The organism is Sphingomonas sorbitolis, from assembly GCF_036663875.1.
GTDB lineage: Bacteria > Pseudomonadota > Alphaproteobacteria > Sphingomonadales > Sphingomonadaceae > Sphingomonas.
This window is the reverse complement of record NZ_JAXOJS010000001.1, coordinates 864,902-1,095,587: the sequence shown is the minus strand read 5'-3', so window position 1 is coordinate 1,095,587 and position 230,686 is coordinate 864,902. Positions and strand designations below refer to the sequence as shown.

Sequence of the window (230,686 nt, the reverse complement as noted above, 5' to 3'; positions counted from 1 at the left end):
GTCGGGTCAGGCGAACCTCACCTGGAACGTGCCGTTCGACCGCCCGTTCGCGCTGTCGGTTGGCTATGCGTATAGCGACACCGATCGCACATCGAGCCGCTATACCTTCCGTTATCAGACCGCGGGCAACGTCGCGCTGAACGATGCGGTCGCGCAGGAACGCCCCGACTATCTGTTGTCGGACTTCAACCTCCAGACCTATGGCATCGGCCTCGCCAACACGTGCGTCGCGCCAAACTGCGCGCCCACCTACGACGCGTCGCTGCGCGTCCATGGTGCCTATGCGCAGGTCGAGGGCGAGATCCTCGACGGTCTGCGCGCCAATGTCGGCATTCGTTATGAGGACGCGCTGGAGACGGTGCTGCCGGGTGGCGGTGCCGGCGTCTCGTTCGCGCAGACCAATCTGTCGCGCGCATACTGGCTGCCTGCGGTGACGGTGACGTGGAACTTCGCGTCGGACATGCAGCTGCGCGGGCATATGTCGAAGACGCTGGCCCGGCCGCAGTTCCGCGAGCTCGCGCCGCAGCTGTATCAGGATTTCGAGAGCGATCGCCTGTTCTTCGGCAACCCGTTCCTGACCGACTCGCAGCTATATAACGGCGAGCTGCGCTACGAATGGTATTTCGCGCGCGACCAGAAGTTCAACCTGGCGGGCTTCTATAAGCGCATCGACAACCCGATCGAGGCGGTCGCGTTCTTCCCGGCGGGCAGCGACACGCTCCAGACCGGCTTCGCCAACGCACCGCGGGCAAACCTGTACGGCGGAGAGGTCGAGCTGCAGAAATACGTCCCGCTCGACGGCCTCGGCGGCGATTTCTTCGCGACCCGTCGTCTCGTCGCGATCGCCAACTACACCTACACGCACTCCGAGCTGCAGGTCGGCGACGAACTGATCGCCAGCCCGATTCAGAGCAACGGCACCACCGCCAGCCTGCGTCCCGCCAACGTGCTGTTCCAGGACGGCGCGGCGCTGACCGGGCAATCGGATCACCTCGTCAACCTGCAGCTCGGGATCGAAGACAAGGCGAGCCTGTCGCAGCTGACGTTGCTGTTCAATTACGCCAGCGACCGCGTGACGAACCGCGGTCCGGTCGGCGGCGGTGGCGGCGTTCGTCTGCCCGATCTGATCGAGAAACCCGGCATCCGCTTCGACGTCGTCGCGCGGCAGGGCATCGCCGTATCGGGCAAGCAGATCGAGGTGAAGTTCGAAGCGCGCAACCTGACGGGGACGGGGTACCGCGAGTACCAGACCTTCTCGAACGGCGCCGAAGTCGACATCAACCGCTACAAGCTCGGCCGGGTGTTCACACTGGGGGCGAGCGTGCAGTTTTAAGGGCCAAAATACCTCTGCATGACACCACCCCGGCGAAGGCCGGGGCCCAATTGGCAAGGTGGACGTAATGGAGCGATGCGCTTCGTTATCGTCGTCCCCCAATTGGGCCCCGGCCTTCGCCGGGGTGGTATGAGTTCATCAGGCTCGCCGACTTCAGCGTTCACCCCCAAGCTTTCTCCCGAAACCATTTGGTGATCACGTACTTGACCCCCGCGCGCACCTTCATCCCATGATGCAGCGTCGCCGCATTCAAGCTCCCGTCCGCACTTCGGTTGTTCCACGCGAGCAGCTTGCCAGTCTCCGGCTGGATGATCTTGTCGACCACCTTGAACCGCGTCGCGCCACCCGCCTCGGGCTGGTTGAGATAGATCATGACGGTCCACGTCCGGTTGCCGGCCACCCCGCAATAGCGATGATAGTCGACGCCGTTCGGCTCAAAATAGTCGGTGTGCCCTTTGAACTCCTGCCCGACCGCATAGCGTTGCCCCTGCAACGGCTCGCCGTGCACCGGTTCGAGTCCGGTCAGCGCCGCGATCCGAGCCTCGACCTCGATCACGACCGGATCGTCCGCCGACAGATCGCCCGTCTCGCTCGTCCGATAACTTGCATCACCGTTCGAATCGGAGATCGTCGACGGACGCCGCACCGCATCGATCCGCTCGATCAACGCCGTGCACAATTCGGGCGGCAGGAAGTCGCGCCGTACGAACAAATCGAGCTTTGCGCTCGGCACGCGCTGCACGCCGGGCGCGGACAGTCGTGCGATGACCGGTTCGGGGGGCAGGCCGCAGCCACTGGGCGGAAGAGGATCGGACATCTGCGTGTTCTGCCCATCAGCGACGTAATGCGCTACCCCAGCTGTCACGCGCATGGCCGGCATCAGATTTCGTATGTTTGACGCACAAGCCATTGACGCGGAATTGTAACATGGCATGCCTACGCGGCGAGATGCGGGAAATTGGGGTGGGTCGCGCATGCGATTGAAGCTGGACGCGAGGGCGCGCCGTATCTTGCGGCGTATGCCGGTGGTGAATGTCTATAGTGTCGTCGAGCTTGCGCTGCTGGCGGGGCTTGCGGTCCAATGCGCGCGGCTGGCCTGGACCATCGTGACGCCGATCACGCCGCTCGGCGACTGGCGCCCGGCCGCGCCGATGGTAGTCGGCTCTCCCGCCGACATCTTGCGCGGCTTCGATCCGTTCTTCCGGCTCGGCGGTGTGCCCGGAGCCCCTGCGACGGTAACGTCGCTCCAGCTCACCCTGTTCGGCACGCGCATGGACGAGGCGATGGGGCGCAGTTCAGCGATCATCGCCGGTCCTGATGGCGTTCAGCAGAGCGTTGCGATCGGCGATGAAATCCAGCCGGGCGTTCGCCTGAAGGCGGTCGCGTTCGATCACGTCACAATCGATCGGGGTGGTGTCGACGAGGATCTCTTTCTCGACCAGTCGGGTGCGGTAGCGCCGGTCGTGCCGGGTGCTACATCGGCCGGCGCGTCGTCCGGTGCTGCCGGGATCCCGATCGCACGATTGCGGACCGAGATTGGCTTCATCCCGAGGATCGATGGTGGTCGGATCAGCGGGCTGACGCTCCGGTCGCAAGGGTCCGGTGCAGCGTTTCGCGCCGCCGGGTTGAAAGACGGCGACGTGCTCACGTCGATCGGCGGACGACCTGTCACTGGGCCTGGCGATCTCGACCGGATCACCAAGGATTTCGCGGGCGGCGGTAACGTCCCCATCACTGTAGAGCGCGGACAGGATACTCTGTCTCTCGCCATCACGATTGCGCCTCCTCAATGAAAAAGCTTCTTCTCGGACCCGTCGTGGCCTTGGTCCTCGCGGCTAGTGCGCATGCGCAGACTACGCTGAACGTTCGCGATGCCGATATCCGCGCGTTCATCGCCGATGCCGCCAAGGTTACCGGGCGAACGTTTATCATCGACAACCGCGTCGCCGGCAAGGTGACGGTGGTGACCGATCGCCCGCTGTCGCGCTCCGAGTATTTCGAGGTCTTCCTCTCGACGCTTCGCGCCAACGGACTCGTCGCGGTGCCGACCTCGAATGGCGCCTTCCGCGTCCAACCGCTCGACAACGCCGCGTCGCAACCCAGCCGGATCGGGGTCGCCGGGGCCGCGCGCAACAGCTATGTCACCGAAATCGTTCGCCTCCGCGCGATCGACGCGCAGTCTGCGGTCGAAACCGTCCGCCCCCTGGTCAGCGCACAAGGCTCGGTCAGCGCGAACCGCGGCGGCAACAGCCTCGTCGTCGTCGATTTCGCCGACAACATCCGCCGCATCCGCGAAGTCCTTCGCCGGATCGACACCGACACCTCGTCCACCCGCGTCGTCGCGCTCAAGAACGCCAGCGCGAAGGAGATCGCGACCGCACTGCAGGGCCTGATCGGGACTGGCACCGGCGGCGGGCAGGGCGGTGCTGCCGCCACTGGGCCGAGCGCCTCGGTCGTCGCCGTCGAGGGCTCGAATGCAGTCGCGCTCCGCGGCGATCCGACCACCGTCGCCCGTCTTGCGCAGGTCGCGGTCGACCTCGATCAGAAGGCGCGCAACGGTACCGAGATCAAAGTCGTGTTCCTCGAAAACGCGGATGCCGAGCAGTTGCTGCCGGTGTTGCAGGAACTCGTTGGCCAGACCCCGACCCAGCCCGTCCAAACCGCGCTTTCCCGCTCCAACTTCGGATCGAGCAGCACCAACGGCGCGTCCGGCGGCCAGTCGAACATCTCGCAGCCGCAGGTCAACCAGTCGGTACCGACGTCCGGTGGCTCAGCAGGCTCCGGCCAGCCCGCGATCACCGCCGCTGGCGGGAAGACCGCCGCGGTCGTGACGCGCTTCGCCGGCGCCAATGCGATCGTCATCGCCGCGCCCGCCGAAATCCAGCGCCAGCTCAACGACGTCGTCCGCCAACTCGATACGCGCCGCGAACAGGTGCTCGTCGAGGCGATCGTCGCCGAAGTCTCCGACACGACCGCGCGCACGCTCGGTGCGCAGTTCATCGTTGGTGATCCCAGCGGCGGCGCGTTCGGCGCGTCGACCTTTTCCAATTCCGCGCCGAACATCCTGCAGATCGCCGGCGCGATCGGCGCGACGCAGCTCAACACGTCGAGCACCACGACGGTCAATACCGACGGCAGCACGACGACCACCAACACCACCAGCGACGCCGCGAACACGCTGCAACAGTCGGCGATCAGCTCGATCCTGGCCGCGACCGGCGGGTTCGGCGGGTTCGGCGGCAAGATCGGCAGCACCTTCTTCGGCGCGATCATCAACGCGGTGAAGAGCGATACCACCTCGAACCTGCTCCAGGTCCCGCACCTCGTCACGCTCGACAATCAGGAGGCGCACAGCCTCGTCGGCCAGGAGATCCCGATCACCACGGGGCAGGCGCTGAGTACCAATTTCGACAACGCCTTCCGCACCACGCAGCGCCAGAATGTCGGTATCGAACTGACTGTACGCCCGCAGGTAAACTCGTCGGGGACGGTGAAATTGAACCTGCGCCTGGAGGTCAGCTCGATCGCCGGCCCGGTATCGAGCGACAACAGCGACCTGATCCTCAACAAGCGCGAGGTCGAAACCGTCCGCACCGTCGACGACGGCCAGATCGCGGTGATCAGCGGCCTGCTCGACGACAACGAGCGCCGCACGATCGAGAAGATCCCGCTGTTGGGTGATATCCCCGTACTGGGGCACCTGTTCACCTCGAAGGCGAAACAGCGGTCGAAGACCAATTTGATGATCTTCATCCGCCCGACGATCCTGCGCACCGCGGAGGACAGTCGCAAGCTGACCGAACAGCGCTACGGCTATGTCCGCCTGCAACAGGGCCTGCAGGATCCGAAGGAGGAGCCGTCGATCGACCAACTGATCCGCGACTATATGGGCGCCGCGCCGCCGATCCCGTCCGGCCCGATCCCCGGCAGCATCGAGGACCCGCGCATCGCGGTACCGGTACGCACCTCGACGATGGTCGTCCGGCCCAAGAAATGATTATCCGCGAAGGCCATGAGATCGACGCTCTTCCTTCCCCCCTCCCGCTCGCGGGAGGGGTCGGGGGAGGGGCTGCCTTACTCACGGACGAAGCGATCGAGGGCTATGTCATTCCCTCCCCCGACCCCTCCCGCGAGCGGGAGGGGAGCAGTGAAGCGTCATCATCGACCGACCTGCCCCAGATCACCATCCCCTACGCCTTCGCCCGAAAGTTCGGCGTCGTCGTCGATCACACCGACACCGACTCGCACCTCACGATCGCGATGCGTGCCGGAGCAGACCCGAAAGTTCTGCTCGAACTGCGCCGCTACCTCGCGCGGCCGTTCGACGTGACCTTTGTCGAACAGGTCGCGTTCGACCGTCTGCTGTCGAACGTCTACGCAATGGACGGCCAGGCCAACGCACTCGCCGCGGTCGGGATGGGCGACGAACTCGACCTGCTCGCGGGTGACATGCCGACCGCGGAGGATCTGCTCGACACCGCCGACGACGCCCCCGCGATCCGCCTCATCAACGGCATCATCGCCGACGCCGCACGCAACGGCGTGTCGGATATCCACATCGAACCGTACGAGACCGGCCTCGTCGTCCGGATGCGGATCGACGGCGTGCTGCGCGAGACGCTGCGGATGCCACCCAACGTCGCGCCGGTGGTGGTCAGCCGCATCAAGGTGATGGCGCGGCTCGACATCGCCGAGCGCCGCGTCCCGCAGGACGGCCGCATGGGGCTGACGCTTGGCGGCAAGCTGCTAGACGTCCGCGTCTCGACGCTGCCGTCTCGGGCAGGTGAACGCGTGGTGCTGCGTATCCTCGATAAGGAAAACGCCGGGATCGACCTCGAAGCGCTCGGCCTGCCGCCCGCCTTGTTCGCGCTGCTCAACGAAGCGCTGAGCGAACCCAACGGCATCATCCTCGTCACCGGCCCGACCGGTTCGGGCAAGACCACCTCGCTCTACGCCGCGCTGCGCTTGCTCAACGACGGCAGCCGCAACATCCTGACCGTCGAGGATCCGGTCGAGTATGCGGTCGATGGCGTCGGCCAGACCCAGGTGAACCCGAAGGTCGGCCTGACCTTCGCCGCGGGCCTGCGTGCGATCCTCCGCCAGGATCCCGATGTCGTCATGGTCGGCGAAATCCGCGACCGCGAGACCGCCGAGATTGCGGTGCAGGCGTCGCTCACCGGCCATCTCGTGCTGTCGACGGTCCACACCAACGACGCGATCGGCGCGATCACCCGCATGCGCGACATGAAGGTCGAGAGCTTCCTGCTCGCCTCGACGTTGCGGGCGGTGATCGCCCAGCGCCTGGTCCGCCGCCTCTGCCCGACCTGCCGCAAGGCCGTGCCAGCCTCGGACACGGTTGCCCCGTTGCTCGGCATCGCCCCCGAGGCGATCGTCTACGTCGCGCAAGGCTGCGAAGACTGCAACCAGACCGGCTACAAGGGGCGCATCGGCGTGTTCGAAGCCGTTCGCATCGACGACACCATCCGCCGCCTGATCAACACCGACGGCCACGAATCCGAGATAACCGCACACGCGTTTGCGAAGTCTCCGAACCTCGCCCAGTCCGCTCGCGACCTCGTCTTGTCCGGCCAGACCACGGCCGAAGAAGCCGTCCGCGTATCCCGCCGCGACACAACCGAAGTCGTGGAAAATGCGTAACGCCCAGAAAATCCTCCCCGGAACGGGGAGGGGGACCAGCGAAGCTGGTGGAGGGGGGGCACCGCGCGCGCACCGCCCGACATCATCCGCCACGGCACCGCGCGCACGATCCCCACAGCTGGAACGTTCGCGGCACGCCCCCTCCACCACCGCTACGCGGCGGTCCCCCTCCCCTTGCAGGGGAGGATGATGGCGGACTTCGACTATATCGCGATCGACACCAAGGGTGCGGAACGCCGCGGCCACGTCGCCGCCGCCGACATCGACGTCGCGCGCGCCACCCTCGACGCGCGTAAATTCTATGTCGTGAAGATCACCCCCGGCGCCCCCCCGCAGGCAACCAAAGGCCGCCCGTTGTTTGGCCTCCAGCTCGGCACGCCGAAGATGTCTGGCAAGAACCTCACCCTCTTCACCCGCCAGCTCGCCACGCTCAACCGCGTCTCCCCGCTGGAGGAATCGCTCCGCACGATCACGCGGCAAACCGAGCAGGACAGCGTCCGAACAATAGTCCAGCACGTCCACGCCGGCGTCGTCGAGGGCCGCCGCCTCGCCGACGCGATGGCGCGCGAGCCAAAAAGCTTTCCGCCCTTGTACCGCGCAATGGTGTCGGCCGGCGAAAGCTCGGGCTCGCTCCCGACGATCCTCGACCGCCTTGCCGCGTTGCTCGAGCGCCAGGCCGAAATCCGCGGCAAGCTCATCACCGCGCTCGCCTATCCGTCGATCCTCGCGCTCGTCGCGTTCGGCGTCGTTACCGCGCTGATGATGTTCGTCGTGCCGCAAGTCGTCGAGCAATTCGACACGGTCGGCCAGCAATTGCCGCTGTTGACGCGGATGGTTATGGCGTTCTCCGCGTTCCTCGTCGGCTATTGGTGGGTGATGCTGCTGATCGTCGTGGGCGGTGGTCTGGCGGGGTGGCAGGCACTGAAGGATCCGACGATCCGGCTCGCGTTCGACGGCTGGCTGCTCCGCATCCCGCTACTCGGCCGCCTGATCCGAGATCTCCACGCGGCAAGGATGGCGCGGACGCTCGGCACGATGGTCGCCAGCCGTCTGCCGCTGCTCGATGGTCTCAACCTCACTGCGAGCACGATCCACAATCGCCGCCTCCGCCAGGCCTCCGACCAGATCGTCGACGCGATCCGCGGCGGTGGCTCGCTCTCCGCCGCCATGCGCCGCGCAGGCGTCTTTCCCCCGCTGCTGACCTATCTCGCGGCATCTGGTGAGGCAGCAGGTCGGCTCGACGAGATGCTCGAGCGCGCGGCGGACTATCTCGAACGCGAGTTCGACCGCTTCACCGCCACCGCGCTGTCGTTGCTCGAACCGCTGATCATCGTCGTGATGGGCGGCATCGTCGCGACGATCGTGCTATCCATCCTGCTCCCGATCCTCCAGCTTAACACGCTGGCCGGACAATGAGGTTTCGCCCCGTGAGGTTTCGTATGCGTCCCGAAGTCAAAAAGAAGCGCCGCGAGGCAGGCTTTACCCTGGTCGAGCTGATGGTGGTGATCGTCATCATCGGCCTGCTCGCGACGATCGTTGCGCTCAACGTGCTGCCCTCGGGCGACACCGCGCGCATCCAGAAGGCGAAGGCCGACATCGCCCAGATCGAGGGCGGGCTGGAACTCTACAAGCTCCAGAACATGACCTTCCCCAACACCTCGCAGGGCCTCAACGCGCTCGTCACGGCGCCCGCCGGCCTGACCGATCCGTCGCGCTATCAGCGGGGTGGGTATCTGAAGAAGTTGCCGAACGATCCCTGGGGTCGCCCGTATCTCTATGCCTCGCCCGGCGCACATGGGGAGGCCGACGTCTGGACCTTCGGGGCGGACGGCAAGGAAGGCGGCGAGGGGATCGATGCCGATATCGGCAGCTGGCAGTAAGCGGGAGGCTGGCTTCACGCTGGTCGAGTTGATGGTCGTCGTCACGATCATCGGACTCGCATCCGCTGTCGCCGTGCTTGTCATGCCGGACCCGCGCGGCCGCGTGCTCGACGAAGCGACGCGCTTCGCGTTGCGCGCCCGCGCCGCGCATGATTCTGCGATCGTCGAGACACGCCCGGTCAGCGTCTGGGTTACCGGCGGCGGCTATGGCTTCGACCGTCGCATGGCGGGTGGCTGGACGCCGATCGCCGAGAAGCCAATGCGCGTCGAACGCTGGAACGACGGGACCAAGGCCAGCATCGGCGATACCAGCGGTCGCATGCGGGTGACGTTCGATCCTACCGGCCTCGTCGATCGCCCCGCCGAGATCCGCCTCGACCGCGGCGGTGTGGCGGCAACCGTGCACATCGACGCCGACGGCAGCGTGCGAGCCGATGCGGGCTGAGCGCGGCTTTACCCTCATTGAAATCATGGTCGCGCTGGCAGTCTTCAGCCTCGCGGCGATGGCGCTCGTGCGTCTGGAAAGCGCGACGATCCGCGGCGCCTCGATCCTCGACGAAACGCTCGTCGCGCAGATGGTCGCGCGCAACGTCGCGATCGACGCCGTCACCAGCGCGCAGCCCCCGACCGCAGGCCGCGTCACTGGCGTTGAGACGAACGGCGGCCAAGCCTGGACCTGGACGCGGCAGGTCAGCGCGCTCGGCGGCTCCAGCGTCCTGCGCATCGACGTCGCGGTCGCGGATCGCGCGGGCACGCAACTTGGCCGCCTGACGATGGTCCGCCCTGCGCCACGGTCGGCGACGCCGTCGTGAGCAGCCCTCGCCAAACTTCCTCCGTCATCCCGGGCTTGTTCCGGGATCCACCGTTCCGCGAGTGTCATGCAGAGTTGATGATGCGGAACCGTGGATCCCGGAACAAGTCCGGGATGACGAAGCGGGACAGCGAGGCCGGCTTCACGCTTGTGGAAGTCATGGTATCGCTCATGATCTTCGGCATGATCGCCGCCGCCGGTGTCGCCATCCTGTCATTCAGCGTGAAGGCGCAAAGCAGCACCGGCGCCAAGCTCGACGATATCAGCGCGCTAACCCGAACGATGTCGATCCTGTCCGCCGATCTTGCCCAGGCGTCGAACCGCTCCAGCCGCGACGAGGCCGGCACCAGCGTTCCCGCGTTCGTCGGCGAGAGCGGGTCGGGTGTCACGCCGATGCTGCGGCTCGTCCGCGACGGCTGGAGCAACATCGACGGTGCAGCACGGCCGAGCACGCAGAAGGTCGCCTACCGCGTCGATGCCGGCACGCTCCAGCGGATCGCCTACCCGATGATCGATGGCGCGCAGGGTCTGCCCCCCGCCGCACTGCTCACCCACGTCCGCCAGGCCGCGTTGCGCTACCGGATCGCCGGCGCGTGGAGCGATCGCTGGGATGGCGCCAGTGGCAGGCCGTTACCCGATGCGATGGAACTCACCGTCCAGCGTGACGACGGCACGCAGTTCCGCCAGATGTTCCTCGTAGGGACGGGATATGTCCCCACACCGGCTGAAGGAACGGGCCCGTCGACCACGCCGCCGCCCGGCACGCCGTCGAAGGAGACGCCCGGTGCGCGGACCTGATCGCGGTTCGGACCGCGGGTCGGAACGGGGGCCAGAACGGGGGGCAGCGCTGCTTACCGTGCTGATGCTCGTCGCGATCATCGCCGTCATGGCAGGCGCGGCGCTGGAGAAACTGCGCCTGTCGACCCGGCTCGCGGGCAACGCCGCGACCGGCGAACAGGCGCGCGCCTACGCGTTCGCCGCCGAGACGATGGCGCTGACCCGCGTCTCCAACCTGCTCGGCCAGAGCCCCAAGCGGGTCACGCTCGCCGGCAACTGGAGCAACACGCCGTTCGGCCTGCCGGTCCCCGGTGGCTTCGCGACCGCCCGCGTGCGCGACGGCGGCAATTGCTTCAATCTCAACGCGCTCGTCACGCAAGCGACCACGCCCGGCGTGTATGTCACCAACCCCGAGATCCGCCCGCAATTCGTCCGGCTGATGCGGTTGTTGAGCGTCCCGACGCAGGTCGCCGAACAGGTCGCATCGGGCACCGCGGACTGGATCGACAGCGATCAGGACCAGCAGGCGATGGGCGCGGAGGACGGCGCGTATCTCGGCCGCGAGACGCCGTACCGCACCGCCGGCACGCTCATGTCCGACCCGAGCGAACTCCGCGCAGTCGTGGGAATGACGCCGCAAATCTACGCCACCCTCAGGCCCTGGATCTGCACGCTGCCGATCGCCAAGCCGTCGCCGGTCAACGTCAACACGCTGGCGCCCGAACAGGCGCCGCTGTTCGCGATGCTGTATCCCGATACGCTGTCGGTCGGCAGCGCGCAGCAGATGCTGCTGCGTCGTCCGCCGCAGGGCTACGCCGACGTTGGCGAGATCACCAAGGCGGCGGCGTTGCAGGGTGCGGCCAATCTTGCGCCCGGTGCCGAGGCGACGGTGCTGTCGAAATGGTTCACGCTCGATATCGACGTGACGCTCGGCCGCACGCAAATGCAGGAACGCGCGCTGATCGACGCGAACCGACTTCCCGCGCAGCTCGTATCGCGGCAATGGGGCGAGCCATCATGACGACTTTGCTATTCCTTCCCGCCGGCGAGACCGGGTTTCGCTGGATGCGCGTCGCCGATGCGCGCGTGGTCGGGGAGGGGGAGGGGATCCCCGACGCGATCGACGATGAGACGATTGCGGTGGCCCCGGCCGATGCGGTGACGCTGCACTGGGCGGAGTTGCCGTCGCGTTCGGCAGCGCAGGCGACGGCGGCCGCGCGTATTCTCGCCAGCGAGGCGAGCGCGTCGCCGCTTGTCGAACTGCATGTCGCAGTGGGTGATGAAGGCGCGAGTGACCGCCCGATCGGCGTGGTCGGCGTCGCGACGATGCGCGACTGGCTGCGGATGCTTGCCGAGGCGGGTGTCGATCCGGTCGCGCTGATCCCCGCACCGATGCTCCTTCCGCGCCCTGACGAGGGCTATGCGAGGGCGGAGCTGGCTGGCAGCGGCGTGGTGCGTGGCACGTCGAGCGGGTTCGCCGACGAGGCGCGGCTGACCGAACTCATAACCGGCGGCACTGCGCCTGCGACGATCGATCGCGATACGCTGGAGGCGGCGATCGTTGCCGCCGCCGCGTCGCCGCCGCTCGACCTGCGCCAAGGGCCGTTCGCACGGCGGCGCAGGTTCGCGATCGACTGGGGGCTGATCCGACGGCTTGCGCTGTTGTCGCTGACGATCCTGGCAGTGACGCTCGCGATCTCGCTCGTCCGCATCGCCAAGTACAGCTTTGGCGCGGATGCGTTGGAGGCCGAGGCGGACACGGTCGCCGTGACCGGCCTGCCACGCGGCGAGACCGTGGTCGATGCCAGCCGCCAGCTCGACGAGCGCCTGTCGCGCGTGCGCGGGCCGGGGCTCGGCTTCACCAACACGACCGCTGCCGCGTTCGCCGCGATCCGTGCGACGCCGGGGACCGAAGTCACGGGGCTAGACTTCCAGGCCAACGGCGACCTGCGACTGTCGGTCGCGGTCGAACGTGAGGCGCTCGCGACCGACCTCAAGCGTGCGCTCGAAGCGGCAGGCTTCAACGTCCGCGCGGGCGTATTCCAGGCCGCCGCCGGTCGCGTAACGGGCGAGCTCACGATCAGCCCGGGGAGCGGACGATGACCGGCTTGAAGACGTGGTTCGAAGGACGCTCGCTCCGGGAACGTCGCCTATTGCTCGTCATGGCTGCGCTCGCGGTGCTGACCTTGCTGTGGGCGCTGATCATCCGTCCGGTCGGCGACGGGTTGTCGAGCGCACGCGAGCGTCACGCCAGCGCCGTGACGCGGCTGGGCGAAACGCGCGCGCAGGTGGCGACGTTGCGCGATATCCAGCGTGACCGGGCAAGGCCGCTGACGGGCACGCTCGCCGATACGGTCCGTGCCGAAGCCGACCAGGCTGGGTTCGCGCTTGCCTCGCTCGATCAGGACGGCGCGGACCGGGTGCGCGTCGGCATCCAGTCGGCGCGACCTGCTGCGCTGACCGCTTGGCTCGCGCGCCTCGAACGGCTCGGCATCCTCGTCGATTCGGTGGCGATGACCGAAAAGGGCGACAAGACCGTCGGCGTCGCGCTCACGTTGAAGGCGCGCGCGGCATGAGGCGGATCCGTTTGCGTACCGGCCCTGCCGCGCTGTTCGGCGGGATGCTGCTGATCGCGCTGATCGTCTTCCTGCCGATGCGCGCGGTGCTCGGCTGGGTCGGCGTCGGCGACGAAGGGCTGGTCGCGCGGCGCGTGTCGGGGACGATCTGGGGCGCGACGCTGACCGAGGCGCGGTTCGGCGATCTCGCGCTCGGCGACCTGCACGCGCGGCTGTCGCCGCTGCCGCTGCTGGTCGGCCGCGCCACGATCGTCTTCGCCGGCCCCGAATCGGTGTCCGCCAAACCGTTGCGCGGATCGGCGAGCGTCAGCCGTCACGGGTTCGGCGTCGATCACATGACCGCAACCGTCGCGACGGGGCGGCTGTTCGCGCCAGTACCCGTTGCGGCGCTAGATCTCGATGACGTCTCGGTCCGCTTCCGCGACGGCCAGTGCGAGGCTGCGGAAGGTCGCGTCCGCGCAACCTTGGCGGGTGACGTCGGCGGCATCACGCTGCCGCAGTCGGTAAGTGGCACCGCACGCTGCGACGGAACCGCCTTGCTGCTACCGCTGGCGAGCCAGGCCGGGACCGAGAGCATCGCGCTCAGGATCGAAGGAGTGGGCACCTACCGCGCCGAATTGTCGCTGCGACCGTCCGACCCGCTGGCGGTGCAAAAGCTCGAACAGGCAGGCTTCGTGCGCGGTCCGAACGGGTACCGGCTCGCCATCGAAGGACGTTTTTGACGTCTTTTTGGCAAGTCGACGGTTGACGCCGCCCGGCGACCCCCGCTAGGGGGCGATGCCTACGCGGCGGTCGTAGTTCAATTGGTTAGAGCGTCGGCTTGTGATGCCGGATGTTGCGGGTTCAAGTCCCGTCGGTCGCCCCATTTTCCCTTATTTTCGTAAGCCCCCGCAATGCGGGCGCTTTGGGCTGGTAAAACCGGTCGGAAAATAATATTTCGCGTCCCGGTAATTTTATTCCTCTTCAGGAGCCGGCGATGACAGCGGTTTGGGACCTCCCCGATTTCGACGACCACGAGGGCGTACATGCCTTCACCGATCCCGAGTCGGGCCTGCGCGCGGTAATTGCGCTGCACTCGACCAAGCTCGGGCCGGCGGCTGGTGGCACGCGCTTCTGGCATTATGCCGACAACGGCCGCGCCGTGACCGATGCGCTGCGCCTGTCGCGCGGCATGAGCTTCAAGAACGCGATGGCGGGGCTGGAGCTTGGCGGCGGCAAGGGCGTGGTCCTCGCGGCCAAGCCCGGCGACGTCATCACGACGGCACAGCTTGAGGCGTTCGGCCGCGCGGTCGATTCGCTCGGTGGGCGCTATGTGACGGCGGAAGACGTCGGCATGTCCGAAGAGCGGATGAAGGTGATCGCTACGCAGACGCGCTACGTCTCCGGCCTGCCGGTCGCGAGCGGCGCTGCCGGTGGCGATCCGGGGCCGTACACCGCGCTCGGCATCTATCTCGGCGTGAAGGCGGCGGCACAGCGTGGCCTCGGCGCGACCGACATGAAGGGCGTGCGCGTCGCGATCCAGGGTGTCGGTTCGGTCGGCGGCGGTCTTGCGCGGTTGCTCGCGAAGGACGGCGCGGTGCTGACGCTGGCGGATGTCGACGAGGGCCGGGCGCAGAAGCTGGCTGGCGAACTCGGCGCGACCGCAGTGGCGGCCGAGGCGATCCTGACGACCGAGGCGGATATCTTCAGCCCGAACGCGCTCGGCGCGATCCTGACCGAGATGTCGATCGCCGCGCTCAAGGCGAAGGTCGTTGCGGGCGGCGCGAACAACCAGCTGAGCGTTCGCGAGGACGGCGCGCGGCTCCATGCACGCGGTATCCTGTATGCGCCGGACTACGTCATCAACGCCGGCGGGATCATCAACGTCGGGCTCGAATATCTCGGGCAGGGCGATGAGGCCGAAGTGAAGGCACGGATTGCGCGTATCCCGGAGCGCCTGATCCAGGTCTGGGACGAAAGCGACCGCTCGGGCGAGCCATCGTCGGATGTCGCAGACTCGATCGCGAAGCGCCTGATTGGCCGCTGAATACAAGCAGCCTTCGCTCGTTTTGAGGGCGGGCGCTCCGATTACTCCCGTCATCCTGACGAAAGTCAGGATCCAGACTAACTAAGCGTCGCCCTCTGCGGCCCTGGATCCTGACTTTCGTCAGGATGACGGCGTACGGGGGAGGCGCCTCCCTCTTCCCGATGGGGAGAGGGTTCGAAGTCCGAGGTGACAGCCTCGCGATGTTGCCATAATGGCTATGCCCAGTGGCCACTCTACACGCCTTCGCAAATCCCGCGCGCTTCCTGAAGATCGCCAAGACGTTGACGCCGTTGCTCTTCTGGGCCGGCGTCGCGCTGATCGTGCTGGGCTGCTGGGCGGGCTTGACGCAGACCCCGCCGGACTACCTCCAGGGCGAGACGGTCCGCATCCTCTACATCCACGTCCCCGCCGCCTGGCTCGGCATGGGCGGGTGGAGCGGGATCGCGATCTCCAGCATCATGTTCCTCGTCTGGCGCCACCCGCTGGCCAGCGTCGCGGCGCGTGCGATCGCGCTGCCGGGTGCGGTGTTCGCGGCGCTATGTCTCATGACCGGCTCGATCTGGGGGCGGCCGACCTGGGGAACGTGGTGGCAATGGGACGGCCGGCTGACTTCGATGCTGCTGCTGTTCTTCGTCTATCTCGGCTACATGGCGCTCGCGAAAGCCGATGCCGACCGTGGCGGCGACGGGCGCGTCCCGGCGCTCTACGGGATCGCCGGATCGGTGCTGTTGCCGATCATCCGCTATTCGGTGGTGTGGTGGAACACGCTGCACCAGGGGCCGAGCATCGGTCTCACGCAATCGACGATCGACGGTTCGATCCTCTGGCCGCTGCCGATCATGCTGGCCGGGTTCACGTTCGCGTTCGCCGGAATCGTGTTGATGCGGATGCGGACGATGCTGGCGATCACGAAGACCGAAGCGCGTATACGCAGAATGGCGAGATCATGAATCCCTGGCCGTTCGTGACTGCTGCTTATGCCGTGACGCTGGGCGGCGGCGCAGCCATCGCTCTGCTGAGCTACCTCGCGATGCGGAAGGCCGAAAAGTGAAGGCCAAACATCAACGCCTGACGCTGGCCCTGCTGGCGCTCGGCGCGGTCGTCGTCGCCGGGCTCCTCGCGCTGTCGGCGCTGAAGGACCAGGCCTCGTTCTTCTATGCGCCGTCCGACGTCCGACGCGACGGTCTCCCGCTTGGGCGCGCAGTGCGGCTCGGTGGAATGGTCGAGGGCGGTTCGGTCAAGCGCGCGGCAGACGGCATCACCGTGCACTTCGTCGTCACCGATGGGCAGGCGACCACCCCGGTCGTCTTCGCAGGGATCGTCCCCGACCTGTTCCGCGAGAAATCGGGCGTCGTCGCCGAAGGCCAGTTCCAGCCCAATGGCAGCTTCGTCGCGTCGAACCTGCTCGCCAAGCACGACGAAAAGTACATGCCGCCGGAGATGGCCGGCAAGATGCACGAGACCAAGACGCTCGAACCGGACGCAAAGCCGTGATCGCCGAAGCGGGCCTTGCCGCGCTCTGGTTCGCTGGCGCGCTGGCGGCGTTACAGCTGGTGATGGCGACGATTGGTATCGCGCGCGATCGTGAGGACGTTGCGGCAGCGGTGCGCCCGGTGGCGATTGTTCAAGGGCTGTTGGCCCTCCTCGCGATGGCGCTGCTGATCGAACTCTTTCTCGACTCCGACATGTCGGTGAAGCTGGTCGTCGAGAACAGTCATTCCGCCAAGCCGTGGCTCTACAAGTTCGCTGGCGCCTGGGGAAACCACGAGGGCTCGATGCTGCTCTGGGTGACGATCCTCGGACTCGCCGGCGGTGCTGTGGCGATCTTCGAACGCTCGTTGCCCGAACGCACGCTGACCGCGACGCTCGGTGCGCAGGCGACGATCGCACTCGGATTCTACGCGTTCCTGCTGTTCTCCTCGAACCCGTTCGCGCGGCTCAATCCCGCAGCGGCCGATGGCCTCGGGCTCAACCCGCTGTTGCAGGACCCTGGGTTGGCGTTCCACCCGCCGACGCTCTACACCGGCTATGTCGGCCTCTCGGTCGCGTTCTCGTTCGCGGTCGGCGCGCTGGTCACCCGCGACGTCGGGCCGGCGTTTGCGAAAGCGATGCGCCCCTGGGTTCTGGTCGCGTGGATATTCCTGACGCTCGGCATCACCGCGGGCTCGTACTGGGCGTATTACGAGCTCGGCTGGGGCGGCTGGTGGTTCTGGGACCCGGTCGAGAACGCCTCGCTGATGCCGTGGCTCGCCGCCACCGCACTGCTCCATTCGGTGACCGTGCTCGCGACGCGCGACGGCCTGCGAGCCTGGACGATCATGCTGGCGGTCGTCGCATTCTCGATGTCGATGATCGGCACCTTTCTGGTGCGCTCGGGCATCCTGACCAGCGTCCACGCGTTCGCGGTCGATCCGGAGCGCGGCGCGTTCATCCTCGCGTTGCTCGCGATCTACATCGGCGGAGCGCTGGCGCTGTTCGCAGCGCGGATCGGCACCGTTCGCGCGGGCACGACCTTCGATCCGGTCAGCCGCGAAGGCGGGCTGGTCGCGAACAACCTGCTGTTGTCGGTGATCCTCGGGATCGTCCTGATCGGCACGCTCTACCCGATCGTCGCGGCGAGCTTCGGCGTGCAGCTGTCGGTGGGGCCGCCGTTCTTCAACAAGGCGGCGGGGCCGATCGCGTTGCTGCTGGTCGCGGTGATGGCAGTCGGGCCGCTACTGCGCTGGCGCCGTGACGATGCGAAGGCGGTGCTCCGCCGCGTGATGCTGCCGATCGGCGCGACGCTGGTGGCGGCGCTCGCGCTGCTGTTCGTCTGGCCGGGCGTGCTGCCTTGGGCCGGGCTGTCGCTCGCCGCAGGGCTCGCCGTCGCCAGCGTCGCGCCGTTGTGGAAGCGCAATCTCAAGCGCACGCCGCTGTTCACCTACGGCATGGTCCTCGCGCATCTCGGCATCGCTGTCAGCTTGGCCGGGATGGCGTCGGATAGCGCGTTTACCAAGGAAACGCTGGCCGCGGTCCGTGCGGGCGAGCCGGCACGGGTCGGACCTTATACCGTGACACTCGACGGCATCTCGCCGGTGATCGGGGAGAATTGGTCGGCACTGGAAGCGCGGCTGACCGCGACGCGCGGCGGCAGCGAGAGCATCCTGCGCCCACAACTCCGCTTCTTCGCCAACCCGCCGACGAGCACGAATGAATCCGCCATCCTGACGGTGCTCGACGGCCAGCTCTATACCGTGCTCGGCCAGCCGGACGGGCAGGGGCGCTGGCAGCTTCGCCTCTGGTGGAAGCCGTTCGTGACGTTGATCTGGTTCGGCGGCGTGCTGATCGCGCTCGGCGGGATCCTGTCGCTGTTTGGTCGGGTGCTCCGCGAGCGACGGACCGCGAGGCGGGAGCAATGGGCATGAAGCGGTTCGCACTCTGGGCGCCGCTGGCGATCTTCGCGCTGCTGTTCGCGGTGGTGGCGAGCGGGCTGTTCCGGCCGGCCGAGAAGGTGGTGCGATCGGCGATGGTCGGCAAGCGGCTCCCCGATTTCGCATTGCCGGCGATGGTCCCCGGCAAGCCGGGCTTGAGCAGCGCGTCGTTCCGCGAGGGCAAGCCGCGGTTGCTCAACGTGTTCGCGAGCTGGTGCATTCCGTGCATTGCCGAGGCCCCGCAACTGATGCGGTTGAAGGCGATGGGCATGCCGATCGACGCGATCGCGATCCGGGATACCGCGCCCGCGATCGCCGGGTTCCTCCGCCGAAACGGCGATCCGTACGAGCGTATCGGCAGCGATCGGACGAGCCAGGTTCAGTTGGCGCTGGGCTCGTCGGGCGTGCCGGAGACGTTCGTGATCGACGGCCGCGGGATCGTCGTGAAGCAGATCATCGGCGACATCCGGCCTGAGAATGTGGCGGAGATCGTGCAAGCCGTGAAGGATGCGCGGTGAGCGGGCGCAACGCAGTTCCCCTCACGCTTGCGGGAGGGGTTAGGGGAGGGGATTCTCCCTGCCAACCGAGCGCGCGTTCGCGTCATGCCCTCCCCCGACCCCTCCCGCGAGCGGGAGGGGAGATACTTGCCGCGCTGTTGCTCTGCATCTCGCCGGCCTTCGCCCAGCCGGTCACTCCACCAGCGCAATACGCCAACGTGCAACTCACCGACCCGGCCAAGGAAGCCTCCGCCCGCGCGCTCATGGAAACTCTGCGCTGCCTCGTATGCCAAGGTCAGTCAATCGCAGACAGCGATGCCGATATGGCCGCAGACATGCGCGCGCTCGTCCGCGAGCGGATCGAGCGGGGGGAGAAGCCGGCGTCGATCCGCGACTGGCTGATCGCGCGCTACGGCGACTACGTGACGTATGATCCTCCCTTGTCGGGGCTAACATGGCCGTTGTGGTTCGCGCCTGTTCTGCTGCTGGTAATTGGTGCGTGGATTGCGCGGTCGAGCTTTCGGGGGAGGGTGCGCTGATGGGATATGTGTGGCTGGCGGCGATCGGGGTGGTGGCGTTTGGGCTGCTCGCGGCGTTGAAGGTTAACCGGGTTCTTTGGACAATGGTCGCGGCGGCGCTGATGCTCGGTGCGGCGGGGTATGCGTGGCAGGGGCAGCCAGGGCTTGCCGGCCATGAAGTGTCGACCGGGCTTGCAGCAACGCCGGACGACAGCGCGATGCTCGAACTGCGCGACCAGATGCTCGAGCGGTATACCGGCGCGGCAGCGTACCTGGTTGCCGCGGACGCGATGACCCGGATCGGTGACCGTCGCGCGGCGGTGCAGGTGTTGCTCGGAGGGCTCAGGATCGCCCCGAAGAGCGTGGTAATGTGGACGGGGCTCGCCAACGCGCTGGCGGCGTATGATGCCAATCAGGTCTCGCCCCCCGCGTTGTTCGCCTTTCAGCAGGCTATGCGGTTAGCGCCGAGGCATCCCGCTCCGCCGTTCTTTCTGGGGCTAGCGTATGTGCGGGCGGGAGAGTTTGCGACGGTTCGGCCATATTGGGCAAGGGCGTTGGCGTTGACGCCGGCCAACATCTCATACCGAGGCGAGATCGCTACTCGACTGGCATTGCTGGATCGGTTTCTGGCTATGCAGGATACGCCGAACGCAGGGCAAAAATAATCCCGTCACCTTGGGTTTGACCCAAGATGACGGGATAATGGGCTTATTGCCCGCGGCCGGTCTTGGACTGCAATTCGTCGATCTTCTTCGACGCATCCGCCTTGGTCAGCGTCTCGTCGAATTCCTCATGCGCTTCCTCGGACAGCGTCTTGAGGTAGCTTGCCTGCGCACCGGTCATCTTCTCGTCGCCGGTTGTCCAGTCGTCCGGGTCCTTCTCGGCGTTCGAGAATGGTTCGGACTTGGGGTTCGGGGTGTCGGACATTGGAAATTCCTTTCCCCTGTCCAACACCCGTGTTCCGTATCCGTTCCCGAGTCAGCCCGCCCAAGCTTCGTAAGGTAAACTTAGATCATCGGCGACCGCCTTGTACGCGATCTTGCCCTTGTAGACGTTTAGCCCGTTGGCGAGATGCGGGTCGGCCTTCATCGCGGCCTCGGCGCCAAGATTCGCGAGCTTAAGTGCGAACGGCAGCGTCGCATTGTTCAGTGCGAACGCCGAAGTGCGCGCTACGGCGCCTGGCATGTTGGCGACGCAATAATGGATCACGCCGTCGACTTCGAACACGGGGTCCTCATGAGTCGTCGCGTGCGACGTCTCGAAGCACCCGCCCTGGTCGATCGCGATGTCGACCAGCACCGAGCCGCGCTTCATCGTCTTCAGCATTTCGCGCGTGACGAGCTTGGGCGCCGCCGCTCCCGGTACCAGCACCGCACCGATTACCAGATGCGCGTTCTTCACCGCCGCCGCGATCGCCGCCTTCGAGGCGTAGGCGGTCTTGATCTGGCTGGAGAAGAACATGTCGAGTTCGGCAAGGCGATCGTTCGAGATGTCGTAGATCGTCACGTCGGCGCGCATGCCGACCGCCATCTGCGCGGCGTTGACGCCCGAGACGCCGCCACCGAGAATCGCGACCTTCGCCGGCGCCACACCGGGAACGCCGCCGAGCAAAACGCCACGTCCGCCCTGCTCCTTCTCGAGGTAATGCGCGCCGACCTGCACTGACATGCGGCCCGCGACTTCCGACATCGGCTTGAGCAACGGCAGCCCGCGGCGGTTGTCGGTGACGGTCTCGTACGCGATGCAGGTCGCGCCGGACTTCATCAGCCCCTCGGCCTGCGGCTTGTCGGCAGCAAGGTGGAGATAGGTGAACAGCAGGTGGCGCGGCTCGAGCATCGCGATCTCGCTCGGCTGCGGCTCCTTGACCTTCACGATCATGTCGGCACCGGCGAACACGGCGGCGGCCGTCGGCAGGATCGTCGCGCCCGCGTCGACATAGTCCTGGTCCTCGAAATCGATGCCCGATCCGGCCTGCGTCTCGACGACGACCTCGTGACCGGCGGCGACCAGTTCGGCGACTGACGGCGGGGTCAGGCCGACGCGATATTCGTGGTTCTTGATTTCCTTGGGGACACCGACGCGCATTGATTCCACTCCATTATCGTTTGCGCCATAGTAGCGCGCCTTGGACGGGAAGGGTTCGCAAACTGGTCTCGGTGCGATACCGTATCTGCAAGTTTATTGCATCCTTCGCTGTCAAAACGAGAGAATCTTGAGCGCCACGATCGAACGCAGGATTCTGGACCTGCTCGCCGCCAATTCCGACCTGACCAGCGCCGAGCTTGGCGACGCGGTTGGTTTGTCAGCGAGCGCCGCCCACCGCCGCGTGGCGCAGTTGCGAGAAAGCGGGGCGATCGTCGGCTATCGTGCCGTCCTGTCCCGCGCAGCACGAGGCGACCCAAGCATCGTCCTCGTCAACGTCACGCTCCGGGATCAGCGCAAGGAGACGATGGCGGCGTTCGAGGCGGAGATCGTCGACTGCCCGCAAGTCGTGCAATGCTTCCTGATGAGCGGCGAGGCGGATTACATGCTTCACGTGGAAATCCGTCACGGCGAGACGTTCGAACGCATCCACCGCGAGACGCTGTCGCAACTGCCGGGGGTGACGCGGGTGGCGTCGCATTTCGTCATCCGCGAGGTGATCAGGCGCTAGCGTTTTCCTGCGAACGCAGGAATCCAGGGCCAAGAACGACGGCGTCCGTAACCCTATTCTCCTCCGTTCGCCGGAGAACGGCGCCGGTCCGATCAGCCCCAGTTAATCCACGTTGCCAGCCTCGCCGTTGCCGCCTTCCGGCCCGCATGCTAAATGCGCGCGCTTGGGGCACAGGGTGAAATCGGAAATTCGATGAGTATTGCTGCACTTCCGGGCCGATTCACCGTCCAGTGAGCGTCGACCAGACCGCCGCGGCTTCGACCGTGCCACCCGCCAATCTCGATCTCGAGACGGGGCATCACAACTCCGACGGCATGCTGAAGCTCGCCTTCGGTGCGATCGGCATCGTCTTCGGCGATATCGGCACCAGCCCGCTCTACGCCTTCCGCGAGACCTTCGCCGGCCACCACAAGCTCGCGCTCGACGCGGCACACATCATGGGCGTCATCAGCCTGATGTTCTGGTCGATGATGATCGTCGTGACGGTCAAGTACGTCATCATCATCATGCGCGCGGACAACAAGGGCGAAGGTGGCAGTCTCGCACTGCTCGCTTTGGTCTCGGGCAAGACCAAGACGAAGCGCTGGAGCAAGGGCATCATCCTGCTCGGCGTGTTCGCGACGGCGCTGTTCTATGGCGACAGCATGATCACGCCCGCCGTCTCGGTGCTGTCCGCGGTCGAGGGCCTCGCCGTCGCCGCGCCCGCTTTTGGCGGCCTCGTGCTGCCGATCGTGATCGTCATCCTGATCGGGCTGTTCTGGGTGCAGAAGAGCGGCACCGCGCGGATCGGCCTCGTGTTCGGGCCGATCATGCTAGTGTATTTCAGCGTCATTGCGGTGCTCGGTATCCTCAGCATCGTTCAGACTCCCGGCGTGCTCTGGGCGCTGTCGCCGCACTACGCGGTCGAGTTCTTTCTGATCGACCCCGAGCGCGCGTTCCTCGCACTCGGCTCGGTCGTGCTCGCGGTCACCGGCGCCGAGGCGTTGTACGCGGACATGGGGCATTTCGGCCGCAAGCCGATTGGCCTGTCCTGGCTGTTCTTCGTGCTCCCGGCCCTGATCCTCAATTACATGGGGCAGGGCGCGCTGCTGTTCCGCGATGGTCGCGAGGCGCTGGTCAGCCCGTTCTACAACCTCGCGCCCGAAAGCCTCCAGCTCCCGCTCGTCATCCTCGCGACGATGGCCGCGGTGATCGCCTCGCAGGCGGTCATCTCCGGCGCGTTCTCGGTGACGCAGCAGGCAATCCAGCTAGGCTTCATCCCGCGCCTGCGCATCGAGCACACCAGCGCCTCCACTGCCGGCCAGATCTACATCCCGCTCGTCAACGGCGCGCTGATGGTGATGGTGATCTTGCTCGTGCTGTTCTTCCGCACCTCGTCGAACCTGACGAGCGCTTACGGCATCGCGGTGACGGGCGCGATGTTCATCGACACGTGTCTGCTAGGGGTGGTGCTGTTCCGCCTGTGGAACTGGCCGAAGATCGCGGCGATCCCGCTGCTGGCGATCTTCTTCACGGTCGATGGCGCCTATTTCGCGGCCAACCTGACCAAGGTGCCCGCCGGCGGGTGGTTCCCGCTGCTGGTCGGGTTCATCATCTTCACCTTCCTGACGACCTGGTCGAAGGGGCGGCAGTTGATGATCGACCGGATGCATGAGGCCGCGATGCCGATCAAGGTGTTCATCGGCTCGGCCGCCAGCTCGGCGTCGCGCGTGCCAGGGACCGCGGTGTTCATGACCTCCACCGCGGACGGCGTGCCGCACGCGCTGCTCCACAACCTCAAGCACAATAAGGTGCTGCACGAGCGCGTGATCCTGCTTACCGTCAAGATCGTTAGCCAGCCTTACTGGCCGGCCAACGACCGTGCGGTGCGCGAGGAGCTTGGCAGCGGCTTCCACCGGCTCGTGCTGCGCTATGGCTTCATGGAGGATGCCGACGTGCCTGCGGCGCTGCGGCAGGTCCATAATTGCGGTGCGGACTTCAAGATGATGGACACCAGCTTCTTCCTGTCGCGCCAGACGCTGCTCGCGTCGGACAAGCCCGGCATGATGATCTGGCGCGAAAAACTGTTCGCGTGGATGCTCCGCAATGCGGAAAGCGCGATGGAGTTCTTCCGCCTGCCGACCAATCGCGTGGTCGAGCTCGGCAGCCAGATCGAGATCTGATCGTGACGGATACGCTTCCAGCCCCGATCATCGTCACCGCCTTGTTCGGTCGCCAGGACACCGCGTTTTTCGACGCGATGCGCCGCGAACATTTCCCGCCCGAGCGCAACCAGCTCGATGCGCATCTGACGCTGTTCCACCATCTGCCGCCCTCGGGGCTCGACGAGCTCAAGCACCGCCTGAACCAAGAAACGCGCGGCATTCGCTCCCCGCAGGCGCGCGTCGGCGGCCTGATGTCGCTTGGTCGCGGTGTCGCCTACCGGATCGAGTCCCCCGAGCTCGTCGGCATCCGGGAGCGCCTCGCTGACGCGTTCACCGGGATGCTGACGCCGCAGGACGCTGGCGGCTGGCGTCCGCACGTCACGATCCAGAATAAGGTCAGCCCGCAGGTAGCCAAGCTCCTGCTCGGCAACCTGCAACGCGATTTCGTTCCGAAGGACGTCGAAATCGCAGGTCTGGGCGCGTGGTGGTATCGTGGCGGACCATGGGAAGCGATTTCCCGGCACATGTTCGCTTGACCGCCTCGAATCCGCTTCCTATAGGCCGCGCCTCGCAGGGAAGAATGCTTCCCTGACGGACGGTACGGCGAAGTAGCTCAGTTGGTTAGAGCACGGGAATCATAATCCTGGGGTCGGGGGTTCAAGTCCCTCCTTCGCTACCATTTTCAAAGACATTCCACGGGTCGTTGACCACCAGGATCGCGTCGCTGCGGGCGAGCGCTAGCAATGTCAGCCCATGTTCGCGGGCGTGGTCGATCGCCAGGCTGGTCGGGGCGGAGATACCCACCAGCATCGGCGCGCCGGCGATCAGCGCCTTGTCGACCATCTCGAAGCTGATCCGCGACGTGACCAGGATGAAGCCGTCGACCGGCTGCGCGGCGATCGCCAGCCGACCGACGAGCTTGTCGAGCGCGTTGTGCCGACCGACGTCCTCATAGGCCGCGATAACCGCTCCTAAGCGGTCACAGGCTGCGGCCGCGTGAATTGCCCCTGTAGCGGCGTTGAGCGGCTGATGGGCGCGCAACCCGGCCAAGGCGGCAAACAGCGCGGAGACGGGCGTGGCGGGCCTTGGCGGCGTTCTGGGCACCGGTTTGCGCAGTTGCTCGAGCCCGGAGATTCCGCAGAGCCCACAGCTCGTATCGCTGGTGCGATGGCGGACGCGGTCGTAAATGCGGCCCTTGCAGCGCTCGGACAGCCCGACGCGGACGATCCACCCCGCCTCCGCCTCGAAGACATCGATGTCGCGTACGTCTTCGGCGCTGTCGGCAAGCCGCTCGGTCATCAGGAAGCCGGTGGTGAACTCGGCCAAGTTGGCCGGGGTCATCATCATCACCGCATAGCCGAGCCCGTCGATCTCGATCGCGACCGGTACCTCGATCGCGATCGCACGCTCGCCCGCAGTGATCGAATCGGGGCGCAGGATCTTGATCGGCAATGTCCGTGAAATCATAGGAGGGCGAGGTCTTCCGGGGTGTTGATGTTGACGATCGGTCCGCCAGCCGGGATCGGCAGCGCGCCGATCGCCTCGGCCCAGCCACACACCGACCGTCTCTGCGATGCCGCAATATGCGCGATCAGCGCGGTGGTCGACGCGGTTTCCCAATGGCCTAGCACGGGCGCTTCGGGGCAATAGGCGGGCGCCCGTCGCAACAGTGCGTCGAGCAGCCCGCGCGGCAGCCGCGGCATGTCGCAGGCGATCGTCAGGATCGACGTGAACCCGAGCCCCTTGGCGTATTGGAGCGCGCCGGCGATACCGCCGAGCGGACCAAGCCCGGGGCAGGGCAGGTCGGGTATCGCGCCGTCCGGCCCGACGATCACCGCCTGCTCGACATGATGCAACAGCAGTTCCCGCGCATGTTCGGCGAGCGCGCGACCGTCGAACATCGCGCGCGCCTTGTCCGACCCGAACCGCGACGATCGCCCGCCCGCCAGGACGACACCAAGAACATGCGCTTCGGTCAGCGCGTCTTCTCGATTCGCACCGGCACCGATTTCGCGGCGGGCACATGGCTTTCGCGGGCATGGTGAGCAACCGGCATGAGCAGGTTGCACTCTGGGTAATATGCACCCAGGCAACCCTCGGGGATCGAATATTCGACCACGCGGAGCTTGTTCAGGCGACGGTCCGAATTGCCGCCGGCATCGCCCACCAGATCGACGTCGTCGCCATCGGTGATCCCCATCCGGATCATGTCGCTGCGGTTCATGAACACGATGTCGCGCGTGCCCTTCACGCCGCGGAAACGGTCATGATAGCCATAGACCGTGGTGTTAAACTGGTCGTTCGACCGCAGCGTCATGAGGCGGAAGCGGCCCTCCGCCTCCTCGAACCCGGTGACGTTCAGCGCCTGCGGAACGTTGATCTCCGCCTTGCCGCTCTTCGTCTTCCACTCGCGATGCGCTGCGGGCACGCCCTTCCAGAAGCCGCCGGGCGTGAACATCTGATCGTTGAAGTTCTTGAACAGGTCCGGATACGTCACCTCGATCGCATCGCGTACCCGCGCATAATCGCGTACCCATGCATCCCAATCTAGCTTCGGATTGGGCGCAAGCGTCGCCTTGGCGATCCCCGCGACGATTGCCGGCTCGGACAGCAACGTCTCGGACGCCGGCGTTGCCTTGCCTTTCGAGCCGTAGATCTGGCTGAACGAATCCTCGATCGACACGCTCTGCGGGCCGGTGCCCTGCATGTCGGTCTCGATCCGGCCTAGGCAGGGAAGCAAATACGACGTTTCACCGGGCAGCAGGTGCGATCGGTTGAGCTTGGTCGCGATATGCACCGTCAGGTCGAGCGCGCGCCACTTCGGCTCCATCCGCGCATGATCGGGAATCGCGCGCACGAAATTACCACCAAGCCCAACGAACGCCTGCGCGCTGCCGTCGAGCACCGCCTCGCACGCCTCGACCGTATCCCAGCCCTTGGCGCGCGGCGGCTCGAACCCGTATTGCTCCGCGAGTTTGTCGAGCGGCGCGAGTTCAGGCTTCTCGGTGATGCCAACGGTGCGCTGGCCCTGCACGTTCGAGTGGCCACGAACCGGGCCCATGCCCGCGCCGGGCTTGCCGATGTTGCCGCGGAGCAGCATCAGATTGACGACCATGTGGACGTTGTCGATCCCGCCGACATGCTGGGTCAGGCCCATGCCGTACACCGCGATGACTGCCTTCGACTTGGCATAGACCTTTGCCGCTGCCTCGATTTCGGTACGGGGCAGGCCGCTTTCATGCTCGATCGTCGACCATTCGGTCGCGCGTGCGACATCGGCGAACGCCTCGAATCCGGTCGTGTGTTCGGCGAGAAACGCATGGTCGAGGACGGGCAGGCCGTTGATCCGCTTGGCGTTATCGTCGGCCTCGATCAGGTATTTGCACATCCCCATGATCGCGCCGACGTCGCCGCCGGTCTTGAGCTGGTGATATTGCGAGGCGATCGGGGTCGACTTGCCGGTCACCATCTCGATCGTGTTCTGCGGGTCCTGGAATTTCTCCAGCCCGCGCTCCTTGAGCGGGTTGAACACGACGATCTCGACACCGCGCTTCGCGCAATCGCGCAGCGGATGCAGGAACCGCGGGCTGTTCACCCCGGGGTTCTGCCCGAAGTAGAAGATCGCGTCGCACTTCTCATAGTCCGACAGGTGAATCGTGCCGACCGCCGAACCGATCGCCGACTTGAGGCCGACCGAGGTCGTCTCGTGGCACATGTTCGAGCTGTCGGGCAGGTTCTGGCTGCCATACATCCGCGCGAGCAGGCTATACATGTACGACGTCTCGAGGCTGGCGCGGCCCGAGGCGTAGAAGATGACCTTGGTCGGATCATAGGTCTTCAGCTTGGCGCCGATGCCTGCAAACGCCTCGTCCCAGCTGCACGCCGCGTATTTGTCGGTCGTCGCATCGTACTTGAGTGGGTGCGTTAAGCGTCCGGCCTGTTCGAGATCATAATCCTTCCAGCCGATCAGTTCGCTGACCGTATGCTGCTCGAAAAACGCCGGCGTGACGCGGAACGAGGTCAGCTCCCATGCCGTTGCCTTCGCGCCGTTCTCGCAGAACTCGGCGACATGCGGATGCGCGGGTTTGCCCCAAGCACAGCTCACGCACGCAAAGCCATCCGGCTTGTTCTGGCGCGCGAGTTCGCGAATCACCTCCGGCCCGACCTTCTCGCGCGCGGAAATCTCGACCAGCGACTTCATCGAGCCCCAGCCGCCTGCTGGTGCCGTGTAGTCTTCGATCTCTACGGTCCGGTCGTCGCTCATGCTCATCTCCGCTTTTGACCTCCAACGAAGCGGCAAAGCTTTCGATGCAGGCGCGACAGATTTACCGGCGGTTCAAATCCTTGCGCGCATCCCCTAGATGCAGTCTCGAATCTCCAAGGAACAATGATGACGACCCATACCACCCGCATGCTCATCCTCGGCTCGGGGCCTGCCGGGCTCTCTGCCGCGATCTATGGCGCGCGTGCCGGCATGGCGCCGATCGTCGTGCAGGGTATCCAGCCCGGCGGCCAGCTGACTACGACCACCGACGTCGAGAACTACCCCGGCTTCAAGGACGTCATCCAGGGCCCGTGGCTGATGGAGCAGATGCAGGCGCAGGCCGAGCATGTCGGCACGCGGATGATGTGGGACACGATCGTCCAGGTCGACCTCACCAGCCGCCCATTCCGCCTGATCGGCGACAGCGGCGACGTTTATGAGGGCGACACGCTGGTCATCGCGACCGGCGCGCAGGCGAAGTGGCTCGGCATCGACAGCGAGGAGCCGATGAAGGGCAAGGGCGTCAGCGCGTGTGCGACCTGCGACGGGTTCTTCTACCGCGGCAAGAAGGTCGCCGTGATTGGCGGCGGCAACACCGCGGTCGAGGAGGCGCTGTACCTAACCAACCATTCGCCCGACGTGACACTGATCCACCGCCGCGATTCGCTGCGATCGGAGAAGATCCTCCAGGAGCGCCTGTTCGCGCACAAGGGCGTGACGGTGCTCTGGAACAAGGAGGTCCGCGAGTTCGTCGACGGCGGCGGAAACGCGGGCCTGGTCGCGCTGGAGCTTGAGGACACCGTGACGGGCGAGCGCTCGCGGCTCGCGGTCGATGGCGGGTTCGTGGCGATCGGCCATCACCCGGCAACCGAGCTGTTCCGCGGGCATCTCGACCTCGATTCGGACGGGTACATCTCGGTCGAGACCGGATCGACGCGGACCAGCGTCGAGGGTGTGTTCGCGTGCGGCGACGTGGCGGACAAGGTGTATCGGCAGGCGGTGACCGCGGCGGGCACGGGCTGCATGGCGGCGCTGGACGCCGAGCGCTTCCTGGCGGCGGCCGAGTTTGCGGAGCTTGCCGAAGCCGCTGAATAAAGTTCGCGCGCCCCTGTTGTCCTCCCCCGTCATCCTGACGAAAGTCAGGACCCAGAGCCAAGGGCGCAATCGCCTGTAACCCTGGATCCTGACGTTTGTCAGGATGACGAAATTGCTATTGTCCGGCGATCTCCGTGACGATCTTGCCGTACAGCGCGGCGGCATTTTCGACCCCGGCAAAGCTGTGCGACGCCGTGTCGAACCGCGTCACCCGCGCCCCGCCACGATACCGCGCAGCAAACGCCAGCGCCGTGGCATCGCGCGCCGCGAGAAAAACGACGGCCCGGTCGCCCCAATCGTCGATCGCACCGCAAACCCGCGCCGCCAGCGCGTCCCCGTCTGCCAGCTTCGGGCGCGAGAGTTTCCTGACGCCGTTCACCAGTTTGCGCAGATCGATCTCCCCCCGGATCATCCGATACCAGGATCGGGGATCGCGCAATCGCTCGGCATAGCGGGCGCGGATCGCGGCGTTGGGGGGCAGGTCGTCGAACGGTTCGATCACCCAGGGGTTGGCGAGCACGACCCGGTCGATCCCCGCAGATCGTCCGAACAGCGCGAGCGTACTGGCGGCGTCGCAATTGCCGAAGCCTATCAGGCGGGCGATGCGCGGGGCTTGCGCTCGGAACGCGGTAACGGCTTCAATCAGGTCGGGCTCGGCGCTCAGGAAGCCGCCGTTGTCCCCGGTCGAATCACCGACACCGCGGCGGTCGTAGCGGAACACGGGCGTGCCGGTTGCGGCCAGGCTTTGGGCTAGCATCGCCATCCCGCGGTGTGCGCCGCTGCGGATTTCGTTGCCGCCGGATACTATGAGAAGTCCGGTGGTGCCGGGGGCTTCGTCCAGCGTAGCAGCGAGCGATTCGCCCTCGCAAGCGAACCCGATCAACCTTCGCATGATGCGATCCAGTGCGAGATATCGACTACAAGTTGCTGTGCGAGCGCGATATCGTTGCCTGGTTCGGAGCGACGCCAGAGCGGTGCGCCGGCGTAGGTCGCATCGGCCGCGCGGGGATCGGTGTCCAGGCGTACGATCCGGTGTCGTCCGCCCTCAAACGGCAAGGCATCTTGCAGTTCGGCAAGCATCTCGGGGGATAGGCGGTTGCCGGCGTACTCGCCCTCCCGATAGGATTTACTCGCTGCGGCGCGCGCGCGTTCGAGGTCGCGGACGAGGTCGGAGCCGGTGTGGGGGGCGAGGTGCCAGCGGCCGGCAAGATCGGCGTCGGTATCGATTAGCGCGCCGCTTCTTATCGAAAGAGCATAGCTATGGACGCCAAGCTGTTGTGTTAGCGCGCGATAGGCTCGGCGCTGCTCGGACAGCTTCGCATCAAGGGTCGCAACGACACTTTCGCCGGAGCCGGGGAAGTCGGGCAGCAGGCAGCCGATGCCGTGATCCGCGAGCGTGCGCAGGATGGTGCAGGTGAACTGTCGCGTCCGGTTCGCCTCCTCGAACAGGGGGAGCGCGGCGATGACGATCGGGCCGGTATCGGGCCCGAACCGCAGCATCGCTTCGCGGCCGCCGGGCCAGTCGTAGGTGTCGAAGCGGAGGCTGGTCATCCTGCTGGAGGCTAGACCCCCTATTAGATTCAGACCAGCGCCTTGCCCGCGGCGAACTGCACGAGTGCGCCGAACGTTTCGAGCATCTCGCCGTCGATCTCATCGTCCTCGATTAGGATGCCGAGCCGGTCCTCGAGCTCGGTCAGCACGCTGGCCACCGCCATCGAATCGAGTTCGGGCAGCGCACCGAACAGCGGGGTGTCGGCGGTGAATGTGGCGACACGGTCGGCGCTGAGGCCGAGGATGTCGGCGAGGACGGCGCGTACCGTCGTTTCGACTTGGGAAGTACCTTCGAAGATCACGAGCATCGCCTGAACCGTTACGAACCGGGGTGCGCTAGCGTGTGGGGGGGAATTCGGCAACGGGTTCGCGCTTCGGGGGCTTGGCGCTATTAGGGGTGGATGATCGCGCTCGACCCCATTCCGTACCCTATCGACCATGTCGCCTTGCGCGGTGCCGCGCAGGACGTGGCGCTGATCGACAAGGCCGGGACGATGACCTTTGCCGAGCTCGAGACACGCGTGGCCGAGTTGGCTGGGTGGCTTGCGGGCAGGGGTCTTGCGGCGGGCGATCGGGTAGCGACGTGGTTGCCGAAGACGCGCACTGCCTGCCTGATGCCGCTGGCGGCGGCGCGCGCTGCGCTGGTGCATGTGCCGGTCAATCCGTTGCTGCGGCGGGCGCAGGTCGCGCATATTCTGGGCGATAGTGGCGCTCGGTTGCTGGTGACTCAGGGGTCGCGCGCCGGGACGCTGGAGAGTGACGATGTTCCGGACGGGTGTGTTGTCGTAGAAGAGATCGACCTTCTTCCGTTCCCCCGCGAAGGCGGGAGGCCAGGGTTACAAAGCGCAACGCCCGTGATTCCTGTGGCCCCACTCTCGCGGGGGAACGGTGAAAGGATGGGGCCGTCCGATGCCGATCCCGACAGCCTCGCCGCGATTCTCTACACGTCGGGGTCCACCGGCCGGCCGAAGGGTGTGATGCTCAGCCATGCCAACCTGTGGCTTGGCGCGGTCTCGGTCGCGCATTTTCTGAAGCTGGAACCGCACGACCGCGTGCTTGGCGTGCTCCCGCTGTCGTTCGACTATGGCCAGAACCAGCTCTTCTCGACCTGGATCGCAGGCGCGTCGGTGGCACCGCTCGACTATCTGGTCGCGCGCGACGTCGTGAAGGCGGTCGAGCGGGTCGAGGCGACAACGCTCGCCGGGGTGCCGCCGCTGTGGGTGCAATTGCTCGAAGCGGAGTGGCCGGCGGAGACCGCAGCGGGGTTGAAGCGGCTGACCAACTCGGGCGGCGCATTGACGCCCCGGCTGGTCCGCGGTCTACGCGAACGCTTTCCGGCTGCCGACGTGTACGCGATGTACGGGCTGACCGAGGCATTTCGGTCGACCTATCTCGATCCTGCGCTGATCGATTCGAAGCCGGATGCGATGGGCCGGGCGATTCCGTTTGCTGAAGTCTTGGTGGTGAAGCCCGACGGCACGCGTGCGGCGCCGGGGGAGGCGGGGGAGCTGGTGCATTCGGGGCCGTTGGTCGCACACGGCTATTGGCAGGATCCTGAGCGCACGGCGCAGCGGTTTCGCCCTGCTCCGGACAGCGAGGGCATGGCGGTGTGGTCGGGGGATACCGTGGTCGAGGGCGAGGACGGCTTGCTTCGGTTCGTCGGGCGCGATGACGAGATGATCAAGAGCGCGGGGAACCGGATCAGTCCGCTCGAGGTCGAGGAGGCGGTTCTGGCCGGCGGCGAGGCGCGCGAGGCGGTTGCGGTCGGCGTGGCGGACGAGCGGTTGGGGCAGGCGATCGCGGTAATGCTGGCGGGCGATGCGGCTGGGGAGGCGGGTTTGCGCACGCGACTGCGGACCGCGTTGCCGAGTTTCATGCAGCCGGGTCTGTATCTCTGGCGGGATGAACTACCGCGCAATGCCAATGGGAAGCTGGACAGGTCTGCCATCGCGTCGGAGGTCCGGAATTGTTCACCCGCGAAGGCGGGTGCCCAGACTGGGTCCCCGCCTTCGCGGGGAAACACGGAGGAGCGTACGTCGTGAAACCTATGGGTGCCCTTCCTCGGGAGTTCGCGCAGCAAGATGGTCTTCTGAAGATCGGCGGGCGGACGGCGAACGAGTGGGCGGCGCAGGCGGGCGACACGCCGCTGTTCGTCTACGACATGGGCATAGTCGCCGCCCGAATCGCCCGGTTCCGCGCGGCGATGCCGGCGATCGACCTGCATTATGCGATCAAGGCGAACCCACACGCCGACCTGCTGATCGCGATCGCCCCGCTGGTCGATGGGCTCGACGTCGCCTCGTCTGGCGAACTCGCCAAGGCGCTGGCCGTCAAACCCGCCGCGTCGATCAGCTTTGCCGGCCCCGGCAAGCGCGATGACGAGCTCTCGGCTGCGATTACCACCGGCGCGACGCTCAACGTCGAATCGGAGGGCGAGGCAGCACGGGCATTCGCGATCGGCGATCGGCTCGGGCGGACGCCGCGGATGGCGGTGCGCGTGAACCCCGATATCGAACTGCGCGGGTCGGGGATGCGGATGGGAGGACGAGCGTCGCCTTTCGGGGTCGATGCGGTGCGGGCCGCGGCTTTGGTGAAGGCGATCGTCGATGCCGGCGCGGACTGGCGTGGCTTCCACATCTACGCCGGCAGCCAGGCGCTCGATCCGGCTGCGATCGTCGAGACGCAGGCCGCGACGATCGCGCTCGCCGCGCGCTTGGCGGATGAGGTCGGCGTCGCACCACCGCTCGTCAATCTGGGCGGTGGCTTCGGCGTGCCGTATTTCGCGGGCGACGTGGCACTCGATGTCGAGCGCATCGGCGAGGCGCTGGCCGAAACGCTCGCATCGCGCCCGGCGATCCTCGACGGAACCCGGTTCGCGATCGAACTCGGCCGCTGGCTCGTCGCCGAAGCGGGCGTCTATCTCACCCGCGTCGTCGACGTGAAGCAGAGCCAGGGTGAGACCTTTGTCATCGTCGATGGCGGGCTCAACCACCAACTTGCCGCCAGCGGCAATTTCGGGACCGTCGTCCGCCGCAATTACCCGATCGCGGCCACCGCGCGGATGGGCGAGGCCCCGACCGAAACCGTCTCCGTCGTCGGCCCGCTCTGCACCCCGCTCGACCGCCTCGGCGACAAGATCGCTCTTCCCCGCGCCGAGGTCGGCGATCTGGTCGCGATCTTCATGGCCGGTGCCTATGGCGCCAGCGCCAGTCCTGTCGCGTTCCTCGGGCATCCACCGGCCATCGAGATCGTTACTGGTCCATAACCCCGACTGCCGACGGCGCGGGCGTGCATGGTTACGGGGCGCTCCTAACGCTATCTTCACCTGTTCCTTGCATAGCCGAGGCTGAGTTTAGCCGTTCGCCGGATGTCCGGTGGCCGGTGTGGCGCCAGGAGAAAGTGCCCATGCGTTCCGGATCCGTTTCGAAGACAGTGATGACCATCGGCCTCGCCGCAACCACGCTGAGTGCGTGCGCTACGACGTCGACGCGTCCCGCATTGCCGCCCGCGCCGTTCGTTGCGAACCAGGAGTTGCCGGGCGAGGAATATGTCATCGGGCCGCTCGATCAGCTCAACATCTTCGTCTGGCGCAATCCCGAATTGTCGTCGAAGGTCCAGGTCCGTCCCGACGGTCGGATCACGACCCCGTTGATCAACGATATGCCCGCCGTCGGCAAGACGCCGGCGATGCTCAGCGACGACATCAAGAAGGCACTCGGGTCCTATATCAAGGACCCGATCGTATCGGTGATCGTCGAGAATTTCAGCGGGACCTATAGCCAACAGGTCCGCATCGTCGGCGCGACCGAAAAGCCTGCCTCGATCCCCTATCGCGCCAACATGACGTTGCTCGACGCGATGATCGCGGTGGGTGGCCTGAGCCAATATGCCGCAGGGAACAAGGCGCGGCTGGTGCGGTACGATCGCACCACCGGCAAGCAGACCGAGTTCGCGTTGCAGATCGGCAATCTGCTCAAGAAGGGCGATTCGTCGGCGAACGTTCAGCTCGAGCCAGGCGACGTGATCATCATTCCCGAATCGATGTTCTGAGGCACGCCCAGATGAACGGGATCTATGACGAGGTGCGCATCGCACTCCACACGATCTGGACGCGGCGTTGGCTGGCGCTCGCGGTAGCCTGGGGCGTGTGCGTGCTCGGCTGGCTGATCGTGTCGCAGATCCCGAGCCGTTACGAATCGACCGCGCGCGTGTTCGTCCAGATGCAGACGATCCTGCCCGCGGGAATGGATGGCGTACCGCAGACCGTGCCGATGACCGTCGACACGATCCGCACCACGCTGATCTCCGCGGTCAATCTCGAAAAGGTCGTCCGAGGCACCGATCTGGCGAACACCGTGTCGAGCGACCGCGACGTCGCGGACCGGGTTGCGAGCCTGGCGCCGAACATCAAGATCCTGTCGCAGCAGGACAATGTCTTTCAGATTACGACCAGCGCCTCCAGTCCCAAGCTCGCACGCCAGATCACGCAGAAGCTGATCGACTTGTTCGTCGAACAGAATCTCGCCGGCGATCGCTCCAAGACGTCGCAGAGCCTGACGTTTCTGGACCAGCAACTCGCGGCGCGTCAGAAGCAGCTCGCGGATGCCGAGGCCAAGCGCGCGGATTTTCAGAATCGCTATCTTGGTAGCCTGCCGGGGACCGGGTCTGTCAGCGACCGGATCAGTGCCGCGCGCTCGCAGATGTCTCAGGTCGATGGCGATCTGGCCGCGGCGCAATCGAGCCTGTCGGCAGTGCAGGGGCAGATGGCGGGAACGCCGGCGACCGTGCCGGGTGCAGGCGGTATCGCAGGTGCAGCGGGTCCTGCACGTGCCCGTCTTCAGGCGATCCAGGGCCAGCTCGCTGACGCCCGTGCGCGCGGCTATACCGAAAATCATCCCGACGTCATTGCGCTCAAGAGCCAGCTTGCGGCGGCAACGGCGGCGGCGCGCAGCGAACCTCTTTCGGGCGGCAGCGGCGCAGGTAGTGCGCAGAACCCGCTTTACGCCTCGCTCCAGTCGATGGTCGCGGATCGTACGGCGACGGTGGCGTCGTTGCGGATGCGCCGCAGCCAGTTGCAGGGCGATCTCGACCTGTTGAACTCGAAGCTGACCGGTGATCCCGAAGTCGCCGCCGAGCAAGGCGCGATCGATCGCGATTATCAGGTACTCAAGGATCAGTATGATGCGCTGCTGAAACAGCGCGAGCAGACCGCGATCATCGGCCAGGCGCAGTCGCAGAGCGATCATGTGAAGTTCAGCGTGATCGACCCGCCGACGATGCCGAGCACGCCGAGCGCACCCAACCGTATGCTGCTGCTGACGGGCGTTCTGGTGGCGGGGCTGGCCGCCGGGATCGGTTCGGCGTTTGCGATGGGCCAGTTGCGCGCGACGTTCGCGACCAGCAACCGACTTGAGAATGTGGCGGGGATGCCGGTCATCGGCTCGATCAGCGAAGTCGTTACGCGCGTGCAATCGAATCATCGCCGCCGTAGGTACAAGATGTTCCTGGGCGGCACCGCTGCATTGGGTGCCGCCTATGTGCTGCTGCTGGGGGTCGAGATCCTCCAGCGCGGTTTGGCGGCCTGAAGGGTATGACCGTGACGAAACCTGATCGCGAACCCTCGCTGCTCGAGCGCGCAGCCAAAGTGTATGACTTCAACGCACACGCGCGTGCTCGCAACATTGGGGCGGACGCGCCGATTACGCCCGAGCCCGCTGAAGTGCCGGCGGCTGTAGCGCCCGTCGTTGAACCTGCAGCGCCTGTCGTTGAACCCGACGTTGCGGCGCGTCCGCTCGATGTCACCGAGTCCACATTCCTGGCGATCCCCGAGGCGCTCCGCGCGCCGGTCGGCGATGAATTTGCCGACGACGTCTATTACCCGGAGGAGCCGGACGACACTGCGCGGATCGACCGCGGGATGTTGGCGGCGAATGGCATGATCGTGCCCGGCGCTCCGGTTGGCCCGTTGGCCGAGGAGTTCCGCCTGATCAAGCGCCAGTTGCTGATTGCCAGCGCGCGCATCGCCGAGAGCGACAGCCCCGACAAGGCGCGGATGATTCTGGTCTGTTCGGCCCGGCCCGAGGACGGCAAGACGTTCTGCGCGATCAACCTCGCGCTTTCGATTGCGGCCGAGCGCGATACCGAAGTGCTGCTCGTCGATGCCGATGTCGCCAAGCCGGACATCGTCAATCAACTCGGGTTGGCGGATAGTCCCGGCTTGCTCGATGCGCTCGGCGATGCGCGGATCGATGTCGAGGATCTCGTGATCCATACCGACGTGCCGCATCTGGCGATCCTGCCGGCCGGCACGAAAACGGCGATGGATACCGAGCTGCTTGCCAGCGCGCGTACCCGGGCGGTGATTACGCGGCTACTCGCCGCCAATCCACGCCGGATCATCATCATCGATTCGCCGCCCGCACTCGCCGCCTCGGCAGCCTCGGTGCTGGCGATGCGCGTCGGGCAGGTAATGCTGGTCGTCCGCGCCGATCGCACGCCCGAGAGCGAGCTCCGTGCTGCGGTCAATATCCTCGACGGATGCGAGCATATTCAGCTCGTTCTCAATGCTGTATCGTTCGTTCAAGGCGGCGCGCGGTTCGGCAGTTATTACGGTCAGGACAATGTCCAATGATGCGTCACGCAACTCGCAGCCTCGCATGGGCTGGCGGTGCGGTGACGCTCGCTGCAGCTGCCATGCCAGCCGCCGCACAGGACACGCGCCGGGTCACCATCACGCCGTATATCGAGGCAAGCCAGATCCTCGACGCCGATCTGAGCGGTGGCGACACGCTGACCTATACCAGTCTCGCCGCGGGCATCGACGCGGCGATCGCCACGCCGCGTGTGGCTGGGCAGGTCAGCTATCGCTATGAGCGCCGGTTCGCATGGAACGGCGATGTCGGCGATAACGACATCCATTCGGGTCTCGCGCGCGTCGACGCGAAGCTGAACCGCAACCTGACGATCGAAGCGGGTGGCATCGCCACGCGCACGCGGTCGGATATTCGCGGCGCGGCGCCTGGCTTGCTCGTCGGCAATGTCGACAACGTCGCGCAGCTGTACGCGGTCTATGCGGGCCCCAGTTTTACGGGCACCGCCGGCCCCGTCACGTTCAACGCCAATTACCGGCTAGGCTATACCAAGGTCGAGACGCCGACCTTCGCCGATACGAGCATCGGGGGCCAGCGGCTCGACTATTACGACGATTCGATCGGTCATACGGCGACCGCCAATGCCTCCGTGGCGCCCGGCATGATCGCGCCGTTCGGCGTCACGCTGAGCGGCGCCTATGACCGTGAAACCGCCAGTCAGTTGAAGCAGCGCTATGAGGGCTATTACGGTCGTGGCGACGTGCTCCAGCCGATCTCTCCCTACGTCGCGTTGACCGCGGGTGTCGGTTACGAGAAGATCGAGACGAGCCAGAAGGATGCGTTGGTCGACGCGACCGGCGCGCCTGTGCTCGACAAGAATGGTCGATTCGTGACCAATGCCGCGTCCCCGCGGCGGATCGCATACCGGACCGACGGCATCTATTACGATGCGGGCGTGGTCTGGCGACCTAACCGCCGTACGTCGGTCGAGGGGCATGTCGGCAAGCGCTATGGCTCGCTCAGCTATACCGGTACCGCCACCTATCAGGCATCGCAGTCGGTCGGTCTTGCGGTCAACGTCTATGACGGCGTCCAGACCTTTGGTCGCCAGCTCCGCACGGGCTTGAGCAATCTCCCGACTAGCTTCGTCTCGGGCCAGCAACAGGGCTTTGGCCAGCAGTTCAACGGGTGTGTGTTCGGCTCCAGCGGCGCGCAGCCGGGGGCGTGCCTCGACGACGTTTTCCAGTCGATCTCGACGTCGAGCTACCGCGCCCGCGGGATCGACGGTGTGCTGGTCGCGACGCGTGGCCGGTCGACCTGGGGCGCGGGCTTGGGCTATGCCAGCCGCAAGCTCTATGCGCCAAGGCTCTCGCCGGGCATTGTCGTCAGCGGTCTCGACGACCAGAGCTATTACGGGCAGCTCTTCTACGCGCGGTCGTTGACCCCGGTATCGGGCATCAACGCCGATCTGTTCGCGAATTACTATGACAGTGGCGTCGAGGATAGCACCGGCGACAGCAACGTTTGGTCCTATGGCGGCACCGGCACCTATTATCACAATTTCGGACGACTCGGCACCACCGCGTCGCTCGGACTTTACAGCTTCAAGGTCGGTGACCTCGACAGCGACTGGTCGGCGCAGGCGCTGATCGGTGCGCGATATCAGTTCTGAAGGCGAGAGCAGATGTACGACGAACATTACGGACTGACGGGTCGGCCCTTCCAGCTTACCCCTGATCCCAAATTCTGGTTCGAGACCGCCACGCACCGGAAAGCGATGGCGTATCTCGGCTATGGCTTGGCGCAGGGCGAGGGCTTCATCGTCATCACCGGCGATATCGGCGCGGGCAAGACGACGCTGGTCGGTCACCTGATGGACACGATCGACCACCAGCGGCTGAACGCGATCAAGCTGGTATCGACCGCGATCGAGGCGGACGACTTGCTGCGGATCGTCGCGACCGAATTGCACGTCGATCCGGCAGGGCTGACCAAGGCCGAACTGCTGACCGCAATCGAGCGTGGGCTGCACGCGGTCGCACGCACCGGCAAGCGTACGCTGCTGATCGTCGACGAGGCGCAGGCGTTGCCCGTGTCAGCGCTCGAAGAACTGCGGATGCTGTCGAACTTCCAGGCAGGCGGGCATGCGCTGTTGCAGATCGTCCTGCTCGGCCAGCCCGAGTTCCGCGATCGGCTGCACGGGTCGGAGCGGCTCGAACAGCTCCGCCAGCGCGTGATCGCGATCCATCATCTTGATCCGATGGAGGACAGCGAAGTCTCGGACTATCTGGCGCACCGTCTGTCTGTCGTTGGCTGGACCGGCAATCCAGACTTTACCGACGATGCATTTGCGGCGTTTTACGCAGGGTCGGCGGGTGTGCCCCGTCGCCTCAACCTGCTGGCGGGCCGCGTGATGCTGTATGCTGCACTGGAGGATCTTACGGTCATCGATGCCGCGGTGGTGCGGTCGGTACAACGCGATCTCGAGGGCGATCTCCCGACACTGGCCACCGATACGGGAAAGGGCGCTGTTGCCGCGGTCGCCCCCGCCGAGTCCACCGCACAGCCTGCGCCGACCGTCGAAGCACCGCGTACCGATCCGGCAACCGAAGACCGCATCGCTGCGCTGGAGGCACGGGTGGAGTTGCAGGATAAGGCGCTGCGGCGCGTCCTTACCTTGCTGGTCGATTGGGTCGAGAGCGATACGGATAAGCCCGAGTACGCGCCGATCCGTGGTGTCGCCGCCTGGCATGACGCTGCATAAGATGCCTGTTCTCAATGGCATGTCGGTCGATGTTGAGGACTGGTTCCAGGTCGGCGCCTTTGAGAAGGTGATCGACAAGGCCGACTGGGACTCGCTCCAGCCCCGCGTCGAGGCGAACACCGATGCTGTCCTTGCGCTGTTCGCCGAGCGCGAGACGAAGGCGACGTTCTTTACGCTCGGCTGGGTCGCGCATCGCTACCCCGCGCTGATCCGCCGGATCGTCGATGCCGGGCACGAGATCGCCAGCCATGGGTGGGATCACCAGCGCGTTTTCACGATGACGCCCGACGTGTTCCGCGCCGACCTGGTTCGTGCCCGAACCGCTATCGAAGACGCGGCGGGGACGAATGTTACCGGTTACCGCGCGCCGAGCTTCTCGATCGACCAGCGCACGCCGTGGGCGCACGTCGAACTGGCGGAGGCGGGCTACACCTATTCTTCTAGCGTCGCGCCGGTGAAGCACGATCATTATGGCTGGCTCGACGCCCCGCGCTATGGGTTCAAGCCGCTCGCGGACAATGCGCTGATCGAGGTGCCGGTGACGGTCGCCAGGTTCGGAGAGCGCAAGCTCGCCACCGGCGGCGGGTTCTTCCGCCTGCTCCCCGCAGCGATCACCGACTTCGCAGTGCGTCAGGTCAACCGCGAAGATCGCCCGGCGATGTTCTACTTCCACCCCTGGGAGATCGATCCGGCGCAACCGCGGGTCGAAGCGGCACCGATGCGCTCGAAGATCCGCCATTATTCGCGGCTTGGCGCGATGGCGGGGAAGTTGCGCGGGTTGCTCGGCCGTCACGACTGGGGCCGCGTCGACGCGGTCGTCGCGCGCGAAGCGGCCCGACTGGCGTGACCGCGCCGATGCCCGTGGGCGTGCGCGAGGCGGACCTTCGCGATCCGGTCGAGTGTGCCAGGATCGCCGCTTTCGTAGCGATGACTAAGGGCGCCACGCCATTTCACCTGCCCGCGTGGAGCCAAGCGGTCCAGGACGGATGTGGGCAACGCGCGCGCTACCTGCTCGCCGAGCATCCCAGCGGGGCGATCGCCGGCGTCCTCCCGCTGTCCGAAATGCGCTCACCGCTGTTCGGCCGCGCACTGGTGTCGACCGGGTTCGGCGTCGATGGCGGCATTTTGGGGACGTCGATCGAACCACTCGCAGCGGGGGCTTGGAACCTTGCGCTGAGGACTGGCTGCCCCTCGGTCGAACTGCGCGGCGGTCCCGCACCGGAGGGTTGGACGACCGACGACACCAGCTATCTCGGTTTCGCGCGGGATCTGGCAGCGGACGACGACGCCGAACTGCTGGCGATCCCGCGGAAGCAGCGCGCAGAAGTCCGTCGTTCGCTTGGGTTCGACCTCGAGATCATCACCGGCACAGACCGGAAATTGCTCGCCGAGCACTACCGGGTTTATGCCGAGTCGGTCCGAAACCTTGGCACGCCTGTGTTTCCCGCCAAGCTTTTTCGCAGCGTTGCCAGCATGATGGACGCGGATGTTCTGACCGTCCGGCATGAGGGCAGGGCGGTCGCCAGCGTTCTCAGTCTGTATTTCGACGGCACCGTCTATCCGTATTGGGGTGGCGGGACCGACGCCGCGCGCGGGCTTCGTGCCAACGACCGGATGTATTTCGCGCTGATGGCGCACGCCCGCGCGCGGGGCTGTACGCGGTTCGATTTCGGGCGTTCGAAGACCGGCACGGGCGCGGCTGCGTTCAAGAAGAACTGGGGCTTCACGCCCGAGCCAAGGCTTTATGCCAAGCGCAGCAGCGGCCCGGCCCGCGAGGTGAACCCGCTCAACCCAAAATATGCGCTGATGGTGCGGACGTGGAAGCGCCTCCCGCTATGGGCCGCGACTGCTGCAGGACCGTGGATTTCCCGAGGCCTGGGGTGAGCCTGCTCTTCCTCGCGCACCGCGTACCGTTCCCGCCCGACCGCGGCGACAAGATCCGCAGTTTCCACATCCTCCAGTATCTGGCGCGACGCACGCCGGTGCATCTGGTGGCGTTCGCCGACGATGAAGCCGACTTCGATCCGCCGACCGCGTTCACTGACCTTCTCGCGAGTTGCAAGATCCTGCCACGGAAGAAGTCGCAGAAGCGCGCCGCGATCGAAGCGCTGGCCACGGGTAAGCCGGTATCGCTGACCGCGTTCGCCAGCGCGGCGATGCAGGCTGCAGTCGATCGCGTCCTGCCTGAGGTCACGAGCACCTACTGCTTCTCGGGCCAGATGGCGCAGTATCTGCCGGTCGGCGGGCCGCCGGTCGTCATGGATTTCGTCGACGTCGATTCCGCGAAGTTCGCCGGATTCGCCGAAGACACGCGCGGCCCGATGCGCTGGATGATGCGCCGCGAATCCCGTCTACTCGATGCATTCGAGCGCGATGTCGCGGCTCGGGCAACCGCAAGCCTGTTCGTCAGCGAGGCCGAGTCTGCGCTGTTCCGCGCGGGCGGTGCGGCGGGGCGGATACTAGCTGTCGAGAACGGCATCGACTCGGTGAAGTTCGATCCGGCTGCGGAGTTTGCAAACGTCGAGAGGAAGTACCCCCCCGGCGAAGGCCGGGGCCCAATTGGAGAGGTTGCAGTAACGGGGGATGGTCCCCTGCCATCGATATCCCCCAATTGGACCCCGGCCTTCGCCGGGGGGGATGGTGCGGGTGATTCGAATGGTTCCCCCCTCATCGTCTTCACCGGTCAGATGGACTACCGCCCCAACATCGACGCGGTGACGTGGTTCGCGCGCGACATCCTCCCGCTGATCCGCAAACGCCACCCCGCGCATTTCGCGATCGTCGGCCGCGCACCGACCGCCGCAGTCCAAGCGCTGGCGGGTGACCACGTCACCGTCACCGGCGCGGTCGACGACGTCCGCGGCTGGCTTGCGGCGGCAACGGTGTGCGTCGCGCCGTTGAAACTCGCGCGCGGCATCCAGAACAAGGTCCTCGAAGCCATGGCGATGGCGCGCCCGGTCGTCACCTCCGCCGCCGCCGCGGAAGGTATCGATCACGCCGACACGATCCGCGTCGCGGACACCGCGCAGGACTTCGCCGACCGCATAGCCACGCTGATCGAAACGCCTGACGCCGCCGCCGCGCTAGGCCAAGCCGCCCGCGCGCAGGTTATCCGCCGTTACGGCTGGGACGCCCGGCTCGCCCCGCTCGACGCTCTGCTGGGCCTCACCCCTTGACCGCATGGCGCCGCCACGGCCTCGCGCTCGCGCTGGTGGCGGCGCTGATCTTGCTGACGTTCCGTAGCGATGTCGTCGATCTCGCGCATATCTGGTGGACGAGCACCACCTTTGGGCACTGCCTCTTCATCGGCCCGGTGATCGCTTGGCTAGTCTGGCAGCGCCGCATCGAACTCGGCGAGCTCACGCCGACGGGGTGGTGGCCCGGCCTAGCCCTGGTCGCGGTTGGAGGACTTGGCTGGCTGATGGGCGATGCCGCGTCGGTCGGCTTCGCACGCCAATTGGGCCTCGTGATGATGCTGCAAGGCGCGGTCGTGACGATCCTCGGCCCCAATGTCGCGCGCGGCCTGCTGTTCCCGCTCGCCTACGCCGTCTTCCTGGTGCCGTTCGGCGAAGGACTGGAACCGCCGTTGCAGGCGGCGACGGTCGCGATCGTGATGCCGCTGCTCCATCTCGTCGGCGTGCCCGCGGTCGTCGACGGCGTGCTGATCCACGCCGGACGCTATTATTTCGAGGTCGCCGAGGCGTGCTCGGGCGCCAAGTTCGTCATCGCGATGGTCGCGTTCGGCGTGCTGGTCGCCAATGTGTGCTTCGTGTCGTGGCGCCGCCGCGCGGTCTTTCTCGTCGTGTCGGTGGTCGTGCCGGTCATCGCCAACGGTTTTCGCGCGTTCGGCACGATCTGGGCGGCGGACCTGACCTCGGTCGAGGCGGCGACCGGGCTGGACCACATCATCTACGGCTGGGTCTTTTTCGGCTTGGTAATGGCCGGCGTACTCGCGATCGGCTGGCGCTGGTTCGATCGTGCGCCCGACGATCCCGCGTACGATCCGGCAACCCTCCAGACGCCACCCCGCCACCGCATCGATCTCGCCATCGCCGCTGCGTTGACCCTGGCGACGGTCGCGCTGTTCCCCGCCTGGAGTGCGGTCGTCGCCAGACGGGCGCAACAGCTGCCCGCGCATATCCACCTGCCCGAAATCCCCGGCTGGCACCGCGTCCCCGTCAGCACTCGCGCGCCGTGGACGCCCTATTATCCCGGCGCGGACCACTATCTGTTCGGCCGCTATGCCGATGCCTCGGGCGCGACCGTCGACATGAGCATCGCAGTCTTTGGCAGCCAGCATGAAGGCAAGGAGCTGATCGCGTTCGGCACCGGGGTGCTACGGCAGGAGGACCGCTGGGTACGCGTCGCGGACCTTCCTTCGATCGCCGGCGGCAGCGTCATGCGCATCACCGCGCCGGGCCCCGTGGAGCGGATCGTCGCGACGTGGTACCGGGTTGGCGACGCAACGACGAACGACGAGACGCTGGTGAAGATCGAGACGATGAAGGCGCGGCTGCTCGGCGGTCCGCAACGCGCAGTGGCGATCCACCTCTCGGTCGAGGGTGCGGATCCGCGTCCGATCGTCCGGTTTCTCGGCGCGCTCGGACCGCTCGGTCGGGTCGCCGATCACGCCGCAGGGATGCGTTGAATGTGCGGCATCGCCGGGATCTTCCATCCGGGCACGCCCAAGCCGGTCGAGCCCAACCGCATCCTCGCGATGATCGCTGCACAGGCGCATCGCGGCCCCGATGGCGACGGCATCTGGACTGCGCCCGGCGTCGGTCTCGGCCATCGCCGCCTGTCGATCATCGACCTCGAAGGCTCGCCGCAGCCGATGTCCGACGGCACGCTGACGATTACCTATAATGGCGAAGTCTATAATTTCGCGGAGCTGCGGGCCGAGCTGACCGCGAAGGGCGCGCGCTTCCGGACCGAGGGCGATACCGAAGTTCTGCTTCACGCCTGGCGCGCGTGGGGACCGTCGATGCTCGACCGGCTGAACGGCATGTTTGCGTTCGCGATCCACGATTCGGCCGCGCACACGCTGTTCCTCGCGCGCGACCGGATGGGCGTGAAGCCGCTCCACTACGTCGAACTCGCGGACGGTTCGCTCGCCTTCGCGTCGGAGCTGAAGGGCCTGCTCGCCCACCCGCAGCTCCGCCGCGTACCCGATCTAAGCGCGGTCGAGGACTACCTCGCTTTCGGGTATGTCCCCGATGACGCCTGTCTGGTCGCAGGCGTGAAGAAACTCGCCGCCGGCCATTTCCTACTCGTCGAACGCGGCCGGCCCGTTCCAAGCCCTCGCAAATGGTGGGACCTGGATTTCTCCAACCGCGCGACCGGCTCGGCCAAGGCGTTGGGTGAGGAACTGGTCGACCGGATGCGCGCAGCGGTGCGCTCGCGGATGGTCGCGGACGTGCCGCTCGGGGCGTTCCTGTCGGGCGGCGTCGATAGTTCGGCAGTGGTCGCGCTGATGGCGGAAGCGAGCCCCAAGGCGGTTCGTACCTGCACGATCGGCTTCGACGAAGCGGGCCATGACGAGCGGGAATACGCCGACACCGTCGCGCGGCGCTTCGCCACCGATCACCGCGAACGCGTGGTCCAGTCGGGCGATTTCGGGCTGATCGATACTCTGGTCGCGAGCTTCGACGAACCCTTTGCCGATGCGTCTGCGCTCGCAACCTATCAGGTCTGCGCGCTGGCCCGCGAGAGCGTCACCGTCGCATTATCGGGGGACGGCGCCGATGAAGCGCTCGCCGGCTATCGTCGCTACAAGTTCCAGGCAGCGGAAGAGCGCATTCGCGGAATGCTCCCCGAGCATCTCCGGCAGGACGTGTTCGGCACGCTCGGCCGTTGGTACCCTAAGGCCGACTGGGCACCGCGACCGATGCGCGCGAAATCGACGTTGGTCGCACTCGCGATGGGCGGCAGCGAGGCGTATGCGCGGTCGGTCGGCGTGACCACGCCCGAACTGCGCGCGGACCTCTTCAACGCCAGCGCGCGTGCCGCCCTCCAGGGTCATCGTGCCGAAGACCGCTACGTCGCGACGATGACGAACGCGCCCGCCCGCGACGCGATCGACCGCGCGCAATACGCGGATATCAAGCACTGGCTGCCCGGCGACATCCTTACCAAGGTCGATCGTACCAGCATGGCGGTCGGACTCGAAGCGCGCGAGCCGCTGCTCGACCACCGCCTGATCGAGTTCTGCGCGACCTTGCCCGCCAATATGCGGCTGCGGCACGGCGAGGGCAAATGGCTGATGAAAAAGGCGATGGAGCCCTATCTCCCGCGCGAAATCCTGTATCGGCAGAAGATGGGTTTCGTGACACCGATCAGCGCGTGGTTCCGTGAAGGCCTGGCGGGCGAGGCGTCGGCACTGGCAAAGTCGCGGACGCTGGGCGAGACGGGATGGTTCGACATGGCGACGATCGCGCGGATCGCGGATGAACACAGAATGGGGCGTGCCGAGCATGGCCGAACGCTCTGGCAGTTCGTAATGCTCGAACGCTCGATGAAACGGATGTTCGGCTAGGCGTTCAGTGGAGCTTGCCGCCGTCGCCGACTTGAGCCCGAGCGATCAGTTCGTCGAGTGCGGCTTCGTCGAGCCGACCGGCGGTGCGCAGGGCAGCTTCGGGGGTCATCGAGATTACCGTTCCGTCCGGCCCATCGATGATAACCTCGCCATGCTCATGGAAAACGTCACGGGGCTGGGCGTGCGGACGGGTCATCGCGCTTCTCCTGTTATTCGGGATCAACGCCGCACCAACGGGATGGGTCCGAACCGCTGACTTAACGCTCAGGACGCGACCAGTTCGCCCATCCAGCGGTCGAACAATTGCGGCCAAAGCGATCCGGGTGAGCGCGGCGAAAGGCGCGTACCGAAGCCGTGGCCGCCATGCTGGAGGAAATGCGCCTCTGCCGGGATGCCGGCGCGACGCGCTGCGGCTAGCGTGTCGACGCTGTTGGCGACGGGGACGGTGGTGTCGTCCTCGGCATGGACGAGGAACAGCGGCGGGTCGCCCGCCTTCAACTGCCGGTCGACCGCATAGCGCGCCTGGACTGCGGGCAACGGGTCGGGGCCGAGCAGGTTGGCGCGCGATCCGCCATGGCTTCGGCCGGGGTCCATGTTCGAGACGGCGTACATGAGGCCGGCCCATGCGGGGCGCGCCGAGTGACGATCGGCGGCGTCGACCGGGCGATAGGCCTTGAACTCGTGCAGGACCGTCAGCGAGCCGGCGAGATGTCCGCCTGCCGAGAAGCCGAGCACGCCGAGCTTCTCTGCCCTGATCCCGTAGGTGCGCGCATTGGCACGGATCAGCCGCATCGCCCGCTGTGCGTCGGCGAGCGGCACGTCGGCGCGGTCGGCCCAGCCTTCGCCGGGCAAACGGTAGCTCAGCACGAACGCGGTGATCCCGAACGCATTCAGCACGCGCGCGACGTCGATGCCCTCGTTGCGCAGCGACGTGATCGAGTAACCGCCGCCGGGGACGATCAGCACCGCGCGGCCGTCGGGCCGTGAGGGACGGAACACGCCGACCTCAGGCCGCACCACGCCGCGCATCTGGAAGTCGCGATAACCGTCTGGGTAGCGCGGCATGCGCGGCTGCGGGATCGGCAAAGGGTTCGGCGCGCCTGAAGGGATGCCGAGCCACAGCGCGAACCGCTCGGCGGGGGGCCAGATCGGCAGGTCCGTCGCCCGCGGCTGGCCGGCGGTGAGCTGCCCACCGGTCCGCGCGAATGCGGCGGGCGCCAGGCCGGCGGCAATAGGAAGGCTGAGGAGCGAACGGCGATCGAAAGTCATCTGGCAATTCTAGACGATCCCTGCACGCTCGGGGAGGGGAGCATGACGCGATCGGTAATTATTCCGGGCGAAAAGCCATCAGAAGACCGCGAGCGCCGCGTGCAACGTGAGTGCCACGAGCATTACGCTCGACAGCATGAAGAAGACGAACCGGTCGCGGACTCGGTTGCTGGTCGCCTGGACCACGCTGTGCACGATCCGCAGGCCGACATAGGCCCAGGCTATCCAGCTGTTGATCCCGTTGCCCGTGCCGCTGAGCGCCAGCACGGTGCATACCGCATAGAACAGCGTCGGCTGCTCCATCAGATGATTGTGATTATGCGCCTTCCACTGCACCTGCGGAGGCAGCGATCGATCCGCGTCGGACCCCTTGGTGCCGACGAGCTTGCCCATGTCGACGCCAGCCGCCTTCATCGCCGGCAACCGCGTCGCAAGCGTCCAGCCCAGCATCACGAGCGTCCACGCGATGAGCACGACCATCGGTCGCAGGATCTCGCTGTGCATGAAAAAGCCTCCCCCGGTTATCCGGCGGAGGCTGCATCAATTGCCCGGAAGGGGCAACGTAGATTGGAACCGACAATCCTCCCCCGCTAGGGGGAGGTGTCGCGAAGCGGCGGAGGGGGAGGCGGCGATAACATCGGCTCCGTGTCCTCCCCCTCCGTCAGGCAAGCGCCTGCCACCTCCCCCTGGCGGGGGAGGATCGTAGAGTTCAGGCCTTGTCGAAGCTCGCGCCCCACTTGCGGACCGGACGATCCTTCCAGAGCCCACGATGATACGCATCCGACGCCAGCAACGGCATGACCGAACCCGCCTCGGCGAACACCATCTGCTCGATGCCCGTGTTCACCTTGCCCCACGACGCCGCTTCCTGCAGCGTCGACGACGAGCACGCACCGTCGCGCACGTCGGCAACCGTGATCTGCACCGCGTACTTGTGAACCTGGACGTCGTCGTGACCGAGGATTTCGGCGCAAACCACGGTGTCCTGGATGAAGTTCTTCGGCACGCCGCCACCGATCATGAGAAGCCCCGTGGTGCCCGCCTTGATCTTGATCTCGGTGAGCTCGCGGAAGTCGGCGATCGCGTCGAGGACCATGTACGGCTTGCCCGCCTTCACCGCGTCGACCTGGTGCTTGACCAGACCGAAGCCCGCCGACGAATCGACGAACGCCGGGCAGAAGATCGGCACGTCATGCTCGTAGGCGAGCTTGACGAGGCTGTTCTCCTTCTTGCCGTGCTCGACGAGATACTTGCCCATCTCGCGGATGAATTCGCGGCTCGAATAGGCGCGCGGCTCGAGCGTCTCGGCGATCTCGAAGATCGTATGGTCGACGTGCTGGAGCTCTTCCTCGTCGATGTAGGTGTCGTAGATCCGGTCGATCATCAGCGAGCGCAGCACGTCGTCGTGCGGTACTTCGAGCGCCTGATAATGCTTGTGGCCGAGGCCCTCGAAGAAATCCATGTCGACGATCGTCGCGCCGGTCGCGACGATGCCGTCGATCATGTTGTTGCGCAGCAGCTCGGCATACAGGTCCATGCAACCGCCGGCGCTCGTCGAGCCCGCGATGACGAGGAAGATCGTGCAGTCCTTGTCGGCCAGCATCTGGTTGTAGATGTCGGTCGCACGGCCGAGATCGCGGCTGGTGAACGACATCTTCTTCATCGCGTCGACGATCGGCCGCGCGTCGAAGCTCGTGATGTCGATATGCTCGACGGTGGTGGAAAGGAGTTCCGCCTTGCGCTGCGCGTCGATGCGGGTGTCTTCGGTCATAACATGCTCCATAAATCCCCCTTCCGCTTGCGGGAGGGGTTAGGGGAGGGACTGAAATATCCGCGAACGCCACGCTCGCGGACAAGCCCTCCCCCGACCCCTCCCGCAAACGGGAGGGGGGGAAGAAGGGCGCGGTACTAAAGCTTGGTTACAGCTTGACGACGTTCGACGCGAGATCCTGGAACCGCTCGTCATATAGCGAGACCATCGGTTCGTCCGTGACGATCACCGTCTCGTCAGATCCGAACCCGTTGAACGCGGTCCGCATTGCCGAGCCGTAGGCGCCGAGCATGCCGATCTCGATATAATCGCCAGCCTGCGTATCCGCGGGCAGCATGAACGGGCCGACCATGTAATCCATGTCGTCGCACGTCGGACCATAGAAGCTGAACTCCATGTCCTTCGCACGGCTGTCCGGCTCACGAAGCAGCTCGGTCGGGAAACGCCAGCCGATATGCGCCGCATCGAACAACGCGCCATACGCACCGTCGTTGATGTACAGCTCGGTCCCGCGGCGCTTTTCGACGCGCACGATGATCGACGAATATTCCGCGCACAATGCCCGGCCCGGCTCGCACCACAGCTCGGACGAATAGCTGACGGGCAGCGATTCGAACGCACGGTGGATCGTCTCGAAGAAATGCTCGAGCGGCGGGGGCTCCATGCCGGGATACGACGACGGGAAGCCGCCGCCGACGTCGATGACGTCGACCGTGACCGCCGCCTCGACGATTGCCGCACGGACGCGCTCCATCGCATTCGAATAGGCCTCCGGGGTCATCGCCTGCGAGCCGACATGGAAGCAGATGCCGAGTGCGTCCGCAGCCTGGCGCGCCGCGAACAGCAGCTCCTTGGCTTCATGCGGTGCCGCACCGAACTTCGATGCCAGCGACAGCTTCGAATGCTCGGAAGACACGCGCAAACGCACACAAAGCGTCAGATCGGAAGCTTCGCGAGTGGCGCGAACGACCTTGTCGAGCTCTTCCAGGCTGTCGAGGCTGAAGGTGCGGACGCCGTGCGTGAAATACGCCTCGGCGATCGCTTCCTCGGCCTTGACCGGGTGCATGAAGCACAGCGTAGCCTCGGGAAGCGTCCGCGCGACCAGGCGCACTTCGGCGATCGACGCCACGTCGTAATGCGTGATGCCATTGTCCCACAGGATCTGCAGGAGTTCGGGTGACGGGTTCGCCTTCACCGCATACATCGAGCGGCCCGGAAACTTCTCGACGAAGAAACGAGCGGCGCGCGCAGCAGCGTGCGGACGAACGAGCGTTACCGGATTGACCGGACGCCCTTTAGCGATGTCGATGCCGCTCCCGATATGGGAGGTGTCGGCGGTCGAATGGGCTTTCGCTAACCCCAGCGCGATATGATGCTTGACCAATTCAAGGGACCTCCAATGTCCTGAGACAAATTACGAAAACACTGCCTTGCGGTTGGAAGTCCCATGGGGCAGCGGAAGGGCGATCTACGGTCGCTTGCCCCCCATGTAAATAGGGTTGGGCGCATAGGAGCCAGTGTGTGACGATTTTGCGACAGCCGACGCGGGCGGGGGTACGGGACGCCGCGGAAAAGATCGCGCGGATACTCCCGCCGACGCCGCTGTTTTTGAGCGAAATCAAAGGCGTACCGGTCGCGTTCAAGGCTGAATCGTTGCAACCAACCGGCGCGTTCAAGATTCGCGGCGCGTGGCATCGGCTCACCGCATTGGACGACGCCGCGCGGAAAAAAGGTGTGGTCGCGTTTTCGTCGGGCAATCACGCGCAGGGCGTGGCCTGGGCGGCGAAGCGGCTTGGGATGGCGGCGACGATCGTGATGCCGTCGGATGCGCCACGTCTGAAGCGCGAATCGACGCTGGCGCTAGGCGCGGAGGTCGTCACCTACGACCGCGCCACCGAAAGCCGTGAGGCCATCGCCGCGCAGCTGGCCGAAGCGCGGGGTGCGACGCTGGTGCCGAGCTTCGACGATCCGTGGATTATCGAGGGGCAGGGGAGCGCCGGGATCGAAGCCGCGGCGCAGATGGCGGCGCTCGGGTTGGGCGTACCAAGCCGGGTCGTGATCCCGTGCGGCGGTGGCGGCCTCTCGGCAGGCATCGCGCTGGCTCTTAAGGACAGCGCGATCACCGTCGTCGAACCCGAAGGCTGGGACGACATGCGCCGCTCCCTTGAGGCTTCATGGATCGAACCCGTCGGCCCCAACCCGCCGCCGACCGCCTGCGATTCGCTCCAGACCTTGCGCGTATCGCCACTGACCTTCGACGTGTTGTCGCGCCGGGACGCGACTGGCGTTGCAGTCAACGAATCCGAGATCGCTGCGGCGCAGCGCTGGGCTGCGGAGAAATTGCGACTGGTGATCGAGCCGGGCGGTGCGGTCGGGTTGGCGGCGGTGCTGGCCGGCAAGGTAAAGCTCGAATCCGGACTTCTCGTCATCCTGTCCGGCGGCAATGTCGACCTGGCCGCTTATGCGAAGGCGATTGCCGGCTGATTAAGCGGGGGGCAAAGTCTTCACCGCCGGTTTCGCGCAGCCATAGGCCTGCTTGTAACTCCGGTTCCAGCACGCGACGAAGCCGTCGAGAATGTTGAGGTTCATCGGCCAAGCATAGGCGCGCGGCTTCCCGTCGGGACCGACCGGAGAATAGCCGGCCGGGCGGGGCAGCGCGGCGAGCTTGGCGCGGGCGGTGTCCAGTCCGGCGAGGTCGCGGCGCAGAAACGCGATGCTGCCGTCGACATAGAGGTTCCAGCCGAACCCGGCATCCTGCTCCACCGGTTTGCGCGCGGCTTCGAACAGCGCCACCGCGCGCGCGGTCTGCCCGGCGTTCGCGCGCAACTGGCCTTCGTGCCACTGCAACAGCCCGGCGGTGCGCGGGTTGGCGGGATGACCCGCGCGCCGTTCCGCGATCAGGTCGGCGGCCTGCGCATCGCATCCGGCGTTGGCGAGCATGCGCCAGCCGCTCGTCATGGTTTGATCGAACGCGCGTTCGTCGAGCGCCATCATCGCGGGCTTGTCATATTCGCAGCTCGGCGGGGTCTGCGCGGCGATCATCGCGAGAAAGGCCAGCATCACACCTCCGAGTATCCGATCGAGGTCGCCAAGCTATTGCCGCGCGCCGCGCGAAGTCAACGCGCTTCAATCCAGGCTTTGCGTGGCGTATCGGACGGCATGAACGCCGCCCTGACCAGCATCGCCGCCGCCGCCCCCGCCATCGCTATGCTGGCTATGTTCGCCTGCCTGATCGGCGGGGTAGCGCTGATCGTGAAGAGGCAGGACACGAAAAAGGGCGTGTTGATGCTGGTAATGGCCGCGGTTTTGCTAGCCAACGTGGCGATCTGGACACTCTGACTCCCTAGCCCCTCCGGGGAGAGGGAAGGGGCCCGCCGCACTTGCGGTGGGAAGGGAGAGGGGAGTTGGGGAGAGCGTATCGATCCCCAACTCCCCTTCATCCGACGCTGCCGCGCCACCTTCTCCCCGCGGGGAGAAGGACAGAATCACCGGATAGGCGAGTTCGGGTCCAACCGCATATCGAGGTACTTGTCCACCGACCCCATCAACTCCGACATCTCATGCTCGAAGAAGTGGTTAGCCTTCGGGATCGTGTCGTGATGGATCGTGATGTGCTTCTGCGTCCGCAGCTTGTCGACCAGCTTCTGCGTAGCCCCCGGCGTCGCCACCTCGTCGGCTTCGCCCTGGATGATGATCCCGCTCGACGGGCACGGCGCCAGGAACGTGAAGTCGTACAAATTCGCCGGCGGTGCCACCGAGATGAACCCCCGAATCTCCGGACGGCGCATCAGCAGTTGCATGCCGATCCATGCACCGAAGCTGACCCCCGCGATCCAGGTCGTCTGCGCCTCGGGATGAAAGCTCTGCACCCAGTCGAGCGCGCTCGCCGCATCGCTCAGTTCGCCGACGCCGTTGTCGAACACGCCTTGGCTCTTGCCGACGCCGCGGAAGTTGAACCGCAGCGTCGCAAACCCGCGCCGCTGGAAGGTCTTGTAGAGCTGCTGCACGATCGCGTTGTTCATCGTGCCACCGGCCGACGGATGCGGGTGCAGGATCATCGCGACAGGTGCGCGCGGACGCGGCCCCGGCGCAAAACGACCTTCGAGACGGCCTTCGGGACCGGGAAAAATGACTTCTGGCATAGGCACTCGCGAGCTGGGATACGCACTCGGGTGGAGTGCGGGGTGATCTGCATTATATAGGCGACACGCCCCTTTCCGCAATTGGAACCGACCCTGTCCCGCATCTACCTCGATCACGCCGCCACCACGCCGATGCGCCCAGAGGCAGTGGTAGCGGTGACGGAAGGCATGGCGCGCTGGGCGAACCCGTCCTCGCCGCATGCCGAGGGACGCGCGGCGCGGGCGGCGCTGGAGAATGCGCGGAAGCGGATCGCCAAGGCGCTCGACTGGCCGTATCACGTAATCCTGACGAGCGGCGCCAGCGAGTCCGCGGCGCTCGCGATGCGGGGTCGACCGGGTATCGGCGTGGCAGCGGTCGAACACGATGCGGTTCTCCGAGCGGCGGAACAGCCGGTGATGCTGGAAGTCGATGCCGGCGGTATCGTCCTGAACGGAGAGGGCGCCGAGACGATCGCGCTGCAGTCCGCGAACAGTGAAACCGGCGTGCTGCAGGAGCGACCTACCGGCTTCTGGATCGCTGATTGCTCGCAGACCGCCGGCAAGCTCCCACTCCCCGAAGCCGAACTCATCATCGTCTCGGCTCACAAGCTCGGCGGCCCCCCAGGCATCGGTGCTCTGCTGGTTCGCGATCTCGGCATGCTCGACCCGACTGGCGGGCAGGAGCGAGGCTATCGCGGAGGCACCGAGAACCTCCCCGGCGCGCTCGGTTTCGCCGCCGCGCTCGAAGCCCCCCGCGACTGGTTCGCCGACATGCCCGCCCTCCGCACCACGCTCGACGAAGCGATCCTCTCTGGGGGCGGTGAGACCCTCGCGCACAAATCCCCCCGCATCCCGACGATAGCCTCCTACCGCATGCCGAGCGTCAGCTCTGCAGCTCAGTTGATCCGCCTCGACATGGCCGGCTTTGCCGTGTCAGCGGGTAGCGCCTGTTCGTCGGGCAGCATGCGTCCGAGCCACGTTCTAGCCGCAATGGGCTATTCCCCCGAAGCCGCCGGCGAAGTCGTCCGCGTCAGCTTCGGCTGGACCACGACCGCCGACGACGTCGCGAAGTTCGCCGAAGCCTGGACGCGCATCGCCACCGATATAAGGCGGGCCGCATGACCTACCTCGACTACCAGGCGACCACCCCGCTCGCGCCGGAAGCGCTCGCCGCCATGCTTCCCTGGCTCGAATCACAGCACGCCAACCCGCATTCCCCCCACCGCGAAGGTCGCCGCGCCAAAGCCGCCGTCGAAGTCGCCCGCGATCAGGTCGCCGCGCTGCTCCCCGCCGGTGGCCGCGTTGCCTTCACCAGCGGCGCGACCGAGGCGCTCAACTGGGCGATCAAGGGCACGATCGGCCCGATCCTCACGCTCGCCACCGAACACGCCGCCGTCCTCGACACGGTCGCAGCGGAAGCGGCGAGGGGGCGCCAGGTCACGATCCTCCCGGTCAACCCAGACGGCGTGGTCGACCTCGACCAAGCCCGCGCCGTAGTTCAACCCGGCACCGGTCTCGTCGCCGCGATGTTCGTCAACAACGAGATCGGCGTTATCCAGCCGGTCGCCGCGCTTGCAGAGATCGCCCACGCAGCCGGCGCGCTGATGCTCTGCGACGCGGTGCAAGGCTATGGCCGCGTGCCCGTTCCCGACACCGTCGACCTCGTCGCCATCTCCGCGCACAAGATCCACGGCCCCAAAGGCATCGGCGCACTCTGGATCCGCGACGGCGTCGACCTCGCGCCGCTGATGCACGGCGGCGGCCAGGAAGCGCCTGGCCGCTCCGGCACGCTGTCGCCCGCGCTCTGCGCAGGCTTCGGCGTCGCCGCGCAACTCATGGCCGACCGCAAGGACCAGGACGCCGCGCACATCGACCGCCTCTGGTCGCTCGCGCTCGACCGCCTCGGCCCCGGCTGGACGATCAACGGCTCGACCGACCACCGCTACCACGGCAACTTCAACATTCGCCGTGAGGGCCTGGACGTAAACCGCCTGATGTCCGATCTACGCGACATCGCCTTCTCCGCCGGCTCCGCCTGCGCCAGCGGTTCGGGCCGCTCCAGCCACGTCCTTCGCGCGATCGGCCTCACCGAAGCCCAAGCACGCGCCAGCATCCGGCTCGGCTTCGGCCGCTACACCAATGAGACCGAACTCCGCGACGCGATCGATGCGATCGTCGCCGCAGCCGAGGCGCAATGGCCATGATCGTCCGCTTCATCGCCCGCGACGGCACCGTTACGCTGGCCGCGGCAAGCCCCGGCGACCGCCTGCTCGACGCAGCGCAGGCGCATGACCAGCCGCTCGAAGGCACCTGCGAAGGCCAGCTATCCTGCGCGACCTGCCACGTCATCGTCGATCCCGCCGATTTTGCCTGCCTGCCACCGGCAAGCGAGGACGAGGAGGACATGCTCGATCTCGCGCACAACGCGACGCGCACCAGCCGTCTCGCCTGTCAGATTCGGCTGACGAACGCGCTCGATGGTTTGACCGTGCGCATTCCCGGTTAGGTCAGCCCAACTAGGTCAGCAAAGCTTACAGGAAGACAACGGCCGGTTCAGGAAACGTCCACCGCCGGAAGCGGATTATCTCCTCATCGCCTCAATGTACGAGGTCTTGAGAGGAGTACCGGACATGAAGATCATCGCAATGTTCGCCGCTGGCGCGTTGGCCGCGGGAACGCTGTTCGCTTCGGCCCCCGCCGATGCCCAGCGCCACGGCTGGGACGGCCCGCGTGGCGGCCACGGCTGGCATGGCCCCCGCGGCGATCGCGGCTGGCATGGACGGCGCGGCTGGGACGGCCCCCGCCACGGGTATCGCGGATACCGGGGCGGCTATCGTGGTGGCGGCTACGGCTATCGAGGCCCGCGCGGCTACGGTCGATCGCGCGTCGTCTGCCGGATAGAGCGCGGTTATTATGGCCCGGTTCGTCGCTGTTTCCACCGCTGATACGGAACCGTAACGACCGCGCTTAGTTTGATAACATAGGTTGCCGGGTTTCGCAGAGCCCGCACCAGCAGGAGAATATCATGAAGTTGTTCACGCTCGCCGCCGCCGGTCTCGTCGCGCTCACCGGCCTTGCCCCCGTCGGCATCGCCGCCGAGGCTTCGGCACAGCGCACTGTCGTCCATGAGCGTACCGTCGTGCGTCACAACGACCGTCGCCCCGGTTACCGTCGTCACGTCGTTCGCACGCGCCAGGTCTGCCGCAACGTGTACCGCAACCATCACCGCCAGCGCGTCTGCCGCACGGTCCGCTACAACCGCTAAGTCAGGGCGCTCGTATTAAAGCGCCTTGATCATCCCGCCCGACCCCGCCATATGCGCCGCGGGAGTCGGGCGGACGTGGTCGTCGCCAACTTGGTCAGATCCGGAAGGAAGCAGCCACAACGACTAAGCCACGGGTCGTCCCGGCTCCCACCGTGAACTTTTGCAAGCAAACGTGAGCGCGGCCAGCGGTGCAAGGCACCGTCTGACGATGCGGCTTAGCCGCAGCGCACTTCTGATCTTCTGATATAAAAAAAGCAGATAGCATCCCAAACCGCGGACCCTCGCGTCCGCGAGGGAACAGAAAGGGTTCGCTAGCCCTTCGACACCGCCTGTCAAACCGCCTATATCGACCGCAATGTCAGATTCATTCGACCTGGGCGAACCCCCGCAGCCGGTGAAAACGCCGGACGCCCCCGCCTACCGCGTGCTCGCGCGCAAATACCGGCCGCAGACCTTTTCCGAGCTGATCGGGCAGGACGCGATGGTCCAGACGCTCGGCAACGCGATCAAGCGCGACCGGCTCGCCCACGCCTTCCTGATGACCGGCGTCCGCGGCGTGGGGAAAACCTCGACCGCGCGCCTGATCGCCAAGGCCCTCAACTGCATCGGCCCCGACGGCGAGGGCGGCCCGACGATCGATCCCTGCGGCGTCTGCGAACCCTGCCGCGCGATCGCCGAGGGCCGCCATATCGACGTGATCGAGATGGACGCCGCCAGCCATACCGGTGTCGACGACGTCCGCGAGATTATCGACGCGTCGCGCTATTCGGCGGTCACCGCGCGCTTCAAGATCTACATCATCGACGAAGTCCACATGCTGTCGAAGAACGCGTTCAACGCGCTGCTGAAGACGCTGGAGGAGCCGCCGCCCCATGTGAAATTCCTGTTCGCGACCACGGAAGTGAACAAGGTTCCGGTGACGGTCCTGTCGCGCTGCCAGCGCTTCGACCTCCGCCGCATCTCCGCCGAACAGCTTGCCAAGCATTTCGCTTGGGTCTCGACAGAAGAGGGCGTCGTCGCCGACCCCGAGGCGCTGATGCTGATCGCGCGCGCCGCGGAAGGCTCCGCGCGCGACGGTTTGTCGATCCTCGACCAGGCGATTGCGCATGCCGGGCTTGAAGGCGGCGGCGTGACCGCCGACGCGGTTCGCCAGATGCTCGGCCTGTCGGATCGCGGCGCGGTGCGCGACCTGCTGACGCTGATCCTGGCCGGCGACGGGGCAGGGGCGCTCGCCTCGATGCGCCGCCAATATGATTACGGCGTCGACCCGCTGTCGGTGCTGCGCTCGCTGCTCGAAACCGTCCACGGCATCACGCTGACGAAGGTCGGCACGCCCGCGGACGCTGCGCAGCCGATGGAAGAGCGTGCGGCACGCGAGGAATGGGCGGCATCGCTCGGCTTTCCCGCGCTGCACCGCCTATGGCAGCTGTTCCTCAAGGGTCATGACGAGGTCGCGAAGGCCGCGCTGCCGATCGAGGCCGCGGAGATGTCGCTGTTACGCGCGATCTATGCCTCGACGCTGCCCGACCCCGGTGAGTTAGCGCGGCAGATCGCCAGCGGTGCGACCCCCGCGGCTGCACCAACGGCGCCGCCACCATCTACACCCCCGTCCGCCGAAGCGCCGCCCTGGAACGCTGGATCCGCTGCGAAGGCGCCCGAACCCGTCGCGACCGGCCCGATCCTGCCGCCGACGTTCGAGGCGCTGGTCGATCTCCTCGACGAATCGGGCGGCCTCGCGATCGCCGCGCGCCTTCGTCACGGTGCCCGCGTCGTAAGCTATGCGCCGCCCGAATTCGCGCTCAGCGGCAGTCGCCCGGTCTCGGCCGACACGCTCGCCGAACTCAACACACTGTTGAAGACGGTGACGCGGACCGCCTGGAAAGTGTCGATCGTCGACGCCCCCGGCGAGCCGACGCTACGTGAGGCGCAGGACGCCGCCGACGCCGCGGTGCGCCAGGCTATTCTCGAATCCCCCATCATGAAGGCCGCGGTGGCAGCGTTTCCCGACGCCCAGCTCGAATCGTGGCCCGGCCAAAGGAGCAACGCATGAAGAATATCGATGAAATCCTCGCCATGGCGCAGAACGTCCAGAACGAGATGGAAAAGGCGCAGGCCAATCTCGACACGATCGAGGTCGAGGGCGCGTCCGGTGGCGGCCTCGTCAAGGTGAAGGCGTCCGCCAAGGGCCGTATCATCAACATCGCGATCGACGATTCGCTGATGCAGGTGAGCGAGAAGCAGATGCTCGAGGACCTGCTGACGGCGGCGTTCAACGACGCGCGTGCCAAGGCGGATGCGGTGTCAGGGAGCGAGATGTCGAAAATGACGAGTGGCCTGCAACTGCCGCCAGGCTTTAAGCTGCCGTTCTGAACCAAATCGGGTTCGTTTCGGGGCGGGAACAATCGCTCTTCGGCCGGCGTTGCGCTCTCCAGTAATCAGGGAGAGTCAAAATGGCCGAAGAGCGTATCGTCGAAACCCCGACCACCCACACCACGATCATCGAACGCCGTGGCGGCGGCAGCGGCATGCTGATCGGCATCGTCCTGCTGATCGCGGTCCTGATCGGTGGCTATTACCTGTTCAGCCGCCAAGGCGCGCAGAACAGCAAGGACGCCGCGATCACCTCGGCGGCAAAGAGCGTAGGCAGTGCAGCCGACAAGGCCGGTGACGCGGTCGAGAAGTCGACGCAGTAAAGGCTCCTAGATGTTTTCCCTGCAAGGGCGGGGACCCGGACTGTTCTACCGCCTGCGCGGGAGAACAGGGGGGCACTTAGATCCGTCCGCCCTCCGTCATCCCAGCGAAAGCTGGGATATCCCTCCACGGCGCGCACGATGCGCCACGTGGATACCCCCAGCTTCCGCTGGGGTGCGGGTTTCGGTTTGGGTATTCCTAATTCAGGATTGCAGACAGCTATCCAACCCGTCGTTCCGAACCACCGAAACCCGCCGCGACAGCGTGTTCCCATGCTTGCGCACGAAACCATGAGGATCGATCGCCGCCCGCTTCTTGGGCAACGGCAAGACGGCGGCAATCCGCCCCGCCTCCGTCGGCGACAGTCGCGACGCATCGTGATTGAAATACCGGATCGCCCCGGCGTTCGCGCCGTACGTTCCGATCCCGGTCTCGGCGATGTTGAGATACACCTCCATGATCCGCCGCTTCGGCCACAGCGCCTCGATCAGCACGGTGAAATACGCCTCGAACGCCTTCCGCACATAACCGCCGCCCTGGAACAGGAACGCGTTCTTCGCGGTCTGCTGGCTGATCGTCGAGCCGCCGCGGATCCGGCCGCCCTGCGCATTGCGCGCCGCCGCCCCCGCCATCGCCTTGAAATCAAAGCCGTGATGCGAACAGAACCGTGAATCCTCGCCCGCGATCGCCGCGCGCGCCATGTCGGGGTCCATCTCGGATAGCGGCATCCAGTCCTTCGTCACGCCGTGGCCATTGAGCACGTCGCCCATCATCGTCCAGGTGAACGGCACCGGCACGAACCGATAGATGCCGACCCAGGCGACGGTAATCAGGACGAACCCGAAGACGATCTTGGCGAAAATGCGGAAGAAGCCCATCGGCGCTCCTTATGCGATCGTAGCAGGCTCGCCAATCACCGCGCGCGCGGCCGCAACGCCGGTTTCATACGCCCCATGTGCGGTGGAGAAGTCGAACGAGTGGCATGCTTCGCCGGCGAAGTGGATCCGGCCGTCGACGGAGGCAGCGAGGACGGCGCGCTGCCCGGCCCTGCCAATTCGCGCATGACTGTAGCTGCCGCCGATATTGGGTTCGTGCCGCCAGCGGGTTGCAGCGAGCGGGGTGAAGCGCTTGCGCCAATCGCTGCCGAGCAGGCCGACAAGTTCGTCGATCGCGAACCGCGCGGCGTCGCGGTCCTCCAGCATCTCCGCGCAGTCGCCGCCGAAGAAGCTCTCGACGATCGGCCAGCCGAACGGCGACAGGCGGTGGCTGGCGGTGCAGGCGCTGTATGGATTGCCCACCAGATGCGCGTTTGTCGACCATTCGGGGCGGTCGACAAGGAGAAATACCTTGTCCGCGAGCCCAAGCGGGAGGTCGGCGGCGGCGGCATGCTTGTCGGGGAGGGGTGGATCGAAGACGATCTGCGACTTGGCGAGGACGGTGGTGGGGACGCAGACGATGACGTGGTCCGCCTCGATCGTGCCGGCGGGGGTGTCGAGTTTGATGCGATGGCCGCTGTGATCAATGCGCGTTACAAGCGTCGAGAGGCGAACGTTCAGGCTCGTGGCGTGACTGGCGACAAGCGTGCCGTAGCCTTCCTTCACCGTCCAATTATCGTCGGTCGAGGCTTCCTCGTACGCTGCCCAGTCGTGGAGCGAGACCTCGCTGAGGTTCGCACCATTTGCGTAGCCGGAGATCGCGTCGATCTTTGGGCGCCATTTGTCGTTGGGGCCAATGAAGTCGGAGAGAGGGCGGTCGGCACCTTCTAGGGCAGCGAGAGCGCGCTTGTTCCAGGTTGCGTACGCATCGGCGGATGAGGCTTGGTCTGCGGGCGAGAAGCCGAGATCGCGCCACTGGGTGCGCCAGTTTGCGTCGGAACGATCTACGGTGAAGCCAGAAGTCTCAGCGATGTTGGTCCATGGGTTGCGTTGGGCGGAGTGTAGCCAGCCGCAACCGGCGTCGACATGGTCCCCCGCGAAGGCGGGGGGCCAGTCTGGGCCCCCACCTTCGCGGGGGATCAAGCAGGCTAAGGGTAGACTTTTGGCTCTGCCGCCCAGACGATCGCTGGCCTCGACCAACAACACATCATGGCCCGCATCGTGCAAAGTCCGCGTCGCAGCGATACCGGCCGCACCGCCGCCGATGACGACGGTGCGTACCACGTTAAGCCGCCAGCAGGCGCTTTTCGCCGGCAATGCGCATCATCGCCTTTTGCAGCTTCTCGAACGCCCGCACCTCGATCTGCCGCACACGCTCGCGCGACACGCCGTAGACCTGCGACAATTCCTCAAGCGTCTTGGGATCGTCGGTCAGGCGGCGCTCGGTCAGGATATGCTGCTCGCGCTCGTTAAGGTCGTCCATCGCCGACACCAGCATCGAGTGGCGAACATCCGCCTCCTGCGCATCGGCGACGATCTTGTCCTGCAACGGCGCGTCATCCTGCAACCAGTCCTGCCACTGGCCTTCGCCATCCTCACGCATAGGCACGTTGAGCGACGTGTCGCCCCCCATCGCCATGCGCCGGTTCATGCTGACGACGTCGGTCTCTGCGACACCCAGATCGGTGGCGATCTTGGTGACGTGCTCGGGGCGCAGATCGCCGTCCTCGAACGCATCGAGGCGGCTCTTCATCCGGCGCAGGTTGAAGAACAGCTTCTTCTGCGCGGCGGTGGTGCCCATCTTCACGAGGCTCCACGAGCGCAGGATATACTCCTGGATCGACGCGCGGATCCACCACATCGCATATGTCGCGAGACGGAAGCCACGCTCGGGCTCGAACTTCTTCACGCCCTGCATCAGGCCGATATTGCCCTCGGAGATCAGCTCCGAGGTCGGCAGGCCATAGCCGCGATACCCCATCGCGATCTTCGCCACGAGGCGAAGATGCGACGTGACCAACTGCGCCGCGGCCTCGGTGTCACCGTGCTCCTGGAAACGCTTGGCGAGCATATATTCCTGCTCGGGTTTAAGGAGCGGGAATTTCTTGATCTCGGCAAGATAGCGATTGAGCCCTGCTTCGCTGCCGAGCGCAGGAATCGTCGCTGGAACGTTGGAGCGGGCTGCCATGGTCGTAATCCCTTTCTGCTGACCCCGATTGCCGCACTGCGGCATGGTGTCGATTATCTATACGTCAAGCTGGGTGAACAGTTCCTGCATGTCTGCGGGCATTTCGCTTTCGAACGCCAAAGCGATGCTATTCACCGGATGGATGAACCCCAGATGCGCCGCGTGCAAGGCTTGCCGGCGGAAACCGATCGTTTCGAGCAGCGACTTCTGAGCTTGATTTGTTCTACCATAGACCGGGTCCCCGAGCAACGCGTGACCGATCGACGCCATGTGCACACGGACCTGATGCGTCCGCCCGGTTTCGAGCCGACACTCGATCAGTGCCGCCTTGCGCAATGCCTTTATGGTCGAGAAATGCGTCACCGCGCGCTTGCCGCCCTCGACGATCGCGATCTTCTTGCGGTTCTGGGGACTTCGCGCGAGCGGTGCGTCGACCGTCCCGCTTGGCGGGCGCGGGATGCCACCGACGATCGCTTTGTAGCGGCGGTCGATGCTGTGGTCGTGGAATTGCTTCGCCAGACCTTCGTGCGCGCGGTCGGTCTTCGCGGCGATCATCAGCCCCGACGTGTCCTTGTCGATGCGGTGGACAATGCCCGGTCGCGCGACGCCACCGATGCCCGACAAATTGCCGGCGCAGTGGTGGAGCAGCGCATTGACCAGCGTCCCGTCGAAATTGCCCGCAGCGGGATGGACGACGAGGCCGGCTGGCTTGTCAATCACGATCAGGTCGTCGTCCTCATAGGCGACGACGAGCGGGATATCCTGCGCTTCGTTGTGAAGCGGCGTCGGCGGCGGGATCGCAACCGCGAAAACCTGGCCCGCGGCGGCTTTCTTAGCCGAGTCACGCCATTCGCGGCCGTCGAGCGTGACCTGGCCCGCCGCGATAAGTGCCTTAAGCCGCTCGCGCGACATGTCCGGCAGCACTTCGGCGAGCGCACGGTCGAGCCTCCAGCCATCGGTGGCCGGCGTGATCGATGCTTCGACGATGGAAACCCCCCGGTCCATGTCGTAGCGATGTGGCGATGAGCGTGACGATTTCAAGCGAAGTGCTGACACAAGTTGTTGCCGCGGCGACCGCGTCGCCCGACGCGGAAATTTGTGGGCTGCTGTTCGGGACGGCGAGGCGGATCGAGGCGGCGGAGGCGTGCGCGAATGTCGCGACCGATCCGGCGCGGACGTTCGAGATCGATCCGAAGGCGTTGTTCGCGGCGCATCGACGAGCGCGGGGGGGAGGGCCCAGCGTGGTCGGGCATTATCATTCGCATCCGTCGGGTGTGCCTATCCCGTCTCCGCGGGATGCGGCGCAGGCGATGGGAGACGGGGCGGTGTGGGTGATACTGGGCGGGGGTAAGGCGCGTGCGTGGCGATCGGTGGATGTCGGTGCGTTCGTCGAGGAGGCTATTGAGCGTATCAGAGACATCTCCACCCCGGCGAAGGCCGGGGCCCAATTGGGAAGGTCGGAGTAACGGAGCGCAGCGTTTAGTTAGCGATGTTCCCCAATTGGGCCCCGGCCTGCGCCGGGGTGGGGCATGCTGAGGTGGGGCATGCTGGGGTGGGAGCATGTTGCAACGCTCTGCAATGCGCTGCCTCTCGCCGATCCAACCACCCTTGCGCGCCGTCCGCACCCCCGCCACAAGACGCTCCAGAATTAGGGGATTTTCATGACGGTCAGCCCGGTCGATTTCGCGAGTCTGCTGTGTTCGCGCCTGTGCCACGACCTGCTGTCGCCGGTAGGGGCGCTCAACAACGGGCTGGAACTGCTCGCCGACGAGACCGATCCGGCGATGCGCGAGCGCGTCATGCAATTGCTGGCCGACAGCGCGCGCGCGTCCGCCAGCAAGCTGAAGTTCTTCCGACTGGCTTTCGGGGCGGCCGGCGGGTTCGGTGAACTGGTCGACACGCACGAGGCGCGCAATGCGATCGAGGGGCTGGTTGCCGAGAACAAGCGGATCACGTTCGTCTGGGCGGTCGAGGCGTCCGCGATGCCCAAGTCGGCGGTCAAGGTGCTGCTCAACCTCGTCCTGATCGCGACCGAGTCGCTCGTTCGGGGCGGCACGATGGAGGTCGGTGGCGAGGATAACGAGGGCCAGCTCGAGATCGTGGTGAAGGTCGAGGGGGGACGGATCGTACTCGATCCCGAGATCCGCCGGACACTGGTCGAAGGCGCGGGCGCGCATGCGGTCACGCCGCGCGCAGCAGCGGCGTACATGATCAACACGCTGGTGACCGATGCAGGCGGCACAGTGATCGTGTCCGAACCCGCCGAGGGGATCATGATCTTCGGCGCCGTGTTCAACGCGCGGTAAAGCGCGCGGTCTTCCGCGATCCCTTTGGCGGGGGAGGATTGAGAAGTCGAGCTAACGGCCTCTTAACCTCCGCCATGCATGACAGGCCTCGAACGCGGGGCTCGCATGGACGATTTGCTACAGGAATTCATTGCCGAGACGCGCGAAACGCTGGAGGCGATCTCCGGCGAAATCGTCGCATGGGAAGCCGCGCCCGCCGACCAGGGGCGTCTCGACGCGATCTTCCGCTTCGTCCACACCGTCAAGGGCAGCTGCGGGTTCCTCGACCTGCCACGCCTCGCGCGCCTCAGCCACGCTGCAGAGGATGTTCTCGCCGCGGTCCGCGATGGCAAGCGCACGCCCGATACTGCGCTCGTCAACGCGGTCCTGGGGATCGTCGACCGGATCGGGGCTATCGTCGAGGCGATCGCCGCCGGCGCATCGCTCGACAATTCCGACGAGGACCTGTTGATCGCGGCCCTCGCGCCCGATGCACAGCCTTGCGCGCAGGCCCCCGCCGCCCCGCAAAATCGTGCTGTCAGCCGCAGCGTCCGCCTGAATGTCGACCTGCTCGATCACATGATGAGCGGCATGTCCGAGATGGTGCTGGCGCGCAACGAGCTCGCCCGCCGACTGCGCGACAGCGATGTCGATCCGCAGGTCGAAGCGGCGCTCGAACGGTTGTCGCTGACGGTTGCCGACATGCGCGACACCGTCACGCGGACGCGGATGCAAAAGGTCGATGCGCTGTTCTCGGCACTGCCTCGGCTGGTTCGAGACACCAGTGCGGAGCTCGCCAAAAGCGTCGACCTCGTGATCGAGGGCGCCGATGTCGAGCTCGACCGCGAGATGATCGAGCTGATGCGCGACCCGCTCGGCCACATTATCCGCAACGCGATCGATCATGGGATCGAGACACCGGCCGAGCGGCGTGCCGCGGGTAAGCCGATGACCGGACGACTGGTCGTGTCCGCGCGGCAGTCGGGCAACCAGATCCTCATCGAGATTGCCGATGACGGCAAAGGCATCGACGTCGCGCGGATCGTCGCCAAGGCGGCGGAAAAGCGCTTGTACGGCGTTGCCGAGCTTGCGCTGATGAGCGAGGCGGCAAAGCTCGATCTGATCTTCGCGCCCGGTCTGTCGAGCCGCGACACGGTGACCGCGATCTCGGGTCGTGGCGTCGGCATGGACGTCGTGCGCGCCAATATCGAACAGATCGGTGGACGCGTCGTGCTGACCAACGATCCGGGTCGGGGTTTGCGGATCGTCATCCATGTGCCGCTGACGCTGTCGATCCTGTCGACGATCATCGTCGGCGTCGGCTCGCAGCGGTTCGCGCTGCCGCGCCAGGCGATCGAGGAGATCGTCATGGTTCGCGGTGATCAGGTGCGGATCGACACGATCGGTGATGCTGCCACCGTCACGGTACGCGGCAAGCGGATGCCGCTGGTTTCGCTCGGCCACCTTCTCGATCTGAATAGCGACGCGCCGCCGACGTTGGTGATCGTCTCGACGCGTGAAGGTGATTACGCACTCGGTGTCGATACCGTGCTCGACACCGAAGAGCTCGTCGTAAAGCCTGCCTCTCCCGCCGTGATGGCGACCGGCGTCTATGCGGGCAAGACCTTGCCCGACAACGGCCTGCCGATGCTGTTGCTCGACGCTGCCGGGATCGCGGCGGTCGCGGGCTTGCGTTTCACGCCGGTCGCGTCGGTTTCTGCACAGGTCGAGGAGGTCGTGCCGGGTGTGCCCGCCTTGCTGTTCGACGATCTCGATGGCCAGCGTCGGGCGATCGCGCTGGCGGTTATCGATCGCGTCGAGCCGGTCCCGACCGACGCGATCCGCTGGTCGGGCGGGGCGATGCGCTTGTCGGTCGGCGATACGATCATTCCCCTCCATGCGGTCGCCGAACTTGGCGCGCGCACCGAGGTGGCCGTGTTGCGGCTGACCGACGGCGAGAGCGAAATGGCGTATGCGATTGCCGAGGCGATCGAGATCGTCGCGCTGCCTGCCGAGATGGCACCCGCACGGGGCACCGGGCCGATCGCCGGGGTCGTATCGATCGCCGGTGAGCAGATCGAGCTGGTCGATCCGCATGCGCTGTTCGCGGGCCAGCCAGTGACGCTGGCGTCGCTGCCGGTATGTCTGTTGCAGGTCGATGGATCGGGCTGGATGGAGACGTTCCTGAAGCCTGCGCTCGAGGCGTCGGGCTATCGCTGCGTCACGGCGCTGGCGACGGGCGAGACCGCCGCGGTGGCGCTGGCGATGGAGGACGCTCCGGTTCGCGATACGATGGCGCCGGTGGTGACACTGCGGCGGACACCGACCGCCGATCATGACGACGATTCGAGCATCTATCGGTACGATCGGCCGGCATTGATCGCCGCACTCGCGGCACGGAGGGCGATGTGAGCGAATTGTTCCTGGTGGCGCATATCGCGGGTCGCGGCGTCGCGATTGCCGCCGCACAGGTCGACTCGGTGGTGGATATCGGCGAGATCGTCGCGGTACCGCGGGCGGAGGCCTTTGTCCGCGGACTGGCGGCATTGCGCAGCCGGGTGGTGACGGTGATCGATACCGGTACCGCGCTGGGGCTGGAGCCGACCCCGGCTAGCGCGAGGCGCGCGGTCATCACCGCCGTCGAGGGCCACCATTACGCGATCCTGGTCGATTCGGTCGAGGATGTCGCGCCGTTCGCCCGACTGCCGCTATCGTCTGGATTGGCGCTGCATCGTGGTTGGGCCTCGGCGGGCATCGGCATCGTCGAGCGCGATGGCGAACCGCTGCTGATTCTCGATCTGGCGGCGGTCATCTCCGACACTGCACTAGCCGCCTGAATTTTCTCTCACTTAACCGGGTGCTTACGCTTTTCTGCGTAGACCGTCCCAACGATTTTCCCCGGAAGGCTTTCCATGAAGACCTGTCTCGTCGTCGATGACTCCAAGGTGATCCGCAAGGTCGCGCGTCACATCCTGGAGACGCTCGACTTCACCGTGACCGAAGCCTGTGACGGCCGCGAGGCCCTGGCATCGTGCTTGGCGTCGATCCCCGACGTGATCCTGCTCGACTGGAACATGCCGGTGATGAGCGGCATGGACTTTCTGCGCGCGCTGCGGGAAGCCGATATCCCGAGCCGTCCGAAAGTCGTGTTCTGTACGACCGAGAACGGCATGGCGTATATTCGCGCGGCGATCGAAGCGGGGGCGGACGAATATGTCATGAAGCCGTTCGATCGCGACACGCTCGAATCTAAGCTCCAGATCGTCGGCATGGCCTGATCCGGCCCGGACGATGGCCAGTCGCTCCCCTCCAGTTCCGCGGCTCGATCGAGACCATGACGGTCAGTCTATCAACGGGTTCGCACGAGTCCTGATCGTCGATGACTCGGTGGTCGCCCGGGCGGTGATCGCGCGACTGATCGACGCCAGCGATCGCTTTTCGGTCGTCGGCGCGGTCGGTACGGCCAAGGCGGCGCTCGAGTTTCTGGCACGCGCGACGGTGGAATTCATCTTGCTGGATATCGAGATGCCGGGCGTCGACGGCCTGACCGCGCTGCCGGATCTTATTGCCGCGGGGCAGGGGGCCAAGGTGCTGATCGTGTCGTCCTCCGCCGACGATGGCGCCGCGGCGTCGGTCCAGGCGCTGGCGCTCGGGGCTGCCGAAACGTTGATCAAGCCATCGGCGGGTGCCCTGTCCGGCCGGTTCGGCCTGGCGCTCGTCGGCAAGCTCGAACGCCTGTGCGAACGTCCGGCGCTGATGCCGCCCGCGATACTGGTCCGCCCGCCGGCTTCGGGCCCGAGGCCAGCGCATCCCGAGCGACGGCCGGCGCAGTCGGTATCGGCCTCGCCCCGGGTCCGGGCAGTGACGAGCGACGAGTACGACATCGTCGCGATCGGCGCGTCGACCGGCGGCATTCATGCGCTCAGCCAGCTTTTTCGCGAACTCCCGACCGAGTTTCGCCTCCCGATCGTCATCACGCAGCATTTGCCAGCATCGTTCATGCCGTATTTCGCCGCGCAGATCGCCTTGATCGCCGGCCGCCCGTGCGAGGTGGCGACCGATCGATTGCGGGTGCGTCCGGGCCGCATCATCGTCGCGCCGGGCGATGCGCATCTCAAATGCGTCGCGCTCGGCGCGGATGGCGCGGCGTTTCGCCTCACCCAGGATTTCGCCGCGAGCGGTTGCATGCCGTCGGTCGATCCTATGCTGGCGTCGATCGCCGAGGTCTATGGCCCGCGCATGATCGCAATCGTCCTCAGCGGAATGGGACGCGACGGGGCAGAGGGCGCGCGTCGCGTTCACGATCTCGGCGGGTGCGTCGTTGCCCAGGATCAGCAGAGCTCGGTCGTCTGGGGTATGCCGGGCGCGGTCGCGGCAACGGGTGTCGCCGATGCGGTTTTGCCACCCGATGCGATCGGTCGCCTCATCGCGACGCGGCGCCGGCCATGACGCTCGCCAAGTCCATGCCGATCGTTGCGTCGCAGACCGCGATCAACGTGCTGACCGCGCTGCTCGAGGCACGTACCGGCCAGCAGATCGCGGCCTATCGTTCGTGGCGTCTCGATACCGCGCTGAAACCGCTGCTGCGCGATCGGAAGCTCGACACGCTCGACCAGTTGGTGACGCAGTTGCTCGAAGGCAGCGACCGGTTGATCGGCGACCGGATCGTCGACGCGCTGGTCAATCAGGAAACCTCGTTTTTCCGCGATGCGCTGGTTTTCGACCAGCTGGTCGAGGCGGTCGCTGCGGCGCAATCGGACCGTCGCCGCGTCCGGATCTGGTGCGCGGGGTGCTCGACCGGGCAGGAGCCGTTGTCGCTGGCGATGGTGTTTGCCGAACGACATGCCGCTAGCGGCGCGCCGATGCCTGAGATCATTGCCACCGACGTGTCCGAAGCCGCGCTGGCGCGTGCGCGGGCGGGGCGCTTCTCGCAATTCGAGATCCAGCGCGGGCTGCCCGTACGGCGGATGATTCGCTGGTTCGATACGACCGGCAGCGACTGGGTGGCGAAACCCGAGCTGGTCAAGCTGATCACCTTCCGACGCATGAACCTGGTGTCCGATCAGCCCCCGCCGGGACGGTTCGACATCATCCTGTGCCGCAACGTGCTGCTGTACCTGTCGACCGAAACCAAGACCGGCGTGTTTCCCAAGTTCGCCGACGCGCTCAACCCGGGCGGCAAGCTCGTGCTCGGCGCCGGTGAGACGGTTATCGGCCAGACCAGCGCGTTCGAACCAAGCCGCGAATTTCGCGGTTTTTATCAGGTGAACACCAAAGACCCCCGCACCCGATCCACGAAATGATGAACGTGAGTCACGGCACGGCGTAACGGCAAGAGAGCGGTGCAAGGACGCCGTGATGCCCCGGATGAAACCGCGAGGGTGAGCGCTCGGCGGCACTGATGATAGTCGCCGCGCCGATCATCCGGCCGTTCGTCGGAGCCTATTACGTTGGCAGTCCGTTAACGCTATTGATGTCGGCAGGCGGTGGCCTGACACTGCGCGGTGTCGCACGCGTCGTGATCCGTGGGGCGCAGAGTGGCGTCGGCTTGGCCGAACGGCGTGAAGGGAAGCTGGCTTGAAGTTTATCGAGACACCGTCACCCAATTTCGACGATCGTTCGCGACCCATTACGATGATCGTCCTCCACTATACCGGCATGCAAGACGGCGCGTCGGCGATTGCCCGGCTGCGCGATCCGGCGGCGAAGGTGTCGTCGCATTACCTGGTCGAGGAGGATGGCACCGTCCTGCGGATGGTCGCGGAAGATAAGCGCGCCTGGCATGCCGGCCGCTCGCATTGGCGCGGGATCGAGGACATCAACTCGGCAAGCATCGGCATCGAGATCGTCAATCCTGGTCACGAGTTCGGCTATCGCCCGTTCCCGCCCGAACAGATCGCATCGGTCGTGGCGCTGGTCGCGGAGATCAAGGACCGCCACGAAATTACCCGCGGCAACATCGTCGGCCATTCGGACATCGCGCCGACCCGCAAACGCGATCCGGGCGAACTGTTTCCGTGGCATGAACTCGCGCGACGGCGGCTGGCGCTGCCCAGGCCTACCAAGAACCTTATGGATCCTGGCTGGACCGAGGGCGGCTTTTGCTTGGCGCTTGAACGCTTCGGCTACGACGTCGAGAACCGGATGGCGGCGACGATGGCGTTCCAGCGCCGCTTCCGTCCGGAATTGGTCGATGGTGAAGTCGACGCGGAATGTCGCTGCATCCTGCTCGCATTGCTGCTTCCCAAACCGATGGGCGACGACTAGGGGTCTGCGCGCCAGAGGGTCGGGCGGCCGCGGGTGTTTTCGAACACGCGAGGAAAGTCCGGGCTCCGCGAAACGACGGTGCCGGGTAACGCCCGGCGAGGGTGACCTCAGGGAAAGTGCCACAGAGAGCAGACGGCCAACCCTCGGCTTCGGTCGGGACGGTCAGAGTGAAAGGGTGCGGTAAGAGCGCACCGCGCGCCTGGTAACAGGGGCGGCACGGCAAACCCCACCGGGAGCAAGATCGAATAGGGGTGGCACATGGGCTTCGTTTCAGCTCGTCACCCGGGTTGATTGCTTGAGGCGGCGGGTAACCGTCGTCCTAGAGGAATGGTCGCCTAACTTCCGTATCGAAGGATCGGAAATGGACAGAACCCGGCTTACAGACCCTCTGGCATCCTTCCCCGAACCGTAGCAGACTGCGGCGGAACTACGTCGGGGGAAGTGATGCGTTTCGGAAATTTCGGCGTGCTGAGTGTTGGCGTGATGGCGATGACCGCAGCGTCGGCGCAGACGGGGGCTCCGCCAGCGACCACCACCGTACAACAGGATTTCGACACCGCCGCGGCGCTTGATGCGAAGGGCGACAAGCCCGCCGCGCTCGCCGCGTGGCAGAAGCTCGAGGCGCGCACCAAGCCCGGCTCGCGCAGCCGCGGCGTCGCGCTGATCCGTAAAAGTGCCGCGCTTTTCAAGCTCGATCGGTCCGACGATGCGGTGACCGCGGCGCGCGCCGGGCTTGCCTTGTTGCCGGCGAGCGATGCGACGCTTGCCGAGGATCGCTGGCGGGCGAATTACAATCTCGGCACCATTGCGGAAAACGCGCTCGACTACGCGGGGGCGAGCGATTCCTACGCGAGCGCCGAGACCGCCGCCGATACGCCCGACCTGAAAGTCGCATCGATGCTGGCGCTGGCGAACACCAAGACGTTTACCGACCCCGCCGCCGCGGATGCCGCGCTCGCCCGCGCGGATGCGTTGCTGAAGCCGCTAAAGACTGATGGCAAGCTGAAGGCGCTGGTCGCGCGTCGTCACGCGATCCTGCTGCTCAACCGTGGCGCCTACGAACCGGCGCGTGCCTATGCGGTCGAGGCCGTCAAGCAACTCGGTGGCCTGACCTCGCAGACCGACTTGACCGACGTTTCCGCGCGCTCCGATGCGGCGATCGCTTCGCTGCTGGCAGGCAAGGCGGACGACGCGCGCCGCTACATGGCGATGACCGGGGCGGGCCGGCTGACCAAGGGCGAGTTCGATCCGGCGGTACAGATGGACGTCCCGCCGTGCGGTGGCGAGGCCGATCTGCGCCCGGCGGACATGGCGGTCGTCGAGTTCACGATCGGCGACGACGGCGTGGTGAGCAGGGTCTCGCCGATCTATGCGGCGGGGGGCGGTGCGGTTGCGCTGGAGTTCGCGCGCGCGGTTCGCGACTGGTCGTGGACGCCCGAACAGGTCAAGGCGCTACCGGCGTTCTTCCGCTACAACGTCCGGATCGAGATGCGCTGTTCGACCGCGTTCGAGCGTCCGTCGATCACCAAGTTCCTCGACGCCGACATGGCGACGTGGCTCGAATCGAAGGGGCTTGCGCTGCCGACCGAGGAGCGCGGCGCGGATGCGGTCGCCGTCGTCCGCCAACGCGCGGCGCTCGCCGCAGCGGAGGCGAAGTCCGGCGCCACTTCGCTCGCCGCGCTGCCACCGCTTTATCAACTCGTGAACAATGCGGTGGTCGGGCGCGAGGAGAGCAACGTCCTCGCACGGCGGGCGCTCGCGATCGCCGAGGCGCAGGGCGCGCCGCCGACCGCACGGCTGCCGCTGGATATCAGCGTCCGCCAGACCGACAGCGCGGACAACTGGAAGAACGAAGTCTACGCGCGCGGGCTAACGCCGCTGCTGTCGGTCCCGGCGTACGCGAACGATCCCAAGGCGCGGTCCGCGATCCTGTTGCTGATCGCCGAGCGGACCTATTCGCGCAGTCGCCGCGCGGTGCTGCTGCAGCAGGTGGCCGACGACAAGGGGCTCGCCGCGAACGATCCGTTGCGGGTCGGTGCACTGATCCGTCTCGCGTCGCTTCAGCAACAGGCAGGCGAAACCGCAACCGCGCGCGCGACGTTCGAGCGGTCGGGGCTGGCCGCGAACCAGTGCGCGATCCTCGATGCGCCGCCGCACTTCCTGTCGGCGGGCGGCGTCTTCCCGAACGAGGCGATGGCCTGGGGCTTCGAAGGCTGGACCAAGACGCAGTTCGACGTCGATGCCAACGGCCGGGTACTCAACCAACGCGCGGTACTCAGCTATCCGCCGTTCGTATTCACCAAGGCGGGCGTGCAGACGGTGGCGGGCGCACGCTGGAGCAAGACCTTCCGCCCCGATGGCGGTGTCGGCTGCGGCGGGCTGTCGCAGCAGGTGCGGTTCAAGATGCCGGGGTGAAGTATTGCTTCATGATCCTCCCCCTTGTGGGGGAGGATTCGCCATCGCCTACACCAGCACCCGGTCCGGCCGCCCGACCTCCTCCAGCACGGTCGTCGAATCGATCTCCATCATCGGTTTGATCAGCCCGTCGCGGATGTCGTAGACCCAGCCGTGGAGCAGCACTTCTTGCCCACGCGCGAACGCCCCCTGGATCGTCTTGGTACGCGCAAGCCGCACGAGCTGGTCGCGGACGTTGACCTCGACCAGCCGGTTGACCTTCTGCTCGCGGTCGGGCTGCGCGTCGATCTCGTCGGCATGGTCGTGCAGCACGCAGCGCGCGGTACTGAGCCAGTCGTCAACCGGACCGGTCGTACCGCCGTCGAGCGTCGCGCGGATTCCGCCGCACGCATAATGGCCGCAGATGATGATGTGCCGCACACCCAGCACGTCGACCGCATATTGCAGCACCGACATCAGGTTCGTGTCGTCATCCTTCACCAGGTTGGCGATGTTGCGGTGGATGAACATGTTGCCCGGCGGCGTCATCGTCATCTGCTCGGGCCCGACGCGGCTGTCCGAACAGCCGATCCACAGGAACTCGGGGTTCTGACCGACCAGCTGGCGCTGGAAGAAGTCGGCGCTCTCCTCGATGATCTCGGCCGCCCACGCCTTGTTGGCGAGCAGGAGCTGCTTGTACTGCCTCATGCGAAACGGACCTCGGTCTGGGGGGCGTTGATCAGCTTCACCGTGCGCATCGCGAGGTCGCCGCGGATGAGCACCGTGATGCCGCGATACTGCGCGCCCTTGATGAACGCGTTGATGATGTCGACGTTATCGAGATCGACATAGCTGGTCGACGACAAGTCGATCAGCAGATTGGCGTTGTCAGGCACCTTGGCGAGTGCCTTCTGCAGTTCGTATTTGTGGATGAAATACAGGTTGCGGCGTGCGCGGACGAGGCAATCCTCGTCGTCGCAGGCAAAGGTGATCGCGGTACGGAAGTTGCGGGCGACGACGAACACGAAGCCGACCGCCAGGCCGATGACGATGCCTTCGAGCAAGTCGGTGAACAGGATCGCGCCGACCGTGACGACGAACGGGATGAACTGCGTCCAGCCCTGCTGAAAGCGTTCCTTGAACAGCTTGGGCTTGGTCAGCTTGTAGCCGGTCGCGATCAGCACCGCGGCGAGCGCCGACAGCGGGATCAGGTTCAACACCGCGGGGATCAGCGCGACGCTGACCAGCAACCAGAAGCCGTGGAGGATCGTCGACAGCTTGCTCTCCGCCTTCGAATCGACGTTCGCCGACGACCGCACGATCACCGAGGTGACGGGTAGGCCGCCGATCAAACCGGACAGGATATTGCCGCCGCCCTGCGCCATCAGCTCCCAGTTCTTATCGGTCGAGCGGCGGCGCGGATCGATCTCGTCGACTGCCTTGACGCTCAGCAATGACTCAAGGCTGGCGACGATCGCGAGCGTGACTGCGCTGCTCCAGACGATGCCCATCGTGATCCCGGAGAAGTCGGGAAAGGTGAACAGCGACGGGAATTGCGACAGCGTCTGCGTGATAGGGACCTGAACGAGGTGCGTCGCCTGGAGCTGCCAGTCGGGCTTCACGACGCCCAACAGCATGTTGCCGAAGATGCCGATCAGCACGACGACCAGCGGGCCGGGGACGAAGCGCAACGGGCCGTCCTTCGGCTTGGCGCCGTCCCACCAGAACAGGAACGCGAGGCTGATTGATGCGATCAGGATCGCCCCCGGCGTCACGGCCGCGCTCAGGCTGTCGAAGATCCGTGTGAAGGTATTGATGCCGTTCGCGGTCGTGAATTCGAAGATACCCTCGGCTTCGCGATCGAACCCGACGGCATGCGGGATCTGCTTGAGGATCAGGATCAGGCCGATCGCCGCGAGCATGCCGGTGATGACGGAGGACGGCACGAATTCGCTGAGGATGCCGGCGCGGGTCAGCGAGAAGCAAATCTGGAGCACCCCGGCGAGCACGACCGCCATCAGGAACATCTGGTAGCTTGGCATGCTCTCGATCGCGGTGAGCACGATCACCGTGAGGCCAGCGGCGGGGCCGCTGACCGACAGCGGTGATTTGGAGAACAGGCCCACGGCGATGCCGCCGACGATGCCGGAGATGATGCCGGCGAACAGCGGCGCACCGGACGCGAGCGCGACGCCGAGACACAGCGGCAACGCGACGAGCGCGACGACGATGGACGCGGGAAGATCCGCGCGCCACGTGGTAAGCTTTGGAATGAGAGTCGGCACCGATGCTCCTGTCGCTTGGTGTCGGCTGGGAATACGTCCGCACCGGACGCGTCTATCCATGCCACATGACAAATAGTTCATGTTCAGTAAGCGATGAACGGTGGCTGACTCAAGTTGGAATGTTGCGACGCGGAAGATTGTTCGGTCGCACGCGTTTGGGGCGGCTTTGTCGCGCATGGTTGCGTTGTCCGCGCGGACGCCTATCTCGGGCCGCTATGGCGAGAAGCACGACACGATCTTCCGACTGGGGTTTTCCACGCTGGCGCGAGTATGGCGCGAGCAGCGAGGCGGTGACCGTGCGGCTGTGCGACCGGCACGGCTGCAACGAGCCGGGCAATTGTCCTGCGCCGAAATCGCCGAACAGCCCCGATCGCTGGTATTTCTGCATGAACCACGCAGGCGAATATAATCGCGGGTGGAATTACTTCGAAGGCTTGAGCGCGGAAGAGGCTGCCGAGCGCGAGGCGGCGGAAACGCGGACCGCCGATGGCTATACCGATCCCAAGCATTACGCTTGGGCGGGCTCGGGTGATGGCAGCCGCTCGCGTGATGAGATGCGCGCGCTGGAAGTGCTGGATCTGGAGCCGGACGCGACGTTCGAGGACGTGCGCGCGGCATGGCGCAGGATGGCGAAGGCCAACCACCCGGATGTGCGGCCTGATGACAAGGATGCAGCGAAGCGGTTCCAGGGCGTGCAGGCGGCGTATGAGGTGCTGAAGGCGGCCGAAGACCAGCGGACGTGGAAACCGGCGTGATCCGCGTTCTTGCCAGCCGGTGGCAGGGGAGCGTGCTGGTCTGCGGGAAATGTTCGAAGAAGTTGGACGGCGGGTTCGGCGACAAGGGGCGGACGCCTCTGGTCAAGCTGCTGCGTCAGGCGCTCGGCGTGAAGAAGGGCCGCAAGGCGGACCGCGGCGTGGTCGAGGTCAAGTGCCTCGGGGTTTGCCCGAAGAACGCGGTGGTGATGGTGGACGGCGCTCGCCCCGATCGGTGGATGCTGGTGCCGGCTGGGGCTGACGTGAGCGAGGTCGTCGCGTCACTGACCGCCAGCGTGCCGTCACCCTCGCCGCCTTCGGCGTCTCTCCCCCTCCCCTGAGGGGAGAGGGAAGGGGCCCGCGCGGCGCTTGCCGGGTGGGAAGGGTGAGGGCACGTTATTCGGCGTACCGCTCCGCCGTCTCGCGGATCAGCGCGATCATGTTCGGGATCCCTTGAGTCCGGTTCGAACTCAGCTGTTTGCTCAGATCGAACGGCGCCAGTTCCGCCTTGATGTCGGTCGCGACGATCTCGGTCGGCGCCTGATCCTGCACGGTCAGCAACACCAGCGCGATAATCCCCTTAGTGATCGCCGCATTCGAATCCGCCAGGAAATGCAGCCGGCCATCGTCTGTCGTGGTCGGATAGACCCATACCGACGCCGAACACCCCCGCACCAGCGTCGCGTCGGTCTTGAGCGCATCCGGCATCGGTTCGAGCTCTTTGCCGAGATCGATCAGCAGGCGGTAGCGATCGTCGGGTTCGAGGAAGTCATATTCCTCGCGGATGTCGGTGAGGGTGGCCATGGAAGCGGCGGTTACTCCCGAGACGGCTTGCTCGCAACAGTCCGGCTAGCCATATGCTCGAACCCGAGCCGATTGCATTGTGCCGAACTGAAATATCTACCCCAAGCCTCTTTCCGTCACCCCAGCGAAAACTGGGGTCTCCCCGTTATGATGAGACCCCAGCTTTCGCTGGGGTGACGGGGGCGGTGGATGTCGAGGCGGTTGGCTTCAGAGATCCACCCCGGCGGCGATCGCCTCGAGCTTCTTGATGCGTTCCTTCAGATCGGCGATCTCGATCCGCGATCCGGTCGACACCGCCGGCATGCGGCCATCCTGCGCGTTATCGAGTTCGAGCCGCCGCAGCGAGAGCCATCCGCGCCATCCGGCCAATCCGCCGGCGACGACCATCGCCAGCCCCGCAAGGCTCGCCAGCGCCAAGGTGATGTAAAGGTTCGGGTCGATCATGTCCGCCTCCTAGCGGTCGCGGAGCCGCTCGATCTCTCGGTCGAGATCGACGCTCTTGTGGTTATCGGTGATCACGCGCTCCAGCACCTGGATGCGTTCCTTCATCTGCTGCACTTCGTCGCGCAGGCGCGCCGCCTCGGGGTCGTTCATCAGCGAGACGCCTTCGCCGCGGCGCGCGCTCTTGTGGCGCGATTTGAAGATGCCGGTAATCATCACGATCAGGACGATCATCACGACCATCACCTGTCCACCATTCATGATCTTATCTCCTGTGTATTGGCTTCATTGAGCGGGGTTCGGCCAAGCGGGTGGTCGTCGCGCAATTGCTCGATAGCGTCCGACAACTCGATTTTCCGATCGGTGACGATCCGTTCGAGCACCCGGACCCGCTGTTCCAGGCGTTCGGTATGGGCGGCATATTGTGCGGACTTCTCGGCGGTCTGCGCATTGAGCGCGGTTGCCATGCGCTCCTTGTGCTTGATCCAGTCCTTGAAGACGCTGCTGCCGATCCCGAGGATGACCGGAAGTCCGATCACGATGAAGACGAGCAGGAAGATCGTGAAGTTGTTCATGATCCCTGTCCTCAGCGATCGCGGAGAGCGTCGATCTCGCGAGCGGTGCGCTCGGCGGGATCGGTGGCAATGCGTTCAAGAACCGCGATCCGCTCTTCGAGGCGCGAGACCTGGCCAGTCAGGCGTTCATTCTCGCTGCTGAGCAGTTCGACCTTGCGATCACCCGCCGGGTCCTGCTTGTGCCCGCCGCCCCAGCTCATCGTGTTGCCCCAGTCGTCGCTCGGCGGATAGCCGTGCTTGGTACGGATCCAGTTGTTCGCGATCCAGCCGATGGTCGTGATCGCGATGATCGCAAGCACAAATCCAGGTCCACCCCAATGCATTGTCTGTCTCCCTGTTGACGCCGCGTCTCAGCGCAGGCTGTCGATCTCTGCCGCGAGGCTGTTGCTGTTGCGGCTGGTATAGTGTGTCTCGATGTCGGCAAGGCGGCGGTCGATGTCGCGGAACTTGCTGCGGACCTCGGCGGTCGAGCGCTTCGGGTTCGAGCGGACGCCCTGCCAGAACTTCGCGTCGTCGGGCGTCTCGTACAGACCGATCGGCTTCTTGGGCGCCAACCATGCGGTGGCGAAGTAGCCGAGGATGACCCAGCCGCTGGTGGCGACAGCCAGCACAACCATGGCGACCCGGATGAGTGTGATGTCGACGCCCGTGTAATCGGCGATCCCCGAGCAGACGCCCTTGAACTTGGCATTCTGCTTGTCGAGGTAAAACTGTGTGCGGCTACCGGACATGTCAGTTTCTCCGTTCGAAGGGGCGGTCGGTTTGGCGGTCGCTGTCGCGATCGAGGCGGTAAGGTGAGTCAGACTGGGTGGTGCCGAGGCCCGGCTTCCAGTCGGGATTGTCGGCAGCGATGATCCGTTCGACGGTCATCACCCTGTCTTCGAGGCGACGCGCGAGCATCTGCATCTCATCGAGCAGCCGCTCGTCCTCGTCGGTGATCTTTGGCGCGGTCTTCCACTTGGTGACATAGTGGAGGATCACCCAGGGCAGCCCGACGAAGAGGGTGGCGCATACGAGTACGGTGTCCATCTCAATCGTCCTTCTTCAAGCGCGCTTTGAGCGCGGCGAGCTGGGCGTTGACCTTGTCGTCGCTGCGTAGCTCGGCGATTTCCTCTTCGAGCGACTTCACGACCCCGAGCCCCATCGCATCCGCGCGGCCCTCGGCCTCGTCGACGCGGCGATCGAGGATGTCGAAGCGGCTGAACGCCTCGTGCGTCTTCGGGCCGTTGTACATCTCGCGCAGACGGGTGCGGTTGTTCGCGCTTTCCAGCCGGGTCTGCACCGCGTTCTGCTTGGTGCGCGCCTCGCGGAGCTTGGTCTGGAGCTTGGCGATGTCCTCTTCCGATGCACGGAGCGCATCGTCGAGAACGCCGACCTCGGCCTTGAGCTGCTCGGCCATGTCGAACGCCTTCTGGCGTTCCACGAGAGCGGCCTTGGCGAGGTCCTCGCGGTCCTTGCTCAGCGCCAGCTCGGCCTTCTCGGTCCAGTTGTCCTGGAGCTGCTCGAGCTTCGAGATATGGCGGCGCATCTCCTTCTGGTCGGCGATGGTGCGCGCGGCGGAGGCGCGAACCTCGACCAGCGTTTCCTCCATCTCGAGGATGATCATGCGGATCATCTTCGACGGATCTTCGGCCTTCTCGATGAGATCGGCGAAGTTGGCGGCGACGATGTCGCGGGTGCGGGAAAAGATGCCCATGTAAATCCTACTCCAGGGGTCGGCCCGAGGCTCTAAGCCGTCGGGGTCTTATGCCACGATCGAGGTGTGGACCGCGATAGGCGTTGTGTTGGTTGCGATCGCTGGGCCAACTGCGCCGAGGACGCAGGTTGCGCTGACGACGATGGTGCAGAGCGTGGCGGCGACGGTGCGGGCGATGTTGGTGTTGAACATGGTGGGTCCCCTTTAAGACTGGTTGGTTCCGCTATTCGGCGGGTTGCCTGAAGCATTGCATCTGTCGTGCCAGTTTCGAAAATGGCGGAATTGCAGGGGTTTGCGCGATTTTGGGTGATCGGACGGTGGCGTAAGCTTGCCAAGAGTTGGGAATTCGCGCCACATCTTCGCCATGGAGCGAACAACCCAGGTCATCGGCGAGTCCGGTACGTTCATGGCAGCGCTGGAACGCGCGTCGCGTGCGGCGGCTTTGGACCGCCCGGTGCTGGTGATCGGTGAGCGCGGCACGGGCAAGGAACTGGTCGCCGAACGCCTCCACCGCCTATCGCCGCGGTGGGATCAGCCGCTGGTCATCATGAACTGCGCGGCGCTGCCCGAGACGCTGATCGAGGCGGAACTGTTCGGGCACGAGGCGGGCGCGTTCACTGGCGCGACCAAGGCGCGGGTCGGGCGGTTCGAGGAGGCTGATGGGGGCACGCTGTTCCTCGACGAACTTGGCACGCTGTCGATGGCGGCGCAGGACCGGCTGCTGCGCGCGGTCGAGTATGGTGAGATTACCCGGATCGGTTCGTCGCGTCCGATGCGCGTCGACGTGCGGATCGTGGCGGCGACCAACGAGCATCTGCCCGACAAGGTCGACCGGCACGAGTTCCGCGCGGATCTGCTCGATCGGCTGTCGTTCGAGGTGGTGACGTTACCGCCGTTGCGCGCGCGCACCGGCGACGTGGTCGTCCTCGCGGAGCATTTCGGGCGGCGGATGGCGTCCGAGTTGGGCCGCGAGCGGTGGGAGGGGTTCGGCCCGGCGGCGATGGACGCGCTGATCGCGTATCGCTGGCCGGGCAACGTCCGCGAACTCCGCAACGTCGTCGAGCGCGCGGTGTATCGTTGGGAGCAGGCGGGGCCGATCGATGCGATCGAGATCGACCCGTTTCAGTCGCCACACCGGCCCGGTGCTTCGACTGCGCCGAAGCCTATCGTGGTGACCCCACGCGCGGCCGAGGCAGACGACGGCGAAGATCCTGTCGTTGCGTGCGAGGAAGGTCCGTCTGACTTCAAGTCCCGCGTGTCCCGCTTCGAACGCGACCTGCTCTCGCGCGCGCTGTCCGAACACCGCTTCAACCAGCGCGCCACCGCGGAGGCGCTAGGCCTGAGCTACGACCAACTCCGCCACGCCCTGAAACGCCACGACCTGCTCAACGCAGGCGCTTGAGCCACAACCACCCGTCATCCTGACGAAAGTCAGGATCCAGAGCCAAGCAGGGCGGCGTTCGTAACCTTAGGTCCTGACTTTCGTCAGGATTACGATCTGGCGTCGTTACGCACTCTTCCCCACCAGCCCCGCCAGCTTCTTCAACTTCGGCGCGACCATCGGCACGGTCAGCATCGTGCTCGCCAGCGCCATCAGCAGCAGCGCGGTGAAGGTCTCGTTGGTGATGATCTTCTTATCCAGCAGGATGTTGACGAAGATGATCATGATCAGCGCCTTGGTCTGGAGCAGCCAGCCGATCGCCGAAGCCTCGCCCGGCCGCCATTTCAGGATACGCCCGGCGGCGTGAACACCGATCAGCTTGCCGCCGACCGACGCGACCAGCAGCAACGCCGCTGCGGCGAAGACCGCATAGCCGCCGACCGCCCACTGCGTCTTCAACCCCGTCGACAGGAAGAACACCGGCATCACCGCGAGCAGCACGAAGTGGCGGAACTGGTCCATCTTCGCGGTCGTGAACCATTTCGAATCGAGCACCGCGCCCGACAGGAACGCGCCGACCATGAAATGCAGCCCCGCCCAGTCCGCCGCGAACCCGCAGCCGGCCAGCCAGATCAGGCTGACATACCAGCGATCGCGTTCCTCGATCCGCGCCATCAGTTTCCGCACGATCAACGTGGCCACCGCGAAGCCGAGCAGGAAGCCACCCTGCCGGCCGACCCGCTCCCAGTCGAGCAGGATCAGCGCGAGCACGCCCCAGATCGCGATGTCGTCAAGGCTGGCATAGCGCAGGATACGCTGGCCGATCGGTTCGCGCAGGATCTCGAGCTTTTCGAGGAAGAGGACGAGGATCGGCAGCGCAGTTACCGCACAGGCCATGCCGATGCCGAGCACCACTTGCCACGTCGCGCCGTCCGGCCCGCGCCAGCCGGGATACCGCAGCATCAGCACGGCGGCGATGCTACCGGTGATCAGCGGTACCGCAAGCGCCAGCCCTGCGGTGACGCCGGTCTCCCCGCGCCGCTTCCACGCCTCGCCGAGATCGAGCTCGATCCCCGCGACCCATACGAACATCATCACCGCCCACCATGCGATGCCGTTGAGCGAGCCCAACGTCGCGGGCGTGAAGATCGTTGCATAATAGTCGGGGTACGCCGCGCCGAGCACGCCCGGCCCGAGCAGAATGCCGCCGAAGATCTGCACCACCACCAGCGGCGCCCAGTAATCGGTACGCCCAAGCCGCCACACCAGATAAGGCACGGTGAAGATGATGAGTATCGCGAGGAGGAAGACCTCCGTCGGCGTCATGGCGTGCATGTGGATCCCCCGGCGCCGATCGGTTCCCCCCGCCGGCTTCGTTTCGGTAGCGATAGTATTCGGTGAAACCGGGCGCGGCAATATGCGGACGTGACGATACGCCCAGCGCGAACCGATCTCCGCGCTGCGTCATTTCGGGACAGGGCAAGATAGCGCGCTTCGATCGGCTCGCCGAACGCCGGCGTTCCGTGCGATTGAAAGCCATGCGCCGCAGATGCCGGCGGAGGAGGATTTTCGATGAAACGATCGTTGCTGGCGCTCGCGCTGTTCGCTGTTCCCGCGTTCGCGCAAGGCGCTGCGCCGTTCACGGTCAACGGTCAGGGATTCGCAACGCTGCAGGAGGCGGTGTCGTCGGTCCGCATGGGCACCGCGACGATCCAAATCGCGCCCGGCACGTATCGGCAATGCGCGGTCCAGGCGGGCGGCCACATCACCTTCAAGGCGGTTCAGCCCGGCACCGCGATCTTCGAGAGAGTGGCCTGCGAGGACAAGGCGGCCTTGGTGCTGCGCGGGCAGGGCTCGGTGGTCGATGGCCTCGTCTTCCGGGGCTATCGCGTATCGGACGGCAACGGTGCCGGCATCCGGACCGAGATGGGCGACCTGACCGTCACCAACGCCATGTTCCTCGACAGCCAGGAAGGTATTCTCGGCGGCCAGCCGACCGGTCAGACGATCACGATCGATCACTCGACCTTTGCCGGGCTCGGACAGTGCGACGAGGCGCCGAACTGTGCTCACGGGATCTATCTCGCCAACCAGGGCCGCGTGAGCGTCACCAACTCGCGGTTCGAGCGCGGCACCGGCGGGCATTACGTCAAGGTGCGCGCGCCCAATGTGACGATCACCGACAACAGCTTTGACGACACCGGCGGGCGCAAGACCAACTACATGATCGACCTGCCCGACGGCGCCACCGGCCTGATCGCGCGCAATACCTTCGTGCAGGGCAAGCAGAAGGAGAACGGCTCGGCGCTGATCGTCGTCGCTGCGGAGGCGAAGACTTACCCTTCGACCGGGTTGCGGGTGGAGGACAACGACGCGCGACTGACGGCGGGGGATACGCATACGCCGGCGTTTGTCGTGGATTTCAGCCATGACCGGCTGGCGATCGGTGCGAACCGGCTCGGTGCCGGGTTGAAGCCGTTCGAGACGCGGTGACAGCGAAGAACGCCGCTAGCTGTAGCTCCTACCGGAACCGTCACCGCAGCGAAAGCTGGGGTATCGCCGTTGGGATAGGACGCGCGCGCCGCGGGGAGATCCCAGCTTTCGCTGGGATGATGGGTTGAGGGGGGATGTCAGAGGGGGGCGGTGCGCAACCAACGAAGCGGGAGCACCGCGCCAACCCAGAAGTATGTTCTCCCGCGAAGGCGGGAGCCCAGGCTGGACTCCCGCCTTCGCGGGAGAACAGACTAGGCGAGCGTAATGTGCCTCAGCTTGGGCAGGTGCTCGAAGCGCTTGGATCGAGGTCCAGGCATCGCCCGTCCAGCCCGCTCACCGGCAGCCCGATCGTCGCCGCCAGGGTCGGTACGATATCCACCGTCTCGACCGACAGCGGCTGCTCGAACCCGCTCATCCCCTTGCGCCAGAACAGGATTGGCACGCGGCGGTCATAATCCCACGGCGACCCGTGCGTCTCGACATAGCCTCCCGCCGGCGAGACGATCGTCGTCACCCTCGGCTTGAGCAAGACCACCATCTGGCCGGAGCGCTCCGGATAGAAGGACGCGCGCGCCCGCTCGATCAGCGTCCACGTCTCGGGCGGTGACTTCGCCATCGGCGTCGCCATGATCTCAGCAGCCGAATACGCCCCCGCGATCTGCGGCAGTGCGCGATACCGGCGCAGCGCCTCCGCCAGCACTTTCGCGCGTGTCTTTTCCGGGAGCGAGTCGTCGATATAGACGTCGCCCTCGGTCCCGAGCAGCACGCTTCCCGGCAGCCCCATGTCCTTGGCAATCGCAGTGCCGACCTGCTTGGCGAGGACATTCTCGTCCATGTGCGCCTCCATCGGCATCGCGCGCTGCTGCTGGCGCTCGGTCGCGTCGTGCGCGCCGTGATCCGCGGTCAGCACTACTTCGTAATCGACCCCGGTTTCGTCCATCACGTTGAAGAAATCGCCCAGCGTCTTATCGAGCTGCGCCATCTGGATGCACATCTCCGAGCCCTGCGTGCCGTAGGTATGCCCGATATAATCGGTCGCCGACGCGCCGATATCGATGATGTCGGTCTGCGGCCCCTTGCCGAGCTTCATGTCCTGCACCAGCGCTGCCGCCATCGCGAACACCGCGGCGTCGGACGCGGGCAACACGCGGAAGCCCTTGGTATCCCCCGCCTCGCGCTCGAAGCGACCCTGGCCGTACGTCTTGCCCGCGATCACGATCGGATGGTTCACGCCCGCGCAATAGCCCGGCAACGGCAGCGCCGCCTGCGGCTTGGCGATCAGCGCGGCGACCGCGTCGCGCGTACGCTGCACCGCCGGCGGCACCGCGCGACCGGCATACGAAACGTACGTCTTGCCGTCCCACCACCAAAGTTCGTCGACCTTGTGGCCGCCCATCATCACCGCCGCGCGATCCTTGCCCGCGACCGAGACCGAGCGGGTGCGCGGATCGCGCGCCTTCATCATCTCGCCGAGCGTCGGCACCTTCAGGTGCATGTCGGACACGGTGTAGCTGTCGTGCGTGCTGCCGGTGACGCGCTCGTCCTCCGAGCAATAAACGATTTTGTCGGGCCGTCCCGCGCGCTGGTCGACCCAGTTGTTGGCGATGATCCCGGTATGCGCGGGCCGCATGCCGGTCAGGATCGTCGAGTGGCCGGGGCACGTCTCGGTCGCGGCGTGGCTCTGATACCCGCTTGGAAAGACTGCGCCGTTCAGCAGCCGGGTGAAGCCGCCGGTATAGTGATTCCGATACTGCTGGAACAGGTCGGCGGCGAACTGGTCGACCGAGATCGCGACGATCAGCTTCGGCGGGGTGGTCGGAGCCGCCGTAGGCGGCGGTGCCGTCTGGGCGGAGACCGAAGCGGCCGAAGTCAGCAGGAGCGCGGCGATAAGTGCTTTCACGAACAGTCCTTTAGCCAGCGACGACCATCGAGCGCGGTCGTCGCTTTGAAGTGCAATACGACACGGTCACCGCTATGGCTTTGCGCGATGAACGAAACAAGGATGGCCATGCGCGGATTACGTTGCGTCCTGATGACGGTCTTGCTGGCCGTTTGCGGGCTGGCGAGTGGACCTGCGCTTGCGGAATCGCTGAACGGTTCAAGCCAGCATCTGATGATGAATCTGGTCGCCGAGAGCGACCACCCCAAGTCAGGAGCACCGCTGACAATCGCGCTGGCAACGACGCCCGAAGCCGGCTGGCACGGCTATTGGCGCAATCCCGGCGACGCGGGCTTTCCGGCGACGTTCGACTGGACCTTGCCGACGGGAGCGAAGGCGGGCGAGCCCGAATGGCCGGTGCCGACGACGCTGCTGATCGCGGGCCTGATGAACTATGTCTACGAGGCGCCGTATGCGCCGCTCGTGACGATCCAGGTTCCGGCCGGGCTGACGGCGGGGACGAAATTCCCGATCCGGCTCAAGACGAGCTATCTCGTCTGCTCCGCTACGATCTGCGTACCCGAGGAAAAGGCGCTCTCGCTCGACCTCACGATCGGTGACGGCGCGCCGTCGCAGGCGGTCGCGTTCGCTGGCTGGCGGCAGGCGATTCCGAAGTCGCTCGATGCCGGTGCGAGCTATGCGGCGAACAACGGGACGATGCGGATCGCCATCCCGTTCCCCGCAGGGGCGAAAGTCGACAAGGCGTATTTCTTCCCGGTCACCACTGGCGCGATCGAGAACGGCGCGGCGCAGACGGTGACGCGCGACGGCGACCGGCTGACGATCAGCACCAAGGTCGCGGCGAACGCCAAGGCTGGCGGACCGATCGAAGGCGTATTGCGGATCGGCGAAGGGCAGGGGCTCGGCGTTAAGGCTACGCCCGGTGCGGTCGGCGATGCGGCCGGCAGTGGATCGACCAGCGCGAGCGGCAAGAGCCTCTGGCTGACCGCGCTGATCGCGTTTGCGAGCGCAGTGCTCGGCGGCTTGATCCTCAACATCATGCCGTGCGTGTTCCCGATCCTGAGTCTCAAGGCGCTCAGCCTCGCGCGCGGCGGTGCCAGCGAGAAGGAGGCGCGCGGCGAGGCGTTGGCCTACACCGCGGGCGTCGTGCTGGTCTGCCTCGGTCTTGGCGGCGCGATCCTGGCATTGCGCGCAGGCGGTTCGGCGGTCGGCTGGGCGTTTCAGTTGCAACATCCCGGTGCGATCGTCGCATTGCTGCTTCTGAGCACTGCGATTGCGTTCAATCTCGCCGGGCTGTTCGAGGTGCCGACGCCGCGCTTTGCGGGCGAGAGCGGCGCGAGCGGGGCGTTCGCGACCGGCGCGCTGGCGGCGTTCATCGCGACGCCGTGCACCGGGCCGTTCATGGGTGCGGCGCTCGGCGCAGCGCTGGTGCTGCCGTGGCCGGCGGCGCTCGCCGTGTTCGGCGGGCTTGGGATCGGCTTGTCGCTCCCGTTCCTCGCGATCGGGTTCATTCCGTCGTGGCGGCGGTGGCTGCCGAAGCCCGGCGTCTGGATGGAGACGTTCCGCCACATCCTGTCGGTGCCGATGTTCCTGACCGCAATCGCGCTCGGCTGGGTGCTCGGACGTCAGACTGGGGTGGATACGCTGACGCTTGCGCTGGTTGCGGTGCTGGCTGTCGGCGCAGTGCTCTGGATCGGTGGCACCCGCCAGCGCAAAGGCAAGGCGTTCGGCGTCGTGGCGCAGATCGCTTTGGCTATCGTTGTCGTCGGCAGCGCGGTTCTGATCGCGCGCGCGCCACCGGCGGCGGCCAAGGTCGCCACCGCCGGCGACGAACCGTTCACCGAGGCCCGGCTCGCGTCGCTCCGCGCGGAAAAGCGTCCAGTGTTCGTGTATTTCACCGCCGACTGGTGCCTGACGTGCAAGGTCAACGAGAAGGCCGCGATCGACACGGCGGGCGTTCGCGACGCGTTCGCCAAGCATAAGGTGGCCGCGCTGATCGGCGATTGGACCGACGGCGACCCGGTGATGGGCCGTTTCATCCAGGCCCACAACCGCGCCGGGGTGCCTTTGTACCTTTACTACGCGCCAGGTGCAGCCGAGCCGACCGTCCTCCCGCAGGTCCTGACGCCAGGCTTGCTCGAGGGCCTTGGCGCTTAGGCTGATTGCCAATCCTCCCCCGCGAGGGGGAGATGGCGCCGAAGGCGACGGAGGGGGAGGGGGCGATAAACGCCGTTGCGTGTCCTCCCCCTCCGACTGGCAAGCGCCAGCCACCTCCCCCTGGCGGGGCAGGATCAGAGACCGCAGGTCAGTCAGTCATATTCTTGACTTGTGCAGCGCAGCGAAGCGTTGCAGCATGGAACCGTAACGCTTGATGGGGAATTGACCGTTCCGATGGGGAAACAGGCGTTCGACGAAATCATGGGGACGCCGGGCGATACGACCGCTCGTCCCGAACTCGCGGCTCTCGGGCATTGGATCGAGGAGACGCCCGACGCCGAGCTTCGTCGTCGGCAGGAAGCCGCCGAGACGACTTTCCGACAGCTCGGCATCACGTTTGCGGTCTACGGCGAGAACGAGGCGGCAGAACGGATCATCCCGTTCGATATCGTCCCGCGCGTGTTCCTCCACGACGAGTGGACGCGCCTCTCGGAGGGGCTAGTCCAGCGCGTCGATGCGATCAACGCGTTTCTCAACGACATCTATGGCGAACGTCGCATCCTGAAAGAGGGCATCCTCCCCGAGGATCTGGTGCTGGGGAATGCGCAGTTCCGGCCTGAGATCGCCGGCATCAGGCCGCCGCACGGCGTCTGGGCGCATATCTGTGGCATCGATCTGGTCCGCACCGGCCCCGACGATTTCTTCGTGCTCGAGGACAATGCGCGCACGCCGTCCGGCGTCAGCTACATGCTGGAAAACCGCGAGGCGATGCTGCGGCTCTGCCCCGAGCTGTTCCGCGAGTTCCGCGTCGCGGCGGTCGATAGCTATCCCGACCTGCTGCTCGAGACGATGAAGTCGGTCGCGCCACACGGCACGGGCTCCAACCCGACCTGTGTGCTGCTGACGCCGGGCCATTACAACTCTGCCTATTACGAGCACAGCTTCCTCGCGGATTCGATGGGGATCGAACTCGTTGAGGCCGCCGATCTCGTGGTGGACGACGATATCGTCTGGATGCGGACGATCGCCGGGCGGGTGAAGGTCGACGTGATCTATCGCCGGATCGACGACGACTATCTCGACCCGTTAGTGTTCCGCCCGGACTCCGCGCTCGGCGTGCCTGGGTTGATCGCAGCCTACGCGGCCGGCAACGTCGCGATCATGAACGCGCCGGGCAACGGCATCGCCGACGACAAGGCGATCTACAGCTACATGCCCGACATCGTGAAGTTTTACTCGGGCGGCGAGTGCAAGTTGCGCAACGTCGAAACCTGGCGGTGCCGCGAACCGCAGTCGTTGCAATACGTGCTGGACAACCTGGAGGACGTCGTCGTCAAGCTGGTAGACGGCTCCGGCGGCTACGGCATGCTGGTCGGGCCGACCGCGTCGAAACAGGAGATCGAGGATTTCCGCGCGGCGCTCATTGCCGAACCGCACCGCTACATCGCGCAGCCGACGCTGGCGCTGTCGACCGTCCCGACGATGGCCGATGGCGGCCTATCCCCACGCCACGTCGATTTCCGCCCGTTCGTGTTGAGCGGATCGAAGGGCGTGCAGGTCGTTCCCGGCGGCCTCACCCGCGTCGCGCTGAAGGAAGGCTCGCTGGTGGTAAATTCCAGCCAGGGTGGCGGGACGAAAGACAGCTTCGTGCTGATGGCGGAACAGTCGCAGCGGATCACGCGCGGTGCGATGACGCAGACGATGGGCAGCATGACGCAGACCTTGGGCGGAGACGCCTGATGCTCTCGCGTACGGCATCGTCGCTCTACTGGCTTGGCCGCTATTTCGAGCGTGCCGACTTCATCGCCCGATTGGTCGAGGCCACCGTGCGCCTCGACGTCCTCTCGTCGCAGCCTGCGGGCGAGGCGGCCTGGGCCTCCGCGCTCGCCGTGACCGAGACCGAGGAACCGTTCGCGACGCTCGGCGGCAATCTTAGCCAGACCGAAGTCGTCCGCTTCCTGACGCTCGATTCGAGCCATCCCGGCTCGATCGTGCGCTGCGTCGACATGGCGCGCAACAACGCCAAGGCGGTGCGCACCGCGCTGACCCGTGAGGCGTGGACCGCAATCAATCGTGCGTGGCTGTTGTTCGAGAACCGGACGATCCCACGCAGCACGACCGACCAGATGAACCTGGTCGAGGCGGTAAAGACCGAGACACGCGGGTTCGAAGGCGCGATCCACCGGATGCTGCGCAACCAGACGACGTGGTTTATCCGGCTCGGGCAAGCGGTCGAGCGCGCCGACAACACGGCGCGGTTGCTGGACGTCAAATACCATATTTTGCTGCCCGAGGGGCAGAAGATCGGTGGCGCGATCGATCGCGACCAGTGGACCACGATCCTTCAGACCGTCTCCGCGGTAACCGCGTATCGCTGGTTGTATAGCGACGGTCTGAGGCCGGCCGACGTCATCGACTTGCTGATTGCCCGCGCAGAACTGCCGCGGAGCCTGGCGGCATCGGTCGAGGAGACGGTCGACGTGCTCAACCTGCTGGCAAAACGCACGGGCAATCACGGGGAGGCGGACAGGATGGCACGAATGCGGGCATCGCGAATGGCCAAGACGCGGTCGGGGGAAGTGATCGCCTCCGGGCTGCACCAGTATCTGCAGGCCTTCATCGCCGAGAACGCGCTGCTCCACGGCGCGATCGGCCGCCAGTTCAAGTTCCATTGATGCGGCTGTCGATCGATCATCATACGATCTACCGCTTCACCCAGCCACAGGGCCGGCTGGTCCAGATGCTCCGGCTTACGCCTGAGAATACGCACGACCAGACCGTGGCATCGTGGCGGATCGACGTCGATTGTGACGCGCGGTTGCGGCCGGGGCGTGACGGCTTCGGCAACGCGGTGACGATGCTGTACGCCGAGGGGCCGGTCGACGGGATCGAGATCACCGTTAAGGGTGAGGTGCTGACGAGTCACTCCGACGGCGTGCTGCACGGTGTCCACGAGACGTTGCCGCCCGCGCTGTTCCTGCGCGCGACCGAGGCGACGGCTTTCGACCCTGCGATCGCCGAGTTCGCGGCGGATGCGGTGGTCGGTGCACGCGATCGCGTCGGGGCGCTGCACCGGCTTAACCGGGCGCTGCATGGGCAGTTCGTCTTCGATGCCGGACGCCCCGAGCCCGGGCTCACCGCGGGTGCTGCATTCCGAAAGGATAGCGCTACGCCGCGCGACATGGCGCAGATCTTCGCGGTCGCGGCGCGGTCCTTGGGTGCACCTGCGCGGTACGTGTCGGGCTATCATCACAACGACCATGAGGTGGTCCACTTCCCGACACCGCATGGCTGGGCGGAGGCGTATGTCGATGGGCTCGGCTGGGTCGGGTTCGATCCCTGCACGGGGATGTCGCCGGAGGAGCATTACGTGCGGGTCGCGATGGCGCTCGATGCGGCCGGCGCGGCGCCGGTTGCAGGATCGCGGCTGGGCGAGGGGGGTGAGGAACTCGACGTCGACGTTGTGGTGCAGCGCGAGGACTAAAAAGCTTGTTTCCCCGCAAAGGCGGGGACCCAGACTGTGCTCCCGCCTTCGCGGGAGAACAAGACGTGGCCGGTTTTGCGGTATGACCACCCCGGCGAAGGCCGGGGCCCAATTGGCAAGGTGGTCGTAACTAAGGGCGATCTTCCGTTAGCAGCGTTTCCCAATTGGGCCCCGGCCTTCGCCGGGGTGGTGGCTCTTGAAGAGCCGCCGGGCCACCCAACTACGCTAGCTACAAATCAGGCCGTCGCCGCGACCCGCGCAGGCGACGCCACGAGATCCGCATCCTCAAGCCGCCGCCACCCCGCCGGCCCCAGCACCTCGAGCGGCCGATACCGCGTCTTGTATTCCATCCGCGGCGAGCCCTTCACCCAATAGCCCAGATACACGTACGGCAAACCGGCCTCGCGCGCGCGGATCAGATGGTCCATGATGATGAAGTTGCCGAACCCCGGCCGGCTCTCCTCGTCCGCCGCAAAGAAGCTGTAGACCATCGACAGCCCGTCCGCCTGGCGATCGGTCAGGCAGGCCCCGATCAGCCGCCCGCGCGCGCCGTCTACCGAGGGCTCGCGGTACTCGACGATCACCGAATTGACCGGCGAATGCTCGATCATGTCGGCGTAATCGTCCTCGTCCATTCCGGCCATGCCGCCGCCCGGATGGCGCGTCCCGAGATAGCGACGGAGCAACTGGAACTGCTCGTCGGTCGCCCACGCCTTGCACGCGGTCACTTCGACATCGCCGTTGCGCCTGAGCAACTTACGCTGCGTCGCGTTGGGCATGAATTCGTTGGTCACGACGCGGACCGACACGCACGCGGTACATCCGGCACACGACGGCCGATAGGCGACGCCCTGACTGCGACGAAACCCGATCCGCCCGAGCGCATCGTTCAGCTCGCTCGCATGCGGGCCGGTCAGCTCGGTAAACACTTTCCGTTCCTGCCGACCCGGTAGATACGGGCACGGCGACGGGCTGGTAACGAAGAAGCGCGGGAAACGAAAAGGCGCAGTCACCGAACCGGATGTCCTTCAGGGAAGCGCGAAAGATCGCGTTCCACAGCATATGGTCGCGTCATGCAATACTGAAAAGCGCGTTTACCACGATAATGGGTTAATGCGCTAAATCCCCGCAGCACCGTGCTATTTATGCGAGCTCCACGGTCGAGGTCTCGTACCCGCCAGCGCGCAATGCGCCGACCAGCCGATCGAGATGCGCGCGGTCTCGGAGCTCGCATTCGATGTCGGTGATGAGACCCTTCGCCGGCAACGTCGTGAAGACGCGCTGGTGATAGATCTCGATGATGTTGACGCGTTCCTGATCGAAGATCCGCGCGACATGGAACAGCGCGCCCGGCTTGTCCTGCAACCGGATCCGCAGCCGTGCGAGCCGACCTGACCGCGCCAGATCGCGCAGCAGCACGTTGGCGAGTAGCCGCGTATCGATATTGCCGCCGCATAAGACGATGCCGACGGTCTTTCCCGCGAACCGCTCGGGGTGCGACAGCAGCGCGGCGAGCCCGGCGGCCCCCGCGCCCTCGACCACCGTCTTCTCGATCTGGAGCAGCAGGCTGACCGATTCCTCGAGGCTCCGCTCACTGACCAATACGATATCATCGACCAGTTCGGCGACGATCTTCGACGTGATCGCACCGGGCTCCTTGACCGCGATGCCCTCGGCCAGCGTGTCGCCCGCGCACGGCATGTCGGTGCCGTTGATGCGGTTGTACATCGATGGGAACAGCTCGGCCTGCACGCCGACGATCTCGATCGGATGACCGCCGGCCTGCTGGCTCGCAGCACGCGCGACCGTCGACATGCCGGAGATCAGCCCGCCGCCGCCGATCGGGATGACCAGCGTATCGATCTGCGGCACGTCCTCGAGCATCTCGACCGCGACGGTCCCCTGGCCGGCGATGACGCGGGGGTCGTCGAACGGGTGGACGAAGGTGAAGCCGCACTTGCCCTCCAGGATACGCGCGTGCGCATAGGCTGCGTCGAACGTCTCGCCGTGCAGCACGACGTTGGCGCCGTGGCCTTCGGTCTGCATGACCTTCACGGTTGGCGTGTTGGTCGGCATCACGATCGTCGTCGGGATGCCGAGCCGGTTCGCGTGATAGGCGAGGCCCTGCGCATGGTTGCCCGCCGACGCCGCGATGACGCCCTTCGCGCAGGCTTCGGGCGACAGCTGCAACAGCGTGTTGAGCGCGCCGCGCTCCTTGTACGCCGCGGTAAACTGGAGGTTCTCGAACTTCAGATACACCGTCGCCCCGGTCATCTGGCTCAGCGTCTTGCTGATCAGCGTCGGCGTGCGGACGATCGAGGTGCGGATCCGGTCGTGTGCGAGCCGGACGTCGTCGATCGAGACGGGGAGGGTGGGTGCCGCTACGGCAGCGTGGGTAGCCATGTCCGACCCGCTAGACCATCTGGCGCGCGCGGGAAACACCGCTTATGCGCGAAGGCTATGGCAATACCGGCATTTATCGGCACCGGAACGAGGGGCACGGCGATCGCGCCGTATCCCGTGGTGAGCAACCTGTTCATAACGGCCGATAAATCATGTGGCGCGCGTCAACATGCCGGCGTGCAATTGTGGAGAGTATCGAAGTGATGCGTTTTCTGATCTCCGCGGCTGCGATCGCACTGCTGTCCACGCCCGCGCTTGCCGACGGGATCGTCGACAACGTCAACGGCATCACGGTCGCCGACGGCGGTCGCGTGATCCACTTCAAGGCGATCCTGATCGACAAGGATGGCAAGGTCACGCGGCTCGTGCCGCCGGGAGAGGAAGCGCCCAAGCTCAGCCGCAAGGAATTGAAGAAGAACGCCGGCAAGCCGCTCTACGACTGGCGGATCGACATGGGCGGCAAGACCGTGCTGCCAGGCTTTATCGATGCGCATGGCCATGTGATCGAGATGGGCTTCGGCGCGCTGTCGCTCGACCTTTCTATGACCAAGTCGCTCGACGAGGCGAAGTCGCGGATCGCCGCTTACATCGCGGGCAATCCGGACCGGAAGTGGGTGATCGGCCGCGGCTGGAATCAGGAAGCGTGGGGGCTGGGGCGCTTCCCGACCGCGGCCGATCTCGAGTCCGTTTCCGGTGGCCACCCGATCTGGCTGTCGCGTGCCGATGGCCATGCGAGCTGGGCGAACCGCGAGGCGATGCGCGAGGCCGGCGTCACCGGCTCGACCGTCTCGCCTGCGGACGGGCGGATCGAGAAGGTGGGCGGCGCGCCCGCGGGCGTGTTCGTCGATGGCGCGCAGGCGTTGATCGAGAAGGTCGTCCCGCAGCCGTTGCCCAAGGAGCGTGATGCCGCGTTCCTCACTGCGCAGAGCATCCTGCTGCGCTACGGCGTCACCGCGGTCGCCGACATGGGGACGACGCTCGACGACTGGCTGACCTATCGGCGGATGGCGGACATCGGCGGGCTTCGCGTCCGGATCATGAGCTATGCGATGGGCGTCGAGACCGCGAGCCGGATCGGCGGCAAGGGGCCGACGCCGTGGCTGTACAATGATCGCCTGCGGATGGGCGGCGTGAAGCTCTATGCCGATGGTGCGCTCGGCTCTCGCGGGGCGTGGTTGCTGAAGCCGTATTCGGACGCGCCGGGCCAGTCTGGGCTTGGTTTCCTCACCGACGACCAGCTCCAGAACCAGATGAGCCGGGCGGCGATGGACGGCTATCAGGTCGCGGTGCATGCGATCGGCGACAAGGCCAACCAGATGGTGCTCGATGCGATCCAGGTCGAGAGCGAGACCTATACCGGTGATCGCCGCTGGCGGATCGAGCATGCGCAGGTTGTCGATCCGATCGACCTGCCGCGGTTCGGCAAATTCGGCACGATCGCCTCGATGCAGCCGACGCACGCAACCAGCGACCGGACGATGGCGGAGGCACGGCTGGGGCCGAACCGGCTGGCCGGGGCCTATGCGTGGAAGTCGATGCTGACCAACGGCGCCAAGCTTGCCTTCGGCACCGACTTCCCGGTCGAGAAGCCCGATCCGTTCGCGACCTGGGCGGCGGCGTTTACGCGTCAGGATGCCGATGGTCAGCCGCAGGGCGGTTGGCAGCCGCAAGAATTGGTGACGCGCGAACAGGCGTGGTGGGCGATGACCGGCGCGGCGGCCTATGCCGGCTTTGCCGAGACGAAGTTCGGGGCGCTCGCGCCGGGCCAGCGCGCGGACTTCATCATCGTCGACCGCGATCCGACGATGGCCTCGCCGACCGACTTGCGCGCTACTATCGTGCAGGAGACTTGGATCGGCGGCGAGAAGGTATGGGTGCGCAAGTAACGTCCGTTACTGGCGCATCCGGATCAGCCCTTCCTGCGCGACGCTCGCCACGAGGCGGCCGTCCCGTGCGAAGATCTTGCCGCGATTGAAGCCGCGCGCGTGCCCCGACCATGGGCTGTCGCAGGCGTAGAGCAGCCAGTCATCCGCGCGGAAATCCTCATGCAGCCAGAGCGAATGATCGAGGCTGGCGGTCTGCAGCCCCGGCGTGATCCAGTTCTTGCCATGCGGCAGAAGGGCCGTGCCGAGCAACGCCATGTCGGACGCATAGGCGAGGATCGCACGGTGCATCGCGGGATCGTCGCCGATCGGCGCGACCAGGCGGAACCAGTTGGCGTAGTTGGGCTCCTGCGGGACAGGGTCGATCCAACTGCGCGGGTTGACCGGACGCACCTCGATCGGCCGCCAGCGCAGCATGTGCGCGCGAAATTTCTCGGGGATGCCGTCGATGTTCTCGAGCCGCAGATCGCGGTCCGAGCGTAGCGTTTCCGGCGCAGGCACGTCGGGCATCGCGTCCTGATGGTGCAGGCCTTCCTCCGGCATCTGGAACGACGCCGCCATGTTGAGGATCGGCTGGCCCTTCTGCATCGCGATTACGCGACGGGTGGCGAAGCTGCGACCCTCGAAATCGCGGACCACTCGGTAGACGATCGGATAGTCCTCGTTGCCCGGGCGCATGAAATACGCGTGCATCGAGTGCGCCGCCTTGGGGCTGTCGGTCGAACGTTGCGCGGCCTGGAGCGCCTGCGCGATCACCTGCCCGCCGAACACGCGCCCAACCCCGCCGGGCTGGCGCTTGCCGACGTAGAGATCGGTGTCGACCTCCTCGATTTCGAGCAGGTCGACAAGACCTTGGGCGAGCGCTTCGGGCGTTACGTCGGCAGTTTCATCAGGCATCTAACTTCCTTGATCTCCCGCGAAGGCGGGAGCCCCGACTGGGCCCCCGCCTTCGCGGGGGGACAGGTTTGGGTCAATACCCCGCCGCTATCGCCAGTCGGTCCGCATGGAAGTTGGCATCGCCGAACATCTCCGCCAGCACCCGCGCGCGCTTCATGTAGAAGCCGATGTCGTATTCGTCGGTCATGCCGATCCCGCCATGCATCTGCACGCCCTCCTGCACGCTGAGCGTCGTCGCCAGCGCGGTCATCGCCTTGGCCACCGAGACCGCCTCGTCCGCGCGGTCGCTGCCCTTGTCGAGCAATTGCTGCGCCTTCAGAACGGCGGCCCGCGCCACCTCCATCTCCGAATACAGGTGTGCAGCGCGGTGCTGGAGCGCCTGGAAGCTGCCGATCAGCGTCCCGAACTGCTTGCGCTCCTTCATGTAGCCGATCGTCATGTCCATCGCCCCGCCGCCAACGCCGAGCATCTCTGCCGACGCCCCGGTCCGTCCCGCGCGCAACAGCCGATCGAGCGGCGTACGCCCCGCATCGACCTCACCGATCACCGCATCCGCATCGACCTCGACGCCATCGAACTCGAGCCGCGCGGCCAAGCTCGAATCAGCCAGACGCTCAGCGTTCGCGGTCAGCCCGGCAGCGTCCTTCGGCACCGCAAACAGCGTGATGCCATCCGTGTCGTCGGCATTACCGCCGGTGCGCGCAGCGACGATGATCAGGTCGGCGGTGTGACCGTGGGTCACGAACCGCTTGGCGCCGGTCAGCTTGAACCCGTTGCCCGAGCGTTCGGCGATCATCCCGACCGTATCGCGATGCTTGGCACCCTCATCGATCGCCAGCGCCGCGACGGTTTCGCCGGCGATGATCCCCGGGAACCAGCGCTCGGCCTGCCCGGTACCCTTAAGCGCTTCGACTGCGGCAACCGCGGTGGAGAGGAACGGCGAGGGGGACAGATTGCGCCCGATCTCCTCCAGCACCACACCCGCCTCGACATGGCCGAGCCCGAGCCCGCCCTGGTCCTCGCCGATAAGGATGCCGGTAAAGCCCATCTCCGCGAACTGCTTCCACAGGTCGCGCGAGAAGCCGGTCGCGTCATCGGCGTCGCGCAACGCCCTCATGTGGCTCACGGGCGCGTGCTCCGCGACGAAATCGCGGATGGTGTCCTGAAGGACGGTCTGGTCGTCGTCTAGATACAGTGGCATATTTTCGTCCTTCTGCTCCCTCGCCCCGTTGGGGAGAGGGTCGGGGAGAGGGGCTGTTGGGTCGGATCGCCCGAGCCCCACTGCCCCTCTCCCGCCTACGCTTCGCTGCGGCACCCTCTCCCCGAAGGGGCGAGGGACTTACGCCGGCAATTCCAAAATCCGCTTGGCGATGATGTTGAGCTGGATCTCGCTGGTCCCGCCCTCGATCGAGTTCGCCTTGGTCCGCAGCCACGACCGCGGGATCGCTCCACCGCGCGACCGATCGCTGTCCCATTCGAGCGCATCCGATCCGCCCGCCGCCATCATCAATTCGTACCGACCCTTGTTCAGCTCGGTTCCGTAATATTTCATCATGCTCGGCTGAGCGGGATGCGCCTTGCCCGCCTTCAGCTCGTCGATGAACCGCTCGGACATCGCGCCGAACGCCTTCGCCCGAACCTCGAACAGCGCGATCGACGCGCGCAGCAGCGGATCCGCCAGCCGCCCGTCATGCCCGAGGCCCACGGTTGCGATCGCGCCATCGATCAAGGGATTGCCGCCGCTCGATGCCAGCCCCATCCCCGAGATCATCTCGCGCTCATGCCCGAGCAGGTATTTCGCGACGTCCCAGCCCTTGTTCTCCTCGTAGACGCGGTTGACCTTCGGCACCTCGACATTGTCGAAGAACGTCTCGCAGAACGGCGAATTGCCGCTGATCAGCAGGATCGGCTTGGTCGACACGCCCGGCGAGGCCATGTCGAACAGCACGAAGCTGATCCCGCCCTGCTTCGACGTCTTGTCGGTGCGGACGAGGCAGAAGATCCAGTCGGCCTTGTCGGCATAGGACGTCCACACCTTCTGTCCGTTGACGAGATAATGGTCGCCCTTGTCCTCCGCCGAGGTCGCAAGCCCGGCAAGGTCGGACCCCGCATTCGGCTCCGAATACCCCTGACACCAGCGGATTTCACCGCGCGCGATCTTGGTCAGGTGGTCGAGCTTCTGCTCCTCGGTGCCGTACTTCAAGAGGGCTGGCCCGAGCATCGAGATCCCGAACGAATTGAGCGGGTTGCGTGCCTTTATTGCCGCCATCTCTTCGCGCAGGATCTTGGTTTCGGCGGGCGACAGACCGCCGCCGCCATAGGCCTTGGGCCAGTCGGGCACCGTCCAACCCTTGGCGGCCATCTTGTCGAGCCACTCCTTCTGCGCGGGGCTGGAAGGCTTGAACTGGCGCCCGCCCCAGCAGACGTCGTCCTCCGAGCGCACCGGCTTGCGCATCTCGGGCGGGCAGTTTTCCGCGAGCCACGCACGCGTTTCGGACCGGAAAGTGTCGAGGTCGGACATCGGATCAGCTCCTGCTTAGTCGATTGCACAGCGCGGCGACGGCGATCGCGTCGTGGTCGCGGTAACGGTTGGTGATGACCTGCACGCCGATCGGCAGGCCGCGCGGGTCGATCCCGACAGGCACGCTGGTCGCGGGCAGATTGGGGAAGGTGGCGAGGCCGGCCCAGGCGAACTGGACGCCGAACGGGGTATCCTCGCCGTCGATCGACAGCGTGCGCCGCGCGACGTTGCGCTCGGCGATGTGCGGGAAGGCGTTCACGCCGCTGGCGGGCGCGATCACCGCGTCGAACCGCTCGAACAGCGCACCCCAGGCGCGTTGCAACCGCGCCTGGGAATCGAGCAGGTCGAACCAGTGCGACAGCGTCGCGACCTTGCCGTCGCGTGCAGGCCCGCCGCGGGTCATCGCGATGCCGAGCATCCGCATATAGTCGGCGTGCTGCGCTGCGAGGTCGATCGGCGGGGGTGCGCTTGAAATGGTGGCGCCGGCCGCGGCGAGGGCTTCACCGACGCGCCCGATCGCGCCGACGATCGACGAGTCGACGCGTGCCGAGGGATGCGCGTTGAGCAGCAGGATGCGTGGTCGGGCTAAGTCGACGGTCGCGCGCGGCAAGGGGATGTCGGCGAGGATGTCCAGCGCAACGGCCAGATCCTCCGGATTGCGCGCCAACGGACCGATGACGCCGAGAACCGCGCTCGCCCCATCGGTGCCGGGCACGCGGTGGCCGAGATCGGACAAGGCGCCATAGGTCGGCTTGTGCCCCCAGACGCCACAAAACGCGGCCGGCACACGGATCGAGCCGCCGATATCGGAGCCGAGTTCGAGCGGTACCATGCCCGATGCGAGCGCCGCCGCGGCACCACCCGATGATCCGCCGGGCGTCAGCGTCGGATCGAGCGGATGGTTCGTCCGGCCATGGATCGGGTTGTCCGCCTGCCAGTCGCTCAGCCGCACCGGCACGTTGGTCTTGCCAAGGATCACCGCGCCCGCCGCCTTCAGCCGCGTGACGGCCACGGCATCGCGGTCGACGATATTGTCGCGGTGGACCCCGACGCCCCAGCTGGTCGGCAGGCCGGCGACGTCGAACGACTCCTTGACCGTCATCGGCACGCCGAACAGCGGACGATCGTCCGAACCCTCCGCATCGAGCGCCCGCGCCGCCTCGCGCGCCCGCACGAAATCGCGGACGACGACGGCGTTAATCGCACCGTCGCGCGCCTCGATCCGCGCGATCGCCGCGTCGCACTCGGCGAGCGCGGTCGTCTCGCCCGCACGGATCGCCGCCGCCGTCTGGAGCGCGGACCGCTCCATCAGCGATCGACTACCGGCAAGAAACGACGGCGACCGATCACTTCAGCCGACCACCCGATACCGCCGCGTCCTTCAGCGACTTAGCCACCGGGAACCCGTATTTCTCCAAGCCCGCGACAACCTTCGCCAACCCCTCGGACTGCGCCCAGAACATCGGGCCACCGCGGTACACCGGCCAGCCATACCCATAGATCCACACCACATCGACGTCCGACGCGCGCTGTGCCTTGCCCTCTTCAAGGATCAGCGCGCCTTCGTTGACCATCGTGTAGAGTGTGCGCACGACGATCTCTTCGTCGCTGATCTCGCGCGGCGTCACGCCCGACTTCTTGCGGAAATCGTCGATGATCTCGGTGACGCGTGCCGAGTTCGACGGCGTCCGCTTCTCGTCGTAATCGTAGAACCCCGCCTTGGTCTTCTGGCCCCAGCGGTTCTCCGCCGCCAGCGCATCGCGGATGTTCTCGATCCGGCTCGGATCGCGGTGCCAGCCGATGTCGACGCCGGCGAGATCGCTCATCTGAAACGGTCCCATCGGCATCCCGAACGCGACATGGACCTTGTCGATCTGCTCCGGGCTCGCACCTTCCAGCAGCAGCTTGGTCGCCTCGACCTGCCGCGGCATCAGCATGCGATTGCCGATGAATCCGTAGGTGACGCCCGCAACGACGGCGACCTTCTTGATCTTCTTCGCGAGTGCCATGACGGTCGCCAGCACGTCGTCCGCGGTCTTGTCGCCGCGTACCACCTCGAGCAATTTCATCACGTTGGCGGGCGAGAAGAAGTGCATCCCGACCACGTCCTCGGGCCGCTTCGTGCACGCCGCGATCGCATCGATATCCAGATACGACGTGTTCGACGCCAGGATCGCGCCCGGCTTGGCGATCGCGTCGAGCTTGGTGAAGATCTCTTTCTTCACCTCCATCGTCTCGTACACCGCCTCGATGATCAGGTCGCATTCGGCGAGATCGGCAAAGTCCAGCGTCGGTTTCAGCGCGCCCATCGCCTGTTCGACCTGCTCGGGCTTCATCCGGCCCTTCGCCGCGGTCGCCTCGTAGTTCTTCCGCACGACGCCGGTGCCGCGGTCGAGCGCGTCCTGCTGCATCTCCACGATCGTCACGGGGATGCCCGCCGACAGGAAGTTCATCGAGATGCCGCCGCCCATCGTACCCGCGCCGATCACGCCGACGCGCTTGATTTCGCGAAGCTTGGTGTCGGCAGGGACGTCGTCGATCTTGGCCGCCTGGCGCTCGGCGAAAAAGATGTGGCGTTGCGCGGCCGATTGCACGCCCATCATGAGCTTCATGAACTCCTGGCGTTCGAACGCGATGCCTTCCTCGAAACTGGAGCCGTCCGCGGCCTTCTCGACGCAGGCGATGTTGGCGGCTGGCGCGTCGAAGTTCCGAAAACGACGCGCATTCTCCTTCTGGAATGCGGCGACTGCATCCGGATCGGCCTGCGCCGTCTTTTCGGACGCGCGGGGAAGGGGGCGCTTGGTCGCGATCTCGCGTGCAAAGGCGACGGCATCGGCCTCGAGCGAGTCCTCGTCGACGATCTTGTCGATCAGGCCGGCGTCGAGCGCCTTCTTCGCCGAGATCGGATCGCCCTTCGCAGTCATCTCCAGCGCGAGCTTCACGCCGGCGATCCGCGGAATGCGTTGCGTGCCACCCGCGCCGGGCAGCAGGCCGAGCTTCACTTCGGGCGTACCGATCTTCGCCGAGGGGACGGCGACCCGGTAGTGGCAGCCGAGCGTGACTTCGCAACCGCCGCCGAGCGCGGTGCCGTGGATCGCCGAGACGACGGGCTTCGACGACGCCTCGATCATGTCGACGACGGTGGGCAAGCCGGGCTCGACCATCTCCTTGCCGAACTCGGTGATGTCGGCACCCGCGAAGAACGTGCGGCCGTCGCAGCGAATCACCATCGCGGTGATGCTGTCGTCTTTCACGCCTTCCTTGATCGCGGCTTCGAGGCCCTGGCGGACTGCTGCGCCGAGCGCGTTGACGGGGGGATTGTTCGAGATGATGACGAGCACGTCGTCATGGCGTTCGGTGCGGATCGGGCTGGACGAGGGGGTCATTCTAGTCTCCTGGTGCCGGCCCCGTCATCCCGGCGAACGCCGGGACCCAGAGCCAAATTCGGTGTGCGTGCGGCCGTGGGTCCCGGCGTCCGCCGGGATGACGGCCATTGGGGATCAGGTCATCGCCGCGTAGATCATCGTCTTCAGCTCTCGGCGGATGGGATAGAAACTGCTCGGCGAAAGCTGCGTCATGAAGACCATCGACAGCCTCTCGACGGGATCGACGAAGAATGCGGTCGAGAACATCCCGCCCCAGTAGAACTCGCCCTTCGATCCCGGCACCATCGTCTTCGCGACGTCATCGGTAATCGCGAACCCGAGCCCGAACCCGGTGCCGGCGTTCGAGGCCTCGCTGAACAGCGACTTCGACATCGCCGCGAGATCCGATTTTCCCGGCAGGTGGTTCTGCGTCATCAGGTCGAGCGTCTTTCGCCCGAGGATGCGGGCGCCGTCGAGTTCGCCACCGTTCAGCAGCATCGTATTGAACCGGTGATAATCGAGCGCGGTCGAGACGAGCCCGCCGCCGCCGGACAGAAGCTTCGGCGCGCGGCTCCACGCGCTCTCGGCACCGCGATCGTACATCACGCGGCCCTTGCCCGGCAGCAGCGTGTAGCAGTCGGTCAGACGATCGAGCTTGCCCTTGGGAACCTGGAAGAAGGTGTCTTTCATCTTCAGCGGCGTGAAAATGCGCTCCTTGAAGAACTGGTCGAGCGGCAGGCCCGACACGCGCTGCACGACCGCGCCCAGGACGTCGGTCGCGACCGAATAATTCCACGCGGTGCCGGGCGAGAATTCGAGCGGGATCTTCGCCAGCGCGCCGATGAACCCGTCGAGGTCATACCCGCCATGCCAACCCTCGATCTTGCCCTCGCGGTAGGCGGCATCGACGTTCGAGCGGTTCTGGAAACTATAGGTCAGCCCCGAGGTATGCCGGAGCAGGTCGATCATCCGCATCGGCTCGGCGGTCGGCCTGGTCACGAACGGCACGCCGCCACCGCCGCCATCATAGACGCCGATATCCTTGAACTCGGGCAGCACGTGGTGGACCGGCGTATCGACCGCGACGAGGCCCTGCTCGACCAGCATCATGAACGCGACCGAGGTGATCGGCTTGGTCATCGACGCGATCCGGAACAGCGATCCTTCGTCGACGCTCTTTCCGCCCTCACGCGCCGCGCCCGCATTCGAGAAATGGACGATCTCGCCGTCGCGCGCGATCAGCAATTGCGCGTTCGGCAGCTTGCCCGAATCGATATAGCGCGTCTGGAGCAGCGTATCGATCGCCGCCAACCGGCTCGCATCGAAGCCATGCGCGGCAGGTTCAGCGATTTTCACGATTCGACCGTCCGTGTCATGACCTGCTCCATACCCCTAGTTCGAACTTGGTGCCTCTATTGCCTTGAGTGCGGCAGGAATCAACTATAACCTGTCTTCGAACAGGCGATAAGCCAAACCCGAAATTCAACTCTGGAGTCAACCGGTCTTGGCAAGCGAACCGATCATCGCACTCGATCCCTCCTGGCCGGCGATGTCGCTCGCCGATGCCGAGCGAATGCTGACCGCACCCGGCGCGAAGTTCGAGATGGAGATGCTGACGATCGACGGCATCGAAACGCGCATCTGGAAGAACGCGCCGCCGTCGTTGCGCTGGCTGGCCGAGGCGGCGCGCGCGCATGGCGAACGGGTCTTCACGGCCTATGAAGACGAGCGCGTCACCTACGAGGCGAACTTTCGGGCGATTGCCGTGCTGGCGCACCGGTTGCGCGAGATGGGGATCGGTCCCGGCGACCGCGTCGCGCTGGCGATGCGCAACCTGCCCGAATGGCCGGTCGCGTTCTTTGCAGGCGCCAGCATCGGTGCGATCATGGTGCCGCTCAACGCCTGGTGGACCGGCGCGGAGATGGAATACGGCCTAGCCGATTCGGGCGCGCGCGTGCTGATCACCGACGACGAGCGACATCACCGGCTGGAGACGGCGTATGCGACGCTGCCGGCGCTGGAGCACGTGTTCGTCGCGCGCGCCGCGGAGCCGCTGGCGGGGATCGTGACCCGGCTGGAGGACGTGATCGGCACCCCGCACGACTGGGCTGCGTTGCCCGATGTCGGCCTGCCCGAGGCGACCATCGCGCCCGACGACGATGCGACGATCTTCTACACCAGCGGAACCACCGGCGCGCCCAAGGGGGCACTCGGCACGCACCGCAACATGATGTCGAACATCATGTCCGGCGGCTATTCCTCCGCCCGCTCGTTCCTGCGGCGCGGCGAGGCACCGCCCGAACCGACGCCGCGCGTGACCTTGACCGTGATCCCGCTGTTCCACGTCACCGCCTGCTCGGCGGGGATGATGGGGGTGATCGCGACCGGCAGCACGATGATCTTCATGCGGAAATGGGACACCGTGCGGGCGATGGAGATCATCGAGCGCGAGAAGGTCAACATCACCGGCGGCGTGCCGACAATTGCCTGGCAACTGCTGGAGCACCCCGACCGCGGCCGCTACGACCTCTCCTCGCTCGAATCGATCGCCTACGGCGGCGCGCCGGCGGCACCCGAATTGGTGAAGAGGATCCATGCCGAGTTCGGCGCGATGCCCGGCAATGGCTGGGGCATGACCGAGACGATGGCAACCGTCACGCATCATGGGGCCGAGGATTATCTCAACCGCCCGACCAGCGCGGGGCCTCCGGTCGCGGCGGCCGACCTGAAGATCATGGCGGACGACGGCGTGACGGAGATGCCTCTGGGCGAAGTCGGCGAACTCTGGGCGCGCGGGCCGATGATCGTGAAGGGGTATTGGAACAAGCCTGACGCGACCGCCTCGACCTTCGTCGACGGCTGGGTCCGAACCGGCGACCTAGCCAGGCTGGACGACGAGGGATTCTGCTACATAGTCGACCGCGCCAAGGACATGATCATCCGCGGCGGCGAGAACATCTACTCCAGCGAGGTCGAGAACGTCCTCTATGCGCATCCCGCCGTGACCGACGCGGCGCTGATCGGCATCCCGCATCGGATCCTCGGCGAGGAGCCGGCGGCGGTGGTGCATCTCGCACCGGGAGCGGTGACGACCGAGGCGGAGTTGCAGGGTTGGGTGCGGCAACATCTGGCGGCGTTCAAGACGCCGGTTGCAGTACGCTTCGTGCATGAGACTTTGCCGCGGAATGCGAACGGGAAGATCCTGAAGAAGGATCTGCAGGTGCTGTTCGAGGACCGGTTGGGGGTGTCGGCGTAGGAGACCGTACCTGATACTGCTCCGTCATCCTGACGACCGTCAGGACCCAGGGTAACGGAGGGTAGCGCTTTTTGGCTCTGGCTCCTGACTTTCGTCAGGAAGACGAAGAGCGGGAGTCTCGGGATCAAGGCATGATCAGACATAACGCGGTCTTTTCGAGGAATTCCATCGCGCTGGCACCGCGCGCCGCTTGAATGCCGGCCAGGATTACGGGATGGGAGTGGCAAAGGAATTGCCATGACGGACGAGGGTCTTCGCCAGGAAACGCACCAGCCGGGGGGCGGGGACGACATCGTCGCAGAAGGTCCGCCGGCGGAGAGCGCGTTCGGGCTGCCGATCGCGGTCGGGGTCGAGGATGCGATGCGGATCGCGCAGCGGCGCGATCGTTTGCTCGCGGCGTTGACGCTGACCGCGGGTGTCGGGCTGATCCTCGCCACGCCGTTCGCGCTGAAATCGGGGGCGGAGTTCTTCCTGCCGCTGACGATCGCGCTCGTGATTTCGGTCGCGCTCGTGCCGGTGCTGGAATGGCTCGAGAGGCGGCATGTGCCTTCGCCGCTCGCCGCGATCCTGTGCATCCTCGTGTTCCTGATCGCCGCGAACATCGCGATCGCCGCGATCCTCGTACCTGCGACCGATTTCTTCCGCCTGCTGCCGACCCGGTTGGATCGGATCCAGAGTAACCTTGCACCGCTGCTCGATTTGTATTCGAGCCTCGAGAAGTACGTGAACAAGACGCTGCGGCAAGTCGCGTCTACGCCGATCAAGCAGCCGGCGACCGCAGGGGTTGCTGCGCCAGGATCCATCCTCGAACTCGCTGCAACATCGGCGCCTGCCGTGATCGTTCAAATTTTGTTCGGCGTGCTGATCGTGTTCTTCTTCCTGTCGGGCTGGACGCGGATGCGGCGGCAGACGATCACCGGGCGGACCAGCTTCGACGGGGCGATGGCGACCGCTCGGGTGATCCAGGATATCGTCGACGATGTGTCGGCGTATCTCGGCACGATCACGCTGATCAACATCGTGCTCGGAATCGTCACCGGGACTGCGTTGTGGTTCATCGGCATGCCGTATCCGGCGATGTGGGGCGGGATCGTCGCGCTGCTGAATTACATCCCGTATTTCGGGCCCGTGATCGGTGCGTTCCTGCTCGCGCTGGGGGGGCTGATGACGTTCTCGGACATCTGGATGGCGATGCTGCCGCCGGCGCTGATGTACGGGCTGCACCTGGTCGAGGCGAACGCGATCACGCCGTTCGTGGTCGGGCATCGGCTGACGATCAGCCCGTTGCTGATCCTGATCTCTCTGAGCTTCTGGGGATGGGTGTGGGGCACGTCGGGCGCACTGCTAGCGGTTCCGCTGCTGATCATCATCCAGACGATCGTGAAGGCCGCTGGCAAGCCCGATATCGCCGGGTTCCTGTTCGAGCACGGGACGCTGGTGCAGCCCAAGACCGGGCGAAACCGTCGGCGCGGGGACCCGCCCGAGGCACAACGTGAAACAGGCGGATAATTTGGGTTGACGGTATCCGAACCCTCGCCTAGTTGCCGCCTCCACGCTGTTTCAGCGGGTGTAGCTCAGTTGGTTAGAGCGCCGGCCTGTCACGCCGGAGGTCGCGGGTTCGAGTCCCGTCACTCGCGCCATCGTTTGCCCCGACCGGGTAGATGGTTCGAGATAGTGTTAAGGTTTTGACGAGCCTTCCCGCGTGTCCCTTGGGACGCTAGGGTTCGTCATTGGGAATGCGGGTGTAGCTCAGTTGGTTAGAGCGCCGGCCTGTCACGCCGGAGGTCGCGGGTTCGAGTCCCGTCACTCGCGCCACCCTAATGGGTGGCCGAGACCCTTCAAAGTTTTGGATGCTGCGGGCATTCCGTCCTGCCGCTTGGTCAGGACCATCTCCCCATACACCGTTCGTGCTGAGTAGAGACCGAGTAGCTTCGAAGAAGCGTACCGAGGGCTCGTATCGAAGCATGGGTTCCGCGCCCCACCTGTCCTTCGATACGCCGCTGCGCGGCTACTCGATGGCTACTCAGGACGAACGGTGGGGGCCAGGGGGGCAGCGGAGCGCATCGGCGCAGGGAGCCGGGGCTGGGTTACCGCCCCAGCTCCATCCAGCGCAGGACTGGCTTCAACGGTGCGATCCAGATCAAGCCGGTGAACAGGTAGAACACCAATTGCGCCAGCCAGTGCCAGCTGCCGACGATGTTCGAGAGGCTGACGATGGCTACGCACCACACCAAGATCAGTAGCAAGATGCCGAGCATGCCGACGGGTTTGCGCCAGGTTGGCGTCATGGCGTGATCCAGTCTGATTCGGTGGCGATAGCGTGGAGCGGGACGTCCCACGGGTCTGGGGTCAGGCTATCGACCTGCTGCACCGATAGCGCAATGCCGACACGCCACGCGTTCGGGTGCGCGAGGAAGGCGCGGTCGTAATAGCCGGCGCCCTGGCCGATCCGGTTGCCGCGGCGATCGAAGCCGACGAGCGGGGTCAGGATGATGTCGGGTTCGAGTTCGGCGGCGTCTGCGGCGGGCTGGTGCAGCCCGAACGGCCCAGCGATCAGCGCCGCCTCGGTTGCCCATGACAGGAAGCGCATCGGCAACGAGCGGCGGACGACATGGGGCAGGGCGATGACGCATCCGGCATCGACCGCGGCGCGCGCGAAGGGCGAGGGGTCCGCTTCGCCCCCGAACGGGACGTAGGAAGCGACCGTCAATCCGGGTTTCAGCCGTGCCAGAAACGCCGACGGCACAGGAAGCTCGACCGGCGGGCGCGCTTCCCGCGCGGCGCGGAGCGAAGCTCTCAGCGCGCTCTTGTCGGTCATGCGCTTGCGACCCTGAAATAGGGAGAAAATGGTGGTGTGGCGGGCCCACCATGGCCGTGTGCCGGGTTATCCACTGACGCACGGTACGTCAGGTGGGGACCATATGCTTCGGACCAGGATCCTAACAGGGACAGCCCCCTATGGATGATGAATAGCCTCAGGGATAATAAAGGCTCGTACCGGGCAGAACCCGCCACAGCCAATCTAGGCGTTGGGCGGGCTAAGCTCAAGGGCTTGTGCGAGGCCTTCAAGACGATCGGCGATCCGCGTGAGTGCGATCTCGCTGACTGCGGAGCCTTCGGGTGGCCGGTGCGCGGCTTCGTCGAGGTCGTCGGCGAGCATGAGCGCGACGAACAGCATCGCGCGCTCCGCGCTGAGACCGCCGGCCGCGCGGTCCGCGGTCGCCCAGCGTTCCGCGACCATCGCGCCCAACAAGCGGACGCGGGATTCTTCGCCATCGCGGCAGGCTACGGCGTGGGGACGACCGCCGATATCGAGCATGATCTGGGCCATCAGTTGGGGCTCCCGCGCGTGATGACATCGTCGAGCGCGGCGACGGCTTCGGCCATCCGCGCCTTGAGGGCGGCGTGGCGCTTGGCGAGCGCGTCGCCGGCTTCGGTGCGGGCTGCAATGGCGGATTCGATCCGTGCGATCGCGGCGTCGATCCGTTCGACGGCAGTTGGTCCGTCGGGAAGTGTTTCTGACATGCCATGCGAGATAGCATGGACGGGGGGTGCGACAAGTCGGTTTAGGCGAAACCCAACACCATCCACGGTGTTGACAGGGCGCCCCACCGCCCCGCAAAGGCTGCGCGCCCGGAACGGACTCGCGGGCGTAGCGGAGAGACAGCAATGACGGTCAAGGTTGCGATCAACGGTTTCGGGCGCATCGGCCGTCTCGTCGCCCGTGCGGTACTCGAACAGTCGAACGGCGCACTCGAACTCGTCGCGATCAACGATCTCGGCGATGCGAAGTCGAACGCCTGGCTGTTCAAGCGCGACAGCGTCCACGGCAATTATCCGGGCGAAGTTTCGGCCGAAGGCAACGAGCTGGTCGTCGACGGCAAGCGCATCCGCGTCACTGCCGAGCGTGACCCGGCCAACCTGCCGCACGCCGAGCTGGGCGTCGACATCGTCCTCGAGTGCACCGGCTTCTTCACCGACAAGGCAAGCTGCCAGAAGCATCTCGATGCAGGCGCCAAGAAGGTGCTGATCTCGGCACCGGGCAAGAACGTCGACCTGACGGTCGTCTACGGCGTCAACCACGACAAGCTGACCGCCGAGCACACGATCGTCTCGAATGCGTCGTGCACCACCAACTGCCTCGCGCCCGTCGCCAAGGTCCTGAACGATGCGATCGGCATCGAGCGCGGCCTGATGACGACCGTCCACGCCTACACCAACGACCAGAAGATCCTCGACCAGATCCACCCGGACCTGCGTCGCGCGCGTGCAGCGGCGATGTCGATGATCCCGACGACGACCGGTGCCGCGCGTGCGGTTGCCGAAGTGCTGCCGGAGCTGAAGGGCAAGCTCGACGGTTCGGCGATCCGCGTGCCGGTGCCGGACGTGTCGCTGATCGACCTGACCTTCACCCCGTCGCGCGATACGACGCGTGAAGAGGTGAATGCGGTGCTGAAGGCGGCCTCCGAGAGCGGCCCGCTGGTCGGCGTGCTCGACTGGTCGGACGAGCCGCTCGTGTCGATCGATCTCCAGCATACCCCGGCGTCGTCGACGATCGACAGCCTGGAGACCGCGGTGATCGACGGCAAGCTGGTTCGCGTCGTCAGCTGGTACGATAACGAGTGGGGCTTCTCGAACCGCATGGTCGATACCGCCACCGCGATGGCGAAGTTCATCTAAGGTAGACGGACGCTGCATTCCTACAACTTCCGGTCCGACCAAAACCGTCATCCCAGCGAAAGCTGGGATCTCCCCATTCGGGTCGAGACGCCCGCCAACGAGGAGACCCCAGCGTTCGCTGGGGTGACGGACATTGGGATGGGCCGTTGATCGGTCAGATCGCCGGGATCGCCCGACACCCCCGCGCGAAAGCCCCGATGGAGGTGATCGACCATGTCGAGATCACCATCGAGGCGGGACTGCACGGCGACTTTCGCGGCTATGTGAAGCCGGGCGGCAAGGGCCGGCGCCAGGTCACGTTGCTGGAGCGTGGCGACTGGGCCGCGGCGATGGCGGAGGTCGGCCACGATATCCCGTGGTACGAGCGCCGCGCGAACCTGCTCGTCGACGGCTTCGATCTTCCCCAGATACCCGGCACGCGGCTGCGCATCGGCGCGGACGTCGTGCTGGAGGTGACGCGCCACACCGATCCGTGCGACCGCATGGATGCACTGGCGCCGGGATTGTTCGCCGCGCTGACGCCGGACTGGCGTGGCGGGGCGTGCGCCCGAGTTTTGATGGGCGGCAGAATCGCCGTCGGTGATGAGATCAGGATCGAAGAACCATGACCAAGCCATTCAAGACGCTCGATGATATGGGCGACATCCAGGGCAAGCGCGTGCTCGTCCGCGAAGACCTCAACGTGCCGATGGCAGAGGGGCATGTGACCGACGACACCCGCCTGCGCGCGACCGTCGCGACCGTAGGCGAGCTTGCCGACAAGGGCGCGATCGTCCTCGTCCTCGCGCATTTCGGTCGTCCCAAGGGCGTGCCGAGCCCGGAGTTCTCGCTGTCGCAGGTCGTTAAGCCGTACAGTGAAGTGCTCGGGCGCGAAGTCCGCTACATCGACTGGGAAGGGGCGGATGACGCCGTCGCGACGCTGGAGCCCGGTGACATCGCGGTGCTTGAGAACACGCGCTTCTTCGGTGGTGAAGAGACCAACGACGAAGCGGTGGTCAAGCGTTTCGCGAGCCTTGGCGACCTGTATGTCAACGATGCCTTCTCCGCCGCGCACCGCGCGCACGCCTCGACCGAGGGGCTCGCGCACGTCCTACCCGCCTTTGCCGGCCGCGCGATGGAAGCCGAACTCGACGCGCTCCAGAAGGCGCTCGGCGCGCCCGAGCACCCGGTTGCGGCCGTCGTCGGCGGCGCGAAGGTGTCGTCGAAGCTCGACGTGCTGCGGCATCTCGTCACCAAGGTCGATCATCTGATCATCGGCGGCGGCATGGCGAATACCTTCCTCGCGGCACGCGGTGTCGATGTAGGCAAAAGCCTTTGCGAGCATGAGCTTGCGAGCGTTTGCGAACAGATCATGGAAGCTGCGGACAAGGCGAACTGCACGGTTCACCTGCCGTATGACGTCGTGGTCGCTAAAGAGTTCAAGCCGAACCCCGCCACCCGCACTGTCAACGTCCACGAAGTCGCGGCTGACGAGATGATCCTCGACGTTGGTCCTGCGGCGGTCGAGTCGCTTGGCGACGTGCTGAAGAACTGCCGCACGCTGGTTTGGAACGGTCCGCTCGGCGCGTTCGAGACGCCGCCGTTCGACAAGGCGACCGTTGCGCTCGCCAAGACCGCTGCGGCCCTCACTGAAGGCGGCTCGCTCGTCTCGGTCGCAGGCGGCGGCGATACGGTCGCGGCGCTCAACCATGCGGGCGTCGCGGACGCATTCACGTTCGTCTCGACCGCTGGCGGCGCGTTCCTCGAATGGATGGAAGGCAAGGACCTTCCCGGCGTCGCCGCGCTGACCCGCTAGGATGCGGGCTCCCGAAGCATCGGGACCAGCAGGCCGTTCAAGGCGTCCAGGTCGAACGCGCCGGTTTTCGCATAGCGAACGATACCGGCGCGATCGATGATGTAGTTGGTCGGCAGCGCGCCCAGAACCGCAAACGGGCCCTTGATCCGGCGTGCGGACGGGATCGTCATCGCTGCGAACAGCGGCTTGAGTTTGTACGCGGGCAGCGAACCTTCCGTCGCCACCGCAAATACCCGCAGGCCATTGTCCTTGCGAAGCCGGTAGTAATTATCGAGCAGCGGCAGTTCCGCCTTGCACGGCCCGCACCACGTCGCCCAGAAATTCAGGACTACGACTTGGCCGCGAAGGTCGGCGCTGCGGACCTTGCTGCCGTCGATCAGCGTCAGTTCGAAGTCGGGTGAGCGCTCGCCGATCTTTACCGCAGCGGTCGTTGCCGTTGCTGGTCCCGGTGCCGCGGATGCCGCCAGCAGCGCCGCACACGTCATGATCCCGCGCAAAATCGTCATCGCTCTTGTCCCCCCGTCGACACTCTCCGCGTCCGACGACCTTCCGTCAATCACGCGGCAAACCGAGCGGGCAGGGGATTGATCCCGGCTATCCGCGCGCCTATGTTTAACATGTTAAACGGAGACACGGATGCTCGGCGTCAGGCTCGATAGCGAACTCGAAGAACGACTCGCAGCGGTTGCGCGCACCCAAGGGCGCAGCAAGAGCGATATCGCACGCGAAGCCGTGCGACGCTACGTCGAACGCCACGACGAGGCGTTCCTGGCGGAGGCACGACGTCAGTCGCTCGCGGCGGCTGATCACGATAGGCAGGCAGGTGAAGAGGATTGGGACGCACTAATCGGGGCGCCCCCTGCATGAAATTCGTCCGCGGTATGATCGTCGTCGGGGCGGGCAAGGGCGACTTCTCTAGCAAGCCGCGCCCCTTTCTTGTCGTCCAATCAGACCTTTTTGCCGATCACGCGACGATTTCTCTATGTCCGCTGACCAGCGTCATTAGCGGGACGAGCCTGTTTCGCGTGTCGCTCGAGGCATCGGCGGAAACCGGCCTATTTCGCGATAGCGAGATCCAGATCGACAAGGTTGATACGCTCGACCGCAACAAAATCGTCGAGATTATCGGTACGATACCCATCACCACCATGACCCGAGTCGACGACGCGCTGCGCCGCTGGCTCGAACTCTAAGACAGGATTTACCATGACATCCACGATCACCCCGCAAGTCAAAACCATTCTCGACAAATACGAGGCCACCAGTTCGGCGGTGAAGGCAAACCTCGCGCGCATCCTCATGCAGGGCAAGCTTGGCGGCACCGGCAAGCTCGTGATCCTGCCGGTCGACCAGGGCTTCGAGCATGGCCCGGCGCGCAGCTTCTCGGTCAATCCCGCGGCGTACGACCCGCATTACCATTATCAGCTGGCGATCGACGCAGGGCTCAGTGCCTATGCCGCGCCGCTCGGGATGCTCGAAGCGGGAGCGGATACGTTTGCCGGGCAGATCCCGACGATCCTGAAGTGCAACAGCTCGAACAGCTGGGCAACGACGATCGATCAGGCGGTGACGGCGACGGTCTCGGACGCGGTGCGGCTTGGCTCGGCGGCGATCGGCTTCACGATCTATCCGGGCGCGGATCAGTTCTTCGACCTCGTCGAGGAAATCCGCGAGCTGAGCGAAGAGGCGAAGTCGGTCGGCATCGCGACGGTGATCTGGTCGTATCCGCGTGGCGGCGAGCTGACCAAGGATGGCGAGCTCGCGCTCGACGTCGGCGCCTATGCCGCGCACATGGCGGCGTTGCTCGGCGCGCACATCATCAAGACCAAGCTGCCAACCGCGCATATCGAGCAGAAGGAAGCCAAGCCGCTTTACGCGAACACCGACTGGTCGAAGCAGTCGGACCGCGTGAAGCATGTCGTCCAGTCGAGCTTTGCCGGACGTCGCATCAACGTCTTCTCGGGCGGCGCGTCGAAGGGCGAGGACGCGGTGTTCCAGGACGCACGCGACATCCGCGATGGTGGCGGCAACGGCTCGATCATCGGCCGCAATACCTTCCAGCGCCCGCGCGACGAAGCGCTGGCGATGCTCGACCGGATCATCCGCATCTACAAGAACGAGGAATAAGTCCCGCACTGCCCGTTCGTCACCCTTGCCACGCGCTGGGGTGACGCGCGCGGCATGAGAGGCTAGGGGCCGGACATGACCGAATTCGAAGATCCGCTGGGCCCGCTCGATCCCAATTTCGCCGAGAATTTCCGCCGCGACATGCGTCGGCCGGCTTGCCAGCTTTACCTGGTGTCGCCGCTGGATGTCGGGGGCGACTTTCCCGAACGCCTGGCGCGCGCCCTGGATGCTGGCCCCGTGGCCGCGTTCCAGTTCCGTGTGAAGGATATCGACCAGCATGCGGCTGCCGCACTCGGCGAGCCGTTGCGCGCGATCTGCGCCGAGCGTGATGTCGCGTTCATCGTCAACGACGACATCGGGCTCGCCAAGCGGCTCGATGCGGACGGCGTGCATCTCGGGCAGGATGACGGCGATCCGCGTGAGGCTCGCGCGCAGCTCGGCCCCAATGCGCAGATCGGCGTGAGCTGTCACGGCAGTCGCCATCTGGCGATGGAAGCGGGCGAGGCCGGGGCCGACTATGTCGCGTTCGGTGCGTTCTATCCGACCACGACGAAGGTCGCGACGCATACCGCCGAGCCGGTGATCCTGTCCTGGTGGTCGACGCTGTTCGAGATGCCCTGCGTCGCGATCGGTGGGATTACGCCGGAAAACGCCGCGCCGCTGGTTGCTGCCGGTGCGGATTTCATCGCCGTGTCGGGCGCCGTCTGGGGTGGCGACGAGGTTGCGGCGATCAGGGCGTTTGCCGAGGTTCTTGCGAAGCGCTGAGATCGCGCCCAACCGTTGGAAACAACCGTCGTCCCGACCGTTTGATGCAGAAGCGTAACGGTTTGGGATGAGCGGCATGACGGCATTTGTGACGAAAGCTTCGGTTCTTGCGGCGTGCCTGTTTGGCGTGGCCTCGCCTGTGTTGGCGCAGCCTGCACCGACCACGCCGGTTCCGATCGACCGCAATATTCTCCACGTACAGGTGATCCTCGATCATCTCGGCTTCGGGCCGGGTGTGCTTGATGGTCGTGGTGGGCAGTCGCTGGTCGCGGCGTTGAAGGGATTCCAGGAGGCGAAGGGCCTGCCGATTAGCGGCAAGCCCGATGCACGGACGTTGCAGGCGCTGTATCCGTATCGCGCCGCACGGCCGACCGTGACGGTCGCGCTGACCCCCGAGATGCTGGCGGGGCCGTTCGTCAATCCGTTCCCGACGGACCCGGCAAAGCAGGCCGAACTCCCATCGCTCGGCTACAAGAATGTCATGGAGAAGCTCGGCGAGATGTTCCACACGACGCCGGCGGTGATCGTTGCGCTGAATTCTCCGACCACGAAACTATCGCCGGGCACTAAGGTGGTGTTCCCGAACGCCCTGCCGACCTCGCGCGCCTATGATCCGAAGCTGAAGCCGGACTGGATCGCGACGCTCACGATGCTGAACGTCGATGCGAACCAGGCCAAGGCGGATCACGTCGTCGTCGACAAGTCGGACGGCGTGCTGCGCGTCCTCGATGCTAACGACAAGCTGATCGCGCAGTTCTCCGCGACGATGGGGTCGAGTCATGATCCGCTTCCGCTCGGCACCTGGACGATCAAGGGCTCGGACTACAACCCGAAGTTCCACTTCAACCCTGCGCTGTTCTGGGATGCGAAGAAGGGGCAGCAGAAGGAGATGCTGCCGCCGGGGCCGAACGGTCCGGTCGGCGTCGTCTGGATGGACCTGTCGAAGGAGCATTACGGGATCCATGGCACGCCGAACCCCGAAACGATCGGACGTGCGGAGAGTCATGGCTGCATTCGCCTGACCAACTGGGATGCGGCGCGGCTGTCGATGATGATCAAGCCGGGGACCAAGGCCGTATTCCAGGCCTGAGGCGATGACTCGGACGTTCTGGATCATTCTCGGGCTGATCGTCGTCGCGGTCGGCGGGTTTGCGTCGATGGTGTCGTTCGGCAGCGGCGGTAGCGGCATCGAGCGGCGGGTGCCTTGGCGGAAGCCGGCGCCTTCCGCCGAGGTCGATGCTGTTACCGTGACGCCTGGGGCTCTGGCCGTTCCGGTGGCCGGCGTTCCTCGGAAAGCTATCGCGGATAGCTGGAACGATGCGCGGGGCGGCGGTATACGCGGGCATCACGGTACGGACATCATGGCACCGGGCGGCACACCCGTCGTTGCTGCCGCACCGGGTCGGATCGAGAAGCTGTTCCAGAGCGGGCTTGGCGGTGTCACGCTCTACGTCCGCTCGCCCGATCGACGCTGGACCTATTACTATGCGCACCTTGCCGGCTACGCCGCGGGTATCCGTGAGGGCATGGCGGTCAAGGCGGGTGATACGCTCGGCTATGTCGGCGATACCGGCGATGCGGGGGCGGGCAATTATCATCTGCATTTCGGGCTTACGAAGATGCAGCCGGGTGAGCGCTGGTATCAGGGCGAGAACGTGAACCCGTACCCGCTGCTTGCCGGAACCCGGTCGTCCCGCTAAAGCCCGCCGCTTCGGGTTTCCGCAGAGTCCCGCCCCCAGGGTTATGCTTCGCGGACGGCCCCTAGCTCTTTCCAGCAGGAATCGGTCATGAAGATCAACGCGGTCGAGATTCGTCCCGGCAACATTCTTGAATATGAGGGCGGCATCTGGCGCGCCGTCAAGATTCAGCACACCCAGCCCGGCAAGGGCGGTGCCTATATGCAGGTCGAGATGAAGAACCTCATCGACGGCCGCAAGAACAACACCCGCTTCCGCTCCGCCGAGAGCGTTGAGAAGGTGCGGCTCGAGACCGTCGACTTCCAGTTCCTGTTCCGGGAGGGCGACATGCTCACCTTCATGGACAAGATCAATTATGAGCAGATCTCGCTCGATGCCGACATCCTGGGCGACGCCGCGGCGTTCCTGCAGGACGGCATGGATGTGGTGATGGAGCTCTGGGAAGAGCGGCCGATCTCGGTCCAGCTGCCCGACACGATCGAGGCGCTGATCGTCGAGGCGGATGCTGTGGTTAAGGGGCAGACTGCTTCGTCGTCGTACAAGCCGGCCGTGCTCGAGAACGGCGTGCGCGTGATGGTGCCGCCGCATATCGGCGCGGGCACGCGGATCGTGGTCGACGTGTACGAGCAGACTTACGTAAGGCGTGCGGACTAAGTTCTGCTCCCCCTCCCGCAAGCGGGAGGGGGCTGGGGGGTGGGCACCCGCCCTCCATTTTACGCGACGATATTGGCGCGAACAATTTCGATGCCGCGCGACGCTGATAGCGCGAGCCCACCCCCGGCCCCTCCCGCTTGCGGGAGGGGGGAGATAGAATACCATGCCCAGCCATTCCGGCATCATGACCGTCATCGAGCGCGCCGCCCGCAAGGCCGCGCCGCGTCTGCGTCGCGACTTCAACGAGGTCCAGCAGCTCCAGGTGAGCCGCAAGGGTCCGGCCGACTTCGTCAGCCAGGCCGACCAGCGCGCCGAGCAGACGATCTTCGAAGAACTTTCGCACGCGCGTCCCGACTGGGGCATGCTGATGGAAGAGCGCGGCGAGGTCGAGGGTGACCCGAACAAGCCGCGGTTCATCGTCGATCCGTTGGATGGGACGTCGAACTTCCTCCACGGCATCCCGCATTTCTGCATCTCGATCGCGGTCGAGGAGCCGATGCCGAACGGCAAGCGAGAGGTTACCACCGCATTGGTGTATCAGCCGCTGACCGACGAGAGCTTCTGGGCCGAGAAGGGCCGGGGGGCATGGCTCACCGACCAGCGCTTGCGCGTGTCGTCGCGGCGCGATCTCTCCGAATCGCTGATCGCTACGGGGATTCCGTTCCTAGGGCATGGCGACTTCGCGCAGTGGAGCCGGATTTTTGGCGCGGTTGCACCTGAGGTTGCGGGGATCCGTCGTTTGGGCGCTGCGGCGCTTGATCTGGCTTGGCTTGCTGCGGGCCGGTTTGACGGGTTCTGGGAATCGAACCTGAAGCCTTGGGATGTTGCGGCTGGCATGTTGCTGGTGAAGGAAGCCGGCGGTTTCGTTACCGACTTCCGCGGTGGCGATCGCGCGATGGAGCGTAATGAGTTTCTTGCGGCGAACGACGCGCTGCATTCGCGGCTGCATAAGCTGGTGGCCGGCGCACTGCGCTAAGTTGGATTGTGAAGAGGGCAACTGGGACCGAATTCGGTTACTCCCGCTCCCAATCCGACTGCCATCCCCATCCGTCACCCCAGCGAAAGCTGGGATATCCCCGTGATGGTCGCCGCGCCCGCCAACCACGATACCCGAGCTTTCGCTGGGGTGACGGATGGGGGAGCGTAAAGGCCAGAGTGGGGTCAACAGCGCAACGGCGTCGACCCCGGCTCGGTCCGTCATGCCGGGCTTGTTCCGGCATCCACCGTTCTGCATTCTCGCCGCCGCTGGTGTGCGGCACCGTGGACCCCGGAACCAGTCCGGGGTGGCGGGCATGGTTCGGTGACGTCCCCGACATTCAGTGGAAGTCGCGGCCGCAGTCATCGGCGCGCCAAGTAACGCATATTTCCCGCCACCTCGGCCCCTCCACTTGCGAGTGATTCTCACACCCTCCACGCCTTGCCCATCACCCCCCATCGGCCTAAAGCGGCCCCGTTCCGTTCGCACTTGCGAGAAGCAATTTGGTCGACCTGTCGCACTATCTTCCGATCCTCCTGTTCCTCGGGATCGCCATCGCATTGTCGAGCACGTTCGTGTTCCTGCCGATGGCCGTCTCGCGCCTCACGGGGTCACACAAGCCTACGCCTGAGAAGCTCAGCGAATACGAGTGCGGCTTTCCCGCATTCGAGGATCCGCGGAGCCAGTTCGACGTACGCTTCTACCTGATCGCCATCCTCTTCATCATCTTCGATCTCGAGGCCGCGTTCCTGTATCCCTGGGCCGTCTCGGTCTTCACGCTCGGCTGGACCGCGTGGATTTCGATGATGATCTTTATCGGCGAATTGGCCCTTGGCCTCGTCTACGCATGGAAGAAGGGAGCACTCGATTGGGAGTAGAGCTTCAGCCCGCACCCGGTTCGCCCAGTTCGCTGGTGCCACCCGACCAGGGCTTTTTCGACGGATTGAACGGTGAGCTGACGGACAAGGGTTTCCTCGTCACGTCGACCGAGGAGCTGTTCCAGTGGGCCCGTACCGGCTCGCTGTGGTGGATGACGTTCGGGCTCGCGTGCTGCGCGGTCGAGATGATCCACGTCAATATGCCGCGCTACGATCTCGAGCGCTTCGGCGCCGCACCGCGCGCGTCCCCGCGTCAGTCGGACGTGATGATTGTTGCCGGTACGCTCTGCAACAAGATGGCCCCTGCGCTGCGCAAGGTCTACGACCAGATGTCGGAGCCGAAGTACGTGATCTCGATGGGATCGTGCGCGAACGGCGGCGGCTATTATCATTACAGCTACAGCGTCGTGCGGGGTTGCGATCGGATCGTGCCGGTGGACATCTACGTCCCCGGGTGCCCGCCGACGGCTGAGGCTCTCTTGTACGGCATCATGCAGCTGCAGCGGAAGATCCGGCGGTCCGGGAGCATCGAGCGTTGAGGGCTCCCGCACCAGCTTACACGTCTAACGACGGCGTGATCGATAGCGCCCGCGCGGCGCTCGGCGGCATGCTGCTCGACGCGGTCGATCATGTCGGCGAAGTCGCGCTGCACGTTCGTCGCGAAGACCTGTACGACGCGATGATCGCACTGCGCGATACGCCGGGGCTTGCCTATCAGCAGCTCATGGAGATCGCGGGCGTCGACTATCCGGATCGCGCGGAGCGGTTCGAGGTCGTCTATTGCATGCTTTCGCTCACGCGGAACCACCGTTTGCGTGTCCATGTCGCGACCGACGAGGAAAAGCCGGTGCCGTCGGTGACCGACATCTGGCCGGTCGCCGGCTGGCTCGAGCGCGAGGTGTACGACATGTACGGCGTGCTGTTCAGCGGCAATCCGGACCTGCGGCGCATCCTGACCGACTACGGCTTCCGCGGTCATCCGCAGCGCAAGGACTTTCCGCTGACCGGGTATGTCGAGCTGCGCTATTCGGAAGAGTCGAAGCGCGTCGTGTACGAGCCCGTGCAGCTTGCGCAGGATTTTCGTACGTTCGATTTCATGAGTCCGTGGGAGGGTGCGAACTACGTGCTCCCCGGTGACGAGAAGGGCGCCTTGCCCCAGGCCAAGGGTGCGCAGACTCCCTTGTCGGCGGACACCATCGTCAAGGCCAACGCGGCGCAGTCGCCGACCCAGGCGCCGACCGAACCCAAGAGTACCGAGTCGACCGCGCAGACGGGCGCCGGCAAGTCGGAGTCCGATGCGACGCCGAAGCCTGCGAACCCGGACGTGGTCCCGACCAAGGGTGGAGGACAGAACCAGTGAGTCTGTATGTCGAAGAGCTTCTGGGTGAAGCCGACGCAGCCGATCCGACGACCGGCGACGTCACGATCCAGAACTACACGATCAACTTCGGTCCGCAGCATCCGGCCGCGCACGGCGTGCTTCGGCTCGTCATGGAACTCGACGGCGAGATCGTCGAGCGCGTCGATCCGCATGTCGGCTTGCTCCACCGCGGCACCGAGAAGCTGATCGAATACAAGACCTACACGCAGGCGCTGCCGTATTTCGATCGTCTCGATTATTGCTCGCCGCTGTGCATGGAGCATAGCTGGGTGTTGGCGGTCGAGAAGCTGCTCGACCTCGAAGTGCCTGAGCGGGCGCAGTATCTGCGCGTGTTCTTTGCCGAACTGACGCGCATCTCGAACCACATGCTCAACCTGGGTAGCCACGTCATGGACGTCGGTGCGATGACGCCGAACCTGTGGCTGTTCGAAATCCGCGAAGACTGCATGAACTTCTTTGAGCGTGTCTCGGGCGCGCGCATGCATTCGAACTATTTCCGTCCGGGTGGCGTGCATCAGGACGCGCCGTTGAAGCTGCTCGCCGACATAGGCGACTGGCTCGACACGCGCCTGCCGCGGCTGTTCGAGGATGCGATCTCGCTTGTCGCGGACAACCGCATCTTCAAGCAGCGCAACGTCGACATCGCCGTGGTCAGCCGCGACGACGCGATCAAGTGGGGCTTTTCCGGCCCGATGATCCGCGGCTCGGGGATCGCCTGGGATCTGCGCAAGTCGCAGCCCTATGACGCCTACGCGAAGATGGACTTCGAAGTGCCGGTCGGCACGCGCGGCGATTGCTATGACCGGTTCATGGTGCGCGTCGAGGAAGTGCGTCAGTCCGCGCGGATCATGAAGCAGTGCCTGCGCGAAATGCCCGAGGGGCCGATCGCGTCGCTCGACCGCAAGGTCGTGCCGCCCAAGCGTGGTGAGATGAAGCAGTCGATGGAAGCGCTGATCCATCACTTCAAGCTTTACACCGAGGGCTTCCATGTGCCCGCTGGCGACGTCTATGTCGCGACCGAAAGCCCCAAGGGCGAGTTCGGCGTGTATCTGGTCGCCGACGGCTCGAACAAGCCGTACCGCTGCAAGATCCGCCCGACCGCGTTCTCGCATCTGCAAGCCATGGACTTCATGGCGAAGGGCCACATGCTGGCGGATACGACCGCGATCCTCGGCGCGATGGATATCGTTTTTGGTGAATGTGACCGCTGATGGCTGAAGCTCCGAAAATTCCCGACGAGGCCGAGACCCGCGCACGCTGGGGCTCGTTCGCGTGGACGGACGAGAACCAGGTGAAGGCGAATGAAATCCTCGGGCGCTATCCCAAGGGTCGCGAGCAGTCCGCGTCGATTCCGTTGCTCGATCTGGCGCAGCGCCAGGTCGGCGCGGAAACGCAGACGCAGGGCTGGTTGCCCGTGCCGGTGATCGAGTTCGTCGCGCGTCAGATCGGCGTGCCGTACATGCGCGTGTACGAGGTCGTGACCTTCTACACGATGTTCAATCTCGCGCCGGTCGGTCGCTTCCACGTCCAGGTCTGCGGCACCACGCCGTGCATGCTGCGCGGGTCGGACGATGTTCTGGCCGCGTGCAAGAACCGCGGTCTGGTCAAGGGTGGCACGACGCCGGACGGCATGTTCACGCTGACCGAGGTCGAGTGCCTGGGCACGTGCGCGAATGCGCCGATGGTGCAGATCAACGACGATAACTACGAAGACCTCGATTACGACAAGACGACCGAGATCCTCGAGGCGCTGGCCAATGGCGGGCACCCGACGCCGGGTCCGCAATTCGGTCGCCGCGCGAGCTGCCCCGAAGGCGGCCCGACCTCGCTGAAGGCGATGGTCGACGCGAACCACGATTACCGGGGGGAGTGGGCCTGATGCTCGCCGACAAGGACCGCATCTTCACCAACGTCTACGGTTTCCAGCCGTGGAACATCGACGCGGCGATCATGCGCGGCGATTGGGACAATACCAAGGACCTGATGGCGCTCGGCCAGGACGCGATCATCGACGTGATGAAGGCGTCGGGGCTGCGCGGCCGTGGCGGTGCGGGCTTCCCGACCGGTACCAAATGGTCGTTCATGCCGAAGGAGCCGAAGCCGGACCGGCCGAACTTCCTCGTCATCAACGCCGATGAATCCGAGCCGGGCAGCTGCAAGGATCGCGAGATCATCCGCCACGATCCGCACAAGCTGATCGAGGGCGCGCTGATCGCCGGGTTCGCGATGCGCGCGCGCGCCGCGTACATCTACATCCGCGGCGAATATATCCGCGAGGCCGAGACGCTGTTCGCGGCCGTCGCCGAAGCATATGATCGCGGCTTCATCGGCAAGAATGCTTGCGGCTCGGGCTACGATTTCGACGTGTTCGTGCACCGGGGTGCGGGCGCGTACATCTGCGGCGAAGAGACCGCGATGTTGGAGAGCCTCGAGGGCAAGAAGGGCCAGCCGCGGCTGAAGCCACCTTTCCCCGCAGGCGCTGGACTCTACGGCTGCCCGACGACGGTCAACAACGTCGAATCGATTGCTGTCGCACCGACGATTTTGCGCCGGGGCGCGGCGTGGTTCTCTAGCTTTGGCGCGGAGAACAACCGCGGTACGAAGCTGTTCCAGATCAGTGGCCATGTGAACAAGCCGTGCGTCGTCGAGGAGGAGATGAGCATCTCGTTCCGTGACCTGATCGAGACGCATTGCGGCGGTATTCGTGGCGGCTGGGACAATCTGCTTGCGGTGATCCCGGGTGGCTCGTCGGTGCCGCTGGTTCCCGCCGCGCAGATCATGGACTGCGCGATGGACTTCGACGGCCTGAAGGCAGTCGGGTCGGGCGTCGGCACCGCGGCGATCATCGTCATGGACAAGTCGACCGACATCGTCCGCGCGATCAGCCGCATCTCGTACTTCTACAAGCATGAGAGCTGCGGCCAGTGCACGCCGTGCCGCGAGGGCACCGGCTGGATGTGGCGCGTGATGGAGCGGATGCGCACCGGCGACGCCGAACTGTCCGAGATCGACATGCTCCAGCAGGTCACCAAGCAGGTCGAGGGTCACTCGATCTGCGCGCTCGGTGACGCAGCCGCATGGCCGATCCAGGGCCTGATCAAGCATTTCCGCCCCGAGATGGAGCGCCGTATCCGTGAGCGCGGTGGCGACACCGCGCCGATGATGGAAGCCGCAGAGTAATGCCCTTAGTCAAAGTCGATGGCGTAGAGATCGAGGTGCCGCAGGGTGCCACCGTGCTGCAGGCGTGCGAGCTTGCCGGCAAGGAGATCCCGCGTTTCTGTTATCATGAGCGGCTGAGCATCGCCGGCAATTGCCGGATGTGCCTGGTCGAGGTGAAGCCTGGTCCGCCCAAGCCGCAGGCGTCGTGCGCTTTGCCGGCGGCGGACAAGCAGGAGATCTTTACCAACTCGCCGATGGTGAAGAATGCCCGCGAGGGCATCATGGAATTCCTGCTGATCAACCATCCGCTCGATTGCCCGATCTGCGATCAGGGCGGCGAGTGCGATCTGCAGGACCAGTCGGTCGCGTATGGTCGCGGCCATTCGCGCTATGACGAGAACAAGCGCGCGGTCACCGAGAAATATATGGGTCCGATCGTCAAGACGGTCATGACCCGCTGCATCCAGTGTACGCGCTGCATCCGGTTTGCCGAGGAAGTCTCCGGCGTCGAGGAGATCGGTGCGATCTTCCGCGGCGAGGACATGCAGATCACCTCGTATCTCGAGAACGCGGTCAAGAGCGAGCTATCCGGCAACGTCGTCGATCTGTGCCCGGTCGGCGCGCTGACGTCGAAGCCCTATGCGTTCGAGGCGCGTCCTTGGGAATTGCGCAAGACGCTGACGATCGACGTGATGGACGCGGTCGGCACCAACATCCGGCTCGACAGCCGTGGTCGCCAGGTGCTGCGCTGCGTCCCGCGGATCAACGAGGACGTGAACGAGGAGTGGGCGACCGACAAGACGCGCCACGCGATCGACGGTCTCGTGCGCCGTCGTCTCGACAAGCCTTATGTCCGGGTGAACGGCAAGCTGGTTCCCGCGACGTGGGATGAGGCTTTCGCGGCGATCAAGGCTGTGAACGCCGGGTCGAGCATTGCGGCCGTCGCGGGCGATCTGGTCGATTGCGAGACGATGTACGCCGCCAAGGCGCTGCTGGCGAAGATGGGGTCGAGCCTGCTCGAAGGTCGTCAGACCGGCATGGATTACGATGCGACGAGCATCGCCGCGGTCAATTTCAACACGACGATCGCCGGCACCGAGCGTGCCGACGCGATCCTGCTGGTGGGCACCAACCTGCGCTGGGAAGCGCCGCTGGTGAACACGCGGGTGCGGAAAGCGATCAAGAAGGGCGCGAAGGTCTTCGCGATCGGGCCGGAGACGGACCTGACGTACAAGGTCGAGTGGCTTGGCGACGATCTCGCGCTGCTCGGCAATCTGCCCGAGGCGGTGACCGAGGCTTTCGGCAAGGCCGAGCGTCCAATGGTGATCGTTGGTGGGGGCGCGCTGAAGGGTGGCCACGCGGCTGCGCTGAAGCTCGTCGATACGCTGGGTCTAGTAAAGGCGGACTGGAACGGCTTCAACGTCGTCCACATGGCGGCCTCGCGGATGGGTGGGCTGATGCTCGGCTATGCGCAGAAGGGCGGCATCGCCGACGTGATGGGGGCGAAGCTCGGCTTCTTCCTCGGCGCGGACGAGGTCGATTATTCGAAGTTCGCAGGCTTCAAGGTGTTCGTGGGCCATCACGGCGACAAGGGTGCGGCGGCTGCCGATGTTATCCTGCCGGGTGTCACCTATGCCGAGAAGTCGGGCACGTGGGTCAATCTCGAGGGCCGTGTCCAGCGCGGCGAGCGTGCGGTGTTCGCACCCGGCGACGCACGTGATGACTGGTCGATCTTCCGCGCGCTGTCCGACACGCTCGGCCACACGCTACCGTTCGACAGCTTCGAGGGTCTGCGCGAGGAAATGTACGCGGACGTGCCTGCGCTGCGTCATCAGGCGCTCGCCACGTTCGAGTGGGACCCGCCTTCGCTCAACGGTGAAGGGCAGGGCGTTCTCGCCGGCTATCCGATCAAGGACTTCTACCTGACCAACGCGATCTGCCGCGCGTCGCCAACGATGCAGCGCTGCTCGGCCGAACTTCTCCACGGGGAAGACTACGCGGAGGCAGCCGAATGATCTCCTGGTTCGAATCCTCGCTCGGTTACGACTGGGCGTTTTTCCTCGCGACGATCATCGATATCCTGGTGATCGCACTGCCGCTGATGCTCGCCGTCGCGATGATCATCTATGCCGACCGCAAGATCTGGGCAGCGATGGCGCTGCGTCGCGGTCCCAACGTCGTCGGTCCGTTTGGTCTGTTGCAGAGCTTCGCCGACGGCCTGAAGGTGTTCCTGCAGGAGACGATCGTCCCCGCAGCCGCCAACCGGACGCTGTTCCTGCTGGCACCGATCATCACCTTCACGGTCGCGCTGATCGTCTGGGCGGTGGTGCCGTTCGGGGTCGGCGTCGTGCTCGCGGACATCAACGTCGGGCTGCTCTACGTGCTCGCGGCGTCGTCGCTTGGCGTCTACGGGATCATCCTGTCGGGCTGGGCGTCGAACTCGAAATACCCGTTCTATTCGGCGCTCCGTGCGGCTGCGCAGATGGTGTCGTACGAAGTCGCGATCGGCTTTATCCTGATCTCGGTCGTGCTGTGGACCGGCAGCTTCAACCTTTCGGCAATCGTGATGGCGCAGAAGTCGCACGTCTGGATCGTCAACGGGTACATCCTCAACCCGTTGATGTTCCCGATGGCGGTGATGTTCTTCATCTCGTCGCTGGCCGAAACGCAGCGCGCGCCGTTCGATCTGACCGAGGCGGAAAGCGAGCTCGTCGCCGGGTACCAGACCGAATATTCGTCGATGTCGTTCGCGCTGTTCTGGCTCGGCGAGTACGCCAACGTGCTGCTGATGTGCGCGCTCAATGCGACGCTGTTCTGGGGCGGCTGGCTGCCACCGGTCGACTGGGCGCCACTATATTACGTGCCGGGGATCATCTGGCTGTTCGCCAAGATCCTGTTCTTCTTCTTCCTGTTCAGCTGGGTGAAGGCGACCGTGCCGCGCTATCGCTACGATCAGCTGATGCGGCTCGGCTGGAAGGTCTTCCTTCCCGTCTCGCTGTTCTGGGTTTTCCTCGTGTCGGGCTATCTCATGCTGACGCGCGTTGGAGTGGGTTCATGAGCGTCGCTCAGATCATCAAGTCGTTTACCCTGTGGGAATTCGTGAAGGCGCACGCGTTGACGCTTCGCTATTTCTTCAAGGAAAAGGCGACGATCAACTATCCGTACGAGCGCAATCCGGTGTCGCCGCGGTTCCGCGGCGAGCATGCGCTGCGTCGTTATCCGAATGGCGAAGAGCGGTGCATCGCATGCAAGCTGTGCGAGGCCGTGTGCCCCGCGCAGGCTATCACGATCGAGGCTGAGCCCCGTGACGACGGCTCGCGCCGCACTACGCGCTACGACATCGACATGACCAAGTGCATTTACTGCGGCCTGTGCGCCGAGGCGTGCCCGGTCGATGCGATCGTCGAGGGGCCGAACTACGAGTTCGCGACCGAGACGCGCGAAGAGCTGATCTACGACAAGTCGAAGCTGCTCGATAATGGCGACCGTTGGGAAAGCGCGATCGCGGCGAACCTTGCCGCCGATGCGCCGTACCGTTAAGCGAGCGCCGCGATGACACAGATTAACTCCGTCATCCCAGCGCAGGCTGGGATCTCCCCGTTTCAGAGCGCGCCCGCGCGGCTTGAGACCCCAGCGTTCGCTGGGGTGACGAGGACCTCATGATTCAGGCCTTAGCCTTCTACCTCTTCGCCTTCGTCGTCGTCCTGTCGGGCGCGCTGACGATCGCGTCGCGTAACCCGGTCCATTCGGTGATGTGGCTGATCCTCGCGTTCTTCAACGCGGCCGGTCTCATGATCCTGGTCGGTGCCGAGTTCATCGCGATGCTGCTCGTCATCGTCTATGTCGGCGCGGTCGCGGTGCTGTTCCTGTTCGTCGTCATGATGCTCGACATCGACTTCACCGAGTTGCGCGCAGGCGTCGCCCGGTATTTCGGGATCGGTCTCGCACTCGCCGTCGCACTCGCCGCAGAGGTGATGATCGCCATCGGTGCGTGGAGCACGGGTCCGATCCAGCTCGCACGTCGTGCTGCACCGATCGACGATACCGTGCCCAACATCCAGGCGATCGGTAACCTGCTCTACACGCGCTATCTGTTCGTGTTCGAAGGTGCCGGCCTGGTGCTGCTGGTCGCGATGATCGGGGCGATCGTGCTGACCCACCGCCAGCGTGGCGGCGTCAAGGCGCAGAACATCAGCCGCCAGAACGCGCGTCGTCCGCAGGACGCCACGCGCAACACGAGCCCGGTCGTCGGGCAGGGAGTCGAACTGTGACGATCGGTCTCGTCCATTATCTGGTCGTCGCGGCGATCCTGTTCACCATGGGAGTGCTCGGCATCTTCCTGAACCGCAAGAACCTCATCGTCATCCTGATGGCGATCGAGCTGATCCTGCTGGCGGTGAACATCAATCTCGTCGCGTTCTCGGCGTTCCTTCACGACCTCGTCGGACAAGTGTTCGCGATGTTCGTGCTGACGGTCGCCGCGGGTGAAGCCGCGATCGGCCTCGCCATTCTCGTGATCTATTTCCGCGGTCGCGGCACCATCGCGGTCGACGACGTCAACCGGATGAAGGGGTAATACGGTTGATCCAACTTATCGTCTTCCTGCCGTTACTGGCCGCGATCGTTGCCGGGTTCGGCAATCGCGCGATCGGCAACGTGCCGGCGAAACTCGTCACCACGGCTGCGCTGTTCGCATCGTGCCTGTTGTCCTGGCCGATCTTCATCGGCTTCCTCTCGGGCACCAGCACGGCGACCGTCGCGCCGCTGCTCGACTTCATCCACTCCGGCGACATGAACGTCGCGTGGTCATTGCGCGTCGACGCTTTGACTGCGGTAATGCTCGTGGTCGTCACGTCGGTCTCGGCGCTCGTCCATCTGTATAGCTGGGGCTATATGGACGAGGATCCCGACCAGCCGCGCTTCTTCGCGTATCTGTCGCTGTTCACCTTCGCGATGCTGATGCTCGTGACCGCGAACAACCTCGTCCAGATGTTCTTCGGCTGGGAAGGCGTGGGCCTCGCATCCTACCTCCTGATCGGGTTCTGGTTCCGCAAGCCTTCCGCCAGCGCAGCCGCAATCAAGGCGTTCGTCGTCAACCGCGTCGGCGATCTCGGCTTCATGCTCGGTATCTTCGGCACGTTCCTGGTGTTCGGCACGGTCTCGATCCCCGAGATCCTCGCCGCGGCTCCCGGCATGGCGGGCTCGACGCTCGGCTTCCTCGGCTACCGTTTCGATACGATGACGGTGCTCTGCTTGCTGCTGTTCGTCGGCGCGATGGGCAAGTCGGCACAACTCGGCCTGCACACCTGGTTGCCGGACGCGATGGAAGGCCCGACCCCGGTGTCGGCGCTGATCCACGCGGCGACGATGGTCACCGCTGGCGTCTTCATGGTCTGCCGCCTGTCGCCGATGTTCGAGATGAGCCCGGTCGCGCTGACCGTGGTCACCTCGGTCGGTGCGGCGACCTGCCTGTTCGCCGCCACCTGTGGCCTCGTACAAACCGACATCAAGCGCGTGATCGCGTATTCGACCTGTTCGCAGCTCGGCTACATGTTCTTCGCGGCGGGCGTCGGCGCGTACGGCGCGGCGATGTTCCACCTCTTCACGCACGCGTTCTTCAAGGCGTTGCTGTTCCTCGGCGCCGGCTCGGTCATCCATGCGATGCACCACGAGCAGGACATGCGCTATTATGGCGGCCTGCGTAAGAAGATCCCGGTGACGTTCTGGGCGATGATGGCGGGCACGCTCGCGATCACCGGCGTCGGCATCCCCGGCATCTTCGGCAACACCGCGATCGGCTTTGCAGGCTTCCATTCGAAGGATGCGATCATCGAGGCGAGCTGGGCTGCGGGTCAGCCGGGCGTGTGGTTCGTCGGCGTGCTCGTCGCGTTGCTGACCAGCTTCTATTCGTGGCGCGTGATGTTCCTGACCTTCTGGGGCAAACCGCGCTGGGCCGCATCGGAGCATATCCAGCATGCGCTCCATGACGCGCATGGTCACGATGATCACGCGCACGACGCGCATCACGCGGATGACCATCATGCGAACCCGGCTCAGGCCGAGGACGCAGGTCATGCGCCGCACGGTCATCACGACGCGACGCACGCACCGGCCGAAGGCGATGGCGGCTATCACCCGCACGAGAGCCCGTTGCCGATGCTGATCCCGCTGATCGTGCTATCGGTCGGTGCGGTCCTCGCCGGCTTCGTGTTCCACGGCTTCTTCATCGAGCCTACCGCAGGCGAGGAGTTCTGGAAGGGCGCACTCGCGTTCCGCGAACATCTGATGCACGAGATGCACGGCGTGCCGTTGCTGATCAAACTGTCGGCGACGATCGCGATGCTGCTCGGCCTGCTGACCGCCTGGTATGCCTATATCAAGGCACCGACGTTCCCGGCCAAGGTCGTCGAACAGTTCGGCGTGCTCTACGACTTCCTGCTGCATAAGTGGTATTTCGACGAGCTGTACGACCTGATCTTCGTCCGTCCGGCGTTCGCGATCGGCCGCTTCCTGTGGCACCGCGGTGACGAGAAGACGATCAACCGGTTCGGGCCTGATGGCGCGACCTGGGTCGTGCAGATCGGTAGCCGCGTGGCCAACCGCTTCCAGACGGGATACCTCTACACCTATGCCTTCGTCATGCTGATCGGGCTGACCGCAGCCGTAACCTGGGCGATCGGACTGTAATGACCGGCTTTCCTATTCTCTTCGTCCTGATCGCGGTCCCGATGATCGCGGCTGTCGTGTGCCTGTTCGTTTCGGCGAATACGGCGCGGACGCTGGCTCTGGCGGCGACGCTGATCGACTTCGTTCTCGGCATCATGCTGTGGATGAATTACGACATCGGCGGCGCGCAGTGGCAGTTCGTCGAGCATGCTCCCGGCATCTTCGGCCCGTTCGGCTGGTCGCTCGGCATAGACGGCTTTGCGCTGATGCTGATCATGCTCAGCGTGTTCCTGATGCCGATCTGCATCGGCGCCAGCTGGCGCTCGATCACGACGCGCGTGCCCGAATACATGGCGGCGTTCTTGTTCACCGAAGTGCTGATGATCGGCACGTTCGCGGCGCAGGACCTGTTCTTGTTCTACGTGTTCTTCGAAGCCGGTCTGATCCCGATGTACCTGATCATCGGCATCTGGGGCGGCGCCAACCGGATCTACGCGTCGTACAAATTCTTCCTGTACACGCTGCTCGGCTCGGTCCTGATGTTCATCGCGATGTTGTACATGGCGAAGACCGCGGGCACGACCAGCATCCCGGCGCTGCTGAACTACGACTTCCCCGCGTATGTGCAGACATGGCTGTGGCTGGCGTTCTTCGCATCGTTCGCGGTCAAGATGCCGATGTGGCCGGTCCACACCTGGTTGCCCGACGCGCACGTCCAGGCGCCGACCGCAGGCTCGGTGATCCTGGCGGGCGTGCTGCTGAAGCTCGGCGGATACGGCTTCCTGCGCTTCCTGCTGCCGATGTTCCCCGAAGCATCGGGCCAGCTCACTTGGCTGATCTTCGGCCTGTCGGCGGTCGCGGTGATCTACACTTCGCTCGTTGCGCTCGTGCAGTCGGACATGAAGAAGCTGATCGCCTATTCGTCGGTCGCGCACATGGCGATCGTCACGATCGGCCTGTTCGCGTTCAACCGGCAGGGCATCGAAGGCGCGATGATCATGATGCTGAGCCACGGCTTGGTATCGGGTGCGTTGTTCCTGTGCGTCGGCGTGATCTACGACCAGCTCCATACCCGCGAGATCTCGCGCTACGGTGGTCTCGCGATCAACATGCCGAAGTACGCGATCTTCTTCCTGTTCTTCACGATGGCCTCGATCGGCCTGCCGGGCACCAGCGGCTTCGTCGCCGAATTCCTGTCGCTCATGGGCACGTATCAGGTCTCGACCTGGACTGCGTTGCTTTGCACGACGAGCATCATCCTCGGCGCTGCATACATGCTGTTCCTGTATCGTCGCGTCGTGTTCGGCGAGATCAAGTCCGACGACGTCCGGGCGATGGTCGACCTGTCGGGCCGCGAGATGTGGCTGCTCGCACCAATCGCAGCCGTCGTGCTGTGGATGGGCGTGTATCCCGAGAGTTTCCTGGCACCGATGCGCAAGGACGTGGGCGTGCTTCTCGCCCGTGTCGACCGCGCCAAGCCGGCCAGCGATTCCAACCCAACTGCGGGGAAGCCCGCCGCAACCGTCCATAGTGCCGCGCACGGGGAGGCACACTGATGGATTACGCCGCTAACATCGCAATGACGCTGCCCGAACTGGTGCTGGCGTTGGGTGCGATCGCCCTGATGCTCGTCTCGGCCTGGGGCGGGGACAAGTCCACGCGAGCCGTGTCGATCGCGGCCGTGTTCGTACTGGTCGGGGCAGGGATCGCTCTCGTCGGTCCGGCCTCGTCGGGTGGCTATGCGTTCGACGGCCTGTACCGCGCAGACGCGTTCGGCGCGTTCGCCAAGGTGCTGATCTACATCGCTTCGGCGGTCGCGATCGTGATGGCGCCGAGCTTCTTCGCGCGCACGCACGGCGACGATCTACGTCCGGAATACCCGGTGCTGATCCTGCTGTCGGCGTGCGGCATGGGGATCATGGTCTCGGCCACCGACATGCTGACTCTGTATGTCGGTCTCGAGCTCCAGAGCCTTGCGGCCTATGTCCTCGCCAGCTTCATGCGCCGCGACGGGCGCTCGGCGGAAGCGGGCCTGAAGTATTTCGTGCTCGGCGCGCTTGCCAGCGGCATCCTGCTGTACGGCATCTCGCTGGTTTACGGGTTCAGCGGTACGACGCTGTTCTCCGGCATCTCGGAAGCATACGCTGGCACCAAGTCGCTCGGCCTGCTGTTCGGTCTGGTGTTCGTGTTCGCAGGGCTCGCGTTCAAGATCAGCGCCGTGCCGTTCCACATGTGGACGCCCGACGTGTACGAGGGCGCACCGACCCCGGTCACCGCGTTCTTCGCGTCGGCACCAAAGGTCGCGGCGCTTGCGCTCAGCGTCCGCGTGGCGGTCGATGCGATGGGCCCGGCGACCGACCAGTGGCGCCAGATCGTAATCTTCGCGGCGCTCGCCTCGATCATCCTCGGTGCGGTCGCGGCGATCGGCCAGACCAACATCAAGCGCCTGCTCGCCTATTCGTCGATCAACAATGTCGGCTTCGCGCTGATCGGTCTTGCGGCTGGGACGCCGGAAGGCGTGTCGGGCGTGCTGATGTACCTCACGATCTACGTCGCGATGACGCTGGGTTCGTTCCTGGTCGTGTTGCAGATGCGTGGTGACGACGGGCAGCCGGTCGAGACGATCGACAGCCTTGCCGGCATGTCGCGGACTCGCCCTGCACTGGCAGCGGCACTCGCGATCTTCATGTTCAGCCTCGCCGGCATCCCGCCGCTGTTCGGCTTCTATGCGAAGTTCGCGGTGTTCAGCGCGGCGGTCGACGCCGGTCTGTTCCCGCTGGCGGTGGTCGGCATCGCCGCCTCGGTGATCGGCGCGTATTATTACCTGCGCGTTGTCAAGACGATGTACTTCGACGATCCGGCACCGGCGTTCGCGCCGATGGAGAGCAAGGTCGAGGGTGGTCTCATCGCCATCGCCGCCGTGTTCGTGTCGCCAGCCGGCTACCTCCTCATCCCCGTGCTCGGCGCGTGGACGATGGCGGCCGCACGGGCGTTGTTCTGAGCATCATCCGCACCGTCGCGGAAACAGGATCGACCAACGCCGACCTGTTGGAGCTTGCACGCGGCGGTGCCGAGGACGGTCTCTGGTTGCGCGCGATCCGCCAGACGGCGGGGCGGGGGCGGCTCGGGCGCGAATGGTCGTCGCCCGAGGGTAACCTCTACGCGAGCACGCTCGTCCGGTTGCGACCGAACGATCCGCCCGCGGCTAGCCTCGCGCTGGTTGCCGCGGTCGCGTTGCAGGAAACGGTGTCGACGTTCCTCGTCGCCGGGATCTGCCAGGGCACGACGGATGCGAGTGAGACGCTGGTCCTGAAATGGCCCAACGACCTGTTGCTTGCGGACGCCAAGCTGTCGGGCATCCTGCTCGAACGCGCGGATAATGCGGTGATCGTCGGCTACGGCGTCAACATCGCGCATCATCCCGATCTGCCCGACCGGGCGACGACCGATCTCGCCGCGCACGGCGTGGTGGTCGATCCGGCGATGTTCCTCGACATCCTCGCCGACAGTTTCGCGCGTTGGATAGGGCGTTGGCGCACTGAGGGCATCGCGCCCGTCCGTGAGCGCTGGGTCGATTGTGCCCACCCCGCTGGGACCGCGCTGACCGCGCGACTCCCCGATGGCAGCGGGATCGACGGCCTGTTCGTCGGGCTCGACACCGACGGTGCGCTGATCCTCCGCTTGGCGTCTGGCGAGCGGCGTGTCATTCACGCTGCCGACGTCTTCCTGCTTTGAGGCCCCGCTGATGCTGCTCGCGATCGATGCCGGCAATACCAATGTCGTGTTCGCGCTGGTCGAAGCCGGCGAGATCGTCGCACGCTGGCGGATCGCGACCGATCCCCGACGGACGGCGGATGAGTATGCGGTGTGGTTGAGCCAGTTGATGCAGCTCGGCGGGCATGATCGCACTGCTGTCGAGGGTGTCATTGTAGCCACCGTCGTCCCCCGCGCGCTGCACAACCTCCAGGTGCTCGCGTCGAAATACTTTAACACCGAGGCGCTGATCGCCGGCCATGCGCCGGTCGAATGGGGCATCGCGATCGACGTCGACGAGCCCGCCTCGCTCGGTGCCGACCGTGCGGTCAACACGATCGCCGCGCATGCGCTGCATCCCGGCGACCTGATCGTGATCGATTTCGGCACCGCGACTACGTTCGACGTCGTCGACTATAGCGGCGCGTACAAGGGCGGGATCATCGCGCCGGGGATCAACCTGTCGCTCGACGCGCTGGTCACCGCTGCGGCGAAACTCCCGCGGATCGCCATCGAGGCGCCGACGGATACCAGCGTCATCGGGCTTAACACCGTCTCGCAGATGCACATCGGCATCTATTGGGGCTATGTCGCGATGATCGAGGGGCTGGTCGCGCGGATGAAGCGCGAGATCGGCCGTCCCGTGAAGGTCGTCGCCACCGGCGGCCTTGCCACATTATTCGAGAAACAGACCGACGTGTTCGACGTCATCGAAGCCGACCTGACGATCCAGGGGCTGGCGATGATGTGGGATCGTCACCATATCTAGGGCCATTGGGCTCGCGCCGACCGGCCTGCGGGCCATATTTCTGTACAATCCTGAAAGTAATCAATGACCCCGAAGAACGAACTCCTTTTCTGTGGCCTTGGCGGCTCCGGCGAAATCGGCATGAACGTCAACCTGTACGGCTGCCAGGGCAAGTGGGTGATGGTCGATCTCGGCATCACCTTCGCCGATCCGCAATATCCCGGCGTCGATGTGATCCTGCCCGACCTGTCCTTCATCGAGGACCGGATCGACGACCTGCTCGGCATCGTCATCACGCACGGCCATGAGGATCACATCGGCTCGCTGCCGTATCTCGCCGAGGACCTTGGCGTGCCGATCTACGCGACGCCGTTCACGATGGGCCTGATCCGCGGCAAGCTCGAGGAAGAGGGCATCGCCAACCGCGTGAAGCTCAAGATGATCCCGATGGGCGGCAATTTCCAGCTCGGGCCGTTCGGCTTCACCTTTGTCGAAATGTCGCATTCGATCCCCGAGGCGAACGCGCTGCTGATCGACACGCCCTATGGTCGCGTGTTCCATACCGGCGACTGGAAGCTCGACAAGAACCCGGTGATCGGCAACCCGACCACGCCCGAGGGCTTCATGGCGATCGGCGACAAGGGCGTCGACGTGCTGGTCTGCGATTCGACCAACATCTTCAACACCACCGCGTCGGGCAGCGAGAGCACCGTGCGCAAGGGGCTGTTCGAAGAGGTCAGCAAGGCCAAGGGCCGGGTGATGATCACCAGCTTCGCGTCGAACGCGGCGCGTCTGCACACCTTCGGCGAAGTGGCGAAGGAAACCGGGCGCAAGCTGTGCGTGACCGGCCGTTCGCTCGACCGGATCATCAAGGTCGCGCGCGCGACGGGGTATCTGAAGGACTTCCCCGACACGATCAGCCCCGACGAAGCGATGCGCCTGCCGAAGAACAAGGTGCTGATTATCGCCACCGGCGGCCAGGGCGAGGAGCGCGCGGCGCTGGCACGTGTCGCCAATGGCCAGCACACGATTACGCTCGAAGCCGACGACACGGTGATCTTCTCGTCGAAGCAGATCCCGGGTAACGAGGTCCAGATCGGTCGTATCCAGAACACGCTGGCGGCCAGGGGCATCCGCATGATCACCGAGCGCCAGGCGCACGTCCATGTGTCGGGTCACCCGGGTCAGCCGGAACTCGCGCAGATGTATGACTGGCTGCGGCCCGAGGTACTCGTGCCGACGCACGGCGAGATTCGTCATATGATGGAGCACGCGCGCTTCGGTCTCGAGCAGGGCATTCCGCGCGCGATCGTGCAGAGCAACGGCGACATCATCCGTCTGGCGCCCAAGGGCCCTGCGAAGATCGGCAACGCGACCGTCGGGCGTCTGGTGCTCGACGGCGACGTGATCCTGCCGGCGGACGGCGCGACGCTGAGCGAGCGGCGGAAGCTGGCGATCAACGGCCAGATTTCGGTCGGTGTCGCGCTCGGCAAGGACGGCCGGATGGTCGGCCAGCCGCAGGTCCGCGTGCAGGGCGTGCCGGTCGAGGAAGACCGCGCGGCGTTCATCGCCGATGCGGTCCAGGCGGCCGCGGACACGGTACGCGGCGGCAAGCGCGAGAGCGAGAAGATGCGCGAGCAGATCCGTCTCGCGGTGCGTAAGGTCGCCAAGCGCTGGACCGGCAAGCAGCCGATCGTCGATGTCCTGCTGATCGAGGGCTGATCGGGTGCGCTGGACCTCGGCACTCGCGATATACGTCCTGTTCTGGTCGTTCTCGGTGTTCCTGGTCCTGCCATTCGGCGTGAAGACGACGCGTGAGGTCGGGGGCGAACACGTCCCCGGCCAGGCCGAAAGCGCGCCGCACGAGTTTCGCTCGGGGCGGACGGCGTGGCGGGTGACCGTGGTGGCGACGGTGCTGTTCGTGCTGTTCCAGCTGAATTATTCTTACGGGTGGATCACGCCGCAGACGGTCGACCTGTTCGACCGGGGCAACATGGTTACGCGCTGAACGACCAGCGATCCTCCCCCGCAAGGGGGAGGTGGCTGGCCCTTGCCAGACGGGGGGGAGGAAAGCGCAAACCGATGTTGCGTGTTCCTCCCCCCCGTCGCTTCGCGCCACCTCCCCCTTGCGGGGGAGGATCGTTACCCCGGCGATGCCGCCGACCCGGCCAGCAAACCCCCATCGATATTGATCTCCGTACCCGTGATATACGTCGTCTCGTCCGACGCGAGCATCACCGCCACCGCGGCCACCTCGTTCGGCATTCCGAACCGTTTCAACGGCGTGTCTGCCACTAGCGCCGCCATCCGCGCCTCCCGGTCCGCCCCATCCCCGAGCATAGGCTCCCAGATCGGTGTCAGGATCGCCGCGGGATGCACCGAGTTGCAGCGGATTTTCCACCCCTGTTGCGCGCAGTACAGCGCCACCGTCTTGCTGTGATTGCGGATCGCCGCCTTGGACGACGCATAGGCTGCGGCGAGGGGAATGCCGACGAGGCCTGAGCGCGACGAAATGTTGATGATCGAGCCGGTTCCGGCCGCCTTCATCGCACCGATAGCATAGCGGCAGCCGAGGAACGTCCCGTCGAGATTGACCGCATGAACCGCGCGCCAGTCTGACAAGCTCGCATGTTCGGGATCATGCGCAACCATGCCGTCCTCGAAGCCGGTCACGCCGGCATTGTTGACGAGCACGTCGACCACCGGAACGATAGTCGCCAGACGCTGCCAGTCCGCTTCTTCGCGGACGTCGAGCTTTTCGAACCGGCAGCCTATCGCCGCCGCAGTCTCGGCGCCGGCGGTTTCGTCGATGTCGGTGAGGATGACGATGGCGCCTTCGTCATGGAAGCGCTCGGCGATCGCGCGGCCGATGCCGCGGGCTGCGCCGGTGATGACGCATATCTTCATGTTCAGTCTTGGCATTCGAGCCTCGAAAATATGAGTCCGGTCGGCGGATTGCTCCGCTGGCGAGGGCCGCGTCAGCGGTGGCGCTGGATCATTTCGAGAACTCCTATTCGGTCCGGCTCAGCGCAGGCGCTCGATGGCCTGCGCCAGCGCCACGTACAGCTTGCCCATGTCCGACGACAGCAACGTAACCCCCAGTGGCGAGCCATCGCGTTGCGTCAGGATCGTGCGGAGCATCGCTTCGAAGTCGTGGATGTAGCGGTTGACCATCTCGCGGAACGTTTCGTCCTCATCGTAGAGCCCGGCGATCTCGCGGACTTCGCTGGCGTCGAGGATGCGGACCGCGCGACGCGTGAAGACGCCGCGGTCACCTTTGAGATACGCGCCCCACGCACTGTCGGAAATTTCGGGCGCGATCGCCTTGGTAATGTCGATCGACGCCGAGTTGAGCGATTCAATCAGCAGCGACACGCGGCGTGCGAACGTGTCCTGGTCGGCGTCTTCGCGCTCCGTACGCGCTTCCTGAATCCGCGTTTCAACTACGGCGGTCTGGTCGACGATCATCTGGACTTCGCGTGCGAGGCGCTCGGTTGCACCGGTTGCAGCATCGACTGCTGCGCCGGTGGCATCGGTGAGCGCCTTGACCTGGCGTTCCACGGTGTCGTTGGTCGCGCGGCGCATCGCGTCGGCGCTGGCGGCTTCGAGTGCGGCTGCGGCTTCGGGTATGACCTTCGACAGCGTCTCTCGCGCCTTGTCGGCAGCCACCGCGGCGGTTTCGCGAACGCGGTGGAGTGCCTCGATCAACTGCGGTGCGGCGTCTTCGGCAAAATGCTGCGTGCGGCCGATCGCTTCGTCGACCATCTGGCCTAGCGCATCCGCCTTCGCGCGACCGGTATTGAGCGTGTTGAGCAGGTCGGTCGACAGTGTGTCGAGGACGAGGCGCTGTTCGGAGATCACGCCGGCGATGGCCTCGATCGCGTCGTGCGTGCTCTCGGCCGCCGTAACCAGCGCGAGCAGTTCGGGGCGTGCGGAGACGACGATGCTCTTGCTGGCGAGCACCTGCGAATCGAGCCGGCCCAAAGCTTCAGGCATGGTCTCGTCGATCTCGCGTGCGGCCGCGTCGAGCGCGACGAGCAACGTTTCGGTCGTGGCGATCGTCCGGTGCGCCATGTCGTCGCCCGCACGCAACGCTTCGGTCATCGCATTCGCCGAGCCGCCCAGCGCGCTGATCGATGCGGCGAGGTCTTGCGTGCGCTCGGTCCCATGGCGATGGAGCAGTTCGATCCGCGATTCGACTTCGCCGAGCCCGGTGTGGAGGTCGTCGACGATCCGGTCGCCGGCGCTACGCTGTAGATCGAGGCGGATCGCGACGCGTTCGATCGCGTCCTCGACCGCGGCGATACGGTGCGCGAGCGCCTCGGCGCTGTCACGCGCGGCGCTGTCGAGCGCGGCCTGGTTGGCGCCGACCATCGCCAGCATCGCGTCGCCCTGCGCAGCGATGCCGCGGCGCGACAGATCGACGGCGTCGGCGGTACGGTTGAGCAACGCGTCGACCGCGGCGGACATACCGTCGGTGACCGATTCGAGATGTGCGCCCGCGGTCTGGCTGGTCGCCTCCATCCGGACGATATGCGCGGCAAGGCGTTGCGCTGCGCCGCTGGCCATCGCGTCGGCGTCGCGGCCGCGTTCGGCGAGCGCAACGATCTGCGCGTCGAGCGCAGCGGCGTGTTCGCTGGCCGACAGACCGGTGCGTTCGAGACGCTTGGCGACGTCGTCGATATCCGCCTGCGCGCGGGGGAGCGTGGCTATCAGGACGCCGAGGCTGGTCTGTGCGCCGGCCGTCGAGGTTGCGAGGTTGCGCGCGTGGGCTGCAGCCTGGTCGATTTCGGAGACCATGCCGCGACCGATCGCGGCCAATTGTTCGGTCGCGCCGCCGCCCATCGCCATGAGCGCGTTCAATTGTTCGGCAAGGTGCTGGCGATTGGCGTCGATCGTGTTCGACAGCGCTGCGACGGTGCGCTCCAGGCTGGCCGCTTCGTCGCGCATGGCCTGCGCGGTGATGCCGAACCGATGCGCCTCGGTGCGGCTGGTGCGCATGGTGAGCAGCCAGACGATGCCGACGAGCGCAGGGACGATGCAGAGCGCGGCGATGAACTGGACCAGCGCGACCGGTTCGATCGTCGCCAGCGAATCGCGTGCGATCCACAGCATCGCGGCGAGCCATATCGCTACGATCGCAACCGCGATGCCGGCGAAAAGCGGACCGCGTTCGGGCGCAGGCTCTTGCGCGGGCTCGTCGAAATGGGGTTCGGTGACGGTGTCGGACATGTCTTCTATCACCGGATCCATCACGATGTCCGCGCGAATGGGATGGGCATTGCCTGCCGACGCGCGAAACCCGATCATTGACGAACCCCCGTTCATGAATTGCGGAAGTATCATGGATTGTCGTCGGACAAAACGGATGATGCGACGGTTCGGCGAACATCCGTCCGGTAAGCGGGGCGACACGGCGTATGATCGTGGTGGCGCCGCGAGAAGCCGCGGTCGATCCTTGTGATAAGCACGGGAGGATGTGGCAGTATAGTCGCCCCAGCCGGGTGGTTTCTCGCGCGTAACGTCGAACCGAACCGCGGCGCAGGGCAGTTCGACCTAACGCGGGCTTTGCAGGACGGCGCGTACCGCCTAACAGCCTGCGATGCTTGCCGGCCTATTATTTGCAATTCACGACGCCGACGATCGTCCCGATCGTCTGGCCGCGACGCTGCCGTTCAGCGGCGTCACGCTTATCGAATACCAGGCACGGTTGCTGATCGCGGCCGGCGTGTCGCAGGTGATCGTCGTCGTCGCGCGGATGACGCCCGAGCTTTTGGGGGCGATCAACCGGATCGGGCGGCGCGGCGTTTCGGTCGATACGGTGCGCTCGGCGACCGAAGCGGTCGAGAAGCTGCATCCGCTCGCCCGCGTGCTGATGCTCGGCGACGGGCTGGTCACCACCGAGGCGATCGTCAAGGCGATGGCGGGCGAGGAGGGCGATTGCCTGCTCGTCGTGCCGGAGAGCGATGCCGGGCCGGGGTTCGAACGTGTCGGCGGGCAGATGGCGTGGGCCGGGGTCGCCCGGCTGAGTTCGAGCCGGATCGCCGAGGTCTCGGCTTTGCCGCAGGATTACGATCTTCAGTCGTCGCTGTTGCGCTTGGCGGTACAGTCGCGCGCGACGCAGGTGTTGCTGCCAACCGATGCGGTGCGCGGTGGGCACGGTATCGAGCGGCAGGCGCGGACGCTGGAGGAACGCGGGCGTGCGGTGCTGATGACGATCGTGTCGGGGCGGCGCGGCTGGTTCGACCGGTTCGTGCTCGCGCCGATCGCGCGGCTGGCGTTGCCGCTGCTGGTCGATCGCGGCGTCGCGGGGACCACGGTGGGCGCGGCCGGGCTGGCGCTGGGCGTCGCCGGGCTGGTGACGATCGGCGTAGGCCTGTCCTCGACCGGGCTGATCCTGGCGCTGGTCGGGTGCATCGCATTGGCACTTGGTTCGGTGTTGAGCGGGCTTCGCGACGAAGAGCCGATGGCGCATGGCCAGACCGTGGCGATCGGCGGTGTCGTTGCCGCCGCCATCCTCGTCTTTGCGTTCTTCGTCAGCGGCTATGCGGGCGAGAACACCGCGCTGGCGATCGGTACCGCCCTCGTCGCGATCGGCGGACTGGCCGAGCGCGCGATCGTCGAACGCGCGCGCCAGTTCTGGTGGGGCAGTCCGGCGGCGTATCTGCTGATCGTGACGCTGACCGCATTGGTCGGTTTTCCGGTGGTGGGATTGGGGTTGACCGCGGCCTATGCGACCGCGACGCTGGCGGCGGTGATCGAACGATTGCGCCGCGCGCCTTAGGCGGACCTTAACGACCGGAGGCTAAGCACGGGGCGATGTCGGTCGGCCGAGACCCAGTTGACGCTATGCCGTCCTATGACGATCCGCTCGCGCGGGCCGAGACCGTGCGCTTGCGCGCGGAGACGCGACTGGCGGGGACGATCGCCGACTTCTTCCTCGATGCGGATGCGCGGTTGGACGACCGGACGCGGCTGATGCTGGCGCATGTGCTGGATGCGATCGTCGGTTCGATCGAGTGGGATATCCGGCGCCATGCGGCGCGGTCGCTTGTCGGAAACGGATCGAGCAAGGCGGGCGAGGCGATCCTCAAGGCGGGCGCGGGGGGTGTCGTCGATCGACTGACGCGCGCCGGATTGCTCCGTGACGAGGAGTTGATGGACGAACTGATCGCGCGCGTGCGTCACGATCTGATCGCGGCGTCGCTGCCGGTCGAGGTGGCCGAGCCCGACGAGGCTAGCCTGCTGGTCCGTCTTGCTGGCGTGCCGGACAGTATCGTAGCGTCGGCGGCGTCGGCCCTGCTCGCGGCCGAGAGCCGACGGCGGGTCGCGAACGAACAGGGCGTAGTCGGTGGGAGCGAACTCCCCGCCGAACTCCATCACCGGCTGGTCTGGTGGGTGGCGGCGGCAATCCGCGATGGTTTGCGGCATGTTACGCGCGAGAGCGATCGGGCAATTACCGACGCGGCGCAGCGCAGTCTCGCGGCGCATGACGAGGGCGAGCGGCCCGATGCGGTGGCGATGCGGTTGGCGGGGGCGCTCGATGCGCGACCCAATGAATTGGCAGCGGTGCTGGTCGAATCGATCGGTGATCGGCGATTGTCACTGTTCGTAGCGGCGCTGGCGCATGCACTCGGCATCGCGTTCGATCAGGCGCGGGCGATCACGCTGGAGCCCGAGGGCGATCGGCTGTGGCTGGCGTTGCGCGCGCTCGACATGGATCGGCCGACGATCGCCCGGATCGGGCTGGCCCTGTCGGAAGCGGACCCGCGGCGCGATATCGAGGCATTTGCGGACGCTCTGGATGCGATCGTTTCGGTCGGTGTCGAGGATGCGCGGGCGTCGATCGCACCACTGGCACTGAACCGCGATTTTCGGATGGCGTTGCGGGCGCTGGCGCGTACGAGTCGGCGATGAGCGTGTTCGACCCTTCGACCGAAAGCCCCATTGCCCACGCGATCGTCGCACCCGACGGATCGCTGTCGTTCGCGGACCCGGCGTTGATCGCACTGAACCAACGGGCGGGGGGTATGCGCGGTGCGCCACTCGCGGTGCCGCAACTCGCGACGATTGCGCGGTTGGCGCGACGGCTCGGCATCGTCGTGTCGCGCGGTGTCGTAGTCGCCGACGACGAAACCGACGTCGATCTGTGGGTGCGCGCGCAACCGGACGGCGAGAACGTCCGTCTTACGGTCAGCGGCTGGCGCGAGATCGCCGCATGGCGCCCGGCGCGGCCGGCACCCGATGCGCAGAATGATTTTCTCGGCAGCGATACCGACTGGCGGTGGGAAACCGACTCCGCGCTGCGGCTGACGTTCGTGACGCTGGATGCGGGGCCGAAGCATGGGTTCGATGCGTTCGCGCTGCTCGGCCAGCCGCTGACGGCGATGTTCGCGCTCGATGCCGGAACGGACGGGACGTTGCCGATTCTCGACTCGCTGGCGAGGCGGCGGGCGATGGCTGCGCAGCCCGCGCATCTGCGGAGTTCGGGCCGCGCGGTGACGCTGACCGCCAATGTCCGGCACGATGCATCGGGCGATTTTGCCGGGTTCGTCGGCGTGGCGCGGATGGTCGTCGAGGACGCCCTGGCGCCCGTTGCCGCGGACACGCTGTCGCCGACCTTCACCAGCGGGCTCGACAAGGCGTTGCGGATTCCGCTCGCGCGGATCGTCGCCAATGCCGACAGCATCAACGCGCAGGCCGATGGCCCGGTGCAGCACGACTATGCCGATTACGCCGCGGATATCGCCAGCGCCGGCCGGCATCTGCTCGAACTGGTCGACGATCTCGTCGATCTGCAAGCGGTCGAGCGTCCGGACTTCGCGCTGGCACCCGAGCCGATCGACCTCGCCGACGTCGCTCGCCGCGCTGCGGGTCTGCTGACCGTACGCGCGAGCAATGCCGAGGTGACGATCGTTCGGCCGGCGATGGACGCACGCGTGCCGGCCCTCGGCGATTTCCGGCGTTTGCTGCAGATCCTGGTCAATCTCGTCGGCAACGCGGTGCGCTATTCACCCGCGGGGTCGCATGTCACCGTGTCGGTGGAGCGGTCCGAGACGCAGGCGATCGTCGTCGTCGCGGACCAGGGCAAGGGCGTCGCGCCCGAGGATCAGATCCGGATTTTCGAGAAGTTCGAGCGGGTCGATCCGTCGGAGGCCGGGGGCAACGGGCTCGGCCTGTATATTGCACGACGCTTGGCGCGGGCGATGCAAGGCGATCTCATGATCGAGAGCGCGCCCGGCGAAGGCGCGCGGTTCGTCTTGACGTTACCGGCGGATCCGGCGCGCCACTAATATCAGCGCGAGGCCGAACGCAGCGAGAAATGCACCGCGATCCGCCCATGGCCGCTGGTCGAGCATGAAGCTCGACTGCGGCCAGTGGACGTAACCGAGCCCCTGGCCGATCCAGAGCAGACCCATCAGCGCGCTGAGCACGCCGACGACCATCAGGATCGGCCGGAGCGTCTTCATCAGCGTGATGCCATCGGGACGTAGTCACGCGCGGTCGGGCCGCTGTACAGCTGGCGCGGACGGCCGATCTTCTGGTCGGGATCGGTGATCATCTCGTTCCACTGCGCGACCCAGCCGACGGTGCGGGCGAGCGCGAAGAGAACCGTGAACATCGAGGTCGGGAAGCCGATCGCCGACAGGATCACGCCCGAGTAGAAATCGACGTTCGGGAACAGCTTCTTCTCGATGAAGTACGGATCGCTCAGCGCGAGACGCTCGAGTTCGATCGCGACGTCGAACACGGGGTCGGTGACACCCAGCTCGCCGAGCACTTCCTTGACGGTCGTCTGCATGACGGCCGCGCGCGGATCGTAGTTCTTGTAGACGCGGTGGCCGAAGCCCATCAGGCGGAACGGATCGTTCTTGTCCTTGGCGCGGGCGATATACTCGGGGATGCGGTCGACGGTGCCGATCTCATGCAGCATGTTGAGCGCGGCTTCGTTCGCGCCGCCATGCGCGGGGCCCCACAGGCAGGCAATGCCGGCCGCGATGCACGCGAACGGGTTGGCGCCCGACGAGCCGGCGAGACGGACGGTCGAGGTCGACGCGTTCTGCTCGTGGTCGGCGTGGAGGATGAAGATGCGGTCCATCGCCTTTTCGACGATCGGGTTCACCACATACTTCTCGGCAGGGACACCGAACGTCATCTTCAGGAAATTGCCGGTGTAGCTCAGCGTGTTGTCCGGATAGACGAACGGCTGGCCGACGCTGTACTTGTACGCCATCGCGGCGATCGTCGGCATCTTGGCGATCAGGCGGTGCGACGCGATGACGCGCTGGGCCGGATCGTGGATGTCGGTAGAATCGTGATAGAACGCCGACAGCGCGCCGACGACACCGCACAGGATCGCCATCGGATGCGCATCGCGGCGGAAGCCACGGAAGAACTGCGCAAGCTGCTCGTGGACCATCGTGTGGCGCGTGATCGTGGTCGAGAAGTTCGCCAGTTCGTCTTCGCTCGGCAGTTCGCCGTTGAGGAGCAGGTACGCGACCTCCATGAAGTTCGACTGTTCGGCCAGCTCGCCGATCGTGTAGCCGCGGTGCAGCAGCGTGCCGGCGTCACCATCGATATAGGTCAGCTTCGACTGGCACGACGCCGTCGAGGTGAAGCCCGGATCATAGGTAAAATTGTCCGTCTGCGCGTACAGCTTGCGGATATCGATGACATCGGGTCCGACCGTACCGGACATCACCGGATACTCGAAATCCTTGCCGTCGACCTTGAGGGTTGCGGTCTCGCTCATGCTTGTATCCTTCCTCGAAATCTTATCAGCTAGCCATCCGGTCGGCGATCCGACCGAGGCTCTCGTCGCGCCCGAGCAGGTCGAGCACATCGAAGATCCCCGGCGACGTCTTGCGTCCCGTCAGCGCGGCGCGAAGCGGCTGTGCGACCTGGCCGAGCTTGACGCCCCACGCTTCGGCCACGCGCCGTACCGCGCCTTCGAGCGCCTCCGTATCCCACGTGGCGAGCGCGTCAAGTTCGGCATGGACATTGACCAAAATCGCACTCGCTTCACCCTGTAAAAGGCTCGCTGCGGCGTCATCCATTGCCAAGGGCCGCTGGCTGAACAGGAAATTCGAGCCTTCGGCCAGCTCGTTCAGGTTTGCGGCACGCGGCTTCAGGACGGGCATCGCGCGAGTCAGAAGATCGAGTCCGCCGGTTGGCAGGTCGTGGCCGAGACGATCGGCGGCGAGCTGCGCCAGCCGCGCGTCGTCGGCTTCGCGGATGTAATGGCCATTGAGGTTCTCGAGCTTCTTCAGGTCGAAGCGCGAGGGCGACTTGCCGACGCCGGACAGGTCGAACCACTCGACCGCCTGCTCGCGGCTGATGATCTCGTCGTCGCCGTGACCCCAGCCGAGCCGGAGCAGGTAGTTGTCGAACGCCTCGGGCAGGATGCCCATCTCGTCGCGGTAGGCCTCGATGCCCACCGCGCCGTGACGCTTCGACAGCTTGGCGCCGTCGGGGCCGTGGATCAGCGGGATATGCGCGTAGATCGGCTCGGGCCAGCCCATCGCGCGGTAGATCGGCAACTGGCGGAACGCGTTGTTGAGGTGATCGTCGCCGCGGATGACGTGCGTCACGCCCATGTCGTGATCATCGACTACGACGGCCAGCATATAGGTCGGCGTACCGTCCGAGCGGAGCAGGACGAGGTCGTCGATCTCTTCGTTCTTGACCGTGACCGCACCTTGCACGCGGTCCTCGATCGTGACGGCGCCTTCCTGCGGCGCGCGCAGGCGGACGACGTGGGGGAGGTTCGGCGCATCGCTCTCGGGGCGATCGCGCCAGGGGCTGCGGATGCGGAGCGGCTTCTTCGCAGCCTGCGCCTCGGCACGCATCGCGGCGATCTCGTCGTTGGTCATGTAACAGCGATAGGCGTGGCCGTTCGCGACCATCTCGTGCGCGACCTGAGCGTGACGCTCGGCACCGGCGAACTGCATGACGACGTCGCCGGCCCAGTCGAGCCCGAGCCAGCGCATCCCGTCGATGATCGCGTCGATCGCCGGCTGGGTCGAGCGGACCCGGTCGGTATCCTCGATCCGCAGCAGGAATTTACCCCCGTTTGCTTTCGCGAACAGCCAGTTGAACAGCGCGGTGCGCGCGCCGCCAAGATGCAGGAACCCCGTCGGCGACGGAGCGAAACGGGTAACCACGGGTGCGGCCGAGTTGGCGGTGCCCGTATCAGATATTGCGCCCAACCGCGGGTGCTCCCAGACTGATGAAACGATGGAGAAACGATGGCCATGACAGCCGTCGCCGCCCCTAGCATGCGTCCTTGGCGGCGACAAATGGGCGTGCCGCGATGGGGGGCTGTCGTCGGGCTTGCCGTGGAACGCTGGCTGGAGGCGGAGCGCGACCAGTTGGTGTTGTGGCTGCCGGTGATGCTGGGTGGCGGGATCGCGCTGTGGTTCGCGCTGCCGGACCCGGCGGCGTGGTGCGTAGCGGTGCTGGTGTTGGCGGCTGGTGGGCTGGCGTGTCTGGCGGTGGGGCATGGCGGGCGTGCCGCGCGGTCGCTGGCGATCGGGTTGCTGACGGCAGCACTGGGGCTCGGACTGATCTGGGCGCGATCGGAGTCGGTGGCGCGACCCGTGCTGGGCGGACCGACGATCGCGAGCTTCTCGGCAAAGGTCGAAGCGATCGAGCCGCTGGTGGCGCGGAAGCTGGTCCGACTGACGGTGCTGCCTATCGGAAAGGGGGCGGAGACGGATGGGCGACCGCTCGCCTTGCCATATCGTGTCCGCGTCAATCTTGCTGAAGCGGATGCGCCCAAACTCCTGGGAACGGGAGCGATCGTGCATCTGCGGGCTCGGCTGATGCCGCCGCCGCTGCCCGCGGTGCCAGGCGCCTACGACTTCGCGCGTGTCGCGTGGTTCGGCGGGATCGGCGCGACAGGGCGGGGCTTCGCACCGGTGGCTGTGACAACGCCGAGCGAGTCGGGTGCCGGCATCCGCGTCGCGTTGTCGCACCACATCGTATCGGGTCTGGACGGCAGCGCGGGCGGGATCGCCGCCGCGCTCGCGACCGGCGACGTCGGTGCCATCAGCGAAGAGGATTCGGAGGCGATGCGCCGGGCCGGGCTCGCGCACCTGCTGTCGGTGAGCGGATTGCACATCACCGCAGCGGTAGCCGCGACTATGCTGATCGTGTTGCGTCTGCTGGCGCTGAGCCCGTGGCTGGCGTTGCACGCGCGCTTGCCTCTGATCGCTGCGCTGGCTGGAGCGGCGGCGGCGATCGGCTATACGTTGCTGACCGGAAGCCAGGTTCCGACGATCCGGTCGTGCGTCGCCGCGCTGCTCGTGCTGGCGGCGCTGGCGATGGGGCGCGAGGCGATGACCTTGCGCCTCGTCGCGGCGGGGGCGGGGTGCGTCATGCTCGTCCTGCCCGAATCGGCAGCGGGACCGAGCTTCCAGCTTTCGTTCGCGGCAATCACCGCGATCATGGCGCTGCACGAGCATCCGGCGATTCGCGTATTCTTCGGGCCACACGAGGAGGGCCGACCGCGCCGTCTCGCTCGTGGGGTAGCATCGCTGTTGCTCACCGGCCTGCTCGTCGAGTTCGCGCTCATGCCGATCGCGGTCTATCATTTCCATAAGGCCGGGCTCTACGGCGCGTTCGCCAACATCATCGCGATCCCGCTGACGACGTTTGTGGTGATGCCGCTGGAAGCACTGGCGTTGCTACTCGATGCTGGCGGGCTTGGTGCGCCGATATGGTGGCTGGTCCAGCGATCACTCGATGCGTTGCTGTGGCTCGCGCATATCGTTGCTAGCGCACCCGGATCGGTGCGCTCCCTGCCAGCGATGCCGACGGCGGCGTTTGCGTTGATGATCGTTGGAGGAATTTGGATCGCCGTGTGGCGAACGCGGTGGCGGCGGCTCGGGCTGGTCCCGCTGACGATCGGTGCGATCTGGGCGCTGACGACGCCGGCCCCGGATGTTCTCGTGACCGGTGACGGCCGCCATGTCGCGGTGCGGACGGCTGCGGGGCTCGCGATGCTGCGCGACCGGGCGGGCGACTATACGCGCGACATGCTAGCCGAGAACGGCGGAGTGGACGGCGAGCCGCTGCTGCTGGCGGACCAACCCGACGCGCGGTGCAGTCGCGATCTGTGCGTCACCGATATCGCCGCACGGGGGCGGACGTGGCGCATCCTCGCGACCCGCAGCGCCTATATGGTCCCGATTGCTGAGTTCATCGCCGCCTGTCACGGCGCCGATGTCGTCGTCAGCGAACGCGGTCTGCCGAAACGGTGCGTACCGCGGTGGCTGAAACTGGATCGTCGTGTACTCCGGCGTACGGGCGGCGTCGCGCTGACCTTGGGAAGCGGGACAGTCGTGACCATCCTGAACGCAGGCGATCGTCACCCCTGGCGCGATCCGCCTCTCCTCGAACGCACCGTGCATTCGTTCGGGCTGCGACATGGCCGGTTCCACGGTGCTGCGTCGTTTCGAGCCGACCGAGGCCCTCAAAAGTAGAATGTTCACGCGAAGGCGCAAAGGCGCGAAGGTGACGCGGCTCGGGAGACCTCAACACCCCCATGAACGGTAAGCCCACGTCGGTATTTCGGTGGTCTGCGAAGGCAGGTAGTCGCAAATCTAAGCACTGCATCTTCGCGCCTTTGCACCTTTGCGCCTTCGCGTGAACAAAATTACCCGTCGTCGCATGCGATCTTGGTGCAAAGAATTGGTTCACGCGGAGACGCGGAGAAGGTTCTTGTACGGCAGGATGAATCGGACTGGCGGCTATCTGGTCTTACTTGCGAAAGACGTTTGGAATCGTTTCGTTCTCCCTAAGCGAAACACCTCCGCGTCTCCGCGTCTCCGCGCGAACCAATTCTTCGGCTGCGCGGGGGATTGGCGGCGATATGTTCGCGCAGAGGCGCAGAGGCGCAGAGGCGCAGAGATTGAGGGTTCGAGTCGAGGTCGCGCTTATGCATCGGAGCGCGAGAGGGTCTTCCGGACGGTTGGCGGTGTTTGCTTGGGGGTGTCGAAAAACTGGCCATTTTCTCGAAAGCTCCGAGCACATCGTTTCGTTCGCCGAAGACGCCCAGTCGCTGTTGCCGGTAAGGAAAAAGCGACTTGGCTTACCGGCCTGGCTGTCGCTTTTCGTTGGCAATCAAACACCGAGACCGGCCTGCGCCTTGATGCCGCAAGTCGGTCCCGGTAGTTCAGTCGTAGCGGCGGAGGATGCCGGAGAGTTTGCCTTGGACGCGGACTTGGGCGGGGGCGTAGCGTTGGGGGTCGTAGGCTCGGTTTGCAGGGTCGAGGCGGACCATGGCGCCTTCGCGGCGGAAGTATTTCAGGGTGGCTTCGCTGTCTTCGATCAGGGCGACGACGATCTCGCCGTCTCGGGCGGTCTCGGTGCGGCGAATCAGGGCGTAGTCGCCGTCTAGGATACCGGCCTCGACCATGGAGTCGCCGGAGACTTCGAGCGCATAGTGTTCACCCGAACCCAGCAGTGCGGCGGGGACGGCCAGCATCGTGCTGCCTTCGAACGCTTCGATCGGGACGCCGGCGGCGATGCGGCCGTGGAGGGGGATCTCGACGACGTCGTTCGCTGGCTGTGGCGCGGTAGCGGGCGAGGGCTTTACGTTCGACGCCTTTGATGGCGCCTTTTTCTCGGCGCGCTCGGGCATGCGAAGCACTTCGAGTGCGCGCGCACGGTTGGGAAGGCGGCGGATGAAGTTGCGCTCCTCGAGCGCGCTGATCAGACGGTGGACGCCCGACTTCGACTTGAGGTCGAGTGCGTCCTTCATCTCCTCGAACGACGGCGAGACGCCGGTATCGTTGAGGCGATCGTTGATAAAGCAGACGAGTTCGTGCTGCTTGCGCGTGAGCATGGCGGTTCTCCGTCCGGAACAGACTGGGAACTTCTATGGAACATAATTAACGGCGTCAAGCGTCCGTATCACGCGATCACCAGGATTTCCGCCGATTCGCCCGTCTTTGCTACGGGTGCGTTGCCGGGGCGGACGATCAGGCAGGTCGACCGGGCCAGCGTGAGCAGCATCGAACTGTCCTGGATCGTCGAGGCATAGGCTTTGCCGTCGCGCAGTTCGGCGCGGAGATAGTCGGTGCGGGCATTGTTGGCGGGGAGGTCTTCGCCGAGCAGCGCATGGGTCGACTGAGGGAGCGGGTCGCGTGCGCCGGCCATGTGCGCGACGACGGGCTTCACGAACAACGTCGCGGTGACGAACGCGGAGACCGGGTTGCCGGGGAGGCCGAGCACCATCATCTCGCCGATCCGGCCGGCCATCATCGGCTTGCCGGGGCGCAGCGCGATCCGCCAGAAATCGATGGTGCCGTTGGCGGCTTCGATCGCCGGGCGGACGAGGTCGTGGTCGCCTACCGATGCGCCGCCGGTGGTGACGAGCAGGTCGGCCTCGACGCTGGCGAAGGCTTCGCGGAGGACTTCGAGATTGTCGGGGAGGATGCCGAGGTCGATGATGTCGACGGGCATGTCGGCGAGCATCGCGGCGAGCATGATGCCGTTCGATTCGGGGAGCGCGACGCCGTCGGTGGTCGAGCCGGGGGGGACGAGTTCGTCGCCGGTGGCGGCGACGGCGACGCGGACGCGGCGGTTGACGGTGAGGCTGCCGTGGCCGCCAGTCGCGGCGACGGCGATGCGCGCGGGGCTGAGGCGATCGCCGGCGGCGATCAGGCGGGTGCCGGTGGAGAAATCGAGGCCCTTGCGGCGGGTGTTGCGGCCGAGCGTTGGCGGGCCTTCGCCGGCGAGGATCAGGGTTTCGCCGTCGCGCTCGGCTTCTTCCTGGACCATGACGGTGTCGGCGCCTTCGGGCATGGCGGCGCCGGTGAAGATGCGGGTGGCTTGGCCGGCGGCGACGTGGCCCATGAAGGGGCGGCCGGCGGCGCTTTCGCCGATGACTTTCCAGGGGCCGGGGAGGTCTGCAAAGCGGATGGCGTAGCCGTCCATCGCCGAGAGGTCTGCTGCGGGCTGCGTGCGGCGGGCGGGGATGTCCTCGGCGGCCCAGCGGCCTGCGGCTTCGCGTAGGGCCACGGTCTCGTGGTCGACGCGGGCGGCCATGGCGAAGAGGCGGGTCTGGGCTTCGGCGACGGGGACTAGGGTCATGCTAAGGCTCTGTCTTTGGGCGGTTCTGAAAAGTGAAGTATAGGAAGTGCAGACGCTGGGAGCGATTTGGCGGTTGGGGTTTGGTAAATGAGAAGCGTAGGGTGCGCGGGTATGTTCCGCGCTCTGCCATGGGTTTGGTGTGTAGGACAGGTGTTGTTGGCTTAGCGGGCAGAGCGATGCCGGCCCCGTGTGACGGCGTCATGGTTGACCGTGTCGACCGATATCGAACGTTCGCTACTGCCTCCTTGTTCTCCCGCGAAGGCGGGAGCCCAGGCTGGGTCCCCGCCTTCGCGGGGAAACAAGAGTTGGGCGGCCGGCGGTTGCTATAATGCTGGCCTTCCCAATTGGGCCCCGGCCTTCGCCGGGGTGGTGCTAGCTCGCTGGGGTGGTGCCCGTTTGCTGGGGTGGTGCTGGTAGGTTGGTGCCGCTGTTTTTCTTTCGGGTCGGCAAGTGGAGGCGGGTGATGGCCTTCGCGTCCTTCGAACGTCTGGCCAGCGCGGGTTCATCCGATGCGGGGCTTTGTTTGGGGGAAAGAGACACCAGATCAGCATGATGACACGCAATCAGCCTCGGGCGAGAGACAGGATCGGGGCGGCGGTGGGCGCCGTGCTGTTGCCGGGGGTGCTGGGCTATGCGCTGCTCAACGGGCTGGTGGTGACGATGCCGGCGGTGGTCAGCGATGCGTTGAAGGTGTTCGATGCGGCGCCGCCTCCGCCACCGCCGCCGCCTGAGGAGAAGGTGCGGCCTAGGCCGTCGCCTAGCCGCAAGCCGGAGGGGGCTGCGTCGCCGCCTAATTTGAAGTCGAAGGCTACCGAGGTAGTGGCGCCGCCGCCGGTGGTGCCGGTTGTGGTGCTGCCGCCTGTCGTGGTTGCGGAGAAGGCCGGGGTGGGGGCGCAGGCTACGGCGGGCGCTTCGGATGTGCGCGGGCCGGGGACGGGGAGTGGCGGGATCGGCAATGGCACCGGGAGCGGTGGGTATGGCAATGGCGACGGCGGGGGTGGTGAGGAGACGCCGCCGCGGTGGCGCAAGGGGCGGCTGAAGGACTCCGACTATCCGGACGACGGTGCCGAGACCGGGATCAGAGGGCGCGTATTCGTGCGGTACGTGGTCGAAACCGATGGGCGAGTCTCGCGGTGCCGGGTGACCCGGTCGAGTGGGAGCCGGGAGCTTGATGCACTGACGTGTCGGCTGATCGAGCAGCGGTTTCGGTATGATCCGTCGCTCGATGCTGCGGGCCGGCCGGTCGAGTCGACGATCGTGGAGAGCCACGACTGGTCTATGGATGACGATTGAAGTCCAAAGCTAGGCGCGTTCTGCTTGGCTTGCCCTCACCCTCGCCGCCTTTGGCGTCTATCCCTCTCCCCGTTGAGGAGAGGGTTTTCTGTTACGCGGTCCAGTTGCCGGATTTGCCGCCGGACTTGGCGCGGACGCGGATGTCGGTGAGGACCATCGTCTTGTCGATCGCCTTGGCCATGTCGTAGATCGTCAGGAGCGTTACCGTGGCCGCCGTCAGGGCTTCCATCTCTACACCGGTCTTGCCTTCGGTCGAGGCGGTGGCGGTGGCGGTCACGCCGGTTTCGTCGACGACCAGATCGATTTCCACCTTGGTGAGCGGGAGCGGGTGGCAGAGGGGGATCAGGTCGCTGGTGCGCTTGGCGGCCATGATGCCGGCGACGCGCGCGACGGCGAGGACGTCGCCCTTTTTCGCAGTGCCGGCGCCGATGGCCGCGGCGGCTTCGGCGGACATGGTTATGCGGCCCGAGGCGACGGCTTCGCGGGCGGTGACCGCCTTGCCACCGACGTCGACCATTCTTGCCGCGCCGGCTTCGTCGATGTGGGTCAGGCCGGTCACCCGACGAGCGCTCGGGTGGCGGCTTCGACGTCGTCCTGGCGCATCAGCGCTTCGCCGATCAGGAAGCAGTGGATGCCGTGCTCGGCCATCGCGTCCAGCTCGGCACGGGTCGTGAGGCCGCTTTCGGCGACGAAAGTGCAGTCCTTGGGTGCCTTGCCGACGAGGTCGTAGGTGCGTTGGAAGTCGACGGTGAAGTCGCGCAGGTCGCGGTTGTTGACGCCGATCAGGCGTGACTTGAGCTTCAGCGCGCGCTCCATCTCGTGCGCGTCGTGGACCTCGACCAGCACGTCCATCCCGCATTCGAGCGCGGAGGCCTCGATCTCGGCCATCTGGATGTCGTCGAGCGCGGCGACGATGATCAGGATGCAGTCGGCGCCGATCGCGCGCGCCTCGGTCGACTGCCATGGGTCAACCATGAAGTCCTTGCGCAGGACGGGGATCGAGACGGCGTCGCGGGCCGCGGTGAGATAGGCATCGGAGCCCTGGAACCATTTTTCGTCGGTCAGCACCGAGAGGCACGCGGCACCGCCGGCTTCATAGGCTCGGGCGTGGGCTACGGGATCGAAGTCGGCGCGGATCAAGCCTTTCGAGGGGCTGGCTTTCTTGACCTCGGCGACCAGCGCGTAGCCGGTCTTCGCGTCAAGCGCGGCGCGGAAGCCGCGCGGCTTCGACATGCGGGCGATGCCGGCGTCGATGTCGGCGAGCGAGGTCGTGGCTTTGCGGGCAGCGACTTCGGCGCGCTTGGTTTCGATGATGCGGTCGAGCATGGTCATGTCAGTAGGCGATCCAGCGGGCGAGCAGCGCGTCGGCGCTGCCGGTGTCGAGGGCGGCGGCGGCTTGCGCGGCGCCTTCGACGAGGGTGGGGACGGTGCCGGCGACCATCAAGGCGGCGGCGGCGTTGAGCAGGACGGCGTCGCGGTAGGCGCCGGTCTCGCCCTTGAGCAGGCGGCGGAGCGCATCGGCGTTGTGGTGCGCGTCGCCGCCGCGGATGTCGGTGATCGCGTGGCGGGTGAGGCCGGCGTCTTCGGGGGTGACCTTGCCGGGGAGCGCGACGGTGCCTACCGAGGCGACAATGCTGGGGCCGGCACCCGACAGTTCGTCGAGGCCTTCTTCGCCCGAGACGACGAGCGCGGCTTCGGTGCCGAGCTGTTCGAGGGCTTCGGCGTAGAGCGTGACGTAATCGGGGCGGGCGATGCCGATGAGCTGGCGGGTGGTGCCGGCCGGGTTGGCGAGCGGGCCCATCAGGTTGAAGATCGTGCGCTTGGCTATGCGTTGGCGGATCGGGGTGATGCGTCTCATCGCCGGGTGGTGGTTGGCGGCGAACAGGAAGGCGATGCCGATCTCGTTGAGGCTTGCCTCGGCAGTGGCGCCGGCTCGGTCCATGTCGAGGCCGAGCACTTCGAGCGTGTCGGCGGCGCCGGCCTTGCTGGAGGCGGCGCGGTTGCCGTGCTTGGCGACGGGGACGCCGGTTGCGGCGACGACGAGCGCGACCGCGGTCGAGACGTTGAGTGTGTGGTGGCCATCGCCGCCGGTGCCGCAGACGTCGATCGCACCGGCGGGGGCGTCGATCGGGATCATCCGGTTGCGCAGTGCGCGCGCGGCTTCGGCGATCTCGATGCTGGTCTCGCCGCGGGTTGCCAGGTCGGTGAGGAAGGTGGCGATCGCGTCGTCGCTGGCGCGGGCGTCGAGGATGTCCGCGAACGCCTCGCGGGCGGATTCGCGGGAGAGGGGCGAGCTGGGGTCTGGGAGGAGGGCGACGGCAGTCACATTCCCCTCCCGCTTGCGGGAGGGGTTAGGGGAGGGGCTTCCTGTTTCACGGACGTCGTGGATGCGGCACGGCCCTCCCCCGACCCCTCCCGCAGGCGGGAGGGGAGTTGGTGTGGGATGTTCGCCATCTTCAGGAAGTTGGCGAGCATCTCGTGGCCGTGTTCCGTCGCGATGCTTTCGGGATGGAACTGCACGCCGTGGATCGGCAGCGTCTTGTGGCGGAAGCCCATCACCGTACCGTCCTGCGCGGTCGCATTGACCACCAGCGTGTCGGGGACCGCGTTGACGATCAGCGAATGATAGCGCGTGGCGATGAACGGCGAGGGCAATCCGGCGTACAGCCCGGTATCGTCGTGGAGCACCGGCGAGGTCTTGCCGTGCATGAGCCCCCCGCGCTCGACCTTGCCGCCGAAATGCTGGCCGATCGCCTGGTGGCCGAGGCACACGCCGAGCAGCGGCTTGCCGGCGTCCGCGCAGGCCGCGACCAGGTCGAGGCTCACACCCGCCTCGGTCGGCGTGCAGGGGCCGGGGGAAATGAGGAACGCGTCCGCGCCCGACGACAGAGCCTGCCCGGCGGAGATCGCATCGTTGCGGACGACTTCGACCTCGGCGCCGAGTTCCATCAGGTAATGGACCAAGTTCCAGGTGAAGCTGTCGTAATTGTCGACGACGAGGATCATGGCGCCGCCATAGCCTAAGCGGGGCCCGGTGCAATATGCCCGCGTCGGGCTGCGGTCGTACCGGGTCATCGCGATTTCGTCGCGGGCGGGTCGCGATCGGCCGGAGCGAGCCCTATATGGCGGAAGCAGCGCAGGCATTCATTCAGTGCGGAGCAATGCCGTGGGACGGACGTTATTCGTTCAAAGGAGCCTGATCCATGTTTCGTACCGTCGTCCTTGCCGCACTGATTGCACTTCCCACCATGGCGTTCGCGCAGGATGCTCAGGTCGCCTCGCCACCGCAGCGCATCCGCAGCGTTACGCTGACCGGTGATCAGAAGTGTCCGCCGTCGACCAACGGCGAGGTGGTGGTCTGCTCGACGCTCGATCAGCCCTATCGTATTCCGAAGGCGCTGCGCGACGACAAGCCGATCGCGGCGCAGAACCAGAGCTGGGTGAACCGTGCCGCGTCGATGGACCAGCTTGGACGCGTGGCTGGCGGGTTGCCGGATACGTGTTCGGCGGTCGGGACGGGCGGCCAGTCGGGCTGCTTCCTGGCACGGAACAATGCCTATGCACAGGAGCGTCGTGCGCCGGCTAGCGAGACGACGACCACGCCGTAAGCGTTTGATACGTCGGACCGCTCACCGCCTGAAGAGCGTCCACCCCGGCGAAGGCCGGGGCCCATTTGGGGGACGAGGGTAACGAAGGCTGCGGTCCGTTACTGTGGCCTTTCCACTTGGGCCCCGGCCTTCGCCGGGGTGGATCAGGCTGACGGAGCTCAACTTAGCCCTAGGGCACCGAGACTTACTGCCCGAAGCCCGGTGCCTTAGCCCGGCTGACCGCTTCTTGCGCTGCTGCCAGGATCGCCCCGGCCTTGGCCTCGCACTCGCGCTGCTCGTATTCGGGGACGCTATCGGCAACGATGCCGGCACCGGCCTGGACGTGGATCGTGCCGTCCTTCACCACCGCCGTTCGGAGTACAATGCACGAGTCCATCGATCCGTCGGGGGAGAAATAGCCGACCCCGCCGGCGTAGGCACCGCGCCGTTCGGGTTCGAGTTCGGCGATGATCTGGCAGGCGCGGACTTTCGGCGCGCCGCTGACGGTGCCGGCGGGGAAGCCGGCGAACAGCGCGTCGAGCGCGTCTTTGTCGGGGGACAGCGTGCCGACGACGTTCGAGACGATGTGCATGACGTGGCTGTAGAATTCGACGCCGTAGCTGGCGGTGACGTTCACCGACCCTGGCGCAGCCGCGCGGCCGACATCGTTACGTCCCAGATCGAGCAGCATCAGGTGTTCGGCGCGCTCCTTGGGGTCGGCGAGCAGGCTGACGCGGTTTGCCTCGTCCTCGGCGGCGGACTTGCCGCGGGGGCGCGTGCCGGCGATCGGGCGGATCGTTACTTCGTCGTCGCGGACGCGGACAAGAATCTCGGGGCTCGAGCCGATCAGCGCGAAGCCGGGCAGGTCGAGATGATAGAGGAACGGCGAAGGGTTGATGCGCCTTAGCGAACGGTAGAGCTCGAACGGAGGGAGCGCGAACGGCGTGCTGAAACGCTGCGCGAGCACGACCTGGAAGATGTCGCCGGCGAGGATATAGTCCTTTGCGGTGGCGACCATCTCGCCGTAGCGGCCTTCGGGTAGCGCAGGCGTGTAGACAGGCTCGGCGACGTCGGCGCGGATCGGGGCGGGGACGGGCGTGCTGGCCAGCTTCGCGGCAACCGCATCTAGTCGCTCTTCGGCCTCGGTCACGATCACTTCGGCATTGCGCGACGGATCGGGCCAGGCGGGTGCGACGAGGTACAGCGCGTCGGTCAGGCGGTCGAACACGAGGACGACGGTCGGCCGTACGAAGATCATGTCGGGCAGGCCGAGCGGGTCGACCGGCGGTTGCGGTAGCGTCTCGACCAGACCGATCGTCTCATAGCCGAAATAGCCGACCAGGCAGGCGAGCGCGCGGGGCAGTTCGGCGGGAACCTCTGCGCGGCATTCGGCGACCAGTGCGCGCAACGCATCGAGGGTCGGCACCGGGCACGGCTCGAACGTCTCGCGATCGGTCGCCCAATGACGGTTGATCTCGGCGCTGTGGCCATGCGCGCGGAACAGCAGGTCGGGCGCGAGGCCGATCAGGCTGTGACGGCCGCGGATCTCGCCGCCCTCGACCGATTCGAGCAGGAAGTCGCCACGCCCCGGCTCGATCAGCTTCAGCGCGGCTGCGACCGGGGTTTCGGTGTCGGCGACCTGACGACGCCAGACGAGCGCGGGGCGCCCTTCGGCCAAAGCTTCCCGCGCGCTCATGGCGATCAGTTCCCGGTGGCGCCGTTGCCGAGCAGGTCGGCGCGGACGCGGGCGAGCGATGCCGCGTTGGTCTTCACGCCAACATCGGCGCGGACCGCTTTGGCGAACTGCTCGACATATTCGCGACCGACCGAGCGGCCGATATTGGCGCGCGCAGCCTTGATTGCGGCATCGTTGCCCGCCGCATTGCCACTGGCGATGCTGTCGAGCTTGATGACGAACCAGCCGCTGTCATCGGGCGCAGCCAGCGTCTTGGCGGTGTTCGGCGCCATGCTGAACATCAGCGCGAGCGCGGGCGGCGCGCCGCGCGGATCGGCGGCGATCTGCGCACGCGAGGCGGTCAGCGGACGCGCGGCCGGCAGCTTCAAACCGGTCTGCGAAAGCGACTGCTGGATCGGCATGCCCTTGTTGATCCGCGCGAGCACGTCGGCGGCGACTTTCCGCGCAGCCTGACGCGAACGATCGGCGGTCACATCTTGCAGCACGGCGGCGCGAACCTGTGCCAGCGGGCGCGGCGTCGCGGGGACGACGCGGCCGAGCGCGACGACGGCGAAACCGCCATCCGTGCCGAGTTGGACGAGCTGCGGGCCATCGCCTTCAGCCGCTTGGAATGCGGCGGCAACGAGCGGCGCGATCGCGGGATCGGGCTTGCTGGCCGCGTCATCCGGATTGACGCCGCTCGCGATCAGCGCGGGCGTGGTCACGGCCGCGAGCTTCTGGTCGGCGATCACTTCGTCAAAGGTCGCGTTCTTCGAGAGCGAGTCGTCGATCTTGTCGTGGACGTCGGACAGCGCGGCGGCCGCCTTCTGGATGCCGAGTGCGGCGGCGATCTCACTGCGGACCTCGTCGAGCGAGCGACCGGCGACGTTCTCGATCTTGTCGACCTTGGCGACGGTCCAGCCGAGCTGCGTGCGGACCGGGCCGATCACTGCACCGCTCGCGGCGGCGAACACGGCATCGGCGACCTGTGCGGACGCAGTGTTGGCATAGGCGGCCTTCTCGACGCCCGTCTGCGTGGAGGCTTCGAGACCCGCTGCGCGCGCGGCGTCGGCGAGGCTGGTACCGGCTTTCACCTTGGCGGCGAGCGCGGTCGCGCCGGCCTGATCGGCGACGACGACCTGCGTGATGGTGCGCTTCTCGGTTGCGGCGTAGCGGGCGCGATCCTGCTGATAGGCCTTGGCTATCTCGGCGTCGGTCGGAACCGCCTGCGCCTTGACTCGGTCGGGCGAGACGATCGCGTAGCGGACGATCCGGCGCTCAGGGACGGTGTAGCGCGCGATGTTACGCTTGTAGAAAGTGTTCAGGTCGGCGTCGCTCGGCGCGGGGCCGGCGGGGACGATTGCGGCGGGGATGAAGCCGATCGTTCCGGTGCGCTTCTCGAGCAGCAGCGACGCGTAGGGAAGCGCGAGCTGGCTCGACACCTGCGTGGCACCGGTGCTCGGGATGGTAAGTTGCTGCGCGAACGTATCACGGACGATGTCGCTGCGGATCTGCGCGTCGGTCAGCTTCCGCTGGGCAAGCACCTGACGATAGAGATTCTCGTCGAACTTGCCGGTCGGGCCCTGCAATGCCGGGATGCTGGCGATCTGGCCGTCGACGGCGCGCTTGCTGACGACCATGCCCTGCGCACGGCCGAACTGCTCGAGCGCCATGCTGGAGATGATCCGGTCGAGCGTGCCGTCGAGCCCGCCCTGGTTGACGAACGTCGCCATGTCGAGTGTCGGCTGCTCCTGGCGGAAGCCTTCGAGCTGCGTCTGCGCCTGCGTCTTGACTTCGTTCGCGGTGACCTCGGCCTTACCGACCTTGGCGACGTCGCCGCCGGTGATCCCTGCGCCACCCGTCATCGAGCTGAGGCCGGTCACGTCACCCGCGGCGAACGCGAGCGCGATCACGCCGAGCACGAGGAAGGTGATGATCACGCCGACCCTGGAGTGGGTAAGACGGCGGAAGAAAGCGAGCATGGACAGCCGATCGACAGGGATAGAACGGGGTTGCTTTACGGGGGCGCGGGCGGCTCTTCAAGTCGGGCGCGTCACGCGGCGATCAGGTCGTGCGGGGTTGTGTGGTGCGGGTGTGGCGCTATCGCTGGGCAAAATATCTGGGAGATGACGATGCGGCGTAAGCTTGTAGCCGGAAACTGGAAGATGAACGGGTCGCGGGCGATGCTCGTCGAACTCCACGCGATCGCTGCGGCGGCGAGTGCGGCGCCGGGGATCGACGTGTCGGTGGCGGTGCCGTTCACGTTGATCGCGGCGGCGTCGGAGCGCGTGCCGGGATTGGCGATCGGTGCGGAGGACGTCCACGAGGCGGATAGCGGCCCGCATACCGGGTGCGTCTCGGCGGGAATGGTCAAGGAGGTCGGCGCGTCCTTCACGATCGTCGGGCATTCGGAGCGGCGCGCGGACCAGCATGAAACGAGCCACGATGCGTGGGCGAAGGCGGCGGCGGCGCGGCGGCAGGGGCTGCACGTCATTTTGTGCTGCGGCGAGACCGAGGCGGAGCGCGACGCGGATCGGGCTGAACGCGTGGTGCAGGCGCAGATCGAGAAGTCGGTGCCCGACAATGCAGACGGCAGCTGGTTTACGCTCGCCTATGAACCACGTTGGGCGATCGGCACGGGGCGGACGCCTACGTTGGAAGAGATCGCGGCGATCCATGCGATTGCACGGGCGAAATTGCGGATGCTGATTGGCGATGCGGCGGCGGGGGTGCGGATCCTGTATGGCGGCTCGGTGACGGGGGCGAATGCGGCGTCGATCCTCGATACACCGAACGTCGACGGAGCGCTGGTCGGCGGGGCGAGCCTGACGGCAGAAAAGTTCGTGCCGATCATTGAGGCAGCGGCCTCGTTATAGATGCGGGCGGCGATGGCTTGCGTTGAAAGTCGTTAAGTCCCGATAAACCCTAGCGTCTTATGATTAATGAGCGATTCGGCGGGCGGATCGCGAAACGGCGTGACGCTGCTTTGGTGCGAGGGTTGATATGGCCAGGTGGATTCCCGGGTGCATGAGCGCCTCGATTGCAGTCTGTGCGATTGTCACCGCGATCCCCGCTCGGGCGGAGACTCCGCGCGAACTGCTGACTCAGGCCGGGTTTGTCGATCGCGACCGGAACGTGGCTTTGGCGCGGATCGACAAGGCGGCGGCGGCGGCGGGGCAGGCGCTGAGCCGGTCGCCGAACGATCCCGAGGCAGCGATCATCCAGGCGATGGCGAACGGCTATCGCGCGAAACTGCTCGGCAATCGCGGGCAGGCGATCGCCGCACGGAAGCAATATGAGGCGCTGGTGACGCGCTATCCGCGCAATGCCGAGGCGCAGGCGGCGCTGGGCGCGTGGCATGTCGGGGTGATCGCGAAGCTCGGGCGGTTCGTCGGGCGTGCGGTGGCGGGCGCGCAGAAGGCGACCGGATTGGAGGCGCTCGACAAGTCGGTGGCGTTGGGCGGCAACCGTGCGATGTTCGCCGGGCTGGCGGGGTTATTGCGGCTGGAGCTGGATCCGAACGATGCTCGGGGACGGGCTTTGGTCGAGACCGCGAGCAAGGCGCCGACGCCGAGTGTGATCGACGGGTATGTGCGGAAAGCGGCGCTGGCGGTGTTGGTGCCGCTGCGGGCTGGCGATGCGAATGCGACGAAGGCTTTGGCGGACAAATTGCTGCCGTTCGGGCAGTTCGCGACGGGGTGACATCGCCTTTCCGTCATGCAGGGCTCGTTCCGGCATCCACGGTGCCGCATATCAGCGGATTGAGACTTTGCGGGACGGTGGCCCCCGGAACAAGTCCGGGGTGACTGGCTTAAAGACGGCCTTGTTGCTTTGCGGCCTCTTCGTTCCCCCGCGGAGGCGGGGGCCCAGGATCTCATAGGGTAACTCTCGTAACCCTGGACCCCCGCCTCCGCGGGGGAACGGGTCAGCTGTAACGCTTCGCCAACATCGCAAACGCGGCGCGTATGGCGTAGGCCTCGCCACCCTTTGGTCGGCCCGGTTTCGCCGAGGGTCGCCATGCGAACACGTCCAGATGCGCCCAAGCAGTCCCGTTCGGGACGAACCGGCGGAGGAACAGCGCTGCGGTGACCGCGCCGGCAAAGCCGCCGTCGGGCGCGTTGACCATGTCCGCGACGTCGGACTTTAACATATCATCATAGGCGTTCCAGAGCGGCAGGCGCCACATCTGGTCGGTCTGGTCGATCCCAGCCGCAAGCAGGTCCGCGGCGAGTGCCTCGTCGTCGGTGAACAGCGGCGGCAGGTCGGGCCCCAGCGCGACTCGCGCCGCGCCGGTCAGGGTGGCGAAGTCGAGGATCAGCTCCGGGTTGCTCTCGCCCGCCTTGGTCAGCGCGTCGCCGAGGATGAGGCGCCCTTCGGCGTCAGTATTTGTGTTCTCGACGGTCAGGCCCTTGCGCGTGGCGAGCACGTCGCCGGGGCGGAAGGCGTTGCCGGCGATCGAATTCTCGACCGCGGGGATCAGCAGGTGGAGGCGGACCGGGAGCTTGGTGGCCATCACGAGGCTCGCCAGCGCCAGGGCGTGTGCCGCGCCGCCCATGTCCTTTTTCATCAGCCGCATGCCGGCGGAGGGCTTGATGTCGAGACCGCCGGTGTCGAATGTAACGCCCTTGCCCACCAGCGCGATGCGGGGGTGCGAGGGATCGCCCCATTCGAGTTCGATCAGGCGCGGTGCGCGGTCCTTGCTCGCGGCCTGGCCGACCGCGTGGATCATCGGGTAGCCGGTCGCCAGCGCATCGCCGCGCGTGGTGGTGACGGTCGCGCCGTGGCGTTTGGCGAGCGTCTCGGCAGCGGCCTCCAGGTCGGCGGGGCCCATGTCGGACGCGCCGGTGTTGACGAGGTCGCGGACGAGCGCGGTGGCTTCGGCGAGGCGCACCGTCTGGTCGATGTGCGCGGCGTCTTCGGTCAAGAGTATGCGGGGGCCGGTTGTGTCAGGCTTCACGTACCGCGTGAACTGGTGCTGCGCGAGCATCCAGCCGAGTCCGGCCGCGCCGACCGGCCCTTCCGCGAGACGGTAGGTGCCCTCGGGTAGCGACGCGCCGAGCGAGGCGATCCGCCACGGCGACGTCACCGCTTCGTTGCAGACCAGCAGCATCGACCAGTCGTCCGCGGTATCACCCGGCAGGACCGCGCGGTCGCCGGCTTTGCCGGTCAGGCGGTGTGCGGCGATCGTCGTGCGGATGCGCGGCGACTGCTTGGCGAGCCAGCCTTCATAGGCGTCGGGGTGGACGACGTGGATCGTTCGCGCGGGCTGGCCGCGGTCGGGTTGGAGCATCGAGGCGAAGTCGGTCATTGTGTGGGCGCCACCAAAAGTTGTTCGTATCGGCCGTTCGCGCCGGGTTCGGCATAGGTGCTGAGCGAGAGCGTGCGGTCGGCATAGGTGATGCGGTAGGTGCGGTTGACGAAGCCGCCGCGCAAGCGGGTCTTGCCGGTTTGTGCGAACGCAGTCGGTTCGCCGAGCGCGCTTAGGCTGGTCTTGTAGTCGGTGAGCGCGACCGGCTTGAAGTAGTAATTGGCGTCTTCGGTCAGGCCTTTGCGGTCGAGGGTGCCGGTGCGGAGCTGGTCGTAGACGGCGCGGGCTCGGGCGAGGGCGGCGGAGTCTTCGGCGTTGGCGGATGCGGTGGGCAGCACGATCTTGGCGACCCCGGCGGCGATGCGACCCGTTGCGTCGCTGAACCAGCTGTTGGTGAGGACGACGATCGCCGCCTTGTCGTCGGGGAAGACGGTGTTCTCGGACAGGAAACCGACCGCTTCGCCGCTGTGCTCGACATAGCGGCGGCCGTTCGCGCTGCCGGTGAAGACGCCGAGGCCGTAGCCGTTGCTGCTGCCGTCGGCGAGCTTGACCGGGGTTTCTTGTGCGGCCCAGTCGTCGGCCGGCAGCGTGGTGCGGTTGAGGCGTGCGACATCCCATTTGGCGAGGTCTTCTGCGCTCATCGAGAGTTCGCCGGCGGCGTAGAGCCAGCCATCCGCGCTGGGCGTCTCAGGGCGGACCGGGCCTAGCGCGAAGCGGCCATAGCCTTGGGGGAAGGCCTTGCCGATCGCCTTGTCCTGATCGAGCGCGCGGATGTCGAGCGGCTTGAAGATGCGTTGTTGGAGGAACGACAGGAGGGGTTGGTTGGCGACCTTTTCGACGATCAGGCCGGCGACGACATAGCCCGTGTTCGAATATTGCCACTGCGTGCCGGGCTGGAAATCGAGCGGTTTCTTGGCCCAGCGATCGACGATCTGTTGCGGCGTGACGGGCTTGGCCATCGCCGCGAAACTATAATCCTGCGGCCAGTAATCCTGCAGGCCGGAGGTGTGGCTGAGCAACTGGCGGATCGTGATACGGTCGCCACCGGTGATGCCGGGGATGTATTTCGCGACGGCGTCGTCGAGACTGAGCTTGCCTTCGTCCTCAAGCAGCAGGATCGCCGCGGCGGTGAACTGCTTCGAGATGGAGGCGATCTGGTAGGGGAGCTTGGGGTCTGCGGTAGCGATCGCCTCGGAGGGCTTCCCGTAGGCCTTGGCGAACACGATACGGCCGCCGCGGACTACGGCGATCGAGGCGGACGGCACGCCGGTATCGTCGAGCGCGCCGGTAACCAGCGTGTCGATCTGCGCGGTTTCGGCGGGGGTGAGCGACTGCGCAATGGCGGGGGCCGGGAGTAGCGCGGCGGCGGCGAGGAGGCGGAGGATCATGCGCGCAACGAAGCAGAACCGGCCTGCGTGTGCAACGCCTGCGATTTTAATTCCGCGGCGGTTGAAGGGGTTAGGCTAGGGCAGAAATGTTGACGGAACACGCCGTGTTACACGCACGTTTCATCGTCCCACCGGGAGCCTTTTCACGTCTTAGGGGACACAACCATGCTGTATACCATCGCCGTCATCCTGCTGATCCTCTGGCTGGCAGGCTTCGCCTTCCATGTCGCGGGCGGACTGATCCACATCCTGCTGGTGATCGCGGTCATCGTCGTTCTGGTGAAGCTGTTCACCGGCCGCAACGTCGTCTGACTTTTCCGTCATGCCGGGCTCGTTCCGGCATCCACCGTTCCGCGTATCGGATGCTATCGAGTTTGCGGAACGGTGGACCCCGGAACAAGTCCGGGGTGACGGAGGGATTTAGGCTGGGACGCCGTAGAGGTCGTGATCGTCGGCGTCTTCGATCGTGACCGGGACGATGTCGCCGACCGTCAGGTGGCCGGCATCGCGCAGGAAGACCTCGCCGTCGATCTCGGGCGCGTCCGCCTGTGAGCGACCGGTGGCGCCTTCTTCATCGACCGCGTCGATAATCACGTCGAGCGTGCGGCCGATCTTGGCCTGCAACTTGGCCGCGGAGATCGCCGCGGTTTTTTCCATGATGCGGGCGTAGCGCTCTTCCTTCAGCTCTTCGGGCACGTGATCGGGGAGCAGGTTCGCCGCGGCGCCCTCGACCGGTTCGAAGCGGAACGCGCCGACACGGTCGAGCTGCGCTTCGTCGAGCCAATCGAGCAGATACTGGAAATCTTCCTCGGTCTCGCCGGGGAAGCCGACCACGAAGGTCGAGCGGATCGTGATGTCGGGCGCGATCGTCCGCCAGTTGTGGATGCGCTGGAGCACTTTCGCGTCGTTGCCGGGGCGTTTCATCCGGCGCAGCACCGACGGCGCGGCGTGCTGGAACGGGATGTCGAGATACGGCAGCACGAGGCCTTCCGCCATCAGCGGGATGACGTGGTCGACGTGCGGATACGGGTAGACGTAGTGGAGGCGCACCCACGGCGCGATCTTGCCGAGTTCGCGCGAGAGATCGGTCATGTGCGCACGGACTTCGCGCGCCTCGTTGCGGGACATCGGTCCGCCGGTCTTCACCGGCCAGCTGGCGTGGCGCAAGTCGACGCCGTACGCAGACGTGTCCTGGCTGATGACCAGCAGTTCCTTGGTGCCGGCTTCGACGAGCTTCTCCGCCTCGCGCAGGATCGCGTCGGGGCGGCGGCTGACGAGGTCACCGCGCAAGCTCGGGATGATGCAGAACGAGCAGCGATGGTTGCAGCCCTCCGAGATCTTCAGATAGCTGTAGTGGCGCGGGGTCAGCTTCAGGCCGGCGTCGGGGATCAGGTTGAGGAATGCGGACGGCGGCATCGGGGCAGCCTCGTGGACCGCGCCGACGACCTGCTCGTATTCGTGCGCGCCGGTGATCGCGAGGACCTGCGGGAAGCGCGCGCGGATCGCGTCGGCTTCCTTGCCCATGCAGCCTGTGACGATGACGCGGCCGTTCTCAGCGATGGCTTCGCCGATCGCTTCGAGGCTTTCCTCCTTGGCGGAATCGAGGAAGCCGCAGGTGTTGACCAAGACGATGTCGGCGCCGGCATAATCCGGCGACATCTGGTAGCCGTCGCCGCGAAGCTGCGTGAGGATCCGTTCGCTGTCGACGAGGTTCTTCGGACAGCCGAGCGAGACCATGCCGATCTTCGGCGGGGAGGGGAGTGTTGTTGCCATGAAGCCCGCGCACATAGGCGCAAAGTTCGGTTTTTTCTAGGCGGGCGAATTTGCTTCGGCCATGGATGGGCGGATTGCGCGGGAAGGAACCGATATGCTGGCGATTGGACTGATGTCGGGGACGTCGCTCGACGGGATCGACGCGGCGTTGATCGAGACCGACGGCGAGGCGTTCGTGCGGCCAATCGCGTTCCGTGGCGAGCCGTATTCGGATGCGGCGCGGGCGCAGCTGGCGGAGGCGACGCGGATGGCGCTGACGTTCGACAAGCCGCGCGCTAGTCCGCCGGTGGTCGCGGCGGGCGAACTGATTACCCGCGCGCACGTGTTTGCGGTGCACAAGCTGCTGGCGGATGCGGGGGTTGCGGCGGCGGAGGTCGATGTGATCGGCTTTCATGGCCAGACGATCGCGCATCGGCCGGATCGGCGTTGGACATGGCAGATCGGCGACGGGGCGGCGGTCGCGCGGGCTACCGGGATCACGACGGTGTCGGATTTTCGGTCGGCGGACGTGGCCGCGGGCGGGCAGGGCGCGCCGTTGCTGCCGGTGTATCATGCGGCGTTGGCGGCGGGGCTCGAGGGGCCGGTCGCGGTGCTGAACCTTGGTGGGGTGGGGAACATCACCTTTATTCCCGGCGGGCTCGACATGCATGATTCGCGCGAGATGTCGCCCGAGCGGGCGCAGATGATGGACCGCGATGGGCTGGTGGCATTCGATACCGGGCCGGCGAACGGACTGATCGATAGCTGGGTCGAGGCGGAGACTGGTGCGCGGTATGACGCCGGGGGGGCGTTGGCGGCGTCTGGGCGGGTCGACGAGACGGTGCTGACGGCGATGCTGGACCATCCGTTTTTCGATGCTCCTCCGCCGAAGTCTTTGGATCGGAATGACTTTACGATCCAGCCGGCTCGGGGGTTGTCGGCTGCGGACGGCGCGGCGACTTTGACGGCGTTTACGGCCGCTACCGTGGCTGAGGCTTTGCGGCATTTGCCGGCTCGGCCGGTTCGGTTGCTGGTCGCGGGGGGTGGGCGGCACAATCCGACTATGCTGGCGATGATCGCGGCGCGGACCGGGTTGGTGGTGGAGCCTACCGACGTGCTCGGGTGGAACGGCGATGCGCTGGAGGCCGAGGGGTTCGCGTATATGGCGGTTCGGACGCTGAAGGGGCTGGCGATCAGCTTTCCGGGGACGACTGGGGTTCCGGTGGCGATGGCTGGTGGGGTTGTGGATCGGGTTTGAGTGCGTTTCGCCTGACGCTTGCCCCGTAAGAAGGAAGCTTGTTCTCCCGCGAAGGCGGGAGCCCAGACTGGGCTCCCGCCTTCGCGGGAGAACAAGGGTGCGGGCGCGGCGCTCGCGTTTCTGCTGCTCGCTCCGCGGTAACCGCACGTTACCTTCTACCACCCCGGCGGAGGCCGGGGCCCAATTGGAAAGGTTGCAGTAACGAAGCGCGCGCTAAGTTAGCGGCGTCCCCCAATTGGGCCCCGGCCTTCGCCGGGGTGGTACTCAGTGGGGTGAGCGAGCGCTTTTCTATCAAAATATCAGTGCGGCTTCTTCGCTTTTGCCGGCTTTTTCGGCTCGGGCTTCTTAGGCGGCGCCTTCTTCTCGGCCGCATCCTTCGCGCGCAACGCAGGCGCCGCGATCGCCGCTGCGATCCCCGCGATCACCGTCGCGCCGACCGCGATCGCCGTCTTCGGGTGCGACTTAACCGCGTCGGTCGCCGTCGCGAGGCCAGCCTTGGCTGCGTCGGTCGCGTCCTCGACCCAGTCACTCGTCATCGCGGTCTTCTTCGCGTCGGGCTTGGGCTTGTGGTCGTCGTTGTGATGGACCTTGGCGTGCGGCATGGCGGAGTTGGGGATCGACGACATAGGGCTTGTCCTTCGGTAAGGGATGATGCCGATAAACCGATCGCGTCCGTGACGGTTCCGTTACGGTCAGCCGCTCATCGCGCCGAAGTCACCGTTTCCGCGTCAGCTCGCGCATCGCATCGTCGAGCCCGGCAAGGCTCAGCGGGTACATCCGGTCGGTCATCAGTTCGCGGATGATCCGCACTGACTGCGAATAGCCCCATTGCGCCTCGGGCACCGGGTTGAGCCACGCCGCCGCCGGATAGGTGTTGGTCAGCCGCTGCATCCACACCGCGCCCGGCTCCTCGTTGAAATGCTCGACCGAGCCGCCGGGGTGGGTGATCTCGTACGGGCTCATCGATGCGTCGCCGACGAAGATCAGCTTGTAGTCGTGGCCGTATTTGTGGAGCAGGTCCCACATCGGCGTGCGCTCGGCGAAGCGGCGCGTGTTGTCCTTCCACACGCCTTCGTACGGGCAATTATGGAAGTAGAAGAATTCGAGGTTCTTGAACTCGGTGGTCGCGGCGGAGAACAGCTCCTCGCAGAGCTTGACGAACGGGTCCATCGAGCCGCCGACGTCGAGGAACAGCAGCAGCTTCACCGCATTGCGGCGCTCGGCGCGCATGACGATGTCGAGATAGCCCTGGCGCGCGGTGCCGGCGATCGTGCCGTCGATGTCGAGTTCGTCGGCGGCGCCGTCGCGCGCGAAGCGGCGCAGGCGGCGGAGTGCCACCTTGATGTTGCGGGTGCCGAGTTCCTTGGTGTTGTCGAGGTTGCGGAACTCGCGCTGGTCCCAGACTTTCAACGCGCGCTTGTGCGTGCTTTCGCCGCCGATGCGGACGCCTTCGGGGTTGTAGCCGCCGTTGCCATACGGGCTCGTGCCGCCGGTGCCGACCCATTTATTGCCGCCCTGGTGGCGTTCCTTCTGCTCCTCGAGGCGTTTCTTGAGCGTCTCCATGATCTCGTCCCACGAGCCAAGCGACTTGATCGCCGCCATCTCCTCGGGGGTCAGGAATTTCTCGGCGACCGCCTTCAGCCAGTCCTCGGGCACTTCGCCGGCGGGCGTGCCATAGCTCGTGGCAAGGCCGCGAAAGACCTTGGCGAAGACCTGATCGAACTTGTCGAGCAGCCCCTCGTCCTTCACGTACACAGCGCGGGACAGGTAGTAGAAATCCTCGGGCGTCCGCTCGATCACCTCGGCGTCGAGCGCCTCGAGCAGGATGAGGTGCTCTTTCAGGCTGGCGGGGATGCCGGCGCTGCGGAGTTCGTCGAGGAAGTTCAGGAACATGGGGTCACGTCCTCACTTGGTAGCCGCGATCGGCAGTTCGATCGCGCTGGCTTGCGCGGCCGAGTGGAAGACGCTGATCGTGGCTTTGCGGTAGTCGGCGGGCTTGGCGTCGAAGATGTTGGCGACGTAGGTCTGCGGGTTGCGGTCGTAGAGCGGGAACCAGCTCGACTGGACCTGCACCATGATGCGGTGACCGGGGAGAAAGACGTGGTTGGCGTTGGGCAGCACTACGCGGAAGTGCGTCGGCTGGCCGGCGACGATCGGGGTCGGCTTCTCGAAGCTATCTCGGTAGCGGCCGCGCAAGATGTCCATCGAGACGGCGAGCTGGTAGCCGCCCATTTCGGGCTTGTCGGAATATTCGGCGGGGTAGACGTCGATCAGCTTCACCACGAAATCGCCGTCGGTGCCGGTGGTGCTGGCGATCAGGTCCGCGACGGGCGCGCCGGCGATTGCGACCGAGGTCGTCAGCGGCGGCGTCTGGTAGGTGAGGACGTCTGTGCGATCGGAGAACGGGCGCTGGTCGTCGACGAGCCATTGCCGCCAGGTCGAGCCGGTCGCGTAGGTCGGGCGGATCGGGCGGAGGCGATAGGGGATCGGCTTGGCGGGGTCGGAGATATAGTCGTCGTGGCCGTCCTGTGCGGGGGCGGTGGCGCCGAGGCCGCTGGCGGGCTGGAAGTAGAGTTTCTGCGTGGCGGTCGAGTTCGGCCAGCCCCCCAGCGTCTGCCACTGGTTGGTGCCGGTCTGGAACGCGGTGACGGGGGCGAGCGCGGGCGGTGTCGCGCCGGTCTTGAGCGCGCCATCGAGGAACGGGAGCAGGACGTTTTTGCGGAACCAGAGCGCGGTGTCGGCGTCGAAGCGGATCGCGCCGAGCGTCGAGCCGTCGCCGTTCGCGCCACCATGCGCCCAGGGGCCTAGCGCGAGGTGGTTGACGTGGTTGGGGTCGACTTTCGATACGGCCTCATACGCCGCGACCGCGCCGTAGATGTCCTCCTGGTCCCATTGGCTGGCGACCCAGAGCGTCTGCACGGTCTGCGGCTGCTTGGGCAGGATCGTCTCGAGCGCCTGGCCCTGCCAGAATGCGTCGTAGGTCGGGTGATCGTGGAGGCGATTGACGAACGGGAGCTGTCCGAGCCCGCGGCTCTTCACGAACGCGCTGGCGGATCCGGCGCGGAGGAACGTGTCGTAATCGTCGTACGCGTCGCGCCACAGGTCGCCGGCTTCGCCCTTCGCCGCGTCCTGCGTGTAGTAATAGTCGTAGCCGATCTGGCGGAACGCGCCGCCATGGAAGTCGTCGTCGCCTTTCCAGGTGTTGATCACCGGGTTCATCGGGACGGCGGCCTTCAGCGCGGGATGCGGGTTCACGAGCGCCATCGCCGCCATCATGCCGTCATAGCTGCCACCGATGATGCCGACGCGGCCGTTGCTGTTCTTGAGGTTCTTCACGAGCCAGTCGATCGTGTCGTAGGCGTCGGTGGAGTGATCGACTTTCGTCTTGTTGAGCGGGCCGATCAGCGGGCGCTCGTTAATATATGCGCCGTTCGAGCCGTTCTTGCCGCGGACGTCCTCGAACACGCGGATATAGCCCGCGTCGAAGAACATCGCGTCCGATGCGCGGAGGTTCATCGCACCGCTGGGGCTGGAGGATCGGCTGGCGCTGCTCTCGGCGTTGTACGGCGTGCGCTGAAGCAGGATGGGCGCGTCGGTAACGCCCTTGCGCTGGACGATCACCGCGTGGAGCGTGACGCCGTCGCGCATCGGAATGTCGACCTCGCGGCGGTCGAAATCGAAGCTGCTATTAGCGGGGACGAACTTGGCGGGGATGTCGCCACCGGGGGGCGGGGACTTTTCCTTCTGCGCGCCGACGATCGCTGGGGCCGACGTGGCGAGCAAAGCCAGCGTTATCGTCGTCAGGGTCTTGAGCCGCATCGTCATCCTCACCGTATCTATCGGACGGTGGTGGCATGGTTTGACGCTGCTCGGCAATGCGGCAAATCAGCGCGCGATGGGTTCTCCACTGACGGGCACATACGCGTCGATCAGCGCGCCGACATAATCGGGGTTGCGGCTGGTCAGTTCGGGGGCGGCATGCGCATGGCCGTAGATGAAGCCGTAGACCGGGTAGACGCCCCCACCGAGGCCGTCGACGTCCTTGTACCAGACCTTCACGTCGCTCCAGTCGTTGTTGCGCGACACGTCGAACAGCGTGACGTCCTGTTCGGCATGTCCGCGTTCGCCGTTCTGCCGCGACCAGTTTGCATGCGTCAGCATCACGACGCGCTTCTCGACGACGCGGCTGACAACCGCGACATGCCCCATCGGCAGGCGCGCGGTTTTGGCGAAGACGATCACCGCGCCTTCCTTGGGCTTGTGCGTGCGTTCGTACTTGCCATCGGCCTGGCTCCACCAAGTCCAGGCATTGCCGTAGATCTGGATGCCCGACGCGGCGCGCGCGAACGGCACGCATTCGCCGACATAATTAAGCAGCGAGCTGGCATTGGCGCTGGCAGCCGATGCGGTGAGGGCGATGGCAAGGAGCGTTCGGGGGAGTCGCTTCATGGGCCGACGGTATCAAGCGGCTGATGACTGGTCGGTTGCGGCCTATGGTTAACGAGGGGCTCTGCCGCGTTTTTCGGGCAGATCGCCGCGTGTGTAGAGCGCCCAGTCTAGCCCGGAGAGCGCGAGATGGCGGCCGACCTGCACGAGCCGGTAACGATCGTTGCAGCGAGCGATCATGCTGGCCGGGGCCGTCGTCGGATCTAGATCGATGAACACGAAGGCGGCTTTGGAACAGGTCTGGCGGATCGCGAGCGGATATCCGATACTGCGCGCGGCGACGTCGAGTACTGGAATCGGGCGGATCGTATCGACCAGGACCGTCGTGCCGAGCGGAACGCGGGACTGCATCGTAGCGATCGCCCGTGCCGGGTCGCCGCGCGCTGCAGCGGCGAGCGCATAGTCGCGATGCAGGGACGCACATACCACAAGCAACGTAAGGACGATCGCGACGCCTTTGCGCCAACCGCCGTGACGGATCGCTGCGCGCGCGGAATCGGCCAGCAGCAGAAGCAACCCGACGACCGCGACCAGATAATAGCGTGCGAAGCCGGCGTTGCCGATCCGCCAAAGCGCTACGCCGAGGACCAGCGGGAAGGCGATCGTTGCGAAGAGGTAGAACGGACGACGATCGGATGCGGCGCGCCATAACAATGCGGCGATCGCAACCAGCGCCACGCCGATCGTCGCGGTCGCAACGGGCAGCGCGAACCCGGTGGTGTAGGCGATCGTCTCCGCCAGCACGTCGGCGAACGTGGCGAGCGTGAAGCTCGGATAGCCGCCCGCCTGAAAGCCGGTCGTGCTCGCAGAGGCAGCGGCGATGACGAACGCGACGACCAGTGCGAAGACGGCGGCTGAAGGACCGAGCGCGCGCGCGGTCGTGGCGACGGCGGAGTCGATCGAACCGCGGCGGCTGCGTGTCGTGACGATCCAGCCAGCGTACGCGGCGAGCGCGAAGAGGTAGGTGAGTTGCGCGAGCAGTCCCGCCAGCGTCAAGGCGGCGAGGGCCCAGGCGGGCGGGGCGTCGTTACGGTGGGGGTCGCTGTCGAGCCAGCGGTCGATCAGCAGGACCGACAACAGCATCGCGAGCAGCATCGGCCCGTAGCCGCGCGCTTCTGCACCATAGGCGACTAAAATCGGTGATACTGCGAACAGGAGTGCGGCAATCAGTCCGGTCGTGGCGTCGCGCCGCCAGCCGATCGCCCCGGCCACCGCGATCGAGAGCGTGCCGGTCAGAATCGAGAATGCGCGGATCAGCAGAGGTGGCGCGTAGGGGCCGACCAGCAGGATCCATAGGCTGTTGAGATAGTGATTATTGTCGTGGTTGATCCGCCAGAAGATCCCCCAGGCGGAGCCGGCTTGCGCGACGAACTGCGCGGACCATGCCTCGTCGACCCATAGGCCACCGCGGGCGCTCCACAGGCGTAATGCGAGGCCGAGCAAGATGATCGCTGCGAGCGCTGCCGTTGCGCGGCGCGGTTGGATCGACGGCTTTTGCTGGATCAGCATCGTGCTGTCGCTGGGAGACGTTCATGAATGTCGGAACGTGATGATCCTCCCCCGCCAGGGGGAGGTGGCAGGCGAAGCCTGACGGAGGGGGCGGCAAGGGGTAACATCGGTTTCGTGTCCTCCCCCTCCGTCGCCTTTGGCGCCACCTCCCCCTGGCGGGGGGCGGATCGGAATCACCGCGCCCCCTATGTCGCTAATAGATTAACGCCGTCCTTACCCCTGGTTCTTCTGGCGCTTCGCCATGAACGCGAGGCGTTCGAACAGCATGACGTCCTGTTCGTTCTTGAGCAGCGCACCGTGTAAGGGCGGGATCGCCTTGGTTGGGTCGCGGTTTTGGAGGATGTCGAGGGGCATGTCCTCGTGCAGCAGCAGCTTGAGCCAGTCGAGCAACTCGCTGGTCGACGGCTTCTTCTTGAGGCCGGGTACGTCGCGCACGTCGTAGAACAGGTCCATCGCCTTGTTGACGAGGATTTTCTGGATGCCGGGGAAATGCACGTCGACGATCGCCTGCATGGTCTGGCGATCGGGAAACTTGATGTAGTGGAAGAAACAGCGGCGCAGGAACGCGTCGGGCAGCTCCTTCTCGTTGTTGCTGGTTATGATGACGATCGGGCGCTCGACCGCGCGGACGGTTTCCTTGGTCTCGTAGACGTGGAATTCCATCCGATCGAGTTCCTGCAACAGGTCGTTCGGAAACTCGATATCGGCCTTGTCGATCTCGTCGATCAGCAGCACGGGTGGCGCGGGCTGCGTGAACGCCTCCCACAATTTGCCCTTGCGGATATAATTGCCGATGTCGTGGACGCGCGCATCGCCGAGCTGGCCGTCGCGCAGGCGGGCGACCGCGTCATATTCGTACAGGCCCTGTTGCGCCTTGGTGGTCGACTTGATGTTCCACTCGATCAGCGGCGCGCCGAGCGCCTTGGCGATCTCGTAGGCGAGCACGGTCTTGCCGGTGCCGGGTTCGCCCTTGATCAGCAGCGGGCGGCGCAGCGTCACGGCGGCGTTGACCGCAACCTTCAAATCGTCGGTCGCGACGTAGCTCTGGGTGCCCTCGAAGCGCTTCATGCGATGTCCCGTCCGGTTCTGAATACCGGGTATGGATAGAGGGTTTTCGCAGCCCCGTGCAAGCCGGTTACAGATCGCCGCGGGCGCTCGCACGGGCTTCGAGCAGCGACCACAGGCCGCGGTGCTGCGCGAACAGCTGTTGCGCGCCGAACAGGATAGCGCGCTGGGTGCCGGGGGACGTGCCGAGCTCCGCGATCACCGCCTCGGTGTCGGAGTCCGATGGAAATGTCGGTGCGGGGATCGCGAGACCGAAGCGTTCCGCGGCGATATCGAGCATGACGCGGATCGCCCCCCAATCGAGTAGCAGCGCCGCGACCGCGCCGGTCGCGCAGCCGCGCCGCTCGGACCGGGCGAGCATTTCGAGTGCGTGGCGTTCGCCGACCAGCGCCGACTCGGTTTCCGCCTGGCCGGGGGTCGAGGGCAGCGGGCCGACCGCGGCAGTCAGCTGCGCGAGATAGGTGCGCTCGTCGACGAATCCGGCGGCGGCGGCGGTCAGCCAGTCCTGTGCCTCGGGCTGGGCCGCGTTTGTCAGGACATCGGCGATCATGCCGGGATGGTCGCCGTGCACCGAGCACAGCGCGTGGACCGCGTCGGTGAGGTTGCGAGCCGCCTGCCCGCCGGCAACGAGGCGGCGATAATGGGGGTGCGCGACGCTGCTATCGGCCTCGGCCAGCCGGACGAGCGCCTGCCATGCGCTGTGCTCGCCTACGGGCTCGATGCCCTGCGGTATTGTGGTCGAGACCATCATACTCCGGTCGTGCTGCGCCGTGGAACGATCGTCCACGGCGGGGTTCTCGTCGGTCCGTTTAAACGAAGCGCGTAAAGACGCGGTTTACGCGGTGGTAATTATCTCATGCTCATCGGTCGGCAATCGGAATGGCCGAGATCGTCGTTGCGATGCGCCCTTTACGCCGCCTCATGCCGTCGCGATAACGCGCCACCGAACATCTTCGGGCCGTCGGGCGGTATCCGGCGGGATGATCCCACGGAGTCTACAGGATGCGAACATGGTTGCTCGGGCTTGCGCTTGCTTCGGTCGGAACCGCCGCGATGGCTGCTGATCAGGTGGCCCCGGCGGTAGCGCCCGCCGAGCCGGTCAAGCCCGTCGAGGCGGCTAAGCCCGGCGATCTGACGATGGCACGCGTCTTCGGCAATCCGGACCTGTCTGGCTCTCAACCGCGCGCGGTGCGGCTGTCGCCGGACGGCACGCTGCTGACGAGCTTGCGCAACCGCGACGATGAGAAGGAGCGCTTCGATCTCTGGGCGGTCGATACCGCAACCGGGGCGGCGCGGATGCTGGTCGATTCGAAGAAGGTCGGCAGCGGTGCCGAGCTGACCGAGGCCGAGAAGATGCAGCGCGAGCGTGCGCGGATCGGCGGGCAGAAGGGCATCGTCGCGTATGACTGGGCGCCCGACGGCAAGTCGATCCTCGTGCCGCTCGACGGCGACCTGTATCTCGCAGGGCTCGACGGCAAGGTCACGCGGCTGACCAACACGCCCGGTGGCGAGCTGAACCCGGTGGTCAGCCCCAAGGGCGGCTTCGTCTCGTTCGTCCGCGACCAGAACGTGTTCGTCCAGCCGCTGAGCGGCGGCACCGCGCGGGCTGTCACCACCGGAGGGGGCGGCACGGTCCACTTCGGCGAGGCGGAATTCGTCGCGCAGGAGGAAATGGATCGCCGCACCGGATACTGGTGGTCGCCCGACGAGCGCTATGTCGCGGTCGAGCGGTTCGACGAGGCGCCGGTGCACACCGCAACGCGTGCGTCGATCGGCGCGACCGGGACCAAGGTGTATGAGCAGCGCTACCCGGCGGCCGGCACGCCGAACGTGCTCGTCGACCTGTATATCATGAAGCCTGACGGCTCGGGCCAGGTGAAGGTCGATCTGGGCACCAACCCGGATATCTATCTCGCCCGCGTGGACTGGACGCCGGACGGCCGGATGCTGCTGGTCCAGCGCCAGAGCCGCGACCAGAAGCTGCTCGAGATGCTCCGCGTCGATCCGGCGACGGGCAAGTCGACGGTGCTGTTCACCGAGAAGTCGGGCGTAAAGAGCTGGCTCAACCTGTCGGATGCGTATCATGTGCTCAAGGACGGCAGCCTGATCTGGCGGTCGGAGCGGAGCGGCTACGGGCATCTCTACCGGTTCGCATCGGGCAAATGGACGCAGCTGACCAAGGGCGACTGGGTCGTCACTGATCTGGTCGGGGTAGATGAAACCAAGGGGCGGCTGTTCTTCCTCGGCAACAAGGACGACGTGCTCGAGCAACAGCTCTATTCGGTCGACGTCGCCAAGCCGAACGTCATCACCAAACTGACCGAAGCCGGCTGGTGGAACAGCGCGACGATGGATGCCGCCGCGAGCCGCTTCATCATCTCGCGCTCGAACCCCAAGCAGCCGACGCAGGTCTATCTGGCCGACGCGACGGGCAAGCGAATTTCGTGGATCAACGAGAATGCGGTGGTCGAGGGGCATCCTTACTACCCCTATCTGTCGAGCCATCAGGAGACCAAGTTCGGCACGCTGAAGGCCAAGAACGGCATGACGCTCCATTATGAGATGATCACGCCGCCATTGGAGCCAGGCAAGAAATACCCAGTGTTCTTCGAACATTACGGCGGCCCCGGCACCGGCCAGCAGGTCACGCGCGGCTGGCAGGGTGCGCTGCCGCAGTATCTGGTCGATCGCGGCTGGATCTATTTCAAGATCGACAACCGCGGCTCGTACAACCGCGGCAAGGCGTTCGAGGACCAGATCTATCACGCGATGGGTACGGTCGAGGTCGAGGACCAGCTGTCGGGTGCGAACTACCTGAAGTCGCTGCCCTTCGTCGAGCCCAGCAAGATCGCGACCTATGGCTGGTCGTATGGCGGCTATATGTCGCTGAAGATGCTGGAGAAGACGCCGGGCGTGTATGCGGCGGCGGTGTCGGGCGCGCCGGTCACCGACTGGCAGCTGTACGACACGCATTATACCGAGCGCTATCTCGGCGATCCGGCGAAGGATCCGGCGAGCTACTCGACGTCGGCGGCGGTCGAGGAGGCGAACAGGATCGTCGATCCGTTGCTGCTGATCCACGGCATGGCGGACGACAATGTGTTCCTCGACAATTCGACCAAGGTCGCCGCGCGCATGCAGGCGACCGCGACGCCGTTCGAGATGATGTTCTACCCCGGCTACACGCACCGCGTATCGGGGCCTGGGATCAGCGAGCATGTCTGGGGGACGATCCTCAACTTCCTCGACCGGACAGTGAAGGACAAGCCGGTGCCTGAGGTTGCGCCAGCGCCGGTGAAGTAGCCGGCGGTGCGGTTCGTCGAGACGTTTCACCTGTGGCCTTTCCTCGACACGGTGGTGAGTTACATCGCCGCGTTCGTGTTCGGGACGTTGATCGGGGCGGAGCGGCAGTATCGCCAGCGGACCGCGGGGTTGCGCACGAACACGCTGGTCGCGCTCGGGTCGGCAGCGTTCGTCGATCTCGGGCAGCGGCTGGGCGGCGACGTCGAGTCGATCCGGATCATCGCCTATGTCGTGTCGGGGATCGGCTTCCTCGGCGCGGGCGTGATCATGAAGGAGGGGATGAACGTCCGCGGCCTCAATACTGCGGCAACCTTGTGGTGCTCGGCGGCGGTGGGGTCGTGCGCGGGCAGCGACATGATCGCGGAGGCGGGGTTGCTCACCTTCGTCGTGCTGTTGGCGAACACTGCGCTGCGGCCGCTGGTCGACGGGATCAACCGGATCCCGACCGAGGGGCGGACGATCGAGGCTACGTATAGCGTGATGGTGACCGCGGCGGCGGGGGATGCCGGGCCGATCGGCGATCTGGTGGTGGAGCATCTGGAGGCTGCGCAGTTGCAGGTGGCGGAGCTGGACGTGACCGAGCGGGGGGAGGACCGGGTCGAGATTGCGGCTACGCTGGTGGCGACGAACGTGCCGGCTGGGGAGCTGGATGCGATCACGGATCACCTGGCGAAGGTGCACGGGATCGAGCATGCGACATGGCAGGCGCGGACGCACGATTGAGGCGGGGGCGGATCTAGCTGTGCACCTTCCCCAGCCACCACCCCGGCGAAGGCCGGGGCCCAGTTGGAAAGGTCGCAGTAGTGGACCACAGCGCTCAGTTGGCAACGTCCCCCAACTGGGCCCCGGCCTCCGCCGGGGTGGTGCTACTGCTGGGGCAGGTGCTAATATATATATCGCCAAGCACTAGCGTGTTCCCCCGCGAAGGCGGGGGTCCAGTCTGGGCCCCCGCCTTCGCGGGGGAACAAGGAAGCAGGTGCAACGGTCGCCGCGATCCCCCCAAACTCCCCCTATCCGCGCAACAAGTCGAAAGCCGTTGGACCTCGTGGCGCAACGTCGGTACTGCCCGCCCCAAGTCCAATCGGAGTGACAACATGGGTTATCGGGTGGTGGTCGCGGGCGCGACCGGCAATGTCGGGCGTGAGATCCTCAACATCCTGGCGGAACGCGAGTTTCCGGCGGACGAGATCGCCTGCGTCGCGTCGTCGCGCAGCCAGGGGTTGATGGTCGACTATGGTGACACCGGCAAGCAGATCAAATGCACGAACATCGAGCATTTCGACTGGAACGGCTGGGACATGGCGCTGTTCGCGATCGGCTCCGAGGGCTCGGCGATCTACGCGCCGATCGCTGCGGCTGCCGGCTGCGTCGTGATCGACAATTCGTCGCTCTACCGCATGGACCCCGACGTGCCGCTGATCGTGCCCGAGGTGAACCCGGAGGCGATCGACGGCTACAAGGTCCGTAACATCATCGCCAACCCGAACTGCTCGACCGCGCAGATGGTCGTCGCGCTGAAGCCGCTGCACGATGCGGCGAAGATCCTGCGCGTCGTCGTCTCAACCTACCAGTCGGTCTCCGGCGCGGGCAAGGCGGGGATGGACGAGCTGTTCGAGCAGAGCCGCAACATCTTCGTCGGCGATCCGGCCGAGCCCAAGAAGTTCACCAAGCAGATCGCCTTCAACGTCATCCCGCACATCGACAGCTTCCTCGACGACGGCTCAACCAAGGAAGAGTGGAAGATGGTCGTCGAGACCAAGAAGATCCTCGACAAGAAGATAAAGGTCACCGCGACCTGCGTCCGCGTGCCGGTGTTCGTCGGCCATTCGGAAGCGATCAACATCGAGTTCGAGAACGAGATCTCGGCCGAGGAAGCGCAGAACATCCTCCGCGAAGCGCCCGGCATCATGCTGGTCGATAAGCGCGAGGACGGCGGCTACATCACGCCGATCGAGTGCGTCGGCGACTTCGCGACGTACATCAGCCGCGTGCGCGAGGATTCGACCGTCGAGAACGGCCTGAACCTGTGGTGCGTCAGCGACAACCTCCGCAAGGGCGCGGCGCTGAACGCGGTCCAGATCGCCGAACTGCTTGGGCGCCGGCATTTGCAGAAGGCCTAAACTGCGCGGGGCGACTCGCCCCGATATAAACTGCTTCGATCCGCTTGACCGCGTCGCCATCCAGAATGGCGGCGCGGTTTCTGCTTTTCGAAGCGTGCCCAAAATTTTTCGGCGCTCGTCGCGGGGCCTTCAGACCCACTTCGACAATTGGCCACATAACAAACCTTGTTATGTTTTGGGTGAAATGTTGATCTTCGGTCAGGAGTGGGCCGGTTAACATGTGTAGATAAGCTCAATTTTGATGTTTCGTAATGCTATCGTATATAACCGATCTAAGTATAAATTCGGAATCCGATCATATTGGCTAGATATCAAAGCCGTTTTAATAGGTAACTTACTGTTAGTAATCATGGGTCGAGGCTTCCCACGTTCCGGTCACTAGGTTGGAAGACAACCAGTGTCCGGTGACGGTTGGGCTGCATTTGCAGTCGCTTGTGGAGGTTATCGGCATGTCTATCGCATCGGCTTATGGGAATGCGTCGCAAGCTCGGAATTCGGGCGTCACCACATCCGGGATGGCCCAAACCGCCCGGCCGCGGCGCGAGACGAGCATCATGCGGCAGATCCGCGGCGGTGTATCGCTGATTGGGCTGGCCGCTGCGACGACGCTCGCGTCACAACCAGCCGTTGCCCAGATTGTCCCGCCCCCCAACGTCGTTGGCGTATGCTCCGGCGTCAGCCTTCCAAAATCGGTCGTTACCGAGATCATGCGCCCCGTCATCGGCGGGGTCGTCACACCGATCGAGAACACGCTCAATCCGATCCTGACGACCGTGAACCGAATTCTCCTCGTGCCGTTGGTGGGTGGGCTGATCCCGGCGCTTCCCGCAACGACGCAGACCATCGACGTCGACGGGTTGCTGACCTCTGCTGCCAATGGCGACGACATCACGCTGAGCGTACTGGACATAAACGGAAATGCGATCGGGCCGAATTCCAACTGCGTTTCGCAGGCGGACGGTTTTGAGCTCCGGACCCCGGCCGGCATCGCGATCGGCGGCAACCGGATCACCGGGCTCGGCGCGACCGGGGCGGCGGCGTTTGCAGGCGAGGAGAACTCGATCGCGTTCGGCAACGGGTCGGTGACCGATGCGACCGCGCTGGGGTCGATTGCGCTCGGCACCAATGCTGGCGTCGGTGCGGGCGCGACGGGCGCGGTTGCGCTGGGTACGGGGGCGACCGCCACCGGCGTCAACGGCGTTGCGTTGGGGGCGAACAGCATTGCCGCGCGCGGGCCACAGGCGGATTACGCCGCGGTCGGGCTTGCCGCGCTTCAGAACTCGGCGGGCGAAGTTTCCGTCGGCACCGTAGGTGGCGAACGCCAGATCACCAACGTCGCGGCAGGCTCGGCGGACACCGACGCGGTGAACGTCAGCCAGCTTGCCGGCGTCCGGGCGCAGATCGGCACGGTTGCCAGCGGTGCGGTCCAGTATGACGATGCGACCCGAGCAAGCGTGACGCTGGGCGGTGTCGGTGCGGCGGCACCGGTCGCGCTGACCAACGTTGCGGCAGGTACGCTCGATGCGGCCTCGCTCGACGCCGTCAACGGCAGCCAGCTGTTCGCGACCAACACCAACGTCACCAACCTGACGACCAACATCGCCAACGGCGCGATCGGCGCGGTGCAATATGCCGACGCGGCCACGCCGACGGTTCCAAACGGCGGTACCCCGACCAACGATGTTGCGCTGGTCGGTGCCACGGCAGCACCGGTCGGGCTGCACAATGTCGCGGCCGGCGTCGTCGCGGCAGGCTCCACCGATGCCGTGAATGGCGGCCAGCTGGCGACCGTGTCCGGCCAGGTCGGCGATCTCGCCACGCTGGCGGTGCAGTATGACGATGCGGCGCGCGCGCGGGCGACGCTCGGCGGTGTCGGTGCGGCGGCACCGGTCGCGCTGACCAACGTTGCGGCAGGTACGCTCGATGCGGCCTCGACCGACGCCGTCAACGGCAGCCAGCTGTTCGCGACCAACACCAACGTCACCAACACCAACACCGCGCTGACCAACCTGACCACCAACATCAGCAATGGCGGCATCGGCGCGGTCCAGTATTCGAACGCCGCGACGCCGACCGTGCCCAATGGCGGTACCCCGAGCAACGACGTCGCGCTGGTCGGTGCGGCGGCAGGGCCGGTCGGGCTGCACAATGTCGCCGCGGGTGTCGTCGCGACAGGATCGACCGACGCGGTCAACGGCGGTCAGCTTTCGACCGTTGTCGACCAGGTCGGCACCCTCAACACGCTGGCGGTGCAGTATGACGATGCGACGCGCGTGCGGGCGACGCTCGGCGGCGTCGGTGCGGCGGCACCGGTTGGCCTCGGCAACGTCGCGGCTGGCGCACTGGGTGCCACCTCGACCGACGCGGTCAACGGCAGCCAGCTGTTCGCAACCAACACCAACGTCACCAACCTCACCACCAACATCGCCAATGGCGCGATCGGTGCCCTGCAATATTCCAATGTGGGTACGCCGACCACGCCGAACGGTGGCGTGCCGTCGAACGACGCCACGCTGGTCGGCGGCGCAGCCGGTGCGGTCGCGCTGCACAATGTCGCCAACGGGGTGGTTGCAACCGGGTCGACCGACGCGGTCAACGGCGGTCAGCTGGCGCTGGTCTCCGGCCAGGTCGGCACGCTCAACGGGCTGGCGGTGCAATATGACGACCTGAGCCGGTCGCGCGTCACGTTCGGCGGGGCAGGGGCTGCGCCGGTCGTGCTTGGCAACGTCGCGGCAGGCACGCTCGGCGCGGGTAGCACCGATGCGGTGAACGGCGCACAGCTCGGCGCCACCAACGATGCGGTCGGCGTCAACACGACCAACATCGCGAACATCAATACCAGCGTTACCGCGCTTCAAACCGACGCCTTGCTGTACGACAGCACGCTTCAGGCGTTCAGCGCGAACCGTGGTGGCGCAGCGCAGCGCATCACGAACGTGGCTGCGGGTGTGCTTGGCGCCGGCAGTCTGGATGCGGTCAATGGCGGGCAGCTGTTCGGGCTGGGCAGCAGCGTTGCCTCCGCGCTCGGCGGGAGCTCGATCTACGATCCGGGTACCGGCGCGGTGGCTGCTGGCATCCTCTATGGCGGCACCACCTATGGTAGTGTGCAGGGTGCCGTGTCCGCGATCGAGACATCGCTCGGCGGCATGCCGACGAGCGCCGATCTGCGCTATTTCAACACGACCTCGGTTATGGCGGACTCGCGGGCGATGGGTACCGATTCCACGGCGATCGGCCCGAACGCCGTCGCCAGTGCCGATGGCGCCATCGCCGCCGGGCGCAACACGGTCGCCGCGAGCGCGGGATCGGTGGCGATCGGCGACGGTTCCAGCGCGATCACCGGCAGGGCGGTGGCGATCGGTTTCGCCAATATCGCGTCCGGTAACGGTGCGGTGGCGATCGGCGATCCCAATATCGCAACCGGCGACGGTGCGGTCGCACTCGGCCGCGACAACCAGGCAACGGGGATCGGCGCAGTGGCGCTGGGCGACACTAACTTCGCCACCGGCAACGGATCGGTATCGATCGGGCAGACCAACCAGGCGACCGGCAACGGGACGATCACGATCGGCACGAGCAACGTCGTCAACGGTCTTGGCGCGCTGGCGCTCGGCAACCGCAACCAGGTGAACGGCGACGGCTCGCTCGCCTTCGGGTCGGACATCGTGACCGGCGGCGTCAACACGCTGGTGGTCGGCAACGCCAGCACCGCCACGGGGGACTTTGCCGCCGCTTTCGGTAACAACTCGGCCGCGAGCGGCCTGAACGCGACGGCGCTCGGCACCGCCGCATCGGCGTCGGCGGACTATACGCTGGCCGTCGGCGAACGCTCAATTGCCTCCGGCTTCGGTTCGTCCGCGCTCGGTACGCTCTCGTCGGCCACCGCCTTCGCCTCCACTGCGCTCGGCGCAGGGGCGATCGCCAATCTGGAAAACAGCGTCGCGCTGGGCAGCGCCTCGTCGACGTTGCGCGGTGGGGTCGCCAACTACACCGCGTTCGGCCTCACCGGCGCGCAATCCTCGATCGGCGAGATCGCGGTTGCCCGCACCGCCGACTATGTCGATCCGGCCACCGGGACGTTCGCGCCGCTCGGCACACGCCAGATCACCGGCGTGGGCGCTGGCAGCGAGGATACCGACGCGGTCAACGTCGCGCAGTTGCGCGGTGTCTCGAACACGCTGGGCAACGCGTTCGTCGCAAGCCTCGGCGGCGGTGCTGCGTACAACGTCACGACCGGCGCGATCACCGGCCCGAGCTACGTCATCAATGGCACGACCTACACCAATGTCGGCGATGCGCTTGCCGGCGTGGGTGGGCAGATCGGCCAGGTGGCGACGAACAGCGTAAGCTACGACAATGCCGCACAGACCTCGGTGACGCTCGGCGGGGCAGGAGGCACGACGATCAGCAACGTCGCGGCGGGCGCGATCAACGCCACATCGACCGACGCGGTGAACGGCGCGCAGCTTAACGCCACCAACCAGGCGGTCGCCTCGAACACCACGGCGATCACCAATCTCGGCAATACGGTAAGCGACCTGTCGACCACGGTCACCACTCTCGGGGGGACCGTCGCCAATCTCGGCGCCTCGGTGACCAATGTCAGCACTGCGGTCACCAATCTCGGCAACGATATCAACAACGGCGCGATCGGGACGGTGCAATATTCCAACCCCGGCAGCCCCACGACCCCCAATGGCGGCACGCCCACCAACGACCTGACGCTGGTCGGTGCGGCGGCCGGACCGGTCGGGCTGCACAATGTCGCTGGTGGATCGATCGCCGCGGGATCGACCGATGCGGTCAATGGCGGGCAGGTGTACGCCCTGGCGCTGACCGCCGTGAACGCGGTGTCGTACGGCACCGATGCGAACGGCGCCCGCACCAACACGGTGACGCTGGCGGGCGGCAACGCGGCGGCACCGGTGACGGTCACCAATGTTGCCGCCGCAGCCGTCGCGGCCGGATCGACCGATGCGGTGAATGGTGGTCAGCTCTACACCACCAACCAGGCGGTCGCGACGGCGCAGGGTACCGCGGACAGCGCCTTGGCGCTCGGCAGCAACTCGGTCCAATACGGTGCCGGACGGACCAACGTGACGTTCAACGCAGGCGGCGCGGCAACCGTGCTCAGCAACGTCGCGGCGGGCGTGTCGACCACCGACGCGGTCAATGTCGGGCAGCTGAATTCGAGCATGAATTCGGCGGTGACGCAGGCCAATGCGTATACCGACGGACGGATCGCGGCGCTCGACTTCGACCTCCGCTCGGTGCGACGCGACGGCTATGCGGGCACGTCGGGCGCGCTCGCGGCAGCCGGACTTCCCCAGGCGTATGAAGCAGGCAAGGGCATGGTCGCGATCGGTGGCGGCACCTATGCCGGACAATCGGCAGTCGCGGTCGGCATGTCGAAGGCGTTCAACGACGGGCACACTGTGGTCAAGCTGAGCGGCACCTACGACTCGCAGGGTCGGGCCGGTGGCTCGGGCGGGATCGGGTATCAGTTCTGATCTGCCCAAGACGACGACGGGAGCGGGCGGCCTTCGGGTCGCCTGTTTTCGTTTGGCGGCGTTGACAGACGGGTTCGGGTCTCCGAACGGACGCCGACACCATTGCAGGATGAGACCGTGGCGAGCACCTCGAGCGAGACCCAATATTTCGACAGCTTCGACGGCACGCGCCTCGCGTGGCACGAAGTCGGTGAGGGACGCGCGGTGGTGCTGATCCACGGCTATTTCTCCGACGCGAAGACCAACTGGATCCGCTACGGCCATGCCGCGAAGATCGCCGCGAAGGGCTTCCGCGTGATCATGCCGGACCTGCGCGCGCATGGCGCCAGCGACAAGCCGCATGGGCTGGAGGCGTATCCGGCGGATGCGCTGACGCAGGACGGCCATGCGCTGATCGCGCATCTCGGACTGACCGAGTATGATCTGGGCGGCTATTCGCTGGGCGCGAGGACGACATCGCGGATGCTGGCGACGGGCGCGACGCCGCGGCGGGTGATTTTTTCGGGGATGGGGCTGGAGGGGCTGACGCAGACGTCGCGTCGCGCCGGGCATTTCCGCAATATCCTGACGAAGCTGGGCCAGCATGTCCAGGGTACGCCGGAGTGGCTAGCGGAGGCATTCCTGAAGACCACCGGTGGCGATCCGGTGGCGTTGCTCGGTATCCTCGAGACGTTCGTCGACACGCCGCTGGAGAGTGTGAAGGCGATCCAGCAGCCGACGCTCGTGGTGTGCGGCGGGGAGGACCAGGACAACGGCTCGGCGCCGGATCTGGCTGCGGCGCTGCCCCACGGAACGTATGTCGAGACGCCCGGCGGCCACATGAGCGCAGTGGTGAAGCCCGAACTTGGTCAGGCGATCGCCGACTTCCTGGCGGGCTGACTTGGCTCCTCTTTAATCCTCCCCCGCCAGGGGGAGGTGGCTGGCCCTTGCCAGACGGAGGGGGAGGAAAGAGAAACCTCTGTTGCGTGTCCTCCCCCTCCTTCACCTTCGGCGCCACCTCCCCCTGGCGGGGGAGGATCGCAGGGTTGGCCGGTAGGCGGTTGACCGAGCGGCGGCGGACCATCACTCTGGGCGCATAATCCAGGGGAAGATCATGATCCGTACCGTCTCTCTTATCGCGCTCGCGTGCGCGATTGCCGTGCCCGTGACGGCACAGGCCCAGACTGCAGCTCCCGCCGCCACTGGCAAGCCGACTGTCGCGCAAGCCGACGCGTTCGTCGCCGAAGCCGAGCGCGTGATGGCGGCGAAGTCGATCGATGCGAACCGCGTCGCGTGGGTCAACGCGACCTACATCACCGACGATACCGATGCGCTGGCGGCGAAGTCGGGCGCGGAGATGACCGATCTCGGGGTGAAATATGCGCTCGGCGCGGCACGGTACGCGTCGCTGCCGGGGCTGTCGTTCGATACGAAGCGCAAGCTCGATTTGCTGCGCGGCGGGCTGACACTGCCGGCACCGACACGGCCGGGCGCGTCCGAGGAGCTGTCGACGCTCAACACCAAGATGTCGTCGTCCTACGGCAAGGGCATGGGCACGCTCGACGGCAAGCCGATCAACGGCTCGGATATCGAGGCGGCGATGGGTTCGACGCGCGATCCGGCGAAGCTCACCAAGATGTGGACGAGCTGGAACGACAAGGTCGGCGCACCAATGCGCGGCGACTACGCGAAGATGACGTCGATCTCGAACGAGGGCGCGCGAGAGCTCGGCTACAAGGACGTCGGCGCGTTGTGGCGCTCGGGCTACGACATGACGCCCGAGCAGTTCGCGGCGCTGACCGACACGATCTGGAAGCAGGTCGAGCCGCTCTATATGGCGCTCCACACCTACACGCGGTGGAAGCTGAACGAGAAATACGGCGATGCGGTGCAGGCCAAGACCGGGCCGATCCGCAGCGACCTGCTCGGCAACATGTGGGCACAGGAATGGGGCAACATCTACGACATCGTCGCACCCAAGGGCGCGGGCGATCTGGGTTTCGACACCGGCGATCTGCTGAAGGCCAAGGGCTATGATCCGCTCAAGATGGTGAAGCAGGGCGAGGGGTTCTATTCGTCGCTCGGCTTCGCGCCGCTGCCGGAGACGTTCTGGAAGCGGTCGCAGATCACCAAGCCTGCCGACCGCGACGTGATCTGTCACGCGTCGGCGTGGGATCTCGACAACCAGGACGATATCCGGATCAAGATGTGCACCAAGGTGAATGCGGACGACTTCGTCACGATCCACCACGAGCTCGGCCACAATTACTACCAGCGCGCGTACAAGGCGCAGCCGATGCTCTACAAGAACGGCGCGAACGACGGCTTCCACGAGGCGATCGGCGATACCGTCGCGCTGTCGATCACGCCGGATTACCTGGTGAAGATAGGCCTGCTCGACCAGGCGAAGGTGCCGAGCGCGGACAAGGATATCGGACTGTTGCTGCGGCAGGCGATGGACAAGGTCGCGTTCCTGCCGTTCGGGCTGCTGATCGACAAATGGCGCTGGGGCGTGTTCTCGGGGCAGATCCCGACGACCGGGTATCAGGCGGCGTGGGACCAGCTGCGGCTCCAATATCAGGGGATCAAGCCGCCGGTCGCGCGCGACGAGACTAAGTTCGATGCGGGCGCGAAATATCATATCCCGGCGGCGGTGCCGTACACGCGGTATTTCCTGGCGCGGGTGTTGCAGTTCCAGTTCTACAAGGCGGCGTGCGACCAGTCCGGCTGGAAGGGGCCGCTGCATCGCTGTTCGTTCTACGGCGACAAGGCGGTGGGGACGAAGCTGAATGCGATGCTGAGCATGGGGCAGTCGAAGCCGTGGCCGGATGCGTTGCAGGTGTTCACCGGCAGCCGCGAGATGTCGGGCAAGGCGCTGGTGGAGTATTTCGCGCCGTTGAAGGCTTGGCTGGACGTGCAGAACAAGGGGAAGCCGACTGGGTGGTGAGGGGGCGTTGGCTTATCGCCAGCTGATTTTCGCCCGCTAACTCCTAGTTCCCCCGCGAAAGCGGGGGCCCAGGGTTACGAACGCTACCGCGGTTTTAGCTCTGCCCCCGCCTCCGCGGGGGAACGAGAGGAGTAGGCCGGGTTATCCAACCCAATCCACCCCGGCGAAGGCCGGGGCCCAGTTGGAACGTCCCGAGTAATGAAGCGCATCGCTCCGTTAGCAGTGTCCCCCAACTGGGCCCCGGCCTCCGCCGGGGTGGCGTGCTATCAGGGGTGGTGTGCTGCTCGGCGTGAGCAGCTTACTCCGGAACCGTCCCCGGATCGGCGATTCCAGCCTCGAACGACTTCGACGAGTCCGCCCCGTCTGCTTGATGCGCGTGCTTGCCGTTAGGCTTGGGCGCCGCCGGAACCTTGGGCGTGCTCCCGCGCAGCGTCAGGAGCGCGCCAACTGCGGCGCCAGCGACCGCGACACCGCTGAAGATCGCAGCGGCGCCCCATTTGCCACGCGTCTTTTCGGGTGGCTTGGCAACCACGACCGGCGTGGCGGTTTTTCGCGCGGGGGCCGGGCGGGGCGTGCTGCGCTTGGTCGAACGCGGCTTTGGCGTTGGTTTCGCGACGGGTTTGGGCGGCGCATTGGCCACCGGCTTGTCCGTACCGGGCTTTGCAACCGGTACCGGCTTGGGCGCGACCGGCTTTGCAGACGACGTCGCAGCCGGAGCCGCCTTCGGCGCACTGGCCTTGCGCGGCGCGCGCCGGCGGGCGGCGGGCTTCTTTGCTTCCGTATCGGGCGTGTCGGTGTCGGCCACGGTTATCTTCCCTCAGCAATGATTCCGGATGCGTAACCCATTCGAGCGAGATCCGCTCTGATTATTACCGGAACGGCGGCTCGTCGAACGCCCGGAGCTTGCGGCTGTGGAGCTTGGCGCCCTCCAGGCGGAGCTGTTCGCAGGTCTCAATGCCGATCCGTAGATGCTCGCTGATCGCGCGCTCGTAGAAGCGGTTGGCTTGGCCCGGCAGCTTCAGCTCGCCGTGGAGCGGCTTGTCCGAAACGCACAGCAACGTGCCGTAGGGGACACGGAACCGATAGCCCTGCGCGGCGATCGTCGCGGATTCCATGTCGATGCCAACCGCGCGGCTGAGCGAGAAGCGGAGCGCGGACTTTGAGTAACGAAGCTCCCAGTTACGGTCGTCGGTGGTGACGATCGTACCGGTGCGCAGGCGGCGCTTGAGTTCCTCGCCCGACTGGCCCGAGACGATCTCGGCCGCCTTCGCCATAGCGAGCTGGACTTCCGCGATCGCGGGGATCGGGATCTCGGGCGGCAGGACATCGTCGAGGACGTGGTCGTCGCGCAGATACGCGTGCGCGAGGACATAGTCGCCGATCCGCTGGCTCGGCCGCAGCCCGCCGCAATGGCCGATCATCAGCCACGCCTCGGGGCGCAGCACCGCGAGATGGTCGCAGATCGTCTTCGCGTTCGACGGGCCGACGCCGATGTTGACCAGCGTGATGCCGGTGCGGTCGTCCGCCATCAGGTGATAGGCGGGCATCTGGTGACGCCGCCAAGCGCTGTCGGAGATGATCTTGTCGATGTCGTCCCCCGACGAGATCGTGATCCCGCCGGCGCCCGACAGGCTGGTGAAGCGCGAGCCTTCCCCCAACTGCGTGCCGGCCCAGCGGACGAACTCGTCGACGTATCTATGATAGTTGGTGAACAGCACGAAGCGCTGCGCATGCTCGGCGGGCGTGCCCATGTAATGCCGCAGGCGCGCGAGGCTGAAATCGGTGCGCAGGCCGTCGAACAGCGCGAGCGGACGCGTCTCGTCCTGCGCGATCCACAGACCGTCGGCGATCTCGTCGCCGATGTGCGCGAGTTCGGTCGCCGGGAAATGGCGCGACAATTCGGTGGCGGAGACCTCGTCGAGGCTCAGCGCGTGGCCGGGTTCGATCACGTACGGGAACGGGATTTCCTGGCGACCCTCGACCGCTTCGACGGAGACGTCGTAATCCTCGATCAGCAGCGTGAGCTGTTCGATCAGATATTCGGCGAAGATCGCGGGCTTGGTGACGCTGATCTTGTATTCGCCTGGCGTGACCATGCGACCGAACGAGCGCAGCGGGGTGGGGCGGTCGACGCCGCCCTTATAGATGAGGCGGATCTCGGGATAGGCGAACGAGCCGTCGGTGCGGCTGACCGGATCGGGCGTCGTGCCGTCGGCGATATACGCGCTCATGGCGGCTTGGAGGCGCTCGACAGAGGCGCGGTAGAGGCGGTCGAGGTCGGCGACGAGGTCGGATGCGATTGTCATCGGGCAGTGTTAGGTGGCGGAGGTTACGGTGGCAAGACCACCTCAATCCTCCCCGTGTCGGGGAGGTGGCAGCCCGCTTGGGCTGACGGAGGGGGCGCCCCACGAGCGTAACGCTCGCGGTGAGCCCCCTCCACCCTTCGGCAAGGTGCCGAACGGTCCCCCTCCCCGTGCCGGGGAGGATTAGATCTCGCTGAGGAGATGCTCGGCCGAGCTCACCTTGAACTCGCCGGGGGCCTCGACGTTTAGCTGCTCGACCACGCCGTCGTTCACCAGCATCGAGTAACGCTGGCTGCGCGTGCCCATGCCGAAGCCCGAGCCGTCCATCGTCAGGCCGATCGCCTTGGCGAAATCGCCATTGCCGTCGGCCAGCATCGTGATGTCGCCGGCACCCGCCGACTTGCCCCATGCGCCCATCACGAACGCGTCGTTGACCGAGACGCAGGCGATCTCGTCGACGCCCTTGGCCTTCAGCTCGGCTTCCTTCTCGACGAAACCGGGGAGGTGCTTGGCCGAACAGGTCGGCGTGAACGCGCCGGGGACCGCGAACAGCGCGACCTTGCGGCCCTTGAAGAAGCTGTCGGTATCGACCTGATCGGGGCCATCCGCGGTGGCCTTGACGAGAGTGGTGGTGGGAAGGCGGTCGCCGACGCTGATCGTCATCTGAAATCTCCTGTCGCCGCGAGTTGGTCTCGCGCGAGCCGTACCTTGGACGCGGGCGCCGGTATTTCAAGCGTGGCGGGCGCTCGTCTGCGCCGCTATGTTCCAACGCATGGACAAGACGGCCTTTCTTTCGGGACAATTCCTGCTCGCGATGCCGGGGATGAGCGACCCGCGCTTCGCCCGCGCGGTGATCGCGATGTGCAGCCATGACGAGAATGGTGCGATCGGGATTGGGATCGGCGCGACGATCGACGGGCTGGGCTTCCACGATCTGCTCGAACAGTTCGGGATCGAACCGGGCGACTCGCCGAACGCGCCGGTGCATTTCGGCGGGCCGGTCGAGCCGCGGCGGGGGTTCGTGGTGCACTCGTCTGACTGGGGCGGACAGGATTCGGTCGATGTCGCCGGGCGGTGGAAGCTGTCGAGCACGGTCGACGTGCTGCGCGCGATCGCCGAAGGGAAGGGGCCGTCGCAGTGGGTCGTGGCGCTTGGCTATGCCGGTTGGGATGGCGGACAGCTCGAGGGCGAGCTGTCGCGGCCGGGCTGGTTCAACGTGCCGGGGGATGCCGAACTGCTGTTCGATACTGTGGCAGAGGATCGCTGGACCTCTGCCTTCGCGAAGGCCGGCGTGGATCCGCGGTTGCTGGTGGCGGAGACGGGGCGGGCCTGAAATCCTCCCCCGCAAGGGGGAGGTGGCTGGCGCTTGCCAGACGGAGGGGGAGGAAAGGGTAACCTTTGCTCCGCGTCCTCCCCCTCCGTCACCTTCGGTGCCACCTCCCCCTGGCGGGGGAGGAAAGTTTGCGGCGGCGGGCGGGGCTACATCCATCATATAAAGATATCTTTATATTTGATTTGAGCCCTCCGATCCCCTAAGTGGCACGGCATCCGGCACGGGCATGAGGCTCGCCGATCACAGAATTTCCAGGAGACCCATCGTGGCCACCACCCTCGCCCCCGCGAAGCCCGACTACGTCGTCGCCGACATCAGCCTCGCCGATTTCGGCCGCGCCGAAATCAACATCGCAGAGACCGAAATGCCCGGCCTGATGTCGCTGCGCACCGAATTCGGCGCGTCGCAGCCGCTCAAGGGCGCGCGCATCACGGGCTCGCTGCACATGACGATCCAGACCGCGGTGCTGATCGAGACGCTGACCGCGCTCGGCGCCGACGTCCGCTGGGCGACCTGCAACATCTTCTCGACGCAGGACCATGCCGCTGCCGCGATCGCAGCGACCGGCGTGCCGGTGTTCGCGATCAAGGGCGAGAGCCTGGCGGACTATTGGAACTATGTCGGCGACATCTTCTCGTGGGATCGCGACGTAGAAGGCCAGACCGCCAACATCATCCTCGATGACGGTGGCGACGCGACGATGTTCGCGCTCTGGGGCGCCAAGCTCGAAGCCGGCCACACGATGCCCGAGCCCGAGAACGAGGAAGAGGTCGAGATGCAGCGTGCGCTAAAGGCGTACGTCGCGAAGAACCCCGGCTACCTGACCGAGACCGTCAAGAACCTGAAGGGCGTCTCGGAAGAGACTACGACGGGCGTTCATCGTCTTTACGAGATCGCCAAGAAGGGTGAGCTGCCGTTCCCCGCGATCAACGTCAACGACTCGGTCACCAAGTCGAAGTTCGACAACCTCTACGGCTGCAAGGAATCGCTGGTCGACGCGATCCGTCGCGCGACCGACGTCATGCTCGCCGGGAAGGTCGCCTGCGTCGCCGGCTTCGGTGACGTCGGCAAGGGCTCGGCCCAGTCGCTCCGCAACGGCGGCGCACGCGTGATGGTCACCGAAGTCGACCCGATCTGCGCACTGCAGGCGGCGATGGAGGGCTTCGAAGTCGTGACGATGGAAGAGGCCGTGACCCGCGCCGACATCTTCTGCACCGCGACCGGCAACGCCGACGTCATCACCGCCGATCACATGAAGGCGATGAAGCCGATGTCGATCGTCTGCAACATCGGTCATTTCGATTCTGAGATTCAGATCGCCGCGCTATCGAACTACGACTGGACCGAAGTGAAGCCCGGCACCGACCTGGTGAAGTTCCCGGACGGCAAGCAGATCATCATCCTGGCGAAGGGTCGCCTGGTGAACCTCGGTTGCGCCACCGGCCACCCGTCGTTCGTGATGTCGGCCAGCTTCACCAACCAGACGCTCGCGCAGATCGAGCTCTGGACCAAGGGCGAGAACTACAAGAACGAAGTGTACGTCCTGCCGAAGCACCTCGACGAGAAGGTCGCGATGCTCCACCTCGAGAAGCTCGGCGTGAAGCTGTCGAAGCTTTCCGACAAGCAGGCTGGTTACATCGGCGTGCCGGTCGAAGGCCCGTTCAAGCCGGACCACTACCGCTACTGATCTTCCTGACGATCGCTGCGTAAAAGGCCGCGTCCACCATTAGGTGGGCGCGGCCTTTTCGTTACGGCGCCATACCTATGAGACGACGCGAAAGCGGAAGCGGTACGAGTTGGACTCCGCGCCACCGCCGCTGCCATCGCGCACCTCGCCCAGCAGGACGCTCGCGGTTCCGCTTGATGGCGCGCGAAGTCTGATCAAGGCGACCTGCGGTAAGCCGGGCGCGCCGACAGAACGATCGGGATCGTCGATCGTAGTGATGGGTGCCGCGAGCGTCACCCGCTTCGACGACAAGATTTGCCACCGATAGCTTGTGCCAATGATAGACGGCAGCGCGATCCGGATTTCGGATCCAGGCGTGACGGGGACCAATCGACCCACGTCCTCCACCCGCAGCACTTTACTAGTGCCAGTAGCCAGTTCAGCGGTCGCCAGGCCCGAAGCCGCCAACGCCATCGTTGCAATTCCCGTCATCCAGTTCATCCGCAGTACTCCATTGGCAGAGATCGCAGTCCATTGGACGCGACAGAGATACTTACCTTCGCCGCAATAAAAAAGGGGAGCCGTTTCCGGCCCCCCTCTGTAGTTCGCTAATGCAGGTGGCTTAGAACGACATGCGAACGCCCGCATAGTAACGACGGCCGAGCGGATCGTAGACCGACGTATCGGTATCCTGACCGGCCGATGCGCCGATGTCGGCAATAAACGGCGGCTTGTTGTTCAGTAGGTTCGATCCGCCGACATAGAACTCGAAGCCGTCGCTCGTCCGGAAACGAACCTGCGAGTCGAGGTAGAACTGCGGACGGACGCGGTACTGGAGATCGCTGCCCGGGCGGACGAGGGTCAATTGGTCGTCGAGGCTCGACTGGCTCAGCCACGTGCCGGTCATCGTGAAGCCGATGCCCGAGATGTCGTAGCCCGAAGTGATGCTGAACTTGTCGCGCGGCGCGCCGATTTCGCCAGCGAAATAATCCCGTGCGGAGTCAGGCAACGGTACGTTGTAGCCGCTGATCAGGTGCGTGTAGGCGCCGTGCAGCGTCAGATCGCCAGCCAGACCGAGCGACGACAGGTTCGATCGCCAGTCAACTGCAACGTCGATACCCGACGTCTTTGCGCCGCCGCTGTTGCTTGGCGACGTGTTGACCTCGTCAAGCGAACCGGCGCTGTTCGGGCCCGTAATGGCCGGACGGCGAACGATCAGGTCGCAATATTGCTGGATCGCCGAGTTGTAGCACTGGTTCAGGATGAACTGGAGCGGCGTCGTGACGATCGCGTCGTCGATCTTGATGTTGAAGTAATCGACGCTGACGACAAGGTTGCGCAGGCCCGCGACCGAGCGCGGGTTGATGACCACGCCTGCGGTGAACGAATTGCCCTTCTCTTCCTGCAGTGCGGGGTTGCCGCCACCGAAGCTGGTGACGCCCTGGAGATCCGCCTGGTTGACCGCGAACGCACCGTTCGCTGCGATGTTGGCGGCAACGCCTGCCGCGCCGCGGCACTGCGTGCCGAGCGTGCCGGCGGTCGTCGCGGTCACACCGGCGCAGGGATCCTGAAGACCGGTCGGGAAATCCTGCTGGGCAGGCTGGAACAGTTCGTTGACGTTCGGTGCGCGTACCGAGCGTGCCTGCATGACCCGGAAGCGGACGTCCTGGATCGGCGCCCATTCACCGCCATAATTGTAGCTGACCGTGGTGCCGACGGTCGAATAGTTCGACACCCGGACCGCGCCGCGTACCGACAGCGAGTGGAAGAACGGACGGTCCTGAAGCAGCGGAACGATCGTCTCGGCAAAGCCTTCGATCAGGTCGAAATGACCGCTGGTCGACGGCAGCGCGTTGTTACCGTTCAAGCCCTGCTGGGTGAGCAGATCGAACGTGTTGCTGCTGCTCTCGCGGCGATATTCGGTACCGACGCTGAAGCCGACCGGATCGGCACCGAACAGCGAGAACAGCTTGCCCGAGACGTTCGCCCCAGCGACCGTCTGCGTGATCTTCGAACGCAACGAAGTCGGCACCGCAAGATAATCGGCGGCCGGCGCAAGTGCGTTGATGCCGTAGATGTTCGCAGGGACGCAGCCGGCTGCGCGTGCTGCGGGATCGGCGCAGACGATCTGGCCGGTTGCCGGATCGCGGTACGAATTCAGCGCTTGGGTGAACTTGGTGCTGTCATACTGCCCGTTGCCGGTCTGGTTCTCGATGGTCTGGCCATAAATGCCATAGGCTTCGTAGTTGAAGCGATCCTCGAGAAACTTGCCTTTCACGCCGCCGGCGATGCGGAACATGTCGCGCGTCGCGCTGCTCGTGCGGGGACCAAAATCGGTCAGGCGACGATCGAAGTAAATGTCCTTAAGGCCATCTCCGTCGGTGTCGGTCGCCGCGTTGAAGATCGCATCGGGCACATATGGATTGCGGAAAGTCGCCCCGCCGACGATTGTCTGGATCGGCACCTGGCCGCCGGACGCGATGTTGACGAGATCCGAACTGAGCGGGAACGCCTCGATATTGGTGCGCGCCTTGGTCTTGGCGTAGTTGCCCTCGACGAAGAAGTTGGCGGCCGGCGAGACCTCATAGTTCGCGCGACCGGCAGCGAGATAGCGCTCGACCGGCACGGCGAGATAGCGCGAGTCGGAGCGGTTGAAGCCGCCGCAGCTGACCGTGGTGCAGTCCCGCAACGTGTTGTCGGTGCCGTAGCTGAACGTCTGATCGCCGGCGTAGAAGCGGCCGCCCGGGATGAACCCCGACAGCAGGACTTCAGGATCGTTCGGGGTCAGCGACGCACTGGTGCGGTCGATCGCGCTCGAACCGGCCTCGGTCGAGCGGTCCTTCTTCAGGACGGTGCCCTGCTTCGAATAACCGCCGAACAGCATGATGTTGCCGCGACCGTCGGCGAAGTTCTTGCCGGCCAGCAGGTTGATCTGGCGATCTGCGCCGTCGCCATATTGCGAGATGCCCTGCTGTGCGTCGATGTTTAGGCCGTCGAACTTGGTCTTGTAGACGAAGTTGACCACGCCTGCGACCGCGTCCGAACCGTACACGGCCGAAGCGCCGCCGGTCAGGATGTCGGTGCGCTCGAGGAACTGTGCGGGGATGACGTTAAGATCGACCGCGCTGCTGCCGGGAACGCCCGAAACGAATCGACGACCGTTGACGAGAACGAGCGTGCGGTCTTCACCCAGGTTGCGCAGGTTGACGGTGGCGACGCCCGCCGACTGGGTTGCGAAGCTCGAGTTGGTACGGCTGATGCCGGGCGCGCCGAACGTCGGGTTCTGGAGCAACACGTCCTGTACGTTGACCGCGCCGGACTGTCGAATCAGGTCGGCGCTGATCGACTGCAACGGCGAGGCGGCAGTGGCGGATGGCGACGAGATGCGCGACCCGGTTACGACGATATCGCCAGCGGGTTCGTCACCCTGCGCGGCCCGACCGGTCGCCTGAGCGGCGGGATCGGCGGCGGATTGCGCGGTGGGCTGATCGGGAGCCGGCTGCGACGCGGCGGGATCGGTGACGGGCGCTTCCGTCGGCGCGGTCTGGGCGACGGCGGGGGCGGCAATGGCGACAGCGCCGACGAACAGCGTCGTGGCGAGCAGGCGGCGGCGATATGTCTGCATTCTTGAACGTCCTGACTAACGGTTCGGGCGAAACGACAACGTATCTGTCCTTCGCCAATGAGGCGCGCCTAGGCCCGCGAAAGCAGCACTGCCATTGTCTTGCGATGAGCCGCGACCGATTATTGCGCAGTGTTTCTTCCTTGCAACACCGCGACCTAGCTGGGACACGGCCACTGGCCTATCTAATCCGGCGACGCCTCGGTCACAGCGGCGTGCTGCCAGATAACCGGTCGATCGATCGGGCAAGTCGACCGACATGCGCGCGTGAATTTGGCGGCTGCCGGCTTCCCCATCGGCACCGTCGCGCTTAGACGTCTGGCGATGGCTAATCCCCGCACCTTGCCGCTTTCGCGATGATCACGCTTGGCTATGGCGCTGCACTGCTGACGGGGGCGCTGCTGCTGGTGTTCGTCGTCGCTGGCGGCGCGGCGCTGTTCTATGGGCTGCGCGCGAAAAACGGTGCCGCGGACATCGTCGCGGCGAACGCGCAGTTGCGGACGATCCTCGACGGATCGCCGGCGATCGTCACGGTGATACGCTCGGGTGGGCGGATCGAGATGACGCAGCGGATGGCGGACTGGCTTGGGCTGGACGTACCGCCGCGGTCGCTGGCAGAGCTGGCCACCGGCGGCACGAGCCTGTCCCCGGACGATGCCGCGCGGTTGATCGCGGATGTCACTGCGGCGCAGCGGTCGGGGCGGGCCTTCGTTCGCTCGGTCCGGCTGCAGGGTTCGACGCGCGCGATCACGTTTCGCGGGGGCCGAGCCCCCGGCGAGATGGGCGCCACGGGTGCGGTGCTGCTCTGGGCGTTCGACGCGACCGATAGCGAGGCGGAGATCGCTCGGCTTGGGGCGGAAACCGCGCGGCTGGGTGAAGCATATGAGTCGTTGACCGGGCTGATCGAGGCCGCGCCGATGCCGATGTGGTACCGCGCGACAGATCTGCGGCTGGCGATGGTCAACTCGGCCTATGTCGATGCGGTCGAGGGGCGTGACGCTGCCGATGTCGTCGCGCGCGGGCTGGAACTGGTCGAGGGATCGGGGCGCGGCGGGCCACTCGCTGGCGCGGCGGTTGCGCGTGAGCAGGGGCGGCCGCATCAACAGGTCCTGCCGGCGACGATCGACGGCGCGCGCCGGTCGTTGCAGATCTACGACGTGCCGCTGCCGAGCGGCGGCGTGGCCGGGTTCGCGATCGATATCGAGGAACTGGAGCAGGCGCGGTCGGGGGCAAAGCGCTTTGCCGAAGCCCAACGCGCGATGCTCGATCGGTTGTCAGCCGGCGTGGCGCAGTTTGGCGGGGACCGCTCGCTCGTGTTCTGCAATCAGCCGTTTCGGCGGATGTTCGCGATGCGCAGCGAATGGCTCGCCGATCGCCCCGAGTTCGACCGCGTGCTCGAGCGAATGCGCGAAGCCAACCGGCTGCCCGAGGTCCGCGACTTCCCGAGCTGGAAGGCGGAACGGCGCGACTGGTTCATGCAGACGGGCGCGGCGCAGGGCGGCTCGGTTGGCGGGGGGGCGATGGAGGAGAATTGGCACCTCCGGGGCGGCACGCATCTTCGCGTCGTCGCGCAGCCTCTGCCGGACGGCGGCCTGCTGCTGATCTTCGAGGATCGCACCGAGCAGGTCCAACTCGCCAGCGCGCGCGATACCTTGCTGCGCGTGCGGACCGCGACGTTCGACAATCTGTTCGAGGCACTCGGTGTGTTCGCGGCGGATGGCCGGTTGCAGCTTTGGAACAACCGGTTCCGCGCATTGTGGGGGCTGGAGGAAGAGTTCCTCGCCTCGCATCCGCGTGTCGATGCGTTTGCCGAGGCGGCTGGCGCCAAGCTCGCGACGCCGGGGCGGTCCGCGTTGATCCCCGATCTCGTCCGCTCGGCGACAGTCGGACGCCAGCAGCGCGGCGGACGCGTGGCGTTCGCGGATGGGCGGCATTTCGAGTTCGCCGGCGTGCCGCTGCCCGACGGGAATGCGCTGTTCACAATGCTCGACATCACCGACAGCCGGCGCGCGGAGCAGGCTTTGCGGGATCGGGCGAACGCGCTTGAAGCGACTGACAAGGTGAAGACTGCGTTCGTCGCGAACATGAGCTACGAACTGCGCACGCCGCTGACGTCGATCAGCGGGTTCGCGGAGATGCTGCACGGCGGGTACGCAGGCGCAATGACGCCGCAGGCCGAGGGCTATGTCGGGGCGATCCTCGAGTCCGTCGAGCGGCTTGGGTTGCTGGTCGACGACGTGCTCGATCTGACGCGGGCGGAAAGCGATCGAGCGGAGACCGACCGGACAGATGTCGACCTCGCGACCACTGTTCGCGCGGCGGCGGAGACGATCCTGCCGTCTGCCAAGCGGCGGAAGCTCGACTTCGCGGTCGAGGTGGCGCGTTCTACCGGGCGCGTGAACGGCAATCCGAAGCGGTTGAAGGAGGTCGTCGAGCATCTCCTGCGCCACGCGGTCGCGGCAACGCCCGATGGCGGGCGGGTGTTGCTGCACACCGACGGCAATGCGACGTCGGCGCGGATTGTTGTTTCAGACGACGGGATCGGGATGGATGCCGAGGCGGTCGCGCATGCGTTCGACCGATTTGCGGAGTCGAAACCGATGGGGGATCGCGCGCTTGGTCTGGGGTTGCCCTTGGCCAAGCAGTTCGTGGAGGCGCATGGCGGGACGATCGAGCTGGTCTCCGAACCCGGAGCCGGCACGTTGATCACCGTAGAATTGCCGCGGCGATGATTACTGCCACGCCGTCATGCCGGGCTTGTTCCGGCATCCACCGTTCCGCGTGTTCGCCGACCGTAGAGAGTGCTGACGGCTGGACCCCGGAACAGGTCCGGGGTGACGGAGGGTGGTGAGGCTCCTCGATCCGCAAGCGACCGAGGCATTCGGAGCGATGCTCGCAGGACGTGTCCGCCCCGGCGATGTGATCACCCTCGAAGGCACACTCGGCGCCGGCAAGACCAGCGTCGCGCGAGGACTGCTCGCAGCACTCGGCCTCGCTGGCGAGGCGCCATCGCCCAGCTTCGCGATCGTCCAGCCCTACGAGCCGCCCGAAGTCCGCTTCCCCGTCCTCCATGTCGACCTCTACCGGATCGACGACCCCGCCGAGATCGAGGAACTGGCTCTCGACGACGCGCGCTATGATTCGCTGTTGCTGGTCGAATGGCCCGAGCGTGCCGGTCCTGATTATTGGCCGGATGCGCTTCGCTTGAGCCTGACGATCGAGCCGGACGGCACGCGCGGCTTGACAGTAGGAGTCCCGGAAGCTTGGAGGTCGCGATGGCCGACATGACCCCGCCGCCCGGCGCCGCCGCTTTTCTCGACGCTCATGGCTGGGGTGAGGCGCAGATCCTCCCAGTCGCCGGCGACGCGTCGTTCCGGCGCTATTTCCGCGCGGTCGAGGTTGGGCGTCAGGCGATTTTAATGGACGCGCCGCCCCCTCACGAAGACCCGCGGCCGTTCATTGCCATCGCGGAATGGCTGGCCGAGCGCGACTTCGCGGCGCCAGCGATCTTGGCGTGCGATCTCGACCAAGGGCTCGTGTTGATCGAGGATTTTGGCGATATCCGTTTGCGCGAGACCGTCGATGCCGCGCCGGACGAGGAACTGTCGCTCTATGCGCCGGCAATCGATCTGCTGGTGCGGTTGCGCGCCGAGCCGGCGGGACCGGTACCTCCCTATGATCGCGCGGTGCTGAAGCGTGAGGCAGGGCTGTTCGTCGAATGGTATTGCCCGGCGGTCGGGATCGAGCCCGATCTGGCGGGCTGGGACGCGGCCTGGGAGTCGGTGTTCGATCATGCAATCGCCGAGACGCCGGTCACGGTACTCCGCGACTATCACGCCGAGAATTTGATGCTGGTTGGGCCCGAGCGTTCGCTCGGCCTGCTTGATTTTCAGGACGCGCTGGCGGGGCATCCGGCCTATGACCTGGTATCGCTGTTGCAGGATGCGCGGCGGACGGTCGATCCGGCAATCGAGGCGGCAATGCTAGAGCGATATCGCGCGGCGGCGGACGCGGGGGAAGACTTCATGAACGCGTATCATGTGCTCGGCGCGCAGCGGAACGCCAAGATCCTCGGCATCTTCACGCGGCTGTGGAAGCGCGACGGCAAGCCGCACTACGCGACGATGTGTCCGCGTGTCTGGGCGTATCTGGAGCGCGACCTGGCGCAACCGGTGATGGCGCCGGTCGCGGCATGGTTCGAGGCCAATGTACCGGCGGCGTTGCGTGGCGATCCGCTGGTCCTAAGCGCGTGAGCCGCCAGCAGACGATCCGCCCTGTCCCGCGCGGGATCGTGCCTGAGACGGCGATGGTGATGGCCGCGGGCTTGGGCAAGCGGATGCGCCCGCTGACCGCGACGCGCCCCAAGCCGCTGGTGCAGGTCGCCGGCAAGCCGTTGATCGACCACGTCTTCGAGCGGTTGCAGGCCGCCGGGATCAAGCGCGCGGTCGTCAACGTACATTACCTCGCGGACACGCTGGAGGCGCACGTCACCGACCGGTTCGCGGGGATCGATGTCGTGATCTCGGACGAGCGAAAAATGCTGATGGAGACGGGTGGTGGCCTCGTCCAGGCGCGTGGCTTGCTTGGTGATGCGCCGGTGCTGGTGGTGAACAGCGACAATCTGTGGATCGACGGACCAGTCGACGCGATCAAGCTGCTCGCGTCACGCTGGGATGATGCGAAGATGGACGCGCTGCTGCTGATGGTACCGCTTGCGCGTGCGCATAATCACCGCGGACCGGGCGATTTCTACCTCGCCGCCGATGGCCGGATCAGCGGGCGGCGCAAGTCCGGCCGGCTCGCGCCGTTCGCCTATACAGGTATCCAGATTCTCCACCCGCGGCTGATCGCGGACTGGCCGGAGGGGCCGTTCTCGACCAACATCTTCTGGGATCGCGCGATCGAGGCGGGCCGCGCTTACGGTCAGGTCCACCAGGGCCTGTGGTTCGACGTCGGCACCCCCGCCGCGATACCCAGGACCGAGGCGATCCTCGCGGATGGCTGATGTCGCCACGGCGGGTCGTCCGACACTGTACACGATCCCCGCGCACCGGGCGTTTGCGGATGCGCTGGTCGCCGGGCTGATGCGGCAGGCGGGACGCGATCCGCTGGCGCTAGCGCGCGCGCTGGTCGTGTTGCCGAACAACCGAGCGGTGAAGGCGGTGACCGAAGCGTTCGTGCGCGCGAGCGGCGGCGGGCTCGTGTTGCCGAGGCTGGTGGCGCTGGGCGATCCGGAGATGGGCGAGGCGGTCGGCGCCGCGCTCGATCCCGCGGACGATGTCGATCCACCGCTGCCTGCGGTGCCGCCCTATCAGCGGCGCATGATCTTGGCGCGACTGGTGTCGGAAGAGCGGGCGCGGGAAGGCTATCCCGTCGACGCGGCCGAGGCGGTACGGCTTGCCGGCGAACTTGCGCGGACGCTCGATCAGCTGCTGGTCGAGGAGGTGCCGCCAACCAAGTTGCGCGATATCGAGCTCGGCCCCGAACTCACCGAGCATTGGCGGCGCGCGCTGGCGACGTTCGAGATCGTGCTGCAACGCTGGCCAGGCGAACTCGCGCGGCTTGAGCGGATCGATGCGGCGACAAGGCGTTCGGCGTTGCTCGACCGGCTTGCCCAGCGTTGGCGAAGTGCATCGCCTGCCGGGATCGTCTGCGCGGCGGGCGTGACCGATTCCGCGCCAGCGGTCGCGCGCCTGCTCCGCTGCATCGCCGACATGCCGCAGGGCATGGTGGTATTCGCAGGTCTCGACCTGGCGCTGCCGGACGAGGAATGGGCCGCGCTCGGCCCGCACGATCCGAACCCGGTGACTGGGCTCACGCGGCGCTCGATCGAAACGCATCCGCAGTTCGACGCGAAACTGATGCTCCTGCGCATGGGGGTCGCTCGCGGCGAGGTGCAGACGTGGCGCGAGGGTGGCGGGCATGACGCCGATGCGGCGCGTGGCCGAGCGATCGCCAACGCGCTGGCGCCAGCGGATTTCACCGGCAAGTGGACGCAGATCGCGGCGGAGGATCGCCGTTTGAAGGGCGTGACCGCCGCCGAACTCGCGACCCCAGCGGAGGAGGCGCAGGCGATCGCGCTCGTCCTGCGCGAGGCGTTGGAGGTACCCGAGCGGACCGCCGCGCTCGTCACGCCGGATCGTGCCTTGGCACGGCGAGTGGCAGCGCATCTCGGGCGCTGGAATATCGGCATCGACGACAGCGCGGGGCGACCGTTGTCGATCCTGCCACCGGGTACGCTGCTGCTCGCGTTGGCCGAGGCGGCAGCGCAACGCTTCTCGCCGCTCGCGTTGCTGGCGTTGCTGAAACACCCCCTGGTGCGCGCGGGCGAGGATCGCTTGCTATGGCTCGACGGCGCACGCGCGCTCGACCGACGGTTGCGCGGGCCAAGGCCGGCGGCGGGGCTCGACGGGATCGCCGGACATCTGGAGGAGCGCAAAGGCACGGCGGCAACATGGTGGACCGACGTCCAGCCGCTGCTGACGCCGCTGGCGAACGCGTTCGATCAGGGACCGCAGCCTCTGGCGTCGGTGCTCGCCTGCCTGCGCGAGACGGCGCAGACGTTGTGCGGCGACAATCTCTGGTCGGGCCTCGCAGGGCGTGCCGCAGCCGAGTTCCTAGCGGATTTGGAAGCCGAAGCCCCAGCCGGACCGCCGCGGATCGATCCGCGCGAACTGCCGCAGTTGTTGCGAACGCTGCTCGACGAGGTCGCGGTACGGCCGGCACCGGGCGGCCACCCGCGGCTCGCGATCTATGGCCTGATCGAGGCGCGGTTGCAGACGGCCGACGTCATGGTGCTCGGCGGGCTGAACGAAGGCGTGTGGCCGGGGCGGCCTGCGCCTGATCCTTGGCTGGCGCCGCGCATCCGGATGGAGCTTGGCCTGCCGGGGCTGGAGCGGCGGGTCGGCACCGCGGCGCATGATTTTGCGCAAGCTTTGGGGGCGCCGCGAGCAGTGGTCACGCGAGCACGGCGGGACGCGAAGTCGCCCGCGCTTGCGTCGCGGCTCTGGCTGCGGTTGCAGGCGCTCGCAGGCGATCGGTTCGAGCGGGCTTCGGCACTGGAAGGCTGGACGCGAGCGCTAGACGATCCGGGCGAGCATCTCCCCGCCGACCGTCCCGCGCCTTCGCCCCCCGCGCTGCTGCGTCCGAAGGCGATTTCCGTCACCGAGGTCGATCGCCTCAAGGCCGACCCCTACGCCTTCTACGCACGCCGCGTGCTCGGGCTGATGCCGCTCGACCCCGTCGACGCCGACCCCAGCGCAGCGTGGCGCGGGACGGCGGTGCACGACATCCTCGAGCAATGGTGGAAGCAGGACAACTGCACCGTCGACACGCTGCGACAGCGAGCGAAGGCGATGCTCGACGATGAGCGCACGCACCCGATGATGCGCGCGCTGTGGCAGCCGCGCCTGCTCGAGGCGATCGACTGGATCGCCGGCGCGATCGTCGCACAGGGCGAAGACGGCCGGACGGTCGCCAGTGCCGAGGGCAAGGGCAAGATCGAAATCGCCGGCGTAACCCTATCGGGCCGCTACGACCGCATCGACAAGCTCCCCGACGGGCGCCTGGCCGTGATCGACTACAAGACCGGCAAGCCGCCTTCGCCGACCGCGGTGCGCGCCGGCTACAGCCTGCAACTCGGCCTGCTGGGCCTGATCGCCGAGCGCGGCGGCTTCCCCGACGTCTCTGGCACCGCGGGCGCGTTCGAATATTGGTCGCTCGGCAAGAAGCGCGACGCGTTCGGCTATATCGAGAGCCCGGTCGATCCCGAGGGCAAGCGCGACAAGATCCCGACCGCCGAATTCACGTCAATCGCCGCGCACAACTTCACCGAAGTCGTCGGCGAATGGCTGACCGGCAGCGCCGCGTTCACCGCCAAGCTCGTACCCGAATACGCCCCCTATGCCGAGTACGACCAGTTGATGCGACGCGACGAATGGTATGGCCGTGAGCGGTGACGCGCTCGCCACGCTGCCCCGGCTGAGAGGCGCGCAGGCCGATGCGAGCAACCCGGCCTCGCACGTCTGGCTGTCCGCGTCGGCGGGTACGGGCAAGACGCAGGTGCTGGCGGCACGCGTGTTCCGGCTGCTTTTGCGCGGGGTCGATCCCGGCGCAATCCTCTGCCTGACCTTTACCAAGGCGGGCGCGGCGGAGATGGCGCAGCGGATCAACGGGCGACTCGCCGCATGGGTGCGGATGCCCGCGCCAGCGCTGGCGGCGGACCTGATCGCGCTCGGCGAGAGCCCGGTCCAGGCGTTGCAGGACCGTGCGCGCACCCTGTTCGCCAAAGTGCTCGACGCGCCGGGCGGGGGCTTGCGCATTCAGACGATCCACGGATTTTGCCAGGGGTTGCTCGCGGCGTTCCCGGTCGAGGCCTGTTTGACGCCGGGGTTCCGTCCGCTGGAGGCGCGCGAAGAGGCGGGGCTCGCGCGGGAAGCATTGGCGACGATGCTGTCGGACGCCGAGCGCGAGGGCCGCGAACGCCCGGTTGAGATCGTCGGTCGACTGTCGCTGCGGATGGGCGAGGGTGGGGCGGAGGCGTTCCTGCTCGCCTGTGCCCGTGCGCTGCCGGCGCTGGAGGCGCTGCCAGTCGGGATCCAGCCATGGCTCCGCCGCGAACTCGGGCTTCCCTCCGGCGATATCGACGAGGCGATCGCGGAGTGGTGCGACGCGCTCGACCTCGACGCGATCGCGCGCATTGCCGCGGCGAACCGCGCGTGGGGGACCGCTACCGGCCAGGCCGCGGCGGCGACCGTGCAGCGGTGGCTCGAGTCCGAGGATCGCGCAGCGACGTTGGACGAGCTCGCCAGCGTCGTGCTCACCGGCACAGGCACGCAGCGCAAAGCCTCGAAAAAACTGATCGATGCCGAGCCCGATTACGAGGTGCTCGCGCGCGATCTAGGTGAGGCCTGCACCGACGTCCTGTCGATGGTCCAGCGCGCGACCTATTGCGATCTGCTCGCCGACGGGCTCGAGGTCGGGCGCGATTATGCTCGGGGCTATGCGTTGGCCAAGCGGCGCGCAGGCGCGGTCGATTTCGACGATTTGATCGCGACGACGGTGGCGCTGCTCGACCAGCCGGGGATCGGCGAATGGGTGCGCTACAAGCTCGACCAGGCGACCGAGCATTTGCTGATCGACGAAGCGCAGGACACTAACGGCCATCAATGGCGGATCGTCCGCGCGCTGGCGGACGAGTTCTTCGTCGGCCGCGGCATCTATGCGCCATCGACGCGGACGCTGTTCACGGTCGGCGACTACAAGCAGGCGATCTTCGGGTTTCAGGGGACCGACCCGCTCAATTTCCAGGCCGCCGAACAGTATTTCGGCGGGCGTGCGAGCGAGGCGGAAGGCGATGACGACTGGCCCGAGGAGGAGCGCGGGCTCCCCTTGGCGCGACTGTCGCTCCGCCACTCGTTCCGATCGACGCGAACCGTGCTGGAGTTCGTCGATGCGGCGATCGACGCGATCGGCGAGCCGGGACTAGGCATCGCCGGCGAGGTCGAACAGCACGCCAGCGAGGTCGCCGGGCCAGGCACCGTGACCTTGTGGCCACCGGTATCGGCTGGCGGCAGCGAGGACGACGAAGAAGGCTGGGTCGACGACGCGGTCCGCAAACTCGCGAGCGATATCGCCCGCGCGGTGAAGGGCTGGCTCGCGTCCGACACGGGGCTCATGCTGGAGAGCAAGGGGCGGCGGTTGCGGCCCGAGGACGTGATGATCCTGGTCAAGCGGCGCGGTGACCTCGCCTCGCTGATCGTCGCGCGGCTCTATGCCGAGGGCGTGCCGGTGGCGGGCGTCGATCGCCTGCGGCTGAACGCGCCGCTCGCGGTGCAGGATCTGCTCGCGACGATCCGCTTCGTGTTGCAGCCGGAAGACGATTTGAGCGTCGCGGCGTTGCTCGTCTCCCCGCTGATCGGCTGGACGCAGGACGAGTTGATGGCCGCCGCCCCGCGCGAGGCCGGGCCGTTGTGGCGCCACCTGCAACGCACGCAACCCGCGGTTAGGCTCGCCCCTTTGCTGGCGATGCTCGCACGCGCGGACATCGCCACGCCGTATCAGTTCCTGGAGGAGCTGCTGTCGGGTCCGCTCGATGGCCGGCGGAAGCTGATCCGCCGGCTCGGAACCGAGGCGCGCGATCCGATCGAGGAACTGCTCAACGCCGCGCTGACGTTCGAGAGCACGACGACGCCGTCGTTGCAGCGCTTTCTCGACTGGTTCGATCGCGGCGATGTCGAGATCGTCCGCGATCCATCCGCGCCGCTCGACGCGGTCCGGGTTATGACCGCGCACGGTGCGAAGGGGTTGCAGGCGCCGCTGGTGATCCTCGCGGATGCAACGGCGGATCCGTCGGCGGCGCCGCGCTCGATCCTGAAATGGGCGCCCGAGCCTGGGGCTTCGCCGATCCCGGTATTCCGCCCGCGCTCGAGCGAGCGTGGCGGGCCGCTGGATGTGGTCGTATCCGCGGCCGAACAGCGCGAGTTAGAGGAGCATTGGCGGCTGTTCTACGTCGCCGCAACACGCGCCGAAGAGCGGCTGGTGATCGTCGGTGCGCTCGGGCCGCGCGCGAAGGGCGTGCCGCCGGAGAACAGCTGGTACGCTGCGGCCGATCGGGCGCTGACGACACTTGAGGTGCCGATGGGCGAGGGCGCGCGGACGTTCGCCGGGGTCGAACCCCAGCCTGCGGTGATCGCCAAGGCTCCGGCTTCGGTCGAGAGTGCGGCTAATGCGCAGCTGCCGGCTTGGGCGCATGAACCCGCACCGCAAGAAGCGCGTCCGCCTCGTCCGCTGTCACCGTCTGCGCTCGGTGATGACTCGGTGTCCGATCCACCGCCGACTCCAGCGATGCTCATCGCAGCGGAGCGGGGCAGACTGATCCATGCGCTGTTCGAGCGGCTGCCGGCGGTTGCCGCCACCGACCGCGCGACGGCAGCCGATCGCTGGCTGGCGAAAGCAGGCGGCGTCGACGATCCCGCCGCACGGTCCGAAATCATGCAGAGCGTGGTTGCAGTGCTCGACGATCCGCGCTTCGCCGAGCTGTTCGGCGCGGATACGTTGGCCGAAGCGCCGATCGCCGCGACCCTCGCGAACGGCATGGTCGTGTCGGGTACGGTCGATCGCCTGCTGATCGAGCCAGACCGCATCCGCGTCGTCGACTTCAAGACCGGTCGACGCGCACCACGCGGCCTCGACGACGTGCCGGAATACCATCTGAAGCAGATGGCCGCCTATGCCGAAGCCTTGGGCGTTATCTTTCCGGGGCGATCGGTCGAGGCAGCCTTGCTGTACACGGCCGGACCGCGGCTGATCGTGCTTAACGACGAGACGCTGGCCGCGAACAAGCCGCACTATCGGCCCACGGAGCAAAGCTAGCGCCCCGGTGGTTGAGCGCACACGCGAGCGACCTTAGATACGATTCAACCAAGGAGAATTCACGATGGCGACCAAGCAGATCACCGATGCCAGCTTCGATGCGGACGTACTGAACGCCGACGGCCCCGTGCTCGTCGATTTCTGGGCGGAATGGTGCGGCCCTTGCAAGATGATCGGGCCGTCGCTCGAGGAGATTTCGGAAGAGCTCGGCGAGAAGGTGACGATCGTCAAACTGAACATCGACGACAACCCCGACGCGCCGGGCAAGTACGGCGTCCGCGGCATCCCGACGATGATCCTGTTCAAGGGCGGCGCACCGGCGGCAACCAAGGTCGGCGCAGAGCCCAAGGGTCGGCTGAAGGCCTGGCTCGAGGGTGAACTGGCCTAAGCTATACGTGGATCCGTCGTCTTACCCCCCCGTCATCCCAGCGAAAGCTGGGATCTCCCGGTTGGAGCCGATCCGCTCGCCAACCGGGATACCCCAGCTTTCGCTGGGGTGACGGACGGAGGTGGGTGACGGATATCTAGATTGGCTCCAGCGGAACTCTGCTTGGGTTAAGATCAACTCCGATAGTCGGCGTTGATCGAGATATAACCGTGCGTCAGGTCGCAGGTCCAAACTGTGGCGCGGCCTTCGCCCAGAGCCAGATCGACGCCGATTTCGATCTCGTTGCCCTTGAGGTGCGCAGCGACCGGCGCCTCGTCGTAGCCGCTGAGCGCAAGCCCACCTTCGGCAACTTGCGTAGTCCCGAACCGGATCGAGAGCGTGTCGCGATCGGCGGGTTCGCCTGCCTTGCCGACCGCCATGACGACGCGGCCCCAGTTCGCATCCTCTCCGGCAATAGCGGTCTTCACGAGCGGCGAGTTGGCGATGCTCATCGCGATGCGGTGCGCGCTGCGGTCGCTCTCCGCGCCGGTCACCTGGATCTCGATCAACTTCTCCGCGCCCTCGCCGTCGCGGACGACGAGCATCGCGAGTTGGTGGCACAAGTCCGCCAGCGCTGCGCGGAATGCGTCGGCGCCGATGCTGTCATCATCGCTCAGCGGAACATTGCCAGCTTTGCCCGTCGCGAACGCGAGCACCGTGTCGCTGGTCGAGGTGTCGCTGTCGACGGTGATGCACGAGAAGCTCGGCGCGTTGGCCTTCGACAACGCGGCTTGCAGGAACTCGGGCTCGACCGCCGCGTCGGTGAAGATGAACCCGAGCATCGTCGCCATGTCCGGCGCGATCATCCCCGAACCCTTGATGATCCCGACCAGCGAGACAGTGCGGTCGCCGATGACTGCTGTCGTCACCGCGCCCTTGGTGAACGTATCGGTCGTCATGATCGTCGCGGCGGCATCCTCCCAGCTGCACGGCTCGGCAGCAAAGGCGGCGTCGAGGCCCGCTTCGGCCTTGTCGATTGGCAACGGCACGCCGATCACGCCGGTCGAGGACACGAACACGTCCGAAGGCTGGCAGCCTAGATGCGCCGCGGTCCGCGCCGCGATCGCCTCGACTGCCGCACGCCCGCGCGACCCGGTGAAGGCGTTCGAATTGCCGGCATTCACGACCAGCGCCCGAGCCTGCCCGAGTGTCAGCGCCGCACGGCACCACTCCACCTCGGGCGAGGGACACTTGCTCTGCGTCAGCACACCGGCGACCACGGTCCCCGGTTCCAGCGTCACGAACGTCAGGTCGCACCGATTCCAATTCTTGTACGCAGCCCGCGCGACATGCAGTGTGACTCCGTCGATCGAAGGGGCGGCGGGGAAGGGCAAGGCGAGCGGCGAGGTCTGCATTCCGCCTTCATAGTCGCTGCAATCCGGGCGGCAAGATCGCCGATCGCGCTTGACCGTCGACGGTCCGCCGGTGTCCAAGATGGCGCGAGGGGGCTCTACGATGACGGACGCAAACGTAAGCGAACCATATCCCAGCCACTTGGGCGCCCGGTTCGATGGCAGTAGCCCGACCGTGATGGTTGCGGTCCTTGCGCTGATCGCGGCGTGCAGCCTGGCCTTTGCCGCCTGCATCCTGCTCGCCGCCAAGGACGGTTATCGCTCCTGGCGGTCCCCGTACCCGACGATTCTCCCCCGTGATCTTCCCGTTGCCGTAACCCCCGCGCGCCCGGTCGGCAGCTATGCGGAATGGTTCGGTCCCGATGACTATCCCCCGGCTGCAATCCGGGCCGAGCAGGAGGGTGCGGTCCGGGTCGCGTTACTCGTCGGCATCGATGGCCGCGTCGAGGCCTGTGAGATCCTCGCCGGAAGTGGTATCAGGAGGCTTGATCGCGGTACGTGCCGCGCGGCGGTCCGTCACGGTCGCTTCAGGCCGGCGCGCGATGCACGTGGCGCAGCGATCGTCTCGCGCTTCGAGCTTCCCCGCGTTCGATGGGCGCTGCCACGAGACGAACGGTAGATTTATCGCGCCGGCTCGCATACAGCCGGTGCTGCATGAACCTGCTGCTGCTCCTTTCCGCCCTCCTGTCCGCGCTGACCGGCGCGGTGCCGGGCGTGCGTGGCCAGTCGGCACAGGCGGTTGCGCAGGGTAGCGTTTGCTCGCAGTCGGTTGCGGCAGCGCCGGTCAAGGTTGCGATACGACCTGCTGCGGTTCTGGCGTCGCTGGAAGACGTTTGCGTCTCCGCGGCGTTGCGAGTCATCGCCTTGAGCAAGGCTCCGATCTGGGCGGACCGCCGGCGCGAATAGCGTCGGGCTTCTAACCCTTCGGCTTACGGGCCGCCCTATCTCTCCCCGCGTGCGTGCCCTCAGCGTGCAGCCGCGTCATAATCTCAGGAAATTAGCCCATGTTCGGTGGCCTCGCCAAATCCTTGTTCGGTTCGTCCAACGACCGGTACGTCAAGTCGCTCAACCCGATCCTTGCGAAGATCGCCTCGTTCGAACCGTCGCTCCAGGCGATGTCGGACGGGGAGCTCTCCGCGCAGACAATCAAGTTCCGCGCGCGGCTCGCAGAGGGCGAGAAGCTCGACGACCTGCTCCCCGAGGCGTTCGCGACCGTCCGTGAGGCGGCGCACCGCGTGCTCGGCCAGCGCCATTACGACGTGCAGATGGTCGGTGGCATCGTCCTCCACCGCGGCGAGATCGCCGAGATGCGGACCGGCGAGGGCAAGACGCTCGTCGCGACGCTCGCGACCTATCTCAACGCGCTCCCTGGTGACGGCGTCCACGTCGTCACCGTCAACGATTACCTCGCGGCACGCGACGCGGAGTGGATGGGGCAGGTCTACACCTTCCTCGGCATGACGATCGGCGTCATCATCCCCAACCTGTCGGACGAGGAACGCCGCGCCGCCTACGCCGCCGACATCACCTACGGCACCAACAACGAGTTCGGCTTCGATTACCTGCGCGACAACATGAAGTACGAGCGCAGCGCGATGACGCAGCGCGCGTTCAACTTCGCGGTGGTCGACGAGGTCGACTCTGTGCTGATCGACGAGGCCCGCACGCCGCTGATCATCTCCGGCCCGACAGACGACAAGTCCGAGCTGTACATGCAGGTCGACGCGGTCGTGAAGCAGCTCGATCCGATCGACTACGACAAGGACGAGAAGCAGAAGACGATCATCCTCACCGAGGACGGCACCGAGAAGGTCGAGCGGATGCTCGAGGCGGCGGGGCTGCTCGAGGGGCAGAACCTCTACGACTTCGAGAACACGCAGGTCGTGCATCACCTGAACCAGGCGCTGCGTGCGATCGTGATGTTCAAGTCGGACATCGACTACATCGTCAAGGACGGCAAGGTCATCATCATCGACGAGTTCACCGGTCGCATGATGGACGGCCGGCGCTGGTCGGACGGCCTGCACCAGGCGGTCGAGGCGAAGGAGGGCGTCCAGATCGAGCCCGAGAACCAGACGATGGCCTCGATCACGTTCCAGAACTATTTCCGCATGTACCCCAAGATCGGCGGCATGACCGGCACCGCGGCGACCGAGGCGGCCGAGTTCTACGACATCTACAAGATCAACGTCGTCAGCATTCCGACCAATGTCGAGGTCAAGCGCGTCGACGAGGAAGACGAGTTCTACAAGGACACCAAGGACAAGTTCGCGGCGATCGCCAAGAAGATCAAGCATCACGCGGACCTGGGCCAGCCGGTGCTGGTCGGCACGGTGTCGATCGAGAAGTCCGAGATGCTGAGCGAGTTCCTGGTCGGCGAGAACGTCGATCACAAGGTCCTCAACGCGCGCTTCCACGAGATGGAGGCGCACATCGTCGCGCAGGCCGGGCGCAAGTCCGCGGTGACGATCGCGACCAACATGGCGGGCCGCGGCACCGACATCAAACTCGGCGGCAACCTCGAATTCCGCATGCTCGACGAGCATCCCGAACTGGTCGAGGGCACGCCCGAGTATGACGAGGCGGCGAAGCGGATCACGATCGAGATCGAGGCGGAGAAGCAGGCAGTGCTCGCCGCGGGCGGCCTGTTCGTGCTCGGCACCGAGCGGCACGAGAGCCGACGCATCGACAACCAGCTGCGCGGGCGCTCGGGCCGTCAGGGCGATCCGGGCCTTTCGCGCTTCTATCTCAGCCTCGACGACGATCTGCTACGTATCTTCGGGCCGGACACGCTGTTCGCCAAGATGATGCGCAACAATATCGAGGATGGCGAGGCGATCGGCAGCAAGTGGTTGTCGAAGGCGATCGAGACCGCGCAGAAGAAGGTCGAGGCGCGCAACTACGACATCCGCAAGCAGGTCGTCGAGTACGACGACGTGATGAACGAGCAGCGCAAGGTCATCTACGAGCAGCGCGCGGACATCATGGATGCTGATACGGTTGGCGACGTGGTGACCGACATGCGCGCGGAGACGGTCAACGTGATCGTCGGCGATGCGTGCCCGCCGAACTCGTATCCCGAGCAGTGGGATGTCGCGGGGATGAAGACGCGGCTTGCCGAGGTGATGAACCTCGAGCCGCCGATCGACGCATGGCTGCTGGAGGAGTCGGTCGACCCCGAGGTGATCGAGGAGCGTGTCCGCGCGATGGCCGACGAGGCGATCGCACAGAAGTCAGCCGATCTCGATGCGGAGACGTGGACGTCGGTCGAGAAGTCGATCCTGTTGCAGAATCTCGACCATCACTGGAAGGAGCATCTGGCGACGCTCGACGCATTGCGCCAGGTCGTCCACCTGCGCGCGTACGCCCAGAAGACGCCGATCAACGAGTATAAGCAGGAGGCGTTCTCGCTGTTCCAGCGGATGCTCGAAACGATCCGCGAGGACGTGACCAAGACGATCGCGCATGCGCAGTTCCAGATGCAGGCACCGGTCGGATTGCCCGAACTGCCGGACTTCATCACGACGCATTTCGACCCGTTCACGGGCGAGGACAATTCGAACGACTTCGATGCGGGCACGCGCGGCCACATCACCTCGACGATGCCGCCTTTGCAGATCCCTCAGCCGCAGGAAGCCGATATCGGCGAGGATCCGGCGAATTGGGAAGGCGTCGTCAGCCGCAACGCACCATGCCCGTGCGGGTCGGGGCGCAAGTACAAGCAGTGCCACGGCGCCGTTTGATCGATTGATTACGGCTTGCGCGGAAGTTTGGCTGCTCCGCGCAAGCTGTGATCACTCGTTGCGAGGTTAACGAAGATGGTCGGCCGCCGACCGCAATCGGCGTTTGGCGACGATGGGAACATGAACGAAATCTCACGGAACATCAGCGTATTGCCGCGAGTAGTTCCGGTCCTAACCCTGTTCTTCAAGGACCTGAGGCATGCGTTACATTTCCCTGATCGCACTCCCGTTACTGGCCATGACGGCATCGCCAGCCTTGGCCAAAGGTTGTATTCGCGGTGCGGCGGCCGGCGGCGTCGGTGGCCATTTCGTTGGCGAGGGCCACGCGGTGATGGGCGCCGCGGTCGGTTGTGCCGTAGCGCATCATCACTATGCGAAGCAGGCAAGGGCCGAAAAGGCTCGCGCCCGGGCTCATGGCTGAGGTCTGCCAATGACTGGAATGTCCAAGTCGATAGGTAGCATGGCCTAGTCGTTTCGGTTGGGGCACCAGATAACGACGCACTGTCCGGTAACAGGTACGGTGCGTCGTCTGACTTTATGCCTGCCCGTCTTGGCATGCCCGTCTCAGCCGCTGCACGATTGATGCTCTGGGCCGAATCCGTGAGCTTGCCGATGCACACAGCGCGATGACGGCAACGTTAAGCGATCCGTGACTTTAACAGCGCGACGAAACGGTCGAGCCGACACGGCGCCGCACACCCCGGAACAGCAAGCGGTGTCGCGATGACCTCCGGGCGCAGCGCACGGATCGTCGCGAGAGACTGTACGCGGTAGTACAGGCGGACGAACCGTTCGCCCGATCGTGGATCGCGCAACCGTTCGATCACCATCGCACCGCCCGGAGCGACGTCGTTGCGAGCAAAGCCGGGGGCATCGAGAGCAACGTGCAGCGCGGCGGCCAGCGCGGTGACGTTGGTGTCGTGGCCGACCATCACATCGAGACGCGGCGCGCGGGCGGCGGTCAGCGTATCGATGATCCGATGGCCGAGTGGCGAAGCCTGATGCGCCGCCATATAGGGTGACCGCGTGAACACGTCGAACAGCGCGGCATGCAGGGCGCCGAGCCGCGCGATCGTCGCGGGATCGGCGCGTCCCCATCCAACCGCACGACGCGGCATGCCCTCGGCGTCTTCCAGCAGGAGGACCTGCGCGATGCCCGACGCCGCCCGGATCGGCCCGGATAGTTCGATCCCACGGCGATCGGTCGATGCGACCAGCGACGGCGGGTCGACCGGGCTGCATGCGCCATGACTGCATCCCAGCACGGTGTCGAGCAACGCAAGGGCTGGGCGGTGACGCGCGACGAGCGCGGCCATCCCACCGGTGAAGCGGTCGATCGAGGCGATTGCCTGGCTGGGGCTAAAGGCGGTCGCGCCGGCGGCCAGCGGTTCGAAGATCGGATCAGTCCGATCTTCGGCAAGGTGGCCTACGGTCAATCGACAATCGGGCGCTAACCCCTGCGCATACGCCTCTCCACTGGCGATCGTCCGGCTGGCCGTGTTGGTCCAGATCCGAACCGTAGCTGCGGCTGGACACCGCGTGAGCGCGAGCGACGCGAGCCAGCGACGATCATGGCGCGCGAGCAACTCGATTGCGGAAGCGCCGTGCGGTGTCAGCTGGCCTTCGGGAACGGGCCAGTTCGGCCAGGGCTGGGCGGTGCGCGTCGTCACCGGCACTTCGCCCGAGAGCGGCGCGCGGACGCCGTGCCGCATCACCATCACGACGCGTTCGAGGCGCAAGCCGCTGGGAACCGGGTGTGCCTGGGTCATGGTCGGTATGGCCGACAGCAGGGCGAGCGCCGTACAAAAATTGGACAAAGAGGGACGAATAGCACGCATCGAGGAAGTCCTGGTTTGACATGAGACGGCAGCCGCCGATCGCGCTGTACGCGCACCCCTTTTCACTGGCGTGACACCATCCTCGTCTCTTTCAGGGCCGATCCCGATACGGCGAGCCGCACCCGATGACGATCGGATGGGAACATACCCCGGCCGCTGGGCGCATACCGCGATAGCGCTTTCCAACACGCGCCCAACCACCTAAACGACAGACATCCCCGGGGGGCCGCTGATGCGCGGCTGAGAGGTGGGCTGCAGCCCATGACCCGCTGAACCTGATCCGGCTTATACCGGCGTAGGGAGGGTCTGCGGCTGGCCCGTCGTCCCTCCGATTGGAGTGGACGTGACGTTTTTCAGTGCTGGTTTTGTTGTGACTTCCGCCGGGCGAGAGTGCCGGCTTTTTGGGCGGGTCGCGTTGACCCTGTCGGTAACCCTCGCGGCATCGTCGGCCGGGGCGCAAGTCGCACCCGATCCAGTCGAACCCGCCGAGATTCGCGTCGTCGGCAAACAGGATCCTGCCGGTCTGCTCCCCGACCAGAGCGTGCCGCGCGCGCAGAGCGCGATCTCCGCCGACTTCATCGTCAAGCAGGCGCCGACGCTCAACGCGTTCCAGCTTGTCACGCTGCTGCCCGGCGCGAACGTCGCGTCGAGCGATCCGTATGGCTTGTCGACGAGTTCGAGCCTGACGCTGCGTGGTCTCGGCCAGGACGAGATCGGCGTGCTGATGGAAGGCGCGCCGCAGAACGACATCGGCTATTATTATGCCTATCCGTCGCAGTTTGCGGACCCCGAGAATTTGAGGCGCATCTCGCTCGCGCAAGGGTCGGTCGATATCGATTCCCCGACGCTTGGCGGGGCCGGCGGGCTATTGTCGCTCGCGCTCGACGATCCGAAAGCGCGTCCCGGTGCGCTCGTCGACCTGTCGCTCGGCAGCTACGCGGCGCGGCGGGGGTTCTTCCGTGTCGATAGCGGTACGATCGGCAATACCGGGCTGAAGGCGTTCCTGTCCTATTCGAACACGCGCGCGGACAATTGGCGGGGTGCCGGCTATGACACGCGCCAGCATATCGACGCGAAAATCCTGAACGAATGGGGTGCCGGCAACCGTGCCAGCCTCGCGCTGTCGTATAATGACGCGAACTCGTCGAGCTATCCGAGCCCGACGCTGGCCGAGTGGAACGCGCAGGGCCGCAGCTTCAACTACGACAAGCGCTACACGGCGGGAAACACCAACTATTGGCGCCTGTACCGCGCGCCGTTCCGCAACCTCTACGCCTCCGCGCCGGTGCACCTCGTCCTGAACGATCAGCTTGCGCTAGACACCACCACCTATCTCCAGTTCGGCTACGGCAACTCGCCCTACGGCACGCAGCTGACGACCGAAGGCAACTTCCTCGGCACCGAGCAACTGGCGCAGCCGATCGCGCTGCCCGGCGCGGTCGACGGCGTCGCGACCGTGCTCGGCAATTATACCGGCGACCAGATGCGGACCGGCAATGTGAGCAAGCTGACCTTCAAGACCGGCGCGCATACGCTCACGGCGGGGCTCTGGTTCGACTACGGCACCGATCGCGTCACGCAGTCGTACACCTCGATCGATGCCGATGGGCAGCCGCTCGACCGCTGGGGCTATCGCGCCAAGGCGATCCGCACCGCCGACGGCCGCCTGCTCGCCTATGAGAACCAGCGCACCGTCACCGTGACGAAGGGCTTCTTCCTCGCCGACAGCATCGCGATCACCCCGCGGCTGACGATCGACGCCGGGTTCAAGGGCGTGAACGTGCTGCGCAATGGCCGCACCTACCTCCCCGGACCGCAGGACACGGTGCGCAACGACAGCTTCGCCGCATTGCCGCGCGCCGCGATCCACTACCGGATCGACGATCGCCAACAGATGTTCGCCAACATCACCACCAACTTCCGCACGCCCAACGAGTTCACGCTCTACAACAGCTATTACGGTGGCGAAGTCGTCGTGCAGGGCACCAACGCGCTGAAGAACGAATATTCGGTCTCGCAGGAAATCGGCTATCGCTTCATCGGCGAACAGCTCTCCGCCTCGGTGACCGGCTTCCACTACAAGTTCCGCAACCGTCAACTCGCCACCGTGATCGACCAGGGCGGTGCACAGGTGAATGCGACGCTCAACGCCGGCGGCCAGACCTCGTACGGGGTGGATGCAGAGATCGACTACCGCCCGGTCGCAGGCGTCAGCCTCTACCTTTCGGGCGAATATTTGCGTGCGCGGATCGACGACGATCTGCCGGTCGGGGCGGACTTCCTGCCGACCAGGGGCAAGCATGCGGTGTCGAGCCCGACCGTCCAGTTCGGCGCCGGCGGGATCTACGACGACGGCCGGTTCTTCGGCAGCGTCGCGTCGAAATATATCGGCCGGCAATATGCGAGCTTCATGAACGACGAACGCATCAAGGGCTATGCGACGCTCGACCTGTCGGTCGGCATGCACCTGGCCGACTGGCTCGACGGCAAGCGCACCGACCTGCGCGTCAACGCGATCAACGTCACCGATCCGCACGTCCTCGCCGGCGTCCAGTCGGTCAGCACCAACGCGCAGGACACGATCGGCCGCAACGGCACGGTCATCGCCGGTTCGCCGCCCGCTTATTATGTCGGCAGCGGCGCGGCGGTCATGGCGACGATCTCGCGGGCGTTCTGAGATGGCGACGCAGCCTGCGCATCTGGTCCACGGCATGGGCACCGCGATGGAGCCGCCGACCTGGCCCGCGATCACTGCCGACGAGGCCGAGGCGGCGATCATTCGCTTTCCGGCAGCGGGGCGGATGACGGGGCTGCACTGGCATTCTCCCCGGCCGTTTTCCGCCGCGACCTTGGTACACACGACGCAGGGTGCGTTCCTGTTGAAGCGCCATCACCACAGCGTTCGCACGGTCGAGGGGCTTGCCGAGGAACACGCGTTCATCGCGCACCTCGCAGGCGCAGGCGTATCGGTGCCCAAGGTGATGGCGACCGCGGACGGTGCGACGGCGGTGGCGAGCGGCGCCTGGTCGTACGAACTGCACCACGCGGCGCCGGGTGTGGACCTGTACCGCGACAGCCTGTCCTGGACGCCGTTCGCCTCGCACGCGCATGCCCATGCGGCAGGGGTGGCGCTCGCGACGCTGCACGAGGCGGCGCGCGGTTTCGCTGCCCCGGCGCGCCGCCGTCAGCCGTTGGTTGCAAGCTTTACGATCCTGCCCGCCGCCGATCCGATCGCCGCGGCCGAAGCCTATGTTGCTGCTCGCCCCGCTCTGGCCGCGTTCTTGAACGTCAAGCCTTGGCGATGCGAACTCGGGCAGCTCTTTGAAAGCTTGGGGCAGGGGCTCGCGCCGTTGCTTGCCGACCAAATGCCGTTGTGGACGCATAACGACTGGCACCCGTCCAACCTGCTGTGGGCGAGCGATGGCGGTGTCGAAACCGTATTCGACTTCGGACTCGCCGATCGCACCTGCGCGGTCCACGACATCGCCACTGCGATCGAGCGCACCGCGGTTCGCTGGCTCGAGCTGGGGCAGGGGACGGACGACATCGGCGATCCGGCGGCAGCACTCGCGTTGCTCGCCGGCTATGCCACGATCGCGCCGCTTGGCCGCGCAGACGTCGCGGCGATCGTCCGCCTGTTGCCACTCGTGCATCTTGAGTTCGCGCTGTCGGAAACCGAGTATTTCGCCGCGGTCGTCGAAGACCCCGCGTCCGCGGCAATGGCCTGGGACGAGTATCTCATCGGTCACGCCGCGTGGTTCCAGTCCGCTCCGGGCCGGGACTTGCTCCGCGCGATCGAAGCCGGAGCGCTTCCTCGATGACCGCGTTCGAGATCGTCGCGGTCGCGGTCAGTGCCGCGGGTATCTGGCTGACCGCCACTCGCCGGATGCTGTGCTGGCCGGTCAACCTCATCGCCTGCGCGCTGTATTTCAAGCTGTTCCTCGACGTCCGGCTCTACGCCGACATGGTTCTGCAAGCGCTGTTCGGGCTCGCTATCCTGTACGGCTGGGTCGCCTGGAGCCGCGGAAAGGACGCTGCTGGTGATGTCGTCGTGGCGCCGCTCCGACCCGCACAGGCATTCGCCGGTCTCGTTGCGGGAGCGGTGGGCGCTGTCGCGATCGGGTGGTTCACGAGCCGCTATACCAACGCCGCGCTGCCGTGGATGGACGCCGCGCTCAGCAGCTTCAGCCTGGTCGCGCAATATTGGTCCGCGCGCCGCCACGCCGCGAGCTGGCTGCTCTGGATCGGCGTGGACGGTTTGTACGTCGGAATGTTTCTCGTCAAAGGGCTGGTGCCGACTGCAGGGCTGTATGCAGCGATGATCGTGCTTGCCGTCATCGGGTACAGGCAATGGCGACGGGCCGAAACCATAGGGCCGGCTGCCGCTTGATGGCCCCCACTTGATAGCGGTTGCCGCCGAGGTTGCCTGACGACCTCGTGCATGCTCTACCTACTCCGACAAATAGGATAGTCTGGAGAGGATGTCGCGATGATCGACCCATGTCACGCTGGGTATGCGCGTCGCCACGTCCTGACCGGCGTCGGCAAGGCGGCGTTGGTAGCGGGATTGTCGGCAGGCCAAGTGTCCGTGCTGGACGCTGCCAGGCCGTCCTCGTTGGCGACCACGCTCCCGTTGCCAATGGCGCGGCTCGTGCCGTTCGACATGGCTGACGTGACGCTCGGCGATGGTCCATTCCTACATGCACAGCACAAGACGTTGGCCTATCTGCTGACGCTCCAGCCCGACCGCATGCTCCACAATTTCCGCGTGAATGCGGGGCTGCCGCCCAAGGCCCCGGTCTATGGCGGGTGGGAGTCGGATCCAATTTGGGCGGATATCAATTGTCATGGCCATACGCTCGGTCATTATCTGTCGGCGTGTGCGCTGGCCTATCGATCGACCGGGGACGCGCGGTTCAAGACGAGGATCGACCATATCGCGCGCGAACTTGGCGCGTGTCAGGTGGCATCGGGCACAGGGCTGGTCTGTGCCTTTCCCGACGGTCCCGCCGTGGTGGCAGCGCATTTGCGCGGCGAGGCGATTACCGGTGTGCCTTGGTACGCTCTGCATAAGGTCTATGCGGGGCTGCGTGACGCAGCGTGTCTGGCCGACAGCGACACCGCACGTACCGTCCTGGTGCGGCTCGCCGACTGGGCCGTGGTCGCGAGCCGGCCATTGAGCCCGGCGCAGTTCGAGACGATGCTCGACACCGAGCATGGTGGCATGAACGAAGTGTTCGCCGACCTTTACGCGATGACCGGCACGCCCGACTATCTCCTGATGGCGGAGCGGTTTTCGCATAAGGCGATCCTCACGCCATTAAGCCAGCACCGCGATCATCTCGACGGACTGCACGCCAACACGCAGGTCCCCAAGGTCATCGGCTTTCACCGCGTTTGGGAGATCACGGGCAAGCCCGAATATCGCGACGCCGCGGCGTTTTTCTGGAAGACGGTAGCGCTGACCCGGTCGTTTGCTACAGGTGGGCACGGCGACAACGAGCATTTCTTTCCGGTGGCGGATTTCGCCAAACACGTGTTTTCCGCAAAGGGATCGGAGACGTGCTGCCAGCATAATATGCTGAAACTGACGCGTGCGCTGTTCCTGCAAGATCCGCAGGCGGGCTACGCCGATTACTATGAGCGCACGCTCTATAACGGCATCCTTGCGTCGCAGGATCCGGATAGCGGCATGGCGACGTATTTCCAGGGTGCGCGGCCCGGTTACATGAAGTTGTATCACGCGCCCGAAACCGCATTCTGGTGCTGCACCGGCACGGGAATGGAGAACCACGTCAAATATCGCGACTCGATCTATTTCCACGACGATCGCGCGCTGTACGTGAATTTGTTCGTGCCGTCGGCGGTCCGGTGGAGAGATCGGGACGCGGTGCTGACGCAGACGACCGCGTTCCCGGAGTCTCCGACGACGATCCTCCGCTGGACGGTAAAACGCCCGACCGAGGTCGCGCTCAAGCTACGTCATCCAGGCTGGAGCCGCGCGGCGGTCGTCCTGGTCAATGGCGTCGAGGCGCTGCGCTCCACCATCCCCGGTCGCTACCTCGAGATCGTCCGCGTCTGGCGGAACGACGACACGGTGGAACTGCGTCTGGACATGCATCCGGTCGCCGAGCGCTCGCCGGCCGCCCCGGATATCGTCGCATTCACCGTCGGTCCGCTGGTACTGGCCGGTGCGTTCGGGCGAGACGGGCTTGCGCCGGGCGCGGACATCATCGTCAACGAGCGTAAATATGGCGATTACAATGCAGCGCCGTTCACGCCACCGACGCTCGCCGGCGATCCCGCGACGCTGGCGAACGCGATCCGCGCTAGCCATCGTCCACTCGAGTTCACGATCCCCTCCGCCGACGGCCAACCGGTTCGCCTGATCCCGTATCACCGCATCGCCCACGAGCGCTACGCAACCTATTGGCAAGTCCAGCCGGCGCCGGCCTGACCCGAGGCCAGATCCACAGTTTTCGACAGCGGTTGAACCGATGCCGGCACGGCGCGTAACAAGATTACCGTACGTAACGTTACTGTCGCGAAACGTTCGCTTAAATGACGCAGACGATACCTAGTGGCGCCGGGGGTGGCAGCGTCGCCACGGGGAAAAATCAACGATGCATATGGTCAAAGGTCTGTTGCTGGCCTCGGTTCCGCTTATCCTGACGCCCGGTGTTGCCACCGCGCAGGCACAAGAGCGCGTGGACGCGGCCTCACAAACATCCCCCTCGACGGATGCAACGACCCAAGAGAATGGCGAGATCGTCGTCACCGGCAGCTACGCACGCAGCCTGCGCGCCGCGACCGAGACGAAGCGTCGTGCCGATTACGGCGTCGACTCGATCAATTCGACCGACATCGGCAAGTTCCCGGCGCAGAACGTCGCGGAGGCGCTGCAGGTGATCCCCGGCGTAACGATCACCCGTCCGCGCGGCGAGGGTCTGTACGTCAGCGTCCGCGGGCTTGGGCCGCAGTTCCAGAGCACGTTGCTCAACGGCAGCACGGTCGCGCTGAACGACCTGATCGAGAATGGCGGCGCGAACGGCCGCCAGTTCCGCTTCGAGATGCTGCCCGCCGAATTCACCTCGAGCATCGACGTCGTCAAGACGCCGACCGCGAACATGACCGAGGGTGCGCTGGGCGGGAACATCGACGTCAAGACGTTCCACCCGCTCGACGTCGGCAACAAGACCACGGTCAATCTGCGCGGCACCTATACGAGCCAGACCGACAAGGTGAAGCCGAACGCGACGGTCATCACCAGCGCGACCAACGCCAGCGGCACGTTCGGCATCCTGGCGGGCGCGCAATATTGGCAAAAGGCGGTGCGCAACGATCGCTTCCTGAACTTCGGCTGGAATCTGGACAAGTTCACCGCGCCTGCGTCGGGGGGGCTCGCGACCGGACTCTACACGCCGACGCGCACGCGCCCAACGATCGAGACCGAGGATCGAAAGCGGATTTCGGGCATGGTCTCCGCGCAGTGGAAGCCGAGTGCCGAGTTCGAAACGACGCTCGATATCCTCGCGACCCGGCTTGACGTCGCCTATGACGAATTCGGCCTCGACATCTATCCGGACGACGCGAGCGTCGCGGGGCATCGCCCGGTGATCGTCCCCGGCAGCGTCAAGCTCGACGGCGATACGGTGGTCGGCGCGACGATCAACGACGTGCGGTTCATGGCATCGCGCGAATACAGCCTCAATCGCCACGACCTGCTCAACATCGGCCTGCGACAGACCTGGGATTCGGATGCCTGGCACGCATCGGGTGCGGTGAACTGGTCGAGTGCGCACAGCTATCACCCGAACTATAACGAAGGCACGGTACGCAGCCGCGCGATCTTCTTCGCGCCGCTGACCTATGATGCGTCCGCCGGGTACAAGACGATCCCGACTTTCACGACCACGACCGATGCGACCAACCCGGCCAATTACCAGCTCTACCAGTTCAACATTGCGCCCAAGGACAGCAAGGACTGGGATTTCTACACCCGCGCCGATCTGTCGCATGATTTCGACGGGTTCATCACGAAGCTCGCGGCGGGTGGCGAGTATCACTGGCGCAAGCGCGATTATTTCCGCCGCGATTTCAACGTCAATCCGGCCGCCAACACGCCGCTGTCCAGCCTCGGTACGGGCGCCTACGAGCAATTGCCGTACGACGATTTCCTGAAGGGCGTCTCGGGCAACACGCTGCGTACATTCCTGGTGCCCGTCACGCAGGCCTATCTCGACGCTTTCTTCACCCCCGCGGTGCAGAATTCGCCGCTGACCGCGGGCGATCTACGCTCGTCATTCGTCGTGAAGGAGAAGATCTGGGGTGCGTATGCGCGGGCCGATTACGGCTTCGACGTCGGTGCGGTGCCGGTCACCGGCAATCTCGGCGTGCGCTATGTCCACACCGATCAGATCGCGAGCGGCACGCTGACGACGGGCAATGTCGCGACGCCGGCGAGCTTTCCCAAGACGTTCAACAACTGGCTACCGAGCTTCAACCTCCGCGCCGAACTGACGCATGACCTGGTCGGGCGTCTTGCCGCGAGCCGCGTGCTGACCCGCCCGAACGTCACCGACAGCGCACCGCGGATCACCGTGTCGACCGATGCGCCGACCGCGAGCGGCGGCAACCCGCAACTCGTACCGTTCCTCGCGACGCAGTTCGACGGTTCGCTCGAATGGTATTTCAACCGCGCAGGGTCGCTGACGGGCGCAGTGTTCTACAAGGCGATGGACGATTACATCACGCAGCAGAACGTCAACATAGACATCCCCGGTCGCGGCACCGTGCTGTTATCGACGCAGGTCAACGGCGGCGATGCGAAGGTGTACGGCGTCGAGGCGGCGTACAATCAGGTGTTTACGTTCCTGCCGGCGCCGTTCGACGGGCTAGGCGTGCAGGCGTCCTATACGCACACCTCGGTCAAGGCGAGCTACACCGCCGGCGCGCGGCCGATCCGCGACGAGCTGATCGGGCTGTCGAAGAACAGCGCCAACATCACCGGCTTCTACGAAAAGGGACCGATCTCGACGCGGCTGTCGTACGTATGGCGCGACCGGTATCTGTCGGGTACCGGCAGCACGACGCAGGCGCCGGTCTACACCGCGCCGTTCGGATCGCTCGACGGCAATATCTCGGTCAAAGCGAGCGACCGGGTGACGTTCAGCCTGGAAGGCATCAACCTGTCGGGCGCGCATCTCTATACGTATAACGACGACGAGAACCGCTTCGGCGAGATCAACTATTGGGGGCGGACCGTATTGTTCGGCGTGCGGGCAGAATTCTGATGCGGACCCTCGTACTCGCGGTGCTGTCGGTCGGTCTGTCGATCAGTGGCTCGACCCAGGCCGCCAAGCCCGCCGGTCCATCGGGGCAGGGGCCGGCGCGGATGAACGATATCCAGGTCGTCGGCTCGCACAACAGCTTCAAGGCCAAGATCCCCGATGCGGTGATGGCCGAGCTGCGGCGGCGGGATCCGAAGACTGCGGCGGCGCTCGATTATTATCATCTGCCGCTGGCCGCACAGCTCGATCGCGGCGTGCGGCAGCTGGAGATCGACATCTTCGCGGATCCGCAAGGCGGTCGCTATGCCGATCCGAAGGGCGAGCGGCTCGCACGGGCGGCGGGGGAAAAGACCGCGTTCGATCGCGCGGCCATGCTGCGCCCGGGGTACAAGGTGTTCCACGTTCCCGACATCGACTATATCTCGACCTGCGTGACGTTGCAGCGTTGCCTCGGCGAAGTGAATGCCTGGTCGCGCGCGCACCCGCGCCATCTGCCGATCATGATCACGATCAACGCCGCCGATACGCAAGCGTCGCCGCAGGTCGCGGCACCGCTGCCACTTGATGATGCCGCGCTGCTCGACTCGCTCGATCGTGAAATCCGGCGGGCGATACCGGGGCGGCGGCTGATCGTGCCGGACGAGGTACGGGGCAATGCTGCGACGCTGGCGGCGGCCGTGCACGGCAAGGGCTGGCTCACGCTGGAGGCTGCGCGTGGGCGGATCTACGTCCTGCTCGACGTCCGTCCGGCGGTCTCGAACGCGTATCGCACGGGGCATCCATCGCTGCGGGGGCGGGCGATGTTCGGCTGGTATCCCGACGGTGAACCCGAAAGCGCGATCCAGATCGTCCAGGATCCGCTGGTCGACGGCGCCCGCATCCGCGACTGGGTGAAGGCCGGCGTGATCGTCCGGACGCGGACCGACGCCAACACCGTCGAAGCGCGCACGCACGACATGACCAAGGCAAAGGCGGCGGCGGACAGCGGTGCGCAGGCGGTCAGTACCGACTATTATCCAGGCGCTCCCGACCCGCAGGGGTTCGGTTTCGCGGTGACACTGCCCGGTGGAGCGATGGCACGGTGCAATCCGGTGCTCGTCGCGGCGCCGTGCACGGTTGCGCCTTGAGGACCGCCGCTGCCGCGCTCTCGCCACCCTTTCGATGACCGTCTAAACGTCGGCTATCATGGAGGATAGACGCGTGACGGTCGAACTATACGGAATTCCGAACTGCGACACGATGAAGAAGGCGCGGACCTGGCTCGACGCGCGCGGTGTCGCGTACGCCTTTCACGACTACAAGAAAGAGGGCGTCGCGGAGGACCGGCTAAGGCGTTGGATTGGTATCGCGGGCTGGGAGGTGGTGCTCAACCGCAGCGGCACGACGTTCCGCAAGCTGCCCGAATCCGAGCGCACAGATCTGGACGCAGATCGTGCGGTCGCGCTGATGCTCGCGCAGCCTTCGATGATCAAGCGCCCCGTGCTCGAAGCGGGGGAGACGCTGCTGGTAGGGTTCACGCCCGAGCGGTATGACGCGGCGGGGCTGGGTCACGCTTGAAGGAGTTTATAATGCCTGTTGCAACCTGGAATGGCCACGAGATTGCCCGGTCGGACGATACGGTCGTGGTCGAGGGCAATCATTATTTTCCCGCGGACAGCATCGACGCGGCGCTGCTGGAGGATAGCGCAACGCACTCGAACTGCCCGTGGAAGGGCGTCGCGAGCTACAAGACGCTGGTCGTCGACGGAAAACGCAACGTCGATGCGGTCTGGTATTATCCGACCCCGAAATCGGCCGCGGCGGAGATCGAGGGCCGCTACGCGTTCTGGAAGGGCGTGACGGTCGCCTGAGGCGCAATAGGACCGACGATCCTCCCCCTTGCGAGGGGATGATCGTCGGGTCCAATCAGATCGCGCCGGAGAACGTATCGCACTGCGCTGGGTCGCCGCTGTCCAGCCCGCGCTTCAACCACGTCTGGCGCTGTGCCGACGTTCCGTGCGTGAAGCTGTCGGGCACCACGCGGCCTTGCGATTGCTTCTGCAGCGTATCGTCGCCGATCGCCTGCGCCGCGGTCATGCCTTCCTCGATATCGCCTGCCTCGAGCCGCGACCGGTTCGCCGCCGCCCAGACGCCCGCATAGCAATCCGCCTGGAGTTCGAGCTTCACCGACAGCGCATTGCCTTCGGTTTCGCTGGCCTGACGCTGCGCCTGCTGGACCTGCGCATTGGTGCCGAGGAGCTTCTGGATGTGATGGCCGAACTCGTGCGCGATCACATAGTCCTGCGCGAAGTCGCCATTCGCCTTGAAGCGAGTCGAGAGCTCGTTGAAGAAGCTCGTGTCGAGATAGATGCCCTGGTCGGTCGGGCAATAAAACGGCCCCATCGCCGATTGTGCCGCACCGCAGCCCGAACGGCCGTTGCCGTCGAAGAAGACGAGCTTGGGGGCTTCAAAACGCTGGCCGTTCTTCTGGAAGATCGCTTCCCAGGTGTTGTCCGCCGAACTGAACGCGTTGCACGCGGCCTTGCTCTCGGGCGTCAGGTTGCAACTCGATGTCGTGTCCGTGCCCGCACGGGGCGGTCCGCTCTGGGTGGTCGGGGCGGAGGACTGGCCGCCACCAAGCAGGCCGCCGAGACCGCCCATGCCACCGAACACGGCCATCAGGATCAGCACGACGACGATCCCGCCACAGCCGAAGCGGCTGCCGATCATCGGCAGCAGGCCCATCAGCAGCCCGCCACCGCCGCCGCCAAAGCCGCCGCCTCCGCCGCCCGACCCACGTTGGTCCTCGACGTTGATGTTCGGATCGTAATCGTCGAGCCGCATGAATATGCCCCTTTTCGTTTCTGCTTGGGAACGAAATGCGCAAGGTGGCGCTAGAGTTGCACGGCGGTCGAATCCGCTGCGCAAAGCGATTGGGGAGTGTGCATGTTCCTAAAGGGCAAGACCGCGGTCATCACCGGATCCACCTCGGGGATCGGGCTCGCTTATGCCAAGGCGTTTGCCGCCGAGGGCGCAGCAGTGGTGCTCAACGGCTTCGGCGATGCGGACGCGATCGAGCGGGAGCGCGCGGCGTTGGCGGAGATCAGCGGTGCGCTCGCGCTGTACGATCCGGCTGACATGACCAAGCCCGACGAGATCGCGGCGATGGTCGAGCGGTCAGCGACCGAGACCGGCAGCGTCGACATTGTCGTCAACAACGCGGGCATCCAGCATGTCGCCGGGATCGCCGACTTTCCGATCGACAAGTTCGACGCGATCATCGCGATCAACCTGTCCTCGGCATGGCACATGATGCGCGCCGCGGTGCCGCACATGCGCGCGAAGGGCTGGGGCCGGATCATCTCGACCGCGTCGGCGCATTCGCTCGTCGCGAGCCCCAACAAGTCCGCCTATGTCATGGCCAAGCATGCGATCGCCGGCCTCACCAAGACGATCGCGCTGGAGACGGCGACCGACGGCATCACCGTCAACTGCATTTCGCCGGGCTATGTCTGGACCCCGCTGGTCGAGAACCAGATCCCCGATACGATGGCGGCGCGGGGGCTGACGCGCGATCAGGTGATGAACGACGTCCTGCTCGCCGCGCAGCCGACCAAGGAATTCGTCACGCCCGAACAGGTGGCGGCGTTCGCGCTGTTCCTCTGCCGCGACGAAGCCAAGGCGATCACCGGCGCAAACCTGTCGATGGATGGTGGCTGGACCGCGGCCTGAGCGATCTG

The 230,686-nt window shown here is 65.8% G+C and carries 211 protein-coding genes, 4 tRNA genes, 2 other RNA genes and 1 riboswitch (1 of these 218 only partly in view); of the genes, 140 read left to right on the top strand and 77 right to left on the bottom strand.

What is annotated here, in order from left to right:
- Positions 1-1,333 carry the end of a TonB-dependent receptor domain-containing protein gene (locus tag U1763_RS04640; RefSeq protein ID WP_332754284.1) on the top strand. Its footprint begins 1,388 nt before the window's first position, so the window shows 1,333 of its 2,721 coding nt (coding positions 1,389-2,721); its start codon lies off the left edge, out of view; it ends in the stop codon at positions 1,331-1,333.
- A gap of 160 nt (positions 1,334-1,493) precedes the next feature.
- On the opposite strand, the gene U1763_RS04635 is transcribed toward U1763_RS04640, so the two are convergent.
- Positions 1,494-2,150 (bottom strand): prolyl hydroxylase family protein, encoded by a 657-nt coding sequence (locus U1763_RS04635; protein ID WP_332754283.1) that lies wholly within the window; start codon positions 2,148-2,150, stop codon positions 1,494-1,496.
- A 157-nt stretch (positions 2,151-2,307) separates the two neighbouring features.
- On the opposite strand from U1763_RS04635, the gene U1763_RS04630 reads away from it, so the two are divergent.
- The 20 genes from U1763_RS04630 to U1763_RS04535 all read left to right on the top strand — a co-directional run bounded on the left by U1763_RS04630 (position 2,308) and on the right by U1763_RS04535 (position 20,151).
- Entirely contained in the window at positions 2,308-3,126 is an 819-nt protein-coding gene (locus tag U1763_RS04630) for a type II secretion system protein N (protein WP_332754282.1), read from the top strand.
- A complete protein-coding gene (gspD, locus tag U1763_RS04625) occupies positions 3,123-5,330 on the top strand; it encodes a type II secretion system secretin GspD (RefSeq protein WP_332754281.1) in 2,208 nt (735 codons plus the stop codon). The genes U1763_RS04630 and gspD overlap by 4 nt, the downstream gene beginning before the upstream one ends.
- Entirely contained in the window at positions 5,327-6,991 is a 1,665-nt protein-coding gene (locus U1763_RS04620; RefSeq protein WP_332754280.1) for a GspE/PulE family protein, read from the top strand. The genes gspD and U1763_RS04620 overlap by 4 nt, the downstream gene beginning before the upstream one ends.
- 189 nt (positions 6,992-7,180) lie before the next feature.
- Complete coding sequence (gene gspF, locus U1763_RS04615) at positions 7,181-8,407, top strand: type II secretion system inner membrane protein GspF (protein ID WP_332754279.1); 1,227 nt, start codon at positions 7,181-7,183, stop codon at positions 8,405-8,407.
- A 23-nt stretch (positions 8,408-8,430) separates the two neighbouring features.
- Positions 8,431-8,871 carry a type II secretion system major pseudopilin GspG gene (gene gspG / locus U1763_RS04610; protein ID WP_332754415.1) on the top strand — a complete coding sequence of 147 codons (441 nt, stop codon included), beginning with the start codon at positions 8,431-8,433 and terminating at the stop codon, positions 8,869-8,871.
- Positions 8,846-9,316, top strand: a complete 471-nt coding sequence (locus tag U1763_RS04605; protein ID WP_332754278.1) for a GspH/FimT family pseudopilin — start codon at positions 8,846-8,848, stop codon at positions 9,314-9,316. Before gspG ends, U1763_RS04605 begins: the two co-directional genes overlap by 26 nt.
- Positions 9,306-9,683, top strand: coding sequence for a type II secretion system minor pseudopilin GspI (gene gspI, locus U1763_RS04600; protein WP_332754277.1), 378 nt, complete (start codon positions 9,306-9,308; stop codon positions 9,681-9,683). Before U1763_RS04605 ends, gspI begins: the two co-directional genes overlap by 11 nt.
- A gap of 113 nt (positions 9,684-9,796) precedes the next feature.
- The gene (gene gspJ / locus U1763_RS04595) at positions 9,797-10,480 is read left to right on the top strand and encodes a type II secretion system minor pseudopilin GspJ (protein ID WP_332754276.1); all 684 of its coding nucleotides are present in this window, start codon (positions 9,797-9,799) and stop codon (positions 10,478-10,480) included.
- Positions 10,467-11,480 carry a type II secretion system minor pseudopilin GspK gene (gene gspK / locus U1763_RS04590; protein ID WP_332754275.1) on the top strand — a complete coding sequence of 338 codons (1,014 nt, stop codon included), beginning with the start codon at positions 10,467-10,469 and terminating at the stop codon, positions 11,478-11,480. Before gspJ ends, gspK begins: the two co-directional genes overlap by 14 nt.
- The gene (gene gspL / locus U1763_RS04585; RefSeq protein WP_332754274.1) at positions 11,477-12,562 is read left to right on the top strand and encodes a type II secretion system protein GspL; all 1,086 of its coding nucleotides are present in this window, start codon (positions 11,477-11,479) and stop codon (positions 12,560-12,562) included. The genes gspK and gspL overlap by 4 nt, the downstream gene beginning before the upstream one ends.
- On the top strand, positions 12,559-13,035 hold the full coding sequence (gene gspM, locus U1763_RS04580; protein ID WP_332754273.1) for a type II secretion system protein GspM: 477 nt from the start codon (positions 12,559-12,561) through the stop codon (positions 13,033-13,035). Before gspL ends, gspM begins: the two co-directional genes overlap by 4 nt.
- Positions 13,032-13,757, top strand: a complete 726-nt coding sequence (gene gspN, locus U1763_RS04575; RefSeq protein ID WP_332754272.1) for a type II secretion system protein N — start codon at positions 13,032-13,034, stop codon at positions 13,755-13,757. Before gspM ends, gspN begins: the two co-directional genes overlap by 4 nt.
- A 66-nt stretch (positions 13,758-13,823) precedes the next feature.
- Positions 13,824-13,900: transfer RNA gene (locus U1763_RS04570), tRNA-His, on the top strand.
- A gap of 111 nt (positions 13,901-14,011) precedes the next feature.
- Entirely contained in the window at positions 14,012-15,061 is a 1,050-nt protein-coding gene (locus U1763_RS04565) for a Leu/Phe/Val dehydrogenase (protein WP_332754271.1), read from the top strand.
- 224 nt (positions 15,062-15,285) lie between these two features.
- Complete coding sequence (gene ccmC, locus U1763_RS04560; protein ID WP_332754270.1) at positions 15,286-16,011, top strand: heme ABC transporter permease CcmC; 726 nt, start codon at positions 15,286-15,288, stop codon at positions 16,009-16,011.
- Positions 16,012-16,108: 97 nt separating this feature from the next.
- Complete coding sequence (gene ccmE, locus U1763_RS04555; RefSeq protein ID WP_332754269.1) at positions 16,109-16,555, top strand: cytochrome c maturation protein CcmE; 447 nt, start codon at positions 16,109-16,111, stop codon at positions 16,553-16,555.
- Positions 16,552-18,465, top strand: coding sequence for a heme lyase CcmF/NrfE family subunit (locus U1763_RS04550; RefSeq protein ID WP_332754268.1), 1,914 nt, complete (start codon positions 16,552-16,554; stop codon positions 18,463-18,465). The genes ccmE and U1763_RS04550 overlap by 4 nt, the downstream gene beginning before the upstream one ends.
- Positions 18,462-18,989 carry a DsbE family thiol:disulfide interchange protein gene (locus U1763_RS04545; protein WP_332754267.1) on the top strand — a complete coding sequence of 176 codons (528 nt, stop codon included), beginning with the start codon at positions 18,462-18,464 and terminating at the stop codon, positions 18,987-18,989. Before U1763_RS04550 ends, U1763_RS04545 begins: the two co-directional genes overlap by 4 nt.
- A 122-nt stretch (positions 18,990-19,111) precedes the next feature.
- Complete coding sequence (locus U1763_RS04540) at positions 19,112-19,507, top strand: cytochrome c-type biogenesis protein (protein ID WP_332754414.1); 396 nt, start codon at positions 19,112-19,114, stop codon at positions 19,505-19,507.
- Entirely contained in the window at positions 19,507-20,151 is a 645-nt protein-coding gene (locus U1763_RS04535) for a tetratricopeptide repeat protein (RefSeq protein ID WP_332754266.1), read from the top strand. The genes U1763_RS04540 and U1763_RS04535 overlap by 1 nt, the downstream gene beginning before the upstream one ends.
- Positions 20,152-20,194: 43 nt before the next feature.
- Here U1763_RS04535 and U1763_RS04530 read toward each other — a convergent pair whose 3' ends face one another.
- Together U1763_RS04530 and ald are read right to left on the bottom strand one after the other, a co-directional pair.
- Positions 20,195-20,413: a DUF3072 domain-containing protein gene (locus U1763_RS04530; protein WP_056058060.1), complete on the bottom strand. Its 219-nt coding sequence runs from the start codon at positions 20,411-20,413 to the stop codon at positions 20,195-20,197.
- A 51-nt stretch (positions 20,414-20,464) separates the two neighbouring features.
- Positions 20,465-21,571 carry an alanine dehydrogenase gene (gene ald / locus U1763_RS04525; RefSeq protein WP_332754265.1) on the bottom strand — a complete coding sequence of 369 codons (1,107 nt, stop codon included), beginning with the start codon at positions 21,569-21,571 and terminating at the stop codon, positions 20,465-20,467.
- A 127-nt stretch (positions 21,572-21,698) separates the two neighbouring features.
- Here ald and U1763_RS04520 point away from each other — a divergent pair, with 127 nt between their 5' ends.
- From U1763_RS04520 to U1763_RS04505, 4 genes are all read left to right on the top strand, one after another.
- Positions 21,699-22,139 carry an Lrp/AsnC family transcriptional regulator gene (locus tag U1763_RS04520; RefSeq protein ID WP_332754264.1) on the top strand — a complete coding sequence of 147 codons (441 nt, stop codon included), beginning with the start codon at positions 21,699-21,701 and terminating at the stop codon, positions 22,137-22,139.
- Between the two features lie 263 nt (positions 22,140-22,402).
- On the top strand, positions 22,403-24,301 hold the full coding sequence (locus U1763_RS04515) for a potassium transporter Kup (protein WP_443026884.1): 1,899 nt from the start codon (positions 22,403-22,405) through the stop codon (positions 24,299-24,301).
- A 2-nt stretch (positions 24,302-24,303) separates the two neighbouring features.
- Positions 24,304-24,819 carry a 2'-5' RNA ligase family protein gene (locus tag U1763_RS04510; protein ID WP_332754263.1) on the top strand — a complete coding sequence of 172 codons (516 nt, stop codon included), beginning with the start codon at positions 24,304-24,306 and terminating at the stop codon, positions 24,817-24,819.
- A gap of 66 nt (positions 24,820-24,885) precedes the next feature.
- Positions 24,886-24,962 (top strand) — tRNA-Met (locus U1763_RS04505).
- On the opposite strand, the gene fdhD is transcribed toward U1763_RS04505, so the two are convergent.
- From fdhD to U1763_RS04490, 3 genes are read right to left on the bottom strand one after another with little or no spacing between them, the layout of a single operon-like run.
- The gene (gene fdhD / locus U1763_RS04500) at positions 24,941-25,750 is read right to left on the bottom strand and encodes a formate dehydrogenase accessory sulfurtransferase FdhD (protein WP_332754262.1); all 810 of its coding nucleotides are present in this window, start codon (positions 25,748-25,750) and stop codon (positions 24,941-24,943) included. The genes U1763_RS04505 and fdhD overlap by 22 nt on opposite strands.
- The gene (mobA, locus tag U1763_RS04495; RefSeq protein WP_332754261.1) at positions 25,747-26,352 is read right to left on the bottom strand and encodes a molybdenum cofactor guanylyltransferase; all 606 of its coding nucleotides are present in this window, start codon (positions 26,350-26,352) and stop codon (positions 25,747-25,749) included. The genes fdhD and mobA overlap by 4 nt, the downstream gene beginning before the upstream one ends.
- A complete protein-coding gene (locus U1763_RS04490; protein ID WP_332754260.1) occupies positions 26,259-28,547 on the bottom strand; it encodes an FdhF/YdeP family oxidoreductase in 2,289 nt (762 codons plus the stop codon). Before U1763_RS04490 ends, mobA begins: the two co-directional genes overlap by 94 nt.
- Positions 28,548-28,673: 126 nt before the next feature.
- Between U1763_RS04490 and trxB the strand changes: the two genes are divergently transcribed.
- A complete protein-coding gene (gene trxB / locus U1763_RS04485) occupies positions 28,674-29,642 on the top strand; it encodes a thioredoxin-disulfide reductase (protein WP_060524565.1) in 969 nt (322 codons plus the stop codon).
- Positions 29,643-29,757: 115 nt separating this feature from the next.
- On the opposite strand, the gene U1763_RS04480 is transcribed toward trxB, so the two are convergent.
- From U1763_RS04480 to U1763_RS04470, 3 genes are read right to left on the bottom strand one after another with little or no spacing between them, the layout of a single operon-like run.
- Positions 29,758-30,534: a hydrolase 1, exosortase A system-associated gene (locus U1763_RS04480; RefSeq protein WP_332754259.1), complete on the bottom strand. Its 777-nt coding sequence runs from the start codon at positions 30,532-30,534 to the stop codon at positions 29,758-29,760.
- On the bottom strand, positions 30,522-31,193 hold the full coding sequence (locus tag U1763_RS04475) for an alpha/beta hydrolase family protein (RefSeq protein ID WP_332754258.1): 672 nt from the start codon (positions 31,191-31,193) through the stop codon (positions 30,522-30,524). The genes U1763_RS04480 and U1763_RS04475 overlap by 13 nt, the downstream gene beginning before the upstream one ends.
- Positions 31,194-31,222: 29 nt before the next feature.
- Complete coding sequence (locus tag U1763_RS04470; RefSeq protein ID WP_132740135.1) at positions 31,223-31,501, bottom strand: acyl carrier protein; 279 nt, start codon at positions 31,499-31,501, stop codon at positions 31,223-31,225.
- A gap of 93 nt (positions 31,502-31,594) precedes the next feature.
- Here U1763_RS04470 and U1763_RS04465 point away from each other — a divergent pair, with 93 nt between their 5' ends.
- The 12 genes from U1763_RS04465 (at position 31,595) to U1763_RS04410 (ending at position 47,082) form a co-directional block, all read left to right on the top strand.
- Complete coding sequence (locus U1763_RS04465; protein ID WP_332754257.1) at positions 31,595-33,235, top strand: acyl-CoA ligase (AMP-forming), exosortase A system-associated; 1,641 nt, start codon at positions 31,595-31,597, stop codon at positions 33,233-33,235.
- Positions 33,232-34,458, top strand: coding sequence for a pyridoxal-dependent decarboxylase, exosortase A system-associated (locus U1763_RS04460; RefSeq protein WP_332754256.1), 1,227 nt, complete (start codon positions 33,232-33,234; stop codon positions 34,456-34,458). The genes U1763_RS04465 and U1763_RS04460 overlap by 4 nt, the downstream gene beginning before the upstream one ends.
- A gap of 140 nt (positions 34,459-34,598) precedes the next feature.
- On the top strand, positions 34,599-35,243 hold the full coding sequence (locus U1763_RS04455) for an XrtA/PEP-CTERM system exopolysaccharide export protein (protein WP_132740128.1): 645 nt from the start codon (positions 34,599-34,601) through the stop codon (positions 35,241-35,243).
- 11 nt (positions 35,244-35,254) lie between these two features.
- Positions 35,255-36,778: an XrtA system polysaccharide chain length determinant gene (locus tag U1763_RS04450; protein WP_332754255.1), complete on the top strand. Its 1,524-nt coding sequence runs from the start codon at positions 35,255-35,257 to the stop codon at positions 36,776-36,778.
- Between the two features lie 5 nt (positions 36,779-36,783).
- Complete coding sequence (locus tag U1763_RS04445; protein ID WP_332754254.1) at positions 36,784-37,824, top strand: AAA family ATPase; 1,041 nt, start codon at positions 36,784-36,786, stop codon at positions 37,822-37,824.
- A complete protein-coding gene (locus tag U1763_RS04440; protein WP_332754253.1) occupies positions 37,821-39,455 on the top strand; it encodes a hypothetical protein in 1,635 nt (544 codons plus the stop codon). The genes U1763_RS04445 and U1763_RS04440 overlap by 4 nt, the downstream gene beginning before the upstream one ends.
- Before the next feature lie 12 nt (positions 39,456-39,467).
- A complete protein-coding gene (locus tag U1763_RS04435; RefSeq protein ID WP_332754252.1) occupies positions 39,468-40,547 on the top strand; it encodes an ExeA family protein in 1,080 nt (359 codons plus the stop codon).
- Between the two features lie 19 nt (positions 40,548-40,566).
- A complete protein-coding gene (locus U1763_RS04430; protein WP_332754251.1) occupies positions 40,567-41,394 on the top strand; it encodes an XrtA system polysaccharide deacetylase in 828 nt (275 codons plus the stop codon).
- Between the two features lie 8 nt (positions 41,395-41,402).
- Positions 41,403-42,431, top strand: a complete 1,029-nt coding sequence (locus U1763_RS04425) for a FemAB family XrtA/PEP-CTERM system-associated protein (RefSeq protein WP_443026883.1) — start codon at positions 41,403-41,405, stop codon at positions 42,429-42,431.
- Positions 42,428-43,723, top strand: coding sequence for a glycosyltransferase (locus U1763_RS04420; protein WP_332754249.1), 1,296 nt, complete (start codon positions 42,428-42,430; stop codon positions 43,721-43,723). Before U1763_RS04425 ends, U1763_RS04420 begins: the two co-directional genes overlap by 4 nt.
- The gene (gene xrtA, locus U1763_RS04415) at positions 43,720-45,195 is read left to right on the top strand and encodes an exosortase A (RefSeq protein WP_332754248.1); all 1,476 of its coding nucleotides are present in this window, start codon (positions 43,720-43,722) and stop codon (positions 45,193-45,195) included. Before U1763_RS04420 ends, xrtA begins: the two co-directional genes overlap by 4 nt.
- Positions 45,196-47,082 (top strand): XrtA/PEP-CTERM system amidotransferase, encoded by a 1,887-nt coding sequence (locus U1763_RS04410; protein WP_332754247.1) that lies wholly within the window; start codon positions 45,196-45,198, stop codon positions 47,080-47,082.
- Between the two features lie 4 nt (positions 47,083-47,086).
- Here U1763_RS04410 and U1763_RS04405 read toward each other — a convergent pair whose 3' ends face one another.
- The 5 genes from U1763_RS04405 to U1763_RS04385 form a co-directional block, all read right to left on the bottom strand.
- Positions 47,087-47,278 carry a hypothetical protein gene (locus U1763_RS04405; RefSeq protein WP_132896819.1) on the bottom strand — a complete coding sequence of 64 codons (192 nt, stop codon included), beginning with the start codon at positions 47,276-47,278 and terminating at the stop codon, positions 47,087-47,089.
- Positions 47,279-47,346: 68 nt separating this feature from the next.
- Complete coding sequence (locus U1763_RS04400; RefSeq protein WP_332754246.1) at positions 47,347-48,351, bottom strand: alpha/beta hydrolase; 1,005 nt, start codon at positions 48,349-48,351, stop codon at positions 47,347-47,349.
- Positions 48,352-48,429: 78 nt separating this feature from the next.
- Complete coding sequence (locus U1763_RS04395; RefSeq protein WP_332754245.1) at positions 48,430-48,855, bottom strand: MAPEG family protein; 426 nt, start codon at positions 48,853-48,855, stop codon at positions 48,430-48,432.
- A gap of 205 nt (positions 48,856-49,060) precedes the next feature.
- Positions 49,061-50,122, bottom strand: coding sequence for a 1,9-bis(guanidino)-5-aza-nonane synthase (locus U1763_RS04390; protein ID WP_056048328.1), 1,062 nt, complete (start codon positions 50,120-50,122; stop codon positions 49,061-49,063).
- 148 nt (positions 50,123-50,270) lie between these two features.
- A complete protein-coding gene (locus tag U1763_RS04385; protein ID WP_107955178.1) occupies positions 50,271-51,506 on the bottom strand; it encodes a type III PLP-dependent enzyme in 1,236 nt (411 codons plus the stop codon).
- Between the two features lie 137 nt (positions 51,507-51,643).
- On the opposite strand from U1763_RS04385, the gene U1763_RS04380 reads away from it, so the two are divergent.
- Positions 51,644-52,606, top strand: a complete 963-nt coding sequence (locus U1763_RS04380) for a threonine ammonia-lyase (RefSeq protein ID WP_332754244.1) — start codon at positions 51,644-51,646, stop codon at positions 52,604-52,606.
- On the opposite strand, the gene U1763_RS04375 is transcribed toward U1763_RS04380, so the two are convergent.
- Positions 52,607-53,182, bottom strand: a complete 576-nt coding sequence (locus U1763_RS04375) for a hypothetical protein (RefSeq protein WP_332754243.1) — start codon at positions 53,180-53,182, stop codon at positions 52,607-52,609.
- 99 nt (positions 53,183-53,281) lie between these two features.
- Between U1763_RS04375 and U1763_RS04370 the strand changes: the two genes are divergently transcribed.
- Positions 53,282-53,461, top strand: a complete 180-nt coding sequence (locus U1763_RS04370; protein ID WP_332754242.1) for a hypothetical protein — start codon at positions 53,282-53,284, stop codon at positions 53,459-53,461.
- 146 nt (positions 53,462-53,607) lie between these two features.
- Here U1763_RS04370 and U1763_RS04365 read toward each other — a convergent pair whose 3' ends face one another.
- A complete protein-coding gene (locus U1763_RS04365) occupies positions 53,608-54,264 on the bottom strand; it encodes an alpha/beta hydrolase (RefSeq protein WP_056490565.1) in 657 nt (218 codons plus the stop codon).
- An 81-nt stretch (positions 54,265-54,345) separates the two neighbouring features.
- Here U1763_RS04365 and U1763_RS04360 point away from each other — a divergent pair, with 81 nt between their 5' ends.
- From U1763_RS04360 to U1763_RS04320, 9 genes are all read left to right on the top strand, one after another.
- The gene (locus U1763_RS04360) at positions 54,346-55,365 is read left to right on the top strand and encodes a cysteine desulfurase family protein (RefSeq protein WP_332754241.1); all 1,020 of its coding nucleotides are present in this window, start codon (positions 54,346-54,348) and stop codon (positions 55,363-55,365) included.
- Positions 55,362-56,447: a cysteine desulfurase family protein gene (locus U1763_RS04355; protein WP_332754240.1), complete on the top strand. Its 1,086-nt coding sequence runs from the start codon at positions 55,362-55,364 to the stop codon at positions 56,445-56,447. Before U1763_RS04360 ends, U1763_RS04355 begins: the two co-directional genes overlap by 4 nt.
- Positions 56,444-56,749 (top strand): 2Fe-2S iron-sulfur cluster-binding protein, encoded by a 306-nt coding sequence (locus U1763_RS04350; RefSeq protein ID WP_332754239.1) that lies wholly within the window; start codon positions 56,444-56,446, stop codon positions 56,747-56,749. The genes U1763_RS04355 and U1763_RS04350 overlap by 4 nt, the downstream gene beginning before the upstream one ends.
- Positions 56,750-56,873: 124 nt before the next feature.
- On the top strand, positions 56,874-57,188 hold the full coding sequence (locus tag U1763_RS04345) for a hypothetical protein (RefSeq protein ID WP_207894179.1): 315 nt from the start codon (positions 56,874-56,876) through the stop codon (positions 57,186-57,188).
- Between the two features lie 80 nt (positions 57,189-57,268).
- Complete coding sequence (locus U1763_RS04340) at positions 57,269-57,508, top strand: hypothetical protein (RefSeq protein WP_132740078.1); 240 nt, start codon at positions 57,269-57,271, stop codon at positions 57,506-57,508.
- Between the two features lie 57 nt (positions 57,509-57,565).
- Positions 57,566-57,663, top strand: an RNA gene (ffs, locus tag U1763_RS04335) — signal recognition particle sRNA small type.
- A gap of 200 nt (positions 57,664-57,863) precedes the next feature.
- Entirely contained in the window at positions 57,864-59,558 is a 1,695-nt protein-coding gene (locus tag U1763_RS04330) for a DNA polymerase III subunit gamma/tau (protein WP_332754238.1), read from the top strand.
- Positions 59,555-59,878 (top strand): YbaB/EbfC family nucleoid-associated protein, encoded by a 324-nt coding sequence (locus U1763_RS04325; RefSeq protein ID WP_093399186.1) that lies wholly within the window; start codon positions 59,555-59,557, stop codon positions 59,876-59,878. Before U1763_RS04330 ends, U1763_RS04325 begins: the two co-directional genes overlap by 4 nt.
- Before the next feature lie 80 nt (positions 59,879-59,958).
- Complete coding sequence (locus U1763_RS04320; RefSeq protein ID WP_056048365.1) at positions 59,959-60,201, top strand: hypothetical protein; 243 nt, start codon at positions 59,959-59,961, stop codon at positions 60,199-60,201.
- 201 nt (positions 60,202-60,402) lie between these two features.
- Here the strand turns inward: U1763_RS04320 and mtgA are convergent, their stop codons facing one another.
- The 4 genes from mtgA to U1763_RS04300 are packed head-to-tail and all read right to left on the bottom strand — an operon-like array spanning position 60,403 to position 64,267.
- Positions 60,403-61,077 (bottom strand): monofunctional biosynthetic peptidoglycan transglycosylase, encoded by a 675-nt coding sequence (gene mtgA, locus U1763_RS04315; RefSeq protein WP_332754237.1) that lies wholly within the window; start codon positions 61,075-61,077, stop codon positions 60,403-60,405.
- Positions 61,078-61,086: 9 nt separating this feature from the next.
- Positions 61,087-62,358, bottom strand: a complete 1,272-nt coding sequence (locus tag U1763_RS04310) for a flavin monoamine oxidase family protein (protein WP_332754236.1) — start codon at positions 62,356-62,358, stop codon at positions 61,087-61,089.
- 1 nt (position 62,359) lies between these two features.
- Positions 62,360-63,262 (bottom strand): RNA polymerase sigma factor RpoH, encoded by a 903-nt coding sequence (gene rpoH, locus U1763_RS04305; protein ID WP_056048373.1) that lies wholly within the window; start codon positions 63,260-63,262, stop codon positions 62,360-62,362.
- A 57-nt stretch (positions 63,263-63,319) separates the two neighbouring features.
- Positions 63,320-64,267, bottom strand: a complete 948-nt coding sequence (locus tag U1763_RS04300; RefSeq protein WP_332754235.1) for an RluA family pseudouridine synthase — start codon at positions 64,265-64,267, stop codon at positions 63,320-63,322.
- 17 nt (positions 64,268-64,284) lie between these two features.
- Between U1763_RS04300 and U1763_RS04295 the strand changes: the two genes are divergently transcribed.
- From U1763_RS04295 to U1763_RS04245, 11 genes are all read left to right on the top strand, one after another.
- A complete protein-coding gene (locus U1763_RS04295; protein WP_332754234.1) occupies positions 64,285-64,728 on the top strand; it encodes a M67 family metallopeptidase in 444 nt (147 codons plus the stop codon).
- 195 nt (positions 64,729-64,923) lie between these two features.
- Positions 64,924-65,568, top strand: coding sequence for a histidine phosphotransferase family protein (locus tag U1763_RS04290; RefSeq protein WP_132896805.1), 645 nt, complete (start codon positions 64,924-64,926; stop codon positions 65,566-65,568).
- Positions 65,569-65,673: 105 nt separating this feature from the next.
- Positions 65,674-67,959, top strand: coding sequence for a chemotaxis protein CheA (locus U1763_RS04285; RefSeq protein ID WP_332754233.1), 2,286 nt, complete (start codon positions 65,674-65,676; stop codon positions 67,957-67,959).
- Positions 67,956-68,384 carry a chemotaxis protein CheW gene (locus U1763_RS04280; RefSeq protein ID WP_332754232.1) on the top strand — a complete coding sequence of 143 codons (429 nt, stop codon included), beginning with the start codon at positions 67,956-67,958 and terminating at the stop codon, positions 68,382-68,384. The genes U1763_RS04285 and U1763_RS04280 overlap by 4 nt, the downstream gene beginning before the upstream one ends.
- Positions 68,385-68,459: 75 nt before the next feature.
- Positions 68,460-68,825: a response regulator gene (locus U1763_RS04275; RefSeq protein ID WP_132740051.1), complete on the top strand. Its 366-nt coding sequence runs from the start codon at positions 68,460-68,462 to the stop codon at positions 68,823-68,825.
- A 13-nt stretch (positions 68,826-68,838) separates the two neighbouring features.
- Entirely contained in the window at positions 68,839-69,996 is a 1,158-nt protein-coding gene (gene cheB / locus U1763_RS04270) for a chemotaxis-specific protein-glutamate methyltransferase CheB (protein WP_332754231.1), read from the top strand.
- Positions 69,993-70,850, top strand: a complete 858-nt coding sequence (locus tag U1763_RS04265) for a CheR family methyltransferase (protein ID WP_332754230.1) — start codon at positions 69,993-69,995, stop codon at positions 70,848-70,850. Before cheB ends, U1763_RS04265 begins: the two co-directional genes overlap by 4 nt.
- Positions 70,851-70,948: 98 nt before the next feature.
- Positions 70,949-71,128: a hypothetical protein gene (locus U1763_RS04260; RefSeq protein WP_332754229.1), complete on the top strand. Its 180-nt coding sequence runs from the start codon at positions 70,949-70,951 to the stop codon at positions 71,126-71,128.
- Complete coding sequence (locus tag U1763_RS04255) at positions 71,125-71,814, top strand: N-acetylmuramoyl-L-alanine amidase (protein WP_332754228.1); 690 nt, start codon at positions 71,125-71,127, stop codon at positions 71,812-71,814. Before U1763_RS04260 ends, U1763_RS04255 begins: the two co-directional genes overlap by 4 nt.
- An 11-nt stretch (positions 71,815-71,825) precedes the next feature.
- An RNA gene (gene rnpB, locus U1763_RS04250) (RNase P RNA component class A) lies at positions 71,826-72,210 on the top strand.
- 48 nt (positions 72,211-72,258) lie between these two features.
- Entirely contained in the window at positions 72,259-74,229 is a 1,971-nt protein-coding gene (locus U1763_RS04245; RefSeq protein WP_332754227.1) for an energy transducer TonB, read from the top strand.
- 48 nt (positions 74,230-74,277) lie between these two features.
- Here the strand turns inward: U1763_RS04245 and U1763_RS04240 are convergent, their stop codons facing one another.
- Both U1763_RS04240 and U1763_RS04235 read right to left on the bottom strand, forming a co-directional pair.
- Positions 74,278-74,916, bottom strand: coding sequence for a carbonic anhydrase (locus U1763_RS04240; protein ID WP_332754226.1), 639 nt, complete (start codon positions 74,914-74,916; stop codon positions 74,278-74,280).
- Positions 74,913-76,493, bottom strand: coding sequence for a SulP family inorganic anion transporter (locus tag U1763_RS04235; RefSeq protein WP_132896798.1), 1,581 nt, complete (start codon positions 76,491-76,493; stop codon positions 74,913-74,915). The genes U1763_RS04240 and U1763_RS04235 overlap by 4 nt, the downstream gene beginning before the upstream one ends.
- 215 nt (positions 76,494-76,708) lie before the next feature.
- Here U1763_RS04235 and U1763_RS04230 point away from each other — a divergent pair, with 215 nt between their 5' ends.
- Both U1763_RS04230 and U1763_RS04225 read left to right on the top strand, forming a co-directional pair.
- Positions 76,709-77,248: a J domain-containing protein gene (locus tag U1763_RS04230; protein ID WP_132740030.1), complete on the top strand. Its 540-nt coding sequence runs from the start codon at positions 76,709-76,711 to the stop codon at positions 77,246-77,248.
- Positions 77,245-77,586 (top strand): (2Fe-2S) ferredoxin domain-containing protein, encoded by a 342-nt coding sequence (locus U1763_RS04225; RefSeq protein WP_207894178.1) that lies wholly within the window; start codon positions 77,245-77,247, stop codon positions 77,584-77,586. Before U1763_RS04230 ends, U1763_RS04225 begins: the two co-directional genes overlap by 4 nt.
- Positions 77,587-77,641: 55 nt before the next feature.
- Here U1763_RS04225 and U1763_RS04220 read toward each other — a convergent pair whose 3' ends face one another.
- The 9 genes from U1763_RS04220 to U1763_RS04180 form a co-directional block, all read right to left on the bottom strand.
- Complete coding sequence (locus U1763_RS04220) at positions 77,642-78,049, bottom strand: SufE family protein (protein WP_132740027.1); 408 nt, start codon at positions 78,047-78,049, stop codon at positions 77,642-77,644.
- A gap of 207 nt (positions 78,050-78,256) precedes the next feature.
- Positions 78,257-78,493: a hypothetical protein gene (locus U1763_RS04215; protein ID WP_332754225.1), complete on the bottom strand. Its 237-nt coding sequence runs from the start codon at positions 78,491-78,493 to the stop codon at positions 78,257-78,259.
- 9 nt (positions 78,494-78,502) lie between these two features.
- Complete coding sequence (locus tag U1763_RS04210; protein ID WP_132896794.1) at positions 78,503-78,751, bottom strand: hypothetical protein; 249 nt, start codon at positions 78,749-78,751, stop codon at positions 78,503-78,505.
- Complete coding sequence (locus tag U1763_RS04205; RefSeq protein ID WP_132896793.1) at positions 78,748-79,065, bottom strand: hypothetical protein; 318 nt, start codon at positions 79,063-79,065, stop codon at positions 78,748-78,750. Before U1763_RS04205 ends, U1763_RS04210 begins: the two co-directional genes overlap by 4 nt.
- A gap of 11 nt (positions 79,066-79,076) precedes the next feature.
- Positions 79,077-79,388 (bottom strand): hypothetical protein, encoded by a 312-nt coding sequence (locus tag U1763_RS04200; RefSeq protein ID WP_132896792.1) that lies wholly within the window; start codon positions 79,386-79,388, stop codon positions 79,077-79,079.
- Between the two features lie 27 nt (positions 79,389-79,415).
- Positions 79,416-79,796, bottom strand: a complete 381-nt coding sequence (gene pspC / locus U1763_RS04195; protein ID WP_132896791.1) for an envelope stress response membrane protein PspC — start codon at positions 79,794-79,796, stop codon at positions 79,416-79,418.
- Between the two features lies 1 nt (position 79,797).
- Entirely contained in the window at positions 79,798-80,094 is a 297-nt protein-coding gene (gene pspB, locus U1763_RS04190; RefSeq protein WP_332754224.1) for an envelope stress response membrane protein PspB, read from the bottom strand.
- A 1-nt stretch (position 80,095) separates the two neighbouring features.
- Positions 80,096-80,761, bottom strand: coding sequence for a phage shock protein PspA (gene pspA, locus U1763_RS04185; protein WP_332754223.1), 666 nt, complete (start codon positions 80,759-80,761; stop codon positions 80,096-80,098).
- Positions 80,762-80,809: 48 nt separating this feature from the next.
- Positions 80,810-80,953 (bottom strand): hypothetical protein, encoded by a 144-nt coding sequence (locus tag U1763_RS04180; RefSeq protein ID WP_165886549.1) that lies wholly within the window; start codon positions 80,951-80,953, stop codon positions 80,810-80,812.
- Positions 80,954-81,125: 172 nt separating this feature from the next.
- Between U1763_RS04180 and pspF the strand changes: the two genes are divergently transcribed.
- Positions 81,126-82,163, top strand: a complete 1,038-nt coding sequence (gene pspF, locus U1763_RS04175) for a phage shock protein operon transcriptional activator (RefSeq protein WP_332754222.1) — start codon at positions 81,126-81,128, stop codon at positions 82,161-82,163.
- 105 nt (positions 82,164-82,268) lie between these two features.
- On the opposite strand, the gene U1763_RS04170 is transcribed toward pspF, so the two are convergent.
- Entirely contained in the window at positions 82,269-83,477 is a 1,209-nt protein-coding gene (locus U1763_RS04170; protein ID WP_332754221.1) for a cation:proton antiporter, read from the bottom strand.
- A 237-nt stretch (positions 83,478-83,714) separates the two neighbouring features.
- On the opposite strand from U1763_RS04170, the gene U1763_RS04165 reads away from it, so the two are divergent.
- A complete protein-coding gene (locus U1763_RS04165) occupies positions 83,715-84,635 on the top strand; it encodes a right-handed parallel beta-helix repeat-containing protein (RefSeq protein WP_332754220.1) in 921 nt (306 codons plus the stop codon).
- Positions 84,636-84,906: 271 nt separating this feature from the next.
- On the opposite strand, the gene U1763_RS04160 is transcribed toward U1763_RS04165, so the two are convergent.
- Positions 84,907-86,535, bottom strand: coding sequence for an alkaline phosphatase family protein (locus U1763_RS04160; protein ID WP_332754219.1), 1,629 nt, complete (start codon positions 86,533-86,535; stop codon positions 84,907-84,909).
- A gap of 108 nt (positions 86,536-86,643) precedes the next feature.
- Here U1763_RS04160 and U1763_RS04155 point away from each other — a divergent pair, with 108 nt between their 5' ends.
- The 4 genes from U1763_RS04155 to U1763_RS04140 all read left to right on the top strand — a co-directional run bounded on the left by U1763_RS04155 (position 86,644) and on the right by U1763_RS04140 (position 92,176).
- The gene (locus U1763_RS04155; RefSeq protein ID WP_332754218.1) at positions 86,644-88,692 is read left to right on the top strand and encodes a protein-disulfide reductase DsbD family protein; all 2,049 of its coding nucleotides are present in this window, start codon (positions 86,644-86,646) and stop codon (positions 88,690-88,692) included.
- 234 nt (positions 88,693-88,926) lie between these two features.
- Complete coding sequence (locus U1763_RS04150) at positions 88,927-90,432, top strand: circularly permuted type 2 ATP-grasp protein (protein WP_332754412.1); 1,506 nt, start codon at positions 88,927-88,929, stop codon at positions 90,430-90,432.
- Complete coding sequence (locus tag U1763_RS04145; protein WP_132739993.1) at positions 90,432-91,367, top strand: alpha-E domain-containing protein; 936 nt, start codon at positions 90,432-90,434, stop codon at positions 91,365-91,367. Before U1763_RS04150 ends, U1763_RS04145 begins: the two co-directional genes overlap by 1 nt.
- A complete protein-coding gene (locus U1763_RS04140) occupies positions 91,367-92,176 on the top strand; it encodes a transglutaminase family protein (RefSeq protein ID WP_132739990.1) in 810 nt (269 codons plus the stop codon). Before U1763_RS04145 ends, U1763_RS04140 begins: the two co-directional genes overlap by 1 nt.
- 236 nt (positions 92,177-92,412) lie before the next feature.
- Here U1763_RS04140 and U1763_RS04135 read toward each other — a convergent pair whose 3' ends face one another.
- Together U1763_RS04135 and U1763_RS04130 are read right to left on the bottom strand one after the other, a co-directional pair.
- A complete protein-coding gene (locus U1763_RS04135; RefSeq protein ID WP_332754217.1) occupies positions 92,413-93,189 on the bottom strand; it encodes an arginyltransferase in 777 nt (258 codons plus the stop codon).
- Between the two features lie 130 nt (positions 93,190-93,319).
- On the bottom strand, positions 93,320-94,579 hold the full coding sequence (locus U1763_RS04130) for a threonine ammonia-lyase (protein WP_332754216.1): 1,260 nt from the start codon (positions 94,577-94,579) through the stop codon (positions 93,320-93,322).
- Positions 94,580-94,782: 203 nt separating this feature from the next.
- On the opposite strand from U1763_RS04130, the gene U1763_RS04125 reads away from it, so the two are divergent.
- The gene (locus U1763_RS04125) at positions 94,783-96,465 is read left to right on the top strand and encodes an amidohydrolase (RefSeq protein ID WP_332754215.1); all 1,683 of its coding nucleotides are present in this window, start codon (positions 94,783-94,785) and stop codon (positions 96,463-96,465) included.
- Between the two features lie 6 nt (positions 96,466-96,471).
- Here the strand turns inward: U1763_RS04125 and U1763_RS04120 are convergent, their stop codons facing one another.
- The 6 genes from U1763_RS04120 to U1763_RS04095 form a co-directional block, all read right to left on the bottom strand.
- Positions 96,472-97,359, bottom strand: coding sequence for an acyl-CoA thioesterase (locus U1763_RS04120; RefSeq protein WP_332754214.1), 888 nt, complete (start codon positions 97,357-97,359; stop codon positions 96,472-96,474).
- A 73-nt stretch (positions 97,360-97,432) separates the two neighbouring features.
- Entirely contained in the window at positions 97,433-98,560 is a 1,128-nt protein-coding gene (locus U1763_RS04115) for an acyl-CoA dehydrogenase family protein (RefSeq protein WP_332754213.1), read from the bottom strand.
- Positions 98,561-98,698: 138 nt separating this feature from the next.
- Positions 98,699-99,880, bottom strand: a complete 1,182-nt coding sequence (locus U1763_RS04110) for an acyl-CoA dehydrogenase family protein (RefSeq protein WP_120300063.1) — start codon at positions 99,878-99,880, stop codon at positions 98,699-98,701.
- Between the two features lie 4 nt (positions 99,881-99,884).
- Positions 99,885-101,189 (bottom strand): amidase family protein, encoded by a 1,305-nt coding sequence (locus U1763_RS04105; RefSeq protein WP_332754212.1) that lies wholly within the window; start codon positions 101,187-101,189, stop codon positions 99,885-99,887.
- Positions 101,190-101,226: 37 nt separating this feature from the next.
- A complete protein-coding gene (locus U1763_RS04100) occupies positions 101,227-103,266 on the bottom strand; it encodes a 3-hydroxyacyl-CoA dehydrogenase NAD-binding domain-containing protein (RefSeq protein WP_332754211.1) in 2,040 nt (679 codons plus the stop codon).
- A gap of 114 nt (positions 103,267-103,380) precedes the next feature.
- Positions 103,381-104,601, bottom strand: coding sequence for a serine hydrolase domain-containing protein (locus U1763_RS04095; RefSeq protein ID WP_332754210.1), 1,221 nt, complete (start codon positions 104,599-104,601; stop codon positions 103,381-103,383).
- 193 nt (positions 104,602-104,794) lie between these two features.
- Here U1763_RS04095 and U1763_RS04090 point away from each other — a divergent pair, with 193 nt between their 5' ends.
- The 4 genes from U1763_RS04090 (at position 104,795) to U1763_RS04075 (ending at position 108,316) form a co-directional block, all read left to right on the top strand.
- Complete coding sequence (locus tag U1763_RS04090) at positions 104,795-106,501, top strand: class I adenylate-forming enzyme family protein (protein ID WP_332754411.1); 1,707 nt, start codon at positions 104,795-104,797, stop codon at positions 106,499-106,501.
- 360 nt (positions 106,502-106,861) lie between these two features.
- Complete coding sequence (locus U1763_RS04085; RefSeq protein WP_332754410.1) at positions 106,862-108,010, top strand: AI-2E family transporter; 1,149 nt, start codon at positions 106,862-106,864, stop codon at positions 108,008-108,010.
- Positions 108,011-108,064: 54 nt separating this feature from the next.
- Positions 108,065-108,141 (top strand) — tRNA-Asp (locus U1763_RS04080).
- A gap of 98 nt (positions 108,142-108,239) precedes the next feature.
- A tRNA-Asp gene (locus U1763_RS04075) sits at positions 108,240-108,316 on the top strand.
- A gap of 272 nt (positions 108,317-108,588) precedes the next feature.
- On the opposite strand, the gene U1763_RS04070 is transcribed toward U1763_RS04075, so the two are convergent.
- The 4 genes from U1763_RS04070 to U1763_RS04055 all read right to left on the bottom strand — a co-directional run bounded on the left by U1763_RS04070 (position 108,589) and on the right by U1763_RS04055 (position 110,026).
- On the bottom strand, positions 108,589-108,789 hold the full coding sequence (locus U1763_RS04070; protein WP_132739963.1) for a DUF2842 domain-containing protein: 201 nt from the start codon (positions 108,787-108,789) through the stop codon (positions 108,589-108,591).
- A complete protein-coding gene (locus tag U1763_RS04065) occupies positions 108,786-109,319 on the bottom strand; it encodes a 5-formyltetrahydrofolate cyclo-ligase (RefSeq protein ID WP_332754209.1) in 534 nt (177 codons plus the stop codon). The genes U1763_RS04070 and U1763_RS04065 overlap by 4 nt, the downstream gene beginning before the upstream one ends.
- Positions 109,320-109,523: 204 nt before the next feature.
- A complete protein-coding gene (locus U1763_RS04060; RefSeq protein WP_332754208.1) occupies positions 109,524-109,832 on the bottom strand; it encodes a cell division protein ZapA in 309 nt (102 codons plus the stop codon).
- Positions 109,832-110,026: a hypothetical protein gene (locus tag U1763_RS04055; RefSeq protein ID WP_181321090.1), complete on the bottom strand. Its 195-nt coding sequence runs from the start codon at positions 110,024-110,026 to the stop codon at positions 109,832-109,834. The genes U1763_RS04060 and U1763_RS04055 overlap by 1 nt, the downstream gene beginning before the upstream one ends.
- A gap of 144 nt (positions 110,027-110,170) precedes the next feature.
- Here U1763_RS04055 and gap point away from each other — a divergent pair, with 144 nt between their 5' ends.
- The 3 genes from gap (at position 110,171) to U1763_RS04040 (ending at position 112,976) form a co-directional block, all read left to right on the top strand.
- Positions 110,171-111,181 carry a type I glyceraldehyde-3-phosphate dehydrogenase gene (gene gap, locus U1763_RS04050; RefSeq protein WP_332754207.1) on the top strand — a complete coding sequence of 337 codons (1,011 nt, stop codon included), beginning with the start codon at positions 110,171-110,173 and terminating at the stop codon, positions 111,179-111,181.
- Positions 111,182-111,378: 197 nt separating this feature from the next.
- Positions 111,379-111,789, top strand: coding sequence for an MOSC domain-containing protein (locus tag U1763_RS04045; RefSeq protein ID WP_332754206.1), 411 nt, complete (start codon positions 111,379-111,381; stop codon positions 111,787-111,789).
- Entirely contained in the window at positions 111,786-112,976 is a 1,191-nt protein-coding gene (locus U1763_RS04040; RefSeq protein WP_132739956.1) for a phosphoglycerate kinase, read from the top strand. The genes U1763_RS04045 and U1763_RS04040 overlap by 4 nt, the downstream gene beginning before the upstream one ends.
- Here the strand turns inward: U1763_RS04040 and U1763_RS04035 are convergent.
- Complete coding sequence (locus U1763_RS04035; RefSeq protein ID WP_332754205.1) at positions 112,973-113,482, bottom strand: TlpA family protein disulfide reductase; 510 nt, start codon at positions 113,480-113,482, stop codon at positions 112,973-112,975. The two genes, U1763_RS04040 and U1763_RS04035, sit on opposite strands and share 4 nt — an antisense overlap.
- Before the next feature lie 130 nt (positions 113,483-113,612).
- On the opposite strand from U1763_RS04035, the gene relB reads away from it, so the two are divergent.
- The 26 genes from relB to U1763_RS03905 all read left to right on the top strand — a co-directional run bounded on the left by relB (position 113,613) and on the right by U1763_RS03905 (position 137,788).
- Complete coding sequence (relB, locus tag U1763_RS04030; RefSeq protein WP_056482291.1) at positions 113,613-113,843, top strand: type II toxin-antitoxin system RelB family antitoxin; 231 nt, start codon at positions 113,613-113,615, stop codon at positions 113,841-113,843.
- Positions 113,840-114,169, top strand: coding sequence for a type II toxin-antitoxin system PemK/MazF family toxin (locus U1763_RS04025; RefSeq protein WP_243643377.1), 330 nt, complete (start codon positions 113,840-113,842; stop codon positions 114,167-114,169). The genes relB and U1763_RS04025 overlap by 4 nt, the downstream gene beginning before the upstream one ends.
- Positions 114,170-114,182: 13 nt before the next feature.
- A complete protein-coding gene (locus U1763_RS04020; RefSeq protein WP_332754204.1) occupies positions 114,183-115,103 on the top strand; it encodes a class I fructose-bisphosphate aldolase in 921 nt (306 codons plus the stop codon).
- A gap of 75 nt (positions 115,104-115,178) precedes the next feature.
- A complete protein-coding gene (gene thiE / locus U1763_RS04015) occupies positions 115,179-115,868 on the top strand; it encodes a thiamine phosphate synthase (protein WP_332754203.1) in 690 nt (229 codons plus the stop codon).
- A 76-nt stretch (positions 115,869-115,944) separates the two neighbouring features.
- Complete coding sequence (locus tag U1763_RS04010; protein WP_332754202.1) at positions 115,945-116,958, top strand: L,D-transpeptidase family protein; 1,014 nt, start codon at positions 115,945-115,947, stop codon at positions 116,956-116,958.
- Between the two features lie 4 nt (positions 116,959-116,962).
- The gene (locus tag U1763_RS04005; protein WP_332754201.1) at positions 116,963-117,568 is read left to right on the top strand and encodes a M23 family metallopeptidase; all 606 of its coding nucleotides are present in this window, start codon (positions 116,963-116,965) and stop codon (positions 117,566-117,568) included.
- An 87-nt stretch (positions 117,569-117,655) separates the two neighbouring features.
- On the top strand, positions 117,656-118,219 hold the full coding sequence (efp, locus tag U1763_RS04000; RefSeq protein ID WP_056482276.1) for an elongation factor P: 564 nt from the start codon (positions 117,656-117,658) through the stop codon (positions 118,217-118,219).
- Between the two features lie 163 nt (positions 118,220-118,382).
- Positions 118,383-119,195 (top strand): inositol monophosphatase family protein, encoded by an 813-nt coding sequence (locus U1763_RS03995; RefSeq protein ID WP_056048515.1) that lies wholly within the window; start codon positions 118,383-118,385, stop codon positions 119,193-119,195.
- 503 nt (positions 119,196-119,698) lie between these two features.
- The gene (locus U1763_RS03990; RefSeq protein ID WP_056048518.1) at positions 119,699-120,073 is read left to right on the top strand and encodes an NADH-quinone oxidoreductase subunit A; all 375 of its coding nucleotides are present in this window, start codon (positions 119,699-119,701) and stop codon (positions 120,071-120,073) included.
- Positions 120,064-120,612, top strand: a complete 549-nt coding sequence (locus U1763_RS03985) for a NuoB/complex I 20 kDa subunit family protein (protein ID WP_056058310.1) — start codon at positions 120,064-120,066, stop codon at positions 120,610-120,612. Before U1763_RS03990 ends, U1763_RS03985 begins: the two co-directional genes overlap by 10 nt.
- Entirely contained in the window at positions 120,609-121,433 is an 825-nt protein-coding gene (locus U1763_RS03980) for an NADH-quinone oxidoreductase subunit C (RefSeq protein WP_332754200.1), read from the top strand. Before U1763_RS03985 ends, U1763_RS03980 begins: the two co-directional genes overlap by 4 nt.
- A gap of 20 nt (positions 121,434-121,453) precedes the next feature.
- Positions 121,454-122,665 (top strand): NADH-quinone oxidoreductase subunit D, encoded by a 1,212-nt coding sequence (locus tag U1763_RS03975; RefSeq protein WP_443026882.1) that lies wholly within the window; start codon positions 121,454-121,456, stop codon positions 122,663-122,665.
- Positions 122,665-123,333, top strand: a complete 669-nt coding sequence (locus tag U1763_RS03970; protein WP_332754198.1) for a complex I 24 kDa subunit family protein — start codon at positions 122,665-122,667, stop codon at positions 123,331-123,333. The genes U1763_RS03975 and U1763_RS03970 overlap by 1 nt, the downstream gene beginning before the upstream one ends.
- Positions 123,333-124,634: an NADH-quinone oxidoreductase subunit NuoF gene (gene nuoF / locus U1763_RS03965; protein ID WP_332754197.1), complete on the top strand. Its 1,302-nt coding sequence runs from the start codon at positions 123,333-123,335 to the stop codon at positions 124,632-124,634. The genes U1763_RS03970 and nuoF overlap by 1 nt, the downstream gene beginning before the upstream one ends.
- Complete coding sequence (gene nuoG / locus U1763_RS03960; RefSeq protein ID WP_332754196.1) at positions 124,634-126,628, top strand: NADH-quinone oxidoreductase subunit NuoG; 1,995 nt, start codon at positions 124,634-124,636, stop codon at positions 126,626-126,628. The genes nuoF and nuoG overlap by 1 nt, the downstream gene beginning before the upstream one ends.
- On the top strand, positions 126,625-127,671 hold the full coding sequence (nuoH, locus tag U1763_RS03955; RefSeq protein ID WP_332754195.1) for an NADH-quinone oxidoreductase subunit NuoH: 1,047 nt from the start codon (positions 126,625-126,627) through the stop codon (positions 127,669-127,671). Before nuoG ends, nuoH begins: the two co-directional genes overlap by 4 nt.
- Positions 127,668-128,153, top strand: a complete 486-nt coding sequence (gene nuoI / locus U1763_RS03950) for an NADH-quinone oxidoreductase subunit NuoI (RefSeq protein ID WP_055877898.1) — start codon at positions 127,668-127,670, stop codon at positions 128,151-128,153. The genes nuoH and nuoI overlap by 4 nt, the downstream gene beginning before the upstream one ends.
- A 119-nt stretch (positions 128,154-128,272) precedes the next feature.
- Complete coding sequence (locus tag U1763_RS03945; RefSeq protein ID WP_056048540.1) at positions 128,273-128,884, top strand: NADH-quinone oxidoreductase subunit J; 612 nt, start codon at positions 128,273-128,275, stop codon at positions 128,882-128,884.
- Entirely contained in the window at positions 128,881-129,189 is a 309-nt protein-coding gene (gene nuoK / locus U1763_RS03940; RefSeq protein ID WP_082441002.1) for an NADH-quinone oxidoreductase subunit NuoK, read from the top strand. The genes U1763_RS03945 and nuoK overlap by 4 nt, the downstream gene beginning before the upstream one ends.
- A gap of 5 nt (positions 129,190-129,194) precedes the next feature.
- Entirely contained in the window at positions 129,195-131,300 is a 2,106-nt protein-coding gene (gene nuoL, locus U1763_RS03935) for an NADH-quinone oxidoreductase subunit L (protein ID WP_332754194.1), read from the top strand.
- Entirely contained in the window at positions 131,300-132,835 is a 1,536-nt protein-coding gene (locus U1763_RS03930) for an NADH-quinone oxidoreductase subunit M (protein WP_332754193.1), read from the top strand. The genes nuoL and U1763_RS03930 overlap by 1 nt, the downstream gene beginning before the upstream one ends.
- Positions 132,835-134,280 (top strand): NADH-quinone oxidoreductase subunit NuoN, encoded by a 1,446-nt coding sequence (gene nuoN, locus U1763_RS03925; protein ID WP_060524719.1) that lies wholly within the window; start codon positions 132,835-132,837, stop codon positions 134,278-134,280. The genes U1763_RS03930 and nuoN overlap by 1 nt, the downstream gene beginning before the upstream one ends.
- A gap of 2 nt (positions 134,281-134,282) precedes the next feature.
- Positions 134,283-135,014, top strand: a complete 732-nt coding sequence (locus U1763_RS03920; protein WP_332754409.1) for a biotin--[acetyl-CoA-carboxylase] ligase — start codon at positions 134,283-134,285, stop codon at positions 135,012-135,014.
- Between the two features lie 10 nt (positions 135,015-135,024).
- A complete protein-coding gene (locus U1763_RS03915) occupies positions 135,025-135,801 on the top strand; it encodes a type III pantothenate kinase (RefSeq protein WP_120300085.1) in 777 nt (258 codons plus the stop codon).
- A gap of 63 nt (positions 135,802-135,864) precedes the next feature.
- The gene (locus U1763_RS03910; RefSeq protein WP_332754192.1) at positions 135,865-137,502 is read left to right on the top strand and encodes a ribonuclease J; all 1,638 of its coding nucleotides are present in this window, start codon (positions 135,865-135,867) and stop codon (positions 137,500-137,502) included.
- 4 nt (positions 137,503-137,506) lie between these two features.
- Positions 137,507-137,788: a DUF1467 family protein gene (locus U1763_RS03905; protein ID WP_056048558.1), complete on the top strand. Its 282-nt coding sequence runs from the start codon at positions 137,507-137,509 to the stop codon at positions 137,786-137,788.
- A gap of 134 nt (positions 137,789-137,922) precedes the next feature.
- On the opposite strand, the gene U1763_RS03900 is transcribed toward U1763_RS03905, so the two are convergent.
- Both U1763_RS03900 and U1763_RS03895 read right to left on the bottom strand, forming a co-directional pair.
- Positions 137,923-138,702, bottom strand: coding sequence for an SDR family oxidoreductase (locus tag U1763_RS03900; RefSeq protein WP_332754191.1), 780 nt, complete (start codon positions 138,700-138,702; stop codon positions 137,923-137,925).
- Between the two features lie 102 nt (positions 138,703-138,804).
- A complete protein-coding gene (locus U1763_RS03895) occupies positions 138,805-141,090 on the bottom strand; it encodes a coiled-coil domain-containing protein (protein ID WP_332754190.1) in 2,286 nt (761 codons plus the stop codon).
- A gap of 292 nt (positions 141,091-141,382) precedes the next feature.
- On the opposite strand from U1763_RS03895, the gene U1763_RS03890 reads away from it, so the two are divergent.
- From U1763_RS03890 to U1763_RS03880, 3 genes are read left to right on the top strand one after another with little or no spacing between them, the layout of a single operon-like run.
- A complete protein-coding gene (locus U1763_RS03890; RefSeq protein WP_332754189.1) occupies positions 141,383-142,564 on the top strand; it encodes a hypothetical protein in 1,182 nt (393 codons plus the stop codon).
- Between the two features lie 35 nt (positions 142,565-142,599).
- Positions 142,600-143,697 (top strand): DUF2336 domain-containing protein, encoded by a 1,098-nt coding sequence (locus U1763_RS03885; protein ID WP_332754188.1) that lies wholly within the window; start codon positions 142,600-142,602, stop codon positions 143,695-143,697.
- Entirely contained in the window at positions 143,694-145,073 is a 1,380-nt protein-coding gene (locus tag U1763_RS03880; RefSeq protein ID WP_132896757.1) for a sensor histidine kinase, read from the top strand. Before U1763_RS03885 ends, U1763_RS03880 begins: the two co-directional genes overlap by 4 nt.
- Here U1763_RS03880 and U1763_RS03875 read toward each other — a convergent pair.
- The 3 genes from U1763_RS03875 to gltX are packed head-to-tail and all read right to left on the bottom strand — an operon-like array spanning position 145,047 to position 147,989.
- Complete coding sequence (locus U1763_RS03875; protein ID WP_056482223.1) at positions 145,047-145,250, bottom strand: hypothetical protein; 204 nt, start codon at positions 145,248-145,250, stop codon at positions 145,047-145,049. The genes U1763_RS03880 and U1763_RS03875 overlap by 27 nt on opposite strands.
- Positions 145,250-146,533 carry a citrate synthase gene (locus U1763_RS03870; RefSeq protein ID WP_060524737.1) on the bottom strand — a complete coding sequence of 428 codons (1,284 nt, stop codon included), beginning with the start codon at positions 146,531-146,533 and terminating at the stop codon, positions 145,250-145,252. Before U1763_RS03870 ends, U1763_RS03875 begins: the two co-directional genes overlap by 1 nt.
- Before the next feature lie 25 nt (positions 146,534-146,558).
- Positions 146,559-147,989, bottom strand: a complete 1,431-nt coding sequence (gene gltX / locus U1763_RS03865) for a glutamate--tRNA ligase (protein WP_443026875.1) — start codon at positions 147,987-147,989, stop codon at positions 146,559-146,561.
- A gap of 90 nt (positions 147,990-148,079) precedes the next feature.
- On the opposite strand from gltX, the gene U1763_RS03860 reads away from it, so the two are divergent.
- Positions 148,080-150,266 carry a ComEC/Rec2 family competence protein gene (locus U1763_RS03860; RefSeq protein WP_332754408.1) on the top strand — a complete coding sequence of 729 codons (2,187 nt, stop codon included), beginning with the start codon at positions 148,080-148,082 and terminating at the stop codon, positions 150,264-150,266.
- A 692-nt stretch (positions 150,267-150,958) separates the two neighbouring features.
- Here U1763_RS03860 and lexA read toward each other — a convergent pair.
- Both lexA and U1763_RS03850 read right to left on the bottom strand, forming a co-directional pair.
- Positions 150,959-151,630: a transcriptional repressor LexA gene (gene lexA, locus U1763_RS03855; protein WP_332754186.1), complete on the bottom strand. Its 672-nt coding sequence runs from the start codon at positions 151,628-151,630 to the stop codon at positions 150,959-150,961.
- Between the two features lie 68 nt (positions 151,631-151,698).
- Positions 151,699-152,880 carry a molybdopterin molybdotransferase MoeA gene (locus U1763_RS03850; RefSeq protein ID WP_332754185.1) on the bottom strand — a complete coding sequence of 394 codons (1,182 nt, stop codon included), beginning with the start codon at positions 152,878-152,880 and terminating at the stop codon, positions 151,699-151,701.
- A gap of 597 nt (positions 152,881-153,477) precedes the next feature.
- On the opposite strand from U1763_RS03850, the gene U1763_RS03845 reads away from it, so the two are divergent.
- The gene (locus U1763_RS03845; RefSeq protein ID WP_332754184.1) at positions 153,478-154,173 is read left to right on the top strand and encodes an energy transducer TonB; all 696 of its coding nucleotides are present in this window, start codon (positions 153,478-153,480) and stop codon (positions 154,171-154,173) included.
- 91 nt (positions 154,174-154,264) lie between these two features.
- Here U1763_RS03845 and moaC read toward each other — a convergent pair whose 3' ends face one another.
- Genes moaC through U1763_RS03825 form a run of 4 tightly spaced genes read right to left on the bottom strand, consistent with a single transcriptional unit; the run spans position 154,265 to position 157,179 of the window.
- Positions 154,265-154,732 (bottom strand): cyclic pyranopterin monophosphate synthase MoaC, encoded by a 468-nt coding sequence (gene moaC / locus U1763_RS03840; protein WP_056048595.1) that lies wholly within the window; start codon positions 154,730-154,732, stop codon positions 154,265-154,267.
- Entirely contained in the window at positions 154,729-155,505 is a 777-nt protein-coding gene (gene trpC, locus U1763_RS03835) for an indole-3-glycerol phosphate synthase TrpC (protein ID WP_332754183.1), read from the bottom strand. Before trpC ends, moaC begins: the two co-directional genes overlap by 4 nt.
- Position 155,506: 1 nt before the next feature.
- Positions 155,507-156,499, bottom strand: a complete 993-nt coding sequence (trpD, locus tag U1763_RS03830; protein WP_332754182.1) for an anthranilate phosphoribosyltransferase — start codon at positions 156,497-156,499, stop codon at positions 155,507-155,509.
- On the bottom strand, positions 156,496-157,179 hold the full coding sequence (locus U1763_RS03825) for an anthranilate synthase component II (RefSeq protein WP_332754407.1): 684 nt from the start codon (positions 157,177-157,179) through the stop codon (positions 156,496-156,498). Before U1763_RS03825 ends, trpD begins: the two co-directional genes overlap by 4 nt.
- A gap of 197 nt (positions 157,180-157,376) precedes the next feature.
- Here U1763_RS03825 and U1763_RS03820 point away from each other — a divergent pair, with 197 nt between their 5' ends.
- The gene (locus U1763_RS03820) at positions 157,377-157,781 is read left to right on the top strand and encodes a hypothetical protein (RefSeq protein ID WP_132739890.1); all 405 of its coding nucleotides are present in this window, start codon (positions 157,377-157,379) and stop codon (positions 157,779-157,781) included.
- A 184-nt stretch (positions 157,782-157,965) separates the two neighbouring features.
- Here U1763_RS03820 and trpE read toward each other — a convergent pair whose 3' ends face one another.
- Together trpE and U1763_RS03810 are read right to left on the bottom strand one after the other, a co-directional pair.
- Positions 157,966-159,456, bottom strand: coding sequence for an anthranilate synthase component I (gene trpE, locus U1763_RS03815; protein WP_332754181.1), 1,491 nt, complete (start codon positions 159,454-159,456; stop codon positions 157,966-157,968).
- Between the two features lie 5 nt (positions 159,457-159,461).
- Positions 159,462-161,417 carry a peptidylprolyl isomerase gene (locus U1763_RS03810; protein ID WP_332754180.1) on the bottom strand — a complete coding sequence of 652 codons (1,956 nt, stop codon included), beginning with the start codon at positions 161,415-161,417 and terminating at the stop codon, positions 159,462-159,464.
- A 150-nt stretch (positions 161,418-161,567) separates the two neighbouring features.
- On the opposite strand from U1763_RS03810, the gene tpiA reads away from it, so the two are divergent.
- The gene (gene tpiA, locus U1763_RS03805) at positions 161,568-162,311 is read left to right on the top strand and encodes a triose-phosphate isomerase (protein ID WP_443026874.1); all 744 of its coding nucleotides are present in this window, start codon (positions 161,568-161,570) and stop codon (positions 162,309-162,311) included.
- A gap of 151 nt (positions 162,312-162,462) precedes the next feature.
- On the top strand, positions 162,463-163,137 hold the full coding sequence (locus U1763_RS03800; RefSeq protein ID WP_243643373.1) for a hypothetical protein: 675 nt from the start codon (positions 162,463-162,465) through the stop codon (positions 163,135-163,137).
- A gap of 223 nt (positions 163,138-163,360) precedes the next feature.
- Here U1763_RS03800 and U1763_RS03795 read toward each other — a convergent pair whose 3' ends face one another.
- A complete protein-coding gene (locus U1763_RS03795) occupies positions 163,361-164,743 on the bottom strand; it encodes a leucyl aminopeptidase family protein (protein ID WP_332754178.1) in 1,383 nt (460 codons plus the stop codon).
- Positions 164,740-166,131: a serine hydrolase domain-containing protein gene (locus U1763_RS03790; RefSeq protein WP_332754177.1), complete on the bottom strand. Its 1,392-nt coding sequence runs from the start codon at positions 166,129-166,131 to the stop codon at positions 164,740-164,742. Before U1763_RS03790 ends, U1763_RS03795 begins: the two co-directional genes overlap by 4 nt.
- A 165-nt stretch (positions 166,132-166,296) precedes the next feature.
- On the opposite strand from U1763_RS03790, the gene U1763_RS03785 reads away from it, so the two are divergent.
- Positions 166,297-166,443 carry a lmo0937 family membrane protein gene (locus U1763_RS03785; RefSeq protein ID WP_107954842.1) on the top strand — a complete coding sequence of 49 codons (147 nt, stop codon included), beginning with the start codon at positions 166,297-166,299 and terminating at the stop codon, positions 166,441-166,443.
- Between the two features lie 108 nt (positions 166,444-166,551).
- Here U1763_RS03785 and rimO read toward each other — a convergent pair whose 3' ends face one another.
- Positions 166,552-167,904 carry a 30S ribosomal protein S12 methylthiotransferase RimO gene (gene rimO, locus U1763_RS03780; RefSeq protein WP_332754176.1) on the bottom strand — a complete coding sequence of 451 codons (1,353 nt, stop codon included), beginning with the start codon at positions 167,902-167,904 and terminating at the stop codon, positions 166,552-166,554.
- A gap of 94 nt (positions 167,905-167,998) precedes the next feature.
- Between rimO and U1763_RS03775 the strand changes: the two genes are divergently transcribed.
- A complete protein-coding gene (locus tag U1763_RS03775) occupies positions 167,999-169,141 on the top strand; it encodes an anhydro-N-acetylmuramic acid kinase (protein ID WP_332754175.1) in 1,143 nt (380 codons plus the stop codon).
- Positions 169,142-169,440: 299 nt separating this feature from the next.
- On the opposite strand, the gene U1763_RS03770 is transcribed toward U1763_RS03775, so the two are convergent.
- The 7 genes from U1763_RS03770 to U1763_RS03740 form a co-directional block, all read right to left on the bottom strand.
- Entirely contained in the window at positions 169,441-169,767 is a 327-nt protein-coding gene (locus U1763_RS03770; protein WP_332754174.1) for a hypothetical protein, read from the bottom strand.
- An 88-nt stretch (positions 169,768-169,855) separates the two neighbouring features.
- Positions 169,856-171,034 (bottom strand): vWA domain-containing protein, encoded by a 1,179-nt coding sequence (locus tag U1763_RS03765; protein WP_060525609.1) that lies wholly within the window; start codon positions 171,032-171,034, stop codon positions 169,856-169,858.
- 12 nt (positions 171,035-171,046) lie between these two features.
- Positions 171,047-172,960: a CocE/NonD family hydrolase gene (locus U1763_RS03760; protein WP_332754173.1), complete on the bottom strand. Its 1,914-nt coding sequence runs from the start codon at positions 172,958-172,960 to the stop codon at positions 171,047-171,049.
- Between the two features lie 66 nt (positions 172,961-173,026).
- The gene (locus U1763_RS03755) at positions 173,027-173,590 is read right to left on the bottom strand and encodes a CHAP domain-containing protein (RefSeq protein WP_132739861.1); all 564 of its coding nucleotides are present in this window, start codon (positions 173,588-173,590) and stop codon (positions 173,027-173,029) included.
- A 48-nt stretch (positions 173,591-173,638) separates the two neighbouring features.
- On the bottom strand, positions 173,639-175,096 hold the full coding sequence (locus U1763_RS03750; RefSeq protein WP_332754172.1) for a glycosyltransferase family protein: 1,458 nt from the start codon (positions 175,094-175,096) through the stop codon (positions 173,639-173,641).
- Between the two features lie 213 nt (positions 175,097-175,309).
- Positions 175,310-176,164 carry an AAA family ATPase gene (locus tag U1763_RS03745; protein WP_132896738.1) on the bottom strand — a complete coding sequence of 285 codons (855 nt, stop codon included), beginning with the start codon at positions 176,162-176,164 and terminating at the stop codon, positions 175,310-175,312.
- Between the two features lie 67 nt (positions 176,165-176,231).
- Positions 176,232-176,948: a DUF6975 family protein gene (locus U1763_RS03740; RefSeq protein ID WP_243693290.1), complete on the bottom strand. Its 717-nt coding sequence runs from the start codon at positions 176,946-176,948 to the stop codon at positions 176,232-176,234.
- A 266-nt stretch (positions 176,949-177,214) separates the two neighbouring features.
- Between U1763_RS03740 and U1763_RS03735 the strand changes: the two genes are divergently transcribed.
- From U1763_RS03735 to U1763_RS03710, 6 genes are all read left to right on the top strand, one after another.
- The gene (locus U1763_RS03735) at positions 177,215-179,464 is read left to right on the top strand and encodes a S9 family peptidase (protein ID WP_443026881.1); all 2,250 of its coding nucleotides are present in this window, start codon (positions 177,215-177,217) and stop codon (positions 179,462-179,464) included.
- Between the two features lie 6 nt (positions 179,465-179,470).
- Positions 179,471-180,187, top strand: coding sequence for an MgtC/SapB family protein (locus tag U1763_RS03730; RefSeq protein ID WP_132896736.1), 717 nt, complete (start codon positions 179,471-179,473; stop codon positions 180,185-180,187).
- Positions 180,188-180,558: 371 nt separating this feature from the next.
- Entirely contained in the window at positions 180,559-181,584 is a 1,026-nt protein-coding gene (locus U1763_RS03725; protein ID WP_132896735.1) for an aspartate-semialdehyde dehydrogenase, read from the top strand.
- A gap of 449 nt (positions 181,585-182,033) precedes the next feature.
- Positions 182,034-187,094: a YadA-like family protein gene (locus U1763_RS03720; RefSeq protein ID WP_332754171.1), complete on the top strand. Its 5,061-nt coding sequence runs from the start codon at positions 182,034-182,036 to the stop codon at positions 187,092-187,094.
- 117 nt (positions 187,095-187,211) lie between these two features.
- Entirely contained in the window at positions 187,212-187,973 is a 762-nt protein-coding gene (locus U1763_RS03715; protein ID WP_332754170.1) for an alpha/beta fold hydrolase, read from the top strand.
- A 214-nt stretch (positions 187,974-188,187) separates the two neighbouring features.
- Positions 188,188-190,020 carry a M2 family metallopeptidase gene (locus U1763_RS03710; RefSeq protein ID WP_332754169.1) on the top strand — a complete coding sequence of 611 codons (1,833 nt, stop codon included), beginning with the start codon at positions 188,188-188,190 and terminating at the stop codon, positions 190,018-190,020.
- 298 nt (positions 190,021-190,318) lie between these two features.
- Here the strand turns inward: U1763_RS03710 and U1763_RS03705 are convergent, their stop codons facing one another.
- From U1763_RS03705 to U1763_RS03695, 3 genes are all read right to left on the bottom strand, one after another.
- Positions 190,319-190,825 (bottom strand): hypothetical protein, encoded by a 507-nt coding sequence (locus U1763_RS03705; protein ID WP_332754168.1) that lies wholly within the window; start codon positions 190,823-190,825, stop codon positions 190,319-190,321.
- Between the two features lie 64 nt (positions 190,826-190,889).
- Positions 190,890-192,326, bottom strand: coding sequence for an AMP nucleosidase (locus tag U1763_RS03700; RefSeq protein WP_332754167.1), 1,437 nt, complete (start codon positions 192,324-192,326; stop codon positions 190,890-190,892).
- 180 nt (positions 192,327-192,506) lie between these two features.
- Entirely contained in the window at positions 192,507-192,986 is a 480-nt protein-coding gene (locus U1763_RS03695) for a peroxiredoxin (protein WP_332754166.1), read from the bottom strand.
- A 109-nt stretch (positions 192,987-193,095) separates the two neighbouring features.
- Between U1763_RS03695 and U1763_RS03690 the strand changes: the two genes are divergently transcribed.
- Both U1763_RS03690 and ahcY read left to right on the top strand, forming a co-directional pair.
- The gene (locus U1763_RS03690; protein WP_332754165.1) at positions 193,096-193,656 is read left to right on the top strand and encodes a YqgE/AlgH family protein; all 561 of its coding nucleotides are present in this window, start codon (positions 193,096-193,098) and stop codon (positions 193,654-193,656) included.
- Positions 193,657-193,882: 226 nt separating this feature from the next.
- Positions 193,883-195,343, top strand: coding sequence for an adenosylhomocysteinase (gene ahcY, locus U1763_RS03685; RefSeq protein WP_443026873.1), 1,461 nt, complete (start codon positions 193,883-193,885; stop codon positions 195,341-195,343).
- Between the two features lie 75 nt (positions 195,344-195,418).
- On the opposite strand, the gene U1763_RS03680 is transcribed toward ahcY, so the two are convergent.
- A complete protein-coding gene (locus tag U1763_RS03680) occupies positions 195,419-195,823 on the bottom strand; it encodes a protease inhibitor I42 family protein (RefSeq protein ID WP_332754163.1) in 405 nt (134 codons plus the stop codon).
- A 121-nt stretch (positions 195,824-195,944) separates the two neighbouring features.
- Positions 195,945-198,947 (bottom strand): TonB-dependent receptor plug domain-containing protein, encoded by a 3,003-nt coding sequence (locus U1763_RS03675; RefSeq protein WP_332754162.1) that lies wholly within the window; start codon positions 198,945-198,947, stop codon positions 195,945-195,947.
- A 353-nt stretch (positions 198,948-199,300) separates the two neighbouring features.
- Here U1763_RS03675 and U1763_RS03670 point away from each other — a divergent pair, with 353 nt between their 5' ends.
- The 7 genes from U1763_RS03670 (at position 199,301) to trxA (ending at position 210,705) form a co-directional block, all read left to right on the top strand.
- Positions 199,301-201,676, top strand: coding sequence for a PAS domain-containing sensor histidine kinase (locus tag U1763_RS03670; protein ID WP_332754161.1), 2,376 nt, complete (start codon positions 199,301-199,303; stop codon positions 201,674-201,676).
- A 115-nt stretch (positions 201,677-201,791) separates the two neighbouring features.
- The gene (gene tsaE / locus U1763_RS03665; RefSeq protein WP_132739821.1) at positions 201,792-202,232 is read left to right on the top strand and encodes a tRNA (adenosine(37)-N6)-threonylcarbamoyltransferase complex ATPase subunit type 1 TsaE; all 441 of its coding nucleotides are present in this window, start codon (positions 201,792-201,794) and stop codon (positions 202,230-202,232) included.
- Positions 202,229-203,197, top strand: coding sequence for an aminoglycoside phosphotransferase family protein (locus U1763_RS03660; RefSeq protein ID WP_332754406.1), 969 nt, complete (start codon positions 202,229-202,231; stop codon positions 203,195-203,197). Before tsaE ends, U1763_RS03660 begins: the two co-directional genes overlap by 4 nt.
- A gap of 53 nt (positions 203,198-203,250) precedes the next feature.
- Positions 203,251-203,949, top strand: a complete 699-nt coding sequence (locus U1763_RS03655; RefSeq protein WP_431358261.1) for a nucleotidyltransferase family protein — start codon at positions 203,251-203,253, stop codon at positions 203,947-203,949.
- Entirely contained in the window at positions 203,942-206,902 is a 2,961-nt protein-coding gene (gene addB, locus U1763_RS03650) for a double-strand break repair protein AddB (protein WP_332754160.1), read from the top strand. Before U1763_RS03655 ends, addB begins: the two co-directional genes overlap by 8 nt.
- Positions 206,886-210,317 carry a double-strand break repair helicase AddA gene (gene addA, locus U1763_RS03645; protein WP_443026872.1) on the top strand — a complete coding sequence of 1,144 codons (3,432 nt, stop codon included), beginning with the start codon at positions 206,886-206,888 and terminating at the stop codon, positions 210,315-210,317. Before addB ends, addA begins: the two co-directional genes overlap by 17 nt.
- A 64-nt stretch (positions 210,318-210,381) precedes the next feature.
- On the top strand, positions 210,382-210,705 hold the full coding sequence (gene trxA, locus U1763_RS03640; RefSeq protein ID WP_332754158.1) for a thioredoxin TrxA: 324 nt from the start codon (positions 210,382-210,384) through the stop codon (positions 210,703-210,705).
- 173 nt (positions 210,706-210,878) lie between these two features.
- Here the strand turns inward: trxA and argJ are convergent, their stop codons facing one another.
- Complete coding sequence (gene argJ / locus U1763_RS03635; protein ID WP_332754157.1) at positions 210,879-212,099, bottom strand: bifunctional glutamate N-acetyltransferase/amino-acid acetyltransferase ArgJ; 1,221 nt, start codon at positions 212,097-212,099, stop codon at positions 210,879-210,881.
- Positions 212,100-212,238: 139 nt separating this feature from the next.
- Between argJ and U1763_RS03630 the strand changes: the two genes are divergently transcribed.
- The 4 genes from U1763_RS03630 to U1763_RS03615 all read left to right on the top strand — a co-directional run bounded on the left by U1763_RS03630 (position 212,239) and on the right by U1763_RS03615 (position 216,260).
- Positions 212,239-212,715 carry an energy transducer TonB gene (locus U1763_RS03630; RefSeq protein WP_332754156.1) on the top strand — a complete coding sequence of 159 codons (477 nt, stop codon included), beginning with the start codon at positions 212,239-212,241 and terminating at the stop codon, positions 212,713-212,715.
- A gap of 35 nt (positions 212,716-212,750) precedes the next feature.
- The gene (locus tag U1763_RS03625) at positions 212,751-213,002 is read left to right on the top strand and encodes a hypothetical protein (RefSeq protein ID WP_132896718.1); all 252 of its coding nucleotides are present in this window, start codon (positions 212,751-212,753) and stop codon (positions 213,000-213,002) included.
- 98 nt (positions 213,003-213,100) lie between these two features.
- Positions 213,101-215,839: a preprotein translocase subunit SecA gene (secA, locus tag U1763_RS03620; protein WP_332754155.1), complete on the top strand. Its 2,739-nt coding sequence runs from the start codon at positions 213,101-213,103 to the stop codon at positions 215,837-215,839.
- 199 nt (positions 215,840-216,038) lie between these two features.
- Complete coding sequence (locus tag U1763_RS03615; RefSeq protein WP_132739797.1) at positions 216,039-216,260, top strand: hypothetical protein; 222 nt, start codon at positions 216,039-216,041, stop codon at positions 216,258-216,260.
- 217 nt (positions 216,261-216,477) lie between these two features.
- Here U1763_RS03615 and U1763_RS03610 read toward each other — a convergent pair whose 3' ends face one another.
- Positions 216,478-217,608: a histidine-type phosphatase gene (locus tag U1763_RS03610; RefSeq protein ID WP_332754154.1), complete on the bottom strand. Its 1,131-nt coding sequence runs from the start codon at positions 217,606-217,608 to the stop codon at positions 216,478-216,480.
- Positions 217,609-217,886: 278 nt separating this feature from the next.
- Positions 217,887-217,996, top strand: a riboswitch (TPP riboswitch).
- 96 nt (positions 217,997-218,092) lie between these two features.
- Between U1763_RS03610 and U1763_RS03605 the strand changes: the two genes are divergently transcribed.
- The 8 genes from U1763_RS03605 to U1763_RS03570 all read left to right on the top strand — a co-directional run bounded on the left by U1763_RS03605 (position 218,093) and on the right by U1763_RS03570 (position 228,817).
- Positions 218,093-220,354, top strand: coding sequence for a TonB-dependent receptor (locus tag U1763_RS03605; protein ID WP_443026871.1), 2,262 nt, complete (start codon positions 218,093-218,095; stop codon positions 220,352-220,354).
- 1 nt (position 220,355) lies between these two features.
- The gene (locus U1763_RS03600; protein WP_332754153.1) at positions 220,356-221,498 is read left to right on the top strand and encodes a phosphotransferase enzyme family protein; all 1,143 of its coding nucleotides are present in this window, start codon (positions 220,356-220,358) and stop codon (positions 221,496-221,498) included.
- A complete protein-coding gene (gene pnuC / locus U1763_RS03595) occupies positions 221,495-222,067 on the top strand; it encodes a nicotinamide riboside transporter PnuC (protein WP_332754152.1) in 573 nt (190 codons plus the stop codon). Before U1763_RS03600 ends, pnuC begins: the two co-directional genes overlap by 4 nt.
- A 99-nt stretch (positions 222,068-222,166) precedes the next feature.
- Entirely contained in the window at positions 222,167-224,134 is a 1,968-nt protein-coding gene (locus U1763_RS03590) for a glycoside hydrolase family 127 protein (protein ID WP_332754151.1), read from the top strand.
- A gap of 166 nt (positions 224,135-224,300) precedes the next feature.
- Positions 224,301-226,970, top strand: a complete 2,670-nt coding sequence (locus tag U1763_RS03585) for a TonB-dependent receptor (RefSeq protein WP_277982755.1) — start codon at positions 224,301-224,303, stop codon at positions 226,968-226,970.
- Positions 226,970-228,094, top strand: coding sequence for a Ca2+-dependent phosphoinositide-specific phospholipase C (locus U1763_RS03580; protein ID WP_332754150.1), 1,125 nt, complete (start codon positions 226,970-226,972; stop codon positions 228,092-228,094). Before U1763_RS03585 ends, U1763_RS03580 begins: the two co-directional genes overlap by 1 nt.
- 73 nt (positions 228,095-228,167) lie before the next feature.
- Entirely contained in the window at positions 228,168-228,524 is a 357-nt protein-coding gene (locus U1763_RS03575; RefSeq protein WP_132896709.1) for an ArsC family reductase, read from the top strand.
- Between the two features lie 11 nt (positions 228,525-228,535).
- Positions 228,536-228,817 (top strand): DUF427 domain-containing protein, encoded by a 282-nt coding sequence (locus U1763_RS03570; protein WP_056418405.1) that lies wholly within the window; start codon positions 228,536-228,538, stop codon positions 228,815-228,817.
- 55 nt (positions 228,818-228,872) lie between these two features.
- Here U1763_RS03570 and ypfJ read toward each other — a convergent pair whose 3' ends face one another.
- Complete coding sequence (gene ypfJ / locus U1763_RS03565) at positions 228,873-229,790, bottom strand: KPN_02809 family neutral zinc metallopeptidase (RefSeq protein WP_132739772.1); 918 nt, start codon at positions 229,788-229,790, stop codon at positions 228,873-228,875.
- A gap of 102 nt (positions 229,791-229,892) precedes the next feature.
- Between ypfJ and U1763_RS03560 the strand changes: the two genes are divergently transcribed.
- Positions 229,893-230,678 (top strand): 3-hydroxybutyrate dehydrogenase, encoded by a 786-nt coding sequence (locus U1763_RS03560; RefSeq protein WP_332754149.1) that lies wholly within the window; start codon positions 229,893-229,895, stop codon positions 230,676-230,678.
- Positions 230,679-230,686 lie beyond the last annotated feature (8 nt).

Bases quoted from the DNA above. Each gene is read 5' to 3' on its own strand.
- U1763_RS03615 (WP_132739797.1), top strand. From the start codon at position 216,039: ATGCGTTACATTTCCCTGATCGCACTCCCGTTACTGGCCATGACGGCA.
- gspM (WP_332754273.1), top strand. From the start codon at position 12,559: ATGACCGGCTTGAAGACGTGGTTCGAAGGACGCTCGCTCCGGGAACGT.
- rimO (WP_332754176.1), bottom strand. From the start codon at position 167,904: ATGGCAACAACACTCCCCTCCCCGCCGAAGATCGGCATGGTCTCGCTC.
- U1763_RS04350 (WP_332754239.1), top strand. From the start codon at position 56,444: ATGATCGTCCGCTTCATCGCCCGCGACGGCACCGTTACGCTGGCCGCG.
- gspL (WP_332754274.1), top strand. From the start codon at position 11,477: ATGACGACTTTGCTATTCCTTCCCGCCGGCGAGACCGGGTTTCGCTGG.
- U1763_RS04100 (WP_332754211.1), bottom strand. From the start codon at position 103,266: ATGACCCCCTCGTCCAGCCCGATCCGCACCGAACGCCATGACGACGTG.
- U1763_RS04110 (WP_120300063.1), bottom strand. From the start codon at position 99,880: ATGTCCGACCTCGACACTTTCCGGTCCGAAACGCGTGCGTGGCTCGCG.
- U1763_RS04470 (WP_132740135.1), bottom strand. From the start codon at position 31,501: ATGCTCGTGATCTTCGAAGGTACTTCCCAAGTCGAAACGACGGTACGC.
- tpiA (WP_443026874.1), top strand. From the start codon at position 161,568: ATGCGGCGTAAGCTTGTAGCCGGAAACTGGAAGATGAACGGGTCGCGG.
- addA (WP_443026872.1), top strand. From the start codon at position 206,886: ATGGCCGTGAGCGGTGACGCGCTCGCCACGCTGCCCCGGCTGAGAGGC.
- U1763_RS04620 (WP_332754280.1), top strand. From the start codon at position 5,327: ATGATTATCCGCGAAGGCCATGAGATCGACGCTCTTCCTTCCCCCCTC.
- U1763_RS04430 (WP_332754251.1), top strand. From the start codon at position 40,567: ATGTCGGTCGATGTTGAGGACTGGTTCCAGGTCGGCGCCTTTGAGAAG.
- addB (WP_332754160.1), top strand. From the start codon at position 203,942: ATGGCTGATGTCGCCACGGCGGGTCGTCCGACACTGTACACGATCCCC.
- U1763_RS04025 (WP_243643377.1), top strand. From the start codon at position 113,840: ATGAAATTCGTCCGCGGTATGATCGTCGTCGGGGCGGGCAAGGGCGAC.
- U1763_RS03700 (WP_332754167.1), bottom strand. From the start codon at position 192,326: ATGACAATCGCATCCGACCTCGTCGCCGACCTCGACCGCCTCTACCGC.
- U1763_RS03585 (WP_277982755.1), top strand. From the start codon at position 224,301: ATGCATATGGTCAAAGGTCTGTTGCTGGCCTCGGTTCCGCTTATCCTG.
- U1763_RS03560 (WP_332754149.1), top strand. From the start codon at position 229,893: ATGTTCCTAAAGGGCAAGACCGCGGTCATCACCGGATCCACCTCGGGG.
- U1763_RS03800 (WP_243643373.1), top strand. From the start codon at position 162,463: ATGAGCGCCTCGATTGCAGTCTGTGCGATTGTCACCGCGATCCCCGCT.
- U1763_RS04200 (WP_132896792.1), bottom strand. From the start codon at position 79,388: ATGCATTGGGGTGGACCTGGATTTGTGCTTGCGATCATCGCGATCACG.
- U1763_RS04125 (WP_332754215.1), top strand. From the start codon at position 94,783: ATGCGTTTTCTGATCTCCGCGGCTGCGATCGCACTGCTGTCCACGCCC.
- U1763_RS03580 (WP_332754150.1), top strand. From the start codon at position 226,970: ATGCGGACCCTCGTACTCGCGGTGCTGTCGGTCGGTCTGTCGATCAGT.
- U1763_RS04345 (WP_207894179.1), top strand. From the start codon at position 56,874: ATGAAGATCATCGCAATGTTCGCCGCTGGCGCGTTGGCCGCGGGAACG.
- U1763_RS04065 (WP_332754209.1), bottom strand. From the start codon at position 109,319: ATGACCGACAAGAGCGCGCTGAGAGCTTCGCTCCGCGCCGCGCGGGAA.
- U1763_RS03720 (WP_332754171.1), top strand. From the start codon at position 182,034: ATGTCTATCGCATCGGCTTATGGGAATGCGTCGCAAGCTCGGAATTCG.
- U1763_RS03870 (WP_060524737.1), bottom strand. From the start codon at position 146,533: ATGAGCGAGACCGCAACCCTCAAGGTCGACGGCAAGGATTTCGAGTAT.
- U1763_RS03930 (WP_332754193.1), top strand. From the start codon at position 131,300: ATGACCGGCTTTCCTATTCTCTTCGTCCTGATCGCGGTCCCGATGATC.
- U1763_RS04440 (WP_332754253.1), top strand. From the start codon at position 37,821: ATGATGCGTCACGCAACTCGCAGCCTCGCATGGGCTGGCGGTGCGGTG.
- U1763_RS03750 (WP_332754172.1), bottom strand. From the start codon at position 175,096: ATGCTGATCCAGCAAAAGCCGTCGATCCAACCGCGCCGCGCAACGGCA.
- U1763_RS03625 (WP_132896718.1), top strand. From the start codon at position 212,751: ATGAACCTGCTGCTGCTCCTTTCCGCCCTCCTGTCCGCGCTGACCGGC.
- U1763_RS03610 (WP_332754154.1), bottom strand. From the start codon at position 217,608: ATGACCCAGGCACACCCGGTTCCCAGCGGCTTGCGCCTCGAACGCGTC.
- U1763_RS04285 (WP_332754233.1), top strand. From the start codon at position 65,674: ATGGACGATTTGCTACAGGAATTCATTGCCGAGACGCGCGAAACGCTG.
- U1763_RS03875 (WP_056482223.1), bottom strand. From the start codon at position 145,250: ATGAAGACGCTCCGGCCGATCCTGATGGTCGTCGGCGTGCTCAGCGCG.
- U1763_RS04105 (WP_332754212.1), bottom strand. From the start codon at position 101,189: ATGGAGCGGTCCGCGCTCCAGACGGCGGCGGCGATCCGTGCGGGCGAG.
- U1763_RS03660 (WP_332754406.1), top strand. From the start codon at position 202,229: ATGACCCCGCCGCCCGGCGCCGCCGCTTTTCTCGACGCTCATGGCTGG.
- pspC (WP_132896791.1), bottom strand. From the start codon at position 79,796: ATGTCCGGTAGCCGCACACAGTTTTACCTCGACAAGCAGAATGCCAAG.
- U1763_RS03895 (WP_332754190.1), bottom strand. From the start codon at position 141,090: ATGATCGGGTTTCGCGCGTCGGCAGGCAATGCCCATCCCATTCGCGCG.
- trpC (WP_332754183.1), bottom strand. From the start codon at position 155,505: ATGACCATGCTCGACCGCATCATCGAAACCAAGCGCGCCGAAGTCGCT.
- U1763_RS04445 (WP_332754254.1), top strand. From the start codon at position 36,784: ATGACCGTGACGAAACCTGATCGCGAACCCTCGCTGCTCGAGCGCGCA.
- U1763_RS03725 (WP_132896735.1), top strand. From the start codon at position 180,559: ATGGGTTATCGGGTGGTGGTCGCGGGCGCGACCGGCAATGTCGGGCGT.
- U1763_RS04155 (WP_332754218.1), top strand. From the start codon at position 86,644: ATGCGCGGATTACGTTGCGTCCTGATGACGGTCTTGCTGGCCGTTTGC.
- U1763_RS03970 (WP_332754198.1), top strand. From the start codon at position 122,665: ATGGCTGAAGCTCCGAAAATTCCCGACGAGGCCGAGACCCGCGCACGC.
- U1763_RS04165 (WP_332754220.1), top strand. From the start codon at position 83,715: ATGAAACGATCGTTGCTGGCGCTCGCGCTGTTCGCTGTTCCCGCGTTC.
- U1763_RS04535 (WP_332754266.1), top strand. From the start codon at position 19,507: ATGGGATATGTGTGGCTGGCGGCGATCGGGGTGGTGGCGTTTGGGCTG.
- U1763_RS04340 (WP_132740078.1), top strand. From the start codon at position 57,269: ATGAAGTTGTTCACGCTCGCCGCCGCCGGTCTCGTCGCGCTCACCGGC.
- U1763_RS04390 (WP_056048328.1), bottom strand. From the start codon at position 50,122: ATGACCGAAGACACCCGCATCGACGCGCAGCGCAAGGCGGAACTCCTT.
- U1763_RS04230 (WP_132740030.1), top strand. From the start codon at position 76,709: ATGGCGAGAAGCACGACACGATCTTCCGACTGGGGTTTTCCACGCTGG.
- nuoN (WP_060524719.1), top strand. From the start codon at position 132,835: ATGGATTACGCCGCTAACATCGCAATGACGCTGCCCGAACTGGTGCTG.
- U1763_RS03880 (WP_132896757.1), top strand. From the start codon at position 143,694: ATGAGCGTGTTCGACCCTTCGACCGAAAGCCCCATTGCCCACGCGATC.
- U1763_RS04265 (WP_332754230.1), top strand. From the start codon at position 69,993: ATGACGCTCGCCAAGTCCATGCCGATCGTTGCGTCGCAGACCGCGATC.
- U1763_RS03995 (WP_056048515.1), top strand. From the start codon at position 118,383: ATGCCCAGCCATTCCGGCATCATGACCGTCATCGAGCGCGCCGCCCGC.
- U1763_RS03670 (WP_332754161.1), top strand. From the start codon at position 199,301: ATGATCACGCTTGGCTATGGCGCTGCACTGCTGACGGGGGCGCTGCTG.
- U1763_RS04240 (WP_332754226.1), bottom strand. From the start codon at position 74,916: ATGAGGCAGTACAAGCAGCTCCTGCTCGCCAACAAGGCGTGGGCGGCC.
- U1763_RS03825 (WP_332754407.1), bottom strand. From the start codon at position 157,179: ATGATCCTCGTCGTCGACAATTACGACAGCTTCACCTGGAACTTGGTC.
- U1763_RS04365 (WP_056490565.1), bottom strand. From the start codon at position 54,264: ATGCCAGAAGTCATTTTTCCCGGTCCCGAAGGCCGTCTCGAAGGTCGT.
- U1763_RS03890 (WP_332754189.1), top strand. From the start codon at position 141,383: ATGCTTGCCGGCCTATTATTTGCAATTCACGACGCCGACGATCGTCCC.
- nuoI (WP_055877898.1), top strand. From the start codon at position 127,668: ATGAGCGTCGCTCAGATCATCAAGTCGTTTACCCTGTGGGAATTCGTG.
- U1763_RS04375 (WP_332754243.1), bottom strand. From the start codon at position 53,182: ATGCTGGCCTTTCTCGCGATGATCGCCGCGCAGACCCCGCCGAGCTGC.
- U1763_RS03915 (WP_120300085.1), top strand. From the start codon at position 135,025: ATGCTGCTCGCGATCGATGCCGGCAATACCAATGTCGTGTTCGCGCTG.
- U1763_RS04145 (WP_132739993.1), top strand. From the start codon at position 90,432: ATGCTCTCGCGTACGGCATCGTCGCTCTACTGGCTTGGCCGCTATTTC.
- U1763_RS04060 (WP_332754208.1), bottom strand. From the start codon at position 109,832: ATGGCCCAGATCATGCTCGATATCGGCGGTCGTCCCCACGCCGTAGCC.
- U1763_RS04130 (WP_332754216.1), bottom strand. From the start codon at position 94,579: ATGGCTACCCACGCTGCCGTAGCGGCACCCACCCTCCCCGTCTCGATC.
- pspF (WP_332754222.1), top strand. From the start codon at position 81,126: ATGGAGCGAACAACCCAGGTCATCGGCGAGTCCGGTACGTTCATGGCA.
- U1763_RS04435 (WP_332754252.1), top strand. From the start codon at position 39,468: ATGTACGACGAACATTACGGACTGACGGGTCGGCCCTTCCAGCTTACC.
- trxB (WP_060524565.1), top strand. From the start codon at position 28,674: ATGACGACCCATACCACCCGCATGCTCATCCTCGGCTCGGGGCCTGCC.
- U1763_RS04120 (WP_332754214.1), bottom strand. From the start codon at position 97,359: ATGCCTGATGAAACTGCCGACGTAACGCCCGAAGCGCTCGCCCAAGGT.
- U1763_RS04455 (WP_132740128.1), top strand. From the start codon at position 34,599: ATGCGTTCCGGATCCGTTTCGAAGACAGTGATGACCATCGGCCTCGCC.
- U1763_RS04325 (WP_093399186.1), top strand. From the start codon at position 59,555: ATGAAGAATATCGATGAAATCCTCGCCATGGCGCAGAACGTCCAGAAC.
- U1763_RS04005 (WP_332754201.1), top strand. From the start codon at position 116,963: ATGACTCGGACGTTCTGGATCATTCTCGGGCTGATCGTCGTCGCGGTC.
- gspF (WP_332754279.1), top strand. From the start codon at position 7,181: ATGGCGGACTTCGACTATATCGCGATCGACACCAAGGGTGCGGAACGC.
- trpE (WP_332754181.1), bottom strand. From the start codon at position 159,456: ATGAGCGCGCGGGAAGCTTTGGCCGAAGGGCGCCCCGCGCTCGTCTGG.
- U1763_RS04290 (WP_132896805.1), top strand. From the start codon at position 64,924: ATGACGGTCAGCCCGGTCGATTTCGCGAGTCTGCTGTGTTCGCGCCTG.
- U1763_RS03600 (WP_332754153.1), top strand. From the start codon at position 220,356: ATGGCGACGCAGCCTGCGCATCTGGTCCACGGCATGGGCACCGCGATG.
- U1763_RS03690 (WP_332754165.1), top strand. From the start codon at position 193,096: ATGGACAAGACGGCCTTTCTTTCGGGACAATTCCTGCTCGCGATGCCG.
- U1763_RS04355 (WP_332754240.1), top strand. From the start codon at position 55,362: ATGACCTACCTCGACTACCAGGCGACCACCCCGCTCGCGCCGGAAGCG.
- efp (WP_056482276.1), top strand. From the start codon at position 117,656: ATGAAGATCAACGCGGTCGAGATTCGTCCCGGCAACATTCTTGAATAT.
- U1763_RS03570 (WP_056418405.1), top strand. From the start codon at position 228,536: ATGCCTGTTGCAACCTGGAATGGCCACGAGATTGCCCGGTCGGACGAT.
- U1763_RS04220 (WP_132740027.1), bottom strand. From the start codon at position 78,049: ATGGCCACCCTCACCGACATCCGCGAGGAATATGACTTCCTCGAACCC.
- pnuC (WP_332754152.1), top strand. From the start codon at position 221,495: ATGACCGCGTTCGAGATCGTCGCGGTCGCGGTCAGTGCCGCGGGTATC.
- U1763_RS04010 (WP_332754202.1), top strand. From the start codon at position 115,945: ATGACGGCATTTGTGACGAAAGCTTCGGTTCTTGCGGCGTGCCTGTTT.
- U1763_RS03810 (WP_332754180.1), bottom strand. From the start codon at position 161,417: ATGCTCGCTTTCTTCCGCCGTCTTACCCACTCCAGGGTCGGCGTGATC.
- U1763_RS03885 (WP_332754188.1), top strand. From the start codon at position 142,600: ATGTCGGTCGGCCGAGACCCAGTTGACGCTATGCCGTCCTATGACGAT.
- trxA (WP_332754158.1), top strand. From the start codon at position 210,382: ATGGCGACCAAGCAGATCACCGATGCCAGCTTCGATGCGGACGTACTG.
- pspA (WP_332754223.1), bottom strand. From the start codon at position 80,761: ATGGGCATCTTTTCCCGCACCCGCGACATCGTCGCCGCCAACTTCGCC.
- rpoH (WP_056048373.1), bottom strand. From the start codon at position 63,262: ATGGCAGCCCGCTCCAACGTTCCAGCGACGATTCCTGCGCTCGGCAGC.
- U1763_RS04090 (WP_332754411.1), top strand. From the start codon at position 104,795: ATGTCGCTCGCCGATGCCGAGCGAATGCTGACCGCACCCGGCGCGAAG.
- relB (WP_056482291.1), top strand. From the start codon at position 113,613: ATGCTCGGCGTCAGGCTCGATAGCGAACTCGAAGAACGACTCGCAGCG.
- U1763_RS04490 (WP_332754260.1), bottom strand. From the start codon at position 28,547: ATGAGCGACGACCGGACCGTAGAGATCGAAGACTACACGGCACCAGCA.
- U1763_RS03820 (WP_132739890.1), top strand. From the start codon at position 157,377: ATGTTTCGTACCGTCGTCCTTGCCGCACTGATTGCACTTCCCACCATG.
- gspI (WP_332754277.1), top strand. From the start codon at position 9,306: ATGCGGGCTGAGCGCGGCTTTACCCTCATTGAAATCATGGTCGCGCTG.
- U1763_RS03765 (WP_060525609.1), bottom strand. From the start codon at position 171,034: ATGTTCCTGAACTTCCTCGACGAACTCCGCAGCGCCGGCATCCCCGCC.
- nuoG (WP_332754196.1), top strand. From the start codon at position 124,634: ATGCCCTTAGTCAAAGTCGATGGCGTAGAGATCGAGGTGCCGCAGGGT.
- U1763_RS04370 (WP_332754242.1), top strand. From the start codon at position 53,282: ATGAACGCCGCCCTGACCAGCATCGCCGCCGCCGCCCCCGCCATCGCT.
- U1763_RS04260 (WP_332754229.1), top strand. From the start codon at position 70,949: ATGATAGTCGCCGCGCCGATCATCCGGCCGTTCGTCGGAGCCTATTAC.
- gspJ (WP_332754276.1), top strand. From the start codon at position 9,797: ATGACGAAGCGGGACAGCGAGGCCGGCTTCACGCTTGTGGAAGTCATG.
- U1763_RS03910 (WP_332754192.1), top strand. From the start codon at position 135,865: ATGACCCCGAAGAACGAACTCCTTTTCTGTGGCCTTGGCGGCTCCGGC.
- U1763_RS03735 (WP_443026881.1), top strand. From the start codon at position 177,215: ATGGCTGCTGATCAGGTGGCCCCGGCGGTAGCGCCCGCCGAGCCGGTC.
- U1763_RS04530 (WP_056058060.1), bottom strand. From the start codon at position 20,413: ATGTCCGACACCCCGAACCCCAAGTCCGAACCATTCTCGAACGCCGAG.
- U1763_RS03655 (WP_431358261.1), top strand. From the start codon at position 203,251: ATGGTGATGGCCGCGGGCTTGGGCAAGCGGATGCGCCCGCTGACCGCG.
- argJ (WP_332754157.1), bottom strand. From the start codon at position 212,099: ATGCAGACCTCGCCGCTCGCCTTGCCCTTCCCCGCCGCCCCTTCGATC.
- fdhD (WP_332754262.1), bottom strand. From the start codon at position 25,750: ATGATTTCACGGACATTGCCGATCAAGATCCTGCGCCCCGATTCGATC.
- U1763_RS03695 (WP_332754166.1), bottom strand. From the start codon at position 192,986: ATGACGATCAGCGTCGGCGACCGCCTTCCCACCACCACTCTCGTCAAG.
- U1763_RS04475 (WP_332754258.1), bottom strand. From the start codon at position 31,193: ATGACCAGCCTCCGCTTCGACACCTACGACTGGCCCGGCGGCCGCGAA.
- gspD (WP_332754281.1), top strand. From the start codon at position 3,123: ATGAAAAAGCTTCTTCTCGGACCCGTCGTGGCCTTGGTCCTCGCGGCT.
- U1763_RS04565 (WP_332754271.1), top strand. From the start codon at position 14,012: ATGACAGCGGTTTGGGACCTCCCCGATTTCGACGACCACGAGGGCGTA.
- U1763_RS03710 (WP_332754169.1), top strand. From the start codon at position 188,188: ATGATCCGTACCGTCTCTCTTATCGCGCTCGCGTGCGCGATTGCCGTG.
- gspG (WP_332754415.1), top strand. From the start codon at position 8,431: ATGCGTCCCGAAGTCAAAAAGAAGCGCCGCGAGGCAGGCTTTACCCTG.
- gap (WP_332754207.1), top strand. From the start codon at position 110,171: ATGACGGTCAAGGTTGCGATCAACGGTTTCGGGCGCATCGGCCGTCTC.
- U1763_RS03770 (WP_332754174.1), bottom strand. From the start codon at position 169,767: ATGTCGTCGATCCCCAACTCCGCCATGCCGCACGCCAAGGTCCATCAC.
- U1763_RS04275 (WP_132740051.1), top strand. From the start codon at position 68,460: ATGAAGACCTGTCTCGTCGTCGATGACTCCAAGGTGATCCGCAAGGTC.
- U1763_RS03590 (WP_332754151.1), top strand. From the start codon at position 222,167: ATGATCGACCCATGTCACGCTGGGTATGCGCGTCGCCACGTCCTGACC.
- U1763_RS04395 (WP_332754245.1), bottom strand. From the start codon at position 48,855: ATGCACAGCGAGATCCTGCGACCGATGGTCGTGCTCATCGCGTGGACG.
- mtgA (WP_332754237.1), bottom strand. From the start codon at position 61,077: ATGGGCTTCTTCCGCATTTTCGCCAAGATCGTCTTCGGGTTCGTCCTG.
- U1763_RS04150 (WP_332754412.1), top strand. From the start codon at position 88,927: ATGGGGAAACAGGCGTTCGACGAAATCATGGGGACGCCGGGCGATACG.
- U1763_RS04245 (WP_332754227.1), top strand. From the start codon at position 72,259: ATGCGTTTCGGAAATTTCGGCGTGCTGAGTGTTGGCGTGATGGCGATG.
- U1763_RS04035 (WP_332754205.1), bottom strand. From the start codon at position 113,482: ATGACGATTTTGCGCGGGATCATGACGTGTGCGGCGCTGCTGGCGGCA.
- U1763_RS03675 (WP_332754162.1), bottom strand. From the start codon at position 198,947: ATGCAGACATATCGCCGCCGCCTGCTCGCCACGACGCTGTTCGTCGGC.
- nuoF (WP_332754197.1), top strand. From the start codon at position 123,333: ATGCTCGCCGACAAGGACCGCATCTTCACCAACGTCTACGGTTTCCAG.
- U1763_RS03945 (WP_056048540.1), top strand. From the start codon at position 128,273: ATGATTCAGGCCTTAGCCTTCTACCTCTTCGCCTTCGTCGTCGTCCTG.
- U1763_RS04295 (WP_332754234.1), top strand. From the start codon at position 64,285: ATGAGCGTGACGATTTCAAGCGAAGTGCTGACACAAGTTGTTGCCGCG.
- U1763_RS03795 (WP_332754178.1), bottom strand. From the start codon at position 164,743: ATGACCGACTTCGCCTCGATGCTCCAACCCGACCGCGGCCAGCCCGCG.
- ald (WP_332754265.1), bottom strand. From the start codon at position 21,571: ATGCGCGTCGGTGTCCCCAAGGAAATCAAGAACCACGAATATCGCGTC.
- thiE (WP_332754203.1), top strand. From the start codon at position 115,179: ATGACCGAATTCGAAGATCCGCTGGGCCCGCTCGATCCCAATTTCGCC.
- U1763_RS04210 (WP_132896794.1), bottom strand. From the start codon at position 78,751: ATGAATGGTGGACAGGTGATGGTCGTGATGATCGTCCTGATCGTGATG.
- U1763_RS04180 (WP_165886549.1), bottom strand. From the start codon at position 80,953: ATGTTCAACACCAACATCGCCCGCACCGTCGCCGCCACGCTCTGCACC.
- U1763_RS03900 (WP_332754191.1), bottom strand. From the start codon at position 138,702: ATGCCAAGACTGAACATGAAGATATGCGTCATCACCGGCGCAGCCCGC.
- ypfJ (WP_132739772.1), bottom strand. From the start codon at position 229,790: ATGCGGCTCGACGATTACGATCCGAACATCAACGTCGAGGACCAACGT.
- U1763_RS04040 (WP_132739956.1), top strand. From the start codon at position 111,786: ATGACCAAGCCATTCAAGACGCTCGATGATATGGGCGACATCCAGGGC.
- U1763_RS04545 (WP_332754267.1), top strand. From the start codon at position 18,462: ATGAAGCGGTTCGCACTCTGGGCGCCGCTGGCGATCTTCGCGCTGCTG.
- U1763_RS04400 (WP_332754246.1), bottom strand. From the start codon at position 48,351: ATGACTTTCGATCGCCGTTCGCTCCTCAGCCTTCCTATTGCCGCCGGC.
- U1763_RS03760 (WP_332754173.1), bottom strand. From the start codon at position 172,960: ATGCGGCTCAAGACCCTGACGACGATAACGCTGGCTTTGCTCGCCACG.
- pspB (WP_332754224.1), bottom strand. From the start codon at position 80,094: ATGGACACCGTACTCGTATGCGCCACCCTCTTCGTCGGGCTGCCCTGG.
- lexA (WP_332754186.1), bottom strand. From the start codon at position 151,630: ATGCTCACGCGCAAGCAGCACGAACTCGTCTGCTTTATCAACGATCGC.
- ahcY (WP_443026873.1), top strand. From the start codon at position 193,883: ATGAGGCTCGCCGATCACAGAATTTCCAGGAGACCCATCGTGGCCACC.
- U1763_RS04465 (WP_332754257.1), top strand. From the start codon at position 31,595: ATGATCGCGCTCGACCCCATTCCGTACCCTATCGACCATGTCGCCTTG.
- U1763_RS03790 (WP_332754177.1), bottom strand. From the start codon at position 166,131: ATGATCCTCCGCCTCCTCGCCGCCGCCGCGCTACTCCCGGCCCCCGCC.
- U1763_RS04085 (WP_332754410.1), top strand. From the start codon at position 106,862: ATGCGGATCGCGCAGCGGCGCGATCGTTTGCTCGCGGCGTTGACGCTG.
- U1763_RS04605 (WP_332754278.1), top strand. From the start codon at position 8,846: ATGCCGATATCGGCAGCTGGCAGTAAGCGGGAGGCTGGCTTCACGCTG.
- U1763_RS03755 (WP_132739861.1), bottom strand. From the start codon at position 173,590: ATGAAGCGACTCCCCCGAACGCTCCTTGCCATCGCCCTCACCGCATCG.
- U1763_RS04215 (WP_332754225.1), bottom strand. From the start codon at position 78,493: ATGATCGACCCGAACCTTTACATCACCTTGGCGCTGGCGAGCCTTGCG.
- U1763_RS04425 (WP_443026883.1), top strand. From the start codon at position 41,403: ATGCCCGTGGGCGTGCGCGAGGCGGACCTTCGCGATCCGGTCGAGTGT.
- U1763_RS04410 (WP_332754247.1), top strand. From the start codon at position 45,196: ATGTGCGGCATCGCCGGGATCTTCCATCCGGGCACGCCCAAGCCGGTC.
- U1763_RS04320 (WP_056048365.1), top strand. From the start codon at position 59,959: ATGGCCGAAGAGCGTATCGTCGAAACCCCGACCACCCACACCACGATC.
- secA (WP_332754155.1), top strand. From the start codon at position 213,101: ATGTTCGGTGGCCTCGCCAAATCCTTGTTCGGTTCGTCCAACGACCGG.
- U1763_RS04205 (WP_132896793.1), bottom strand. From the start codon at position 79,065: ATGAACAACTTCACGATCTTCCTGCTCGTCTTCATCGTGATCGGACTT.
- gspN (WP_332754272.1), top strand. From the start codon at position 13,032: ATGAGGCGGATCCGTTTGCGTACCGGCCCTGCCGCGCTGTTCGGCGGG.
- cheB (WP_332754231.1), top strand. From the start codon at position 68,839: ATGGCCAGTCGCTCCCCTCCAGTTCCGCGGCTCGATCGAGACCATGAC.
- U1763_RS04070 (WP_132739963.1), bottom strand. From the start codon at position 108,789: ATGACGCCAACCTGGCGCAAACCCGTCGGCATGCTCGGCATCTTGCTA.
- U1763_RS04405 (WP_132896819.1), bottom strand. From the start codon at position 47,278: ATGACCCGTCCGCACGCCCAGCCCCGTGACGTTTTCCATGAGCATGGC.
- U1763_RS03785 (WP_107954842.1), top strand. From the start codon at position 166,297: ATGCTGTATACCATCGCCGTCATCCTGCTGATCCTCTGGCTGGCAGGC.
- U1763_RS04115 (WP_332754213.1), bottom strand. From the start codon at position 98,560: ATGCCACTGTATCTAGACGACGACCAGACCGTCCTTCAGGACACCATC.
- U1763_RS04300 (WP_332754235.1), bottom strand. From the start codon at position 64,267: ATGGACCGGGGGGTTTCCATCGTCGAAGCATCGATCACGCCGGCCACC.
- U1763_RS04630 (WP_332754282.1), top strand. From the start codon at position 2,308: ATGCGATTGAAGCTGGACGCGAGGGCGCGCCGTATCTTGCGGCGTATG.
- U1763_RS04140 (WP_132739990.1), top strand. From the start codon at position 91,367: ATGCGGCTGTCGATCGATCATCATACGATCTACCGCTTCACCCAGCCA.
- U1763_RS03680 (WP_332754163.1), bottom strand. From the start codon at position 195,823: ATGAACTGGATGACGGGAATTGCAACGATGGCGTTGGCGGCTTCGGGC.
- U1763_RS03860 (WP_332754408.1), top strand. From the start codon at position 148,080: ATGGGCGTGCCGCGATGGGGGGCTGTCGTCGGGCTTGCCGTGGAACGC.
- U1763_RS04020 (WP_332754204.1), top strand. From the start codon at position 114,183: ATGACATCCACGATCACCCCGCAAGTCAAAACCATTCTCGACAAATAC.
- U1763_RS04170 (WP_332754221.1), bottom strand. From the start codon at position 83,477: ATGCACGCCATGACGCCGACGGAGGTCTTCCTCCTCGCGATACTCATC.
- U1763_RS03745 (WP_132896738.1), bottom strand. From the start codon at position 176,164: ATGAAGCGCTTCGAGGGCACCCAGAGCTACGTCGCGACCGACGATTTG.
- U1763_RS04450 (WP_332754255.1), top strand. From the start codon at position 35,255: ATGAACGGGATCTATGACGAGGTGCGCATCGCACTCCACACGATCTGG.
- U1763_RS04055 (WP_181321090.1), bottom strand. From the start codon at position 110,026: ATGTCAGAAACACTTCCCGACGGACCAACTGCCGTCGAACGGATCGAC.
- U1763_RS03775 (WP_332754175.1), top strand. From the start codon at position 167,999: ATGCTGGCGATTGGACTGATGTCGGGGACGTCGCTCGACGGGATCGAC.
- U1763_RS04480 (WP_332754259.1), bottom strand. From the start codon at position 30,534: ATGCGAAGGTTGATCGGGTTCGCTTGCGAGGGCGAATCGCTCGCTGCT.
- U1763_RS04330 (WP_332754238.1), top strand. From the start codon at position 57,864: ATGTCAGATTCATTCGACCTGGGCGAACCCCCGCAGCCGGTGAAAACG.
- U1763_RS04045 (WP_332754206.1), top strand. From the start codon at position 111,379: ATGGAGGTGATCGACCATGTCGAGATCACCATCGAGGCGGGACTGCAC.
- nuoH (WP_332754195.1), top strand. From the start codon at position 126,625: ATGATCTCCTGGTTCGAATCCTCGCTCGGTTACGACTGGGCGTTTTTC.
- U1763_RS03850 (WP_332754185.1), bottom strand. From the start codon at position 152,880: ATGACCCTAGTCCCCGTCGCCGAAGCCCAGACCCGCCTCTTCGCCATG.
- U1763_RS04635 (WP_332754283.1), bottom strand. From the start codon at position 2,150: ATGTCCGATCCTCTTCCGCCCAGTGGCTGCGGCCTGCCCCCCGAACCG.